This window comes from Dyadobacter sp. CY261, assembly GCF_021440085.1.
Classification (GTDB): Bacteria; Bacteroidota; Bacteroidia; order Cytophagales; family Spirosomataceae; genus Dyadobacter.
Map to the genome: position 1 here is coordinate 57,672 of NZ_JAKCPW010000001.1, position 230,686 is coordinate 288,357.

Annotated in this window: 195 protein-coding genes and 1 pseudogene (2 of these 196 only partly in view); 111 read left to right on the forward strand and 85 right to left on the reverse strand. The window is 48.5% G+C overall.

Features of this window, described 5'->3' with window-relative positions:
- Positions 1–32 carry the beginning of a hypothetical protein gene (locus LZD49_RS00245; protein WP_234665297.1) on the reverse strand. 1,813 nt of this gene lie to the left of the window's left edge, so the window shows 32 of its 1,845 coding nt (coding positions 1–32); it begins with the start codon at positions 30–32; the stop codon falls past the left edge of the window.
- Between the two features lie 185 nt (positions 33–217).
- Positions 218–1,570, reverse strand: a complete 1,353-nt coding sequence (locus LZD49_RS00250; protein ID WP_234665298.1) for an alpha-L-fucosidase — start codon at positions 1,568–1,570, stop codon at positions 218–220.
- A 401-nt stretch (positions 1,571–1,971) separates the two neighbouring features.
- Here LZD49_RS00250 and LZD49_RS00255 point away from each other — a divergent pair, with 401 nt between their 5' ends.
- The 8 genes from LZD49_RS00255 (at position 1,972) to LZD49_RS00290 (ending at position 13,371) form a co-directional block, all read left to right on the forward strand.
- Complete coding sequence (locus LZD49_RS00255; protein WP_234665299.1) at positions 1,972–2,571, forward strand: 2'-5' RNA ligase family protein; 600 nt, start codon at positions 1,972–1,974, stop codon at positions 2,569–2,571.
- A 165-nt stretch (positions 2,572–2,736) separates the two neighbouring features.
- The gene (locus LZD49_RS00260; protein ID WP_234665300.1) at positions 2,737–3,318 is read left to right on the forward strand and encodes an RNA polymerase sigma factor; all 582 of its coding nucleotides are present in this window, start codon (positions 2,737–2,739) and stop codon (positions 3,316–3,318) included.
- A 74-nt stretch (positions 3,319–3,392) separates the two neighbouring features.
- The gene (locus tag LZD49_RS00265; protein ID WP_234665301.1) at positions 3,393–4,463 is read left to right on the forward strand and encodes a FecR family protein; all 1,071 of its coding nucleotides are present in this window, start codon (positions 3,393–3,395) and stop codon (positions 4,461–4,463) included.
- Between the two features lie 162 nt (positions 4,464–4,625).
- Complete coding sequence (locus LZD49_RS00270) at positions 4,626–8,063, forward strand: TonB-dependent receptor (RefSeq protein WP_234665302.1); 3,438 nt, start codon at positions 4,626–4,628, stop codon at positions 8,061–8,063.
- 35 nt (positions 8,064–8,098) lie between these two features.
- Positions 8,099–9,733 carry a RagB/SusD family nutrient uptake outer membrane protein gene (locus LZD49_RS00275; RefSeq protein ID WP_234665303.1) on the forward strand — a complete coding sequence of 545 codons (1,635 nt, stop codon included), beginning with the start codon at positions 8,099–8,101 and terminating at the stop codon, positions 9,731–9,733.
- 144 nt (positions 9,734–9,877) lie between these two features.
- Positions 9,878–10,564: a hypothetical protein gene (locus LZD49_RS00280; RefSeq protein ID WP_234665304.1), complete on the forward strand. Its 687-nt coding sequence runs from the start codon at positions 9,878–9,880 to the stop codon at positions 10,562–10,564.
- A gap of 320 nt (positions 10,565–10,884) precedes the next feature.
- Positions 10,885–12,288 (forward strand): MBOAT family protein, encoded by a 1,404-nt coding sequence (locus LZD49_RS00285; RefSeq protein ID WP_234665305.1) that lies wholly within the window; start codon positions 10,885–10,887, stop codon positions 12,286–12,288.
- Between the two features lie 3 nt (positions 12,289–12,291).
- Complete coding sequence (locus LZD49_RS00290; protein WP_234665306.1) at positions 12,292–13,371, forward strand: hypothetical protein; 1,080 nt, start codon at positions 12,292–12,294, stop codon at positions 13,369–13,371.
- On the opposite strand, the gene LZD49_RS00295 is transcribed toward LZD49_RS00290, so the two are convergent.
- Positions 13,338–14,075 carry a DNA-formamidopyrimidine glycosylase family protein gene (locus LZD49_RS00295; RefSeq protein ID WP_234665307.1) on the reverse strand — a complete coding sequence of 246 codons (738 nt, stop codon included), beginning with the start codon at positions 14,073–14,075 and terminating at the stop codon, positions 13,338–13,340. The genes LZD49_RS00290 and LZD49_RS00295 overlap by 34 nt on opposite strands.
- Before the next feature lie 150 nt (positions 14,076–14,225).
- On the opposite strand from LZD49_RS00295, the gene LZD49_RS00300 reads away from it, so the two are divergent.
- Both LZD49_RS00300 and LZD49_RS00305 read left to right on the forward strand, forming a co-directional pair.
- Positions 14,226–14,435 (forward strand): hypothetical protein, encoded by a 210-nt coding sequence (locus tag LZD49_RS00300; protein ID WP_234665308.1) that lies wholly within the window; start codon positions 14,226–14,228, stop codon positions 14,433–14,435.
- Between the two features lie 65 nt (positions 14,436–14,500).
- Positions 14,501–15,664, forward strand: coding sequence for an AI-2E family transporter (locus tag LZD49_RS00305; RefSeq protein ID WP_234665309.1), 1,164 nt, complete (start codon positions 14,501–14,503; stop codon positions 15,662–15,664).
- 61 nt (positions 15,665–15,725) lie between these two features.
- On the opposite strand, the gene LZD49_RS00310 is transcribed toward LZD49_RS00305, so the two are convergent.
- Positions 15,726–16,739, reverse strand: a complete 1,014-nt coding sequence (locus tag LZD49_RS00310; RefSeq protein WP_234665310.1) for a ScyD/ScyE family protein — start codon at positions 16,737–16,739, stop codon at positions 15,726–15,728.
- Positions 16,740–16,937: 198 nt separating this feature from the next.
- Here LZD49_RS00310 and LZD49_RS00315 point away from each other — a divergent pair, with 198 nt between their 5' ends.
- A complete protein-coding gene (locus LZD49_RS00315; RefSeq protein ID WP_234665311.1) occupies positions 16,938–17,516 on the forward strand; it encodes an O-methyltransferase in 579 nt (192 codons plus the stop codon).
- A gap of 180 nt (positions 17,517–17,696) precedes the next feature.
- Positions 17,697–18,884, forward strand: a complete 1,188-nt coding sequence (gene fdhA, locus LZD49_RS00320; RefSeq protein WP_234665312.1) for a formaldehyde dehydrogenase, glutathione-independent — start codon at positions 17,697–17,699, stop codon at positions 18,882–18,884.
- Between the two features lie 83 nt (positions 18,885–18,967).
- Here fdhA and LZD49_RS00325 read toward each other — a convergent pair whose 3' ends face one another.
- The 4 genes from LZD49_RS00325 to LZD49_RS00340 all read right to left on the reverse strand — a co-directional run bounded on the left by LZD49_RS00325 (position 18,968) and on the right by LZD49_RS00340 (position 23,469).
- On the reverse strand, positions 18,968–19,258 hold the full coding sequence (locus LZD49_RS00325) for a DUF2695 domain-containing protein (RefSeq protein WP_234665313.1): 291 nt from the start codon (positions 19,256–19,258) through the stop codon (positions 18,968–18,970).
- Between the two features lie 116 nt (positions 19,259–19,374).
- The gene (locus tag LZD49_RS00330; protein WP_234665314.1) at positions 19,375–20,271 is read right to left on the reverse strand and encodes a Nif3-like dinuclear metal center hexameric protein; all 897 of its coding nucleotides are present in this window, start codon (positions 20,269–20,271) and stop codon (positions 19,375–19,377) included.
- Between the two features lie 159 nt (positions 20,272–20,430).
- The gene (locus LZD49_RS00335; protein WP_234665315.1) at positions 20,431–23,145 is read right to left on the reverse strand and encodes an ABC transporter permease; all 2,715 of its coding nucleotides are present in this window, start codon (positions 23,143–23,145) and stop codon (positions 20,431–20,433) included.
- A gap of 3 nt (positions 23,146–23,148) precedes the next feature.
- Positions 23,149–23,469: a PadR family transcriptional regulator gene (locus LZD49_RS00340; protein ID WP_234665316.1), complete on the reverse strand. Its 321-nt coding sequence runs from the start codon at positions 23,467–23,469 to the stop codon at positions 23,149–23,151.
- A gap of 197 nt (positions 23,470–23,666) precedes the next feature.
- Here LZD49_RS00340 and LZD49_RS00345 point away from each other — a divergent pair, with 197 nt between their 5' ends.
- The 3 genes from LZD49_RS00345 (at position 23,667) to LZD49_RS00355 (ending at position 28,108) form a co-directional block, all read left to right on the forward strand.
- Positions 23,667–24,560: a LysR substrate-binding domain-containing protein gene (locus LZD49_RS00345; RefSeq protein ID WP_234665317.1), complete on the forward strand. Its 894-nt coding sequence runs from the start codon at positions 23,667–23,669 to the stop codon at positions 24,558–24,560.
- A gap of 160 nt (positions 24,561–24,720) precedes the next feature.
- Positions 24,721–27,363: a c-type cytochrome gene (locus tag LZD49_RS00350; protein ID WP_234665318.1), complete on the forward strand. Its 2,643-nt coding sequence runs from the start codon at positions 24,721–24,723 to the stop codon at positions 27,361–27,363.
- 448 nt (positions 27,364–27,811) lie between these two features.
- On the forward strand, positions 27,812–28,108 hold the full coding sequence (locus LZD49_RS00355) for an RNA polymerase alpha subunit C-terminal domain-containing protein (protein WP_234665319.1): 297 nt from the start codon (positions 27,812–27,814) through the stop codon (positions 28,106–28,108).
- A gap of 116 nt (positions 28,109–28,224) precedes the next feature.
- Here LZD49_RS00355 and LZD49_RS00360 read toward each other — a convergent pair whose 3' ends face one another.
- Positions 28,225–28,602 carry a hypothetical protein gene (locus tag LZD49_RS00360; protein ID WP_234665320.1) on the reverse strand — a complete coding sequence of 126 codons (378 nt, stop codon included), beginning with the start codon at positions 28,600–28,602 and terminating at the stop codon, positions 28,225–28,227.
- A gap of 59 nt (positions 28,603–28,661) precedes the next feature.
- A complete protein-coding gene (locus LZD49_RS00365; protein WP_234665321.1) occupies positions 28,662–29,528 on the reverse strand; it encodes an AraC family transcriptional regulator in 867 nt (288 codons plus the stop codon).
- A 98-nt stretch (positions 29,529–29,626) separates the two neighbouring features.
- On the opposite strand from LZD49_RS00365, the gene LZD49_RS00370 reads away from it, so the two are divergent.
- A complete protein-coding gene (locus tag LZD49_RS00370) occupies positions 29,627–30,628 on the forward strand; it encodes a zinc-binding dehydrogenase (protein WP_234665322.1) in 1,002 nt (333 codons plus the stop codon).
- 46 nt (positions 30,629–30,674) lie between these two features.
- Here LZD49_RS00370 and LZD49_RS00375 read toward each other — a convergent pair whose 3' ends face one another.
- Positions 30,675–31,820: a DUF1080 domain-containing protein gene (locus LZD49_RS00375; protein ID WP_234665323.1), complete on the reverse strand. Its 1,146-nt coding sequence runs from the start codon at positions 31,818–31,820 to the stop codon at positions 30,675–30,677.
- 33 nt (positions 31,821–31,853) lie between these two features.
- The gene (locus LZD49_RS00380) at positions 31,854–32,879 is read right to left on the reverse strand and encodes a hypothetical protein (protein ID WP_234665324.1); all 1,026 of its coding nucleotides are present in this window, start codon (positions 32,877–32,879) and stop codon (positions 31,854–31,856) included.
- Between the two features lie 131 nt (positions 32,880–33,010).
- Between LZD49_RS00380 and LZD49_RS00385 the strand changes: the two genes are divergently transcribed.
- From LZD49_RS00385 to LZD49_RS00395, 3 genes are all read left to right on the forward strand, one after another.
- Positions 33,011–34,276: a hypothetical protein gene (locus LZD49_RS00385; protein ID WP_234665325.1), complete on the forward strand. Its 1,266-nt coding sequence runs from the start codon at positions 33,011–33,013 to the stop codon at positions 34,274–34,276.
- 272 nt (positions 34,277–34,548) lie between these two features.
- The gene (locus LZD49_RS00390; RefSeq protein ID WP_234665326.1) at positions 34,549–35,334 is read left to right on the forward strand and encodes a HipA family kinase; all 786 of its coding nucleotides are present in this window, start codon (positions 34,549–34,551) and stop codon (positions 35,332–35,334) included.
- On the forward strand, positions 35,324–35,710 hold the full coding sequence (locus tag LZD49_RS00395; protein WP_234665327.1) for a DUF3037 domain-containing protein: 387 nt from the start codon (positions 35,324–35,326) through the stop codon (positions 35,708–35,710). The genes LZD49_RS00390 and LZD49_RS00395 overlap by 11 nt, the downstream gene beginning before the upstream one ends.
- Before the next feature lie 4 nt (positions 35,711–35,714).
- Here LZD49_RS00395 and LZD49_RS00400 read toward each other — a convergent pair whose 3' ends face one another.
- Both LZD49_RS00400 and LZD49_RS00405 read right to left on the reverse strand, forming a co-directional pair.
- Positions 35,715–36,470: a LytTR family DNA-binding domain-containing protein gene (locus LZD49_RS00400; RefSeq protein WP_234665328.1), complete on the reverse strand. Its 756-nt coding sequence runs from the start codon at positions 36,468–36,470 to the stop codon at positions 35,715–35,717.
- A gap of 46 nt (positions 36,471–36,516) precedes the next feature.
- The gene (locus LZD49_RS00405; protein WP_234665329.1) at positions 36,517–40,095 is read right to left on the reverse strand and encodes a histidine kinase; all 3,579 of its coding nucleotides are present in this window, start codon (positions 40,093–40,095) and stop codon (positions 36,517–36,519) included.
- Positions 40,096–40,375: 280 nt separating this feature from the next.
- Between LZD49_RS00405 and LZD49_RS00410 the strand changes: the two genes are divergently transcribed.
- A complete protein-coding gene (locus LZD49_RS00410) occupies positions 40,376–40,660 on the forward strand; it encodes a hypothetical protein (RefSeq protein ID WP_234665330.1) in 285 nt (94 codons plus the stop codon).
- 366 nt (positions 40,661–41,026) lie between these two features.
- Here the strand turns inward: LZD49_RS00410 and glgB are convergent, their stop codons facing one another.
- The 3 genes from glgB to LZD49_RS00425 are packed head-to-tail and all read right to left on the reverse strand — an operon-like array spanning position 41,027 to position 48,271.
- Positions 41,027–42,952 carry a 1,4-alpha-glucan branching protein GlgB gene (gene glgB, locus LZD49_RS00415; RefSeq protein ID WP_234665331.1) on the reverse strand — a complete coding sequence of 642 codons (1,926 nt, stop codon included), beginning with the start codon at positions 42,950–42,952 and terminating at the stop codon, positions 41,027–41,029.
- Between the two features lie 10 nt (positions 42,953–42,962).
- On the reverse strand, positions 42,963–46,304 hold the full coding sequence (gene treS / locus LZD49_RS00420; protein WP_234665332.1) for a maltose alpha-D-glucosyltransferase: 3,342 nt from the start codon (positions 46,302–46,304) through the stop codon (positions 42,963–42,965).
- A gap of 8 nt (positions 46,305–46,312) precedes the next feature.
- The gene (locus tag LZD49_RS00425) at positions 46,313–48,271 is read right to left on the reverse strand and encodes an alpha-1,4-glucan--maltose-1-phosphate maltosyltransferase (RefSeq protein ID WP_234665333.1); all 1,959 of its coding nucleotides are present in this window, start codon (positions 48,269–48,271) and stop codon (positions 46,313–46,315) included.
- A 466-nt stretch (positions 48,272–48,737) separates the two neighbouring features.
- Between LZD49_RS00425 and LZD49_RS00430 the strand changes: the two genes are divergently transcribed.
- The 6 genes from LZD49_RS00430 (at position 48,738) to LZD49_RS00455 (ending at position 55,323) form a co-directional block, all read left to right on the forward strand.
- Positions 48,738–49,115 carry a response regulator gene (locus LZD49_RS00430; RefSeq protein ID WP_234665334.1) on the forward strand — a complete coding sequence of 126 codons (378 nt, stop codon included), beginning with the start codon at positions 48,738–48,740 and terminating at the stop codon, positions 49,113–49,115.
- A 64-nt stretch (positions 49,116–49,179) separates the two neighbouring features.
- Positions 49,180–53,397: a malto-oligosyltrehalose synthase gene (gene treY / locus LZD49_RS00435; RefSeq protein WP_234665335.1), complete on the forward strand. Its 4,218-nt coding sequence runs from the start codon at positions 49,180–49,182 to the stop codon at positions 53,395–53,397.
- A gap of 80 nt (positions 53,398–53,477) precedes the next feature.
- A complete protein-coding gene (locus LZD49_RS00440; protein WP_234665336.1) occupies positions 53,478–53,948 on the forward strand; it encodes a hypothetical protein in 471 nt (156 codons plus the stop codon).
- A gap of 21 nt (positions 53,949–53,969) precedes the next feature.
- Positions 53,970–54,554: a DUF4202 domain-containing protein gene (locus LZD49_RS00445; RefSeq protein ID WP_234665337.1), complete on the forward strand. Its 585-nt coding sequence runs from the start codon at positions 53,970–53,972 to the stop codon at positions 54,552–54,554.
- Entirely contained in the window at positions 54,554–55,126 is a 573-nt protein-coding gene (locus tag LZD49_RS00450) for a zeta toxin family protein (protein ID WP_234665338.1), read from the forward strand. The genes LZD49_RS00445 and LZD49_RS00450 overlap by 1 nt, the downstream gene beginning before the upstream one ends.
- Entirely contained in the window at positions 55,117–55,323 is a 207-nt protein-coding gene (locus LZD49_RS00455) for a hypothetical protein (protein ID WP_234665339.1), read from the forward strand. Before LZD49_RS00450 ends, LZD49_RS00455 begins: the two co-directional genes overlap by 10 nt.
- 51 nt (positions 55,324–55,374) lie before the next feature.
- On the opposite strand, the gene LZD49_RS00460 is transcribed toward LZD49_RS00455, so the two are convergent.
- Positions 55,375–57,222, reverse strand: a complete 1,848-nt coding sequence (locus tag LZD49_RS00460) for a VWA domain-containing protein (protein WP_234665340.1) — start codon at positions 57,220–57,222, stop codon at positions 55,375–55,377.
- Between the two features lie 75 nt (positions 57,223–57,297).
- Here LZD49_RS00460 and LZD49_RS00465 point away from each other — a divergent pair, with 75 nt between their 5' ends.
- The 4 genes from LZD49_RS00465 (at position 57,298) to LZD49_RS00480 (ending at position 61,082) form a co-directional block, all read left to right on the forward strand.
- On the forward strand, positions 57,298–57,951 hold the full coding sequence (locus tag LZD49_RS00465; RefSeq protein ID WP_234665341.1) for an RNA polymerase sigma factor: 654 nt from the start codon (positions 57,298–57,300) through the stop codon (positions 57,949–57,951).
- Entirely contained in the window at positions 57,938–59,128 is a 1,191-nt protein-coding gene (locus LZD49_RS00470; RefSeq protein WP_234665342.1) for an energy transducer TonB, read from the forward strand. The genes LZD49_RS00465 and LZD49_RS00470 overlap by 14 nt, the downstream gene beginning before the upstream one ends.
- A 340-nt stretch (positions 59,129–59,468) precedes the next feature.
- Positions 59,469–59,858 carry a response regulator transcription factor gene (locus LZD49_RS00475; protein ID WP_234665343.1) on the forward strand — a complete coding sequence of 130 codons (390 nt, stop codon included), beginning with the start codon at positions 59,469–59,471 and terminating at the stop codon, positions 59,856–59,858.
- Positions 59,859–59,870: 12 nt separating this feature from the next.
- Positions 59,871–61,082 carry a sugar transferase gene (locus LZD49_RS00480; protein ID WP_234665344.1) on the forward strand — a complete coding sequence of 404 codons (1,212 nt, stop codon included), beginning with the start codon at positions 59,871–59,873 and terminating at the stop codon, positions 61,080–61,082.
- 16 nt (positions 61,083–61,098) lie between these two features.
- Here LZD49_RS00480 and LZD49_RS00485 read toward each other — a convergent pair whose 3' ends face one another.
- Positions 61,099–61,716 carry a DapH/DapD/GlmU-related protein gene (locus LZD49_RS00485; RefSeq protein ID WP_234665345.1) on the reverse strand — a complete coding sequence of 206 codons (618 nt, stop codon included), beginning with the start codon at positions 61,714–61,716 and terminating at the stop codon, positions 61,099–61,101.
- 103 nt (positions 61,717–61,819) lie between these two features.
- Between LZD49_RS00485 and LZD49_RS00490 the strand changes: the two genes are divergently transcribed.
- The 6 genes from LZD49_RS00490 to LZD49_RS00515 all read left to right on the forward strand — a co-directional run bounded on the left by LZD49_RS00490 (position 61,820) and on the right by LZD49_RS00515 (position 68,951).
- Positions 61,820–62,494: a TolC family protein gene (locus LZD49_RS00490; protein ID WP_234665346.1), complete on the forward strand. Its 675-nt coding sequence runs from the start codon at positions 61,820–61,822 to the stop codon at positions 62,492–62,494.
- Positions 62,491–64,671, forward strand: coding sequence for a lipopolysaccharide biosynthesis protein (locus tag LZD49_RS00495; protein ID WP_234665347.1), 2,181 nt, complete (start codon positions 62,491–62,493; stop codon positions 64,669–64,671). The genes LZD49_RS00490 and LZD49_RS00495 overlap by 4 nt, the downstream gene beginning before the upstream one ends.
- Positions 64,668–65,846: a glycosyltransferase gene (locus tag LZD49_RS00500; RefSeq protein WP_234665348.1), complete on the forward strand. Its 1,179-nt coding sequence runs from the start codon at positions 64,668–64,670 to the stop codon at positions 65,844–65,846. The genes LZD49_RS00495 and LZD49_RS00500 overlap by 4 nt, the downstream gene beginning before the upstream one ends.
- An 11-nt stretch (positions 65,847–65,857) precedes the next feature.
- The gene (locus tag LZD49_RS00505; RefSeq protein ID WP_234665349.1) at positions 65,858–66,004 is read left to right on the forward strand and encodes a hypothetical protein; all 147 of its coding nucleotides are present in this window, start codon (positions 65,858–65,860) and stop codon (positions 66,002–66,004) included.
- Complete coding sequence (locus tag LZD49_RS00510; protein WP_234665350.1) at positions 66,004–67,488, forward strand: O-antigen ligase; 1,485 nt, start codon at positions 66,004–66,006, stop codon at positions 67,486–67,488. The genes LZD49_RS00505 and LZD49_RS00510 overlap by 1 nt, the downstream gene beginning before the upstream one ends.
- Positions 67,489–67,766: 278 nt before the next feature.
- Positions 67,767–68,951: a glycosyltransferase gene (locus LZD49_RS00515; RefSeq protein WP_234665351.1), complete on the forward strand. Its 1,185-nt coding sequence runs from the start codon at positions 67,767–67,769 to the stop codon at positions 68,949–68,951.
- A 12-nt stretch (positions 68,952–68,963) separates the two neighbouring features.
- Here the strand turns inward: LZD49_RS00515 and LZD49_RS00520 are convergent, their stop codons facing one another.
- The 3 genes from LZD49_RS00520 to LZD49_RS00530 all read right to left on the reverse strand — a co-directional run bounded on the left by LZD49_RS00520 (position 68,964) and on the right by LZD49_RS00530 (position 73,184).
- Complete coding sequence (locus LZD49_RS00520; RefSeq protein ID WP_234665352.1) at positions 68,964–71,570, reverse strand: response regulator; 2,607 nt, start codon at positions 71,568–71,570, stop codon at positions 68,964–68,966.
- Positions 71,571–71,631: 61 nt separating this feature from the next.
- Positions 71,632–72,399 (reverse strand): glycosyltransferase, encoded by a 768-nt coding sequence (locus LZD49_RS00525; protein WP_234665353.1) that lies wholly within the window; start codon positions 72,397–72,399, stop codon positions 71,632–71,634.
- An 8-nt stretch (positions 72,400–72,407) separates the two neighbouring features.
- Positions 72,408–73,184, reverse strand: coding sequence for a glycosyltransferase (locus LZD49_RS00530; RefSeq protein ID WP_234665354.1), 777 nt, complete (start codon positions 73,182–73,184; stop codon positions 72,408–72,410).
- A gap of 275 nt (positions 73,185–73,459) precedes the next feature.
- Here LZD49_RS00530 and LZD49_RS00535 point away from each other — a divergent pair, with 275 nt between their 5' ends.
- The 7 genes from LZD49_RS00535 to LZD49_RS00565 all read left to right on the forward strand — a co-directional run bounded on the left by LZD49_RS00535 (position 73,460) and on the right by LZD49_RS00565 (position 81,711).
- On the forward strand, positions 73,460–74,809 hold the full coding sequence (locus tag LZD49_RS00535) for a lipopolysaccharide biosynthesis protein (protein WP_234665355.1): 1,350 nt from the start codon (positions 73,460–73,462) through the stop codon (positions 74,807–74,809).
- A 6-nt stretch (positions 74,810–74,815) separates the two neighbouring features.
- Entirely contained in the window at positions 74,816–75,751 is a 936-nt protein-coding gene (locus tag LZD49_RS00540; RefSeq protein WP_234665356.1) for a hypothetical protein, read from the forward strand.
- A 3-nt stretch (positions 75,752–75,754) separates the two neighbouring features.
- Positions 75,755–77,113, forward strand: coding sequence for a flippase (locus tag LZD49_RS00545; protein WP_234665357.1), 1,359 nt, complete (start codon positions 75,755–75,757; stop codon positions 77,111–77,113).
- Between the two features lie 182 nt (positions 77,114–77,295).
- Entirely contained in the window at positions 77,296–78,510 is a 1,215-nt protein-coding gene (locus tag LZD49_RS00550; protein ID WP_234665358.1) for a glycosyltransferase, read from the forward strand.
- Between the two features lie 11 nt (positions 78,511–78,521).
- On the forward strand, positions 78,522–79,427 hold the full coding sequence (locus LZD49_RS00555; protein ID WP_234665359.1) for a UbiA prenyltransferase family protein: 906 nt from the start codon (positions 78,522–78,524) through the stop codon (positions 79,425–79,427).
- Positions 79,428–79,783: 356 nt separating this feature from the next.
- The gene (locus LZD49_RS00560; RefSeq protein WP_234665360.1) at positions 79,784–81,130 is read left to right on the forward strand and encodes a hypothetical protein; all 1,347 of its coding nucleotides are present in this window, start codon (positions 79,784–79,786) and stop codon (positions 81,128–81,130) included.
- On the forward strand, positions 81,097–81,711 hold the full coding sequence (locus LZD49_RS00565) for an HAD-IB family hydrolase (RefSeq protein ID WP_234665361.1): 615 nt from the start codon (positions 81,097–81,099) through the stop codon (positions 81,709–81,711). Before LZD49_RS00560 ends, LZD49_RS00565 begins: the two co-directional genes overlap by 34 nt.
- 85 nt (positions 81,712–81,796) lie before the next feature.
- On the opposite strand, the gene LZD49_RS00570 is transcribed toward LZD49_RS00565, so the two are convergent.
- Positions 81,797–82,654, reverse strand: coding sequence for a glycosyltransferase family A protein (locus LZD49_RS00570; protein ID WP_234665362.1), 858 nt, complete (start codon positions 82,652–82,654; stop codon positions 81,797–81,799).
- A 464-nt stretch (positions 82,655–83,118) separates the two neighbouring features.
- On the opposite strand from LZD49_RS00570, the gene LZD49_RS00575 reads away from it, so the two are divergent.
- On the forward strand, positions 83,119–83,790 hold the full coding sequence (locus LZD49_RS00575; RefSeq protein WP_234665363.1) for an FkbM family methyltransferase: 672 nt from the start codon (positions 83,119–83,121) through the stop codon (positions 83,788–83,790).
- A gap of 31 nt (positions 83,791–83,821) precedes the next feature.
- Here LZD49_RS00575 and LZD49_RS00580 read toward each other — a convergent pair whose 3' ends face one another.
- Genes LZD49_RS00580 through LZD49_RS00595 form a run of 4 tightly spaced genes read right to left on the reverse strand, consistent with a single transcriptional unit; the run spans position 83,822 to position 86,434 of the window.
- Positions 83,822–84,388, reverse strand: a complete 567-nt coding sequence (locus tag LZD49_RS00580) for an anti-sigma regulatory factor (RefSeq protein ID WP_234665364.1) — start codon at positions 84,386–84,388, stop codon at positions 83,822–83,824.
- A gap of 2 nt (positions 84,389–84,390) precedes the next feature.
- Positions 84,391–84,729: an STAS domain-containing protein gene (locus tag LZD49_RS00585; protein WP_234665365.1), complete on the reverse strand. Its 339-nt coding sequence runs from the start codon at positions 84,727–84,729 to the stop codon at positions 84,391–84,393.
- Complete coding sequence (locus LZD49_RS00590; RefSeq protein WP_234665366.1) at positions 84,726–85,895, reverse strand: response regulator; 1,170 nt, start codon at positions 85,893–85,895, stop codon at positions 84,726–84,728. The genes LZD49_RS00585 and LZD49_RS00590 overlap by 4 nt, the downstream gene beginning before the upstream one ends.
- Positions 85,892–86,434: a hypothetical protein gene (locus LZD49_RS00595; RefSeq protein ID WP_234665367.1), complete on the reverse strand. Its 543-nt coding sequence runs from the start codon at positions 86,432–86,434 to the stop codon at positions 85,892–85,894. The genes LZD49_RS00590 and LZD49_RS00595 overlap by 4 nt, the downstream gene beginning before the upstream one ends.
- A 182-nt stretch (positions 86,435–86,616) precedes the next feature.
- On the opposite strand from LZD49_RS00595, the gene LZD49_RS00600 reads away from it, so the two are divergent.
- Entirely contained in the window at positions 86,617–87,534 is a 918-nt protein-coding gene (locus LZD49_RS00600; RefSeq protein ID WP_234665368.1) for a glycosyltransferase family 2 protein, read from the forward strand.
- 3 nt (positions 87,535–87,537) lie between these two features.
- On the forward strand, positions 87,538–88,710 hold the full coding sequence (locus LZD49_RS00605; RefSeq protein WP_234665369.1) for a glycosyltransferase family 2 protein: 1,173 nt from the start codon (positions 87,538–87,540) through the stop codon (positions 88,708–88,710).
- A 35-nt stretch (positions 88,711–88,745) separates the two neighbouring features.
- Here LZD49_RS00605 and LZD49_RS00610 read toward each other — a convergent pair whose 3' ends face one another.
- The 11 genes from LZD49_RS00610 to apaG all read right to left on the reverse strand — a co-directional run bounded on the left by LZD49_RS00610 (position 88,746) and on the right by apaG (position 99,276).
- Positions 88,746–89,114, reverse strand: a complete 369-nt coding sequence (locus LZD49_RS00610) for an Hpt domain-containing protein (protein ID WP_234665370.1) — start codon at positions 89,112–89,114, stop codon at positions 88,746–88,748.
- A gap of 100 nt (positions 89,115–89,214) precedes the next feature.
- Entirely contained in the window at positions 89,215–90,228 is a 1,014-nt protein-coding gene (locus LZD49_RS00615; protein WP_234665371.1) for an MlaD family protein, read from the reverse strand.
- A gap of 2 nt (positions 90,229–90,230) precedes the next feature.
- On the reverse strand, positions 90,231–90,995 hold the full coding sequence (locus LZD49_RS00620; RefSeq protein ID WP_234665372.1) for an ABC transporter ATP-binding protein: 765 nt from the start codon (positions 90,993–90,995) through the stop codon (positions 90,231–90,233).
- A 1-nt stretch (position 90,996) separates the two neighbouring features.
- The gene (locus tag LZD49_RS00625; RefSeq protein ID WP_234665373.1) at positions 90,997–91,785 is read right to left on the reverse strand and encodes an ABC transporter permease; all 789 of its coding nucleotides are present in this window, start codon (positions 91,783–91,785) and stop codon (positions 90,997–90,999) included.
- A gap of 19 nt (positions 91,786–91,804) precedes the next feature.
- The gene (locus LZD49_RS00630; RefSeq protein ID WP_234666661.1) at positions 91,805–92,578 is read right to left on the reverse strand and encodes an EcsC family protein; all 774 of its coding nucleotides are present in this window, start codon (positions 92,576–92,578) and stop codon (positions 91,805–91,807) included.
- A gap of 182 nt (positions 92,579–92,760) precedes the next feature.
- On the reverse strand, positions 92,761–94,794 hold the full coding sequence (locus LZD49_RS00635) for a sialate O-acetylesterase (RefSeq protein WP_234665374.1): 2,034 nt from the start codon (positions 94,792–94,794) through the stop codon (positions 92,761–92,763).
- A 14-nt stretch (positions 94,795–94,808) separates the two neighbouring features.
- A complete protein-coding gene (locus tag LZD49_RS00640) occupies positions 94,809–95,801 on the reverse strand; it encodes a glycoside hydrolase family 43 protein (protein WP_234665375.1) in 993 nt (330 codons plus the stop codon).
- Positions 95,802–95,856: 55 nt separating this feature from the next.
- Positions 95,857–96,999 (reverse strand): hypothetical protein, encoded by a 1,143-nt coding sequence (locus LZD49_RS00645; protein ID WP_234665376.1) that lies wholly within the window; start codon positions 96,997–96,999, stop codon positions 95,857–95,859.
- The gene (locus tag LZD49_RS00650; RefSeq protein WP_234665377.1) at positions 96,996–97,964 is read right to left on the reverse strand and encodes a DUF2157 domain-containing protein; all 969 of its coding nucleotides are present in this window, start codon (positions 97,962–97,964) and stop codon (positions 96,996–96,998) included. Before LZD49_RS00650 ends, LZD49_RS00645 begins: the two co-directional genes overlap by 4 nt.
- Before the next feature lie 107 nt (positions 97,965–98,071).
- Positions 98,072–98,848 (reverse strand): O-methyltransferase, encoded by a 777-nt coding sequence (locus LZD49_RS00655; protein WP_234665378.1) that lies wholly within the window; start codon positions 98,846–98,848, stop codon positions 98,072–98,074.
- 41 nt (positions 98,849–98,889) lie between these two features.
- A complete protein-coding gene (gene apaG, locus LZD49_RS00660; protein ID WP_090386807.1) occupies positions 98,890–99,276 on the reverse strand; it encodes a Co2+/Mg2+ efflux protein ApaG in 387 nt (128 codons plus the stop codon).
- Between the two features lie 150 nt (positions 99,277–99,426).
- Here apaG and ung point away from each other — a divergent pair, with 150 nt between their 5' ends.
- Entirely contained in the window at positions 99,427–100,092 is a 666-nt protein-coding gene (gene ung, locus LZD49_RS00665) for a uracil-DNA glycosylase (protein WP_234665379.1), read from the forward strand.
- 68 nt (positions 100,093–100,160) lie between these two features.
- Here ung and LZD49_RS00670 read toward each other — a convergent pair whose 3' ends face one another.
- Positions 100,161–100,565, reverse strand: a complete 405-nt coding sequence (locus LZD49_RS00670) for a Dabb family protein (protein WP_234665380.1) — start codon at positions 100,563–100,565, stop codon at positions 100,161–100,163.
- 343 nt (positions 100,566–100,908) lie between these two features.
- On the opposite strand from LZD49_RS00670, the gene LZD49_RS00675 reads away from it, so the two are divergent.
- Positions 100,909–101,943: a zinc dependent phospholipase C family protein gene (locus LZD49_RS00675; RefSeq protein WP_234665381.1), complete on the forward strand. Its 1,035-nt coding sequence runs from the start codon at positions 100,909–100,911 to the stop codon at positions 101,941–101,943.
- Here LZD49_RS00675 and LZD49_RS00680 read toward each other — a convergent pair.
- From LZD49_RS00680 to ald, 3 genes are all read right to left on the reverse strand, one after another.
- Positions 101,940–102,464 carry a DinB family protein gene (locus tag LZD49_RS00680; protein WP_234665382.1) on the reverse strand — a complete coding sequence of 175 codons (525 nt, stop codon included), beginning with the start codon at positions 102,462–102,464 and terminating at the stop codon, positions 101,940–101,942. The genes LZD49_RS00675 and LZD49_RS00680 overlap by 4 nt on opposite strands.
- A gap of 65 nt (positions 102,465–102,529) precedes the next feature.
- Complete coding sequence (locus LZD49_RS00685; protein WP_234665383.1) at positions 102,530–104,314, reverse strand: DEAD/DEAH box helicase; 1,785 nt, start codon at positions 104,312–104,314, stop codon at positions 102,530–102,532.
- A gap of 445 nt (positions 104,315–104,759) precedes the next feature.
- Positions 104,760–105,872: an alanine dehydrogenase gene (ald, locus tag LZD49_RS00690; protein WP_234665384.1), complete on the reverse strand. Its 1,113-nt coding sequence runs from the start codon at positions 105,870–105,872 to the stop codon at positions 104,760–104,762.
- 168 nt (positions 105,873–106,040) lie between these two features.
- Here ald and LZD49_RS00695 point away from each other — a divergent pair, with 168 nt between their 5' ends.
- The 8 genes from LZD49_RS00695 (at position 106,041) to lepB (LZD49_RS00730) (ending at position 113,501) form a co-directional block, all read left to right on the forward strand.
- Complete coding sequence (locus LZD49_RS00695; protein ID WP_234665385.1) at positions 106,041–106,502, forward strand: Lrp/AsnC family transcriptional regulator; 462 nt, start codon at positions 106,041–106,043, stop codon at positions 106,500–106,502.
- A 65-nt stretch (positions 106,503–106,567) separates the two neighbouring features.
- Positions 106,568–107,590: an SPASM domain-containing protein gene (locus LZD49_RS00700; protein ID WP_234665386.1), complete on the forward strand. Its 1,023-nt coding sequence runs from the start codon at positions 106,568–106,570 to the stop codon at positions 107,588–107,590.
- A gap of 164 nt (positions 107,591–107,754) precedes the next feature.
- Positions 107,755–108,543 (forward strand): ParA family protein, encoded by a 789-nt coding sequence (locus LZD49_RS00705; protein ID WP_234665387.1) that lies wholly within the window; start codon positions 107,755–107,757, stop codon positions 108,541–108,543.
- Between the two features lie 21 nt (positions 108,544–108,564).
- Complete coding sequence (locus LZD49_RS00710; RefSeq protein ID WP_234665388.1) at positions 108,565–109,482, forward strand: ParB/RepB/Spo0J family partition protein; 918 nt, start codon at positions 108,565–108,567, stop codon at positions 109,480–109,482.
- 3 nt (positions 109,483–109,485) lie between these two features.
- Positions 109,486–110,181 (forward strand): DUF5683 domain-containing protein, encoded by a 696-nt coding sequence (locus tag LZD49_RS00715; protein ID WP_234665389.1) that lies wholly within the window; start codon positions 109,486–109,488, stop codon positions 110,179–110,181.
- A gap of 35 nt (positions 110,182–110,216) precedes the next feature.
- Positions 110,217–110,930, forward strand: a complete 714-nt coding sequence (gene dapB, locus LZD49_RS00720; protein WP_234665390.1) for a 4-hydroxy-tetrahydrodipicolinate reductase — start codon at positions 110,217–110,219, stop codon at positions 110,928–110,930.
- A gap of 24 nt (positions 110,931–110,954) precedes the next feature.
- Positions 110,955–112,091 (forward strand): signal peptidase I, encoded by a 1,137-nt coding sequence (lepB, locus tag LZD49_RS00725; RefSeq protein WP_234665391.1) that lies wholly within the window; start codon positions 110,955–110,957, stop codon positions 112,089–112,091.
- Between the two features lie 231 nt (positions 112,092–112,322).
- Positions 112,323–113,501, forward strand: coding sequence for a signal peptidase I (gene lepB, locus LZD49_RS00730; RefSeq protein ID WP_234665392.1), 1,179 nt, complete (start codon positions 112,323–112,325; stop codon positions 113,499–113,501).
- A 77-nt stretch (positions 113,502–113,578) separates the two neighbouring features.
- On the opposite strand, the gene LZD49_RS00735 is transcribed toward lepB (LZD49_RS00730), so the two are convergent.
- The gene (locus LZD49_RS00735; RefSeq protein WP_234665393.1) at positions 113,579–115,402 is read right to left on the reverse strand and encodes an alpha-amylase family glycosyl hydrolase; all 1,824 of its coding nucleotides are present in this window, start codon (positions 115,400–115,402) and stop codon (positions 113,579–113,581) included.
- 107 nt (positions 115,403–115,509) lie between these two features.
- Between LZD49_RS00735 and dprA the strand changes: the two genes are divergently transcribed.
- Together dprA and LZD49_RS00745 are read left to right on the forward strand one after the other, a co-directional pair.
- Positions 115,510–116,637, forward strand: coding sequence for a DNA-processing protein DprA (gene dprA / locus LZD49_RS00740; RefSeq protein ID WP_234665394.1), 1,128 nt, complete (start codon positions 115,510–115,512; stop codon positions 116,635–116,637).
- 4 nt (positions 116,638–116,641) lie between these two features.
- Positions 116,642–117,271: a helix-turn-helix domain-containing protein gene (locus LZD49_RS00745; RefSeq protein ID WP_234665395.1), complete on the forward strand. Its 630-nt coding sequence runs from the start codon at positions 116,642–116,644 to the stop codon at positions 117,269–117,271.
- A 57-nt stretch (positions 117,272–117,328) separates the two neighbouring features.
- Here LZD49_RS00745 and LZD49_RS00750 read toward each other — a convergent pair whose 3' ends face one another.
- Positions 117,329–117,757, reverse strand: a complete 429-nt coding sequence (locus tag LZD49_RS00750) for a peptidylprolyl isomerase (RefSeq protein ID WP_234665396.1) — start codon at positions 117,755–117,757, stop codon at positions 117,329–117,331.
- 66 nt (positions 117,758–117,823) lie between these two features.
- The gene (gene proS, locus LZD49_RS00755; protein WP_234665397.1) at positions 117,824–119,299 is read right to left on the reverse strand and encodes a proline--tRNA ligase; all 1,476 of its coding nucleotides are present in this window, start codon (positions 119,297–119,299) and stop codon (positions 117,824–117,826) included.
- A 189-nt stretch (positions 119,300–119,488) separates the two neighbouring features.
- On the opposite strand from proS, the gene LZD49_RS00760 reads away from it, so the two are divergent.
- Together LZD49_RS00760 and LZD49_RS00765 are read left to right on the forward strand one after the other, a co-directional pair.
- A complete protein-coding gene (locus LZD49_RS00760; protein ID WP_234665398.1) occupies positions 119,489–120,748 on the forward strand; it encodes a hypothetical protein in 1,260 nt (419 codons plus the stop codon).
- Between the two features lie 103 nt (positions 120,749–120,851).
- Positions 120,852–122,411, forward strand: coding sequence for a hypothetical protein (locus tag LZD49_RS00765; RefSeq protein WP_234665399.1), 1,560 nt, complete (start codon positions 120,852–120,854; stop codon positions 122,409–122,411).
- A gap of 50 nt (positions 122,412–122,461) precedes the next feature.
- Here the strand turns inward: LZD49_RS00765 and LZD49_RS00770 are convergent, their stop codons facing one another.
- Genes LZD49_RS00770 through LZD49_RS00780 form a run of 3 tightly spaced genes read right to left on the reverse strand, consistent with a single transcriptional unit; the run spans position 122,462 to position 124,665 of the window.
- Entirely contained in the window at positions 122,462–122,965 is a 504-nt protein-coding gene (locus LZD49_RS00770; protein ID WP_234665400.1) for a shikimate kinase, read from the reverse strand.
- Between the two features lie 23 nt (positions 122,966–122,988).
- Positions 122,989–124,080, reverse strand: a complete 1,092-nt coding sequence (locus LZD49_RS00775) for a BT_3928 family protein (protein ID WP_234665401.1) — start codon at positions 124,078–124,080, stop codon at positions 122,989–122,991.
- Positions 124,081–124,119: 39 nt separating this feature from the next.
- Positions 124,120–124,665 (reverse strand): DUF1599 domain-containing protein, encoded by a 546-nt coding sequence (locus LZD49_RS00780; protein WP_234666662.1) that lies wholly within the window; start codon positions 124,663–124,665, stop codon positions 124,120–124,122.
- 84 nt (positions 124,666–124,749) lie between these two features.
- On the opposite strand from LZD49_RS00780, the gene folP reads away from it, so the two are divergent.
- The 5 genes from folP to LZD49_RS00805 all read left to right on the forward strand — a co-directional run bounded on the left by folP (position 124,750) and on the right by LZD49_RS00805 (position 130,003).
- On the forward strand, positions 124,750–125,601 hold the full coding sequence (gene folP / locus LZD49_RS00785) for a dihydropteroate synthase (protein ID WP_234665402.1): 852 nt from the start codon (positions 124,750–124,752) through the stop codon (positions 125,599–125,601).
- A 37-nt stretch (positions 125,602–125,638) separates the two neighbouring features.
- Positions 125,639–126,442 (forward strand): diadenylate cyclase CdaA, encoded by an 804-nt coding sequence (gene cdaA / locus LZD49_RS00790; protein WP_234665403.1) that lies wholly within the window; start codon positions 125,639–125,641, stop codon positions 126,440–126,442.
- A gap of 102 nt (positions 126,443–126,544) precedes the next feature.
- Positions 126,545–126,808 (forward strand): 30S ribosomal protein S20, encoded by a 264-nt coding sequence (rpsT, locus tag LZD49_RS00795; RefSeq protein WP_234665404.1) that lies wholly within the window; start codon positions 126,545–126,547, stop codon positions 126,806–126,808.
- A 168-nt stretch (positions 126,809–126,976) separates the two neighbouring features.
- Positions 126,977–128,251 carry a beta-propeller fold lactonase family protein gene (locus LZD49_RS00800; RefSeq protein WP_234665405.1) on the forward strand — a complete coding sequence of 425 codons (1,275 nt, stop codon included), beginning with the start codon at positions 126,977–126,979 and terminating at the stop codon, positions 128,249–128,251.
- Positions 128,252–128,389: 138 nt separating this feature from the next.
- Entirely contained in the window at positions 128,390–130,003 is a 1,614-nt protein-coding gene (locus LZD49_RS00805) for an ABC-F family ATP-binding cassette domain-containing protein (RefSeq protein ID WP_234665406.1), read from the forward strand.
- 91 nt (positions 130,004–130,094) lie between these two features.
- Here the strand turns inward: LZD49_RS00805 and LZD49_RS00810 are convergent, their stop codons facing one another.
- The 3 genes from LZD49_RS00810 to LZD49_RS00820 all read right to left on the reverse strand — a co-directional run bounded on the left by LZD49_RS00810 (position 130,095) and on the right by LZD49_RS00820 (position 133,564).
- Complete coding sequence (locus LZD49_RS00810; protein ID WP_234665407.1) at positions 130,095–130,826, reverse strand: class I SAM-dependent methyltransferase; 732 nt, start codon at positions 130,824–130,826, stop codon at positions 130,095–130,097.
- A gap of 333 nt (positions 130,827–131,159) precedes the next feature.
- A complete protein-coding gene (locus LZD49_RS00815; RefSeq protein ID WP_234665408.1) occupies positions 131,160–131,795 on the reverse strand; it encodes a gluconate 2-dehydrogenase subunit 3 family protein in 636 nt (211 codons plus the stop codon).
- Between the two features lie 29 nt (positions 131,796–131,824).
- Positions 131,825–133,564 (reverse strand): GMC family oxidoreductase, encoded by a 1,740-nt coding sequence (locus LZD49_RS00820; RefSeq protein WP_234665409.1) that lies wholly within the window; start codon positions 133,562–133,564, stop codon positions 131,825–131,827.
- A 170-nt stretch (positions 133,565–133,734) separates the two neighbouring features.
- Here LZD49_RS00820 and LZD49_RS00825 point away from each other — a divergent pair, with 170 nt between their 5' ends.
- Positions 133,735–134,688 carry an L-threonylcarbamoyladenylate synthase gene (locus LZD49_RS00825; protein WP_234665410.1) on the forward strand — a complete coding sequence of 318 codons (954 nt, stop codon included), beginning with the start codon at positions 133,735–133,737 and terminating at the stop codon, positions 134,686–134,688.
- Between the two features lie 6 nt (positions 134,689–134,694).
- Here LZD49_RS00825 and LZD49_RS00830 read toward each other — a convergent pair whose 3' ends face one another.
- Positions 134,695–136,122 carry an ATP-dependent RecD-like DNA helicase gene (locus LZD49_RS00830; protein WP_234665411.1) on the reverse strand — a complete coding sequence of 476 codons (1,428 nt, stop codon included), beginning with the start codon at positions 136,120–136,122 and terminating at the stop codon, positions 134,695–134,697.
- Positions 136,123–136,282: 160 nt separating this feature from the next.
- On the opposite strand from LZD49_RS00830, the gene LZD49_RS00835 reads away from it, so the two are divergent.
- From LZD49_RS00835 to coaD, 4 genes are all read left to right on the forward strand, one after another.
- Positions 136,283–136,705: a CBS domain-containing protein gene (locus LZD49_RS00835; RefSeq protein ID WP_409021296.1), complete on the forward strand. Its 423-nt coding sequence runs from the start codon at positions 136,283–136,285 to the stop codon at positions 136,703–136,705.
- Positions 136,706–136,834: 129 nt separating this feature from the next.
- On the forward strand, positions 136,835–137,326 hold the full coding sequence (locus tag LZD49_RS00840; RefSeq protein WP_234665413.1) for an NUDIX domain-containing protein: 492 nt from the start codon (positions 136,835–136,837) through the stop codon (positions 137,324–137,326).
- A 39-nt stretch (positions 137,327–137,365) separates the two neighbouring features.
- Positions 137,366–138,271 carry a DUF3822 family protein gene (locus LZD49_RS00845; protein WP_234665414.1) on the forward strand — a complete coding sequence of 302 codons (906 nt, stop codon included), beginning with the start codon at positions 137,366–137,368 and terminating at the stop codon, positions 138,269–138,271.
- A gap of 11 nt (positions 138,272–138,282) precedes the next feature.
- Positions 138,283–138,765, forward strand: a complete 483-nt coding sequence (gene coaD / locus LZD49_RS00850) for a pantetheine-phosphate adenylyltransferase (protein ID WP_234665415.1) — start codon at positions 138,283–138,285, stop codon at positions 138,763–138,765.
- Positions 138,766–138,775: 10 nt separating this feature from the next.
- Here the strand turns inward: coaD and LZD49_RS00855 are convergent, their stop codons facing one another.
- A complete protein-coding gene (locus LZD49_RS00855; RefSeq protein WP_234665416.1) occupies positions 138,776–139,465 on the reverse strand; it encodes an NUDIX hydrolase in 690 nt (229 codons plus the stop codon).
- A 101-nt stretch (positions 139,466–139,566) separates the two neighbouring features.
- On the opposite strand from LZD49_RS00855, the gene LZD49_RS00860 reads away from it, so the two are divergent.
- Together LZD49_RS00860 and pyrE are read left to right on the forward strand one after the other, a co-directional pair.
- The gene (locus tag LZD49_RS00860) at positions 139,567–140,871 is read left to right on the forward strand and encodes a hemolysin family protein (protein WP_255720880.1); all 1,305 of its coding nucleotides are present in this window, start codon (positions 139,567–139,569) and stop codon (positions 140,869–140,871) included.
- A 3-nt stretch (positions 140,872–140,874) separates the two neighbouring features.
- On the forward strand, positions 140,875–141,516 hold the full coding sequence (gene pyrE, locus LZD49_RS00865; RefSeq protein WP_234665417.1) for an orotate phosphoribosyltransferase: 642 nt from the start codon (positions 140,875–140,877) through the stop codon (positions 141,514–141,516).
- Positions 141,517–141,614: 98 nt separating this feature from the next.
- On the opposite strand, the gene LZD49_RS00870 is transcribed toward pyrE, so the two are convergent.
- A complete protein-coding gene (locus tag LZD49_RS00870) occupies positions 141,615–142,637 on the reverse strand; it encodes an aldo/keto reductase (RefSeq protein WP_234665418.1) in 1,023 nt (340 codons plus the stop codon).
- Between the two features lie 145 nt (positions 142,638–142,782).
- Between LZD49_RS00870 and ppk1 the strand changes: the two genes are divergently transcribed.
- Together ppk1 and LZD49_RS00880 are read left to right on the forward strand one after the other, a co-directional pair.
- Positions 142,783–144,882, forward strand: coding sequence for a polyphosphate kinase 1 (gene ppk1, locus LZD49_RS00875; RefSeq protein ID WP_234665419.1), 2,100 nt, complete (start codon positions 142,783–142,785; stop codon positions 144,880–144,882).
- Positions 144,883–145,088: 206 nt separating this feature from the next.
- The gene (locus LZD49_RS00880) at positions 145,089–145,682 is read left to right on the forward strand and encodes a TetR/AcrR family transcriptional regulator (RefSeq protein ID WP_234665420.1); all 594 of its coding nucleotides are present in this window, start codon (positions 145,089–145,091) and stop codon (positions 145,680–145,682) included.
- Here LZD49_RS00880 and epsC read toward each other — a convergent pair.
- A complete protein-coding gene (gene epsC / locus LZD49_RS00885) occupies positions 145,675–146,508 on the reverse strand; it encodes a serine O-acetyltransferase EpsC (protein WP_234665421.1) in 834 nt (277 codons plus the stop codon). The two genes, LZD49_RS00880 and epsC, sit on opposite strands and share 8 nt — an antisense overlap.
- A 195-nt stretch (positions 146,509–146,703) precedes the next feature.
- Here epsC and LZD49_RS00890 point away from each other — a divergent pair, with 195 nt between their 5' ends.
- A complete protein-coding gene (locus LZD49_RS00890; RefSeq protein WP_234665422.1) occupies positions 146,704–147,618 on the forward strand; it encodes an alpha/beta fold hydrolase in 915 nt (304 codons plus the stop codon).
- An 11-nt stretch (positions 147,619–147,629) separates the two neighbouring features.
- Here LZD49_RS00890 and LZD49_RS00895 read toward each other — a convergent pair whose 3' ends face one another.
- Both LZD49_RS00895 and LZD49_RS00900 read right to left on the reverse strand, forming a co-directional pair.
- Positions 147,630–148,730: a T9SS type A sorting domain-containing protein gene (locus tag LZD49_RS00895; RefSeq protein ID WP_234665423.1), complete on the reverse strand. Its 1,101-nt coding sequence runs from the start codon at positions 148,728–148,730 to the stop codon at positions 147,630–147,632.
- Positions 148,731–148,862: 132 nt separating this feature from the next.
- A pseudogene (locus LZD49_RS00900) lies at positions 148,863–149,944 on the reverse strand (isoaspartyl peptidase/L-asparaginase family protein).
- 15 nt (positions 149,945–149,959) lie between these two features.
- Between LZD49_RS00900 and LZD49_RS00905 the strand changes: the two are divergent.
- The gene (locus LZD49_RS00905) at positions 149,960–150,148 is read left to right on the forward strand and encodes a hypothetical protein (protein WP_234665424.1); all 189 of its coding nucleotides are present in this window, start codon (positions 149,960–149,962) and stop codon (positions 150,146–150,148) included.
- A complete protein-coding gene (locus LZD49_RS00910; protein WP_234665425.1) occupies positions 150,129–151,991 on the forward strand; it encodes a glycoside hydrolase family 2 protein in 1,863 nt (620 codons plus the stop codon). Before LZD49_RS00905 ends, LZD49_RS00910 begins: the two co-directional genes overlap by 20 nt.
- 74 nt (positions 151,992–152,065) lie before the next feature.
- On the opposite strand, the gene LZD49_RS00915 is transcribed toward LZD49_RS00910, so the two are convergent.
- The 11 genes from LZD49_RS00915 to LZD49_RS00965 all read right to left on the reverse strand — a co-directional run bounded on the left by LZD49_RS00915 (position 152,066) and on the right by LZD49_RS00965 (position 164,230).
- Entirely contained in the window at positions 152,066–154,339 is a 2,274-nt protein-coding gene (locus tag LZD49_RS00915; protein ID WP_234665426.1) for an NADP-dependent malic enzyme, read from the reverse strand.
- A 114-nt stretch (positions 154,340–154,453) separates the two neighbouring features.
- The gene (locus LZD49_RS00920) at positions 154,454–155,497 is read right to left on the reverse strand and encodes an MraY family glycosyltransferase (RefSeq protein ID WP_234665427.1); all 1,044 of its coding nucleotides are present in this window, start codon (positions 155,495–155,497) and stop codon (positions 154,454–154,456) included.
- 297 nt (positions 155,498–155,794) lie between these two features.
- Complete coding sequence (locus tag LZD49_RS00925) at positions 155,795–156,538, reverse strand: glycosyltransferase family 2 protein (RefSeq protein ID WP_234665428.1); 744 nt, start codon at positions 156,536–156,538, stop codon at positions 155,795–155,797.
- A complete protein-coding gene (locus LZD49_RS00930) occupies positions 156,535–157,101 on the reverse strand; it encodes a WcaF family extracellular polysaccharide biosynthesis acetyltransferase (RefSeq protein WP_234665429.1) in 567 nt (188 codons plus the stop codon). Before LZD49_RS00930 ends, LZD49_RS00925 begins: the two co-directional genes overlap by 4 nt.
- Positions 157,058–157,984: a glycosyltransferase family 2 protein gene (locus LZD49_RS00935; RefSeq protein WP_234665430.1), complete on the reverse strand. Its 927-nt coding sequence runs from the start codon at positions 157,982–157,984 to the stop codon at positions 157,058–157,060. Before LZD49_RS00935 ends, LZD49_RS00930 begins: the two co-directional genes overlap by 44 nt.
- 85 nt (positions 157,985–158,069) lie before the next feature.
- Positions 158,070–159,224, reverse strand: a complete 1,155-nt coding sequence (locus LZD49_RS00940) for a glycosyltransferase (RefSeq protein ID WP_234665431.1) — start codon at positions 159,222–159,224, stop codon at positions 158,070–158,072.
- Between the two features lie 8 nt (positions 159,225–159,232).
- Positions 159,233–160,432, reverse strand: coding sequence for a glycosyltransferase (locus LZD49_RS00945; RefSeq protein ID WP_234665432.1), 1,200 nt, complete (start codon positions 160,430–160,432; stop codon positions 159,233–159,235).
- Complete coding sequence (locus tag LZD49_RS00950) at positions 160,429–161,538, reverse strand: hypothetical protein (protein ID WP_234665433.1); 1,110 nt, start codon at positions 161,536–161,538, stop codon at positions 160,429–160,431. The genes LZD49_RS00945 and LZD49_RS00950 overlap by 4 nt, the downstream gene beginning before the upstream one ends.
- 188 nt (positions 161,539–161,726) lie before the next feature.
- A complete protein-coding gene (locus LZD49_RS00955) occupies positions 161,727–162,095 on the reverse strand; it encodes a VOC family protein (protein ID WP_234665434.1) in 369 nt (122 codons plus the stop codon).
- Positions 162,096–162,122: 27 nt separating this feature from the next.
- Complete coding sequence (locus tag LZD49_RS00960; RefSeq protein ID WP_234665435.1) at positions 162,123–162,632, reverse strand: cupin; 510 nt, start codon at positions 162,630–162,632, stop codon at positions 162,123–162,125.
- Between the two features lie 257 nt (positions 162,633–162,889).
- Positions 162,890–164,230: an amidohydrolase family protein gene (locus LZD49_RS00965; RefSeq protein WP_234665436.1), complete on the reverse strand. Its 1,341-nt coding sequence runs from the start codon at positions 164,228–164,230 to the stop codon at positions 162,890–162,892.
- 238 nt (positions 164,231–164,468) lie between these two features.
- On the opposite strand from LZD49_RS00965, the gene LZD49_RS00970 reads away from it, so the two are divergent.
- Positions 164,469–167,927 (forward strand): PAS domain S-box protein, encoded by a 3,459-nt coding sequence (locus tag LZD49_RS00970; RefSeq protein WP_234665437.1) that lies wholly within the window; start codon positions 164,469–164,471, stop codon positions 167,925–167,927.
- A 36-nt stretch (positions 167,928–167,963) separates the two neighbouring features.
- Here the strand turns inward: LZD49_RS00970 and LZD49_RS00975 are convergent, their stop codons facing one another.
- Positions 167,964–168,821 carry an SDR family oxidoreductase gene (locus LZD49_RS00975; protein WP_234665438.1) on the reverse strand — a complete coding sequence of 286 codons (858 nt, stop codon included), beginning with the start codon at positions 168,819–168,821 and terminating at the stop codon, positions 167,964–167,966.
- Positions 168,822–169,103: 282 nt separating this feature from the next.
- Between LZD49_RS00975 and LZD49_RS00980 the strand changes: the two genes are divergently transcribed.
- From LZD49_RS00980 to LZD49_RS00995, 4 genes are read left to right on the forward strand one after another with little or no spacing between them, the layout of a single operon-like run.
- Positions 169,104–170,375 (forward strand): NAD(P)/FAD-dependent oxidoreductase, encoded by a 1,272-nt coding sequence (locus LZD49_RS00980; protein ID WP_234665439.1) that lies wholly within the window; start codon positions 169,104–169,106, stop codon positions 170,373–170,375.
- A 43-nt stretch (positions 170,376–170,418) separates the two neighbouring features.
- Positions 170,419–171,321, forward strand: a complete 903-nt coding sequence (locus LZD49_RS00985) for a CorA family divalent cation transporter (RefSeq protein ID WP_234665440.1) — start codon at positions 170,419–170,421, stop codon at positions 171,319–171,321.
- Between the two features lie 55 nt (positions 171,322–171,376).
- Positions 171,377–172,549 (forward strand): fibronectin type III domain-containing protein, encoded by a 1,173-nt coding sequence (locus LZD49_RS00990; protein WP_234665441.1) that lies wholly within the window; start codon positions 171,377–171,379, stop codon positions 172,547–172,549.
- Positions 172,550–172,578: 29 nt separating this feature from the next.
- Positions 172,579–173,721 (forward strand): glycoside hydrolase family 18 protein, encoded by a 1,143-nt coding sequence (locus LZD49_RS00995; protein ID WP_234665442.1) that lies wholly within the window; start codon positions 172,579–172,581, stop codon positions 173,719–173,721.
- Here the strand turns inward: LZD49_RS00995 and LZD49_RS01000 are convergent.
- Positions 173,718–177,107, reverse strand: a complete 3,390-nt coding sequence (locus tag LZD49_RS01000) for a DEAD/DEAH box helicase (protein WP_234665443.1) — start codon at positions 177,105–177,107, stop codon at positions 173,718–173,720. The genes LZD49_RS00995 and LZD49_RS01000 overlap by 4 nt on opposite strands.
- 58 nt (positions 177,108–177,165) lie before the next feature.
- Here LZD49_RS01000 and LZD49_RS01005 point away from each other — a divergent pair, with 58 nt between their 5' ends.
- The 3 genes from LZD49_RS01005 (at position 177,166) to LZD49_RS01015 (ending at position 180,681) form a co-directional block, all read left to right on the forward strand.
- Positions 177,166–177,999 (forward strand): DUF481 domain-containing protein, encoded by an 834-nt coding sequence (locus LZD49_RS01005; RefSeq protein ID WP_234665444.1) that lies wholly within the window; start codon positions 177,166–177,168, stop codon positions 177,997–177,999.
- A gap of 117 nt (positions 178,000–178,116) precedes the next feature.
- Positions 178,117–179,280, forward strand: coding sequence for a Gfo/Idh/MocA family protein (locus tag LZD49_RS01010; protein WP_234665445.1), 1,164 nt, complete (start codon positions 178,117–178,119; stop codon positions 179,278–179,280).
- 42 nt (positions 179,281–179,322) lie between these two features.
- Positions 179,323–180,681: an amidohydrolase family protein gene (locus LZD49_RS01015; RefSeq protein ID WP_234665446.1), complete on the forward strand. Its 1,359-nt coding sequence runs from the start codon at positions 179,323–179,325 to the stop codon at positions 180,679–180,681.
- 2 nt (positions 180,682–180,683) lie between these two features.
- On the opposite strand, the gene LZD49_RS01020 is transcribed toward LZD49_RS01015, so the two are convergent.
- Both LZD49_RS01020 and LZD49_RS01025 read right to left on the reverse strand, forming a co-directional pair.
- The gene (locus LZD49_RS01020; protein ID WP_234665447.1) at positions 180,684–181,433 is read right to left on the reverse strand and encodes an SDR family NAD(P)-dependent oxidoreductase; all 750 of its coding nucleotides are present in this window, start codon (positions 181,431–181,433) and stop codon (positions 180,684–180,686) included.
- A 20-nt stretch (positions 181,434–181,453) separates the two neighbouring features.
- On the reverse strand, positions 181,454–182,299 hold the full coding sequence (locus tag LZD49_RS01025) for an aldo/keto reductase (RefSeq protein ID WP_234665448.1): 846 nt from the start codon (positions 182,297–182,299) through the stop codon (positions 181,454–181,456).
- A gap of 187 nt (positions 182,300–182,486) precedes the next feature.
- Here LZD49_RS01025 and LZD49_RS01030 point away from each other — a divergent pair, with 187 nt between their 5' ends.
- Entirely contained in the window at positions 182,487–182,729 is a 243-nt protein-coding gene (locus tag LZD49_RS01030) for a transcriptional regulator (RefSeq protein WP_234665449.1), read from the forward strand.
- A 3-nt stretch (positions 182,730–182,732) separates the two neighbouring features.
- Here the strand turns inward: LZD49_RS01030 and LZD49_RS01035 are convergent, their stop codons facing one another.
- A complete protein-coding gene (locus LZD49_RS01035) occupies positions 182,733–184,859 on the reverse strand; it encodes a type IA DNA topoisomerase (protein ID WP_234665450.1) in 2,127 nt (708 codons plus the stop codon).
- A 590-nt stretch (positions 184,860–185,449) separates the two neighbouring features.
- Here LZD49_RS01035 and LZD49_RS01040 point away from each other — a divergent pair.
- Both LZD49_RS01040 and LZD49_RS01045 read left to right on the forward strand, forming a co-directional pair.
- Positions 185,450–185,707, forward strand: a complete 258-nt coding sequence (locus LZD49_RS01040) for a hypothetical protein (protein WP_234665451.1) — start codon at positions 185,450–185,452, stop codon at positions 185,705–185,707.
- Between the two features lie 131 nt (positions 185,708–185,838).
- Positions 185,839–186,795 (forward strand): Fic family protein, encoded by a 957-nt coding sequence (locus tag LZD49_RS01045; RefSeq protein WP_234665452.1) that lies wholly within the window; start codon positions 185,839–185,841, stop codon positions 186,793–186,795.
- Between the two features lie 76 nt (positions 186,796–186,871).
- Here the strand turns inward: LZD49_RS01045 and LZD49_RS01050 are convergent, their stop codons facing one another.
- Entirely contained in the window at positions 186,872–190,510 is a 3,639-nt protein-coding gene (locus LZD49_RS01050; RefSeq protein WP_234665453.1) for a BamA/TamA family outer membrane protein, read from the reverse strand.
- 186 nt (positions 190,511–190,696) lie between these two features.
- Between LZD49_RS01050 and LZD49_RS01055 the strand changes: the two genes are divergently transcribed.
- The 4 genes from LZD49_RS01055 (at position 190,697) to LZD49_RS01070 (ending at position 194,332) form a co-directional block, all read left to right on the forward strand.
- Positions 190,697–191,416: a response regulator transcription factor gene (locus tag LZD49_RS01055; RefSeq protein WP_409021289.1), complete on the forward strand. Its 720-nt coding sequence runs from the start codon at positions 190,697–190,699 to the stop codon at positions 191,414–191,416.
- On the forward strand, positions 191,400–192,761 hold the full coding sequence (locus tag LZD49_RS01060) for a HAMP domain-containing sensor histidine kinase (protein WP_234665454.1): 1,362 nt from the start codon (positions 191,400–191,402) through the stop codon (positions 192,759–192,761). The genes LZD49_RS01055 and LZD49_RS01060 overlap by 17 nt, the downstream gene beginning before the upstream one ends.
- A 150-nt stretch (positions 192,762–192,911) precedes the next feature.
- Positions 192,912–193,373 carry a hypothetical protein gene (locus tag LZD49_RS01065; protein WP_234665455.1) on the forward strand — a complete coding sequence of 154 codons (462 nt, stop codon included), beginning with the start codon at positions 192,912–192,914 and terminating at the stop codon, positions 193,371–193,373.
- A 50-nt stretch (positions 193,374–193,423) separates the two neighbouring features.
- Entirely contained in the window at positions 193,424–194,332 is a 909-nt protein-coding gene (locus LZD49_RS01070) for a bestrophin family protein (RefSeq protein WP_234665456.1), read from the forward strand.
- Positions 194,333–194,502: 170 nt separating this feature from the next.
- On the opposite strand, the gene LZD49_RS01075 is transcribed toward LZD49_RS01070, so the two are convergent.
- On the reverse strand, positions 194,503–195,390 hold the full coding sequence (locus tag LZD49_RS01075) for a hypothetical protein (protein ID WP_234665457.1): 888 nt from the start codon (positions 195,388–195,390) through the stop codon (positions 194,503–194,505).
- A 180-nt stretch (positions 195,391–195,570) separates the two neighbouring features.
- Here LZD49_RS01075 and LZD49_RS01080 point away from each other — a divergent pair, with 180 nt between their 5' ends.
- Positions 195,571–199,446 (forward strand): PVC-type heme-binding CxxCH protein, encoded by a 3,876-nt coding sequence (locus tag LZD49_RS01080; RefSeq protein WP_234665458.1) that lies wholly within the window; start codon positions 195,571–195,573, stop codon positions 199,444–199,446.
- A 103-nt stretch (positions 199,447–199,549) separates the two neighbouring features.
- Here the strand turns inward: LZD49_RS01080 and LZD49_RS01085 are convergent, their stop codons facing one another.
- The 5 genes from LZD49_RS01085 to LZD49_RS01105 all read right to left on the reverse strand — a co-directional run bounded on the left by LZD49_RS01085 (position 199,550) and on the right by LZD49_RS01105 (position 201,841).
- The gene (locus tag LZD49_RS01085; protein ID WP_234665459.1) at positions 199,550–199,795 is read right to left on the reverse strand and encodes a type II toxin-antitoxin system HicA family toxin; all 246 of its coding nucleotides are present in this window, start codon (positions 199,793–199,795) and stop codon (positions 199,550–199,552) included.
- 149 nt (positions 199,796–199,944) lie between these two features.
- A complete protein-coding gene (locus LZD49_RS01090; protein ID WP_234665460.1) occupies positions 199,945–200,178 on the reverse strand; it encodes a hypothetical protein in 234 nt (77 codons plus the stop codon).
- 91 nt (positions 200,179–200,269) lie between these two features.
- Positions 200,270–200,809 (reverse strand): GNAT family N-acetyltransferase, encoded by a 540-nt coding sequence (locus tag LZD49_RS01095; RefSeq protein WP_234665461.1) that lies wholly within the window; start codon positions 200,807–200,809, stop codon positions 200,270–200,272.
- A gap of 35 nt (positions 200,810–200,844) precedes the next feature.
- Positions 200,845–201,429: a YdeI family protein gene (locus tag LZD49_RS01100; protein WP_234665462.1), complete on the reverse strand. Its 585-nt coding sequence runs from the start codon at positions 201,427–201,429 to the stop codon at positions 200,845–200,847.
- On the reverse strand, positions 201,419–201,841 hold the full coding sequence (locus tag LZD49_RS01105) for a VOC family protein (RefSeq protein WP_234665463.1): 423 nt from the start codon (positions 201,839–201,841) through the stop codon (positions 201,419–201,421). Before LZD49_RS01105 ends, LZD49_RS01100 begins: the two co-directional genes overlap by 11 nt.
- Positions 201,842–202,127: 286 nt before the next feature.
- On the opposite strand from LZD49_RS01105, the gene LZD49_RS01110 reads away from it, so the two are divergent.
- The 11 genes from LZD49_RS01110 (at position 202,128) to LZD49_RS01160 (ending at position 216,658) form a co-directional block, all read left to right on the forward strand.
- Positions 202,128–202,682: an RNA polymerase sigma-70 factor gene (locus LZD49_RS01110; RefSeq protein WP_234665464.1), complete on the forward strand. Its 555-nt coding sequence runs from the start codon at positions 202,128–202,130 to the stop codon at positions 202,680–202,682.
- Positions 202,683–202,701: 19 nt separating this feature from the next.
- Positions 202,702–203,730, forward strand: a complete 1,029-nt coding sequence (locus tag LZD49_RS01115; RefSeq protein ID WP_234665465.1) for a FecR family protein — start codon at positions 202,702–202,704, stop codon at positions 203,728–203,730.
- Between the two features lie 237 nt (positions 203,731–203,967).
- Entirely contained in the window at positions 203,968–207,387 is a 3,420-nt protein-coding gene (locus LZD49_RS01120) for a SusC/RagA family TonB-linked outer membrane protein (RefSeq protein ID WP_234665466.1), read from the forward strand.
- 45 nt (positions 207,388–207,432) lie between these two features.
- Positions 207,433–209,016 carry a SusD/RagB family nutrient-binding outer membrane lipoprotein gene (locus tag LZD49_RS01125; RefSeq protein WP_234665467.1) on the forward strand — a complete coding sequence of 528 codons (1,584 nt, stop codon included), beginning with the start codon at positions 207,433–207,435 and terminating at the stop codon, positions 209,014–209,016.
- A gap of 195 nt (positions 209,017–209,211) precedes the next feature.
- Entirely contained in the window at positions 209,212–210,336 is a 1,125-nt protein-coding gene (locus LZD49_RS01130) for a redoxin domain-containing protein (RefSeq protein WP_234665468.1), read from the forward strand.
- Between the two features lie 28 nt (positions 210,337–210,364).
- Positions 210,365–211,372 (forward strand): sugar phosphate isomerase/epimerase, encoded by a 1,008-nt coding sequence (locus LZD49_RS01135; RefSeq protein WP_234665469.1) that lies wholly within the window; start codon positions 210,365–210,367, stop codon positions 211,370–211,372.
- A 463-nt stretch (positions 211,373–211,835) separates the two neighbouring features.
- Entirely contained in the window at positions 211,836–212,660 is an 825-nt protein-coding gene (locus LZD49_RS01140) for a hypothetical protein (RefSeq protein WP_234665470.1), read from the forward strand.
- 166 nt (positions 212,661–212,826) lie between these two features.
- Positions 212,827–213,192, forward strand: coding sequence for a BlaI/MecI/CopY family transcriptional regulator (locus LZD49_RS01145; RefSeq protein ID WP_234665471.1), 366 nt, complete (start codon positions 212,827–212,829; stop codon positions 213,190–213,192).
- A 27-nt stretch (positions 213,193–213,219) separates the two neighbouring features.
- Entirely contained in the window at positions 213,220–215,223 is a 2,004-nt protein-coding gene (locus tag LZD49_RS01150) for a M56 family metallopeptidase (RefSeq protein WP_234665472.1), read from the forward strand.
- Between the two features lie 61 nt (positions 215,224–215,284).
- Positions 215,285–216,436 carry a glycoside hydrolase family 5 protein gene (locus LZD49_RS01155; protein ID WP_234665473.1) on the forward strand — a complete coding sequence of 384 codons (1,152 nt, stop codon included), beginning with the start codon at positions 215,285–215,287 and terminating at the stop codon, positions 216,434–216,436.
- A 66-nt stretch (positions 216,437–216,502) separates the two neighbouring features.
- Positions 216,503–216,658 carry a hypothetical protein gene (locus LZD49_RS01160; protein WP_234665474.1) on the forward strand — a complete coding sequence of 52 codons (156 nt, stop codon included), beginning with the start codon at positions 216,503–216,505 and terminating at the stop codon, positions 216,656–216,658.
- A gap of 30 nt (positions 216,659–216,688) precedes the next feature.
- On the opposite strand, the gene LZD49_RS01165 is transcribed toward LZD49_RS01160, so the two are convergent.
- On the reverse strand, positions 216,689–217,186 hold the full coding sequence (locus tag LZD49_RS01165) for a VOC family protein (RefSeq protein WP_234666665.1): 498 nt from the start codon (positions 217,184–217,186) through the stop codon (positions 216,689–216,691).
- A gap of 112 nt (positions 217,187–217,298) precedes the next feature.
- On the opposite strand from LZD49_RS01165, the gene LZD49_RS01170 reads away from it, so the two are divergent.
- Complete coding sequence (locus LZD49_RS01170) at positions 217,299–218,216, forward strand: sugar phosphate isomerase/epimerase (RefSeq protein ID WP_234665475.1); 918 nt, start codon at positions 217,299–217,301, stop codon at positions 218,214–218,216.
- Between the two features lie 33 nt (positions 218,217–218,249).
- On the opposite strand, the gene LZD49_RS01175 is transcribed toward LZD49_RS01170, so the two are convergent.
- On the reverse strand, positions 218,250–218,765 hold the full coding sequence (locus tag LZD49_RS01175; RefSeq protein ID WP_234665476.1) for a hypothetical protein: 516 nt from the start codon (positions 218,763–218,765) through the stop codon (positions 218,250–218,252).
- A gap of 36 nt (positions 218,766–218,801) precedes the next feature.
- Positions 218,802–219,803, reverse strand: a complete 1,002-nt coding sequence (locus tag LZD49_RS01180; protein ID WP_234665477.1) for a phosphotransferase — start codon at positions 219,801–219,803, stop codon at positions 218,802–218,804.
- A gap of 69 nt (positions 219,804–219,872) precedes the next feature.
- Between LZD49_RS01180 and LZD49_RS01185 the strand changes: the two genes are divergently transcribed.
- Entirely contained in the window at positions 219,873–220,163 is a 291-nt protein-coding gene (locus LZD49_RS01185) for a GNAT family N-acetyltransferase (protein ID WP_234665478.1), read from the forward strand.
- A gap of 10 nt (positions 220,164–220,173) precedes the next feature.
- Here LZD49_RS01185 and LZD49_RS01190 read toward each other — a convergent pair whose 3' ends face one another.
- Positions 220,174–222,573: a PAS domain-containing protein gene (locus LZD49_RS01190; protein ID WP_234665479.1), complete on the reverse strand. Its 2,400-nt coding sequence runs from the start codon at positions 222,571–222,573 to the stop codon at positions 220,174–220,176.
- 229 nt (positions 222,574–222,802) lie between these two features.
- Between LZD49_RS01190 and LZD49_RS01195 the strand changes: the two genes are divergently transcribed.
- Positions 222,803–223,444 carry a DUF1080 domain-containing protein gene (locus tag LZD49_RS01195; RefSeq protein ID WP_234665480.1) on the forward strand — a complete coding sequence of 214 codons (642 nt, stop codon included), beginning with the start codon at positions 222,803–222,805 and terminating at the stop codon, positions 223,442–223,444.
- Between the two features lie 49 nt (positions 223,445–223,493).
- Here LZD49_RS01195 and LZD49_RS01200 read toward each other — a convergent pair whose 3' ends face one another.
- Positions 223,494–223,976, reverse strand: a complete 483-nt coding sequence (locus LZD49_RS01200; protein ID WP_234665481.1) for a DinB family protein — start codon at positions 223,974–223,976, stop codon at positions 223,494–223,496.
- Between the two features lie 132 nt (positions 223,977–224,108).
- On the opposite strand from LZD49_RS01200, the gene LZD49_RS01205 reads away from it, so the two are divergent.
- From LZD49_RS01205 to LZD49_RS01220, 4 genes are all read left to right on the forward strand, one after another.
- On the forward strand, positions 224,109–225,488 hold the full coding sequence (locus tag LZD49_RS01205; RefSeq protein WP_234665482.1) for a Gfo/Idh/MocA family protein: 1,380 nt from the start codon (positions 224,109–224,111) through the stop codon (positions 225,486–225,488).
- A gap of 76 nt (positions 225,489–225,564) precedes the next feature.
- Complete coding sequence (locus tag LZD49_RS01210) at positions 225,565–226,425, forward strand: esterase family protein (RefSeq protein WP_234665483.1); 861 nt, start codon at positions 225,565–225,567, stop codon at positions 226,423–226,425.
- A gap of 5 nt (positions 226,426–226,430) precedes the next feature.
- Positions 226,431–227,216: an SDR family NAD(P)-dependent oxidoreductase gene (locus LZD49_RS01215; RefSeq protein WP_234665484.1), complete on the forward strand. Its 786-nt coding sequence runs from the start codon at positions 226,431–226,433 to the stop codon at positions 227,214–227,216.
- 578 nt (positions 227,217–227,794) lie between these two features.
- Positions 227,795–230,686, forward strand: partial view of a TonB-dependent receptor gene (locus LZD49_RS01220; RefSeq protein WP_234665485.1) — the 5' portion only. Its footprint extends 339 nt past the window's final position; 2,892 of the gene's 3,231 nt are visible here — the first part of the coding sequence; it begins with the start codon at positions 227,795–227,797; its stop codon lies off the right edge, out of view.

The window sequence follows — 230,686 nt, forward strand, 5'->3', positions numbered from 1 at the left end:
GTTAAAAGTAGGCAGGGCAGAAGTGCTTTCATGCTGTGAAACAGGGGAGGTGGATGAGTTTTTGATAATCATAATTTTGCCAAACGCCCGTGCATGGCCTAATTTGTGAGTATGTTTCAAGAGAAAATCTTATTAAGCGGCTTGTATTCCCTTGATTATCAAAAAAATAATCTGCAATTCCTGCACTTTCTGTCCAGCTTTTAAAATTTTGGAACTATTAATTCGCCCCGTCAATCTCTGATTTCGAAGTTTTAACTTCCTTCACCTCCTTAAACTTCGCCCCCGAAATCTTCAAAACCACGGCGTTAGGCCACGTCCGGTTCGTATAAAACCGCTGCCCATTCACCGCGCTCACAGCCAATCCGAGCGGAGTGGTAGCAGACCGTATCGAAGCATCAAAGTTATTGACATACTCCACCAGCTCGCTCCCATAACCCAGCACCTCCACCTTGGTGGCAGCGGTTCCTTCGATCATCGGAAAAAGGAATTCGCGGCGTTGGCCGTATTTCCATTCGTCGTCGCGCTTTTTGGTGATAAAGGCGTAGATGGCCTTTTCGTCGTTGGACTGCGTGAACCAGATGCCCTTATCGCGGATGACGGGCAATGGTTTGACCGCGTATATGGACTCGCCGTTAGCGAATTTCCACAATGCGATTTCGCGCAGGAGTGCTTCCTGCTCGATCTGGATCTCGCCGTTCGGTTTGGGACCGACGTTCAGGAGGAAGTTGCCGCCCTTGGCGCGGATCTCAATGAGCATGTTGATGATCTCGGTGCCCGATTTGTGCGGGTCGTTCGTCGGTTTGTATTGCCAGTCGGTGCCCATCGTGTAACAAGCTTCCCACGGACGCGGCGACGCTTTGTCGGGGATGTTCTGCTCGGGCGTGTTCATAGCGTCGCGTGTGATAATGAGCTCGGGTTGCAGGCTCCATGCGTACTCCCGCAGGCCATCGCCAGGACCGTCGAAAAACATAATGTCTATTTTGCCGTAATTGGTGAGCAGTTCCTTGATCTGTGCCTTGTCGTATTCCATCAGTTTGGGGTTGTTCATCGGGAACTGGCGCTTGTCCTGCAACCGGCCGAGCGGGATGTTGTTCTGGTGGAAAAACAGGAAATCTTCCGGTGAAAAATACAGTCCGATGGCAATGCCCTGCTTACGGAAAGCCTCGATGATCTCCCTGGTCACATCGCGCTTGAAGGGCGTATTCATGACATTGAAAGTCGTCGTTTTGGTATCGAACATGCAGAAACCGGCGTGGTGCTTGGTCGTGAAAACGACATATTTCATCCCTGCGAGCCGCGCAGCCGTCGCCCATTCGTCGGGATCGAACTTTTTGGGGTTGAAGAACGTCGGAAGCTCCTTCATATACCGGTTCACATAATCGTCCGAAGCCCCGGCCAGCGAATGGCTGATCACCGTCCCGAGTGACACGTCCACATTCCAGTGAATGAACATCCCGAAACCCAGGTCCTGGAACCATTTAACGCGGTCGGGATTGTTGGAGGTTTGCTGGGCTTGGCTGGCCGCTGCCAGAGTGATTAGCAGTAGAAGCGTGAGGAGTCTTGATCGCATTGTTTTGAAAGGTCTTTTTGGAAAGACTGTTTTTATCAACCGCGATACTCTGTTTTGGCGGTGGTTTTCGTAAATAGTTACAGGATCAGTGGTTATATAAGGGTTTTACAGGGCTTTTATGTTTCTACCACAGAACCTATCTTCACGTCGGACGGTCGGTATGCATTCATTGCTCTGTCAGTTTTTCTTACAGGCTACATTGAGATCGACGGTCGGACGTTTGACGATTTCGGCTCTGTGACGATCGTATATCAGAAGCAATCGACTGGTAAATGGATGAAATTTAAGAAGTATGATTATCTAATTTTGTAGACTAATCTCTCCGAGAATATTATTGAACCGATCATAGACATAGGCGCGGATAAAACAATGTTTATTCGCAGAAAATTAAAAGAATAATTATGTCAAACCTCTGTGCCTATTCCCTGGCAATCATGCCATCGCCTATTATCCATGAAGAAGTCAAAGGCTTCAAACAACTCCTCCGCGAGGCCATCGGTAAAAGCTACGGAAGCGCCAATGCCGACGCCCATATTTCGCTCGATGGCTTCGATGCTGCGGAGGCGGATTATCCGTTAATCCTGGCCGAATATACCAAACTAGTTTCCCCTTTAACCCCTTTCGAACTCAACTTTTCCGGCTTTGCCGACTTCGACCGGGCCAACTTCTCCGCATTCTACATCAAACCAACCGAAGAATCCTCCAACGCGATCCGCGAAAGGACCCAGATAATCATGAAAGCTTTCGACAAGAAATTCAAAAAGCAGTACATGCAAAAATGGGCGGACGAATCGAAGAACCCGCATATGTCCATAGGCCGCAGGCTTTCGCGGGAATGGATTGCGTTGGCTTATTCTCTTTTTACGGACTACGAAGCCGGCTTTCTTTGCGACTCCTTTTCAATCCGGAAGTACAATGAGAAACGGCGCCAGTATGAGGTGATCGATACGGTACCTTTGCTAGGGCAAAATGCGGCGGGATCCCAGATCAGTATGTTTTGATCGGTCGCCAATGCTTTGTCTCGCGACGGCGGAAGGTTCGGCCATTAACCACCTGCTGACCGTTTCTGACTAAATTTTGACAAAAACTTGCTATCTCTTGTCAGTTGCGATCTGAAATTCGTCGTCTACCCCAGTTAATCGACTGCGTATTTAACTTTGGAGAATTTGGACAGGACTACGGATGACAGCGCGCTTTGGCTGGCTTACCGTAATGGCGATAATGCGGCGCTTGGTGTGCTCGCGGAACGCTATTATGGTGCGTTGCGGCGGTATGGCATGAAGTTTCTGGTCGATGAAAGTATAGTCGAAGATTGCATTCAGGACCTGTTCCTGGATCTCTGGCAAAACCGTGAGCGGATCAGCCAGACGCCGTCGGTCAAATTCTACCTTTTCAAAGCAATCCGTCATAGTATTCTGGGGCATTTACGCTATCAGCAACGATTTACCAATGAGGAGTCGCTGGATTGGGACACTTCTTTACCCGAAACCTTCAATGCGGAATCACTGCTGATCGAGCAAGAGACGTTGAACGGCCTCGTTGCGCAAATGCATGCACAGATGGAAGCGTTGCCCAAGCGCGAGCGCGAGGCATTGTTCCTGCGCTATTACGAGAACATGAGCGTCGCGGATATTTCCGGGTTGATGGGCGTCAACCGGCAGTCGGTTTCCAATTTTCTTCAAAAAGGCATGACCAGGATCCGCACGAAGTGGTTTGTGACGATGGTATTAAACCTATTCTTTTTTTAAATTTTTTTCTTTGCCGAAGGGTATATCGCTTCCTGCCATTCATAATATCATAGAAATCATTCGAAAAATGAAGAATGGACAGCCCAGACTATGATTTGAATTCTCCGGAAGACTTTTTAAAAAACGAACATTTCCGTCGCTGGGTAAAATACCGGGGTGAGGATGACCGGTCTTTTTGGGAGGATTTCTTAAACCGATATCCCGAAAAGCGGCCCGCTTATGAGGAAGCCGTCGCAACATTGCTGGTCATTTTCGGAGACGATCCCGATGAAGAAAGCGATCTGGTGAGGGCGGGAAGGCTTCGTGCATTGCTGGATGCCGGTGCGGGCAAAGCCGAACCATTGCCATTGTGGCGCTGGCTGCGATGGATCGCGGCTGTATTGGTGATCGGGCTCGGTTTCTGGTGGAGTAAAGCAGGATACGAATCTCGGATCGCAGGATACAGGTTGGAGCATCCCATTGCATTGGAGGAGGAGGCATGGATTACGCGCCAGAATCAATCAAAGGAAGTTTTATTGGTGAATTTGCCCGACGGTTCTTCCGTGCTGCTGAGCAAAGCAAGCAGCATTCGCTTTGTCAAAAAAATGAATGGTGCGCGGCGGGATGTGTATCTGGACGGCGAGGGCTTTTTTGAAGTTGTCAAAAATCCCGCAAAACCTTTTTTGGTACACACCGACAAGCTGACGACGCGCGTACTGGGTACCAGCTTCCGGGTGAAGTCGTTCCCTGGCCAGGCAGAGGCGGAAGTGGTCGTCAAAACGGGTAAGGTGGCCGTGATGACCGGCGATAACGATGCCGCAGAACCGCTCATGCTTTATCCAAACCAACGCGTGAGCCTGATTCGTAAAAATGATAAGGTATTTCGGTCGGTTACGGGAGCAGTAAGTGCAGAAGCGGCTACGGCAATCGAGGCTGAACCGTTTGATTTCCAGTTTACACCTGTTTCCGAAGCATTTAAAACGCTCGAAATGCATTACGCGGTAAAAATCCATTTCGACCAGGAAAAAATGGGTCGCTGCACCGTTACCGCAGCATTGAAAGATGAACCGTTCCTCGAAAAAATAAGGCTGATATGCCTCGCCACCGAATCTTCTTTTGAGATAAAAGGAGACCAGGTATCGATCTCTGGAATTGGCTGCCCCTAGCTCCCTCATAAAATTCTCACTTAACTATCTACTTATGCAAAAACACAACTGCGCCCGATCGCTTACGCCCTGATTTTTAGAGTGCCCGTCAGGCACAATGCATTAATCCAGGCTGAGCAACGCTTATTCTAAACTTTAACCACTCATGAAATTCTTTAATCAATGAAATTGAACTCGACAGGTTCCAAACAATCCGTGCGCAGTTTGCTGGGTATCCAGACGCTGCTCATGCTACTGTTCATGCAATTTAGCTGGGCCAAAAACAGTGCAGCGCAGGAAATGCTCAACCAGCGTATCTCGATCTCGGTTGAAAATGAACGGATCGAATCCGTGATTTCCCAGCTCGAAAAATCGGCCAAAGTCAGTTTTTTATACAGCCGGGAAATAATTCAATCTCGGCGCAAGATCAGTTTTGAGGCAGAAAATAAGACGCTTTCGACGGTGCTTGACGGCATTCTCCAGCCGCTTGGATTGAAATATGAAGTTTCAGGGGACAAAATCATCCTGAAAAGACAGCTGAATACATCCGAAGCTCCTCCCAGCGAAGTAGTCGTTCCTCAAACCACTCAGGCCAACGCGGAAATTAGTATTGCCGGAACCGTGACCGACAATGCGGGCGTCGGTTTGCCAGGCGTGAGCATTCTGGTAAAAGGAACGCAAACCGGTACTACCACGGATGCTGACGGTAAGTATAAACTTTCCGTGCCTGATAATAATGCTGTATTGATTTTCAGTTTTGTAGGTTATGTATCGCAGGAAATCGCTGTCGGTGCTAAAACGGCGGTCGATGTACAATTGCTTTCCGACGACCGTGCATTGGAAGAAATCGTTGTCGTAGGTTACGGTACACAGAAAAAGGCAAACCTTACCGGAGCGGTCTCAACCATTGACTCCAAAGCCATTGAAAACCGCCCGTCGAGTAATCTCGCAACCGGTATGCAGGGTGTAACGCCGGGTTTGGTGGTGACGCGTCAGACGGGCCAGCCGGGTCGTGAAAACGTCAACATCCAGATCCGTGGCGCTACGTCGGCCAACGGAAATGTGAACCCGCTTGTTTTGCTTGATGGTGTCAGCGTACCTATCAGCACCATGCAAACCATGAACCCCAACGACGTAGAAAGCATCAGCGTTTTAAAAGATGCGGCGGCGGCGGCCATTTATGGTGCACAGGCTGCTGGTGGGGTGATTTTGATTACAACCAAAAAAGGAAAGTCGGGTAAAGTGACGTTCGATTATCTGGGTCAACAGGGTATCGACTGGTCGTTGAATGTGCCAGAACGGATGTCGCTGATGGACGAAGCATTGTTCTCCAACCTGGCGCGGCAGAACTCCGGAAGCAGCCCCGAATACACCGATGAGGAGATCCAGCGCATCCGCGATAGAGTCCCGTATGTGATAAATCCTGCTGACACATCTTCCTACCTGTTTTATAATCAGGACCCCATTGCAAACCAGATTTTGCGCAAGTACACCTCCATGAGCACGCACAATATCACCGCCCGCGGAGGTACCGAGAAGCTCAACTTCCTTATTTCGGGAGGCTACTATAACAAGCAGGGCGTTTTTAAAGTGGGGCCCGACAATTATAGCCGCTATAATGTGCGGATGAACATCGGCGCGCAGCTCACGAAACACCTTACGCTCGACAGCCGGTTGGCCTATACTAACGACAAGGCCAGAACCGCATCCGCAGAAGTGAATGGCGGCGGTTTGATCTATCAGGTATATCGTTTCCGTACCAGAAATCCGTTTTTTACACCGGAGGGCCGTTATAATTCGGCCAATAACACGTACGCAATCCTCGAATCGGGCGGGTATAACGAGAACCGCAGAAATTACTTTGATGGGGTATTCACATTGACGGCCGCCAATTTTATCAAAGGGTTACAGATTCGCGCCATTGCCGGAACTCAATACCGCCGTGGTGACCGCGAGCAGTTCAATCGTATGGTCCCGCTTTGGAGTAAATCCAAGGTAGCAGGTTATGTGAACCAGATCAATTCCTACAACATTACCGACGACCTGACGAAGAATATCAATCTGCAAGCATTGGTCAACTATGATCTTACTATTGGCAAAGACCACAACTTCGGTCTTTTCGGAGGATATCAATGGGAAGATTTTCGCACGGATACCCTTTTTACCGGTGCAAACAATCTTGTCAGCAACGATGTGCCGACACTTAACCTCGGCGATGACAAAACAAAGAGCAACCGCCAGATTATAGCCACCTATGCCTTCCAGTCGGTTTTTGGAAGATTTAATTATAACTACAAAAACAAATACCTGCTCGAAGCGACGATCCGTTTGGATGAAAGTTCTAAACTGGCACCTGGATTGAGGAAAAAAGTGTTCCCGGCAGCTTCGGTAGGGTGGAATGTGCACCAGGAAAACTGGTTTGCAACGCCTTTACCTTTTTTCTCTGAGTTTAAACTGCGTGGGTCCTGGGGCCGCCTTGGAGGTGCATTGGGCTCAAATATTGGTTATTATGATTACGTCAGCCAGTTGAGCAGGAATAATAACCTCGTACTGGGAGACTCCCGTACTTCTTACATTTACCAGGGCTCGATCCCGTCTGCGGCACTTTCCTGGGAAACTATCGAGACTACGAATGGCGGGATAGACATAGGCTTACTGCAAAACCGTTTGCAATTCAGCGGAGATTATTACGTGAAGTTCAACCGCAATATGCTCACACCACAGCAGTTGCCAGGTGTTATTGGGGTAGGCACGCCGAGAAAGAACAATGGTGAACTGAAATCGTGGGGCTGGGAAACCGAACTGCGCTTTCGCGACAAGATCGGCAAGGATTTTAACTATTCGGTGGCTATTAACTTCTCGGATAATAACAACAAGCTGATCAACTTCTCGGGCCGCACCGTCGTAAGCGCTGGTAAGAATGATCTGATCGAGGGTTATGCGTTGAATACGATCTGGGGATACCAGACAATGGGCTATTTCAACAATCCGGACGAGGTAAAAGAATGGGCGTTCCAGGACAACCGCACCGGTGCCGGCGATGTCAAATACGCAGACCTGAACAGCGATAAACGTCTTTCGGTAGGCAAGGGGACCGTGGCTGACCATGGTGACCTTGTGCTGCTCGGTACTACGGCTCCACGTTATCTGTTTGGCGTGAACGTGGGTGCAAGTTGGAAGGGCTTCGACTTCACCGCCTTCTTCCAGGGCGTGGGGAAACGCTCTTATCGTTCAACGGCCGAGTCCATTGCACCGCTACTTGTCACCTGGAAGCAGGCGATGGGCATACACAGCGATTATTGGACCCCTGAAAACACCGACGCATTGTTCCCAAGACCGTATACCGGTGCCACGCACAATTACCTGGCCTCGGATAAATGGACGCTGGACGCGAGCTACATTCGCCTGAAAAGCATCCAGTTTGGTTACACGATCCCCTCCCGCATTACGGAACGCATCAAGGTTTCTCGGGCGAGGCTGTTCTTCTCCGGCCAGGATATCCTGACATTCTCGGGACTAGGCAAGTTCCAGGGCTATTTCGACCCCGAAACACGCGATGGCGTGGAAAACGATTACCCGTTCTTCGCAACGGCTTCGGTGGGCATCAACGTGTCGTTCTAAAAATCTGACTGATCATGGCTTTCAATAAAATACCAATGAAAATTACTGTAAAAAGGGCAATTATAGGTCTTTCGCTATTGGCTGGACTGGCTTCGTGCGACGTCAACCGACTGCCTGAGACCAATATCAGCGACGACAGTTTCTGGACGTCCGAGTCGGATATTAAAACTGCCAACAACTACCTGTATACGTTCCTGCCGGGCTTTACTGTTCCTAACCAGGGTAATATTACCGAAGATATCTGGTCTGATGATGCATTTGGATTGGCATCGAATACGGTGAGCGATGGCTCACGATTGGCTCCTGCCACAGCGAGCGGTGACTACAATACACCTTACACGCTGATCCGCGCTGCCAATAATGTATTGGAAAAAGCACCACGAGCCGCGGTTACCCCGTCGATACTCGACCGTTATCTGGCCGAAGCGCGTTTTTTCCGCGCATGGGCATATTTTGGCCTTGTGCAAAAATATGGAAGCGTTCCTTTAATATTGAAAACGCTTGATGAAAGCAGCCCCGAGCTGCGCCAGCCGGCCGCTCCGCGCGAAACCATTATCGACCAGGTTTATTCCGACCTCGATTTCGCCATTGCTAACCTGCCGACAATCGCTTCGCTCGGCAATGCGGATTACGGCCGCATTTCCAAAACGGCCGCGCAGGCATTCAAGGCACGGGTAGCATTGTTTGAGGGGACTTTCGCGAAGTTTCATTCAAAAGGTGATGCTACTAAGCATCTCACCCTCGCGCTGGCAGCCAGTAAAGCGGTGATAGACAGCAAGGAGCACGCATTATTTGGTAACTATTTTGATCTCTTTCAGCTCGCCGGTGAAGGGCGTCAGAACAAGGAAAATATCATTGTGAAACAGTACGGAGTCTCTAATACAGAGCGCGTTCTGACGCATGCCTATTACCGTAGCTCGCTCGAAACCGGCAGTGTGAACCCGACCAAAGCCCTGGCCGATTCATACCTAATGAAAGACGGGCTTCCCATTACCAAATCGCCGCTCTGGACATTACCAGATTCTTCGCATAAAGTTTTCCGAAATCGCGACGTGCGTATGAGCGCCACTTTTATGAAGCGAGGCGATGCCATGATGACCACCAAGCCGATCTTCGACATTGCCAATCTGGTCTTCAACAAAACCGGCTACATGTTCCGCAAATTTGCCAATGTGGACGACTGGAACACGCAGGCATCGACGATCGACCGCCCATTGTTGCGCTATGCCGAGGTACTGCTGACTTTCGCCGAAGCAACTTACGAGTTAAACAATGCCATTACCGATGCAGAATTGGATATCTCCATTAACCTTTTGCGTGAGCGTGGCCAGATCGCAAAGCTGACCAATGCGTTTGCGAAGGCTAATGGCCTCGATTTACGGGAAGAGATCCGCCGCGAACGTCGCGTCGAACTCGCTCAGGAAGGTTTCCGCTACTGGGATATTATCCGCTGGAAAACCGCCGAGACGGAGCTCGTGAAGCCAGTTTTAGGCAATTTCTATTTCAAAGGTGAATTTGCCGCGGCAACCGTGAACCTGACACCGGACAATATCATTCTGGTGCAAGCCGCCAGCTTCCGCAAATTCGATCCTGCAAAAGATTACCTATGGCCATTGCCAATCAATGAAATTGCATTGAACCCCGAACTCGATCAGAATCCGGGCTGGTAGTTTAAGGGCAGGAAGGAAAGGGAGGAAGGAGGAAGGCTAATGTCCTCCATCCTCCCTTTCGTCCATCCCCAGTTCCGAAAAGTTTTCCCCGGTTACAACCGAATGGGCGGACTCTGCATCTAGCTTTTATAAACCACTAAACCTATGCAGACCAGATTTATCGCCATCCTGTTTTTAGCCACAGTCCTGTTCACTTCCTGCCTCCCGGAAAAGACTGATCCCATTACTACCGGCCCGGATCCGACCCCTTATCGCATCGAGCGCGACAGCATCGAAACCGGTAGTTATCTTGATATCGCCATTGGCGACGAAGCCGCGGCAGTTTATCCCAAAATCCAGGCACTTCAATCCAGCAAAGGCGTAACGGCCCTGCAGGTCGTGAGTAACACATTCTCTGACCTGGGCCCGCTCCGCGAAAAAATTCCGCTTTACGAATACATCCTGCTGGATCAGAACCAGGGGACCGATTCGGGGGTGCAGATCACTATTGAAGACGCGAAAGTGAAAGCTATTTACCTGAACAGTGGTAAAAAGCTGGATCAATGGCCGGAGAAAGAAAAGGCTTCATCGTCTGTCCGCATGGGTGACGAGGTGACGGCCCTTTATGGAAAATTCTCCAACATCCGAGGCAAGAAAAGCTATGCTTCTAAATTCGAACGCATTTTCCTGATGACTAAAAACCTGCAAACCGCCTACGATCCTGCCATGGGCCAGTCGCCGCAATGGTACTTCGGTTACACGACGGGGCAAGACATGATGGATCAGATCCAGGTGCATTTTGAGGCAGGAAAAGTGAAGAAGATCAGGATCGATCATTATTCGAAGTATTGATTTCTTCGGTAAGATCAAGGAAGCGAACTGCCTTTTTGGGTCGTTCGCTTCCTTGATTAAAAGCAAATAAAAACATTGCATTGGCCGGAATCCTTACGGAAACAGACGAAGGCTTATACACATTCACCTACGACCCGGATTATGTCCGCGAGGAAAAACCTCCTTGTGTCTTCCTTTGTCCCTTGCTTAACCCATCCGTTTCCTCCCTTCCTCCCCGTTTTTCCTTTAATTAATTCCCCCCATCCGTACGAAAACTAACTTTGTCGAAGAGCGGTATCCGTGATTGATTTAGCACAAATTCATTATCTCGTGCACTTCACATGCTCTTCAATTCCCTTCATTTCATCATCTTCTTCATTTTTGTCACGACCTGTTACTATTCTATTTCGTGGCGTTGGCGTTGGGCTTTGCTTCTGATTGCCAGCGCCTATTTTTATGCCTCTTTCATTCCTGCCTATCTTTTATTGCTGGGAATTTTTATCGGGTTCGACTATCTGGCTGGGATCTGTATCTCGCTGCTTACCGGTTGGCGTCGTAAGTGCATGCTGGTAATGAGCATTGTCGCCAATGTCGGGTTTCTTTCTTTTTTCAAATATTTCGATTTCCTGAATGCCAATATATCAGCGTTGCTTGGACCCCTGGGATGTGACTATCAACCCGAAACCATGGCCGCGCTGTATCCGGGCCTGGCGCTTCCGATCGGGCTGTCGTTTCATACTTTTCAATCAATGAGTTACACCATCGAGGTTTATCGTGGAAACCAGCAAGCGGAGCGGCACGTGGGTATTTACGCATTGTATGTGCTGTTTTATCCGCAATTGGTAGCCGGGCCGATCGAACGCCCGCAAAATGTGCTCTGGCAATTCCGGCAAAAGATGGATTTTGATTGGGATAACCTCAGGACGGGGCTGTGGTGGATCGCCTGGGGAATGTTCAAAAAGGTCGTGATCGCCGACCGTCTCGCACTGGTAACCGATCCGGTATTTGCAGATCCGGGTGCATGGAATGCGTCAAGCCTGGCCATTGCCGCCCTGTTTTACAGCATCCAGATCTATTGCGACTTTTCAGGTTATTCCGATATTGCATTAGGCACCGCCCGGACAATGGGCTTTCGGCTGATGGTGAACTTTCGCTCCCCTTATTTTGCTCAGACCATCACTGAATTCTGGCAGCGCTGGCATATTTCTCTCTCGACCTGGTTCCGCGATTACGTCTATATTCCTATGGGGGGAAACCGCCACGGCAGTTTTAGAACCTGTATTAACTTGCTGACTGTTTTTCTGCTAAGCGGCCTTTGGCATGGTGCCGACTGGAAATTTGTCATTTGGGGCGGAATACATGGCATTTATCTGATCATCACCCGCGTAGGCCATACAGGTACCCAACAGCTCTTGCGATTGCCTGGCCCGTTGCGGGCTGCATTTACATTCGTTTTAGTAACGTTGGCGTGGATATTCTTCCGCGCAGAGAGTTTGGGTGACGCGTTGGTAATCTTGCGTACATTGGCCATGCCCGCGCGCTGGGACCTGCCGGTGTTGCCGATCGCTGACGGTGAGTTCGTGCTGTGTATATTACTGATTTTGCTTTTGTTTTTAAAGGAATCTTACCTGCCCGATTACGTGCCTGCGCGGCGGTCTTTCTGGCCTTCGCTCGGGCTGGCCACTTTCTTGTGTTATCTGCTAGGCGTGTTCGGGAGCAACCAGTTTATCTATTTCCAGTTCTGAACCATGCAAACCTTCAACCTGATATTACGGCTGCTGTTATTACTGCTGTCCGGCGCACTGCTGTTCACTGGTTTGTCGGACCGGTTGCAGCGTAAACTCGATGCACATGGCCTTGTTCCGGACCAGTACCGGTTCGGCGATCTTTACAACATTTCCAATTTGCCCCGGTTCAAGGAATTACAATGGAGTGAAGCCGACGATCTTAAAGAAAGCGACAAGCCCGGCTATCGTTCCCCGAATGTAGACCTGTACACAATCGGCGATAGTTTCACGACTATGGACACGAGTTTCTACGCTGGTCGCCGCAACCATCATATCTGGCTCGGCACCCAAGTCGAAACGGTCGCCCTGGACCCAAAAGTGCGTTCAATTCTGGTGATTGAAGTGATCGAAAGGACAATCCAGGAACGGTTGCGCGAGGATTATGCAGACCTGTATATTCGCCGGGGATTTCAGGTCGAAGGTGCAAACCCTGTAACTCTTCCCGGGAAAACGGCACAGGAAGGATCATTTTGGGAAAATACGATAAACCGGGAAATCAATCAGCGGCTCGAATTCCTGTTGTTCAATTCCGATTTTGCATTGAAATGTAAGGAAATGAAGGCCCGGCTGATGCTGGGCTTGCTTGGCCGCACGCATCCCGGTGCGCTTATCTCACGTGATCGTCAGTTTCTTTTCTATGAAATCGAGGCCAGTCCGCGAAGTTTTCTTTCGCCATTCAGGCCGTTGGCCAGCTCGGACATCGACAGCGTCGTTTTCAATATGAATCGCATTCGCGAGCATTACCTGGCGGCCGGTTTTGCGGAAGTTTATTTTTGCCTTATTCCCAACAAAGTAACCGTCTGCGAGCCTGACCGTCATCCTCATAACAACCAGATCCCTCGCATCGAGCATAATGTACATTTAAAGGTCCCGTTACTTAAATTAAGCGGCCAAATACTCCGCCACCCTGAATGGTTCCACAAAAGCGACGGGCACTGGAATGTCGACGGCAAGCGATTATGGCTGAGCTATGTGAATCAGCTGGTGATGGAGTGGTCCGGGAGTAATCAATCATATAACCGTTGGCAACTCTCGCAGTAATAGCTTCGGCGCTTAGTCCGCCCCAGGTACTCCTTGTGAAACGGGATCTCGCACCTTGGGCAAATCTTTTTGGTATGCGCCAGCCAATGCCTTTTCAAAGTGCCCTCCTTTTTCCATTCCAGAAAGTCAAATGCATAGTTCCGTGTCTCTTTTATCATTTCTTTCAATTTCGCATCGGGAATTTCGGCGATCTTGCTTAGCGGGTGAATGCGGCAACGGAACAGCACCTCGTTTTTGATGATATTACCGCTTCCTGCGAAAATATTCTGGTCGAGTAAGGCGTCGCAGGCAAGCATTTTGGGGTTTTCTTTCAACTTCTTAAATGCGGCGGTCGACTGCCAGCTCTTGGACATAATATCGGCCGACCAGTCGTAGAGCTCCTCGGCGGGCTTGTCGAACAGCTTAATGGATGACGTATAAAAATTCAGTTCGTGTTTATCGAATATCAGGCTTAACATCGGTTTGGTCTTTTTCTGGTCATCGATCAGGTAAGAGCCGAAAAGCATGAAATGAATGCGGACGGTAAAGTCCTTGAAGCAGATCAGGAAATGTTTTCCCCACGACCTGAAATCCGTTACCTTTTGGTTAATGAGGCTGTCTTTATCGATTTTGGCATTGCCTTCGACATGGCGGACAGGCTTACCTTTCAAACCCAGATCTTCAATGGCTTCCCTTAAAATAACAATAGATGGTCCTTCGGGCATAGTGATGTTTTTCGATCGCTTGCTCTAAAAAATGTGCCAGAGGAGGAAGTGAGAAAAGGACAAAGGTCACTCCATCCTCCCTTTCCTCCATCCTCCCATCGTCCTCTGGCACTATTCTTGATACAACGTTAAAAACCAAAAAACACCATCATGCGGAATTTCATGATTACCGTTGCCTCTGCTTCCGGGGAGAATATACTGACGTTTGAACGTCACCTTATCGAATCGGAAACCTACCCAAGCCGGTCTTATGTCATCAACGTTATCAATCGCGGAGGGCCGGAGCAACCACGAGGAGAGGTGATTTCGATCGTCGAGCTGTCGGAACAGGATGTGCGAGAATATGAGGGCGTCGAATAACGTGAGACGCTGGGGCGGCCGGAACGACTACGTAAACCTAACTTTTCATATCTGACACCTATTCTATGGGACTAATTTTTAAAAGTCGCAAACATCAACCCGCCGCTGAGCAGCCCGAATGGCTCATGGCGCGCGATAGTTTTCCTTTTTATATCAAAGCCCCGATGGTAGTCATCGGACTCTATCTGTTCTTTTACATCCTCAATTTGTTGCAGGAGATCATTGTTCCGTTCGCATTCGCCGGACTGATTTCTATTCTGCTGAATCCAATCTATAACCGCTTTCAGAAATGGAAATTCAATAAGATCTTAGCCATCGTTATGACGATCTTTATCGCCATTCTTGTGGTGGCAGGGATCACGTTTTTCCTGTCGTCGCAGATCGCCCAGTTCGGTGATATGATTCCCCAACTGGAAAAAAAGACGATGAAACTGCTCGATAATTTACAGGTATGGCTGTCGTCCGCTTTTGGTATTTCGACGGAAAAGCAGATGAGCATGCTCGACGAAGCAGTCAACAACAGCAAGACGTATGTGGGTAAGACGGTCAATACTCTTTTCGGTATCATTAGCTACTTTATCCTGATACCGCTTTACGTCTTCCTTCTGTTATTTTATAAGCCATTGATACTCAATTTTATATTTGAGGTTTTCGACGAAGATAATTCCGAGCAGGTAGCCGAAATTTTGCAGGAAACCAAAGGTGCTGTGCAAAGCTATATTGTGGGTTTGATGATTGAAACGTCGATTATAGCTACGCTGAACTCCATTGCATTACTCATTCTTGGCGTGCAATATGCGGTACTATTGGGTGTGATAGGCGCTATTTTGAACCTTATTCCCTACATCGGCGGCATTATCGCCATCGCATTGCCGGTGCTGATATCGTTTATTACTAAAGAAGGGTATACTACACCGTTGCTGATCATCGCCTCTTACACGGTGATCCAGTTTTTGGACAATAATATCATTGTACCACGTGTGGTATCGTCGAAAGTGTCAGTCAACGCGTTGATTTCCATTTTGGTAGTGCTGCTCGGAGGCACATTGTGGGGCGTGAGCGGGATGTTCCTCTCGATTCCTTTTGTAGCCGTGCTGAAAATTATTTTCGACCGTATCGATGAACTGAAACCTTGGGGCAAGCTGCTGGGTGATAGCATGCCAGAGGATCCGCCAGAGAAGGTCGTGAATCCACGCGAGGCAGAAGAAAAACAGCAAACCTTATTCTAAAACGAAACCGGCAGGCATTCATAAGTGAATACCTGCCGGTTTGCATTTGATGTATTTCAAATCAGTAATCCAATCTTTTGATAGTACCGTCACCGAGGCTAAGCACGTAGAATGTGCGGTCGCCGTGGCGTTTGATGTCGGTTGGCCTGTCGAGCCCGCTCAGCAGTACCGTGCCATCTTCGTTGAGAATCGAACCGGTACCTGGCTTGAAGCCGGGAGGGTTGCCCGGACCGCCCGGAGGCATTACGAAGTCGGCGTAGTGGAGCAGGAGCGGCTTGCCATTAACGGTCAGTGTCAGGTGTGTAAGGGTTGTGAAGCCCGATTTGTACGGCACCAAAGCACCACTGGTATTAACCTTATAGACGTTTGCCGATCCTGGCGAGAATGGGAAGCCAGTCAGGCTGCTCAGAATGAAATGGCTTCCGTCGAATACAATGCCGGTAGGAACTGGGTCCCTGCCTGGGCCAACCGGTGGGAAAGTAGCGAACAGATCAAGTACATGGGTGTCTTTGTCGCGTTTGATGATGGCATTAGCTCCTGCGTCAACGATGTAAAGGTGTCCGTCCGGCCCTTTTGTCATCGCGAAAGCGTTGGAATTGTTGTCGAATGTTAGATTCTTGGTCACCACATACGCCTTGATGTTCTCAGTCGCCAGGTGATCCTTATGAAGTGGCAGGCTGCCTGCAAGCAGATCGGCCACATTGATAGTATATAGCAGCCCTTCCACACCATGCAGCAGGTAAAGGGTACCGTTATCGTAGTACAAATGGCTGATACCTTCCACATTACCTTGGTTGACCACGGATTTAAAGTTGGTAACAACCGTTGTTTTGACACCTTGGGGTGAGATCATCACCAGTGCACCATCGTCGGCACCGGTACCTCCTTCGGTAACCCAGAACCTGCCCTGGTCATCGGCAACGAGGCCAATGGGTGCGCGCAAGCCACTGGCAAACGGGGAAATCGAAAATTGAGTGGGTTCAGGGATCGGCTCGGCGTGGTCGGTACACGCATCCATGACTACCATGGCTACCATGAGGGTGAATGCAAGTAGGGAGAGGAAATGCTTTTTCATTGCGGTTGAGTTAGAGTGGAATAGATGTGAAACGAATCTTGGAGAACTGTGGGCAAAAGTAAAGCTTTGCGATTCTCTACTATTGTACAAAAGCGTCATTACCAGTGCAATTGATTAACCGGTAAAGTTTGTGACCCGATTCTTTTTTTTATCATTAAAACTTGATTTTTTGCAGGTCACAAATTCACCACCAAAACTATGAACCAGGACATCCGGCAGCGATTACCGGCCGCTTACCTTTCTATCGACGAAGCCACCAAAGCTTCCGGTTTCACAATGGCTTCTGACATCGACACCTGCTCGCTGCTCAAAACCCTGGCAGCCTCCAAGCGCGGCGGTAGGTTCCTCGAACTCGGGACAGGCACTGGTCTTTCAACGTCATGGATCCTTGATGGTATGGACGCGCATTCCACGCTCGTATCCATCGATAACGATGCCCGCTTTCTCGAAATCGCGCAGAGTCAGCTCGGCGGCGACTCGCGCCTCAGCCTTGTGCATACTGATGGCGAAGCCTGGGTGAATGCAAACCTCAATGAGAAATACGACTATATTTTTGCCGATACCTGGCACGGCAAATACCTTTTGCTGGATGAAGTGCTCAACATGCTCAATCCCGGCGCATTCTACATAATCGACGACATGCTCCCGCAACCCAACTGGCCCGAAGGGCACGACCTGAAAGCATTAAAACTGATCGACGACCTCGACAGTCGTACGGACCTCACCGTGACCAAACAGGTATGGGCTACGGGTATTATCCTGGCTGTGAAAGTTTAAGCGACCCCAGGATCGCCATTAATTTTCCAAAACCACCCTCTGGCACATTCGGAGGGTGGTTTGTTACTTTTTGTGGTTCTGATAGGAGTAAATAAAGGGTTTGCTCGGCTTGGATTTAATAATTGTAATATAATATTGTAATCATCGAAGATTTAGTACTAACCCTTAAATCTTAGCTTTATGTGCCAGAACCATGGAGTGGCTTACATTAAACCGGGCGAAGTGGAAATTCAGGAAATTGAATATCCCAAACTGGCCCTCGGCGACCGCAAGTGCGAGCACGGTGTCATCCTTAAAATCGTTTCCACCAACATTTGCGGCAGCGATCAGCACATGGTCCGCGGGCGCACTACGGCACCTGCCGGGCTCGTGCTCGGGCATGAAATCACCGGCATTGTGATCGAAGCCGGCCGGGATGTGGAATTCATTCAAGTCGGGGATCTCGTATCGGTGCCATTCAACATTGCCTGCGGGCGTTGCCGCAACTGCAAGGAAGGCAAAACCGGCATTTGCCTCAATGTAAACCCCTCACGCCCGGGCGCTGCGTATGGCTACGTGGACATGGGCGGCTGGGTAGGCGGCCAAGCCGAGTATGTAATGGTACCTTATGCCGATTTTAACCTCCTCAAATTCCCCGACAAGGACCAGGGAATGGCTTACATCAAAGACCTCACGCTACTTTCCGACATTTTCCCGACCGGTTATCACGGTGCCGTCACTGCCGGAGTAGGACCGGGCTCTATCGTATACGTGGCAGGTGCAGGACCTGTGGGCCTCGCCTGCGCAGCTTCCTGCCATTTGCTTGGGGCCGCCGTTGTGATCGTCGGCGACATGATCCCCGAACGCCTCGCCCAAGCCGCGAGCTTCGGCTGCGAAGTGATCGACCTCACCAAAGACACGCCCCTGGAACAAGCCATCGCCGAAATCATCGGCGTTCCCGAAGTAGACTGCTTCGTGGATTGCGTCGGCTTCGAAGCCCGCGGCCACGGCGCGCAAGCCGTCGAAGAGCGTCCCGCCACCGTGTTGAATACTGCGATGGCCGTCACCCGAGCCGGCGGGGCCATTGGTATCCCGGGCCTGTACGTTACAGGAGACCCCGGCGCAAAAGACAACGCTGCCAAGGAAGGCAGCCTGAGCATCCGCATCGGGCTGGGCTGGGCCAAGTCGCACTCATTCTACACGGGCCAATGCCCGGTAATGAAATACCATCGGAACCTGATGAATGCGATCCTCTACGACAAGATCAAGATTGCCAAGGCCGTGAATGTGGAGGTGATTACCCTACAGGACGCCCCAAGAGGGTATAGGGATTTTGATAAGGGCGCGGCTAAAAAATTTGTGATTGATCCGCACGGGATGATTGTGTGACGAGATTTTTAATGCGAATGGCAGCCGGTAACAGGCTGCCATTCTTCATTTTTGCAGTTGCTCTCTGATAATCTGTAACGCTTTCACTCAAAATGCTCCTCGACATTAGCTAGGATTTCACAATCGCAGTAACCTCCTTTCTCAGCCAGCCATTCTAAAACGGAATTAGTGTTGGTTATTCCATTGTCTTCAAGGAATTTCTTGCTTAATGTGTTTTGATTGTCGCATTCCTGTTTGTTCAACTTCTCATCCAGGTAATCAAAAAGCTCCCGAAACTCGGTTCGGGTCATGGGGAGACTATTTTCAAATGCGTCTCGTGCTTTTTGGCGGAAATCGTTTTTAAGCTGTTTGCGAATTTCGTTTTCTTTGTTCATTTCAATGTATTGATAAGCTTGCTGGGTAGTTAGTGGGCCAGTCCGCATGCTGAAGCCTGCGGCTGCATGGCTGCGTAGTCACAGCTTGCTAGCACGGAATTGTTGGATTATCTTCCTTAAACCCACTGAAACGGATCCCCGGACGCCACGTGCGTCACCTTCAATCCGCCAATCTTAGGCTGCAACCACTCCACAAAATACTCCATCCCCGGTTCCTCGCTCACGGCGTGGCCTAGTACGATCAATGCCATTTTTGAGCCCAGCAACCGCCCATCGCGTGCGTATTCGACACCTTCCCATTCGGGTGTTTCTCCTACGATGAGTACGTCGGGTTTTTCGGCTACCGCTACCGATACCTGCCGTTGGCCACCGGCTGCGCCGGGCATGATGGCGAGCTTGGAACATGGCTGACTCAGGTCGCCGACGACGCGGAGTTTTTGGATGCCGAGCTTGGTTTTGAGATGCTTCACCAGGTCGCCCAATGTGGTGGAGGGGATGGTTAATGCGGCAGTTTCATTTTTGTAGTACTGCGTCCAGCCCGCTTTTTTGACCACGCCGTAACGGATCGCGTCGGGTTTCAGCGAATGGCAATAGTCGTGGAAGCGCCAGAGGGCGATTTTGTGTTTTTCGAGCAATGCCTGCTTCTTTTTGACGACTTCGTTGCCTTTCACCCATTCCGGATCGTCGCGGTGATTATAGAAGGTCGGCTCGTGGGCGATAATGAAGTTGGCTTTCAGTTTCACGGCTTGTTCGATCACGTTTACCGTGGCGAACATAGTCGTGATAATGCCGGTTACGGTCTGGTCGGGGCTACCTGATTTGATGGTGTCGACGGTGTCCGGGATCGGTTTCAGGTTACCTTCTTTGAGAATCAGGTCGATGATCTGCTGGACCGTGTATGCCTTGGGCGCGGAGCCGAATAGCATATCCGGGGTTAGAAAGGTAAATGCAGTGGCGGATAATGCGGCCTGGTTGAGGAAGCGGCGGCGCGTAGTTTGGTTAGGTGTTATCATGTGTGGTCGGGTTTGGTCAGGTAAATAACGGTCGGCTTAGAATATTTTAAATTAAGATCTCTCCCAATATAAAACATTAATGACTATTCCTGACTACGCCAGATCACACATGACAATACTTGACAACACCTGACAATACTGGCCACTTTTAAGCGCCCGCTATTCGCTTCGCAGCGACTTCACCGGACTCATCAACGCGGCGCGTACACTCTGAAAACTAACTGACGCAAAGGCAATCAATAGCGATACCGCCGCAGCAATAGCGAACATCCACCATTCGATGTCGATACGATAAGCAAAGTCACTAAGCCACTGGTTTACACCGTACCAAGCAATAGGCGCGCCGATGCCAATGGCGAAGAGTACGAGTTTAAGGAAATCCTTTGAAAGCAATGCCACAATGCCGGAAGTGGTGGCTCCGAGGACTTTGCGGACGCCAATTTCCTTGGTACGCTGCGAGATGGTATAGGATGACAATCCAAATATACCCAGCGAGGCAATCAGCACGGCGAGGAACGAGAAGAAGCTGGAAACCTTGCCGAAAGTTTGGTCGTCTTTGTATTGCTCGTTGAAGCGCTGGTCCATGAAGAAATAGTCGAAGTTATTCCCGGGAAAAAATGCGTTGTACTTTTCACGTATCCCGGCAATGGTGTTTGCAGGGTCGGCGGTATTGATTTTAATGGAAAAGAAACCAGCCAGGGTGTAAAATGGCGCAAATACGATTGGCTCAATGTTGCTTTTCAGCGATTGTTGATGGAAGTCGCTTACCACACCGACGATCTCCCATTCTTTGCCATTGACTACAAATTTCTGCCCGGCGGCTTCCCCGGCATTGGCAAAGCCGAGTAATTTGATCGCGGATTCGTTCAGGATTGCGGTTGTGACTTTTCGACTGTCCGGATTGGAGTCGGTGGGAAGGAAATTGCGGCCAGCGACAACCGGAATTTTATAGGTTTCAAAAAAGTCAGCGTCGACAGGCATACGGCTGAATGTGACGCCTTTTTCCTGGTTGGCACCGACTCTCCGGATGTTGAAACTGCGGCTCAGCCTGTTTCCAAATAAACTACCCGACGCACTTGCTATTTGCACGGAGGGAATGCGTTCAAGTTCGGTTTTGAAGCTGTTGATCCGGTCGATGGATGTTGAATCCCAAAGTGTAAGCTGTGGGCCGCGGATGACCAGCACCTGATCCATATTGAACCCCAGCTTCTCTTCGCGCATGAATTTTAATTGTTTGAACACGATAAATGTGCCTACTATAAGCACCATAGAAGCCGTATATTGGAATATCACCAGTGATTGCCGCACCCATGCCCCTTTGGCCGACCGTTTGAACGAACCTTTCAACACCTGCACCGCCTTGAATGAGGATAATGCAAATGCGGGATAAAAGCCGGAAAGCAGTATGCCCGATACAAAAACACCGCTGAGCATTAATGCAAGTTTTGGGCCCCCAAAGCCGGCGCCTGTCAGAAGCGCGAAGGAGAGTGGCTTATCGATTGCTTTGTTCAAAACCGGCTGAAATATCAATGCCAACACAATACCAAGCACCAGGGCCAGCGCATTGAGTACCACCGATTCGGACAGGAATTGCCCGATCAACTGGCCTGATGTGGCCCCCGCGACCTTGCGCACGCCTACTTCCCGGGCTCGTTCGAGCGAGCGGGCAGTGGCGAGGTTGATGTAGTTGATCCAGGCAATCAGCAAGATAAATGCGGCGATGATCAACATGGTCCACACGGCTTTTCCATTATTCACATTCCCGATTTCATATTCATAATCCGAAAAAAGGTGCGCTTTGCTTAGCGGTTGCAGGAAAAACTGCTCGACACTGCCGGAAACTTTATCGCCGCGGAAGTGCCGCTGGCTAAACGCCGGCAGCTTCTTTTCCAGCGATGCCGCATCGGTGCCTGGGCGGAGTTTGGCATAATGCCATACGTCCGAGCTTTCCCAGCTGTTTTTGATCCATTCGCCCCAGGTAAGCGCCAGGGTTTCGAAGGACATCAATGCACCGAATTGTAAATGTGATGTAGCAGGGAAGTCTTTCATAATGCCGGTGATCTGGTAAGGCTCCGTATCGACATCGACCTTGACCGTCTTCCCGATCAGGTTTGCATATTGGTCGGGACCAGCATTGAAAATCCGTTTGGCATTGGTTTCGGAGATGATAATGGAATGCGGTGCTTTCAATGCGGTTGCGCGGTCGCCTGCGAGGAGCGGGAATGTGAAAACCGACAGGAAGCGTTCATCGGTATAAGCCCCTTTTTCCTCGAATATCCGGCGGTCTTTTTGCAGACTGAATGTGCCCGGGTTGGCAAGCGTCGTATAAGTTTCGATTTCGTTAAAATCTTTTGCCATCGTCGGTGCTACCGCAGGATAGGTGATGGTGCCGTGCTGGATGAGCTTGCCTTGTTGGAAGCGGTCGTTGGTGATGCGGTAAATGCGGTCGAAGTCGTGGTGGAAGCGGTCGAAGCTGAGCTCGAAACTAACATATTGCAGGATCATCAGACAAGCGGTAATGCCGGTGACAAGCCCGGTGATATTGAGCGCAGAGAAGCCCTTGTTCTTCCACATATTGCGGAGCGCTATCTTGAAATAGTTTCGGATCATAGCAGATTGAAATGCTGATGGTTGTGGATATTTGGAAACTTCTCTCTTGAATGCGAACGGGCGCACCATACCGAACACGTCGCGTAGATAACGTGTGCGTGCTGCCTGTTCGCCATGCATGCGTAAGCGTTGCGCGAAGAGCTCTTGCAGGTCGCCTTCGAGTTCTTCCACCAGATGCGGCGCGCAGAAGAGCCGCAGAAAACGGCCCGGCCAACGGGGCGGCAGTGGGTTTTGTTTATTCGGCGGTTGGATAGGCTCTTTCATAGTTCAGGCTGGTTTTGGGATAGCGTTCCACATGCGATTACGCATTTCGCGGATATTGTCCAGTGCGTTGGTGCCTGCCATTGTCATAGTGAAGAACCGTTTGCTACGCCCGCCACGCTCGGCAGTAGCACCGCCCAGTCGTGACGACAGCAGGCCTTTTTCTTCCAGTCGGTGCAATGCGGCGTGCACAGCGCCCAGGTTGACGGAGCGTCCCATTTGCTGCTCGATTTCATGGGTAATCGCCGCTCCGTAAGCGTCCCCGGCCAGGATGGCAACGGCCAGTAACACCACCTCCTCAAATTCTCCCAGGTAGGTTCCTTTCATAAGGGTTTTATTATTTCTTTAAATGTATAACAAATGGCGTGCCGATGCTGAAAGTGGCTATATTGTGCTGTAAATGCAGTTTTTACGAACTACACCTGTCCGAAACCGGACAGTACGTGCAAATGCCGGACAATGCCTGCGGTCGTTTGTGGCGAAACCCGTTTCTTTGTTTCCATTATTCACAGAACTGCCTGTTCATGGTTTTCGATTTTCGGTTACAAGTTTTCCAAACTGTCGCCCGTCGCCTCAGCTTCACAAGGGCGGCTGCCGAATTATTTATCAGCCAACCTGCGGTGACGAAGCATATCCACGAGCTGGAAAATCAGTTGAAAACCAAACTATTCGACCGGGCGGGCTCTAAGATCAGTCTGACGCCCGCGGGGGAGATATTGCTGCATCATGCCGAACAGATTTTTGATATTTACCGCAACATAGAATTCGAGATTAGCAGTTTGTCGCAGCGTAGCAGCGGTAAATTGCGGCTAGGGGCGAGCACCACGGCGGCGCAATACATCCTGCCGCCGATTCTGGCCGCTTTCCACAGGAAGTTTCACAACATAGAGGTCACACTTACGACCAAAAATACGGAGGAGATCGAGCAGGCATTACAGCATAAGGAGATCGATCTCGGTGTAATTGAAGGTTTTTCCAAGAATACCTCCATTAAATACACCGAATTCCTGAATGACGAGATCGTGCTGGTGGCGAATAACAAAAACCCGTTGGGCGCGACAGGAACGATCGGGGCCGATGAACTTCGCCAAATCCCGCTACTGCTTCGTGAGCCGGGATCGGGTACGCTGGAAGTGATCGCGCATGCATTAAAGTCGGTAGGGCTGGGATTAGGCGATTTGAATGTGGAAATGCAGCTGAGCAGCAGTGAGAGTATGAAACTGTACTTACTTCATTCGGACGCCATGGCGTTTATTTCGGTACAAGCGGTTTTAAAGGAGTTGCAAAACAAAGAGTGCCGCATTGTGGACGTGGAAGGGCTTTCTATTGACCGCCATTTTTATTTTACATCCCTTCACGGCCAGCAGGAGGCACTGCCGGAGCTTTTCATGCGGTTTGCGTTGTACCAACGAAAATAAACTTCGTTTCCAAACAGGATGATCGACGTACAAATTATCTTTTCTTTATAATGAGAAGGTGTTTGATAGAGTAGTTCTGGCGATGATCCTATTTTATTAGACCGTGTACTGTACAATCAACTCTGCTCGAAAGGGTTGAATTATTTTTGTTAAACTATCTATGTTAAAAATCACATTAAGCGTATCGGCCTTCCTGCTTTTGCTGTGGAGTTGGTCAGGCTTCCCCGACAAAGAAGAAAGGACTGAAACGCGCACGCTTACCCGAATCGACTCTCTCCCCAATGCTGCCGCCTGGCCGGCAGAACTCGACGTAACGCATTTTGCGGGGCATGACCTAACGCCAAGTCCGGCATGTCTCGCGGTAGCACCAACAGGTGAAGTCTTCGTGGGTGTCGATATGATCGGCTCACTGGGCAAGACACCCGGAAAAGGCAGCATCGTCAGGCTCGTGGATACCAATAACGATGGCAAAGTAGACCAGCACACGACGTTTGCGATGCTGGATAACCCGCGCGGGATCATTTCTCAGGGTGATCAGGTTTTCGTTTTACACACCACTTTTTCACAAGAAACCGGTAAGGCTTCCGGCATGGACCTGGTAGTTCTGGAAGATAAAAACCACGATGGCGTGGCTGACGGCCCGGCCAAACCGCTTGTCCGGAATGTGTGTTCCCCCAAATTCCTGCAAAGCCGCGGCACCGACCACGCTACCAACGGTATCCGAATGGGTATCGACGGATGGATCTACATTGCGGTGGGCGACTTTGGTTTCCACGATGCAGTGGACGCTTCCGGTAAGAAAATGACGCAACTGGGCGGCGGTATTGTGCGTGTTCGTCCCGATGGGACCGAAATGGAAGTTTACACGCACGGCCTGCGCAATATATATGACGTGGCCATTGATCCCTACATGAACGTTTTTACCCGCGATAATACGAACGATGGTGGAGGCTGGAACATCCGTTTTAGTAACCAGATCCAGACGGGCGAATATGGGTATCCGGTGCTTTTCAAGCATTTTACAGAAGAAATTATTCCCGCATTGATCGACCTTGGCGGCGGTTCGGGAACCGGCTCGTTGTTTATAGACGATCCTACCTGGCCGGCCAAATATAACCGGGTGCCAATGATGGCCGACTGGGGCCGTAGCCAGGTATATGTGCATCGCATCACGCCTGATGGTCCTACATTTCAGCAAAAGGAAGAGGAATTTATTAAGCTCTCGCAAGTTACAGATCTGGACATCGATGCCTCGGGACGTGTTTATCTGGCAGCCTGGGACGGTGCCGGTTATTCTGGTAATCCTGGTAAAGGGTTCATCGTACGCACTGTGCCCAAGGGATGGCAATACAAGGCATTCAAAGACATTAGCAAGTCGTCGGTGAAGCAGCTTGCCGCATTGTTGCGGTCGGAAAGTGCAGTACAACGGCTGGCGGCGCAGCAGGAGTTGCTCAAACGTCCTGCCAAAGAGGCTACGAAAGCGGCGTGGGCCGTTGCGGTAGATAAAAAAGCGCCTTTGTACGTGCGCGTTGCTGGTATGTATACATATGCGCAGGCGGCAGGAGCGGACGGTATCGATGACCTCTCGAAACTGGCTTCGGAAGACGAAATGCGCGAATATGCATTACGTGCGCTGTCCGATCGCAAGCCGTTTGCGTCGAAAGTGGCCGTCGAGCCTTTCCTAAAAGCGGTTGAAACAGGCAATGCCCGGGAAAAAGTGGCCGCTGCAATCGGATTGGGCCGTTTGGGCAAACCAGAGGCTGCACAAGCATTGCTGAAAATAAAGGTTCCAGCTTCATTCGTTGCTCCTGCAAAAGGCACTGAAGGTCCGCATGCTACGCCGAATTCGACCATCGTAACCCCGCACATCGCGGTACGCGCATTGGTAGCATTGAATGCGGTGGATGCCTGTGTAAACGCGATTGGCACCGAAAATTCGACCATCGCATTGTGGGCATTGCGTTATATGCATGACCCCAAGGCAGTCGAAGGACTAATCGCCGCATATGGAAAAACCAGCGACAAGGTATTGAAAGACCAGATCATGACCACTTTGGGAAGGATTTATAAGAAAGAGGCCGACAACGACGGTTCATGGTGGTGGAGCACGCGCCCGGATACGCACGGGCCGTACTATAAAGCGGTGGAATGGGAATCGTCGTCGAAAGTGAAAGATTTCCTGTTGAAAGAATGGAATAGCGCCGGCGATAAGCAATTCTTTGCCGATCTGAATGCGCGAAACCGTATGGGTATTACCGAATTTGGGGGAGAGGAAGTTGTTGCGGCGAAAGAGGAAGTGAAGGTCGATCTGGAAAAAATTCGTAATAAAAAGGGTCAGGTTGGAGAGTCGTCGATCGAGGATGTGATGCTGGCGATGGCGAAAATCCAGGGTGATCCGGCGGTGGGTAGGAAGCTGTTTACCAAGCAGGGATGTGTCGCTTGCCACAGCCTTAGCCGCAGTGAAGTGATGAAAGGACCATTTATGGGCCAGGTCGGTTCGATTATGAACCGCGAACAGATCGCCGAGTCGATCCTAAAACCGAATGCGTCTATTTCGCAGGGCTTTGCTTCGGTGCTGATTACGACCAAAGGCGATAAAAGCTTTATGGGCTTCGTTTCGGAAGAATCGGCGGAAAAGCTGGTGATCCGCGACATTACCGGGCAGGTAAACACCATCAAGGTTGCCGATATCGCATCGCGCAAAGAAATGGAAACCTCGATGATGCCGCCGGGCTTGGCCAATGAGCTATCTTACGAGGAGTTTGCATCCTTAATCACATTCCTGTCACAGCAGAAAAAATAATGCGAAGTTTTTGTAGACAGACAGCCAACCCGAAAATGGCAGATGGTTGCTTTTTAGTATTCAATTTTAGTAAAATGGTAGCCTTAAATTGAGAAATCGCCATATTTCGACGATTTTTTGCGGTAAATCGGTCATTTTTTTGCTCAAAGTGCAAATTTAGCCTTAATTTAGTCGTCTGATAGAAGTAGTTTGAAGTTGTTGAGTTTAAGTACCCGTTGCGCTCATTGTCTATTACTCAACGTTACATATATATCATCCCCGGCCAGCACAATTCGCCGGGGTATTTTTTTTATTCGGTAATATCGCTAATCCGGTACTTGCGCATTCTACTTCCAGTAACCGTGGCATTTTACAACCTGGCGAAATCCGAGTGAACTCAGTATGTAACTAGGATCGGTCGTGACATTCAGGATGCCTGCCGATGCTAGGTGCGTTTTTAGATTTGAATATGGCTAACTCTGAAAAAAACCTAAGGATCTGTCCGAACGGGCACCGGTACTATAAAAGCAGCGATTGCCCGACTTGCCCTGTCTGTGAGGCGGAAAAAAATCCAACAAGCGGTTTTACGGTGCTCATTAGTGCTCCCGCGCGAAGGGCACTTGAAAACAACGGCATTCATACGATGGAAGAATTGGCTGCAAAAACGGAAAAGGAATTGCTCGGTTATCACGGGATCGGTCCAAATGCGATAAGCAAACTCAAAACGGCACTGGAAGAAAATGGAATGTCTTTTTTGAAATCCTGACTTTAAACAAAGAATATGGAGTCCCCGGAAGTGTGGAGGCAAAACGAACAACCTCCGCCAAATGCGGGGGATAGTGACCAAAATGACCATGAATGCCTCTTCATCCGGCACATTTGTTACGGCTTCCGGCGCGTCCCTGTTGTATCACGCGGCGGATTATAGCCGCTTCGAATAACTGTCTTCTTACGTTTGACCGTGTAAGAAGTTGTATCGGCGTCGGGGCGGCCCGTGCTGCTGCGGCTACCATCGATGCTGCCTGTTGAATTGACGGCACCATTATCGTTCAGAATCGGGCCGGTTTCGGCGTTGGCGGAGTCTTTCAGGATGGCGTTAAGGTCGGACGAGTCGGCTGTTTTGACCTGATGCCTTTTTGTTTTGCGTTGATAACGGTGTTCCTGTGTCGAAGACTTTGACCGGCTATCGCCCGATTGTGCTTGCGCACAGAACGGGATAGTGAATGCCAAGGCCAAAATATAAAAGATGAGCGATTTCATAAGAATGATTTTTAGTCTGCTAATTCTGAATCTCTTAAAATACCATTCCAGCACGAAACTTAACCTGCAACCGAGATGCGGTGTTTACGGCGGTATTCTCCCAAACTCATTCCTTTACCTTTTTTAAAAAAGCGGTTCAAATGGCTTTCGTCGGTAAATGAAAGCTCGGTAGCAATTTCATTCATTCGCATATTGCTGTGTAGCAGCCTGGTTTCCACCAGTTTTAATCTCGAATTCACAATGTATTGCTGCATGGTTTCATTGGTGTGTTTCTTAAAATACCGCCCGAGGTATGATTCGGATATACCGAAGTGGCCGCTGATCTGTGCGGCTTTGATCTTTTCGGGGTGGTAAATGTTTTCCTGAATGTATTGCAGGATATCGACCGCTTTCTCCTCGCTGCATTCGGTGATTTTTTCGGGCAGGAACATGGCAATATTCCGCGCGACAAGGATGATCATCGTATTGATATATTGCCGGATTAAATCCTGGTTGTACATGTCCCGGTTGACATACTCACGGATAATCGCTTCCACCAGCGGCTTGATGATACTCTTGTCCGTCTGGTTTTTAAGAATACATCCGGGCTGGTGGCTGGCATTTTGCAAGATGAATTCCAGCCTTTGCAGCAAGTCTTCCCGTTGCGACGCGCTCACAAGCGACGAGTTCCGTTTGATATACACATCATTGAATCGTATGAAAACAAACTTGGTGGTGGTTTCGATGTCAAAAGAATGTGAATCCTCGGGTGTGAGCAGGAACATGTGGCCGGCATTGTACCGGAAAGTGTGCTGGTTGATGATCTGAATCCCGGTGCCGCCAAGAATGTAGATCAGTTCAAAAAAATTATGCTGGTGCGTGGGTTTGGGACATTCGTCGAGCTCCTTGCAGATAATCTCGAAGGGTTCATGCAGGTTTTCTTTCATTGTTGCTGAGAGTATACCGGATTTTGGAAAGTTTGTACCGTGAAACTACCGAAAATGCGGTACAAATTTGTATTGTCAAACACAAAATCTCTAATATCATGAAAGCAACATTTTTGATTGATACGAATCAACCACTCATTATCAAGGAAGTGGAAACGCCTGTTCCGACCGCTAACCAGGTGTTGATCAAACTTGCCTACTCAGCATTGAACCACCGGGATGTGTGGATCCAGAAAGGCCAATATGCAGGCCCAAAGGCCGGCCTGATCCTCGGGTCCGACGGCTTTGGGACTGTAACCGAAATCGGCAGCAATGTCGACCCTGCCTGGATGGGAAAGGCGGTGATCATCAATCCAAGCCACGACTGGGGAGATAATCCAGCTGCATTTGGAGATCAGTTCAAAATTCTGGGTAATCCCGAGCCTGGCACTTTTGCCGAGTACATTGCGATGGATGTGAAATATGTACATGAAAAGCCAGTGCATCTTACCGATGTAGAAGCAGCTGCATTGCCATTGGCAGGAGTCACCACTTATCGCGCGTTATTTACAAGGGCCGCGCTCAAAGCGGGCGAGCAGATATTGATTACCGGTATCGGTGCAGGAACAGCACTGCTTGCCCTGCAATACGCAATCGCGGCCGGGGCGAAGGTTTATGTTACCTCAGGCTCTCAGGATAAGATCGACAAAGCCAAGACGCTAGGGGCGACGGATGGCTTCAACTACAAAGAAGCGGACTGGTTCCTGAAAGCCAGAGAAGCGACCGGCGGTTTCGACGTTGTGCTCGACAGCGCGTCCGGGAAAGGATTCGGTAGCCTGATCGAAGTGGCTAAGCCGGGTGGGCGAATTGTATTCTTTGGCGGAACCGATGGCCCCATCGGCAATATCATTCCGAATAAAGTGTATTGGAGAAACCTTTCAATACTTGGCACTACAATGGGAACCTTGGCGGAGTTTAAGGATATGCTAGCCTTTACGGAGAAACATAATATCAAACCGATCGTCGATAAAGTGTATCCGGCCCTGGCCGACACCCAGCAAGCCTTCGATTACATGCATGAAGGCAAGCAGTTTGGGAAGATCGTTTTGACGAACCAATAGTCAATTCACAGGTGGCCGTCGGCTTCGGACAGCCACCTGTGCAGACCTATTCTAATGTAATACCATCCAAATCTTCCAGCCGTGCAATGAGCGCCCAGCCGTAAAAGTCATTGGCCAGGGCAATCATCAATTCATTTTTTCCCGCTTTAAAGGGTATTATAAAAGAAGTATTTTCAATAGAACACCGGCCCGCGGGTTCTTTCATGATCGGGGATCCGAAAGAATTCTTGTCGACATATAGATAACGCCCGTTCAAAAACACCCACACATCGTCGCTGAAACCCATCGCTATTTTCTTTTTCTGATCGGTTTTGGATTGGATATTCACCTTCATCCACACGATCCTACGCTCTTTACTCATCCCGAATTTGCGGGTGAGGTTGATCATACCTCTTCTTTCGGCCCAGATCGGCTCCCAGACCGTTTCGTTTTTTGGGGCGTAGTCAATGCTGAAATCCACATTTTTGGGCAATGCCGCCGGTTCGGTCACTTGCCACTTCCGCAGGTAACGCGGGTCGTGTGAAACCGGGTCGGGACCAGCATAGGAGGGCAGGCTCTCGGTCTGTCCGGGCTTGATCACCAGGTTGGAAACAATTCCTTCGCCTTCGAACGCAAAGGTGCCTTCCTTCACATTGCCTTCCAGGCATGGTACCTCCATGGTCGGTTGCTGCATGTCATTGACGTATACCCTAAGCTGAAGACCCGACACAACCAGTTTTACGTGGTTCCAGGTTTTGTTCTGAAAGTTGGCCTTGCCTTGAAATTGAGGAAGAAGGTCCCAAAGATTAACGCCATCGATATTGGGGGCATATTGAACGGCTTCGATGCCGGTAGTGTCGCCAGCACGGTGTGTCCGGAAGTAGAACAGCTCATTTTCCTTAGCGTCTTTATATCGAAAATAAAAAGAAGCAAATCGTTGATCCGTAGGGATATAGTCAAATTCGATAGTACCGTTCGAGAACACGGTGTTCTTTAAAATTACCTGGCCTTGCTTGGGCAGGATTTTCAGCGCTGGGCGGCCGTCATGGGTTGTGAATTCGGCATTAGCTCCCGGCGCGTCCCAGTTTTCGGCTGTGAGCGGTACGTTGATGACCGTGGAAGTGTAAGTTGACGGAGTTTTTGCAGCTTTTTTTTGTGCAAATGACGGCGCAGCAAAACAGGTGAGCGCGGCAATAATAAGGGTCTTTTTCATGGCCTTTTTGATGTAGATAATAATGATGTTAAGTTATCGAGCAGTTTTCTTGAATATCCCCGCGCGGAGTTGCGTTCCTTCCGAACCGGATATGGGGTTTAGATAATCCTTGGGCAGGCCGTTTACGCCCACTTCGCTGAGCAGCAGTTTGCCCGTTTTCCCGACATTACGTTCGGTATGCCCGTTCCGCTCCGCTGGTACTGCGCCATTTCCGGCATAGTAGCCCATGTAGTGCTTCAATCCCGTAAAAAGACAGTCGGAGAACTCGTATTTGGGGAAGGTGTTCTCTTGCCGCAGCCACAGGTATTCGCTGTCGGCGACGATGTTGTTTTGGAATATGAACGGATGATTGAATGGTCCATACCAGACAGCCGCTTCGTAGGCTCCGGAAATAATGGAGTATGTCAGCGAGAAATCTTTGATGCCTTTGAAGAGAAGCAATGCATTCTTAATCCCGAAGAAAATACAATGATCTACATGCGTTGCCGCGCCGTGCGCCCAGATGCTTCCTTGTATGGGTGCGGAGTTTTTTTCGCCAATAAAATAGCATTGCGATACGTTCAGGCCGGTGAGTGTTGAGTCCTCGCGGTTAATGGGGTAATAATATTTGACATTTGGGTTGGGATTACCGAGGAATTTCAGCCCACGGATACTGACATGGCCGGTGGCGATAAGCAAGCCAATTGCGTGCGGAAACTGGGTGGTGGAATTGTTAGAGGAAATAGATTGGATCACGGGCATTTGGGTAGGTGTCCAATCCGCATCGTCGGGCATAATGGCTGCTTCGATCGTCAGCCACGCCTCTTCCGTATTCGGCTTGTCGATGGTGACTTTATCATTTAACACATACAATCCCGGTAACACTTTAATCGTGACATTTTCATTCTTATTGATGACTCGTGCATGCTCCATTGCTTTCGTGAGGGTGGCTAGCGGAGCGTCCTGGCTGCCAGGGTTCAAGTCGCTCCCCTTTTGTACATCTACGAAAATGTTCTGAGCAGACAAATGGTACCTGGCAAGCAGCAGTATAATGCATAATAAATAGCGTAATTTGCACATGTCTTTGATGTTTGTAGGTTGGAGTTCAAAGCAGCCATTGTCGGCTACATTTGCAAACATAGCGTGGCGTCCCTCGGAAGACGTTTCAAATGCAGATCAAGTTTTGTCAAGTTGTATCATATTCATTTTCAATGATTTCTGAACTGAGTGAATTGCAGCGGTGTAAGGGCATCATCGAGCGAAAACTGGATTGGGGACCGGCAGATGCCTGGCAGACGACCGATTTCGAAAACCTCAGTGAGTTGATTTTGACAGAAACCGGCGTATCGCTCAGCACAAGCACGCTTCGCAGGATTTGGGGCAGGGTGGAGTATAACCATCTGCCGAGTACCACTACTCTGAATACACTGGCGCACTTCGCGGGCGGCGGTGACTGGCGGACATTTGTGAGGCAAAACAAAACCAGCACAACGCAACCGGAACCGGAACCGGAAGCGATAGCATCACAGCAAAAGCCCAGAAGCTGGAAACAGCTTGCCTGGATCGCAACGGTCGTGCTCGGGATCATTGTCGCGAGTATGCTAGCGTTTGATAAGGGAGAACCGCAGTTGGAAAAGAATACATTTAGGTTCGGGAGTCAGCCGGTAACCCGCGGTATTCCGAATTCGGTCATTTTTACATACGATGCGTCCGCCTCACCGACGGATTCGGTGTCTATCCAACAATCGTGGGATAACAGCAAAAGGGTGCTGGTTGATAAAAACCTGCACAAGCACACGTCGGTATATTATGAGCCGGGTGCGTATGAGGCCAAGTTACTCATCGGAGATCAGGTTGTGCAGCACCATAAGTTAATTGTCGGTACCGATGGTTGGGCGGGGTTGATAGACCGACCGAAAATGCCGGTTTACCTAAAAAGAAATGAGTTCCTGCATTCCGATCACCTTGGGACCAACATGAAGGTCATTGAGCAAAAAAACATCCCAATGCAACCGGACCCGCCGTTAATCAAGTATTTCAATGTGGGTAATTTTGAGCCTGTGGCGCTTCAAAAGTTCTCGTTCTCCTCTGAAGTCAAAAGTGAATATAGCGAAGGGGCAGCCGCTTGTCAGTTGACCTACATTTCGCTGATGACCGATGATACGCCCATTGTTATTCCGCTTTCGGTCAAAGGATGCGTTTCCGATCTCAATTTGCTGAGCGTGGATGATTATGTTTCCGGTAAAAAAGCGGATTTGTCGGCATTAGGTGTCGATTTTTCTAACTGGGTCCGTGTTTCCTGCGAAAGTTCAGGCGGAAAAATAAGGTATTCGATCAATGGCCGGCAAGCATTTGAATTTCCCCTTCCCAGCCGTCCGATTCGGATAATTGGTGTAGCATTTGGTTTTCGCGGCACCGGGTCTATCCGTGGCGTAAGCCTGAAATCGGGCGAAAAGCTCGTTTTTGAGGCCATGTAAAATCGGTTTCGGATGTGCCGTAGGCTGATTTCACACATGCATTAACTTAAAATCTTCTCAGGTCCGTTGACACGATGTGCGGCTAGGTCCGCCGAGCGGGTTAGGATACACCTTCGGCCCCTGCAAACCACGGAAATGCAACGAACGGACGCAGCTATATGCAACCGATTCGACCTTGATAAGACACGTTCTTACGCTGCCTGGCGATTAGCCAACCGAATAATTTTTTTCAAAATCACTATCTTCGGCGTTTCAAACGATTTGCTGTTACGATGGACAACAATCCTGTCAGCCTTAGAACTGTTCATGTGCTCCGTTATTTGACCCCGCTTCGGGAGGGCGGTTCGCTGCCTGCAATTACAGAGGCGGATGATGATTTTTTATATGTGCTGAAATTCAGGGGGGCCGGTCAGGGAACGAAAGCGCTGATCTCCGAGCTGATAGGAGGTGAGCTGGCGCGATTTCTCGGACTGAGGGTTCCTGAAATTGTGTTCGCCAATCTCGATGAAGCATTCGGGCGAACCGAGCCTGATGAAGAAATTCAGGATCTGCTTAAAGCCAGCACGGGTATTAACCTGGGTATGCATTATCTGTCGGGTGCTATTACTTTCGACCCGGTTGTGACGAAAATAGAGCCGCGGCTCGCTTCCGAAATCGTGTGGCTGGATAGTTTTCTGACGAACGTAGACCGTACCGCCCGCAATACGAACATGTTGATGTGGCACAAGGAATTGTGGCTGATCGATCACGGCGCTGCATTGTATTTTCACCACTCATGGCAGAATTGGGAGGAACAGGCCAGGAGGCCATTCGTCCAGATCAAAGATCATGTGTTAGTGCGCAATGCGACCTTGCTGGATGAAGTGAATGCCGAATTTCGGGAACGGCTCGCCGGTGGCATCATACCGGAGATCGTGGCACTTATTCCCGATGACTGGCTGTTGAGGGACGCTCCTTTTGAATCCGCCGATGAGCACAGGCAGGCTTACGTCACGTATCTGCAAGCCCGCCTGGCAGCATCCGAAATCTTTGTGAAAGGAGCGCAGGATGTCAGATAATTTTCTCTATGAGTATGCGGTTCTTCGCATCGTGCCCCGTATGGAGCGCGAGGAATTTATTAACGTTGGAGTTGTACTGTATTGTCCTTCGCGTGGTTTTCTTGCATGTTGTTCCGAAATTGATCCTACCCGCCTGAATGCATTAGCCCCCGACACCGATCCATCGGAGATTGAGGGCTATCTTCATGCATTCAAACTCATTTGCGACGGGAACCGGCAAATCGGCGGCCCTATTGCTGCGCTGCCCGTGGCATCCAGGTTTCGATGGCTTACTGCTACCCGCAGTACCGTTTTGCAATCCTCCAAGGTTCATCCGGGTTTCTGCAATGATCCGGAAACGACATTAAAGCGCCTTTTTGAGCAACAGGTCAGGTGATCTGTTACTTCAACTTCAGGTATTGTTGTACCAGCTCCTTTTTTCGTCGCGAAATCTCGATCCGTGAGCCGTCAGATAAAAGCAGGAACTGATTATTGTGAGTCACCTGCTTGATATACTTCGGATTAACAAGGTGCGATTTATGTGTGCGGATGAAATTGAATTCGCACAGCATTTCGTCAAAATGTTTTAGTGTCTTGCTAGCCAGAAAGGGCCGCTTTCCGATCAGGTGAATGGACGTATAGTTTTTGTCTGCTTCGAGCCTTAGGATTTCATCCAACGTAAAAAAGAACACTCCCTCACTCGATGGTACCGCCAGCCTGAACTCACGGATGTTTTTCTTCTCGATATTGTGGACCAGATTGTCGTATAACTGTTGGGTTTGCTGTTTGGATTTTTCCTTCGCTTTTTCCAGATGGCGGTCAATGGCAGATTGCAGTTCTTCGGGATCGACCGGTTTAAGCAGATAATCTAATGCGCTGAATCGGATGGCCTGGATTGCGTATTGGTTGAAGGCAGTAGTAAATACAATGTCATAGGCGGGATTTTTGCGTGCTAGTAAAAACTCGAACCCGTTTTGGTGCGGCATTTCTACGTCAAGAAAGACGATGTCTGGCTGAAAATCTTCGAGCACTTTTAAAGCTTCTTCAACCGATTCGGCATGCCGGGCCTCAACCTCCTGCGAAACCGAATTGCTCAGATAATGATTCAGGACATTGCGTGCTTTCTGTTCGTCATCGATAATTAATGTTTTTAGCATAACGTATAGGGTATTTTAGTGTATAAATGGGTGCGTTTGTGTAAAATCAGACATTATCCAATGACGTAGAGAGCTCTACGATCACGGTGGTTCCTGTGGCATTTTCTTCATCGTCGTATTTGTCGACAAACTTCACAGAGGCATGCCTGCCTTGCCGGGAGATCAGATCGAGGCGATCTTTTGCAATTTGTAAACCTTTGGACTGGTGTTTTTTGGTGAGTGCATTCCTTGCCTTGATCTCAAACGACTTCTTCCGTCCGATACCGTTGTCTTCGATAACACATTGAAAGACTTCGTCACTGATCCTGCTGAATGAAATTTTGAGTTCACGATTGCCGTTTTTATGCATCAAGCCATGCCAGATGGCATTCTCTACGTAGGGTTGAAGCAACATTGATGGCAGGAGAATATCATCGGCTTCCAGGTCTTCGTCGACCTCGATACTGTACACAAAGCTTTGTTCGAACCGCATTTGTTCTAGTTCGAGATAGAGTTGTAGCACATTTTTCTCCTCCTCCACCGTCACAAGATTTCTGTCGGAGTTGTTGAGAACCATCCGGAACAGTTTCGAAAATTTGTTGAGATACTTGCTTGCCTCCCCATATTTCTCGGTAACAATGCATTCCTGGATGCTATTAAGGCAATTGAACACAAAATGGGGGTTCATCTGCGCGCGCAACGCCATTAGCTGGCTTTCCGCAAGCATGCGATTGATTTCGAACAGCATGATTTCCTTTTGAGCGGTGGCTTCCTCGGCCTGTGCCTCGGCTATTTTACTACCGCTTATGGAGGCAATCGTTGTCAGCGCACGGGCATGCTCTTCATTGAAAAAATTCCCTTTGCTGTGTTTTGAGTCCAGTACGCCTATTACCTTTCCATCATGCATAATGGGCACGGCTATCTCGGACAGTTTCTTCGTATCTACCGGAATATACCTGCCATCTTTCAAGGTGTCAGGAATAACGACCGTCCTTTTGTTTTCGGCAGCGAAGCCCACTATGCCTTCTCCGAGTGAAAGCTCCAGCGGATATTCGATTTCCTTTTCGATAGCGTCCTTCGAAGTGTAGGTTGCCTTTTGTACTAACTTCTGACGTTGTTCGTCCCATAAGAACACCGTGCAATCTTCAAAGTGTAGTTGTGAAGTACAGTTACGGGCGATGTCCCAGCAGATTTCATTGACTGCATTTTCCCCGTAAACTGAATTAGCGAAATATTCGATGGTTTTGGAAAGCTCTTTTTTCTGTTTTCGGCCGATGTATCCACTGTAAGCCATGTATAAAAACAAGAATGAGAGGCAACCTACAAGCATCAGGAACCACCATGTTTGCCACCAGCTGGGCAGGATGTGAACCTTTATCGCCGTAATCTGCTGCATCCATCGCCCGTTTTCGTCTGTGCTTCTAACTTTGAAAGTATACCATCCCGGTTCCAGACTATTGTAGCTTACCCTAAGATTTCGTCCTGCGTTCACCCAGCTTTCATCTATCCCAACCAGTTGATAACTGTATTGCAGAGAGGGAATGTCGCGGTGGTAGAGGGAAGTATATTGGAACGTTATAAAATCCTGGTCCGCCCTCAACTCAATAGTAGATCGTGAAAAATCGGATATTTCGTGTCCAAATACGCGTAACGATGTGATAAGCGGAGGCCGTTGTACATGTGTGATGGAAAATTTGAACGGGTCTATCTCTACAATGTGATCAAGCATTACAGCATAGACCCTGTCCCGATCTACGGTGAGATGGTTCCAATAATCCTGGAGCGTTTTGCCCAATTCTATTTTCACCCTGGTGACTTCGTGACTGCCTGGGTAAGTAAAGAACAGTCCGTCTGCGCTGCCTCCCCAGAGCGCGCCACGGGCATCTATTGCAAGATTGACTGAAAGGGCAAAAGAAAAATCGAGGTTATAATTAATACTGTCTAAAAGTTCACCACGACGATTCATTTTATAGACCCCCCTGTTCAGCATCGATACCCACATGTCGCCATTTTTATCTTCAATGATTTTTCCAGGCCTGAAATTTTTGGGATCTTCTACGTTGATGAGCGAAAATTTATCATTTCGAATATCGAAATTCAGCAGCCCTACATGATCCATTCCAAAAACTATGTTGCCATTTCTCAGCTTGGCAAAGCATGATACGTTAGTGTATTGGAATGGCCCATTTTTCGAGCTTTTCCCGTCAAAATGCTCGCATAGGTTAGTTTTCTGATTGAAGCGGTAAAGGCCGGAGTCTTCGACATGAAACCAGATTTTTCCTTCCTGATCAACAAAAATCAAGTTGGTGAAACCCGATCTGGCTTTTCTTTCGATCTGAGTACAATGTTCGATTTTGTCAGATTTTTTTGGTATAATGAAAACTCCTGCTGCCCCGCATACCCACCAGTCTTCACCTACTTTTGCGGCCATGAGGAACTCATTCTTTCGGAGGCTGTCATTACTGATGATGTACCTTTTGAAATCCTGTCGTCCTCTTTGGAGCTTTATAATTCCATCTTCCTTTGAAACCATGATCAGGGAGTCTTCAATGACCATATGGTTTACCTGCGCGAATCCGGTTTCCAAAAAGAAGGGGAAGCTAGGTAGCTTGTAGATCTTTTGAAACGGCGAATTGCTCGGTAATTTACTCACGCCGTTCAGTGTAGCAAACCAAAGATTTCCTTCTGAATCTTCAATGACATCGTAAAATCTCCTGTATGCAATGGAATATGGGGCGTCTTGGCTATATGGAATCGGCAAGATCGGTTTCCCAGGTTCTTTAAAGTATTCAGCGTAATTCAGCGTTGAGATCCACAACCGATCCCGTTTGTCAATGAATAGTAAGTTGCTGGCAGCGGCAATTTTCTTGCCCTGCACTTCGGGATAAGTTGTGACTTGCTTGCGCTTAAAATCGACATAATTGAGCGCAGGGTCCGTGTGTGTCGAATACCACATATTATTCCTGGAATCAAGTGCGATGGCGGTTACAGATCTTTCTGACAAAAGGGGCGCGTAAAAAGGACAGTTAGTGCTGTCATAGACTACGTTCTTAACGCAGTCAATAAAATAACTCTGCGTGCCGCCAACCCAGAATCCGTTTCTGTAGGAATCCCAGCAAAACGTACCCCGGTTGAAAAGGTATGGTTCAAATTCGGATAGTCGACCGGCACCTGGTATAACTTGGTCGATAGATGTGACTTTGTTGTTACTGAACAGGAAAATTTTTCTGTCGCACAGGATCCATAGACGTCCATAGCCATCCGGCTTAATACCAATGATATTGTCTTTCGATAATTCGGCAAAACGTGCGTCCGTTTTGTAACTACTACTTTCTTTATTAAATACTTTAATACCGTTGGTGGTGCCTAACAACAGGCTACTTTCACCATCTATCGGTTCAATTGCTGTCGTTACAACTCTTCCATTTTTCTGGCCTTCATATCGTTTTACAAAATTCCCATCGTACCTGTACAGACCATTTGCGGAGCCGATCCACAAGAATCCTTGTTTGTCCTTATATAAGCATCGTGAAAATTTGGTCAGCAACCCGTCAGACTCATTTAGATTCTGAAATATAAACTGCGCAGACAAGTTACCGGTGGATATCAAAAATAGCCAGAGCCAGAGCGTCAAGCGTAGATGCATGCAGAATGATATTTTTTCTTTGAATACGTAAAGTAGGGATATCTTGACTCAAAGTAAATACTAATGACCGAAAGGTGGTTGTGGATTTGTAAACGGTCTGTCGCGGACGATGTGAGAGTTGTAAAAGTGAAAATGGTGCAGCTCAACCTAACTAATTTGACCATTGGTTAACTGATATTTTACCGTTCAATCATCCAATTTTTATTCCCTGGCAGTCTCAATAAACTTGCTTAAGACACCACTGGTAACCTGCTATTCATCAAAAACTGGTCAATTGTTTATGACTCTCTATCTAACAGGAATTTTAATCGACTGCACGGCCATCCTCGCAACGGGAGGCTACTACATATACTGTATCGTAAAAAGTAAGGAGTTAGACGAGCCGAGGCATTACTACTGGATTATAATCGTATCCATTGGCGGAGTTCTCGCAGCATCGTTGTATTACGTTTGCATGAGTGATTTGACCACCGCCTCTATTCTGGCATGGGTAATGGCGGTGCCTGTAACGGTCACGACCCTGTTCATTCTGCTAATCATCATTTTTCGCCCTGACTGGAAATGAGCCCGCTCTGACAATCAATGGATTTGCAGTTAGTATCTTACCATTCCACTATTTTCCGATTACTCTCCAATTTGTGCCTGCTGATCATCGGATTTGTTAAGATCCAACCCGAATAAGTAAATTATACGGTGGGGCTGGTTCAACCCATTCAAAAGCCTTTTTACCAGGTCAAACTGTAAAGAAAAGATTAAATCAATAACAACAGAAACAACGGATTCTATGAAACGATTTGTTCAGCGTTGGTTTGGGCTGTTCTATCTGGTCATTCTAAAAAACAAAATCAAATACTTCTGATGATCAAAGAAGCCAGCATTTAGTGTGTGTATTGTGTGAATTCCGGAACCATTCTTGCGCGTCCGGAATTTTTTATGCCCAATCGAATGCGCGCTCATACTTAAGAACGATGATCGCCAATGGTGGTAAAGTCAATGGTATAGACTCTATCCGGTCATGTTTAGGGATGGGGTAGCTTTCGATTGCCTCCCGGCATGTGATGTCGGCGCCGCCGTAACGGAGATTGTCACTGTTTAAAATTTCCTGATAGTAACCCGGCCTGGATACCCCTATTCTATAATTTTCCCGCACCACGGGAGTGAAATTGGCTACAAACAAGAGTTGATCTGCTTCCGAAGATCCCTTTCGAATCCACGAGAGGACACTATTGGTAGCGTCCTGGTTATCGACCCATTCAAAGCCGTCACTAGAAAAGTTGCGCTCGTAAAGCGCTGGTTCACTGCGGTAAAGTTCGTTGAGGTCCCGGATGAGCTTTTGAATTCCCTGCTGTGCAGCATGCTGGTTTTCGTTCCAGTCGAGGCTGTAATCATGACGCCATTCGTGATTTTGCCCGAATTCACCTCCCATGAACAGCAGTTTCCCACCCGGATGCCCGAACATATATGCATACAATAAACGCAAGTTGGCAAAACGCTGCCAATCATCACCGGGCATTTTGTTCAAGAGTGAATATTTGCCATGTACGACCTCATCATGAGAAAGCGGCAATACGAAGCGCTCTGAGAATGCATAATTTAAACTAAATGAAATCTGGCTCTGGTGATGGGAGCGATACACCGTGTCCTTTTGGAAATAGGACAGGGTATCATGCATCCAGCCCATCATCCATTTCATGTCAAAACCTAACCCACCGTTACTGGCAGGATGTGTAACACCCGGCCACGCGGTAGATTCCTCCGCAATGGTAAGCACGTCGGGAAACGATTGGTGAACGGCCGAATTAAATTCCTGGAGAAACTCAATCGCTTCCAGATTCTCGCGGCCGCCATAGCGGTTAGGTATCCATTCGTTTTCTTTCCGGGAATAGTCAAGGTAAAGCATAGATGCCACGGCATCTACGCGCAGGCCGTCGATATGAAATTTGTCCAGCCAGTAAATAGCATTGGAGATCAGAAAGCTTTTCACCTCATGCCTGCCGTAGTTGAAAATAGCACTTTTCCAATCGGGATGAAAACCCTGCCGGGGATCGGAATGTTCATATAAATGTGAGCCATCGAAATAGCTCAGGCCAAATTCGTCGGTTGGGAAGTGGGAAGGTACCCAATCGAGGATCACGCCGATTCCGGCTTCGTGCAGGGCATTAATGAGGAACATAAAGTCTTGCGGCGTTCCATACCGGCTGCTCGGAGCAAAAAAGCCGGTGATTTGGTAGCCCCAGGAACCGTAAAACGGGTGCTCCATAATCGGGAGAAATTCCACGTGCGTAAAGCCCATAAACCGGCAATATTCAGGAAGCTCTGCCGCCAGTTCACGATAAGTCATCAGCCTGCCTTCCTCTTCGTGGATCCTTCGCCAGGAACCCAAATGGATTTCATAGATGGATAATGGAGCATTCAGCGAGAGTCCCTTCCGTTTTGCTAGCCATTCCTGATCGCTCCATTCGAAATGCAGATCCCATACGATCGATGCTGTTTTCGGAGGCGTTTCCCAATAAATGGCATACGGGTCGCCTTTTTCCACCTCGTAACCATTGGCTGATCGGATAAAGTATTTATAACGTTCGCCTTTTTCGACACCTGGAACAAATCCTTCCCAGATCCCGGACCCATCATCTCGTACCGAAAGTGAATGTGCGCCACGGTTCCAGCCGTTGAAATCTCCGATTACAGCAACCTCAATCGCACTGGGAGCCCAGACTGCGAAATGCGTTCCTTGTGCGCCATCCTCGATTCGGATATGTGCGCCAAGCTTATTGTAGATATGATAATGATTACCGGATCGGAAAAGATCGGCATCGTAGCCGGTAAGCATCGGTTTTACTTCCTTTTGTTCTGTCATAACTCATTTATTAAACAATCACGCCGGCCTCATTTTTATCCAGGATGGCCCTAATGCCTCTCATTGGCACCATCACCCATGATGGTCTGTTATTGACTTCATAATTCAGCTCGTAAATGGCCTTTTGAAGCAGGAATGTCTTCAGCAAGATTTGCAGGTCACCTTTCTGATGAGGAATAATAGGGCTGTCGCCGACTGTCTCAAGGTAAGCCTTCAGAAAGAAGCCGCTCATGTAATGGTACCATTGCTCCACAAATGGCAGCAGCTTGCCTACATCTTCGGGCCTGATTTGATTGTCGAGATACAGACTGCTATGCGCAGCATAATGAAACGACCGGAGCATGCCTGCAACGTCGCGCAGGGCCGAGCGTTTCAGTCGGCGTTCGCTATAACTGCGGGCAGGTTCTCCCTCAAAATCTAATAGCACGAAATCTTTGCCGGTAAAGAGCACCTGGCCTAAATGATAATCACCGTGAATACGGATTTTGGCCGTGTCGATCTTGTGGCTATATACCTTTTTAAGCTCGGTGAGAATTTCCTCTTTTAGCTGCATGGTTTCCTCTGCCACTTTCCGGATTTCCGGACCTAGTTTTTTCAAATTGCGGTTCAAGCTTTGGAATGCTACCCGCACAAGCGATTGCAGGGACGAATATACCGATCGCTGGTAGTGAAGCGAAAAGTCTTCCGGTTTGAAGTCCGGATGCTCTTTTTCTCCGGCTAATGCCAGATGCATTTCCGCGGTTCGTACTCCCAGCAGCCGCGCTTGTTCGGCTGCATGCACATCCAGCAGTTCTTTCAACATCTCGGGAATATCTTCGAATGCAACCGGATCGGTAAGCGTGCCACGGAGTTCAGTTGGAAGTTCCAGGCCGATCGTCGATAGGATTTTTTCATTGAAGCTATCCAGGCGGTCGAGCATATTGGCCCACGCATCGGTAGCATTGCTAACCATTTCCTGCATCATGCCAAGCACCATCGAATCCTTTTTGTATTTCCATTCTATCGCGCCAATGTAAGCCGGGATATTCTTGAAGCGCGCCTTATTGGTCAGGTATTGCGTGATTTCTACATCCGGATTTATTGCCCTGTCCACTTTTCGGTAGAGTTTGAAGAAATACCTTCCGTCATAAGTGATGGAAGTATTGCTTTGTTCTCCCGAGAGTACACGTGGTTTGATCCGCTCGGTTTCCTTCAAATGCTGCGCAAGCTGGCGGCTTGCCGAGAAGTGGATTTGGCTGTTTTTAGCATTTAATTTCTCATTCCCGGCCATATTCTGGATGAGTGCTTGTTGCAGCTCAAGTCCGTATATGGCGTCAAAAAGTACCGCTTCTTCCTCCCCTTTAATCTTTATCCTAGCCAAAACAGCCTGTGGACAGTTTTCCCGGACACTGACCGCGAATGGCTCCTTGCCCCAGGCAACAGGAAGCTGGTACATTTCCGGCAAGTCATTCTGATACGAAATTTCCAACAGCAGCAGGTAGCAAGGCGGATTATCACCGAGAGGAATAGCGGCGTGCGATATGATAGCAACCCTGTCGAGTCCTTTCCCCTTACCGCCAAACCATCTCATCTTCATCAGGTAGGATGGAAGAACACTGGTTTCCAGTTTTTCAAGCACTTCCGGTTCCACCAGGTCTTTCCATTTGTCGAGATTGATTAATGGAAGTTCTTCGTTCTCATCTATTTCCGGGTGTGTTTTTTGCATTAAAAAGCATTGACAGCCATAAGCTTCCAGTGTGAAGAAATAGGGTGTGTTATCTTTCACACCAGGAAACTTGTTTCTACTGTAAATTTCCACCGGCTGAAACCCCTTGTATTGATCCAGGTCCAGCTCAACGGGCTGCGGGAATCTCGACAGGTTGGCAATCACCAGCATAGTCTCGTCCTCGAAAGTCCTGGTATATGCCAGTACTTTTGAATTTTCGTGGTTCAAAAACTTAATGTCACCCCGACTAAATGCCTTGTACTTTTTACGTGTACTAATGGCGCGCCGCATCCACCACAGCAACGATGACGAATTGCGTGACTGCAATTCCACATTGACGGATTCATAGTGATACTGAGGATCGAGAATCAGCGGCAGGTACAGCCGTTGGGGATTGGCCTGCGAAAAGCCCGCATTGCGATCCGGAGTCCACTGCATGGGTGTGCGTACGCCATCACGGTCGCCAAGGTAAAAGTTATCGCCCATCCCGATCTCATCGCCGTAATAAATGATCGGCGTTCCAGGAAAAGTGAATAGCAAGCTGTTAAGCAATTCAATTTTCTTGCGGTTGTTTTCCATCAAAGGTGCAAGCCGGTGCCGGATTCCCAGATTGATACGGGCTTTTGGATCTTTGACATACACTTTATACATATAATCCCGCTCCTCGTCGGTAACCATTTCCAACGTGAGCTCGTCATGGTTGCGGAGGAAAATTCCCCACTGGCAATTGTCCGGAATGGCAGGCGTCTGATCGAAAATGTCGGTTATTGGATATCTGTCTTCCATTTGCAGCGACATAAACATGCGCGGCATGATCGGAAAATGGTAGTTCATCTGGCATTCGTCGCCATCGCCAAAATAGGCGGCCGAATCTTCAGGCCACATATTGGCTTCGGCCAGCAATAAGGTGCCCGGATAGCGATCGTCGACGTATTTTCTGAGTTTTTTCAAATAGGCGTGTGTTTCCGGCAGGTTTTCGCAGTTGGTACCATCCCGCTCAAACAAGTACGGCACAGCATCCAGCCTAAACCCGTCGACACCCATTTTACACCAGAAATTGATGATCTTGAAAATTTCCTCCTGCACATCCAGGCTGTCGTAGTTCAAATCAGGCTGGTGGTGGAAGAAACGGTGCCAATAATATTGCTCGGCCTCGTTATCCCATGTCCAGTTGGATTTTTCGTAATCCTGAAAAATAATGCGGGCATCTTTGAACTGTTTGGGGTCATCGGTCCAGACATAGAAATTGCGGTAGGCCGAGCCTTTTGGAGCACGTCGCGCACGTTGAAACCATGGGTGCTGGTCGGACGTGTGGTTGATCACTAGCTCTGTAATGACCTTCAAGCCACGCTTGTGAGCCTCGCGCAGGAAGGCTTTGAACTCTTGAATATCGCCATAAGAAGGGTTAATCGTGTAATAGTCGGCAATGTCATAGCCATCGTCACGAAGGGGCGACGGATAAAAGGGGAGGAGCCAGATAGCCGTAACACCGAGGTCCTGGAGATAGTCCAGTTGCTCCATAAGGCCCTGAAAATCGCCTATTCCGTCACAATTGCCATCCTTAAAGGCTTTGATATGTAGTTCATAAATGATTGCATCTTTATACCAATGCAAATTTTTGTCGAGAGTTCCTTTCTTGTATTCCATGTGTTGTGTCAGTTCAATCGTTCAATTTTCAGGATGTGTGCCGGCATTTCCCAGGGATTGAGCTGGATATAATTGTACTCGCCCTGCCACCTGTATTTTTCCCCGCTTAGCATATCGCGCACGAGGTAGGGTTGATTGGAGCCGATGCCAAAGCGGTGCAGCGGTACTCGGATGTGCGCACCTTGTGTATTAAAATAATCCAGGTTGACCGCAACTAGCAGCGATTCGCCATCGTCCGGCGCCACCTTCGTATAACTAATCACCCGGTCATTGTTCGTCTCGTTAAAATCGATATTCCACGTCGACTGCAAAGCCGGATGGGCGTTCCTGATGCGGTTTACGCGGGTGATGATCTCACGCGTGCGACTGTAACGTTCCCAGTCCCAATGCTTGATCTCATACTTTTCATTATCGGTATATTCCTCTTTACCCGGGTGCGGGGCGTTTATCCCGTATTCATAAACAGGTCCGTATAAGCCGTAATTGGAAGAAAGCGTGGCGGCCAGGATGAATCGGGTGATATGCGCATTTTCACCGCCTTCCACCAGGTGATGCGGCAGAATGTCCGGCGTGTTCGGCCAGAAATTAGGCCGGAAGTAATACTGCTGGTCTGTTTTGGTGAGCTCATACAGGTACTGTTCCAGCTCCCATTTGCTGTTCCGCCAGGTAAAATAGGTGTATGATTGGTTGAAACCGATTTTAGCCAGCCGCTCCATTACCCGCGGACGCGTAAATGCCTCGGCAAGAAAGATGACCTGTGGATTGACTTTTCGCACTTCCCCAATCGTCCATTCCCAAAAAGGGAATGCCTTAGTATGCGGGTTGTCGATCCGGAACACATTTACGCCCTGCTCTATCCAGAAATCGATGACGCTTTTGAGTTCATCCCACAGATTTTGCCAGTCTTGTGTTTCAAAATCAAACGGAAGAATGTCTTCATATTTCTTAGGCGGATTTTCGGCGTATTGCACCGTGCCGTCCGGGCGCCACTTGAACCATTGCGGATGTTCTTTCACATACGGATGGTCGGGTGCGCACTGATATGCGATGTCCATCGCGACTTCGATGCCCAATTCCTTCGCCTGGCTAACGAGTTCGGTAAAATCTTCAAGCGTACCCAGTTCGGGATGGATGGATTTGTGTCCGCCGAAGCGGTTACCGATTGCCCAGGGCGAACCGGGATCACTGGCAGATGGGACCAGCGAGTTGTTTTTGCCTTTGCGCTTCATTTCTCCGATCGGATGTATAGGAGGGAAGTAGAGCGTGTCGAAACCCATTTTGGCGACTTTCGGCAACAGCCTGAGTACATCCTGGAACGTACCATGCCGATCGGGCAACGCTGCGGCCGATCGCGGGAAAAGCTCGTACCATGCGCTGAACCCGGCTTTTTTACGTTCCACTTCCAGGCGAAAAGTGCGGTCGAAAACAGTGACCCGGTCGGTGTATCTGATTTTCGACATTGCCTCAGCCAGGGCGTCGCCCACGGCCAGATCAACGGCATCTTGTGGGTCGGATGCATTCTCCAATGCATTGATCCATGGTTCGAAAGCCGGTTTATCCTCTGCTGTTGCCAGTTCCGCTGCTTCACTCAGTATTCCCGCACCTATCTGCAATTCGACGGCGATGTCCTGATTGGCATCGAATTTCTTGACGAGACCCTTTTTCCAACTGGTGAAGTGATCCACCCAACCGGTAAAGCGATATTCGTAAAAACCTTCGTGGGGGGGTACCCATGTTGCGAACCAACGGTCGTTGCCGACATGAGAAAGTGGCACTTCCTGCCAATGCTGTTCTGATTCATGACGGCAGATCACACTTGCTGCCACGGCATCGTGACCATCCGCGATGATGTCTGCCGAGAATTCGACGTGCTCTCCGATAGCCCTGCGGGCCGGAGCCCGACCTTCATCGATTTGTGGCCTGACGTTGCTGATCACCGCCCGCGTCCTTCCATTCAGCCTGCTCATTGTCAATGATTTTTAGTGTTGTCTGATGAATGTCCAGAAACGGTAGTTAAAATCATGCCTGCAGACATTGTCCGGGAAGGAGGGGGAACGCGCTGAATTGAAATCCGTAATTTATCTTGAGAGTAAAAAAACTATTCAGTAACTTTTACAATCGATAGCCCACTTCTACCAGATCTTACCGCTCAACGATAGCCTTTCAACAGGCCCGAAAAGAACGAAGGCAGTGGCCGCTCATTGATTTTAGAAAATGACCGGACTGCCAGGCACCATTCATCACTTTCGTAAAAAATGGTGGTTTCGGAGTAGCAAATAGGCCCTTTTGCCAGATTTATCAGTTAGATTTTAAACTTTTGTAGCTTATTTGCGACAACTATTTCTACGATTTGAAAGTATGTAGAAGTGGGGTTATTCTCTTGTGATATGACGTGTGGCCGATTTGAATGTTTTGAACCCTTCCTCTAGCAAAATGGAATTTATTATCGTAGACGACAGTGTATTCGACCTTTTCACGCAGGAAAAGCTCTTGCTAAAAAGCGGTTTGACGGAAACGGTGAGGACGTTCAATTCGCCACAACAGGCGATAGAGCACCTCAGTAGTCAAGGGGCGGAAATTCCCGAGACGGTAATTCTGTTGGATCTTCAAATGCCCGGCATCAATGGTTTTGAATTTACCGAGCATTATGGATTGTTACCGGAGGCGGTCAGGAAACGCATCCGGTTGTTTATGATTTCATCGACGGTGGACATTTCCGATATTGAGCAGGCCGAATCCAATCCTTACATCATCCAGCTTTTATCCAAACCCCTTGAGATACCATTGCTGAGAGAACTGCTCGACCAATAAGCCCAGCTGTGCCGGATGCTGGCATAATATTTAACAGGCTGAGGATGCACTTATCATCGGCAACATGTATCATCCCGTTTCTACTTACCGGCTTCAATTTCATAAAGACTTTTCATTTCAGGAATTTGAACCCCTGATTCCCTACTTCCGCAAATTGGGGGTTGGGACAATTTATGCCTCACCCATTCTCGCGTCCACGACGGGGAGTACGCACGGATACGACGGCGTGGATCCCACCCGGATCGATCCGGAAATAGGCACGCTGAACAATCTCAAAAGCATTTCCGCAAATCTTCGCGAATCCGGAATTGGCTGGTTGCAGGATATCGTGCCCAATCATATGGCTTTCCACGCAGAAAACGACTGGCTGATGGATGTGCTGGAAAAAGGTAAGCAATCGGTATATGCTTCGTATTTCGATATTGCATGGAACAGCGCGCTTTTCCAGGGGAAGCTCATGGTCCCTTTCTTGTCAAAGGACCAGGATGAAATGATTGAAGCGCGGGAAGTAGGGGTCATTTACAACGATAACCGCTTTAAACTGGATTTTGGAGGACTTGCTTTCCCACTCAATTTGCGATCATACGGCGTAATCCTTGAAAACGTAAAAGATACTTCACAGGCACTTTCACAACTTCTGGTTCAGCTGAAAGAGATGAACCAGGTCGAAGACGCCTCTGCATTTTCCCAGCGCTGGAATGAATGGCTCTTACAGTTACGGGCCCTTTACACCGAGGAGCAACTCAGACCTGCAATCGACGAAGCGCTTAGCATTATGAATGCTGATGCGGCGCAGCTTCGCACCCTGGCTGACCAACAAAATTATGTGCTTTGCCATTGGCAGCGTACCGAGAAGCAGATCAACTTCCGCCGCTTTTTCACAGTAAATGGACTTATTTGTCTGAATATACAGGATGATGCGGTTTTTGAGAAATACCACGAATTCACCAGGCAATTAACTGAGGAGGGGATTTTTCAAGGGATTCGGATAGATCATATAGATGGACTTTTTGATCCCTCAGGTTATCTGGAAAAGTTGCGGGAGGAATTCGGAAACGAAACTTACATCGTAGCTGAAAAGATTCTGGGAGAAAACGAGGATCTGCCCGACCAATGGCCGATCCAGGGCACAACAGGCTACGAATTCCTCGCCGTGTTGAATAATTTGTTTACCAATCAATCCGCAGAAAAGCCTTTTACTGATTACTATAATGAGCTAACGGGTGACGACCGACCGGTGCGGGAGTTGTTGCTTAGTAAAAAGAACGATATACTTTACGAGCATATGGCAGGGGAGCTCGATAACCTTTTTCAACTCTTTATGAAGCTGGAACTTGCGGATAATGAGACCATCGAGCGCATTGGCGGGGAGTTGATCCGGCAAGTGATCGGCGAGTTTCTGATCCATTGTCCGGTTTACAGGTACTATGGAAAGGTGTTACCGCTTTCAGATGAGGAATCGCAGGCTGTAAAACACATATTTGTTGATATTAATAAGCATCATCTTGATCTTTCACCGGCTGTGGAGGTATTGGAGCAATGTTTCATCCATCGGCCGATACTCGGTGACGAAGATTATAACCGTCGCGCCGCCGAATTTTACCAGCGGTGCATGCAGTTCACCGGCCCACTGATGGCCAAGGGAGGTGAGGACACTTTGATGTATACCTATAACCGCTTCATAGGACACAATGATGTAGGGGACTTCCCCGACCGCTTTGGTATGAAAACAAGCGATTTTCACCAGTACATGAAGAAGCGTCGAAAATATTGGCCGATGGCCTTGAATGGGACATCAACGCACGATACCAAGCGTGGAGAGGATGTGCGTGCGAGGCTGAATGTGTTGACGGATTTATCTTCGGAGTGGATTGAGAAAGTGAAGGAATGGCAGCAGGCGAATGGAGGGCTCAAACAATCCGGCCAAGGTCCTGATGCCAATGACGAATACCTGATTTATCAAACCATCGCCGGTGCTTATCCGATGCCCGGCGAAGATGAGGATGACTTCCCCAAGCGCCTGGGAGAATACTTGCAAAAAGCATTGCGGGAGGCAAAAAACAACTCATCATGGTCGGCACCTAACGAGGCATATGAGAAAGAAACCAGTGATTTCGCTAGTAGTCTATTGAAGGAAGGCTCCGGATTTCCAGCTTCATTCCATGCGTTTCTTGAATCCCTCACCGATTTTGGTATCATCAACTCGCTTGCCCAGGTGGTGCTGAAATTCACTTGCCCTGGCGTGCCTGACGTATACCAGGGCTGCGAATTATGGGATTTGAGCCTTGTGGATCCTGATAACCGACGGAAAGTCGATTTTGTAAAAAGGAAACAATGGCTTGACGAGCTGGAAAGCTATGAGACGGACCGTTTGGTAGAAAAGCTTTGGAAAAGCCGCCATAACGGCGAGGTCAAACTCTGGCTCACGCAGCGTCTGTTCGCGTTGCGCCGGCAATATCCGTTGCTTTTCACGCAGGGGGAATACATTCCGTTAAAAGTCCGTGGCACTTATAAGGATAATTTGCTCGCATTTGCCAGGCGTTATAAACGTGACGTTTTTGTGACCGTCGTACCTTTGCACACCGTCGTGATGAGCCGGGAGCAGCAGAAAGAGTTTTTTGAACTGGATTGGCAGGATACGCACGTGGTGTTGCCTGAGAATCTGCTTCCGGAATGGGATAATGTACTCACAAACAGCCAGGCCGAGTTCCAGAAAAAACTGTCACCTGCGGATTTATTCGGCAGCCTGCCGCTGGCGATCCTTAAGGGTAAACGCGCCGAAAATGAACGGAATGCAGGCTTGCTGCTGCATATCACATCACTTCCGTCACCATTTGGTATCGGAGACATCGGCCCGGCAGCATTCGAATTTGCCGAATTCTTGGGAAAAGCAAACCAGAAAATATGGCAAATACTTCCCTTGAACCCTACAGAGGCCTCGCAGGGGAATTCGCCTTACAGCGCGATATCGAGCCGCGCAGGCAATCCTCTGCTAATCAGTCCGGAAGTCCTGGCCGAACAGGGGTTGCTGCCAGGGGAAGAATTGGCACAATACCATTTGCCTGAGTCATCGACAGTTGATTTCGCGGCTGCCTGGGACACGAAGCGGACATTGCTGAAAAAGGCATTCGAACATTACAATGATCATCCCGGAGAGGATGCAGCAGAATTGGATGTATTCACCGAAAAAAATGCGATTTGGCTTGACGATTTTGCGCTCTATATGGTTCTTAAAGACCGCTTCGATAACCAGCCCTGGTACACCTGGCCAGAAGAGTTTCGGCATAGGGAGCAGGAAGCGCTCGATGAGGTGCGGGAATCGGAAGTAGCGCAGATCCATTTTATAAAATGGCAGCAATTTGTTTTTGATAAACAATGGAAAAAGCTGCGGCAATATTGCAACGAGCGAGAGATCAAGTTTCTGGGAGACATTCCCTTTTACGTAAGCTACGATTCGGCCGATGTATGGGCTGACCGCGAGCTGTTTTGTGTGGATGATGACGGTAAGATCACAGGTATTGCCGGCGTGCCTCCGGATGCATTTTCGGAAGACGGACAGCTTTGGGGAATGCCCGTTTTCAACTGGGGTGCCCTTAAAGCACAAGACTACCAGTGGTGGGTCGACCGGCTTTCGCGCAATATGGAAATGTTCGACCTTGTGCGCCTAGACCATTTTCGTGCATTCGCTGATTACTGGGAAGTGCCGGGTGGAGAGGAAACCGCTATTAACGGAAGCTGGAAGATCGGTCCTGGTGAGGACTTTTTCCGAAAGATCGAAGCTGCATTGGGACAGTTGCCGTTCATTGCAGAAGATCTGGGTGAAATCAGTCCCGAAGTGTATGCGCTACGCGACAAGTTCAGCCTACCGGGAATGAAGGTATTACAATTTGCATTCGATGAACACATGGCGCAATCCGACCATATTCCGCATCATTTCAAACACAATTTCATCGGCTATACCGGCACGCACGATAACAATACAACCAAAGGCTGGTTCCGGGAACTGGCTGCCTCAGGAGTTCGGGAGCGACTCGAATCTTACCTGGGTAAGGAGATTTCGGAAGATAATGTTGCCAGGGAACTGGCCAGATCCGTTTTCAGTTCCGTTGCCAAAACGGCCATATTACCCATTCAGGACCTTTTGAACCTGGATGAATCCGCTAAAATGAACCTTCCTGGTTCAAATGAAAACAACTGGGCTTGGCGGTTGCAGCCTGGACAGATCGACGAAGAAGCGGCGGAGTTTCTGAGCACGATAACGCTGCTGTATAACCGCGAGTAGGCTTAAAATTCCTCCGGTTTATTTGGGAGGTCTGATCGGAGTTGTGGCTATATTTGCGCATAGCCACAACTCCGATTACCATGTATTTCAGAAGGACTTTCTTTTTTATCCTCACTTTCTTTGCATCCGCTTTGACGATTTCCTGTGACCGGACAGCCGGTACTCCACAGGAAGCGGCAGAATTGCTGACGGCCGCTCCCCAATGGAAGATAGAGGAAATCAGCGTCAACGATGCAGTAACTTTCAAAGACGGGAAAATGACCCAGCAGTTCGGCGGCATTGATTTCCAGCGGTATATGGAAACGGTTCAGGTAAAAAAGGATGGCGTTTTTTCAGGTGTCTTTAAAGGTGAAACCGCGCCGTTCCTGTTGAAATGGCAAATCAGCGATCAGAACATCACGATCGGCGCGGCCGATGGAGCCAGTAAGGGTGAATGGAGCGTCCGGCCAGACGACGTTCGCAAGGATTCCTTCATTATGAAAACGCAGAGCACCGCCTACGACTACCCGCGTATGACCACCATTGCCCTGAAATTCAAGGCAGCCCAATAAGCATTACTATACCAATTCACCATGAGCAAGCTCGATCAAGCTTTTGAACTTTTTGATGCCTATAACAAGCGTTCGCCGGAGCGGATTGTGTGGGAAGGCGTAGAATATCCGGTTGAATATTTTTATGCTATAAAACTGCACGAATGGGTCAGAAAGCTTGATCCCGAAACCGACGAAAGTCTGCTGCTCGCATCGCGCTGCCAGCACATCGGACGTTGGGAGATTGCCCGCAAAAGTTATCCCGACGGCCGGGTTGGCTACCTCAAATGGCGCAGTGACCTTTCCAAATACCATGCAGGCATTGCCGTGGCAATTTTATCAGAAGTCGGTTATGATGAGGATACGATCACCCGCGTGAAGCAGATCGTTCTCAAACAGCGCCTCAAAACTGACCCCGCCGTACAAACCATGGAAAATGCCTTGTGCCTTGTTTTCCTGCAATACCAGTACGACGATCTTATCGCTAAAACGACCGAAGAAAAAATGATTGATATCCTGCGAAAAACGTGGGCCAAAATGAGCGCACCCGGACAAGACATGGCGTTATCTTTGAATTACAGTGACAAGGGAAGGGATTTGATTTTAAAGGCTTTGAAAGAAGATTAATGCCAAATCTTTACATTATAGCGGGATGCAATGGCGCTGGCAAGACAACGGCCAGTTACACGATTTTGCCCGAGATTTTGGATTGTAAGGAGTTTGTGAATGCGGATAAAATCGCGGAAGGTATTTCACCATTTAATGCCGAAAAAATAGCATTAGAGGCCGGTAGAATAATGCTCAACAGGGTGAGAGATTTGATGCAGCGTGGAGAGGATTTCGCATTTGAAACCACTCTGTCAACTAAAAGCTACGCCGCACTTATTCGGGACGCTAAGGCGATGGGTTACACCGTCTCCTTGTTGTATTTTTGGTTAGCAACCCCTTACGTTGCAATCGAGCGCGTGCATGATCGTGTAAGGAGAGGTGGCCATTCCATTCCTGATGAGACCGTCATAAGGCGATACCAGGGAGGATTAAAAAACTTTTTCAGTATCTATCAGCCTATTTGTGATAGTTGGATTATGATCAACAATATGTACCCCAGCCCGATTGTCATTGCAGAAGGAAATCTAGGTGTCGAACAGAACGTGTTGGATAAGGTACTTTGGAACAAAATTAGAACGCGATGGAAATGAAAGCGCAGGCTCAAAACTTGAATGATGTTTCGGAAAGAATCATTTTTGGCGTTAGAAAAGCAGTACGCAAAATGATAGAAGAACGAGCATTGACCGGGGATGTCGTAATGGTTGGAGATGGAGAGGATGGATTTAAATATGTTCCTGCCAAAGATGTACTGGAATCTTTGAATAAGGCCGATCAGGAATCAAAATAACTAGAATCCAGCCGGAGCGGGTCTGACTGGGTTCTAGTTATCCGAAACACCTTACTTCCGCGACATCTGCGAGCCGTCCAAACTTTGCGCCACCTTCACAAGTTGCACGAATTCAGAGCGGTAACCTTCTTCATCTTTGCCAAATGCGCTGCGGGCCCGTCGGATCACATCCGAATAAGTGGCGGCCCCCTTAAATTCGGAACCACGCAATAGCAGGCCAAATTCGGCTACGGCCGTAGCAAACCGCAGGTTTTCAGAACATTTATCGAAATCAACTGATGTGGCCTTCACCGGCAGGTCAAATAGCACGCTTTTTTCGCTGTCCGGTTTTTTGTACCGAACCTTGACGGTCATCATTTCATCGCTATCAGTGGTGGAGCCGCCGTTCTTCGACTGGTATTTCAACGCGTCGACTTTGCCGATGAATGTCGTAGTAACTCCTTTCGGTACAATTTCATAAATAGCCGTTACAGTGTGCCCTGAGCCCATATCGCCCGCATCTTTTTTATCGTCGTGGAATTCGTCATTCCGCAATGCCCGGTTCTCGTAACCGATAAGCCGGTAGGCCTGCACATGTGCCGGGTTGAACTCGATTTGGATTTTGACATCCTTGGCAATCGTGAACAATGTGCCACCAAACTCCTGCACAAATTCTTTTCGGGCTTCCTGAATGTTATCAATGTAGGCATAGTTGCCATTGCCTTTGTCGGCCAGGGTTTCGACGTGGCTGTCTTTGTAATTACCCATTCCAAAGCCCATTACGCTTAGGAAAATGCCAGCTTTTCGCTTCTCTTCAATCAGTTTCTGTAATTCGGATTCATTGGAAATGCCTACATTGAAGTCGCCGTCTGTAGCAAGAATGACTCGATTGTTGCCTTTCGAAAGGAAATTGTCTTTTGCCAGTTTATAGGCCAGTTCGATCCCCTCGCCACCGGCTGTTGAACCGCCTGCTTCGAGTTTGTCAAGTGCATCTTTAATTAATTTTTTCTCACTTCCGGATGTTGCCGGCAATACCAGGCCCGCTGAGCCTGCATAGGCAACAATAGAAATTTTATCCTCGGAACGTAGCTGATCGGCGAGCAGTTTAAATGCCTGTTTGAGCAGCGGAAGTTTGTTGGGATTGGCCATCGAGCCGGAGACGTCGATCAGGAAAACGAGGTTGGATGCCGGAAGGTTTTCTGTCGAAACGGTCTTGGCCTGCAAACCGATATGGACGAGTTTAAGCCCCTGATTCCAAGGTGAATCGGTGGTTTCGGCCGAAATCGAAATGGGATGTTCGCCGGCAGGTTGTGTGTAGTTATAGTCAAAATAGTTGATCATCTCTTCAATCCTGACGGCATCCGGGGGCGGCATTTGGCCATTGTTGAGAAAACGCCGGACATTACTATACGCGGCTCGATCGACGTCGACCGAGAAGGTAGTTACCGGCTGCTGACCAACCGATAAAAAGCCATTCTCATTGACAGGCTTATAACTTTCGGTTTCATGGGGCATTTGCATGACCATGCCCGAGAAAGTGGAAGGAGCGGAAGCAACCCTTTCAAATCCGACGGACATGTTCTTTTGGGGTAGTGATTGGCCTGTTACCGTTAATTCATCGAGCTCGTGCGCAGGTTGTATCAGCTTTACCCATAAAACAGAATCGGAAGCTACCGGTACCGTCAAAGCCTTGTACCCGATTTTCCTGAATACAAGTGCCCGCGCAACATTTGGAACGCGAATGGAGAAATGGCCTGTGCGGTCGGTAACAGTGCCGGTTACACCTCCTTGCAATGAAACGCTCACACCGGCAAGCGGTGCATTGGAGCCGTCGGTTACGGTGCCTTTGATAACGCGGTCGGGTATTAACGCGAATGCACTCAAAAATAGGGCTAATAGAATGAATACTCTGCTTTTCATGGTTTCCTGATTTAGTTAATTATCTGCTGGATGCGTGCCGCCGGGTAATTCCATAAAAGTTTTTAATTTTTTTTTATGGAATTTTGGTCAAACCGCATCCAGTATTCAGAAAGCTGGAAACCATTTCCACAGGCGCACGTGAAGTTTTTGAAACTCTTTCAAGGTAAGGGTAGGGAACCGGTCCCGGAGGCAGAAAGGCTTGCGGCATACCGGCGTTCGGGCGATATCGCCGTGCTCGGGGCATTGTATGCACCTTATATGGATATGGTTTTCGGTGTTTGTTTTCAATACCTGCGCAATGAGGATGATAGCAAGGACGCGGTGATGCAAATCTTTGAAAAACTGGTAGCTGATTTGAAACAACACGAAGTTTCGAACCTGAAAAGCTGGCTGCACAGCGTGGCGCGAAACTATTGTTTGATGAAAGTCAGGTCGGAGAGAGCCGCGGCGGGTACGGAGTCTTTGGACGACGGGGAACGGGAGTTTTACATTGAAATGCAACCGGGAGATAGCGCGCTTGTGCTCGACGGCCAACTTGATGCATTGGATGAATGTCTGCAAAAACTAGTGAGCGAGCAACGGATTAGCATTGAACTCTTCTACCTGCAAAACAAATGCTACCGGGATATTGCCGGCGAAACCGGCTTTGAAATGGGCAAAGTGAAGAGTTTTATCCAAAACGGAAAGCGTAACCTGAAAATCTGTATCGAAGGAAATGGCAACTACTAACGACCTCATACCGGATTTTGATGATTTCGAGCGCTATTATAGCGGGCGGATGCCATCGGCTCAACAGCGGTTGCTGGAAGGAAGAATGCTGGACGAGCCGCTGGTTGCCGGAGCATACGAAGGTTTCCTTCTCTGGCGTGCGGAGCATTTGGATGTTGCCGGCGTGCGGACGGACTTGTACAGGCGGTTGAATGAACGCGTCCCGGACTTACGCGTCCCGGACCTACGCGTCCCGGACTCACGCAGAAGAATTTTGCCACTCTGGATGTACGCCTCCGCGGCTTCGGTATGCCTCGCAATAATCTTTTACTGGCTTGTTTTTTTGAGAGACTACCAGGGTGATATGCGGCAACCCCCGGCTACTTTCACTCAAAAGAAAAGCGCTGTTTCTGAGCAAACACCTACCCTGAATTTGCCGGCACCCGCTCCGGCTGCGATAAAACCAACCGGAACTCCGACTACCGGAGCCCCGTCACGGCTTGTGTTGAAATCGATTCCCGGGTCGTTGCCCCCGGCGAACGTTCCAAGTGGAACGAAACAGTCCGCCGATGTTTCAGTAGAATCCCGTGCGGTGGCACCCGTCGTTTCCACTGAGGCAGAAGAGTCGGTAAGGAAGGACGAATTTGGCGTTGCGCTGGCTGATTCCGGATTGGCCCAGACAGCGCCTTCACAAGCAGCCATCGAGCCAGGCAAGGCGCTTGCCGTGCCCGGATCAGCGCAGGCGGTCGGTAAATCCCTGGCTGCGAGAGCGAAGGCGACGTCTTCACAGCCCCATTTGGTATCAAAGAAGGCTACGGATACCAATTCGAATGCATTACCTGAAACGCTGAACGAGGTGCTGATAGCAGGAACGTCAACCCAGGCGAAAAGAACGAATGTGCCTATCCCGTCGGATGTAGATCGTCCGGCCCCGGTTCCTGCCGGAGGCTGGGAGCCTTATCGCGCCTATCTTGACAGCAGCACTGGTTCCGCTATCGCAACAGGGCAGGTGGTGGTGACATTCGTGGTAAGTCCCACCGGGACGTTGATTGGCTTTACAGCCAAAGGCATCAGCGAACTTCAGAACGAGGCCATACAGATCATCAGGAAAGGTCCGGCATGGCTACCGGCACGTACAAAAGGGGGCCCCGTAGCTGCAATCGCTGAAATACGACTTCAATTCCGCCGAACTCATTAAGCTTATCCAAATCAGGCGGTTAGCTGGTTACTTGTAGAAGTAATTTTGAATTATTTCCAAAATAGAGCTTTAATTTTTTGTGTTGTACTTCCCAGTATTTAATTTTACTAAAAGCTCTTAACTACTCATTTTTTTGAATTCAGCAAACCTGGATTTGCAATTTCTCCCTCATAGTTGCGTACCGGTCGTTTTGCAAATGAGCCGGGTTGCCTAATGACGAGCGCTGCAATATTCTAGTCGAAATTTTGTTATGGCAACTATTATTACTAACTCTACGAAATAATTGATTGCCATTTCTCATCAACACAACACCCAAATTTGGCCCACTTATACCTAACCTATGGACAATAGAAAGAGTCTGTTGATTATAGATGACGAACCCAGTATCACGAAGATCCTGGAACATTTTCTAAAGAAGGACTTTAACGTAGTAATCAAAAGTGACGGTTCTGAAGGAATGCTCTGGCTTGAAGAAGGTAACCAGGTCGATCTGATTATTGCCGACCTCCATATGCCCAATCTGAGCGGAAAAGAGTTCCTTAAAGTGGCCAAGGCGAGTAACCTGTACGCCGAAATTCCGATTATCATTCTTTCAGGGTCCGACGAAAGCAGCGAGCGGATTCAGTGCCTCAACCTCGGTGCGGACGATTTTATGGTCAAGCCCTTCAACCCGATGGAAGTGCATGCCAAGATTAACGCCGTGCTGCGGCGCAGTAAACGCTTCTCTTAAACGACCGATATAATGGAACTGGCCGGCACAACCACAGACGCGGTAACGGCAGGTAAGACCTACGTTGCCCAGTTCAGGGTTATTTATCTCCACACCGATTTTCAGGAATATCTCCGATTTACTGAACGTTTCGCTGAGTATCTTCAGGTTGAATACTTTGATACGCCTGCGAGCGCTCTGGAAGCGTTAAGGGAGAATTATCCCGCAGACGTGATTATCGCGCATGACAGGAGTGGCGGATTGGAATTGCTGGACACCATCCGCAACAGTGCAGGCTTTGGTAACATACCATTTGTATTGCTCGTCGACCACCTCAATCGGGCGGCCATAGACATTGCTCGCAGCAAGCATGCCGATGATGTTTTTTCCGTTTGTTTTCAAGACGGTGACCTGATCACGCGCATCAGGTATTTCAGAAAACGGCAATGGTTCGTGGCCAACAAGGCCTCTCAAAAAATAGGCTCGCAAGGGCATAAGACGCCGTTCTGGAAGCGTGCGATCGACGTTGCCACAACAGGCACGGCGGTGATCCTGCTACTTCCGGTGTTTATTATCGTCGCGATCCTGATCAAACTAGATTCGAAGGGGCCGGTTTTCTATAAATCAAAAAGGGTAGGAAGTGGCTACAAAATCTTCGACCTGTATAAATTCAGGACAATGCGGACCGACGCCGACCAGTTGATCCGAAAAATGGCTGCATTGAACATGTATTCCAAAGCCGAACCGGCGTCACAAACCGACACTCAGGGACTTTGTGATGATTGTCTGGCCGGAGGCGCGTGTAAGAGCATGCTATTCCATGATGGCAAGGAGATCTGCGAGAAGCAATACCATTATCAGAAGGAGCAAAAAGCGGCATTTATGAAGTTCCAGAACGACCCGCGCATTACGCGCCTTGGAAGTTTCCTGCGGAATTCGAGTATCGATGAGCTTCCGCAGCTGCTCAACATCCTCAAAGGCGACATGTCGCTGGTGGGTAACCGCCCGCTGCCGTTGTACGAAGCGGAGAAAATGACCACCGACGATAAAATTCTGCGTTTTGCGGGTCCGGCCGGGCTTACTGGCCTGTGGCAGGTAACCAAGCGCGGCAAAGGCAAGGCCGATATGACGGAAGAGGAGCGGACGCTGCTAGATATTACCTACGCCAGGGAATTTTCCTTTAAAATGGATATGGAGATCATCCTGAAAACATTCCCGGCGCTGTTGCAGTCGGAGAATGTCTGACGGAACCAACGTTATGTCAGGAAGCTTTTACCCAGGTTTTGTATTCGGGATCGTATTTTTTGATAATGCGGGCGGGGTTTCCGACGGCGACCGAATAGGGAGGAATATCCTTCGTCACCACGGCCCCGGCGGCGACTACCGAATGCCTGCCTATGGTAACACCGGCGGTGATTACAGCATTAGCGCCAATCCAGCATTCGTCTTCGATAACGATCGAAGCAACGCTTACGCCCTGTTTGTGAATCGGTTGATGAATATCCTGATAATTGTGGTTCAGGCCGCTGGCAACAATGTGCTGCGCAAGGATCACATCGTTGCCGATCGTCACCGGACCGATAATGACATTTCCCAGGCCAACCAGCGAGTTGGCACCAATATACACTGCCCCCACGCCATTATTGATTGTGCTGAAATCCTCGATCATCGACCTGTCGCCGATAGAGAAGGGATTGAACGGCAATACATCCATCCTTACCCACCGGCGGATAATGACATCTTTGCCCCTTTTATGGAAAAAACGGTTCAAAAAAATCCGGACCCAGAGCCTTGGACGGGCTTGATTGGTTGGGAGCAGCATCCAGTGGACAAATTTTTTGAGTCCCGGACTGTTCCGGATTTGGTCTGAGAACGACATTTTACCTAGATTAGTGAAGATGTAGTAATATTTTTACCAAAAGTATTTTCTATTAGTTCAAAGTCAAACGAAAGTGATTTTTAAATAATTATTATACCCTAATATGCCGAAAAAATATGCCGCTCTCGGGCTCCTGCTCTTCTTTACAATCTATGGCGTCCGTGCCCAGGAATCTTTGAGCAAAGACGTAGACTATGCGTACCTCGATAAACTGATTACAATTTGCAAGACCAATTACCCCAAGTTCAAAATGTATCAGGCGCGGATCGACGCAACGGCTACGGGGATCAATAAAGCGAAGCTTTCCTACTTCGATATTTTTAATTTCTCTTACTTGTACAGCCCCAAGAGCTTTTCGGGACCTGTGTCTCCTTCATTTCCATTTACCTACCAGCTGGGCTTTTTCATTAATATCGGTACGATACTTCAAAAACCGGCGCAGGTGAAGCAGGCTAAAAGTGAATTGGCTGTGGCAGAATACGATAAACAGTCCTTTGACCTAAACATTGAAGCAGAGGTCAAGAAAAGATACTTTACGTTGATTCAGAAAAAGGCACTATACCGCATCCGTTCCAATGCTTCGCTGGATATAGAGAGCATGCTCGAAAATGTGAAGAAGCGCTTCGAAATGGGTCAGGAGACGTTAGAGAAATATAACCAGGTTTTGGTCATGCAAACCGACCACGCGCAAAACCTGCTGAATACTGAAAGCGAGGTTCTAATCGCAAAAGCCAGCTTGGAAGAATTGTTGGGGCAAAAACTAGAAGATATAAAATGACCGAAGTTGTACAATTTTTAAGATTACTGCAGAGGAATAAAATCACCCTCGTCCTGGTTCCGGTCATCACCGTAATCGTGTGCTATTTTCTGGTCAGAAGGTTGCCCGATACTTATGAATCGCACGCTCGGATCGCGACGGGCCTGGTAGACAAGACCGACCAGGTAGTAACGCGTGAGAAAGACGAGCAGGATCAGCAGATCGCGCGCAAATTTGAGAGTCTTATTCAGGTTATGCGGCTGAAACGGACGCTCGACCAGGTTTCGTACCGTTTGATTTTGAACGATTTGAAGGGGTTAAAGGATTCGACATGGCGGGAACCGGTGCGAGAGATTGAAGAAATGAGCAAAGCCAACAAAGCAAAGGCCATTGCCCTTATAACCCAAAAATATAAGAAGCACGAAGAGTTATTTTTGTGGAAACCCGAGGAGAGAAGGCTTAATGACCTTATCTCGGAAATGGGTTATAGCGCCAATGCTCTACGAGATAAACTTACGGTTTATCGTACCGGAGTCGGCGACTATATCGACATCGAATATGAGGCCGAGGATCCAGATCTGGCGGCATATGTACTCAATACGCTTGCACAGGAATTTATTGCTGACAACTCTTCACGCGTGGTTGGTAATAACAAAAAGACCATCGATTTCCTGGCGAGTTTTATGCAGCAAAAGCGGCAGGCGCTTGACGAGCGCATGAACACGTTGAGGAATTTCAAAATACGTAACCGCGTACTGAACCTCAATGAACAAGCCCGAGCCATGTACGGTCAGGTGGCCGACTTTGAAACCCGGCGCCAAATGGCGCAGAGGGACATCGCTGCCTATACAGCCGCAATCGGGAATATCGACCAGCGTTTTAACCCGACCGAGCGGAAATATTTCGAAAGTGCTTTGACCGAAATTAATCAGAAGATCATTGGTACAAAGAACAATTTGAAAGCTTTGAACGAGCGTTATATCCTGAGCAATTTCGATCCGAAACTAAAAATCAGCTTGGATTCGCTGCGAGGTCGTCTGACAGAGGAGATCAACGAAGCTACGGATAAATACGCGTACAATCCGATGGTGGTAAAGCAGGATCTGGTAACACAGAAGCTGAGCATGGAAATCTCGCTCGAACTAGCAAAAAACAGTGTGACATCGATTCAAGCCGAACTGGATCGCCTAAACCGCAAATTCGACGGATTAGTACCCAATGAGGCGACAATTCAGGAGTATGAGACCTCTATCGACATTGCCAGCAAGGAATATATTGAAGCATTGCAGCGCTATAATGAAGCTAGTCTGGAATTCAGCTTTCCTGTTTACCTGCGCCTGATTGAGCGTGCGATGCCGGGAGAAGTACAGGCTTCCAAGAAAATGGTGCTCGTAATCCTGTCGGGCGTTATCAGTTTCACTTTCTGCGTGTTCGTATTCTTTATACTTTTCTATCTCGACAAATCCATCCGTTATCCGCTGCAACTTGCAAACGAAACGAATACGCCGGTGCTAGGCTATTTGAATGCTTTGGATAAAGATTCGAACCTAAGCTTGTCCGGGATGAATGCCTCGGACGACAAGGCTGTGCGGCTTTATAAAAATCTTGTGCGGTCGATCCGTTATGAGCTGGATAGCGAAATGGGTGACCCTAAAATCATTGCCGTTACCAGTTTAGGGTATGGTGTGGGTAAAACACCTTTTGTGATTGCATTGGCCTGGGCATTTTCAAAGATCAACAAAACGGTCCTGATCATCGATGGCAACTTCGGGCAGCCCGATATTTCCAAGCTGAACCCGGACAGCGTGCCTTTCGATAGCTTCGTGAAATCCAATAATCTGCCGGAAGCAGCTGCGGGCCAGATCAGCATCCTGGGTGCCAAAGCCGGGGATTTTTCCGTACTCGAACTGGCCGACGAGAAGACGATCGGTGAGCGTTTGCAGGCGTTGAAAGCGCGTTTTGACATTATCCTGATCGAAACCGACTCGTTACGCGCCATGAACAGGGCAAAAGAATGGGTGACATTCTCGGACCTGGTGGTAGCGGTATTTGCCGCGGGGCACTCCATTGGTGCTGAAGATCAATCTAAAATCCAGTATCTGGACAGCCTGAACGGCAAATTTGCCGGGTGGGTGCTCACCAATGTCGAAAGTATTCCAGAGCAGGCCGGCAAGGTTGCTAAACTGTCGGAAGCATGAGAGTCCTGGAATGGATATGGTGGGCGATCCAGATCGCGATAGGGTACAACCTGGTGTTTCCGGTGTTTGTGCTGCTCGTTTATGGCATCCGGAAATCGATAAAAACCGCGTGGCCGGTGGCTGGCTCAGAGGAATTGCCTGATTATGCGATCATCGTGACCGCTTATGAATATACCGCCCAGCTACCCGCTGTTGTGAGCTCGCTGCTGGATTTGAATTACGAGCGCTATCATATTTACATAGTCGCCGATAAATGCGATATCCGTAACCTGCATTTTCCGGCCGATAAGGTGCTGTTGCTACGTCCTGAGCAGGTTCTGGGTGGCAACACCCGCTCACATTTCTATGCTATTCGCCGCTTTATCCGTCCACATTCGCATTTGACAATTATCGACAGCGATAACCTCACCGATCCTGAATACCTGAATGAATTGAATGTATATTTCAAACAGGGATTTGCGGCAGTGCAAGGTGTACGTGAAGCGAAAAATCTGGATACAACCTACGCCTGTCTGGACGCTGCCCGTGACATTTACTACCATTTCTACGATGGCAAAGTATTGTTCGGTGCGGGTTCTTCGGCAACATTGGCCGGGTCGGGAATGGCATTTACAACGGCATTGTACGAAAAAGTGCTGGGGCATCTGGATGTGACCGGTGCCGGTTTCGATAAAGTATTGCAGGAAGGCATCGTAGGCCGCGGCTACCGCATCGCGTTTGCCGACAAAGCCATTGTTTATGATGAAAAAACGACCGGCTCCGACCAGCTTGTGAAGCAGCGGGCACGATGGATCAATACCTGGTTCAAATATTTTGCCTTAGGTTTCGGGCTGGTTTTTAAAGGCACTACAAGGTTCAGTCTTAATCAGACATTGTTTGGATTGATACTTTTGCGGCCGCCGCTATTTATATTTTTAGTGCTCTCGGTGTTTTTTATGCTGGTAAATCTGCTGATCCTGCCGGTTTTGTCGCTGGTATGGCTTATCGCATTGCTCATCTTCGTGCTAGGTTTCTACATTTCACTAAGAAGCTCGCCAACCGATCCGAAAATTTATCAGTCGCTGGTCAACATTCCGAAATTCATGTTCTACCAGCTTACCGCGCTCGTGAACGCACGCAGGGCAAACCAGATATCGGTTGCCACGCGGCAGGAAAATAAGAGTACTCAGCGATAAACCTATTCGGTATGAAGATTTACCCGCAAAAAAAGGCCAGTAAGCAGAAAAAGGGTTTTGGCGAACTCACACCTCTGCAACAAAAGACACGCCAGGCGGCATTGTTGCTGGCATTGGTGAGCGTATTTATCTGGTTTTTCAAAATTCTGTTCTTTTAGTGCAAGACATTCAGATACACATTCCCGGAAAAAGCAGCCAGGGGCTGAGCCGCATCGAAAAGTTACGGGCGTTGTTTGACCGTAAGCTTGCCGGACTCTTTATTCTGCTGCTGATATCACTGGTTTTTGGTGCGCTCATCGCCTACAATGGGATCCTTGCAGGCGCGGCAATTCTAGGACTGATGGTCGGTCCACCGGTTGTTTATTCAATAGTAGCCTACCCGCAGTTTGGGATCACATTATTGCTATTGCTTGCTTATCTGCTTTTCTTTATAGGTAGGCAAGGTATCGACTTTCCACTCGGTACGGTCATGGATGCCACTCAAGGGCTACTTATACTAGGCTTTTTCATTCATCAAAGACGGCATCGAAATTGGGCGATTTTGAAGGGGCCGGTCAGCGTAGTGGTTTTGATCTGGATTGGGTTTAACATTCTTGAGGTTGCCAATCCCGCTGCCGAATCGCGCTTAGCTTGGGTTTATACGATAAGGTCTGTGGCCATCGTGATGCTGACGTATTTCGTATTCCTGTACCAGATCCGTAGCATCCGGTTCCTTCGATTTGTGATCAAATTGTGGCTCGGCCTCGCAGTTTTTGGGGCATTATATGCTTACAAACAAGAATATATCGGTTTCTCAGACGCAGAAAATGCCTGGCTGCAAGGTGAGGGTATTTCGGATTTGCTATTCATCGCGGGTCACTGGCGTAAGTTCTCGATTTTCGCTGATCCGGTCGCATTCTCATACAATATGGTGGTGGGATGCATTATTTGCATTGCCTTATTGACCTTCGTGAAAAATACTGGCAAAAAAATAGTGATTGCGCTGCTCGTTGCATTGTTTTTTTCGGCGATGCTTTTCTCGGGCACACGCGGTGCTTATGTGTTGATTCCGGCGGCAATGGTACTCTTTGTCATCTTGCGAATCAACAGGCAGGTAATGATTTTTTCGGGTATTGCCGGGGTGTTTTTCCTGTTCATGATTGTTGTGCCGACCGGAGACCCCAATATTGTGCGGTTCCAAACCGCCTTTAAGCCTAATGACGATCTGTCGTACAAAGTGCGGAAAGACAATCAGAAACGCATCCAGCCTTATATTCTCAGCCATCCGATCGGGGGGGGGCTCGGGGCTACGGGCGTATGGGGGGTACGTTTTGCGCCGCAATCCTATCTTGCCAATTTTCCGCCCGACAGCGGATATGTACGCGTGGCGGTTGAGCTGGGCTGGGTGGGATTGTCCCTTTTTTGTTTATTAATGTTCTTGATTTTACGTGACGGTATCAATAACTACTTTCTCATCAGAAATTCGGAATTGAAGACCTATTGCCTGGCTATGTTGCTTGTTGTATTTGCTTACAACATAGGTAACTACCCCCAAGAGGCACTTGTACAGTTTCCTTCAAACATTTATTTCTATCTCGCTGCTGCAATAATTAAGATCACTCGCGTGATCGATGAAAGTGAACAGCGGGAAGCAATTTCGTAAAATTGTTTTTACAAAAGCCGTAAATTATGTGCAGTTTGGGTCGGATAAAGCTGACCTGAATGCGTGATCTCAAACTATTATGTAATTCACTTTTCCGTCCTTCGCAGGTGAACGATAATTTGAGGTATATTGACTGATAGAAGACAGGCGTGTAGAAAATACGGGCAGACGAGAGGCTCGACCGGTTGTCGGATGTTGGAAACGCAAATCCAGGACATCAACTTAAGGAATCTCAACGAAGGTGGAGGTTTTAAAATCCACACATCAGTCACAGCTATATGGATATTGTCATTACAGGACAACAGGCCTGGGATGTAGAAATCGGAAGTAACTGCAAGAACATTGCTCTGGAATTCAGCAAGAACCACAGAGTACTATATGTTAATTCTCCGCTCGACCGCGGCAGCCTGCTTAAAGGCGGCAGCGATCCGAAGATTATTAAAAGAAAGGCGGTGGTGTACGGCAAAGCGGATGGCCTCGAACAAATACAGGAAAATCTTTGGGTATTCTATCCCGACAAGATGATCGAGTCGATCAACTGGATACCCGAGATGCTTTTCGATATTTTGAACAGAAGAAACAACCAGCTTTTGGCCGCGTCGATCGCCCGGGCTGTCAAACGACTGGGTTTTGCAGATTATGTCCATTTCAATGACAATGATATTTTCCGCAGCTTTTTCCTGAAAGATCTGCTCAAACCGGCGCTGTCCATCTACTATTCCCGCGATTATATGCTTGCCGTTGAGTACTGGCGGAAGCACGGAGGCCGGCTCGAACCCCGGCTGATCGCCAAAAGTGATCTCTGCGTGGCCAATTCTGTTTACCTGGCCAAGTATTGTGGCAAGTACAACAAGCAATCATACTATGTGGGGCAAGGCTGCGACCTGGATGTTTTCATGGCTGGTAACCGTTCCGAAGACCCCGCCGACGTTCGTGGCATTAGCCGCCCGCGCATTGGCTATGTAGGCGCATTGCAAAGTCTTCGCCTGGATATGGAGCTGCTCCAATACATTGCCGAAGTACGGCCCGACTGGAATATCGTGCTCGTGGGCCCGGAAGACAAAGAGTTTCTTCAGAGCAGCCTTCATAATTTACCCAATGTAACTTTTACGGGCTCACGGGATCTCGCTGATTTACCTGCTTACATCAACTCGTTCGATGTGTGCGTGAACCCGCAGTTGCTCAATGAGGTCACGATAGGGAACTACCCTCGCAAGATCGACGAATACCTGGCGGTGGGCAAGCCGGTTGTAGCGACAGCCACCGACGCGATGAGCGTTTTCGAAGAGCACGTTTACCTGGGAAAAAACAAAGAAGAATATGTTCGCCTGATTGAACGCGCCATTATCGAAAATTCCGACGAGCGCACTGCCGCGCGGCGGTTATTTGCCAGCTCGCATAGCTGGGAAAACAGTGTAGGGGAAATTTATAAAGCCATCAGTAAAGCCCAGGAGAGCCTGTGATGGCTTCTTTTTTCAGAGATTTTTTAACTGAGCTAATCCCATTTCTGATTCGGCTTTTAACGCTACCAGTTTCTGGTTCAGATCGCTCGTCCAATGGCCTTGTTTCAGAGCGGCCTCCAAGTCCTTATATTGGTTGGCGGTATTGAGCAGTCCCACTGAAAACAGCGACGACCGGAATTTATGTATGACCTGACGTAGTCTTTCCGAATCGTTGGCCAGAGAGGCCTCGGCAATGTTTCTGAGCTGCACCTGGCTGTCACTTTCGAAAAGTGCGATCAGCTCATCGCGAAGTTCACGGTCGCCCCCGGTGATTTCGGCCAGGTAGTCGAGATTTAGAATTGTATCTGTCATTTTAGTTAGAGGTGGCTGAGTAAAGTCTTTAGGTGTTTGTGTTTCGTAATTCTCTTTGTTTCCAAGGTGCGCAATGGTATATAAAAGTTCACTTTCCTTAAAAGGTTTCGAAATATAGCTGTTAGCACCGATACTCAGGCATTCTTCTTTTTCCCCGACCATCGCGTGGGCTGTCATGGTAATAATAGGAATGGTGCTCGATATAGTTCTTCTGATCTCCTTGATTGCCGTATAACCGTCCATCACCGGCATTTGAATGTCCATTAAAATCAAATCGAAAGCTTCTTTACGCAACTTGTCAAGCGCTTCCTGGCCATTGTTCACGATAGTCAACGGGATGTTGAGTCTTTCGAAAATAGCAGTCAATAGCTTCTGATTGAGAATATTGTCTTCGGCCGCCAGAATGCGTATCGAGGATATCAAAGCATTAATATCGATTTCTTTTTCAATTTCCTCGTGCAAATCGGCTTCCTGCACCACTTTGAAGGGAAAATCCATGGTGAACACAGAACCGTTGCCGAGTTCGCTTTCCAGCTTCAATGTGCCATCAAAAAGCTGAACGAGCGATTTTACAATGCTCAATCCCAGCCCGGTGCCGCCAAATACCCTCGTGGTACTTTCAGTAGCCTGTACAAACCGGTTGAACACCTCCTTGATTTTATCCTTCGGGATGCCTATGCCGGTATCCTGTACTTCAAAACGGATATTTTGAATATTGTTGACAGGTTCGCCCAGCGGCTCGATGCAAAGTCTGACACTGCCCTTTTCTGTGAATTTTACAGCGTTACCGCATACATTGAGCAAGATCTGTGTAAGCCGCAGCTTATCGGTTTCAATATATTCAGGCAGGCCGGCTTTGAGCAAAGCTTCATAGGTAATGCCTTTTTCCACCGCCCGGTGGTGCATGATGGCCGAAATCTCATCGGCAAGTTCACGGATCGGCACCGGTGTTTTTTCCAGATGCACCTGTCCTGCTTCTATTTTTGAAAAGTCCAGGATGTCGTTGATCAGTTCCAGCAGGTTTTTGCCGGCATATTGAATGTACCCCACATATTCCTGGCTTTTCTGATCGATTACTTCGCCCATCAGCAGGTTGGTGAACCCGATGATCGCGTTCAGTGGTGTCCTGATCTCATGACTGACATTGGAAAGGAAGATGTCCTTCACCCGGACCGATTTTTCCGCCAAAATACGCGCTTTTTCTAGCGTAGCTTCATAATTGGCTCGTTCGGTTATATCCCTGAAGACAGTAATGGCGCTGGTAATCTGCCCATCCAGGCCGATTACCGGTTGTACATTCGTTTCGAGGTGATAGATCTTGTCGTTTTTAACCAGGTCAATTTTGTTTCCCGTCAGTTTTTCACCCTGCAATGCGCGCGTAACCGGGAGCGTATCCACCGAAAAGCGCACGTGATAACGGGTGGGATCGAGGAGTTTGATATACTTTACCTGTTCTTCCAACGTTTCCGGGCGTTCGCCTGTAACACCGAGTATTTCCCTGCCCGACTCGTTCAATACCTCGATTTTCCGTTCATTATTGATAATCATCACTCCGTCCGGAATCGCTTCCAGGTATTGGCTCAATGTCCGCTCTTTTTCGTTGATCGCTTTTTGCATCAACCGTTGCTTGCGTTTATCGAGGTTCAGGAAAATAAAGGAAAGGATTGTGAGGACAAACCCGACTGCCCCGGTCACAAAAATGAACAGGATCGAGTTCTGTTGCGTGGCCGATACCAGCTTCCGCCGCTGGTCCAGGTTGTGGTTTTCGTAATCGTCGATCTCGTTGATCTTCGCAGTCAGCAGGTTGTTGAGCCGGATGCCTTCGCCCTCCTGCATTTTAGAAAATGCCTGCCCGGAGCCCTGAGTACGGTAAATACTGATCACATTTTGTGAGTAAGCAACGATCTGGCTAGAAATCTGTAGCAATTCTTTCACGCGCCGGGTCTGGACTTCGTCCGTCTTGACAAGGTTGAAAAGCGTGTCGGTAATGCCTATAAGCTGGATTTTCTTATTGTAGTTGTCGGTCAGCAGGTCATTGTCCTCGGTAATCAGGTATCCCCGCATATTCGACTGGAAATCCTTCGTTACCAAGCCGAAATTGGCCGCCTGGTTTAGGACGCCGATCGTCACATTGAGGCTTTCGTTGTTCAGTGAAAGATCCTTGACATTCTTATAAGTAAAATACTGTGAACCGAAGATCAGCGCCAGACCAAGGTAAATACTTGCATAATACCATCTGAATGAGTCATTTGTAACATTGGTCGGCATATTTCAGGGGGCAGAACATGGGTTTTTACAACACCAAGATCGTAATAAACGCAGACTAAATTCAGGTCAGGTAGTCAAAATTAAATTTCAGGTGGCGGTAAAGGTGCCGTATTTGAGTCAGCAGGAAGTTGTTGCTCTCGCGCCACATGTTTCTTTTCATTGTACTGGGCTCGGCTTCTGAATTTTGCTGAATAAATAACCCGGTAAAGTCTTTATAAAAGTATCCCGTCCCACGATTTTTCAAAAACGACATCATCATCCGATACTCTGTAACATCGCCCTTCTGGCCTTCGGTATACCTTCCGAATTTATCGAAGAAATTGATCCTGCGCAGGTGAGGATGATCACTATAGGCATAAAATTTGCGATAACCCGGCTTCCAAACGCTAAAATTCATTTCGTAATACCCATCCCGCGGGTTCCGCAGGTATGGATATTGAAAATAGGCATAAAATCGTACCACATCATTTCCCGGCTTGTCGTGCATGATAGCCAGAGCCTTGGTGAAGCTCTCCGGAAAGACGGTAGTGGGAGTGAAGTCTTCCTGAACGTAAAGCGTGAATGGGGTCTTGACAGCATCCTGACCTTTATTAATATTGTTACCCAAGCCTCTGTTCTTCGGAGTTGTAATAAGTCGGAATTCATGCTTTTTCTGCAATTCGAGCAGATAATCCACATGGTCAGGCTTGCTGCCATCGTCGGAAACGACAATATCGCCGAAAGTGCAGTTGAGCGCTTCGAATGAGAGTAGCAGCTGTTCAAGCGACTGGCTGCGATTATAATGGGTAATGAGCAGTGTTACTTCCTCGAAGAAATATTCCTTTGTCATGGGGGTGGTTATTTGAGGATCACGAGGTCGATGGTGTTTTTCAGCCATCGGTAGCGCAAATAGGCTAGCCGCGCCAGCTTAACAAGCGGGTTTGGGCTCTGTTTCCAGTCCGCACGTTGCATGGTACTGGGCTCGTTCGAAGAATTTTTCTGATAAAACAGCTTGGTAAAATCATCGAAAAATAGCCCTTTGCCTTTTTTCTGCAAAAAACTTACGGCCATCCTGTACTCCGTCAGATCGCCTTTGATGCCCTCTGGGTATCGTCCGAATTTTTGCAGGAAGGTGCTACGCCGCAAGTGCGGGTGATCGCTGTAATAATAGAATTTCAAATGGTTCAGGTCCCAGAAACGGTAAACCATTTCCGAATATCCCTTTTTGAACGGGCGCAGGGTAGGGTACGCAAAGTATGCGTAAAAACGAATGATATCCCATTTAAAATCCTCACGCATAAAGGTAAGGGCATCGGCAAAATGCTTAGGGAAAACGTCGGAAGGTTGAAAATCTTCCTGCACATATAAGGTATATTCGGTTTGCACCGCATCCTGCCCTTTGTTGATGTTATTACCAAGGCCGCGGTTTGTCGGAGTGGTGACCAGGCGGAAATGGAAACGATCTGCCAAGGCTTTGACCTTGCTCAGGTGCTCAGCTTTACTACCGTCGTCCGACACAACGATGTCGGCAAACTGGCAGCCGAGCGACTCGAAAGTTGACAGCAGCCGTTCCAACGAGCCACTGCGATTGTAATGGGTGATCAGTAACGTTGTATCCGGGAATTGATGCTGCATAAGGCCTTAGTGTCACAAAATAATCACGGCGCGGACAGATTCAATTGGATCGTTCCAATCAATGTATAGCCGGTAATTAACAGATTTTTAAGATGTTACAAGTGTCTTCCCTTTTGAGGAGGGAGAGTCAGTAAGAAAGTTAAAACTTTATTCCTGCATTGCACAAAAATATTGTAAAATTACTTCGCATATTGCGTTGCCTCCCAACTTCGATAATAGTTTCGCTAAATTGCGGAAATACTTGGAGTTGACCACCATATCTTGCATTAAGTCTGATGGCCTTTCACTTATTACAGAAATTAAAGAATAGACATTTTCTTTCGTTGGCTGGTAATGGGATTATGTCTGTGCTGGGGATGCTCAACATGGTTATTCTTTATCGTGCGCTTTCTGTGGATAGCATTGGAATGTGGGTATTCTTTTTGTCCATCCTGCTGCTGGTGGACACGTTCAGGTCAGGATTTCTCACAACCGCATTCATCAAATTTTATGCAGGTGCCGCCGAGCAACGTAAACGGGATGTTATCGGGTCAGCATGGCTTATAGGTGGCGCTATAACTGGCCTCCTTGTGCTGATCAACATTCCGGCGTATATATTTTCGGGCTATTTTAAGAATCCTTCTGTCGTATTATTCGTGGAATGGTTTGGGATAATCTACATTGCCTCGCTCCCTTACTTCATCGCTTCCTGCGTAGTCCAGGCAGAACAGCGTTTCGACCAATTGCTTTGCATTCGGTTTTTCAGCCAGGTTTTTTTTATCGTGTTCGTAATGATAATGGCGCTCACCCACACGGCTACCCTGCAAAATATCGTCTATGCTTATCTTGCCGGCGCAGCGTTGACCAGTGTTTTTACCATTGTAATGGGCTGGGCCAGGATCGACAATTTTAAAGATCGCACCAGAGAATGTGTCAAAGAAATTTTTCATTTTGGCAAATTTTCAGTTGGCACCACGTTAAGTTCGAACCTTTTTGGTGCATCCAACACGATGATTATCAACTTCATGCTTGGCCCGGCCGCGCTGGCCGTGTTTAACCTCGGGCAGCGTTTGATGGAGATTATTGAAATTCCATTGAGAAGCTTTGCGGCCACAGGCATGCCTGAACTTTCTGCGGCTCACAATGCAGGTGACCGTGCGAAAGTGATAGAAACAATGAAACGTTATGCCGGACTCATAACAATAGCTTTGCTGCCTGCGTGCGCAGGAGCGGTATTGCTGGCTGATGTAGCTATTTATATTATCGGCGGCCAGAAATACATTGACTCCGAAGCCGCCAACATCCTGCGCTTATACATGACCTTTGCACTGCTTTACCCACTTGACCGCTTCTTTGCATTGACGCTCGATGTAATCCATCAGCCCCAGATCAACTTTGTCAAAGTTCTGATCATGCTTGCAGCCAGTGTAATCGCTTCCATGACAGGCATATACTTAACCGGCAACATATATGGTGTAGCCGTCGCAGGTATCGTTCCAACGGCGATCGGGACAGCGATCGGGTATTGGGCGTTGAATCGCTTTTATCCGTTTGGTATATTGAGCGTCGTAACCACTGGATATGCCGAAGCGCTTAACCTGATCAGGTTGTGGTGGGGAAAATTGATGGTTGATAAAGTACACTAACCTATTATGCTTAATAAAATTCTTAGTTTGATAGTGTGCCTACGCTACGGGAAGTTGCCAGCCGAGATACGGTATTTTTACAGGGATACGCTGAGGTGCCAGGTGCAGCAGTGGAAGTATTTATGGAATGATTACGTCAGCCGTAAGAAATACAAGGCACTTGAATTTAGCGGCGAGTTTGCTCCGGAGTTGCAATTTGCGCTGCCGTTCGCCTATTGGCACTATAAAAATGGCACGCTGAAATCAACTACCTCTTCAAAATACACCAAAGAACTATACTTTTTTTCCCCTGATCATACGGAGCAGTTCGATACCCGGTCTAATGAAGGAAACTATAATTTTGAGATGCCTCGCATTCTGTATAGCCAGGATTACGATATGTCAAAATGGATTCCGGCACCGCTTAAGGAAAAGTACAGGAACGATGTATACGTCTATGATAAGCCCATTCTGATTATCGCTAACCGGTATAATATGGAATGGGATGGGCCGCCTGTCAGCTATTACAGCATCGAAATGCTGGCCTTAATCCTTGACAAGCTTAAAAAGCGCTACACGGTGATCTATAACCGGCCGCGCCCACAGCATATCACGATGGATAACTCCGATATTTATGACATGGACGAATTCAGCTGGCTTTCCAGTGAGCATCCGGACGTAATTCTGATGGAAGACCTGTTCACAGAAAATAAGGCAGGTGCCAATAATTTCAACCATTTGCAACTGATGGTGTATGCCAACGCCAGCAAGTTCATATCCATTCATGGCGGGACGGCTACGCTTGCGAGCTATTTCGGGGGCACGAACCTGATTCTCTCCAAGAAGGGTCCAGAGCATCATTTCAGATGCTTTCAAAAGCTCTATCCGCAATTTTCTGGTGCTAAGATATTGCACGCCAAAACAGACGATGAGGTTAAACAATTCGTCGAAGCGCATTTCTGAGTCATGGAGGGAAAAAAGGACTATTGGCTCAAATCAGGGTTAATCAATATTATCCAGAATTTTTCGGGCGTTTTATTCGGCTTTGCGGGTTTCTACTTGTTAGTCAGGATTCTTTCCAAGCATGATTTTGGTGTTTGGACCCTTTTCATTTCAACTACCACGATCCTTGAAGCCATTCGCAGTGGCCTGCTGCAAAACGCACTCATCAAATACATTTCATCCAGCGATTCAAAAGAGCACCCCGACATTGTGACGGCCTCTTTCGCGATTAATACTGTCGTTCAGCTGTTTTGCATTGTTTTGATCCTGGTGTTTGCACCTTACCTAAGCCGACTTTGGGAGGCAACCCAGTTGGTGGAAATGATGTACTATTATATCGCTATTTATTTCCTTTCAGGTTTTCAGGCACAGTTTAACGGAATCGAGCAGGCCCACCTGCGGTTTAGCGGGACTTTTGTCACGACGACTGTACGACAGGGCATATTTTTCGCGGTTGTTCTCGGTTGCTATCTGTTAGGTTTTTCGGTGGACCTGATTTTTCTGGTGTGGGTACAAATTGTTTGTGCATTAGCTGGTATGCTCATTGCGTACAGTCATGCCCGCCCACGGTTGGCACTCTCGGCGAAGATTAGCCGAATATGGGTTGGAAAACTGTTCGGCTACGGGAAATATGCCTTCGGAACGCTGATCAGCTCATTGCTTTCCAATACAATTGACCAAATGATGATTGGTGCGATGCTGTCGCCGGCAGCATCAGGAGCATTCAATATTGCAGTGCGGATCACAAACCTCATTGATATACCCGGTAATGCAGTGGCAATTATTGTTTTTCCACAAAGTGCAAAAAGAATGGAGTCGGAGGGAGCGGCAGCGATCAAATATTTGTACGAAAAGTCGGTAGGAACTACGCTTGCCCTTGTGGTGCCGGTTGTGATCTTCCTCTATCTTTTTTCTGGTATCGTCATCACGCTCGTCGCAGGAGAAAAGTACGCCGATTCGATTCCTTTGCTACAAATCACACTGCTGTATTGCCTGCTGATCCCGTATGGCCGACAGTTTGGAACTATCCTGGACTCGATCGGAAAGACGCGGATAACTTTTTTCGTAGTCATCGGTACGGCGACGCTTAACCTTTGTCTTAACTACTTTTTTATCCGGCGGTTCGGGGTTGTTGGAGCGGCATATGCAACCTTGTGCTCGAACATTGTTGGTTTCTTGATTGCACAAGCCATTCTAAAAAAGGAAATTGGTGTGAACCTTTTCAATACGTTTGTCTATATGTATAAGTTTTACCCCGAATTTTTCGGCCAGTATGTCCGTCCGATGTTGAATGCAAAGTCCAAAAAGAGCAGCGGAGAGTAAGTAACCGGGAGGCGGATTATCCCAACAGAAGGTGCTTTCACCTTCGAATCTGCGGTGATCATCCCAAAGGTGTCATTACAAGAAGTTTACCGTGGGGGATGTATTATAAAATTTTTTAATTTACGGATTAATTGAAAAACGCGAACCCGATCTGATGTGAATCTATCGAATATCCATTGCTAATGAAACTGAAAGGACATCAGATCTTAATTTTTGGCTTACCTCGTTTCGACGCACCCATTGAGTCCACCAATTACACGACAGCAAAATTGCTGGCACGTGAAAACGAGGTCTACTATATTGAAAATCCGTTCACCCTGCGAGATTTTTTTTGGATGCGAAAATCCGCTGAATATCAGCGGAGAAGACGATATTTCTCGCTGTTAGGTCACTCGATCATTCAAACGGAGATACCGAATCTGAAAGTAATTGTCCCACCTTTTTTGCTATCGATTAATTTCCTGCCGGAGAACAGATTGTTTCGTGCAGCATTGAAATTGAACGAGCTGCTTATCCGAACCAAGCTCAAAAGCATTCTAAGAGCCTACAAGATCAGGGACTACATTTTTATCAATTCGTTCAATTTTCACTACCCCACACTCTCCGACGGCCTTGCACCCAAGTTGACAGTGTATCATTGCCTGGATCCCATGGTTTTGCCGTTCAATCGCCGTCACGGGATCGTATCGGAGGAAATTCTTGTGAAGGGGAGCGACGTTGTCATTTGTAGCAGCAAGCGGCTTTATGAAGAAAAGAAAAAGCAAAACCCGCAAAGTTATTTTGTGGCTAATGCAGCAGACCTCGGTCATAGTAGCAAAGCGCTGAACGAGGATTTGCCCATATCACCGGTTATCTCCGATCTGAAACGACCGGTGATAGGTTATCTTGGTACGATAGAGCGTCGGATCGACTACGATTTACTTAAAGAAGTCATTCTCTCCAACCCGGACAAGAATTTCATTTTTGTGGGACCGGTTTCGAAGGAATTTGTCCCGGAATGGTTTAACACTGCAAACAATGTTCACTTTCCTGGTCCCATAGGCTATGACGAGATGCCAGCAGTTATCAAAGGATTCGATGTTGCCTTGATACCATTCAAAAAAGACGAAGTGAGCAGCAGCATCTTTCCACTTAAATTATTCGAGTATCTTGGAGCTGGCAAGCCGGTTGTTGCGATTGACTTTAATCCGGATTTGAAAGACTTTACTAAAGGTATGGTTGCCTTTTGCGAGGATGCTAAAAGCTTTTCGGACGCTATCAATTACGCACTTGAAACGGATAATGATGAGTTAAGGAGAAACCGTGTAAAACTTGCTGCCGAAAATACTTGGGAAAATCGGGTGCAGGTAATCGCTGACATCATTCATCACCACCTCGAACAGGTTATCGAACCATAAATAACCTTTCAATGAAAAAGATCAAAGACTACATTTCATTGTTGCGAATTCACCAGTGGGTAAAAAATACGTTTATTTTTTTACCCGCTTTTTTTGGGTTCCAAATCACAGATGCTGATGTTTCCAGGCAGTTGATATTTTGTTTTTTCGCTTTTTCCTTTCTAGCCAGCAGTATATATATATTCAATGATATGCTTGATGTTGAGAGTGATAAACTCCACAAGACCAAGCGCAACAGACCCCTGGCTTCCGGTGCGGTATCCAAAGTAGAGGGCATTATATTGATGATCGCTGTCTGCACATTAAGTATTTTAATATTTATCTTTTTTATTCCGAAGGCCTCCGTTTGGTTTTTTGCGGGCGTCTATTTCGTACAAAACATATTGTACACGATTATCCTGAAACACATATCCTTGATAGATGTGGTTTTGATATCATTGGGGTTTGTCCTGCGGATAATTATTGGAGGGGCGGCCTCCGGCACCATACTCTCTCATTGGATTATCCTGATGACATTCGTTTTGGCTTTGTTTCTTGCATTGGCGAAGCGAAGAGACGACGTTTCCAGTTATATGCAAACGGGCGTTAAGGCCCGGAAAAATATTCAGGGTTATAATCTGATATTCCTGGACGTATCGATTACCATCATGGCGACTGTCGTAATAATATGTTACATTATGTACTGCACGTCCGAGGAAGTTGTTAGCCGCTTGCATCCATTCGTTTATTTCACATCGTTGTTTGTTATACTGGGGGTGCTAAGGTATTTGCAACTCACATTTGTTTGGCTGATCAGCGGTAATCCCACTATGGTTTTGTTGAAGAACCGTTTTTTGCAGGTCGTACTGCTATTATGGATACTCTCTTTTGCTGCCTTGATTTATTTCAAAGATTTCTTTAGCCAACTTTTCCTATGAGCAAAAGGTTTACTAACCTTACCTATCTGACTGGTTATGTACTCACTGCGGAAGTTGCGTTAACACTTGTTATTTCGACGGTATGTTTCGCTTTGGGGATAGTTATGTCCGCCTGGCAGTTTCCGGTTGCGTTTGCATGCGCAGGGTTGCTGGCTTTTCCAATTGCAAAGCTGCATGAAAACTCGTTAGCGTTATTTGTTGCATCGCTTCTGACAAGTGGATTCCTGATTATACTATCCATTCTTGTGGCTGGACTTTTCTATGATGTGTCTTACGATGGGCAAGCTTACCACCAGGAAACCCTGATCCAGCTTAGAAATGGATGGAACCCATTTTACGAAAAGCTTTCGGATTCCGTGAACCAAAGCTTGTATATAAATCATTATGCAAAAGCAGGTGAATTTGTTGCTGCATCGATTTATGTGCTGATGGGTTCCATTGAATCTGGAAAAGCCGTCAATCTTATTATGTTGCTCGCTGCCTTTTGCCTGACCTCATCGACGTTGTCCCGGGTTGTTACAATTGGGGTGGTCAAGACGACGGTAGTTTCCGCATTCATTTGCTTGAGTCCAATATGCGTCAACCAACTTTTGACCTATTATGTGGACGGGTTGATCGCAAGTTCCTTCGTATGTTTGTTTTGCTGTTTTGCGCTTATAGTCGTGGCGCCCAATCGTTATAATTTAGTGTTGCTGGGTCTGGTACAACTAATTATGGGCAATATTAAATTCTCGTCGCTCGTCTATTGTGTTCTTTTCGGGGGTATATTCCTGGTTTGGCTTTTCTTTTTTAACAGGCGACAACTGCTCGCGGTTTTCAACACGTTCGCTGTTGCAGCAATCTTTACGGTATTTCTGGTAGGCTTTAACCCGTACGTAATTAACACCACCAAATACGGTCATCCGCTATATCCCGTAATGGGGGCAAAAAAAGCCGACATTTTTACATATAACTATCCGAAAGGATTCGAGCATAAAGGCGCATTCGATAAGTTTTTTTCATCGTTGTTTGCTCATACCAGTAATCCAACGCTCACCAATGGTGGGAAAGTCGAATTAAAAATACCTTTCACTTTCAATAGGGCAGACATTGTAAATGCGCCCAAAGTTGACCCCAGGATAGGCGGTTTAGGGCCCTTGTTTAGCGGTATTTTATTGGTTTCTTTTATTTTGCTTTTTATCTACATCGGCAAGCGTGGCCTGGATCGCAATGCCCTGTTCGTTTTGTATTGGGGAGTATGCCTGATGTTGTCAGCAATCTTACTTCCGGAATCCTGGTGGGCAAGATATATACCCCAATTGTGGCTTCTGCCGAGCCTGATTCTGTTGTTGTATGAAGCACAGCCTTTCAAATCTGCCCGCCTGCCGGCCATTGTCTTGTATGTAGCGATGTTGATTAATATATCATTTTCCGCGACTAATTTTGCCTGGAATTTCCTGATATCAAAAGTGGTGGACTATCAGATGGACACCTTAGCCGAATCGCCTAAGCCAGTTATCGTTCAATGGGGGAGTGCAGCGGCAAACCGGATTCGTTTTCAGGAAAGGGGTATTACCTACTCCGAGGAAAACTTAGATGGCAAATCCACAGAAAACATTATCCGTTCGGATTCCAAGTTTTTATTGCCCGAAACGCAAAGACCTTTAAAAGAGAAACCTATATGGGTAGTATGGGGGGAGAAGTTCGTGACAGCAGAAAAGTAATTGCCGTCTTTGATTTCGACGGGACAATTACAAACAGAGATAGCTTTTTTCTCTTCCTGTGGTATTCGCAGGGGCTCATGTCTTTGCTGTTGAAATCGATCTTATCGATTCCCACCCTGACTTTGTACGCAACCAAAGCAATGCCAAATTACCAGGCGAAGGAGCGAATATTCTCAATCTTTTTCGGCAACCTCGAAATGGAAAAATTCGAGCGCTGTTGCGAATCCTTTCGCAGCATTTTGAATTCTGTAATAAAACCTAATGCCATTCAAAAAATAAAATGGCATCAGGAAATGGGACATGAAGTGGTCATACTCAGCGCGTCGGCCGAAAACTGGATTATCCCATGGGCGAAGGGAAATGGGATTTATATCGTCTTGGCTACCCAATTGCAGGTGAAAGACAGTCGATTGACAGGAAAATTTAAATCCAGGAATTGTTACGGTGCCGAGAAGGTTGCACGGCTTCTTAACCATTTTCCCGGAAGGCAGAATTATGAGCTTTACGCATATGGTGACAGCCGTGGAGACAAAGAACTATTAGAAATAGCAGATCATAGTTTTTACAGAAAGTTTATGTAACCGGGAGCTGCTTCCAATAGTCGTTTGTGATATTGGCTTGTCTAAGATTCAGCAAGTTGAAATGGAAAGTGCTTGACTCTATCAGTTAATTGAGTGTTTTCACTTGATGTTTAAATCGCTTAACGAATGCATTGAAGATACTGCCATCGTCCATTAATCTTCTCGGCGAAGTGAATACGATCGCTTTTTGAGACGCGACCCGCCGGAGTTTTCCCACGGACATCAGATTCACGGCCATTTTGCCATCTTCACTTTCGTTTTGAAAATCTGCCCCCTTAGCATTGGCATAAATACGTTTGTTGTTTATCTTAAAACCGCCCGTCTCTAAGCCGTTTTTTGTTTCAAAACCCATATTATAACCGTAGACATTGATGTACTCTTTGTTCTGACGCGTCCGCATACCGACCGCAATTTCACCCAAAAGCTCATAGACGGCCAAACCGAAGCGACTCTGACCTTTCGGAGGCACAAATGAATGTCTGCCATAAACACAGGAAACATTCGGATCTTTCATTAATGGCTCAACCATTAAGTCGATCCAGTCGGGGGGATACAGTGTATCGGAATCTGCACATAGAAAGTATTTTCCCCGGGCTTTTTCCAGACCCATTTGCCGAGCAAACTGTGTTCCCTGAATTGTCTGAATGAATGTTTTCACACCAAGCGTGTCCAGAATTCCCCGCGTACTATCCGTCGAATTGTTGTCGATCACAATGATTTCCGTGCGGTGTTTGGTATTGTTGCTCGCAAGGGACGACAGCATTCTAAAGATGTTGTTTTCTTCATTCCAGGCAGGTATTGCAACAGTGATTTCAGGATCGCTTACATTAAAATGGGCGAGGCGCTCTCGAAGTTGCGTTACCTCGGTCTGGGAAAGTTCAGCAAATTTGCGATCATTAAATAAGTGAGGCGTAGACCACTTAGGAAGTCCGAAAAAATTCATAATCTCAGAAATAGCAGGGAAAACGAAAAGTAACAAAGTTCCTCCTGAACCCACCGCCCTACTTAAATCCGAAACTGGGTAATTGGCCTGGTTTTGTAATTTTCAGCAGGCCAGGATTTTAACCCGAGACAGATCGATGTATGGTATGCATTGAGCTTAGAGTATGGCTAAATTTAAGTTTTTTTTGTGGATTGAAGCGTATGTGTACAAAATAGTTTTACAAAACTGATCTGTTACAGAATGGATATTCAGAACAGCTAGCTCAACCGTAAAGTCAATTATAGATCCACAGCAGGCCAAAAAAAAATTTCGGCGCTCTGATTCGGAGCGCTTTTGATGTTGGATTTATATTGGCGACTACCTATATTTGGGAGAACTACTACGACATGGCCACTACTAAAAACTCTCTTAAATATCTCCTGCAGCGGATATTTGGTTTTCGGAACTATCTATACTGCTTTTCATTGTATAAAATTCGGACGCTGGCAAGCGATGAGAATGAGAAAGTTATCTTCCGCTTTTTAGAGCTGGTCCCGGAAGATTCCATTATACTGGATATCGGAGCCAATTTGGGCTTCATCAGTTTCCATCTGGCCCAGCGGCGTGGCTGTCAAGTATTGGCGTTTGAGCCCATGCCCGATAACATCGCTACCATTAATCGCGTTATCGCGTCCCAAAAGCTGACCAACGTTACTTTATGTCCGATTGCGTTGGGGGACAGCGAGGGAAGTTTAACAATGGTTATGCCCCTGAATGGTAAAATTCCTATGCAAGGACTTAGCCACGTAGCCCAGGAATCGGACCTCTCAAGTGGGTTGACTTTTACAGTTCCTGTTAAGAGGCTGGACGATTTGCCGGAAATCAATAACGCCTCGAAGCGGGTAGGAGGGATTAAGATCGATGTGGAAGATTACGAATACTTTGTGCTAAAAGGAGGCAACGCCCTTCTGGAACGTGATCACCCTGTGATTTGTATCGAGCTTTGGGAGAATGAAAACCGTCCCAAAGTTTTGAATTACCTGACAGGTCTCGGCTATGTTCCTCACATACTCGACAACAACCAGCTGCGCCCGTTTACTGACATGAATGAAAAGATCAATACAAACAACTTCATTTGTATAGCGACAAACGCTTAACAATGTCCCATTGAACGACGTTGACAATGCGTCATTCGATCAGGTTAAACGTGCAGATAAAGCTGTTTAGGCCTGTGTCGGGATCGTGCTCGTAGGCAAATTCATCGGAAGCTTTGGTCATGATCAACAGCCCGAAATGCTCGCTGGTATCGGATAGCAGGGCAGGCATTTCCATTTCGGCGAGCGCTTCTATAAAAAAAGTAGCCTTGCCCGATTCGTCGGTGCGCACGCATAGCGAGTCCATTCCATTGTGGTAGATCGGGAAGCCCATGGGCCTCACCAGTTTTTCGAGTGGCCACATAATCTTCTTTTTGTCCTGACCCACCAGCATCAATGGTGTACCGTAATCCTCTTTTTTAAGTACAACCATTTTCGGCGAAACGCCGATCTTAAGCACAGATTGCCTTTCCCCGGAGTGCTTAACGGCATTGGTAAGCAATTCCATGATCACCCACTTGATTTTGGCAAGTAAGGCATCGTCCGCCCGAGATGAACCGGCTTTATTCCGGATATGGGTCAGGCACACGTTCAATGTACCTGGAATACCCTCCCGGTTGCAATCGAAAACTATTTTGATCTGATCCGAAAATTCCTTCATAACTAAGCTAATGTGCCCATCGCCGCTTCGAAACTGTCGAATATCCGAAACACCTTGTCCATCCGGATAAGCGTGAGCAGGTTCTTCACATCCGGTTTCAGAGATACCAGGTAAATATCGACATTGCGTGGCATGGCGTATTTTAGCGCCACCACCAAACTACCCAGAAACGAGCTGTCGATGTAGTTGACGTTTTCAAAACTCACTATCACCAACCGGACACCCTGTCCGAGGATCGTGATCATTTCTTCCTTGAATAAATCGGCATTGGAAAGACTTGCTTCTTCGGGTAAAATCGTGGCCTGCACCACGCGGTTGATCTCCTCGACTTTCAGTATCATATAAGGGTTGTTGTTTTTTCTATAAAAATGATGCTCGCGTCGTCCATCTGGTTACTGTCGTCGATGCGGTCAAGAACATGCTTCCGGATCAGCTCAAAACTGTCGGCCTGTCCGAGATAGGGGGTTACTTTTTCCACAAAAAACGGATAGTCGCTCTTCTTGGAGCCATCGGAAGGAATGTCGATCATGCCATCGGTAAAAATCGCGAGCTGGTCGCCTGGCTCCATCGTAATTACACGGTTGTCGTAAAACCCGTCTTCCAGCAAGCCGAGCAGCAGTCCCGACGACTGCACGGTCGATGTAGTGCCAGTTTGGGCTGAGTAACTGATCAGCGGAAGGTCGCCCGCACCTGTGTAATGCACATTGCCTGTGTGAGTGTCTAGCAGTACGATGGAAAGGCTCGACAAGATATTTTGCAGACTTTCGTCCAGGTAAATCAGCTTGTTGATCTTCTGAACGATGGTGGCAAGGTCGAGTTCCTGATCGAGCACGCAAAAGCGGATCGCCGCACGGATATAGCTCAGAAAACCGAAGGTAAAAAACCAGGCTTTCCATTTTTTCCCCATAATATCACCCAGAAACGCGAAGCAGAAGCGGCTGTCGACCTGCACAAAATCAATAAAATCGCCGCCCGGATATCCCATGTACCCTTTGTGCCAATAGAAAATGCGGTAACCATTCACAATGGGCGCATGCGTGGGAATGGATTTCACATTCAGCGTTTCCGCCGCCACTTTCAATTCCCTGACCGATCGTACGTGCTCATTTGCAAGCGTTTTGATGATGTTGTTCAGCTTGCTAATGATAACCGGGATCGGCGTTTCCTTATTAATGAAGTCCAACGCCGACATATTCAGTCCTTCGAGCACTAGCTTGTTGTCGGTAAACGAGGTCAGAAATACGAACGGAATATCACTAATGCTCGGATTCAGGAGCACCGCCTGGCGGAAATCGAAACCATTCATTTCGGGCATGTCATAGTCCGAGAGAATCAAATCGGGCGTTTCAATAAGCAACATTTGGAGGGCTTCTGTTGCCGACTCGCACGGTACACAGTTATATCCCGCTTTTAAAAGCGCCATTTCGATAACACGCCTGAAGAGCAGGTTATCTTCCACAAGCATAATTTTCTTGACAGTGGTTGGCGGGTCGGGGAAGCTGATCATTTTTTGTTAAAGTTTAGCACAAACATCAGTACTCCTCCGAATATAATCAGCAGTGACACCAAATCCATGATCGTGACCCCATCATTGATATTAAAATAATACACTGTGAAAAGCTCGAAACTGGGCGGAGCGGGCATAATGATCATGGCGAATCCAACAACGATCAGCAAAATCGCCAGGATGAACATCAACCCTTTCTGCACCACTTTGCCGCCGCGCTTGGGCGCGTTCATGCGGCTGTCGATCTGGTTCTCGGCAAGAAGCTTCTCTAATCCCTCCAATAATTCCTCGCGGGAAAGGTTATTGTCCTGGTCAAGCTCCCTGAAAGGGGCGATCCGCTTTTGTGTTGAGGCTGACCGCTCGAATGCATCGGCGATCTGTTTCTGGTATTCCTTGGAATGCTGCGCGTCGATATCCGTCTGCTCGATCGCCTTGATGAGCTCGGCCAACTGTTTTTCAATCCGTACCGTATCGCTACCTTTTTGCCCGGAAGAATTTGGTTGGGACTCTTGATCGTCGGGCAGTCGGTTGAATTTCACGCTATGTAAGATTTTGTCGCAATAAGGCGCTTTGAAATGCTTAATGGGTGTTTTTGCCAAAAACCGGCGATCATTTCCGGATTTTGGTTAAAGCTATGTTTTTATTATTAAATTTGAAATAGTTCTACAAATCAATAAAAATATTCCTCCGTTTTAGCCTCCTCATCGGTCTAGTTTTGCGCATGAAAAAAGTTTCCATCGTAACGGTGAATTTCAATCAGCCGAAGATTACCGAAGATTTACTGAAATCACTTGCAGAGGTCAATAACTACCCCAATCTTGAAATCATCGTCGTCGACAACGGAAGCAAAGCCAACCCTGTGCCCGAGTGGAAGGAGCGTTATCCGGGGACTATCTTTGTCCGCTCGGACCTGAATACGGGTTTTGCGGGCGGTAATAACATAGGTATGGCTTATGCCACAGGCGACTATCTGTTTTTAATCAACAATGATACCGAAGTAACCGCCGGGCTTATCGGTAAGCTGGTGGACTCGATGGAAGCCAACCCGAAAATCGGTATGATCTCCCCCAAGATCCATTACTTCGACCAGCCGGGCATACTTCAATACACCGGCTATACCCCAATGAATTATTACACCGCGCGCAATGCATGTATCGGGCAGTTTGAGCAGGACCGCGGGCAATATGACTTTCTAACAGGCCCCACGGGCTATGTGCACGGGGCAGCGATGATGGTCAGCCGCCAGGCCTGGCAAAAAGCCGGGGGAATGGCTGAAAACTACTTTCTCTACTATGAGGAACTGGATTGGTGTGAGCGGGTTAAAAAAGCGGGTTACGAAATCCACGTCAACCTCGATGCATTGATTTACCATAAAGAATCGGTATCGGTAGGCAAGCGCACAACTTTAAAGGAGTTTTTCATGAACCGTAACCGCATTTTGTTTATCCGCAGAAATGCGCCGGGACTTCGGTTTTTTCTGTTCTGCTGTTATTTCACGATCGCCGTGGTGCCGCGTAATTTTATTCAATATATCAAAAACAAAGAATACAACTTTATTCCCGTGTTCTGGAGCGCCATTACCTGGCATTTCAACAATAAACCCGATAGCGAAAATCTTGGCTTCCCACTGACGCGCTAACTTATGAAGATACTTTTCTGGCTCAGTCTGTTCATCGTTTTCTACACTTTCCTCGGCTACGGCATTTTGCTGTACGTTTTAGTCCGCATTCGCCGTGCATTCAAAGGTAAAAGGCTCGCACCGGGCCTCGACCAGGATTTCCCCACACTCACGCTTGTGATTGCGGCCTATAATGAAGAAAGCATTATCGAGGAAAAGATCGCAAACACGCTGGGACTTTCGTATCCCGCCGAAAAACTGAAACTGGTTTTCGTTACAGACGGATCTTCTGACCGAACGCCCGAACTGGTTGCCCGATATCCGCAGATTAAACTCATGCACACGCCCCTGCGCAGCGGGAAGATACTGGCCATGCACCGGGCCATGGACGAGGTCGATACCGAAGTGGTGGTTTTCACCGATGCCAATACCTTTATGAATAAGGATGCCCTGTTACTGATTGCAAGGCATTATGCGGATTCCAGAGTAGGGGCGGTGTCTGGTGAGAAGAGGGTCATGCAGGATGCGCTTTCCGACGCAACTGCCGGGGAAGGTTTTTACTGGAAATACGAGTCGACGCTCAAAAAGTGGGATTCAGAGCTTTATTCGGTAGTGGGAGCGGCAGGTGAGCTTTTCAGTGTGCGGCGGTCGCTGTACCGCTCGGTGCAGCCCGACACGATCCTGGACGACTTTATGATCTCGATGCAAATTGCAGAAAAGGGCTACCGCATTGTGTATGAGCCGGATGCCTATGCGTCGGAGCTTTCTTCGGAGAATATCAAGGAAGAGTTGAAACGCAAGGTGCGCATTGCGGCAGGCGGCATTCAATCCATCCTTCGTTTGAAAAAACTTATGAACCCGTTTCATGACCCGCTGCTTTCATTTCAATACATCAGCCACCGCGTGCTGCGTTGGACGGTGACGCCATTCATGATGATCCTGGCGTTGGTGCTTAATATCGTTATCGTTGCCCGGTCGGGTGGCGTGCTTTACCAGCTTTTGCTACTAGGGCAGGTGGTATTTTATGTGCTGGCTCTGTCGGGATGGGTGCTCGAAAGGCAGAAAATCAAAGTCAAGGCACTTTTTGTACCTTATTATTTCTGCATGATGAACTACGCGGTGCTGGCAGGTATTAAAAGGTATTTAAAAGGCTCGCAGAGTGCTGCCTGGGAGAAGGCCAAAAGAAAGAGCGCATAGCCTTCCGGCCATGCGCTCTTTCTTTTGAACATCGCTTACAGCTGTTTCAAACGCTCGGATTCCGATTCCAGGACGGGGATCAGTTCTTCGATTTCCGTCGAAATGCGTAGGTACATATCCAGAAGCTTTTCTTCCGATTCATTTTCCTTAATGGCTTTTTCGAGCACTTCCACCTTCGGCCTGATGTGCGTCAGGCCGGTCATAGTAAACGAAGGTTTCAGTCCGTGAACGATACTGGCCGATTCTTTGAGGTCGCCTGAGCCGAGTGCCCTTTGCAATGACTGCCAGCGAGGAATAGAATCACTTAGGAACGCGTCAAAAATCATGTACAGGATTACAGGATCTTCTCCGTAGGCCTGGTCGATGTACGCAAGGTCCAGGGCGGGGTTGAGTTGTAAGGCCATCGGTTGTGTTAAGTTTTTCAGAGGTCTGTTAGTGGATTGGGTAAGGTATTATTCGAAGAAATACTTCGACAATATAAATGGTTTCTGCAAAACTATCACTTTATTGTTGGTTCTCCTGCGGCTTTACTTCTTCCTTAGCCGGCTGTTTGGCATCTTCCTTGGCCTTTTTTCGGAAGTATCTGCGAAAAAGAAAGTTGGAACGCAGCGCTGTCATGTTTTCATCCAGCTTTTCGGTGGTACTTTCCAGATTTTTCAGCGTTTCTTTCAAGTTTCCTGCTGTGGCTTCGTCATGCAGTAAGACGCCTAACGGGCTGGTTTTGTTGGAGTTCAGCTCGGCACTGGCGGTTTTTAGATTATTTACCATCACATTGGCCGACGACACCGTTTCGTTCAGGCGCGCAATGCTCCCGCGGAGGTCTTTCATGATGACTGTGTCGGTGGCGAAGTCATTGGCGAGCCCGCCTTTTTCATTCAGTTTGGCAGTATATCCGGCCAACGATGCGGTGAGTGACTGCGCATTCACCGATGCTTTTTTCATAGCGCCCAGCGTCTGGTCGAGATCGTTATAAAGTCGCTCATCGTTCAACAGCATACCCACTGTACCTTTTCCGGCGAGGATGTTCTTGCTGATCGTCTTGAATGCACTCGTAATGCCCAGCAGGTTCTTGTTGTTTTCTGAAAGGACAGCGAGCATTTCTTCGGTGCTTTCGATCTTTTCGACTACCAGCTCGTCACCGTTTTCAATAGAAGGCACTTTTTGTGTACCGCCGTAAAGCACGATGATCTTGTTTCCGATCAGACCGTCGGTACTCACTTTCGCCTTGGCATTCTTTCGGATAAATTCCTGCGACTTTTCCTCGATATTGAGCATTACCTCCACCTTGGAATTGGCCAGAAATCGGATACTTTTTACTGTCCCGATCTTGACACCGGAATACCAGATGTTGTTACCGATTTTAAGCCCGTTCACATCATCAAAAATGGTTTTGACGGTAATGGTGGAAGAAAACGCCTTTCTCATACTACCGATGGTGAGAATCCCTACCACGAAAATGAGAATGCCGATCACGACGAATAGGCCTACGTTAATGGATCGTTTGGTTGATGTTGCCATTACTACTGGATAAAATTATAATCGTAAAAACTTTTAATCCGCTCTTCGTCGGTATCAAATACTTCTTCAAACGTGCCGGTTTTCAGGAATTGGCCATCGAGGAGCATCGCAATGCGGTCGCCGGTTTCCCTCGCGCAGGTAAGGTCGTGTGTGATGATGATCGAGGTGGTCTGATATTTCTCTTTCACCTCGTTGATCAGCTCGTTGATTTCCAGACACGTGATAGGGTCTAAGCCGGCCGTCGGTTCGTCATAAAGCATGATTTCAGGTTTCAGGATCAGCGTACGGGCGATACCAATCCGCTTGCGCTGCCCACCCGAAAGCTCCGCAGGCACCTGATTAATCGTTTGAAGTAATCCGACCGCATCCAGTACATATTCGACCTGCTCATCAATATCGGCTCTGGTGAGATTGGGGATATTCCTGACGAGCGGGAATTCCAGGTTCTCGCGCACCGTCATACTGTCGTATAATGCGCTGTTCTGGAAAGAAAACCCAATTTTCAGGCGCAGATCGCGCAAATCGTTTCCGGTCAGGTTGGAGACTTCTTTCCCCAAAACGATGCAATCACCACGGTCCTGTTTGAGCAGGCCTATCATAATTTTGATCAATACGGACTTTCCCGTTCCCGACCGACCTAGGACAACCATATTTTCACCCTTATGGACCGTCAGGTTCACGCCCTGCAAAACATGCAGGCTCCCGAAAGACTTGTACAGGTCGCGTACTTCGATAACCGGCTCGCCGGGTTTAAAATCTTCTTCCATTTTAAGCTCTGAAATAATTGGATACCTGTACGATGATCACCTCCTCTATAAAGATGAGGAACATGGAGGTTACCACGGCGGAGTTGGCGGCTTTACCGACGCCCTCCGTTCCCTTGCTGGCATTATAACCCTGGTAACTGCCCACAATACCGATCGTGAAACCGTAGGCGATCGCCTTTGCGACCGACGTCCAGATGTCGAGGAACGTAATCTGCTCGAACGCATTCTCGAAAAAGGCGATGAAACTGGTGCCTTCATTGAGTGTTACGTTAAGATAGGCTCCGAACAAACTGACCATCGAGCAATAGAACATCAATACCGGAATGGCGATGGTACAGGCGATTACACGCGTCACTACCAGGAATTTAAATGGATTCACCGCCGAAACTTCCATGGCGTCGATCTGCTCGGTAACGCGCATGGAACCCAGTTCGGCGCCAATGCTGGAACCGATCTTGCCCGCACTGATCAGTGCGGTAACCAGTGGCGCAAGTGCCCGCACAATGGCGATGGCAACGAGGGAAGGCAGCCAGGATGTGGCTCCGAATTCGGATAGCGACGGCCGCGACTGCTTCGTGAAAACCATTCCGGTAATGAAGCCCGTAAGGCTGATCAGCAGCAGCGATTTGTTTCCAATCGCATAGCATTGTTTAACAATTTCCTGGAATTCCATTCTCCCGCGAAAAATTTCACGGAAAAAGCGGATAAAGAAAACATATGCATCATAAACCGCAAGTAAGGCATTGTCCAGGCCTTTGCTGTATACAAATTGCTTTTTTTTAGCGCTCATTCAATCGGTACAAATTGTATTAGACTTTATTAATCAGGCTGTTGGGCAGCATTGTTTTCTCGCCTTCAAGCATCCGTTCCTCAAACCAGCGCATCCGGTAGGCGTTCATTGCGGTCTTTCCAAGCTGGTCGAGCAGGCGATAATTGACTATCAGTCCCACCGCTGCACCAATGCCGGGAATCAACTGCGCCATTTTAGCGAGGTCGATATAGTCGCGGTATTCTTGCTGGAATGTCTTCCAGTTAAACTGGTGGATATCGTCAGGAAGGTGTTGACTGTGCTGGTCCCAATGGACCATTTGTGAAAACACTTCCTGTCGCCCTTTCTGGCTCGAGAACGTCAATTGAAAAATATGGAGTATAAAAAGCCGTTCCCGGTAGTCGTCGATGGGCCTGCCGTACAACGCTGCTATTTCAAAAAGCAGTTTGATTTTGATGCCAATCAAGATAGGGAATTCAGCTAATGCAAGCCAAAAACCACCTGCGCCAGTAATGCCGCCTTCCGCAGCGCCGGCCTTTTTATAAAAATCGATCTTTCTGCGAACGGCTGTCTCTATCTCTTCCAACGATGCGCCGGGAATGCTCTGACCCGTCGTGAATTCGGCACCGGTGAGTACGCCACGTACCATTTGCTTGATGGTGCCGGTGATTACCTGGTGTATTTTGTCGGGGATAATGTTGTTGATCTTGTCCTGAACTTTCTTGGAAGTCCTGTCGATAAAATTAGGCCGCTTTTGCATTTTAAGCTGCCACTTGGTGAGTTCAGGTTTTATTTGCTCTTCATAATTATTGATGTGCATATCGTTCAGGGCTATGTCGGACAGGATAGAGAAATGGTGGTTTTGCCATTGGTTAGCAAAAATCATTCCAATATCGTACAAAGTCATGAAACGGCCGTAAGAATTCCCGAGGATATGCAGGGGTTGCCGGTTTGAGAACTGTATTTTGGGCGCAACGCTCAATATTATATGTTAAACTATCTTATCCACAATTTCCTGCTAAAAATCCGCTTCCCGGATTTGAATTGTACCACATGGACACCCGAAACGCTGGGAGCGGTGACCGTCCCGACGTTGATTCCCGTTACTTTCCGGCCCCACAAATATTGCCCCCGCAGATTGAAAAGCCCAATATATCCGGTTTCCCGGCCCGAAAACCGGATCGTTACTTCCTCACCGGACTTTGCCGGATTGGGATACAAGGTAAAAAGCGCATCCGGCGTCTCTTCTGTGCCCAGAATGACGGAAGGTGCCACTTCCGCATAAGCCGGCTCGGCCGATTCGGATACCTCATTTACGGCCACAACGCGGTATATAATGTTCACCGGCGAGTTGCCGGGTGCATCGTTCCATTCTACGACATTGCCGGCCACACGGGCAAGGGGCGCAAAGGCGGCCGCATCGCCGAACTTGCGTTCTAAAATGTACGTGGTGGCATTAGGCACCGCTTTCCAGGAAAGGTTTACCTGGCCTTCGCCTACCGTTTTTGCGGTGAGGACGGTACCGGAGAGTGCCGCAGCGATGGGGAAATTGTAAAAAGTGAATGCACGCATGCCGCTGGCATTGGTAATGTTCGGCCCCATAAACGGATAGTTAGGAGTGCCCTGTTCGACGTAAAGCGGCAGGTAATTCAACGTGGATGCATTTTGGGGAGCATTTAGGTCCAGGATAATGCGGTTACCATCGGCCCGGCCCGCTGTGACGGCGCCGGACTGGCCGCCGAGGTAGAAGAAATCTTTCAGATCCAGCAGCGTGCCGTGCTGGTAGGGGTCGGGGTATTTCAATTGCTGTCCCTGGTCGAATACCAGCGTGAGCTGCTTATTTTCAGCCGTGCTGTAAAATGCTTTTCTAATGTTCGGCGAATTGATATTGAAGGTGTCGGCGGGAGCGTAAAAATCCCGCAGCATCAGTCGCGAAAGCTCCATGCCACTTTGCCGGTTGCCTTCACGGCTGTAATGCAAGCCATCGAAACCGGTGGTACCGACTGTCGCCAGGTTTGCAATATCGGGATACATCTCCGGTAGACGCCGTTGATATTCGCGCAGGACGGCACCTACCAGCGAAGGCCAGTAAATAATGTCGATCTGAAAAACATAGTATTTTTGCAGCCCGGGAAAATCTTGTTTGAGGTATTTATATAGAATATCAAAATTCTCTTCCCAGCCGCCGCCTTCGTGGTAGGCTTCGCTTTCGCCTTGTCTGAAAATGTATGCCTTCACCGCATGGGCGACGCCCGCCTTTTGCGCGCGGTAAAGCATTCTGCCGTAGCCGGTGGAAAAGTCGGTGGGATTGTTTTCCGTACGCCGTGAATGCGAATAGGCCGACGACCAATGGTAACCTGCATTGATCAGGCAATTGGGAATGCCCGATTTTTCCATCAGTTGCTTTTGAATTTCGAAGCCCATTGTGCCCACGCCATTGTTGTAGGAATGCATATTTGAGAGCGTCCAAAGCGTGTCGGCCGGGTTATAGGGCGCATTGTTGAGGTTATCGGTAATTTTCCCAAATGTCCTGCAAAACGTGCTGGTGTCCGATTCTCCAAAAAAGCCCGTCGAATTGGACTGCCCGGATAGGATATAAACATCGCCGCTGACGACCCGTGTGCGTGTCACCACAAGTGTAGAATCGCTGTCTTTGCAGAGGTAGACCCTGAAATCATAATTGGCAAGCTCTGCCTTGATCGTGGTTTCCAAGCTGAACGAGCCCGTCCCGTTATCACCATAGCGAATATCGCCTTTCCGGTATTGGAAAAGCTGATTATTACGCATCACCAGTACTGAAACATATTTCCACCCGCGCGTCTCCACGACTCCCGACAAGGGCACTTTCGCCTCATTGTTTTGATCACGGGGGAAAAGTTGGTAGTCCTGCGGCAGCCTGTCAAACTGCACTGCATTGAAACGCTGTGCATGACTATAAGTAACTGCTAGGAGCGTTAAAATCGACGACAACAAAAAGTTGGCAGCGGTTCTTTTAGAAAGAGAGCCGCTCGGATAGAGGAGTTTCAGCACAGGGTTTAGTTTAGTTATTTCAGCGGGACGGGCTTGACGCCCTCGCGCGTAATCTTGACAGGATTAATTAACCCTTTTTCGTCGAAAGACATCACATCGATGCAGGTTTCACGATGGTTACCATCGGTTTCAGTTAATGGGCGACGGTGATAAACGATGTACCACTCGTCTTTTCCCGGGATCTGGACCACCGAATGGTGCCCGGCACCGGTTGCCACTTTCGGGTCCTGTTGCAGGATTTTGCCTACACGTTCAAATGGTCCGAAGGGCGAATCGGCGATAGCATAGGCCACCGAATAATCAGGTCCGGTCCAGCCGCCTTCCGACCACATGAAGTAGTATTTGCCATTGCGGATAAACATGAATGGGCCTTCCACATAACCTTTTGGCGTGATTTCGCGGAATGTTTTGCCATCCTCGAAGGGGATGAAACCTGTGAAATCGCTTTTCAACTTGGCCACATTGCAATGACGCCATCCGCCGTAGAAAAGGTAGTATTGTCCGTCTTTGTCTTTAAACACAAACTGGTCAATTGGCTGAGCGCCGTTATGGAACTTGTCAATCAGCGGTTTGCCGAGGTAATCCTTAAATGGTCCTTCGGGACGATCTGCTACGGCTACACCGATCCCGCCTTTTTCATTGTCGTTCTGGATATCGTTGGCTCCGAAAAAGAGATAGTATTTCTTGTCCTTTTCGATGATCGACGGAGCCCACATCGCCCTTTTTGCCCATTTAATGGCAGATGTATCGATAATATTGGGGTGTTTGTTCCAGGTTACGAGATCTCTAGAAGAAAACGCATCCATATGCACCTGCTGATTGTAGGGAGCAGAAAAGGTAGGGTAAATCCAGAAAGTTTTGTTAAAAATGATTCCCTCCGGGTCGGCGTACCAGCCGGGGAATACCGGGTTTCCCGACGTCTGACCGCCAGCGGCCGTTTTGGGAGATTGTGCAAAGGTGTGGAGGCAAGAAAGGTTTAGTAGCGCTAGTCCAAGCAGTTTTTTCATGAATGTTTCGGTTATTGGCAAATGTCACCGCTGCAAGTTCCAAATTTTCGCGCAATTAATAAACCTCTCCAGCGCCTCCGCCGCCAAATGTACCACCACCAAATTCAAGTCCCGGTTCGGCTGGTGTGGCGCCGAGGTGCCGCGCGGTGATGAGCGCTTGCAGGTCGGCCAGATCGTTCTTGCGGTTCTGCTCGTCGGAGATGCCGTACCTGGGTGTGTGCAGATATTTGATCAGCAGCACCGAAACCAGGATCATAAGCGTCCCTGCGAGCGCCAGTCCCTGTGAGACAGTCAAGGCGACAAAGTAGTGTGAATAGGTATAAACCGAGAATGCAAATGCCAGCAAACCGATCACGAAAATAATGCGGTTCGCTTTTTTCAACCCGGCTGCTATGTAAGCCACCGGTATTGCCAGTGTAAAAAAGTAGAACACGGGTGCAAACGCGATTTGCGGGGCAATGGAAACATTCAAGCCACTAATGATTGCATTCAACTCCCTTACGACGAGGTAGTTGCCGCCCAGGTAAAAGGTGACAAGTGACAATGCTTCAAGTATCTGCCGACATTCCCGGTAGTAAATATCAGTGCTCTTTCTTGCGACAAGGTAAATGCCAGCCGAAATGAGCATGACGCCGAATGGCAGCAATGCTTTGCCGAGTGGGAATTTCATCATGAGGTCGGCGAGCAATGTAAATATCAGCCCGAAAATGGCCAGCGCGCCGAGCAGGTCGGCGTAACGCAATGTCGCTGGGATAACGATGGTAAGAGCGACCAGGCAATAGATCCATAACGGTGCATGCTCGAAAAGCAGGAAGACAGGTACGATAGCCGCCGTGACGGCCGAGTAGAGCAATGCATTGTCGACGCCGGAATGAAAGAGGTTTTTGGTTTTAATTAAATATTCTAGAAAAAACACGAAACAGCCGCAGCAGAGCAAACTAAGCGTTGAAAAGCCGATCTCAGACCCCGTATCATAAATAAAGAGCGACAAAAAGCCGACAAAAAACGAACACGCAACCACCGCGAAAATGAACAGGCCGATTTTGACAAATATGCCTGGCCGATAGAATTTTTCTTCAAACTGCGCTATTACTTCCTCTTCCTGCTCATCCGTAAGCAAGTTCTTTGATTTCCATTCCGCTGCCTGGTGCTGAATATGCAGGTTTTCAACCCAGGTTTCGTTGTATGCTTTTTTCATTTTTTGATCCCCAGGAATTTTTTAAAGTTTAGCAAAAAATAAATCACGCCGACACTCGAAAACAGAAAGTAAAAAATACCCAAACCGAAAGCTGCGTCAGGCCCGAGGTTGGTAAAAATGACGTAAGTGAGAATACAATAGCCATAAACAGTGCCCATTAGCAAAAACAGCAGTGATTGTGCATGACGCGCCCGCCAGATGAAAAAATAGCACAGTCCGATTCCGACCAAAAAGTAGAGGATTTTGGGCGCATGGCTGATCAACCCGATCTGCGCGGCAATGCAAGCGAGATTGCCGCCCATAAGCATGTAAGTGAATGCGAAATGCTTTTTTACTTTTTGCTCCTCCGAAATCCAGCCAACGGCGGTGAGTATGGAGCCGAGTGCAATGGCGGGGATTATCAACTTGCCATCGGAGAAATCATTATCCGAAATAACCGAAAGCGGCGCGATGGTGAGCCCGAGCCAGGACGCGAGGCCGGTTATGGCCATCGACAATGCCCCGCGGTGATCGAAACGGTAAGCGCAGAGAAAGAACAAGATTGTCGGGATTAGGACGGCCAGCCCGTATCGCGTGCCGAAAAGATTGTATTGATATTGCAGGTAACCCTCCAGACCCAGAAAAGTGGAACAGCCTAGCAGGAGTACGTAATCGATCAGCTTATTAGGATTCTCTACCTGTTCGTGGGAATATGGCAGGCTGTTTTTGTAGGTATAATAAAAACAGCCTATGGTAACGCCGGCTATTACGGCAATAATGGCCTGATGGCCGATGGTATCAATGTTTTCGTAGATCAGGATACCGGCGCCGGAGCTGAAAAGCAGGATGCCGAAGTATAAAATTGAGCGTAATTCCCAGTGAATGGAAAATGCTCTTTCACTCTCGAAAGTGGCCATCGAATCGGCCTGTTTTTTAGAAATTATCCCCTTGTTGATCAGGGAATTAAGGATGGAATGTGTAGTCATGGAAGTTGAGACGAGGGGTGTAAAAATAGCAAACTTTGCCATGAAACAGTTTCGCGCAACTTCTTGAATTATCTAACGGACATCCTTCGATATTGATCGGTATACTTTTAAAACCGGAGCGTGAAATCCTCTTTCACTTGCTCACTCCGGAAAAATACCAGGCCGATCCAGAACAGGTCGACAGTCGCCGTCACACGGGGATGCGCTTTGATGTATTCCCAGGCCTGCGTCATTTCCTTTGACCAGTATATATCGTCGAAAATAAACAGCGAGCCGTTCTGAATGTGAGGCAGGCATTGTTCGAAATACCTGACGGTTGGTTCGTAGCGATGATTGGCATCGAAGTACGCAAAATCAATCGGATGATCCAGCGTTTTGAGCCGGTTTGGCAGGGTTTCGTCAATGTTACCAAGCACAATTTCCACGTTCGCAGCCTCTTGCGATTCAAAATGCTGCTGTGCTTTTGCGGCGGTCTGCGGGCAGCCTTCGAAAGTGATCAATTGCGCTTCGGGATTGGCTTTTGACATATATAAAGTGGTCAACCCCAGTGAGGTACCTAGCTCGACGATTGTTGCCGGTTGAAAACGCCGGATTAGCCGATAAAAAAGTCGACCGAATTTGGCAGGTTTTTCCGCGTTTTTTGCAATTGTTTTAATCTTACGCAGGTTCGACTTGTTTATGCGAGAGCCGGCACCCAGGTCAAGGATCTCTATCTGTTCTTCGGACCGCAGCAATTCCCTGCGTAACAAACGGATCGCCTGATAGTCGGAATTGTCATCCCTGGGAACGGCAATCACACTATTATAAAGCTCAAACAGGAAAGGGGAGTGGATGGAATGCTCATTTCCTGAGCGTAAAAGGTACTTGATGTAAGCAGCAATCAATGCAGTGGAATTTTAGAATAGGCCGTCGCCCGGCTTATGGTTCAATTGAGGCGGTAGGGGGCTACGAGCGAAAATGCGGGAATTACCACCCGGAACTGCCGGCCATCGAGCACGCGTTCCATGAGATAGGTGCCAGCCATTTTGCCCATGTCGGTACGCAGGTTACAGCCGGAAACATAATCATGCACATCGCCTGGTTCCAGCACGGGTTGAAGCCCTACAATGCCGGCGCCTTCAACTTCACGTACCGTGCCGTTGGCGTCATAAATCAGCCAATGCCTTCTTAAAAGCTTAACTGTATGCTCGCTGTGGTTCTCGATCAGGATCTTGTAGGTAAACACAAAGTGATCCTGACCCGGATTGGAGTAATCTGGCTGATATTCCGTCAAAACGGTGACTTTGACACCATCCGTAACCTTGGAAACCATATAGATCGAGGGTGTTGTAAACGATTAGGACTAGTTGAGCAGCAGCAAATATACCGGTTTGCACCTCACTTTTAACGAAAATAGTAATCAATTGCTGATAAAACCAAATCAAAAAAGACATAATTTGGTTTTCCAAAATAAATCAACAGCATGGATGTAAAAATCGAGCAGTCGTGGAAAGAGCGGCTCGCACCTGAGTTTGAGAAGCCCTATTTCGCGTCGCTTACCGCTTTTGTGAGGGATGAGTATCAAAACAAACAGATATTCCCGCCCGCAAAGCAAATCTTCAATGCATTTAACTATTGCAGCTTTGATGACTGCAAAGTGGTGATACTCGGGCAGGACCCATACCACGGACCCGGCCAGGCCAATGGCCTCTGCTTTTCAGTAAACGATGGCATCCGGATGCCGCCTTCGCTGCTCAATATTTTCAAAGAAATCCAGCAGGACCTGGGCAAGCCATTCCCACCTACGGGCAACCTCGAACGCTGGGCTAAGCAGGGTGTGCTATTGTTGAATGCGACATTGACCGTCCAGGCCGCCGCCGCAGGTTCGCACCAGGGCAAAGGCTGGGAGCGCTTCACCGACGCGGTGATCAAATGCGTTTCCGATGAGAAAAGCAATGTCGTATTTATGCTCTGGGGCCGCTATGCGCAGGAAAAAGGTGCGGTGATCGACGCTTCGAAACATTATATCCTGAAAGCGAAGCATCCTTCACCCATGTCCGCCAACGGGGGTGGCTGGTTTGGGACAAAGCATTTCAGCAAAGCCAACGAATACCTGGAAAGCAAGGGCCTCGATCAGATCAACTGGTAGGAACACGAAAAAAGAGAGCCGGGATGCCCGGCTCTCTTTAAGATTTTCACTCCTATTACTATTATTAATTACTTCTCGATGTTGGAATTCATTTCCAACACTTTGTCCCATTGGCCTTCGTTGGTCTTCACAAATGCAAGTCTGTCGGCATTTGCGGTGTATTGCTGAGCAGCTTCTTTGGTACGGAAAGTCAGATAATGGATCACATCGAATTCTTCACCATTGTTGTCGGACTTCTGTACATGTCCTGCCGAATATGCTACGACATCTTTCACCGCTTTTTTCATTGTCGCGAAATCACGCATGTGTTTGTCAACTTCCTCAGGCGTAGTGCCCTGTTTAAACTTGATACAAACTACGCGTTGGATTTCAGCAGGTTTGTGAGGTACATAAGCACCATAGATAACCAGCATGAATACACAAAGCGCGAAAATGGGCACTAAATATCCTAATGTTTTATTTCTTGTTTTCATTATAGCAAATCGATAAATGCACTTGTTTATTTCCTTGCTACAAATGTAAAACATTATCTCTTTATTGCATTATTTGAATATTAAATATAAATTATTTTGAAAATTTGATATTTAAGAAAAGAAACAACCTTATTAAATCTACTTTTCAAAATTTTATTTGGGAACTAAATTTTTGCAAAAATGCCGCAGGATACTGCAAATCAGGTCGATAGAAAGGGTATGTGGCCGCAAATTTGGTAAGTCTGTAAAAAGTTGGTCTTAAAAACTGGTTAAAGCGTTACTTTTTTTGAAAAATGACGTCTCAACAGGTGTAAAATGATCGGGAACACCTTCCAAATATTGTATGGCGTCAATTTTCCATTCCGGGCAAAAAACATCGGAAAAAAATCAGTTTTTTTTCAAAAAAGTACTGACTTTCAGCTTGATTATCGGCTGTTTGCTGCTCCAAACTGCCTCCACACCCTACTGGGGCTTTTGGGCACACAAGCATATCAACCGTCTGGCGATATTCAGGCTGCCTCCTGAAATGCAGGTTTTCTTTAAAAAGTACATTGATTTCCTCACTGAAAATGCCGTAAACCCCGACAAGAGGCGGTATGCGGTGGTAGGAGAGGCAGAACGCCATTTCATCGATCTGGATGTTTACGGCGACAGGGCTCTTATGATGCTTCCAAAGCATTGGCCGGCGGCTGTGAGAAAAATGGGTGAGGATAGTTTGCGTAAACACGGCATTGTTCCGTGGCACGTGCAGGCGGCCGCTTCACAATTGACGGCTGCATTTCGGCAAAAAGATGCCCGCCGAATTCTGCGGATCTCCGCCGACCTCGGCCATTATATCGCCGACGCCCATGTGCCTTTACATACCACACGCAATTACAATGGTCAACTTACGGGCCAGGACGGCATTCATGGTTTCTGGGAGTCGAGATTGCCCGAGCTTTTTGCTAACCATTACGATATGTGGCTAGGTCCTGCCAGTTATCGGAAGGATATTGCCGTGGATATTTGGAAGGTAATCGAGAGCTCGCACGCGGCGATGGATTCGGTATTGTTGTTTGAAAGACAGCTCACCGCTGGCTTCAAACCCGACCAAAAGTATAGCTTCGAGCTGCGGAACAATGTACTCACCAGAACGCAGTCCCGCGAGTTTTCAGAAAAATATCACCGGATGTTGGCAGGCCAGGTGGAAAGGCGAATGGCGGCGTCGGTACAAATGGTAAGCGATATCTGGTACACTTGTTGGGTGAATGCAGGACAGCCGAATTTGTCACTGCTTGCGGGAAATGCAGGGGAAGTACAAGAAGGAAAAGCGGAAGCCGCTGAACATCAAAGCTGGTTACAGCGGCTCCTGCATGTCAGGCCTGAATCAGACAATTAGTTATCAAGGCTTGCAACCAACACTTTTGCAGTCACCAATAACTGGCCCACGTGACGTTGCGTATGTTCGGCAGCGTGAAAAAGCAATCCCAAATGCGTAGACGGAACCATAGCGCGGCCTACATAGCGTATCTCTGTCAAAGTCTCCGGATAGGTTTCACGGAGTTGTTTCAAGGCAATTTCAAGCTGGGTACTGAACTGATCGAGCAAATGATTATAAGTGCAATCCCCAAATGGCTCTTTTCCTTCACTTTTCAGAAAAGCCATTTGGCTTTCACTCAGTGATTCCCCACGTGCATAGGTAAACAGGCGGTCGAGCACGCCTGCGAGATGCTGCAAATGGAAGCCGACGGACGCGACACCGGACGGTTTGTCCCAAAGTAGTTTTGTAGGGAATATATTAGCAAATATTTCCAGCTCTTCCCGCGCCTGTAATAATGCATGCGCAACGGGTTGAAGCAGATCGGGTATTTCCGGAAGCGGCCCGCGGAGCCATACTTCCAATTGTTCTTTGTTTTGCATGCCGGGAAATAAACGAAAAAGGGACCCTTTTACAAGTCCCTTTTCGCACTAATTGTTGTCAGAATTTATTTTGCAATGTCGATCTGCACCGGCTTGCCTTTGATGGTGTTTCCATCCATCGCACGCAATACTGCACGCGCATCGCGCTCAGGTACGTCTACAAAGGTGAATTTATCATAAATGTCGATCGCACCGATGGTTTTGCCTGGGATATTTGCTTCACCAGCAATAGCTCCGACGATGTCTTTCGGCATAATGTGGTCTTTGCGGCCAAGGCTCAAAAACAAACGGGTCATGCCAGCCTCGGGGGCCGACGGACGGCGCTCGCCGCCTGCATCACGGCCGCCTTCACGACGCTCACCTTTACCGAAGCGGTCGCCACCACGATCTCCACCAAAACGGCTTCCGCCATCACGACGCTCTCCGCCTCTTTCGAAGCGGCTTCCGCCTTCGCGGCGATCAGTTTTTGCGTAACGGTCTACACTGCCTTCACGGCGGTCGCCGCGACGCTCTTCCCATGCCAGGTTGCCGTCAGCATATTCGTTTTTCTGAACGCCCATGATCTGCTTCGCCATCGCGCCTACGATTTGTTCAGTCGTAAAGCCGCTGTGGTGCAGCATTTCAAGTACGTCGGCGTACAAGCCTTCGTCTTCGCTGTCCTTAATCAAAGCCGCGATCGTTTCTACAAAACGGGCCTTGCGAACGCCAACGATGTCCTCGTAGGAAGGAATAACCCCCTTTTCGATTTTAACTTTGGTATAGCCTTCAATGGATTTCAAACGGTATTTTTCGTCACGGGCAACGAGTGAGAATGCCTTTCCGGACATTCCTGCGCGGCCCGTACGACCGATCCGGTGTACGTAATATTCTTCATCCATCGGAATGTCGTAGTTAATCACGCCGTCCAGTCCGCTCACGTCGATACCACGCGCTGCCACGTCAGTCGCAACAAGGATTGTAGTAACGCCAGCCTTGAATTTGCTCATAACATTGCTACGTTGCTGCTGGCGAAGGTCACCGTGGATACCTTCTGAGGCATATCCCCGCAATTGCAGGTCTTCCACGATCTCGTCCACCTTACGTTTGGTATTACAAAACACCAAAAGGGATTTGATGTGGTGCATATCGATCAGACGGGTCATTACTTCCACTTTCGCCTGTGGTTTTACTTCAAAATAAACCTGTTCGATATTCTGGTTAGTCAGCTCGTTGCGAACAACCTTGATCAACACGGGGTCATTCAGGAAGCGCTTGGTGATCGACATGATCGGCTTCGACATGGTTGCCGAGAAAAGGATCGTCTGGCGATCTTCCGGCATATCGGCCAGAATGCTTTCGATGTCCTCACGGAAGCCCATATCGAGCATTTCGTCGGCTTCGTCAAGCACCATCATACGGACTTCGTTGAATTTCAGTGTTTTGCGCTCCATGTGGTCCATAACACGGCCCGGAGTTCCTACTACTATATGTACTCCTTTTTTCAAAGAGCGGATCTGACGGTCGATGGAGTCACCACCATAAATCGCTTCAATGCGCACACCGCGCATGTATTTGGCCAGGCGGCCGAGTTCTTCGGATACTTGAACCGCCAATTCACGGGTAGGGCAAAGGATCAGGGCTTGAACTGCATTACTGGAAACGTCTATTCTCTCCAGCACGGGAATTCCGAATGCAGCCGTTTTACCGGTACCAGTCTGGGCCTGACCAATTACGTCAGAACCCTGCATTACTGCGGGAATTCCCTGTGCCTGTATCGGTGAGGGTTTAGTGAAACCCATTTCTAGCACGGCTTTCAGGATGTCTTCGTTGAGTCCGAGCTCTTCGAATGTTTCAAAACTTTCAGTAGTCATTATATTGCTTTTAGTATTAATTCTTGAGTTGAACGGTTGTTCCGGAGGGAAGGGCGATGATGGCAGGCTATAACACAACAATCCTGAGGGCAAAGCCCAACATATGCGTTAGTTCCAATGAAATTGGACCATATCTCCGGTATTCCGGTTGTAATCGGTAAATAATTGAAAGGGATCGCGCAAAGCCCACCACAAACCATCCGTGGGGCTCTGCATGTGAACGGTAGGTCCAGCCGGGACAAATTTTTGAGGCTGGCAGGTGATCTAAAATGTACTAGACCGTTTATGAAGCAGAGAAGCGAACGGATGTTCCTTCAAATTTGATGCAAAAGTAGGAAAATAATCCGGAACTGCAATGTAATCGAAAAAATAATTGTAATATTTTTAGAAAGCAAAAACCCGGCGCACTTAATGTGGCCGGGTTTGTCTAGTCAGGTTTGCTGATTCAGAATAATTCTTTTACGTCCGTATAAGGTAAGTGCCAGGCTTCGGCTACACCTTTAAATACCACTTTTCCGTGAACGACATTCAATCCTTTGCGCAGCTCTTCGTTAGTTGAACAAGCGTGCTTCCAGCCATGATTCGCGAGTTGTAATGCGTAGGGGAGCGTTGCGTTCGTCAATGCTAATGTGGAGGTATAAGGCACCGCGCCAGGCATGTTGGCTACGCAATAATGTACAACACCATCCACTTCGTAGATCGGGTCTTCGTGCGTAGTGGCTTTCGACGTTTCAAAACATCCACCCTGGTCGATCGCCACGTCCACCATGACTGTTCCCGGTTTCATAAGTTTGAGCATATCGCGGGTAATCAGCGAAGGCGCCTTTGCGCCAGGGATTAGTACGCCACCTATAATAAGATTGGTGCTCTGGATCAGTTCTCGGATGTTGTATTCATTGGACATCACCGTGTCCACATTCGCCGGCATAATGTCTTCCAGGTAACGCAATCTCGCCAGGCTGATATCGACGATGGTCACATTCGCTCCTAATCCAGCCGCCATTTTTGCAGCCTGTGTTCCTACGATGCCGCCGCCGAGTACCAGCACATTGGCGGGTTTCACACCCGCCACACCGCCGAGGAGGATCCCGAACCCACCCATGGGTTTTTCGAGGTATTTGGCGCCTTCCTGGATCGCCATCCGGCCTGCTACTTCGCTCATTGGGACAAGCAATGGCAAGCTTCTGTCTGTTTTTTCCACCGTTTCGTAAGCGAGGCAAACGGCCTTGCGTTCGATCATGGCGTGGGTGAGTGGCTCGGAGGAAGCGAAGTGGAAATAAGTGAAGAGGAGCTGGTTTTCTTTAATTAGTGGGTATTCACTTGCAATGGGTTCTTTTACCTTGATGATCATCTCGGCGATGCCGTAAACTTCTTCGATCGTAGTAAGAATGACCGCGCCGGCCTGTGTGTATTGTTCGTCGGAAAAGCCGCTGCCTTTGCCTGCTTCGGCTTGCACGTACACCGCGTGTCCGTGCTTACGTAGCTCTGTGACTCCTGCGGGCGTTAGTGCTACCCGGTTTTCGTTGTTTTTGATTTCTTTGGGGACACCAATGATCATCGGTAGTAGTGTTATACAGTTTAGATTAATGACCAAAATTAATTTCCGGCAGAAAAACATACTATAAGCGCCGAAAAAGACAGAAAAGAAAACTATTTTTGAGCTCGTTGGTAAGAAAAAAATCTTCCGGGAACGTTCACAGCTTATACCAGCCAGAAAAAATACTTTATGCAACCCGACCTGACCGATCGCAAAATCCTAGGCTTGTTACAAAACAATGCGCAAATGACGATCAAGGAAATCGCGAGTAAGATCAACTTGTCGGTCACGCCGGTGCATGAACGTATCCGCAAGCTTGAAAAAGAGGGTTTTATCGATAAATATGTGTGTCTGCTCAACCGCCGGAAGCTCGGGAAGAGCCTGGTCGTTTATTGTAATGTCACCTTGGACAAGCAGCGCAAAGAGAGCTTCGAAGACTTCAACCAGGCTATTGTGCAAATGCCCGAGGTGCTGGAATGCTCGGTTGTTTCCGGCAACTTCGATTACATGCTGAAAGTGATCGTCGAGGACGGGGAGGCCTACAATCAGTTTTACCAGCATAAACTTTCTGCCCTGTCGAGCGTGTTACACATCAGCAGTTATTTCGTAATTTCCGAAATCAAGTACACCACCGGAATCGCTGTATTGTAATTAGCAACGATATTTAAATGATCATCAGGCCGGTAGGCGCGAGCTGATCGCTTAATGCCCAGCATATGAACAAGAATTTTAAGGATGGCCTGAACCTGATATCGAAAGTGACGCCGAAGCGCGCCTGGAATGCCATGCAGATATTGGGAAGTTATTTTTATTCCAAAATGACGGGTAACCCGGTGCATTGGGGAATGCCGATTGCCATTTCTTTTGAACCTACCACCTCCTGCAACCTTCGCTGCCCCGAATGCCCCAGCGGCCTCCGATCATTCACCCGCCCGACGGGTATGATGGAGGAAAAGTTGTACAAGAGGACCATTGACGAACTCGGCGATACCTTATTATACCTGATATTCTACTTTCAGGGCGAGCCCTATTTACATCCGAAATTTTTCGAGCTTGTCAAATACGCACACGACAAAGGTATCTACACCGCTACTTCCACCAATGCACATTACCTGACCGACGAGAAGGCGCGCAGAACCGTAGAATCGGGCCTCGACCGTTTGATCATTTCTATTGACGGTACCACGCAGGACGTTTACCAGCAATACCGCGTGGGAGGTAATCTCGAGAAAGTGCTGGAAGGTACGCGCAACATCATTAAATGGAAACGCGAGCTGAAATCTGCAACGCCACATGTGATATTCCAGTTTCTGGTCGTGAAGCCGAACGAGCATCAGATCGCGGATGTAAAAAGGCTGGCGGAGGAAATGGGAGTGGATGAAGTGGGTCTGAAAACCGCCCAGATTTACGACTACGAGGAAGGCTCGGACCTTATTCCTACCATTGAAAAGTACTCGCGCTACCAGGTGCAGGAGAATGGAAAGTATTCCATTAAAAATAAGTTTGTAGACCACTGCTGGAAGATGTGGCATTCGTGCGTGATTACCTGGGATGGGGCCGTGGTGCCTTGCTGTTTCGACAAAGATGCCGAGTACAAGCTCGGCGATATGAAAACTTCGACCTTCCGCCAGCTCTGGAAGGGTAAAAAGTACACTGACTTCCGTGCTTCGCTGATCCGATCGCGCTCAGAGATAGAGATGTGCAAAAATTGTACGGAAGGCACGCAGGTGTGGGCGTGAAACATTTTGCTGATTTTTCGTCCAAGTTATTTTAATTAAATAATAATATGATTTAAGTAATTGAAAATAAATAGCTTGAATGTTTTCTTGAAAACTCCGTGGAACATTTCTTGGTAGATTGCCCCGAATAACAGAAATTTGACATTGGTAACTCAAATGAATACATGGGCAAAGTAATTGCAATTGCAAACCAAAAGGGAGGAGTAGGGAAAACTACCACTGCTATTAACCTGGCGGCCAGTTTGGCTGCGCTTGAATTTAGCACACTGATCATCGACGCTGACCCTCAGGCTAACTCAACGTCCGGCCTCGGATTTAATCCGCAGGAAATGGAAAACAGCATTTACGAATGCATGGTGGAGCAGGCGAGAACATCAGAAATTATCCTGCAAACCGATTTTCCGAACCTGCACCTGCTACCGTCTCATATTGACCTCGTGGGCGCAGAGATCGAGATGATCAATCTTAAAAACCGGGAACACCGGATGAAAGAAGCCATTGCGGAAGTACGCGACGATTACGACTTTATCATCATCGACTGTTCCCCTTCATTGGGCCTTATCACGATCAACAGCCTTACCGCCGCCGACTCGGTGATCATTCCTGTTCAGTGCGAATACTTTGCACTGGAAGGTCTTGGTAAACTGTTGAATACCATTACGATCATTCAGTCGAGACTGAACACCGACCTTATCATCGAGGGCATTCTGCTCACGATGTATGACCTCCGCCTGCGTCTGTCCAACCAGGTGGTGTCCGAGGTTACCAATCACTTCGAATCTCTTGTTTTTAATACCATTATTCCTCGTAACGTACGTATCAGTGAGGCGCCTAGCTTCGGGATCCCTGTCATGGCACAGGATTCGGACAGCAAGGGGGCTGTCAGCTACCTGAACCTTGCAAGAGAAATTCTCACAAAAAATGGTTTGCTCTCTTCCGACAGGGTGAACTGATAACGACAGTACGAACAGGCGATGGATAATAGCAGCAAGACGAAAAAAATGACCGGACTGGGAAGGGGATTGGGTGCTCTTCTGCAAGACTCTGAGAAAATCAACACACCCAGGACGAGTACGCGTCTTTCTTCGACGGAGGTCATCGGTTCGATGAATGAGATCGAGGTGAGCCAGATCGAGGCGAACCCCTACCAGCCGCGGACGAAGTTCGACCAGGAATCGCTCGATGAGCTCGCGGATTCTATTCGTGTGCAAGGCATCATCCAGCCTATTACGGTTCGCCAGCTTTCGGAGGACACTTACCAGTTAATTTCTGGTGAGCGCCGTTTGCAAGCTTCCCGCTCGCTGGGCATGACCACTATTCCTGCCTACATCCGTATGGCCAACGACCAGCAAATGCTGGAAATGGCGCTCATAGAAAACATTCAACGCGAAAACCTCAATGCGATCGAGATTGCATTGAGCTATCAACGGCTGATCCTCGAATGCAGCCTCAAACAAGAAGAGCTGGGCGCGCGCGTGGGTAAGAACAGAACGACCGTCAATAACTATATCCGGTTGCTCAAACTGCCTCCCGTCATACAGGCGTCGTTGCGCGATGACAAGATCAGCATGGGCCACGCCCGTGCGCTGATCACGATCAACAGCGACCAGAGCCAGCTCAAAATTTTTAACCAGACCATCGAAGAAGGATGGTCGGTGAGGAAGGTCGAAGACGAGGTCCGAAAGCTCGGAATGATGAGCAATACCCAGGTCGAGTCGAAAAAGCAGCCGACAATTAATCAGGAAATAAAGTCGTTACAGTTCCAGCTTTCGTCCTTCTTTGGGGCGAAGGTATCTGTTAAGAGTAATGAGGAGCACAAGGGTGAAATTAAGATCCCATTTGGCTCTCAGGACGAACTGAAAAAGATTTTAGAAACACTGAAATTTAAATAGACGTTGAAAAACTGGGTTTTAATAGGAATATTTTTGCTGGTCTCGGGACGGATCATAGCACAGACGGAAGGGAAGAAAGATAGTCTGAGAACCGAAAAATTACCGGCTGTCGCGTTGGACAGCACTGTTCTTGCCCAGGCAGATTCGTTAAAAAACGTTAAAAAGAAATGGATGCCGGTGCCAAAAACAGCTACCAGGCTCGCATTGATACCGGGCGCAGGACAGCTTTATAACCGGGATTACTGGAAGGCGCCGATCGTGTACCTGGCATTTGGAGGAGGACTTTATACCTATTACCTGAATACGATCAAGTATCATGATTTTCTGGATGCATACAAGTCCTTTTATATCATGGACAAAAACGATCCGAAGTACGGGCAGAAAAAACCGGAACTGGCAAGTGCCGACGCGAAGGTGAAGGTTAAAGTTCGAAACTTGCTGAATACCAGCAGCGAGGAGATTGACGCAACCGAAAGCCAGATTATCCGGCAAAAGAATTACTGGCGCCGCAACCGTGGTTTTGCGATTATTGTAACAGGCCTCATTTACACATTGTCTATTATCGAAGCCAATGTGGCGGCGCATTTAAAGACTTTTGACTTATCGGAGGATTTGAGTTTAAATGTCAGTCCTAAACTTAACCAGCCGTCTATGACAACCCCGACACCGGGTGTGAGATTGGTGTTTAATTTAAAATAATACAAATAGAATACTGATTTTCAAATATTTAATTAATGAGAATACTATTACTGGGGTACGGTAAGATGGGTAAGACGATCGAGCAGATCGCCGTTGACCGGGGGCATGCGATCGTGGGGAAAATTGATTTACAGAACCGTGCGGAAATGGAAGCGCTCGCCGCAGGCGATGTGGACGTAGCGATCGAGTTCAGCTCGCCGGAATCTGCCTTTGAAAACATCACCTATTGTTTAAAAAAAGGCTGGCCGATCGTGTGTGGAACCACCGGCTGGCTGGACCACAAAACCGAGGTGGAGGCCCTTTGCAAGTCGCAATCGGGTTCATTTTTCTACGCTTCCAATTATAGCATAGGCGTCAACCTGTTCTTTCGCCTGAACCGTATGCTGGCGCGGTTGATGAACGGCCATGAATACCAGACTTCTATGACCGAAGTGCACCATATACACAAACTGGACGCGCCCAGCGGTACTGCCATAACGCTCGCGGAAGGCATCATGGAGGAAACAGAAAATATCGATGGCTGGAAGCTTGCCCCCGAAAACGAGGAGGGTTATCTGCAAATCCTGGCAGAGCGCCGAGGTGAAGTGCCGGGAACCCACATCGTACGGTATGAATCGGAAGTAGATACCATTGAAATTTCCCACACGGCCCACAACCGTCAGGGTTTTGCATTGGGCGCTGTGGTGGCCGCAGAATGGCTTCCCGGCAAATTCGGAGTGTTCGGAATGAACGACCTCCTCAAAGTTTAAAGTATTCTAACTATCAATCATCGCATGGCTGTTAATAAAGAGTTGACTTCCAGTTCAGTTGAATCCAAGAAGAAAAAGTCACCGATCCGGGAGTGGTTCGACTCCATTTTGTTTGCGGTAGTAGCCGCTACACTGATCCGCTGGCTTTTTTTTGAAGCATTTACCATCCCAACGCCCTCCATGGAAAACAGCCTGCTTGTGGGCGATTTCCTTTTTGTGAGCAAGCTGCACTATGGTACCCGAACGCCCAAAACACCATTGCAGGTGCCGCTGACACACCAGACGATCTGGGGAACCAATATTCCTTCGTACACCAGCTTGATCCAATTACCGCAATACCGCCTGCCTGGGTTCAGTGAAGTAAAAAGGGGAGATGTGGTGGTATTCAACTATCCTCCGGAGTTACAGCATCCGGTTGATCTGAAGACCAATTATATCAAACGTTGTGTAGGTGTTCCAGGCGACAAGGTTGAGGTGAGGGATTTGCAGGTTTATGCCAACGGACAGGCAATGGAGAACCCGGCAAGAATGGAAAATGAATATTTTGTGGCCACTACTACGGCAGTGAATGAGGAAAAGGTGTTCAAGGAAAATGGTGTTTCAGAATTCAACTCTTACACCGAAGGCGATAACGACACAATCCGGGGCAATGAGCAAATGGGTTACCTGGTGTTCACCACCACGGAAATCGCAGCGAAACTCAAGACATATGATTTTGTAAAGAATATTACACTCGTCACATCGCCTAAGGACATCAGTGAGCCGATGTTATATCCGAATTCATCGCTTTTCAAATGGAACCGCGACAATTATGGCCCGATAACGGTTCCAAAGGAAGGGATGACCGTGCAACTGACACCCGAAAATATCGCAACCTATGGTCCCGTTATCAAGAATTACGAGGACAATGAGGATGTAGTAGTGGAGGAAAAGGCTGTCAAAATTGCAGGTAAAGCCATTACCAGCTATACATTTAAGCAGAATTACTACTTTATGATGGGGGATAACCGTCACAATTCGGCGGACTCGCGTTACTGGGGTTTTGTCCCGATGGACCACATTGTTGGTAAAGCGGTGTTTGTATGGATGTCCATCGATCCGAATCCGACAAGCTTTTTTAACAAGATCCGTTGGAGTCGCATATTCCGCACGATCAATTGATTATTTAACATATATAGTGCGGAGGGAGGAGCTTTTCGGCTACTCCCTTTATTTTTGCCATAATATATAAATTAATGTTATATGATAATTGTTAGTTTATGTGGATTCGTATTATATTGCTGGTGAAATGACCACCGACGACCGACTGCTGACCGCCGGTTGCATTTTATAAATGCAGTCATGCGATCGACGGTCGGTCGTCGGCGGCCGACAGTCAAAAAATAGCACTCCATGTCACTAGAAACAACAATTATCAAGCCCGCGAGTACGCCTAAAAAGAAATCGGCCGTCCGTGAATGGTTCGATTCGGTGCTATTTGCTGTGGTGGCAGCGACGCTTATCCGCTGGCTGTTTTTCAGCGCGTTTGTTATACCGACGCCTTCGATGGAAAACAGTCTGCTCGTGGGCGATTACCTTTTTGTGAGCCGCCTGCATTATGGCACTAGCACGCCTGTTACACCCCTGCAAATTCCGCTTACACATCAGACGATCTGGGGCACCAGCATTCCATCATATCTCGATTGGATCCAGCTTCCTCAATACCGGTTGCCGGGTTTTACCGAGGTAAGTAACGGTGATATTGTCGTATTTTATCTCCCGGTAGAACACCCCAACACTTACCAGAAATATAGCAATGTATTGCCGGACCTGCATCCGCATCCCACCGATTTACGCTCCAACTACATCAAACGCTGTGTAGGCATTCCGGGCGACAAGCTGGAAATCCGTAGCGGGCAGGTGTATGTGAACAGGCAGCCGCAAGCGCTGCCTCCACGAATGCAAAATGAATATTTCGTTTCGGTCACGACGGCAGTCAATGAAGAGAATGTTTTTCACAAAAATGGTATCACGGATTATTCGCAGTTTACCGAGACGTTCGGCGATAGCATTACGGCGAACGATCAGACGGGATACGTGGTGAAAACTACTGCGACGTTGGCAGAAAAGCTCAAAAATTATGATTTTGTCAAGCAGGTTCAACCGGTTTTTATGGAAAAAGGCCTGAAAGAGCCTTACCTCTTTCCCCGTGCCGATTTTCTGAACTGGAACAAAGACAATTACGGTCCTATTAATATTCCAAAAGAAGGAGTGACGGTGGCTCTGAACGAAACGAACATCGCATTGTACAGCGACATTATCCAAAATTATGAAGGGAATGAAAATGTAGTAATCAAAGATAATAAGGTCACGATCAATGGCAAAGCGATTACCAGCTACACCTTTAAGCAAGACTATTATTTCATGATGGGTGATAACCGCCATGATTCGGCGGATTCAAGATACTGGGGTTTTGTTCCGAAGGATCACATTGTTGGCAAAGCAGTTTTCGTATGGATGTCTATCGACCCCAACCCGATCAGTTTCCTAAAAAAGATTCGTTGGGACCGCATTTTCAGGATCATTCAGTAAGCAGGAAAGAGGCATTAGCCTCTTTCCTGCTTACTGAATGATCCTCCATCGTCCCTTTCCTCCTTTCTCCCATTTCACTACTCTTCCTGCGAAAATATAAGCGCCGAGTAAGGTGGAATCTGCAATGAGCCAAACTGTGGACAGTTATCCACCTCGCCTTCTATCGTTTCTATATCGAAAACACCCAGGTTGGAAAAATCGGCATCGTAGTTTTCATTATCGCTATTGAGCCGGAGGTACCATTTGCCGGCACGCGGGAATCCGACTTTGTAGTCCGAAAAAGTTTCGGTCGAAAAGTTGAATACCACTACAACACTGTCCTTGGGACCACCCTCGGCCCAGCGGTGCATAACAATGACCTTTTTCTCGTTATCCTGACGGATGATACCAACATTTTGGCCTTGCAGACCTTTTGTTACGCCAAACCAGTTTCTGCGGATATGAATCATATCACGATGTAGCTCCGCGAAACCACTGAATTTTTCCAGTCGTGACCAATCTATCGGGTCACTGTCAGAAAACCATTTGTCTTCCAGCAGCGGCTGGCCCTGGAAGATCATTGGGATACCGGGCGAGGTTAGTACCAATGCAACGCCTAATGCTGCCCTTTTTTTGGAATACCAGTTATCGACGTCCCCATCCGCGATTTCCTCTGCCACGCGCGCCTGGCCGTTTGCGACTTCGTCGTGTGATTCGGTGTAAATGATGCGTTGGAAGGAATCGTTGTTATACCGATTTATGATGGCTGCCACAACCTGATCCATGTCCCGGTCCTGATCATTGGCAGTAATGATCGCATCGCGCACAGAATGCACAAACTTGGCATCCCATTGGGAGCCATAACCGAGGCCGCCGTCTTCCACTGAACCTGTAATGAAGTCCAGCGAGTGCATATCTTCAGCGATAGTAATACAGTTTGGGCAGTTGTCGCGGATATCCTTATTGATCCATTGAATCAGAGTCGCCCCTTCGGCAATGTCATTTCCGGGATTTCCGTCGGCTTTGACATTACGAATGTACGGTACCATGTCCATTCGCAGGCCGTCGATGCGGTAGTCTTTGAGCCACATCATCGCATTGTCGTGGATATACTGCCGCACTTCACCACGGCCAAAATCAGGACGGGTGTTGCCCCAGGGGGTTTCCGAACGCCAGTCATTATAGAAATAAATGCCACCGCCATCATTTTCCTGCCAGCCGTCAAATTGCCAGAGATCCAGATCGGACGGGCCAAAGTGATTGTAAACGACATCCAGAATTACTGCAATACCGGCCTCGTGCGCAGCCTTTACAAATGCTTTCAGGCCATCGGGTCCGCCGTAATCGGACTCAATGGCAAATGGATTGGCGGGGTTGTAACCCCATGATCGTGAACCAGGAAACTCCGAGCAGGGCATCAGCTCCACCGCGTTGAAACCCATTTCTTTCAAATAGGGAATACGCTCGATCGCCGTGTAAAAAGTGCCGACTTCGTCGTTATTCTTGACATTGAATGTGCCCACATGCATTTCATAAATCACCACCTCATGCCAGCCGGGCAGTTGAAATGTCACTTCCTGCCAGTCGAACGACTCGTGGTTGTAAACGATGCAATTCCCCGCAGAATTGGTCACCTTAAGGGCATAGGGATCATTGCGGTGCAAATCGCCTGCCGGTGTTTTGAGGAAAAATTTGTATTCATCCCCTTCTTTTGAATTTTCGACCAGCGCTCCCCACACACCGTTTTCTTCCGGTTGTAACGGGTTGGCCGAGGTGTCCCAGTCATTGAAACTTCCTATTACCGAAACACTTTCTGCATGCGGGGCCCAAACGCGGTAGTAAACTCCTTCCGGATGGCACGTTGCGCCCATGCCCTCATAATGCTGCTCAGTTTCGGTCACTTCGGTTTCGAGGTTTTCCATATATGGTTCTTAGATAATTGTTTATTTTTGAAAAGTTCTGTCAACGTATATGCGAAATGCATGCCAGCGTTTATAGATAATTTTCAACTCAACCAGCACACTATATCATGCAACCCATTTCCGAAGCGGAGAAAATCTGCATTCTCGCCCTCATGCATACGCCCGGCATAGGGGCGGTAACCATCCGGCAGCTCGTCAGCTATTGTGGCAGCGCTACTAAGGTCTTTCAGGCGGACTATAAAAAACTAATCAAGATCCCTGGCATCGGAGATAAGATCGTGAAGGCAATTTTAGGGAAAAATACGCTGGAACTTGCTGAAAAAGAACTTGTCAACTGTCGGAAGACGGATTCTAAGCTACTTTTCTTCACTGATCAGGACTATCCCGCCCGGCTTCGCCCGCTTTATGATGCGCCCGTTGCATTATATGCCCAAGGCAATACCGATTTCAACTGGCCGCGAACCGTAGGCATTGTTGGCACTCGGAAAATCAGCGAATATGGGAAGGCGGTTACCGAACAAATTATCCGTGAGCTGGTGCCTTACCAGCCGCTCGTAGTGAGCGGGCTGGCTTATGGTGTGGATATCACTGCCCACAGGCATTGCTTACGCAACAACCTCGCCACACTGGGAGTTATGGCCAGCGGGCTCGATGTGATCTATCCAGCTGTACATCAGCGCACCGCCCTCGAAATGCAGGACAACGGCGGGATCGTCACCGAAAATGCGTGGGGCACTAAGCCCGATTTTATGAGATTTCCGGCGAGAAACCGAATTATTGCCGGCCTTAGCGATGTTACCATTGTGGTGGAGTCGGGACGCACCGGCGGGAGTTTGATTACCGTGGAATTTGCCCAGAACTATCACCGTGAAGTTTTCGCCGTGCCGGGAGCCATTACAGATTCCCAATCGGAGGGTTGTAACTTTCTGATCCGTGACAACAAGGCGGCGATCTTCACGTCGGTAGCTGACATGGCCGATGCCATGGGCTGGGCAGCAGGAGCACCGGAGATTGGCCAGAGCATCGACACTGAGCCATTACCGATGTCCTTCGAAGGTTTTACGCAGGATGAAGGGCAGGTGCTCTCACTGCTGAAACAGCGGGGCGCGATGCAAATTGACGAGTTGGCCTGGCAATCGGGTATTCACTTGAACCGGCTGGCGACGCTGTTGCTGAACCTGGAATTTCAAGGAATGGTGCGGTCGATGCCCGGTAAGAAATATGGGTTGATTTAAATGCATGAATAAAAGTATCATTCAATTAATTAAGGAAGGGGAGGGGCTTACTATCGAATTCAAAAGGACAGTGGACAGCCCATTCAAAATCGCCAAAACGATTGTTTCTTTTGCCAATACGTCGGGCGGGAACCTGCTCATAGGCGTGGCCGACAACAGTGGCATTCTGGGCGTGCAATCGGAACTGAGGGAGCTTCAAAAGCTCGAAAAGGCATTGGTGAAGCTTATCGAACCGGAGCTTACGGTTCAGATCAAGTCGGAAAACCTGGATGGTAAACTGATTTTGTGGGTTACCGTCGGTGAAAGCGAAGACAAGCCGCACCATGCATTGAACGAAAAAGGCGAACGGATCATTTACATCCGCGTCAAGGACAAAAGCATGCCTATCCCGAGGTTATTACTTTATAATGGTGCCGATGCCGAAACAGAGAAGTTACTAGGGACGCGTCATGTCAAAACATTGATCACCCACCTTAAAGAAACCGATTCGGTAACGGCTAAGGTGTTTTCGAAGATCATCAACATTTCCGAAAAAAGAGCGGAAAGGATGTTGCAGGATCTTGCGGCACGGCAGATTTTACTTAAAATATCAAAAGGCAAACCCGAAAGTTTCAGCCTTAAATGGACCGAATAAAAAACGGCTGGCATCAGGAGTCCTGGTCGCCAGCCGCTCATAAGAACTTATGGAATATTAGTTAATGCCTATCAGTTCCAGTTCAAATATAAGGTCCTGACCTGCCAACGGATGGTTTGCGTCCAATACCACGTAAGCGTCGGTAATCTCTCTCACAACAACCGGGATTACCTGGCCGCCGTCCTGATGCATATTCAATGTGCCGCCTACTTCCAAAGGAATGTCGGCAGGGATTTGCTCACGCTCAAATTGAATGATCATTTCTTCATTCACCGGGCCGTATGCCTCTGCATTCGGGATATTGATGGTTTTTTTGTCACCGATCACCATGCCGGTCACGCCATCATCAAATCCTTTGATTACCTGTCCGCTGCCCAAAGTGAAGCTCAAAGGCTCACGTCCCTCGGAGGAATCAAAAAGTTGTCCGTCCGGGAGGGTTCCCTTGTAATGTACCTGCACTTTGTCACCAGCCTTTGCTTGACTCATAGTTCTGTATTTAGATGGTTGGAAAAAGCATTCCCGAAGCTATTCGGGAATGTATGGAAATAAAAATTAATATGCCCGCGCAAAAACGACACGGCCTTTGGATGGTTTGCCCGAGTAAATGCAAACGCCCTCTTCCGCCTCCTGGTTCAGAGGGATGCAGCGGATCGTTGCCTTGGTTTCTTCCTTGATCTTCTCTTCGGTTTCGGAAGTACCATCCCAATGCGCAAGGATAAACCCGCCTTTGGTGTCCAGAATGTTGTTGAACTCTTCGAATGAATCCACCTTGTAAGTATTCTCGTCGCGGAGTGTTAACGCTTTATTGTAGATCGATTGCTGAATGTCTTCCAAAAGATTCTGAATGTATTCAGCAATGCCATCCGTCGAAACAGTTTCCTTGGTCCTCGTATCGCGACGAGCAACTTCCACAGTTCCATTTTCCAAATCGCGGCCACCCATTGCAAGTCTTACAGGAACGCCTTTCAGCTCATATTCTGCAAATTTGAAACCTGGTTTGGTGTTATCGCTGCTGTCATATTTTACACTAATGCCCAGCTTTTTAAGACTTTTCGTGATTTCTGCCACTTTTTCGGAGATCTGCTCAAGCTGCTCTTCACTGCGGTAAATGGGCACGATCACGACCTGGATCGGCGCCAACTTCGGAGGTAGTACCAGACCGGCGTCATCGGAATGTGCCATGATCAGCGCGCCCATCAAACGTGTACTGACGCCCCAGGAGGTTCCCCAGACGTAGTCCAACTTGCCTTCCTTATCCTGAAACTTCACATCGAAAGCATTCGCGAAGTTCTGGCCCAGGAAATGGGAGGTTCCTGCCTGAAGCGCCTTCCCGTCCTGCATCATTGCTTCGATACAATAGGTGTCTTCGGCCCCGGCAAAACGCTCATTAGCTGTCTTATAGCCTTTAATCACAGGCACGGCCATCCATTCCTCGGCAAATTGGGCGTACACTTCCAGCATTTGCTTTGTTTCTGCAATTGCCTCCTGGGCGGTGGCGTGTGCGGTGTGGCCTTCCTGCCATAGAAACTCCGTGGTGCGAAGAAACAAGCGTGTACGCATTTCCCAACGTACGACATTAGCCCATTGGTTAATGAGTAAAGGCAAGTCGCGATACGACTGGATCCAGTTCTTATATGTGCTCCAAATCACGGTTTCCGATGTAGGACGAACGATCAGCTCCTCTTCCAGTTTAGCATCCGGGTCCACGATCACACCTTTGCCGTCGGGATCATTTTTGAGGCGGTAATGCGTCACTACCGCACATTCCTTGGCAAAACCTTCCACGTGTGAGGCCTCCTTGCTCAGATACGATTTCGGTATGAAAAGCGGGAAGTAGGCATTGGTATGGCCTGTTTCCTTGAACATGTCATCGAGTGCACGTTGCATTTTTTCCCAGATCGAATACCCGTAGGGCTTGATCACCATACAGCCTCTCACCGCCGAGTTTTCGGCCAGGTCGGCGCGTTTCACTAATTCATTATACCATTCGGAGTAGTTTTCACTTCGTGTCGGCAAGGCTTTACTCATTACTTTGTATTATTTTGGAATTGAAATGGAGTATTACGGTAATTCAGACCTGTTTTTCAAGGGAGTTGCAAAGATAGTTTTTTATGTTAACTTTGGAATTAATGTATAGTTACGGTCGTTTACTTCATATCGGGTATACATTTTTTACCTATATTAGCAACAAACTTTTAATCCTTAAAAGCCATGAGTATGTTCAATAAAGCAAAATATTTGTCTTTGCTGGTGCTGTTGGGAGCTTGGGGATGTACTTCAAATCAATATGCATCACGCTCAGGTGACGGAAACGATGATCTCTACGGAGGAAGCTCTGGCGGGGGCCTCGTACTGGCTGACCGCGGTGCAGATCAGGAAGTATCCCGCCTCGATAACCCGGATTACGCTTATACAGGCAATTATCCGGAAAACGGCACAGCCGATTATTACGACGAAAACTACGTTTCGTCCAGAAGTGTAAAACGTCAGGTATCGACTGATGTAGGCTACAACGCCGGCTTTGTCGATGGTTATAATTCTGCCAGCCTGAACAATCCATATTACGGAGGTTTGGGTTCTTTCTGGCCCGGAAGCTACGCTGGCCTGTCGCTCAACTTTGGTTACGGCGGTTTCAGAATGCGTCCTTCTTTTGGATTTGGTTACGGATCAATGTTGGGTTATTCACCATGGGGCTATGGCAGCATGCTGGGTTACGGATATGATCCATTCGGTTACAGCCCATGGGGTTATAACAGCATGTACGGATGGGGCGGTGGCTACGGTGGTTATGGTGGCTACTATGATGGTTTCGGCGGTTACGGATACGGATATTCGCCATGGGCTTATAGCCGTCCGGTGATCGTAATCAATAACCCTGAAAGAGGTATTTCGAGGACTTACGGCCCACGTGTGGTGGATGCCAGCAGGACCCGAAACAACGAGCGTTATAATTCCAATTTTGTAAACTCGTCCCGTGATCGGTCGGCGGGCAGCACAAGAGGAAGCCGTGACGGAAATCGGGTGATTTCAGGTGATACTTATTCTTCACCAAGATCAACCAGAGGTTCGGGGCGTGGTAATGCAACTTCGGCAGGTGGAAGAACCAATGGAGAATCATACGGCTCGCGGGGCGTAGTGGATGGCGGAAATACCTACTATTCACGTCCGCGCTCTTCAAGTTCGGGTAGCTACTCATCTGAAAATGGTAATAGCAACGGCGCATCTTATTCATCGCCTCGCTCATCGAGAGGTTCATCCGGATCGCCTTCATACAGCGTTCCTTCGAGAAGCCAGTCTGATTACAGCGCGCCAACCAGAAGCTATTCAACACCAAGAAGTGAATCTTATAGCGCACCACAGCGTACTTACAGTGCACCTAGCACACCGTCATACAGCGCTCCTTCGAGAAGTTACAGCGCTCCGTCCAGCGGCGGAGGCGGTGGAAGTTCAAGCCGTTCTTCAAGAGGTCCAAGATAATTCACGATTGTCCTGAAAAAGAGATAGTCATGTCGAACCCTGCAAGATGTCATAATTTTGCAGGGTTTTCGTTTAAATTGTATTGAAATAAGTCTTAACTGCCATGTCGAAACCTTACTCCGGAATTGCGCTCCTTTTCTCGCTACTCACTTCATCAGCGGCATTTGCGCAATATGCTACCGATGCGCTGCGGTATTCCGAAATCAACCAGACCGGCTCTGCACGTTTTCAGGCGCTGGGAGGAAACCACGCTTCCATAGGCGGTGACGCCAGCTCTATTCATGGTAACCCCGCAGGTTTGGGTTTTTATACCCGCTCGGAGTTTACACTCAGTCCCGCCGTGACGATTGCGGGTACTAAAACCAATTATCTTGGCAATTCCACCAAGGAAAGCAATAGCCTGCTCAACATCCCGCAAGCTTCCGTAGTATTTGCCAGTCAGCCAGGCTTTCAGCGGAAATGGAAACGGTCTGCTTTTGGTGTTTCATTTTCCCGTCAGCAATCGTTTCAAAACGGTTACACGTACGGAGGGCGTAACAACAACAGCGCTTACATTGATAATGTGCTGGAGAATGTTAACAATGCAAATCCTCGTTATACCGTAAAGGAACTTGAAGACGGTTTCGACAGCGGAGCGGCGGGAGGCCCTATTGCCGCCTCATTGCCAGTGGCCTATTATCAAATGTACCTGATCAACCCTACGACAGAAGATGGGCCGCCCTACCGGGCCATCGATGCAAACAGCGTTGTAGATCAAACGGGAACATATACTTCCAAAGGTGCCGTCTCGCAATGGACATTCGCCTATGCCGGTAATTTGAACGACAAGTTTTACCTCGGTGGTAATGCCGGTTTTAGCAGGATCAGGTATGATTATTCTTCCACTTTCAGTGATGACTATATAGATAGTCCTGAGCTGACCTACATCGATCAGTTTGAAGATTTTACCGTCCGTGGGACTGGATTCAATTTCTCGCTCGGTGCCATCTACAAATTGAATCAAATGTTCCAAATCGGTGGAACGGTCATTAGTCCTACCTTTAGTGCCATTAAAGAAACATTTAGCCAGAGTGTGGCGGCTGGATATGTCGACGGGAAAGTAACCGGTCCGGATGGCAACCTTGTCACGCCGCCATATACATCGCTGCGTATTGCTCCCAATGACTTTGAATACAGCTTGATCGGCCCCTTGCGTGGCAACTTGGGGGCAACGGTGCTTTTTCAGAACAGAGGTTTTGTAACAGCGACGGTGGAATATGTAGGTTACAGCGGAATGCGTGCCAGAACCAGCTATCTTACCAGTGCCGATAACCAGGCTTTTAAGGACGATACGAAGGCCGAAGTCACTGACACATTCAGGAATACGGTCAACTTTCGGTTGGGCGGTGAAATCAGAGCCAATATTTTTCGTGCAAGAGTCGGCGGTGCCTATATCTCCGATCCTTATTTGAACCGCACAGATGGCGTCGATCGCAGCAAGTTGTCGCTTTCTGCCGGCGCAGGTGTTCGGACAAGCCGCTTTTTTCTCGATCTTACAGGGACATTCACCAGTTACAAATCGGCATATACGCCGTATTACCTGAATAATCCTGCCAACTATGCGTCGGCTGAAATCACCAATAAGCCGATAAATGTCATGGCCACTGCGGGGGTTTTCTTTTGATTGCAATGGAAATCATAAACACAAAAACCTGCCATTCGCAGGTTTTTGTGTTATAACAAAGGTGAGATCACTTCAAGTAAATGTCTGACGTCTATCTCTCCCTTTAACGTCAAATCAGCTTGTGTGTAGAACGGAAGTCGGTCGGTAATGCGGCTTTGCAGGGTGTCTACGAGCGAGGTGGTACCGGAAAGAATGGGGCGGTCGTCCTTTCCGTGGTTCTCGATCCGCCGGGCCAGGTCTGCGGCCGGGACGTCCAGGAAAATGCTGATACCCATATGCCTGATGATATCCATATTATCGAAGAAACAGGGGGTTCCGCCTCCGGAAGCAAGTACAATGCCTTTTTGGAGCGCTGTTTCTTTTAAAATCCGGCTTTCAACTTCCCGGAAATAAGCCTCTCCGTGTTGTACGAAAATTGCGGAAATTTCCATGCCCTGGTCTTTTTCGATCAGCTTATCGAGGTCAACAAACTGGTAATTCAGAGCGCGAGCAAGCTTTTTGCCCAGCGTCGTTTTGCCGGAAGACATCATTCCGACGAGGATAATATTTTTCATCAAATCTTCAAAATCGGATCACATTATTTGGCGAGCGCCACCACTTCTTGCGCTGTCGGAGTGTCGTTATAATGCCACTTGCCTTTTACAATGCCGTCTTTCAAAAGCCACAGACCGGGGTTCGATCTCGATATGGTCTTTAATACCGTCGCATCTACATAATAGTAAGGGGCGGTCAGTTGGTGTTGCAAAAGGAAATTCTCGATATCTGCGGAGTTGCCAGAAGTCAGGATAATCGGTTCGACACCCTGGCTCTTAACCGCATTGATCAGTTTGTTAATGTCAGGCAATGCGGCGGTGTTAATGTCCGTCAGACTTTTAATAATCAGAAAAAGCTTTTTACCCTGAAATGTGCCCTCTGTAAAATCCCCGGCATCATTCCAAACCTTGTAGTCAGTGATTTTGGGTTTTGCATCTTCATTCAGGATAACCATTTCTTTGAATTTGAGCATGGTATCGCTTGGGTACTGCTCATATTTCACCGTTTTTCCGTCTTTGTCAAAAATATACTGATACCGCAACGGCTCCAAAGGTTTCATCTGCGCCGGAATGCTCGCGCCGACCCGGTAGGGCAGCAAATCCATGATGGGGAGGTGACGCAGCGAATAAACGGCTATCCCCAGCGATATGAGCGTTGAAATAACCACGATAATGCCGGTAGGGTAGGATTTGAACCGCTTTCGGTAATATACGATCACCAGTATTAATATCAGCAAGAAAATATCTTTGCCAAACGAGGTCCAGGGCGTAAGCTTGATCGCCGCACCGAAACAGCCGCAGTCGGTTACCCTATTGAAATAAGCAGAATAGAATGTAAGGAATGTAAAAAAGACAATGATCACCAGCAAAAGCCAGGAAATGGTTTTGGGTTTATAGGCCACCAACAATGCGACCCCGAGCACGACCTCGGCCGTGCAAAGAAATACCGAAAAATAAAGCGCCAGCGGCACGAGTGCCATAAAGAAATCATGCAACGCGGGAAGGTCAGTCGCGAAAACCTCGAAGTATTCTTCCAGTTTGTACTGCGTCCCGATAGGGTCGTTCAGTTTAATGATTCCGGAGAAAATGAAGAGTAGTCCTACTACAACTCGTGAGATCTGGGCAAAGATTTTCATTGCAAACAGGGGATTGACGCGACGGTTTGGGGTGTTTTTCTAGTTGGTCTGTAAGGCATTCGATTTGATCAGGCAGAACACCGAATAGTTGATAATATCTTGGTATCCGGCTTTTACACCCTCTGAAACAAGTGTAAGTCCCTGATTGTCTTCAATTTGCTTGATCCTTAGCAGTTTCATGAGAATGATGTCGGTCATGGAGCTCACACGCATATCGCGCCACGCCTCGCCATAGTCATGGTTTTTATTAAACAACAATTCCTTCACTTCGTTCACCTGATTATTGTAAAGAATTGTTAACGCAGAATCGTCGATCGACAGCCTGCCTTCGACAGCCTCGATCTGGATCAGCGCCATGACGCAATAGTTGATAATCCCGATGAACTCGGAAGATACATCCTCATTTACTTTTTGCACGCCTTTGTCCTGGATGGTACGGATACGTTGGGCTTTGATGAAGATCTGATCGGTAATCGACGGAAGCCGAAGGATGCGCCAGGAAGTACCGTAGTCCTTGTTTTTTTTTGTGAAAAGATCTTGGCAATACTGAATGATTTCCTGATATTCCGATTCTGTGGATTTCACTGTTTCAAATGAGTTAGAGACTTTCAGACGGTAGGAAGAGAATGCTTTGATATTCATTCCATTGCCTGTTTTTGAAAAGAATTTATGTTGCAAGTTAGTAAAAAAACGCTCAATGTCAGGGGCCGGTTGCTCGATCTGTCGACCCCTGTGGTAATGGGTATTCTCAATATTACACCAGACTCGTTTTACTCCGGCAGCCGGGTCTCTTCGGTGGATCAGATCATCGAAAAGGCAGGCCAAATGCTGTCGGAAGGGGCGGTTATGATCGATATCGGCGGGTATTCTACGCGCCCGGGAGCACAAGAGGTGAGTGCTGAGGAGGAAGGCGACAGGATAGAGTCGGCGGTGGAGCCATTAGCTAAATATTTTCCCGAGCTCATCATTTCTGTTGATACCTTTCGGGCCGAAGTGGCAGAACGGGGCATCTGCAAGGGCGGACATATCGTCAACGATGTGGCCGGCGGGACACTCGACGACGCAATGTTTGACACGGTCGCCCGGTTGCGTGTTCCATACATATTAATGCACATGCGCGGAACGCCCCGGACCATGAACCAGCTTACGACTTATGAACGGCTGGTGCCTGACATCCTTCGCGATTTGAGGGGAAAAGTGATGGTGCTCCAAAGTAAAGGCGTGGCGGACCTGATCATCGATCCCGGTTTTGGTTTTGCAAAAACCATCGTGCAGAATTTCGAATTGATGCGTGAGCTGGCGCAGTTCAAGTTACTCGGTTATCCGGTGCTTGTGGGTATTTCAAGAAAGACGACGATCCATAAAACGTTGGATATTTCGCCCGAGGAAGCTTTAAACGGCACAACAGTGCTCAATACCCTGGCCCTGGAACGCGGCGCTTCGATCTTGCGTGTGCATGATGTAAAACCGGCCGTAGAAGCGGTAAAACTCTGGATGGCGGCCGGTAACTATCCAAATTAAAATAGTAATTTAGTCGCTCAAAAATATCACCTTTCTTATGCGTGTGGGTTTTCTGAACATCAATTGGGCTGATATCCTGGATGTTTTTTTAGTGTCCGTTCTTCTTTATCAGGTATATACCCTTGTTCGGGGAAGTATTGCAAGCAGGGTTTTTTTAGGGTATTTATTTGTTTACGTCTTTTATCTGGTAGTTAAAGGGCTCGGTTTGGGGTTGCTGACAGCCATCCTGCAATATTTTATGGGTGTCGGTGCCGTGGCATTAATCGTGATCTTCCAGCAGGAGATCCGGCGCTTTCTGCTCATTATCGGCAAATCGACCATCTATACCAATAATAGTTTTCTTAAAAAGTTTATGGGCAACTCGATGATGGATTTCAAGGTGAAGAACCTGAGAGAGGTCATCGACGCCAGCAAGACGATCGCGGCTAATTTTACAGGAGCTTTGATCGTGCTCAACAAACGGGATGATTTGGGCAAATATGTCGAAACCGGCGAGATGCTCGATGCCCGCGTATCGAAGCCGCTTCTGGTATCATTGTTCAACCAATACAGCGAGCTGCACGACGGCGCGGTGGTCATTGTGGACGGCGTTCTGAAAGCGGCGCGTTGCGTATTACCGGTTGCAGATGGTGTGGATGTGCCTTCATCGCTGGGTTTCCGCCACCGTGCAGCCATGGGAATGAGCGAGGCGACGGATGCGATTGTGATCGTTATTTCGGAGCAGACCGGCAAGATATCGCTGGCGGTCGAAGGGGAACTGCATAGTAATATCCCGTACAATGAACTGGAATCGCGGATCGAAGAGTATCTGGCGTCGGATGTACAGCGAATGCCTAAATAAGTTTATTAACAGCAAATATATTTTGAAAGGAAATTTGGCGCTTTGAGAAGCAATCTCTATTTTTGCAGACTGAAATGAGAAATAGAAAAATATTCATTACCAATGGCAAATCATAAATCAGCTTTAAAAAGAATCCGCGCTAACGAAACTAAGCGTTTGCGTAATCGTTACCAGCACAAAACTACACGTTCATACATTAAGAAATTGCGTGAAACGACTGACAAGGCAGTAGCTGTTGATGTTTACAAAACTGTATCTTCAATGTTGGATCGTTTGGCAAAGAAAAATATCATTCACAAGAAAAAAGCTTCCAACCAGAAGTCCAAATTGGCGAAATTCGTTAATGGACTGGCTGTTGCAGCGTAATTTTTTCTACCTGTGACCTTGAAACCCCGGCAAATGCTTGCCGGGGTTTTTCTTTTTATTGTATATTGCGAATTCTGAAAGGAACCTTGCACGCGTTTACTGCCATGCAAGGTTCCTTTTGATGTAAACTCAAATTGTTTAAACCACCTAAAACTTAAATTCTTTTCTATGAAAAAAGTTGCATTTTTTGCTGGTTTGGCCGCGTTGGGAAGCATCCCTGCGATGGCCCAATCGCCCATCAGTTTTAATGCCCGTGGCTTGGTTGTAGTTTCTGACGCCGACTTATCGGCATCCGCGTTGGTTGATGGAAAGCTATTAAGAGACAACACATCTAAAGATCAACTTACCACGATTAAATTTCCGGTAGAAAGAGGTAGTAAGGGGCTCGGAAGCGCTCTGGTTTCCAACTCGGCGCTCGGATTTTCCAAAACTTTGGCCGTGTCGCCCACGGGCAGCCTGGCATTTGTTCTCGAAAACCGGATCAGACCGGAGGATGGGGTAGGTGAATATAAGGATCTATCAAAAGAATTTCCGGCAGGCGAAAAGCTATTCGTTGTTGATATCAGCAACCTTGCGACACCGAAAGCGAAGTTCGGTTTCCCGGTGGGTAAAAGACCAACGTCTATCGACGTCAATAAAAACGAGCTTATCCTATCCACCGGCGATACCGGCAAGGAACTGGTATTTATTGAAGCAGGCCCGGACGGAAAGCCGGCACGTTTCCTGAACCTGCCTGCGGCACTGGATACAACCAGCCGAATTATCGATATTTCATGGCACCCGTCAGGTGATTTCATTGCATTTACACTCGATAATTCCAATGAAGTAGGCTTGTATAAAGTGATCCGCGAAGCCGGAAAGCTGAAAAATGTGGAGATGGTAGGAAAGCCGGTGAAAGTAGGCGTCGATCCGTCTTTTGGACGATTCACAGCCGACGGGAAGCATTACCTGGTCCTGGATGCCAAAGGTGCACAGGGCAAAGGCGCGGGAGAAGGTGAGGTTTTTGTGGTGGATTTCTCTATGGATGGAGCCGTTGAGCATAAGGTGGCAGGTCAGGCACCAGTAGGCCTTAATACCGGCTCATTCGCATTAAGCCCTGATGGTACATTGCTCGTAACTGCGAATGCAGGTAAAAGCGGCTCACCCTGGGCGGAAGCAGGTGCAGGAACAGGTGCTTCGCTAGCACTCTATAAAGTAGCAGCCACCGGTGCGTTGACCAAGGTGGCCGATTATCCCTTCGATGGTATTTACCCGCAAAGCGTAGCTTTCGATAAAGACGGCTCCAATCTGGCGGTTTCCGTTTTTGAATACCTCGAATACGGCAGCGGTAATGGAGGCGTAGAGTTCTGGTCGGTTACCAAAGGCGATACACCTTCACTGAAAAAGCAGGGCGCAAAAGTGAGCGTGGCCAAAGGTGCACATACTTTGCGTGTGATCCCCTGATCGATAAACACCACTGTTTTTAATACGCAGGCCGGCTTCCTACCGGCCTGTTTTGTTTGCATTTAGTTGGCGCAAGGATGCTAAATCAGGCCGATTTTTGTAATTTTGCGGTCTCATTCATAAATAATCAATTTACAGATGATTACGGTTCAGAACGTATCGCTGCGATACGGTAAAAGGGTATTGTTCGATGAAGTAAATATAAAGTTTGTCCCAGGTAACTGCTATGGCGTAATCGGCGCTAACGGAGCCGGGAAATCCACATTTTTGAAAATTCTTTCAGGTGAGATCGAACCGCAGACGGGCAATGTAAGCATGAACCCGGGCGAGCGGATGACGTTCCTGAAACAGGACCAGTTCGAGTTTGATGCCTATTCCGTCATGGATACGGTGATCCTCGGCCACGAGCGCCTTTACAAAATAATGAAGGAGCGTGAGGCGATTTATGAGAAAGAAGAATTTACAGACGCTGACGGCGAAAAAGCTGCCGAACTTGAAGCGGAGTTTGCCGATCTGAATGGCTGGGAAGCTGAAACCGAAGCCGCTCAGCTACTCAGCGGACTTGGGCTGGGTGAGGATTTGCATCACACGCTGATGAGCGATCTCAACGGGAACGATAAAGTACGCGTACTTTTGGCGCAGGCACTATTCGGTAACCCCGACGTGCTGCTCCTCGATGAACCTACCAACAACCTTGACGTGGAAACGGTGCTCTGGTTGGAAAACTTCCTTGCCGATTTTAAAAATACGGTAATCGTAGTTTCCCACGACCGTCACTTCCTCGACGAAGTATGTACGCACGTGGTCGACATCGATTTCAGCAAGGTTCAGATGTTCTCGGGTAATTATTCGTTCTGGTACCAGTCGAGCCAGCTGGCATTGAAGCAACGCCAGGATGCTAATAAGAAATCCGAAGACAAGCGAAAAGAATTGGAAGAATTCATCCGCCGTTTTAGCGCGAATGCTTCCAAATCCAAGCAGGCCACTTCGCGCGCCAAACTCCTTGAAAAATTGACGGTGGATGATATCAAGCCATCGTCCCGCAAATATCCCTACATCGCATTCAAATCGGAGCGCGAGGTGGGGGACCAGCTTTTGCGCGTAGAAGGTCTGTCGAAAACAGCGGAAGACGGCACGAAACTGTTTGAAAACCTAAGTTTTACAATCAACAAAGGTGATAAAGTTGCTTTTGTGAGTCGTAATGTATTGGCAATCAGTTCATTTTTTGACATTATCAGCGAAGTACAAAAAGCCGATAAGGGAAACTATACCTGGGGTGTTACGATTACCAAATCTTACTTTCCGAAAGATCCAGGCCAGTTTTTTGATGTGGACCTCAACCTGGTTGACTGGCTGCGCCAATATTCCGAAGAAAAAGACGAGAGCTTTATCCGAGGTTTCCTGGGGCGTATGTTGTTCTCCGGCGAAGAGTCGTTGAAAAAAGCCAAAGTTCTCTCCGGAGGTGAAAAAGTACGTTGTATGCTCTCGCGTACAATGCTATCGGGCGCGAATGCACTGGTGCTTGATGATCCGACCAACCACCTTGATCTCGAATCGATTACGGCATTGAACAACGGGCTGATCGATTTCACAGGCTGCCTGCTATTCTATTCTCACGATCACCAGTTTGTAGAGACCGTTGCGAACCGCATTATTGAAATCGGGCCGAAAGGGATCCTCGACAAGCTCATGAGCTACGACGAGTTCCTGACCGACGAGACCGTGAAACAGCAGCGTCAAAAGTTGTATTAAGAGTGACTATACCGTTAAAAGAACGGCCCCGTTTCAGATTGAGACGGGGCCGTTCTTTTAGAATGTGGATGGAATCCCGTAAAACCTACACTTAGAAAATGGAAAGTTGCTTATTCGTTTTCTCGGTTAGTACCGCATAAGAACTCGGTTTGATACCGCGCAAATACGGTACCATCCCCAGTATTGCGTGCTTAATTTTCGTGATGTAGTAAGCCGAATTTTTCTTTCCGAAAGTCAGCTTTAACACCTCCTCATCATATAAATAATTGATATCCTTTTTCACTTCAAAGTTTTCCGATTTCAGCAAAAACCTGAACAGCGACGGTGTGTAGATATTGATATGTCCGTACGAAAGGAAATGTGTCAATTTTCTGTCAACATAAAATGAAAAATCAATCGGCACTTCAAAAATCTGGTATTTCGACACGCGTTTGATCTCCCTTAACAATATCCTTTCGTACTCGACATGCTCTAATACGTGTGAGCAAATGACCAGATCAAAATGATCGTCGGGGTAAGGGATCTGATATCCGTCGAACAGGAGAACATCATTCAGATTCTTGATATTTTTCGACTTGATCAGCTCGATCCCGCTTTCAGAAATTTCAATACAATTCATGTCTTCGCAAAAATTACATTGGGACAGCCAGTTCAGGATACTTCCTTCGCCCGCACCCACTTCCAGGACATTGCGGAACTGGATCGATTTAGAGAGCTCAACGATGTTAAGCGCCTTGTAGCGAGCACCTGTGTTGCGCCACTTTACGGACTTTTCATCATATTGACTCGAATATGAGTCTTTTATATTGCCGGATATTTGCATGTAACCGAATGCGGATTTTATGTCGAATTGAGTAAAATAAGTGAATCGAGTGCAAAGGTGCGAATATCTATCGGATTTTGTGTTTTGAAATCATTGGGTTGCTGCTGGCTGTTAAAATCGGGCGCTGCGCAGGTCTGGGCATTTTTCTAATGGAATGAAATGCATTCGAAAAGTAGAAGCAGAAGTTTTTTCATAGCTTTTAAGAGATGAGTAGCCCGCTAAATACAGATTGCGCCGCTGACATCACAGCGGCGCAATCGATCATTTCTTATAACCACAAATAACTTTGATAATTCATTGCAAACCGATAGTTGCTTTGCGTTAACTCAGATCTTAGTCGTAGCTCAAACCGTATTGTTTCAAAACATCGGCCGGAACACCTTCCCAAACATTAGGCGTATTGCCTTTGTAATCGAGATCGGCGATGCCGATTTTGGAAGTGTAGAAACCGGAGGCTGTCAGGTTACGCATTAAATTGAAGAATGCAACGCCTTGGCTGTGAATGGGCTTGGCTTTTTCAGGATAAGCGATGTCATCCACGATCTGGATTTGCTGCGCTTTGGTAGCCAATACAAACCCTTTTCCAAAACGGTTAAGCGATTCTCTTTCCAGCCATCTCAAACCACCGCGCAATGGCGTCTGGTGTTGCGGCATGTCCTTGACAATAAAGTCGATAAATTCAACGACGCCTGCTTGTGAGGCACTGCCGGATTTATCGTCGGCCGGAATGATAATGTCTGCCAGAACTTTGATAGTTGCCAATTCCGGTGCCGTGAGAAATTTTTCTTTCGCTATTTTGGCATCACGGATAGCTTCCTCCTTCGTTCTTCCTCCTGGAATTTTGAGCGGGGTTTCAGGCGGGTTTTGCATTTCGAGCTCCCGCTGCTCGGCAAGGGCTACCTGCGGGTTCAATGCGGCGATGCCGAGCGAACTGAGCGTCAGTGCCTTTAATGAATCTCTGCGTTTCATATGCTTATGATTTGAACAGGGTTCAAATGTTAGATATTTTTCTGTTTAACCTGATTGACAATGTACTCCGACGCACGCATCGACAGGGCCAGGATAGTCCAGGTCGGGTTCTTGTCGGCCTGTGACACGAAGGAGCCACCATCTACTACGAACACGTTTTTGGCATCATGAGCCTGTGAGTATTTGTTCAAAGCGGAAGTTTTCGGATCGTCACCCATGCGTACGGTTCCAACTTCGTGGATGATCCGCCCGGGAGCGGCAAGGCCATAGTTGGTGTCTGCACCCGGTTTGGTACCGTTTGGAACACCACCCAATGCATGGATCATTTCTTCGAAAGTCTCATGCATGTGTTTCGCCTGTTTGATCTCGTAATCAGACCATTTGTAATGGAAGCGCAATACGGGAATACCGAATTTATCAACCACATTAGGATCGATCTCGCAGTAGTTGTTATAGTCAGGGACGGCCTCACCGCGACCAGCCATTCCGATATTGGCACCATAGAAACGACGGTAATCTTCTTTCAGCGAAGCGCCGTAACCGCCTGCTGCTTTTGTGACACCGTCTTTGGTAGGATATTTACCATTCAGGTTTTCGATTCCTGAACCGAATCCATAAGCCGGCATGCCCATACCGCCGCCGTATTCGATGTGGTAACCGCGTGGGAAATCGAGTTTTTTGTTGTCCAGCCACCACGGGGTGTATACGTGCATACCGCCAACGCCGTCTTCGTTATAACGCTTACGGTCCATTAAGTGCGGCATGAAGGCGCCACGGGAAGCACCGGTTGAATCATGCAGGTAACGGCCTACAACACCGCTTGAATTGGCCAGGCCATTTGGGTGACGTGGTGATTTTGAGTTTAATAACAAACGAGCGGACTCCGCGGCGCTGGCAGCAAGTACCACCACTTTGGCTTTCACGGTGTGCTCGGTCAGTTTCTCCCGGTCGATGTAGGAAACGCCAGTGGCAAGTCCTGTTGTAGGATCGGTAAGTACCTCGCGGCACATCGCATGGTTAATCAAGGTTACGTTACCGGTTTTGATCGCAGGAATACACAGTACCGACGACGACGAGAAGTCGGCATAGGCCTGGCAGGCGCGCGAGCATTGACTGCAGTAGAAACAAACCCCGCGCTGGTCGTTAATAGGCTTGGTAAGGATCGACAGACGTGATGGAATTACCGGAATGTTTGCTTTTTTACCGGCCTGTTTGAGGAAAAGTTCGTGCAAACGTGGCTTTGGAGGAGGAAGAAATATACCGTCCGGCTCATTGTCAAGACCTTCAATCGTCCCAAAAACTCCGATTAATTTATCAACCTGATCATAATAGGGTTTTACATCCTCGTAGCTGATCGGCCAGTCGTCGCCGAGGCCGTCGATGCTTTTTCTTTTGTAATCTTTTGGCCCGAAACGCAAGGAAATACGGCCCCAGTGGTTGGTACGGCCGCCCAGCATGCGTGACCTGAACCAGTCGAATTGCGTTCCGTTCTTGTGTGTATAGGGTTCTCCCTCGATTTCCCAGCCACCCCATGCAGCATCGAAGTCACCGAACGGGCGGTGGTTACCGGCTCCGCGACGGGGCGATTCGTAAGGCCATTTCAGCTGGGTAATGTATTTAGGATCAGCAGGGTCGAAATATCCACCTGCTTCCAAAAGAGCCACCTTGGCACCCGCTTTGGCAAGTTGATAAGCTGCCATTCCGCCTCCCGCGCCCGAGCCGATGATGGCGACGTCGAAAACGGTAGGTTGTTCTTTGATTTGAAACATAGTAAAGGGTTGTTTAGATAGTACTATTTAACCAATAAATATAAACAGGGATCAGGTAACAGCCTGCCAACTTTTATGTATTCAGGTTTATTTAAAAACAATCTAAATGCGAATATTCGGAATTGTTCCGCTCTGCCGTATTTTTGTGTTTTTCAAAACAGAATAATATTTTGGCAGTAACCGGCAGCGACCTCCTTGTCGCAAAAGAATTTCTGATAAAAGGCGAATTAGTAGCCATTCCTACCGAAACCGTATATGGGCTGGCAGGTAATGCATTGAACGAAAAGGCAGTACTTTCTATTTTCGAAGCCAAGAACAGGCCTGCGTTCGATCCGCTGATCATTCATACGGATTCCCTTGAAAAAGTGGCTATTTATGTGTCCGATATTCCTGAAAAAGCACGCATACTTGCCGAGAAGTTCTGGCCGGGACCACTGACCATGCTGCTGCTTAAAAAGGATATTGTGCCGGATCTGGTTACCTCAGGGCTCGATACGGTTGCCGTACGGATCCCTAACCATCCGCTGACGCTCGACCTGCTGAGCCAGCTGAGTTTTCCGCTTGCCGCACCGAGCGCGAACCCATTCGGGTACATTAGCCCAACCAAACCTGAACACGTCGATCAGCAGCTAGGCGATCGCATTCCTTACATTCTCGACGGCGGCGAGTGCGAAGTGGGTATTGAATCTACCATTGTGGGTTTTGAAAACGATGAAACGGTCGTGTATCGCCTTGGGGGATTGGACATCAACGAGATCGAATCGCTGATAGGGCCGGTGGTGCTGATGCCGCATTCCACGTCGGATCCTAAGGCACCGGGAATGCTAAAAAGCCATTACGCGCCGCGAAAGCCGTTGCATTTATATAGAAGGGAGGCAATTACAATGGGCGAAGCCGATACCGGCTACTTGATGTTCGATCGCTATCTCGAAGGTGCCGACCGGAAATATCAGCGCCTGCTGAGTCCACACCGTGACTTGAAAGAGGCTGCGCATAATCTTTTTGCATACCTGCGAGAGCTGGATGCATTGCCTGTCACCGAAATCAAAGCCGAGCTCGTTCCGGCAGGCGGACTAGGCCTAGCCATTAACGATCGCCTTCAGCGTGCTTCGGTGCCAGCCTGACGCTTTTCATTTGAAAAACTGCTGGTGAAAATTCATCAGGAAAACTTCATCCGTTGCGCGGGTAATGGCGGTGTAAAGCCACCTGACGAACTCCGTATTGATTTGCTCCTCAGGTAAATACCCCTGGTCGATAAATACGGCGCTCCATTGGCCGCCCTGCGCTTTGTGGCAGGTTAAGGCATAGGCGAATTTGACTTGCAATGCATTCAGAAATGGATCCTTCCGTAATGCTTCCACGCGGTCTTTTTTGGATTTGATATAAAAATAATCCTGCTGTACGCTCTCGTAAAGTTTTTTGTTGTCTTCAGATGACATGGAGGCCGACGGAGAATGCAATGTGTCTAGGAATATTTTGGCATCGAACTCTGGCTGCTTTTCATAGTCCGTCAGTCGTAATGTCACATCGGCAAAGCGGAAGCCGTGCATTTCCTCTGTTCTGCGGATTTTCAAAAGTTCCACAAAATCACCGTTGGCAATGAAGCCGGCAGGGGAGTCCTCGTCCAGAATGTTATAATTGTTCCTTACCACCATAAGCCTGTCACCGGCATCGAGCTCGTCCTCGGAAAAATTGATGACGCGCCGGATGTATTCATTGTATTGGACGGCCGATTTGTTCGAGCGTGTCAGGATAATGGAGTTTTCCGGGCCGTATTTGTCATAGGCATAGCGAAGCCCTTCTTCCAGCTTTTCGCCTGTCATTTTGAAAACGTCGCGGTAGGAGCGGGTAGTAATGTGAATTTCCGCTGCTTCCGCGCCGACTTGGTTGCGGAGCTGGGTTGCATTGAAGAGAATGCCCGACTGCTCGTCCTGCCGCATTACCTCTTTTAATTCTTCCTGAAAAACAGACATATAGAACGTCCTCTCCAGATAATCGCGGTCTAGTGCGGGGCTGAGGTCCTTGCCGACAGGAGGGAGCTGCGCGGTATCACCCACAAGCATTAATTTGTTTCCCGGGTTTTCAAATACGAATTCAATAAGGTCCGCGAGCAGGCTGCGGCTGCCAAAATCGGCTTCGTCGGTGATCATCGACGCTTCGTCGACGATGAACAGCGTGTTATCGTGGTAATTTTTTTGTCGCTGAAAGCTCAATGTGCCCGAGAATGCGTCGGCCGTTTGCTTGTAAATCTTCTTATGGATGGTGAGTGCGATCTTTTCGGAATACCCTGACATGACCTTTGCCGCACGACCCGTAGGTGCCAGCAGCACTGACTTATATCCAAAGTCTTTAAGCACCTTAATAAGTGTACTGATGATCGTCGTTTTTCCCGTTCCCGCATAACCTTTGAGCAAAAAACAATCCCGGTAACGTTCCAGCCCCTTTTCTTCAATCAGGAAGTCGTTGGTCTGGTCGAAGAAGCGAAGTTGTCCGTCGGTGGGTTTGAAGGGGAATTTTCTGCGCAGTAATTGGGAAGGCAAAAGTTTGTCGGTATCCATGGGAACGAATCTAACGCAAGGATTTTGAATATCAAAACCGCATTCTTTTACAAAAATATACTCAGAAGATATTGGATTTTAACAGGTCAAATGCCTATATTGGATTCCCTTTTATCTCGAAATCCCCAAAACCTAAACATCTATGCTGGTACAACATGTAATGGGCAACAAGCCTGTCAATGCGATTTGGTCGGTTACGCAGGACAACACAGTGTTTGAGGCCCTGGAACTCATGGCCGAGAAGAACATTGGGGCAGTTTTGGTTCTTGAAGATGGCGAATTGATCGGTATCTTTTCTGAACGCGACTATGCGCGGAAAGGGATATTGCAGGGACGTGCTTCGAAAGATACGCTTATCCGCGACGTAATGACCAGCAAGGTGATCACCGTTGAAACGGACGAAAAAATAGAGGCGTGTATGCAGATCATGTCGGACAAGCACATCCGGCATTTGCCCGTGAATCGTGACGGCAGGCTCATCGGCATCATCTCGATCAATGATATCGTATCGGCAATCATTCATGAGCAGAAAGAGCACATCAACACGCTCGAAAGCTATATTTCCGGAAGTCCCTATTCCTGATTGGTCCAATTCATTTTTGTAAAGATCTCGTTCATCCACCCGTAGCAGTGATGCCTCAGGCGGTAGGGAAGAATTATGTCTTGCCTATTCTGGCCGGATAGTTATATTTGCCGGTTCAAAAAACAGGTTTTGCAGACTTTAAACCCAGATATAGGCGCTTTATACGGCGGTTCCGTGCGCATACGTGTGTGTGGGATTTGCGTGCATGATGATGAGCTTCTGCTGGTTAACCACGCGCTTTATGGGCCTGACCGTATATTTTGGTCACCTCCGGGCGGTGGTGTCCGATTCGGAGAAACGGCGGAGTCTGCACTAGCCCGCGAGTTTCGCGAAGAAACAGGCCTGAAAGTGGAAGTAGGAGGGCTGCTGTTTATAAATGAGCATATCGCCCCACCGTTACATGCTGTGGAGTTGTTTTTTGAGATCAAATCCTTTATAGGTGAAGCGGCTTCCGGGCTCGATCCTGAGCTGGCGGGCGACAGGCAGATTATCCGTGGCGTCCAATTTATGACCTGGGACGAAATCCAGGCATTTGAACCGGCGCAACGCCACCGGATTCTGAACATGGCAGGCTCGCTGGCAGGGATTTTTAAATTGAACAAATATATTACCGGTGATTAAAGGCCGGTATGACCATTAAACCAACACGACCCCAAAGACGTGACAAATTCTGAAAACCAGTTAATAGAAGTTATTCCGACGCTGCTGGTAGGAGACAATTCATTCGATGCGGCCAGTATCCCGCTCTGTACGCTTTGTATCGAGCTCGATGAACGGCGTATCCGTTTCTGTATTGTGAGGGATGAAAATATGGAATGCATCTGGCTGGAAGATTACTTCTTCGAGAATGCACTCACGCCGGCAGAAATTTTCGAACGGTTGAAACGGATTTTCAGCGGGCATTTATCGTGGTCGTCAAACAACTGGAAGAACGTGCGTGTGACAGTGAACTCACATGCATTTACATTGGTGCCTAATCTGCTCTTCACCGCTGAATCCGCTTACGAATATCTGTCCTTCGCATTGGGGAGCCCTGTTTCGAAGCATGAAAAAGTGCTATGGCATGATTTGCCGCTCGTACATGCGCAGAATGTTTTTAGCATTCAGGAGCTTTGGTACGATTGGGTCGTCAACCATTTCAGCGCATCGACCGTCACTTTTTATCACCTCACGAGCGCCCTGGCGATCGGATCGCTGGTGAATCACGTGGAGCATCAGGAAATGCGGATGATGTCGCTCTATTTCGAAAAAGACCATTTCACGCTGGTGGTAAGCGAAAGCCAGCAATTGGTGCTTTGCAACCGTTTTAAATATAGCCAGACACAAGAGCTTGCCTATATTATCCTGTTCACATTGAATCAGCTCAATATCCTGCCGGAGGAGATTAAAGTGCTTTGTTACGGCGAAATTTTGCCTTCTGCGGATGCCTATCACGAATTATCGCGATTTTTTCCCAATTTACATATGGGCACCCGGCCAACGACATTGAAATACAGCCCGCAATGCGCGGAAGTGCCCGGGCACCGATATTTCGGTTTATTCAATACTTATCTCATTTCGTCCTAATACTGCCTTCTATGAACCGTGTCGCATTATTTCCGGGATCGTTCGATCCTTTTACCAGGGGTCACGAAGATATCGTCCTGCGCGGATTGCGGTTGTTTGATCAGGTTGTGATCGGTATCGGTAATAATGCGACCAAAAAGCGTTATTTCCCACTCGATGTGATGAAGGAAATGATTGAAAAGACGTTTGTCGACTATCCTAATGTAAAAGTGATCACTTACGACGATCTGACGGCTCACACCGCCAGGGAATTGGATGCAAGATTCTTGCTGAGAGGGCTCCGCAATACGACCGATTTCGAGTATGAGAATGGTATCTCGCAGGTAAACAGATATTTGTATGAAGAGATCGAAACAGTGTTCCTGATCACCTCACCGAGCCTTGCACCGATCAGTTCGAGCATTATCCGCGACCTACACCGTTATGGACAGGCCGTGGATAATTTTCTTCCTTATTCCCTTTCCGAACTCAAAAAGGCCGAACAGGATATTTAGACTGATTTTTTCAGGACTCTTTCAGATTATAGGCCCTTTTCAGGCTGTCGATAACGTATCGGATAGAGCTGTATGATTTGATCAGCAGCGGCTTTACTTCCGTCGGCTCATACCAATCCAACTTTTCGATCTGTTCCTCAGCCTGCGGCATCATTTTAGAATCATCCAGGCAATCGAAAAGATACCATTTAGTACGTTTGAGAATGCGGCTGTTGTTGAGCGTATAGGTATGCCACGTCGTGCATATTTTATCGCGGATGAGCGCTTTGACACCGGTTTCTTCTTCAATTTCGCGCGTGGCGGCGGTTTTGGAATTTTCGCCTTTGTCGAGTTTTCCTTTGGGTAAATCCCACATTTTGCGACGGTACATGAAGAGCCATTTGCCATCCTTTACTACCACTCCGCCGGCAGCCTTAATTACTTTATACTGAGCCTTAATCCTGTCCTCAATCTCCGTTTTTTCGCGGGTAGCCATTGTAATCGAGAGCATTTCTGTCGGAAATTCCTTTTCGAGCATCTGGATCACCTGAATGGCGCTTGTCGTTGTAGAATTCAGGAATAGGACATGGCCTGTGAGCATGCTTCTCTGCAGCTTTTCCAGCCGCAAATCTACAATGTGTTCAAAACGCGAAGTTTCGGCGGCAGACAACTGATTGGTCCGTACAATTCTGACAGGACGGTCGTCGAAAAAAATGGTCATTTTGCAGTGGGTACGTGAATGGTTAGCAAAATTAAGTAAAGAGTTTAGTTTAGGCAGAGATTATTATTGATAAATTTGTGGTTGTAACAACCCAACAGTTCTTGGAACTCCTGATAATTCTATTTCTGGTGCTGCTCAATGGCCTTTTTTCGATGTCGGAGATAGCACTGGTTTCCTCCCGGAAATCCCGTCTGGAAGCGGCAGCCAAGAATGGCGATTCGAGCGCCAAAGCCGCGTTGAACCTCGCCAACTCACCTACTAAATTTCTTTCCACCGTTCAAATAGGTATTACGCTCATCGGTTTGCTGACCGGTATGTACAGTGGCGACAATATTACTGCCGATTTTGAGCAAAATATTTCCCGCGTTCCTTCCTTAATGCCTTATGCCCACTCGCTGGCCGTAGGTACGGTGCTGGTTTTCATCACATACCTCTCGCTCGTGCTCGGTGAGCTCGTTCCGAAACGGATAGGGATGTCGAATCCGGAGGCGATTTCGAAGGTGATGGCCACGCCAATGAACGTGTTATCGAGGGCTACGGCACCTTTTATCGCGTTGTTAGGGTTTTCAAGTGATTTAATTATCAGGGTCTTAAATATAAAGCAATCCGAAAATGCTGTCACTGAGGAGGAGATCAAAAGTCTGATCCAGGAAGGGACTTCGGGTGGTGTTTTCGAAGAGATTGAACAGGAAATTGTACATAATGTGTTCCAGCTCGGCGATCGTAAGGTAACTTCGCTGATGACCAACCGGCAGGAGATCGTGTGGCTCGACCTCGAAGACACCGAAGAGGAGAATAAAGCGAAGATCCTGGATTCGAGACATTCCATTTATCCTATCTGCCGTGGCAATGTCGACGATGTAGTCGGGCTTGTGTATGTGAAAGACCTCATTGCGACCGATCTCGAAGTGCAAATGGCGCATTTGACTGCCATTATGCGTGATCCGGTTTATCTTCCGGAAAGTAACCGCGCTTACCAGGCGCTCGAAAAATTCAAGGAGCAGCGCGTGTATTTTGGCATAATCGTCGATGAATACGGCGGTACGTTGGGTGTGGTGACCATGCACGACATTATGGATGCATTGGTAGGAGATATTTCCGAAGATATCGAGGAAGCATCAGAGATCGTGAAACGCGAGGATGGCAGCTACCTCATCGATGCACAATTGCCTTTCGACGATTTCATTCAGTATTTCAATATCAATATACAGGAGAGCGAGCGACGGGAGCTGGTGGGCTTCAATACCCTCGGTGGTTTCGTTTTGCACATTCTTGAAAATATCCCCCAAACCGGCGAGAAATTTACCTGGCGACAGTTTGAGTTCGAGGTGATCGATATGGACCGTAGCCGGATAGACAAGCTTTTAGTAACCAATTATAATAAAAACGAAGAATCTGAAGATTAACCAATGCCGAACGATCTGGATATTACCAAACGAATCGCCGAGTTGCTGCTCGAAGCACAGGCCATCAAGCTCAGTCCTGAAAAGCCGTTCCAATGGAGCTCCGGCTGGTTATCGCCCATTTATTGTGACAACCGCGTGGCATTGTCGTATCCCGACACCCGTACATTCATCAAAAAAGCCCTGGCTGAGCTGATCCGTACCAAATATCCGAATGCGCACGCCATAGTAGGCGTAGCAACCGGTGGTATTGCACAAGGTGCACTGGTGGCTGACTTGCTGGAGCTGCCCTTCGCGTATGTACGTCCCGAGCCTAAAAAGCATGGAATGGGCAATCAGATAGAAGGCAGACTTGAAAAAGGGCAGTCAGTTGTGATCGTAGAAGACCTAATCTCGACCGGCGGAAGCTCGCTGAAAGTAGTGGACGCCCTCCGCGAAGCAGGCATCGAAGTAGCCGGAATGGTAGCGATATTCACCTACGGATTCGAAGTAGCAGCCAATAATTTCGCCGCAAAGAACGTACAGCTCGACACGATCAGTAACTACAATGCATTGATCCAGCTCGCATTGGAACATAACTACGTAAATAGCGAACAAGTCGAAAGCCTAGCAGCCTGGCGGGTAGCACCGGACAGTTGGGGGAAATAGGCAACCCTGGAAATATGAGCTCGGCGGTCTGCAGTCAGTCGTCTGCGGTCTAAGTTGACCACCGACGGCTGACCGCTGACCGCCGAGCTTATAACCCGCTATTCGCGGTGATTGTCCAAACTCTCATAAAGCCCGCCGAACGCCTCTTCTTTTACGCCGTCGGATTTTAGGAATTCGTGCGGAAAGCCGAGTTCTATTTTACTGACCTCATCCAGCTTTTGCAGCGCGGATTCCGTGAGACGGAAGTCGAGGCAGCCCAGCGAATCCTTCAACTGACTTTCTTTGGAAGCACCGATGATCGGGATCATGACCTGATTGCGGTGACGCGTCCAGTTAATGGCCACTTGTGCGGGTGTGACGCCCAGCTCCGCAGCCACCTCCACCACTGCCTGCGCAATGGTGGCGCTGTGCTCGTTTCTGCGGGTGCTATGGTCGGGTACGCGTCCTGATTCGCCTCTCAAATATTTGCCCGTCAACGCGCCGCCGCCGATGGCGCCCCACGGAGTGACGGCCAGGTCGAGCGCTTTGGCCATGGGCAGCAAATCCCGCTCGGGTGTGCGTTGGAGGAGGGAATATTCAAATTGAATGGCGGCAAATGCATTCCACCCACGGAAGTCGGCGATGGTGTTAGCTTGTGAGACGATCCACGCAGGCGTGTCCGAGATGCCGATGTAATGCACCAGGCCGCGCGTAACGAGGTCATCCAGGCCTCGCATTACCTCTTCGGCGGGCGTTGTGTTGTCCCACATATGCACCCACAGCAGATCGATGTATTCGGTATTGAGGCGTTTCAGGCTGGATGTTACCGAACGCATCATGTTTTTGCGGTGGTTACCGGCAAAGTTGAGATCGTCGTTCCTGTCTTTGAGCGTAAACTTGGTGGCCAGCACGAAATGGTCGCGGTCGGTTTCGACGAATTCGCCTACATATTTCTCCGAAGTGCCCTCGGTATACCGGTTCGCGGTATCGATAAAGTTGCCGCCGGCATTGGCAAAAGCCTCGAATATCTTGAAACTTTCGTGCTTATCCGCCCCCCATCCCCATTCTTTACCGAACGTCATGCCACCGAGACAAACTTCGGATACCCGTAAGCCCGAGCGGCCTAATAATTGATAACGCATATTATTTTATTGATGATTTTGAATGAAGATATCGCATTGTAAACTTATTCGACAACGATGATTTTTGTCCTACAAAGTTATATCCTTACCCACCAAATGTATTTATATTGTAGCAAATTTTGGATCTCTTACTACACCACACTCAATGATCGACGTTGCCTACCCCTACTTTGATACCAATCTTAGCTGGCTTTCGAATAATTACAGGTTGTTGCTGGAAGCAAACGACGAAACGGTACCGGTAAGGGAGCGATTGCGATTCCTGGGAATCTATGCATATCAGACAAAGGAGTTCTACCGGGTAAGGATCCCTAGTCTGCTGGCTATGGGAGAGGTGAGCAATGACATCCGTTCCAAACTGAATATTTTTCCTGAATCGCTGCTCGAACATGTGTACGAAACGGTCGAAAACCAGCTTCGTGAATTCAATGACATTCTGACCACAAGCATTCTTCCGGCGCTGCTGGATCAGGGTGTCCATCTCTATTACCGCGAGGCATTCATCCCCGAGCACGCAGCCTTTGCGAGGCGTTTTTTTATTGATAATCTTTTCCGTTATCTCCAACCTGTATTTCTGGACAGCCGCCGGACGCTCAAAACGCCTGCGTTTGAATCCAAGCAGTTGTACCTGATCGTGCGGATGCAGCATAAGCAGGAGGCCGATGAAGATTGGTACGCGTCCGTCAACATTCCGGCGGAACCACATGGGCGTTTTCTGGAATTGACGGAATCGGAGGGGAAACGGCACGTAGCCTTTATGGAGGATGTGATACGTGAAAACCTTCCATTACTTTTCCCGGGTTATAACATCCTGGAAAGTTACGCATTGCGTGTCGAACGGGAAACGGAGTTAGCGATCGAGGATGAATATCCGATGCAAGTGGCCCAGCGTATTCTCAAACAGCTCGAAAAACGGAATTTTGTACAGCCTTCCCAATATTTCTATGAATCGGGAATGCCGCTTTACATCCGTGAATATCTGGTGGGCAAAGTGGCCATACCGATGCAGGACTTCCATGAGCGCGGCGATTATTTGTGCTTGCAGGACCTTACCAAATTTCCCATTTTATCCAGGCGGCTTGACTACCCTTATCAACGACCGGTTCAGAACCCGGAGTTTGAGGAAACAAAATCCGTGTTCGAGACAATCCAGCAGGCGGATCAAATGCTGCATTTGCCTTACCAATCCTACGAACCCATTGTAAGATTCTTTAATGAGGCGGCTGTGGACCCGCATGTACGGGAGATTCATGTTTCATTGTATAAAATCAGCCATAATTCGTTTATACTCAATTCACTGATTAGTGCTTCCAAAAACGGAAAGCGTGTTACGACCTACGTGGAACTGAATGACAAGCTGGATATTCAGGAGAATTTGCGGTGGTCGAAGAAAATGCGGGATGCAGGGGTAAAGATACTTTTGAGCGTGCCGGGTTTGAAGGTACATGCTAAGATGGCGTTGGTAAAGCGGAAGGTGCAGAAGGGATGGGAGCGATATGCGTTTCTCGGAACGGGTGGTTTTTACCGGCTTACCAGTCGAGAAATCGTGGACCACGCATTGCTAACTTCTCATCGGGAACTTACCAACGAACTTGAACTGCTTTTTGGCTACCTGTCGACGCAAGATGAACCCAAAAAATACAAGTATCTACCTTTCAATACGCTATTTGTCACACAGTTCAATCTCCAAAAGCGATTGCTGGACTTGATAGACCGGGAAATAGCCAACTGCAATGCAGGATTGAAATCGTTTATTACAATTAAAATCAATCAGCTGCAGGACCATATCCTCATCGATAAGCTGTACCAGGCGGGGCAGGCGGGCGTGCCGGTTCAGGTGATTATCAGCGAGAGCTGCGGGCTGATTTCCGGGTTGCCATCAATCAGCGATAATGTGATCGTGAACAGGCATGTGGACCGTTACATTGAAAATACGCGGATATTCCATTTTGGCAACCGGGGCAATGATGAGATTTACCTCACATCTTGCGACTGGACCCACCGTAACCTGCACCGAAGGATTGATATCTGTTTTCCGGTACTCGACGAAACACTCAAAGGTCAGATGCGGACAGTACTGAGAAACTATGTCAACGACAATCAAAAATCGGTGAGGCTGGACTTGTACCAGAACAATTTACGCATTACAGACGAGTCGCGGGGGAAGGTGCGGGCGCAGGATGCAAACTACCGGCTGGTGGAGAAAGTCGAGCGCAACGGACTGGTGCGTCGTTCAGAAATATAACCTTTCCGCTGGCTTAAAAAAATTTTATCAGCATTAAATTTCTGAATCCCCTGTCAGATTTAATGGACGGGCTTTGTAGAAAAGCTAGAGAAATTTTCTGATGCTTTTTTCGTTGCGACGTCTTGAGTGGTCTTGAAGTGTACAGGGTATATCATTATATTTGAGAACATATCATTCTGAATCAATCCTAAAAGACACTTTTAAGCATGGGAATAGTAGAGCGAAGAGAGCGGCTTAGAATACAGGTACGCTCAGACATCGTGAAAACAGCCAAGGACATTGCCCGCGAGGACGGGTGGACGGCTGTTTCGATTCGCAAGATTGCTGATGTGATTGAGTACAGCCCGCCTATTCTCTATGAATATTTTGAAAGCAAGGACAAACTCCTGGAAGCCATTCGTCTGGAGGGTTTCGATTATTTGCAAACGGAGTTTGTAAAAATAAAGGGTCATTTCAGCAACCCGCAAAAACAACTGGTGGAGGTTGCGCAGACGATCTGGCATTTTGCCGTGGAGAACCCGGAGGTTTTTCAGGTCATGTTCAATCTGGAAGGGGCTTATTGCGATTCCAAGAAAGCGTATTCGCAGGCCATGAGCATCAAGGATAACCCGGTTTGGGAAATGATCGCAGGACTCCGCCCGAAATCGGGAGACCTGGTTACCAAGACTTACTATGAATGGTGGTGTCTAACCTTCGGGTTTATCAGCATTACCATGACCACCCAGCCCCGTTACGCATTTCCACAGGCCGAGCCTGTGTATATGGAAGGTATCCGGAGATTCATCCGGAGCATTATGTAACTGAGGGAGCTGAGTGTTGGCGTATCTCTATTTTGCTCTGGTGATAAACCAGCGAATATGGAGGTACGCTTTTCGTTAACCAGGCATTCCCGCCGATGATGGAATCGTGCCCGATTACAGTTTCTCCGCCAAGGATCGTAGCATTGGCATAAACCACTACATTATCTTCAATCGTCGGGTGCCGCTTGTGCGAAGCAAGCGATTTCGAGACGTGCGTTGCGCCCAATGTCACCCCCTGGTACAACTTCACATTATTGCCGATATAGGTCGTTTCGCCGATCACCACGCCAGTGCCATGGTCGATAAAGAATGAGTGGCCGATGGTCGCATTCGGGTGAATGTCGATGCCAGTCTGGCTGTGCGCAAATTCTGTAAGCATGCGCGGCAGCAAAGGAATGCCTGCTTTGGCAAAAGAATTTGCAAAACGGTAAGTTGCAATGGCCATAAAGCCGGGATACACCGAAATTACCTCCTCGATACTTACAGATGCGGGATCATTATCGGTAATGGATTTGGCATCTGCTAAAAGTGCCTCGTAGATGCCGGGAATCTGAGCAAAAACTTCATCCAGAATTTCCTCTTTGTCGCGTTCCAGCTGAGGCAGGAGTGGTTGCAGCATGCAATCCAGGTCATTGCGCAAATCGGCATATTTCATCGCCAAGTCCTTGGCCGGGCAGCTAGGGCAATCCTTGCTGATCGGGAAGAGAAAATTGATCAGGTTCTGGATAAATTTCCCTGCATCCTGCCTGGATGGCAACTTGTACCTATATTTTTCATTTTGCGCGTTAAGACGCTCAAAAAAAAGTGATTGCTGGGTGGCTGTCATTAAAAATAGGGGTTGAACTACCGTCAAACTATCGCTGGTATTGCTTTTGAACGTGCAACAACGAAATGCACTCAAAGATTTTGGTAAATATACTTTCTTTTTAAAGAGGGCGGAATTTGCCACATCTTATACGGACAAAATCGTATATTGGAATATCCTGTGAATTTAGAAAATAAGGTAGATTTTTCATGGCGTATGTTAAGTTTTAAATTGCTTCGTTCGGTTATCCTGCTGCTTTTTGTGTCCGCTTCGCTGAGTTCCTGTTTTTCCCGGTACATTATTTCAGCGAAGGATGTGCGGCGGCATTATGCGGATAAAAGGGTCAAACCGAGGGAAGTTTTCATCAGTAACGACACACTTTCGCTTTCCGTGGCAAGCATTGGGCCCGACACGCTTCCTATGCTACTTCTTATCCATGGTGCGCCAGGTTCGCTGTGGGGATATATGAATTTGATGGACGATGAGGATCTGCAAAAGCATTTCCATATTGTGTCGGTTGACAGGGTGGGCTATGGGAAATCGAGGCTCAAAAAGAGGCGTTACGTAACCTCGATCGAAACACAAGCTAATGCGCTTCTCCCCGTTTTCTCACTCAACAAGAGCGATCAGAAAGTGATCGTGCTCGGGCGCTCGTACGGCGCGCCAATCGCGGCTAAGCTGGCTTCTATGGCACCGGAGCAAGTTAAGGAACTCATTATGGTATCGCCGGTGATCGACCCGGAAACTGAGCGGTTTTTCTGGTTTTCGAAATGGGGCAGAATGAGCTTTGTACAGTTGTTCCTGCCAAAAGCATTCAATGTTGCAACTGCTGAAAAATACAGCCACGCCGCGGAACTGCGTAAACTACTGCCGGTCTGGGAAAAAATCAATATCCCGACTACCGTCATACAGGGAGGCAACGACTGGATCGCCGATCCGACGAATATCGATTTTGCCAAAAAACACATCAAGAGCAAACGTGCTCAATACATTTTTCTTTACAATGCGGGCCACATGATTACCTTCTCGCATGCATCAATGATCAAGGAAATGCTATTGAAAAGCCGCTTGTTTCAGGACAAGATCACGTCGTTGGGCGTTGAACCAAAGGGCGGGCAGATCGGTAATTGAAATGCCCTGGGTTATCGCAATACTTTCTGCGTTACAGAGTCCTTATCATTGCTTGCGCGGATGAGATAAACGCCTGGAACGAGGTTGCGCATATCAAATTCTTCCTGTATAGCAATTTCCGGTGCCTTACTGGCAATTTTACCTAGTATGCGGCCATTCATATCGATCAATTCAAGCCGAATAATCGCTCGCTGCTTGCTGTATGCCTTCACTGTCACAAAATTCTCCGTCGGTACCGGGTAGGCCTGGATAGCCATTGAAATTTCGGACGATGACACATTCGGTGTGGAGGTGATTGCACCGCCGTATTCGGAAGATTCATATGGTGGTATTTCAACCGTTTCACCCGGTTTGTCGATCACAGTAACCATTCCTTCTCGGTAACTTTCCGAAATCCTGAGGCCATCGCGCCATTCATTTACGACCATTGCAATAAGGTAATTACCCAAAACCTCAGGTGCAGTCCAGACAAGCTTTTTCTGAGCCGCATCCACTTTGAAAGTTCCTTTTGCGCTGATTTCGTTCGGGAAAAGGTAGGAGTGATCGAGCATTCTCACACCGCAAGTGCCGGGTGAGGGCTTACTAATCCGTGCTACCCTTACGGTAATGCTGTCGTTGTCCGTAACGGCCGGTTTGAGATCGATGGAGAACACCTGACGGGCACCGGCTTCAAATTCGAGCGGCGGAAGGACGGGTGTTGAATTGGAAAGCTGGGTATCGATCACAGTCCAGAGAAACTGCGAAGTATGTTCCGCATCTGGCAGATTCAGGATTTGCCCGCTGCGGTTTTCAAGTGCGGTCGATATCTGGTAAATGCCGTAAGCAGGGTAAGTGTGACTGGTCTGATATTCCGCGACCGATACATTTTTTGTAAGGGGTGTCAATGATATTCTTGATGCGTCTTTGACGCTTCCATCTCCCATACAAATCGTCACCGAACTCAGCACGTTGGCCGCTGCCTCACCGTTTTGGGTGTCAAGGTACAATTTGACTTTGATGTTGTAGCTCTGGACTGAAATGTGGCTGGCCAGGATTTCCCCGCCTCGCAGATGCGTCGCCTGTGCGTACGCAGAAAGCAGGATCAGTAAGAGAATGCCGTAAACTGATTTCATATGGAGGAAAAGAAGCCGTGAGGTTACAAACTATAAGTTCAAAACGTGCAAACGCTTCGATTTTGTATGGCTTCTTTTCAAAACAAATGCAAAAAATGCCGCGGCAAATCCAATGCTCAGCGCTGCGCCTGTTTAGTCCTTATATATCAGTATCTCGCGTTTTCCGTCGCTTTTGATGTAGCCGCGATACATACCTTCGCTATTGAACGGCATAGCGATATTGCCGTTCCGGTCAACGGCGATTATGCCGCCCTCACCACCTCTTTCGACGAGCTTTTTCATCACCACTTCATTCGCGGCATCGTTCAGGTTCACGCCTTTGTATTCCATCAATGCGGAGATATCGTGGGCTACCACGGAACGGATGAAATACTCGCCATGCCCAGTTGCAGAAACCGCGCAGGTCGCATTGTTGGCATAAGTTCCGGCCCGATAATCGGGGCATCGCCGATACGGCCGTAGCGTTTGTTCGTCATGCCGCCGGTGGATGTCCCGGCTGCAAGGTTGCCGAACTTGTCCAGCGCCACACAACCAACAGTCCCAAATTTTTTGCCCTCCGTAAAAATCAGATCCTCCCCAGAACGAAGTCCCGTTTTAGGTCCCTTCTTCATCTCCTTTTCTCCCTTCTCTCCATTCTCCACTTTCCCGTTGTGATCCAGCTCAGTCTTCTCCTGTTCTATGGCGCGCTGCAATGCCTTATACCGTGCTTCGGTGTAGAAATAAGATGGATCAACAATTTCCAGGCCTTTCTCTTTAGCGAACTGCTCCGCACCTTTTCCGGCCATCATCACGTGAGCAGACTGGTCCATTACCGCTATGGCAGCGGTAATCGGATTTTTAATGGTCGTCACGCCCGCCACCGCTCCGGCCTTCATCGTTTTGCCTTCCATGATTGCGGCGTCCATTTCGTTTTTACCTTCGTGGGTAAACACAGCGCCCTTGCCCGCATTGAATAAGGGCGAATCCTCCATTACATGGATCGCCGCTTCAACGGCTTGTACGCTCGTTCCGCCTTTTTTGAGCACCTGGTAGCCTTTTTCCAGTGCGGTGTTCAATGCCTCGCGGTACGCCTTTTCGCGCTCCGGGCTCATGTTAGCGCGCGTGATTGTGCCTGCACCCCCGTGTATTACGAGTGTGATTTTGTCGGAGAAATCCTGGGCAAATGCTGGAAAGCAGCATAAAGCGATCAGCAGCGTCAGGGAAAGTCTTTTCATGAAACAGTAATTTGAGTGAATATTTCAAATCTAGCAACTAAAAACCTTCATCCCTATTCGGTGGATATTCGGCTGGTTTTGGTGCAGCTGGCGGGAAAAGGACGTTATTTATTCAGTATAGCCTATTCTAATGCTACTTTTGATAGTTCTGACTCAAAATTTAATCAAAAAACCGAAACATCTGATGAAGAAAGTAGTGCTTAGCCTGGGCGTTCTCCTGGGTAGCCTGTATGATCCGGCTTTTGCGCAGCAATCCGCTGAATGGAAGTATGTGCAAGGCAAGATCATAACGCCATGGGCAGAGAAAGTGGTTGCGCAAAACGCACATCCTGAATATCCCCGTCCGCAAATGGTTCGCCAGAACTGGCAGAATATCAATGGTCTTTGGAACTACGCCGTTGTGCCTCAAAGCGCGGGAGATGTCAAACCAGCGGCATTTGATGGCAAAATATTGGTCCCGTTCGCAATCGAGTCGGCATTGTCGGGCGTGCGAAGAACGGTGGGTAAGGATAGCATTTTATGGTACCAACGCCTGATCGACTTCGCTCCGAAATTAAAAGACCAGCGTGTGCTAATCCATTTCGGGGCTGTCGACTGGAAATGCGAAGTTTTTGTCAATGGCAAACCTGCGGGAAGCCACCAGGGGGGCTATGATCCGTTTTCATTTGATATTACCGAACTGCTCGTCAAGAAAAAGCAGCAGGAAGTCACTGTAAAAGTCTGGGATCCGAGCAGCGACGGCCCACAGCCGCGCGGGAAGCAAATCAAAAATCCGCATGGTATCTGGTATACACCGGTAACCGGCATCTGGCAGACGGTTTGGCTCGAAACAGTTGCTACCAGCCACATTGTCAACGTTATCCCGGTAGCAGATATTGACAAGCAGACATTGACCGTCAATGCAGAAGTAGCAGCAGCGGGTTCAACCGACAAGGTTAGAATCACAGCCTGGGATGGAACCACAAAGGTTGGAGAGCAGGAAGTTGCTCCAAACCAGCCTGCAACTTTGACGATCAGCAATGCGAAACTCTGGTCACCTGACACACCATTCCTGTACGATCTGACGGTTGCTCTTATCCGCAACGGGAAAGTTGTCGACGAGGTGAAAAGCTATTCGGCCATGCGTAAGATCGGCGTGCAGGTGGATGAAAATGGCATCCAGCGCATGACGTTGAACAACAAATTCCTTTTCCAATATGGCCCGCTCGACCAAGGCTGGTGGCCCGATGGCCTCTACACCGCGCCCACCGACGAGGCATTGAAGTTTGATATCCTGAAAACCAAGGAAATGGGCTTCAACATGATCCGCAAGCACGTGAAAGTGGAGCCAGCCAGATGGTACCGCTATTGCGACGAGCTGGGTATGCTGGTGTGGCAGGATATGCCAAGCGGAGACCTCGGTAACAATTGGGAAATGCGGCCGGGAATTACCGGCAACGAAACCGACAAAGCGCGTACGCCCGAATCCGAAAACATTTACAAAACGGAATGGAAGGCCATCATGGACGCTAACCGTTTCTTTCCTTCAATCGTAGTTTGGGTGCCATTCAACGAGGCCTGGGGCCAGTTCAAAACCGCCGAAATAACCAATTGGACGATGCAGTACGATCCCTCACGACTGGTGAACAGCGCCAGCGGCGGCAACTTCGAACCGGTAGGCCATATTATCGATTTGCACAATTACCCAGCGCCGGTCATGCCTCGCCCTGATCTGTTTGGACAAAAGCAAATCATTGTTTTGGGTGAATTCGGCGGGTTGGGGTTACCTGTTGATCAGCATGTCTGGCAGCAAAAGGATAACTGGGGTTACCAAAGTTTTAAAAATCAGGAAGAACTCTATAACCGGTACGAAACGTTCGTTAACCGCTTCGAGCCTTTGATCAGAAAAGGACTTTCTGCGGCGGTTTACACGCAAACAACCGATGTAGAAGTGGAGACCAATGGTTTGATGACTTACGACCGGAAAGTGATCAAATTCCCTGAGGCGAAACTGAAACAGATCCATTCCAAACTTTACGATCCTTCGTTTGTGAAGTTGAAACCATAAGTAATGAATTGCTTCAAATGAAAATAGCCCGGGAGGATTCCGGGCTATTTTCATTTGAAATAACATCAAGAATACTATTTGCCTTTCATTTGCGCTTCCACAACAGCAATGGCTACCATATTCACAATCTCCCGCACGGAGCTACCTAGTTGCAGCACGTGTACCGGTTTTTTTAGCCCTAACAGGATTGGCCCGATGGTTTCGAGTTCGGCCGCTTCTTTCAGCAGGTTGTATGCAATATTGCTGGCCGAAAGGTTCGGGAAAATCAATGTATTCGCACCGCCATCCACGAGGTCGCTGAATGGATGGTTTTCTTTCAATAATGTGGTATTGAATGCAAGGTGCGCCTGCAATTCGCCTTCCACGATCATCGACGGATTTCGTTTTTTCAGGATGGCGGTCGCATCTCGCATTTTCTCGGCGTCCGCACCTTTGGCGCTGCCGTAGTTGGCATATGTTACCAGGGCAATGCGCGGCTGAATATTGAATTGTTCCACAGCCTTAGCGGTCAGTTCGGTGATTTCTACGATGTCGTCGACCGTCGGATCCAGATTCACAGTCGTATCGGAAAAGAACAGCGGACCTTTTGGCGTGAGCAGAATGTACATACCCGCCACCTTGTTGACGCCTTCCTGCTTACCTATCACGTGCAATGCCGGGCGAATGGTATCGGGATAGGTCCTTGTCAAACCGGAAATGAATGCATCCGCTTCTCCGTTTTCGACCATCATCGAGCCAAAATAGCTTTTGAAATACATCGAACGGCGCGCTTCGATCGGTGTAAGGCCTTTTCTCTTGCGTTTGTCGTACAATTTGGCTGCATATTTCTCGATCATCGGTTCGCTTTCTTCCGCCCGCGGATCGATAATCGATACGTCGGCCAGGTCGAGCTTGCTTTCATGGATCAGATGCAGTATGGTTTCCTTATTGCCCAAAAGGATCGGTGTGGCAATGCCTTCGTCGCGTACTTGTTGTGCCGCTCGGAGTACCTGAATGTTCTCAGCATCGGCAAAAACGACTTTTTTAGGCAAAAGCTTCGCTTTATTGAGGATCACGCGGGAGATTTGCTCATTGCGGCCCAAACGGCTTGACAGTTCCTGTTCGTAGGCATCCCAATCGGTAATTACCTTGCGGGCGACACCGGTTTCGATGGCGGCCTTCGCCACGGCGGGAGCGACGGTTGTCAGCAGGCGTGGGTCTACCGGTTTCGGAATAATATAATTTTTACCAAAAACGATATTCGTTTCATTGTAAGCCAGGTTCACGATATCGGGCACGGGCTTGGTAGCCAGGTCGGCCAATGCATGCACGGCCGCGAGTTTCATTTCCTCATTGATCTCCGTCGCACGCACATCCAGCGCACCCCTGAATATGTACGGGAAGCCAAGGACATTGTTTACCTGATTAGGATAGTCGGAGCGGCCGGTAGCCATGATCACGTCTTCCCGCGCTTCAACAGCGTCAGGATAAGGGATTTCCGGGTTTGGATTTGCCATCGCGAGCACGATCGGATCTTTGGCCATGGATTTGACCATTTCCTTGGAGACGATATCGGCTGTTGAAAGACCGAGGAAAAGATCGGCGCCCACCATTGCTTCTTCGAGCGATTCGTAAGCCTTGTCCGTAGCAAACTGCTTTTTCATATCGCTCAGGTCGGTCCGGCCATTATGGATGTGGCCTTTGGTATCGAACATGGCAATATTCTCCGGATTGGCACCCAGAGAGAGATAAAGCTTGGTACACGAAACAGCGGATGCGCCGGCGCCGGAAACCACAACACGAATGTCTTCAATATCCTTGTTTACCAACTTCAATGCATTAAGCATCGCCGCCGCGCTGATGATCGCCGTACCGTGCTGGTCATCGTGCATAACGGGGATGTTCAGCTCTTGCTTTAGCCGTGACTCTATTTCAAAGCATTCGGGGGCTTTAATGTCTTCAAGATTGACGCCGCCGAAGGTAGGTTCGAGGATTTTGACGGTCCTCACAAATTCATCGACATCCTTGGTATTGAGTTCTATGTCAAAAACGTCGATATCCGCATAAATTTTGAACAGTAACCCTTTGCCTTCCATCACGGGTTTGGAAGCTTCGGGGCCGATATCGCCCAGGCCCAGTACTGCGGTACCATTGCTGATAACCGCTACCAGATTGCCCTTGGCAGTGTATAGATAAGCATTTTCTACGTTCTCGGCGATTTCAAGACAAGGCTCCGCTACGCCGGGCGAATAGGCAAGCGAAAGGTCGCGTTGGGTACTCGTTTCTTTGGTGGGGATTACCTCTATTTTTCCTGGCCTACCCTTAGAATGGTAGTATAGCGCGTCTTCTTTTCTGATCTTTTTGTTCATACCTAAATGGACGATGTTTCGTGCAAGGTACAAACATTCGTCAGACGGCAATGAATATTCAGGAAGGTATTCGCAAGAATTTCATGCGCGTTTTAGGGCTGCTACACAAGGTCGTTATTGGAATGTAGAAAGGTCGTCGTCGCTGAATGACGGGCTTTTGACCAATTTTTTCCGAGCCTTTACCGTGGCAATGCGTTTCTTGAGAAAATAGGCAAAGATCATGTAAGCTCCGAACATTCCAATGTAAACATAGAGCGACGCGGTGTTGGTAATGTCGCCGTGGAAAGTGAAGAACAGGGCGGTATTGACGATCGTCACCATCCAGAGTGTGAATGACGCCCAGAAGTGGTTGAGGCCATTGTCGATCAGGATATGGTGCATGTGGTTACGGTCGGCCACAAAGGGGGAGCCGCCTTTGAAAATACGTACGATGAAAACCCTGAGCGTGTCGAATATCGGGACAATCAGTAGCACCATCACGATAATAGGCGCATTGAAATAAGCATTCGGATCGTGCAGATAACCCACGTTGAGCGAAAGGAACTCGACCGAGAAAATCGACAGCAGGTAGCCAACGATCAGCGAGCCGGTGTCACCCATGAAGATCTTACTGGTTTTCGAGAAGTTGAAACGCAGGAAACCCAGCAACGAACCCGACATGGCGAATGCCAGACAGCCGAAAGAGAAATGGTCATTAGCGATGAACCAGATACCAAAACCAAGGCCTGCGATCAAACTGATGCCACCAGCAAGACCATCGATACCGTCAATGAGGTTGATCGCATTGATGATCGCGATGAATATAAAGACTGTCAAAGGAATGCTGATAAAATCCGAAACGCCGTGAATGCCAAATATGCCATAGAAGTTATCTACTTTGAAATTGCCCATTGCCACGAGGATCAATGAGGCGAAAATCTGGATAATAAGCTTTTTGGTGGGATCTACCGCGAGGATATCGTCCTTGATCCCAAGAAAAAACAGGATAATGACGCCCGTCATTGCCAGGCTGATCAAATTGGAATCAAGGATGTTTTCCGAGTGTGGCCACAGGAAGTAGGCTATCAAAGTGGCTGCGAATATGGCTATTCCGCCCAAAGTTGGTGTTTCCGTTTCGTGTGAACTTCTAAACCCTGGTTTTGCAGTCAGGTGCAGCAAATTCGAAAGGTTAATGATAATTGGTATTGAAATGATGGATAAGAAACAACCGATTAAAAATGAAAGAAGGCACTGATAGATGTCATGATGGACGAGGGTGTTCACGTTCCCTTCCGTTAGTATTTGCAGGGGTAATTGTAATTCCATAGTGTCTGTCAAATTAGTGAAGTGCGTTGAGGGGATATGAAAAAACCTGAATCAAATGTCGAAATATAAACCAATAATTGAAATATGCAAATAGCTGAATATCAAAATATTTACTCTGTGGTTTAAGGCACTCAAGGTCACTTCGCGTGCTTAGATAAATTGTATAATTTTTCTCAGAGGTTTCAACCACAATGTATAGAACCTCGGTTCCAGATTGTTGATCTTCCACGCCAGCCGGTCGTTGCGGTTAGCGGCGATCCGGTTCTTAAACGTACTGTTGCTGACTCCGCCTGCCCGCATTTTTACAAGGACTTTCGGGACATACGCCAGCTTGATGTTCTCCCGATGCACAAAGCGGAGCATCAACTCATAGTCCGCTGCGCTTCCCAGATCGAGACGAAAGTCACCATGTGCATTGTAAACCTTCCTTTTGACAAAAAAAGTTGGGTGAGGCGGCATCCAACCGTTCAGAAATGCACCGATCTTATATGCACCTGAGACCCATCTTCTCCTTACAATCGTTGCATCGTTCGCATCAACATATTCAAGATCTCCATAAGAAGCGTCGAAATCGCTGGAAGCCAGCTCCCCGGCTACATCGCTGATAACCGACGGATAGGCGTAAAAATCATCCGCATTCAGTATTCCAATGACTTCACCGGTTGCCAATTGTATGCCTTTGTTCATGGCATCGTAAATTCCACCATCCCTTTCGCTTACAAAATGGGTGATTTTGTTGCCATAGGATCGCACGATTTCCTGCGTACCGTCCTTGGAGTTGCCGTCCACAACGATGTATTCAACGTTCGGATAATCCTGCCCAAGCACGGATTCGATGCAATGACGAATCGTCGCCGCACCATTATAAACTACCGTGAGAATACTTACTTTCAACTGGTTATAGTTCTTGTTTTGATAAATTTCGCAGGATTTCCCTGGTAAATCCCGTAAGCTTCCAAATGACTTGTCGCTACCGAGCCCACTGTCAGTAATGCGTGCGACCCTACTTGTACACCCGGACAAACCGTAGCCTTTGCACCGATCCAGGAACCCGGCCCGAGCGTTATAGGCTTGACAATTAGGTCAAAAGCACTTTTTCGATAATTATGATTACCCGTCAGCAGCATCGCTCCTTGTGATAAACAGGCGTTTGATTCAACTGTCACCAAAGTGAGGTTGTCGATCCACACCTCCTCGCCAATCCATACATGGTTACCGATATGCAGGAACCAGGGGTATTTGATATTCACTTTGGGTTTGATCACAACGCCCCGGCCGATTTTAGCTCCAAACACCCGAAGGAGCGCGACCTTGAATGCGGACGGGTAAGGTATATGTGTGTAAATGAACAGGCGGTTCAGCACGTACCAAATCGCCTGCTTTGTATAACTGCCCGGCTGATACCAGTCGTTGTTATAGGCGGACAGATTGGTTTGGGCTCCTGAGGTCTTTTCCATATTCTGTCCTGAAATGTGATATAATCGCTTGCTTGTCCCTGCCTACCCGGTGATACACTTCATATATCTTTGCGTCCACCAGAAACCGGTACCAAAACCCTTGCAGAACGTGCCAGATCAATCCCTTTGTTCCATCCAAAAATCCAAGTTTAATGAAGTACCTGAATGTGAAATAGATAAATGGCCTTGTAAAGAGGGGAAGATTGGCATATTTGATTTTCAGGTAACGCGTCCGCTGTTCCTGGCTTCCCCATAAACTAGGTACTACTGTCTCTTTATTATCAAAATTATATTTAATGTTCAACAGGTCAATGACCTCCCGGATTGCATAATTGTTATGCTTTTGTGTCCACCAGGTGAGATTGTTAAGGTTATGATCGACGATATCGTGCTGCAACTGTGCCGTTGTGCCGCTACTGAGCTTGATATGCTCATCCATCCAGAGCTCTTCGCAAATCCCCAACCCACGTCGCCAGAAACGTAGCAGCCAGATCGGATAGTAGTCTCCCCGGCGGATCCATTTTTCCATGAACAGAACCCGTCTCTTAACATACAGCCCGGAAACCGTCTCGGGTACCTGGCCGAGCGTGCTATTCAGTTCGGCGGCAAGATCACTTGAAATGTATTCATCGGCGTCTATCCGCATGAGCCATTTCGTCTGGAATGGGTTGTTGCGAATGCCGAAATTGAACTGGAATGCATATGAAATCCAGGGATTTTGTACTACTGTGGCGCCCAGGCTTTCGGCGATGGCAACCGTGTCGTCGGTTGAGAAGGAGTCTACGATGAAAATTTTATCCGTAACCTGCAAAAGGCTTTGAATGCATCGGCCGATGTGCTTGGATTCGTTGTGTGTTAAAATGATGACGGATAGATCGATCATACTGGCTTGAAAACAGAACCCGGCGTCGTTCGTCGAACGAACGTTGCCAGGCACCGGTTAGCGGTTACTTGCGCCGCAAATGTAATTACTTTTTTTGAACCTTCTTGTATTCTTCCAATAACTGATTGGCGACCACCCTGATGTCAAAGTTTTCGGTTACCATCTTGTGGGCTCGATTTGCGATGCCTTCGGCGTAGTTCTTGTCTTGTAATATTTTAAGAAGACCTTCCGCAACTCCGTCGCTCGAGAGCGGCGTGAGGAATGCCGCGTCGTAGCGTGCGATGTAGTCGCCAAAGCCCACGCGGTCGGAGACGAGAGCGGGTACACCGGAGGTCATGGCTTCGAGTACTGCGATCGAAAACCCTTCCGAGTAGGAGGGCGATACAAAGAGGTCGGCGTCGGCTAGCGCTTCTTTTTTAATGGTGTCGGTAAGCATTCCTACCAGTTTTACACGCCTTTCGAGGTTGTGCTTGCGGATGAATTGTTCCGTTTCGGCCTGATAGCCATCGTCCGGGCCAGCAAGGATCAGCTGGGCGTCAGGTATTTGCTCGTGTACTTTTTGGAATGCGGGTAAAAGGAGGTCGAGTCCCTTTTTGATATTAAGCCTCGCCATGAAAAGCACCATTTGCTGGTCAGGCGAAATGCCGTACCTGGCCCTGAATGTTCCTTTTGCAGGCAAATGCGCACGGGTGTACTCGTCGAGTTTCATGCCGTTCGGTACGATTACCATGTTTTTGGGACGATAACCCAGGTAACGGATTACATCCTCTTCCTCGTCAGTATTGTTGATCTGGATCAGGTCGGCCTGGCCGAGAAGCTTTTTTTGGTACAAGAACGTCACCAGGTCTTTTTTCCATTTGCTATGCGCCACTGCCCATTTGTCGAGCAAACCGTGGATTGTGATGACCTTTACGGCCTTGGAAGGGATCAGGAACGGCGCCAGACTACCGAAATGCCAGATGCCATGCATATGCACCACGTCGTACTCGTGGATGTGTTTTTTTAAGTATTTGTACAAATCAATGGAAAACTCCCGATAGAAGTTGCTCAGTGGCGTTGTACGCGCCACCTCGATCAGGCGCGCACCTTCGGGTACAGGATACATTTTTTCGCCTGGCGTCATCGGGCTCAGAATGTCGACCTGGTGGCCTTGCTTTACGACTTCCGTCGTGTGGTCGTAAATAATGCGGGCCGGGCCTCCAATTGCCCATGTATATGCACAAATATTCAGTATTCGCATGCTTTCGTTCAGTGTATAGTTGTGTTATGCCCCTTTCCAGATGGCCGGGCCGCGGCAGCCAGACTTCGGTAGTTGTCGGCCATTTGTATGGCTACGGGTCCGGAGGCAAAAGGTGCGACTAATTTCAAAGATTCTATTCCCATTCCGATTATCTGGTCGGGATTCTGGATAAAAAAGCCGAGGTGCTTTTCCAGGTCGGCCTGTTGGCTGTGATCGAATGTAAAACCATTGAGACCGTCGCGTACAAGATCGGCTGCGCAGCCACAGGTTTTTGAAACAATCACGGGCATTCCGCAAACCATTGCTTCATTCACCACTAATCCCCACGGCTCCGATTGGCTGGGTAGTACGAGCACATCACTTTTGGCGAGCCAGACGGGTACCTGATACCATGGAAAACCACCCGCAAAAATGACCCGATCGGTAATTCCTTGCTCGGCGGTAAGCCTTTCAAGAGCGGAACGCTCCGGACCGTCGCCGACGATAAGAAGTTCCCAATTTGACCCTGAATATTTAACCACATTGGCGAATGCGCGTATCAGGGTCGGTAAATTCTTTTCTGGTGCCAGCCGCCCGACGTATACAAATTTACGGGTAAGGGGGTTGTCAATCGCATCCGCCGACAATGCATTTTTTGCTTCATCAAACCGCTGCCTGATCACTTGCTCGTCGATCACCGCAGCATTTCTGACCCTGATCGCGCTTTTGGCGACGCCCAGGCTTTCCAAATATTCCGCCGAAGTTATGCCAAAACAGAAAAAGGCATTGGCACGGTTAATAATCATCTTTTTGATCCGCTCCTTCCATGCCGACCGATTATTATCCGCAGAGGAAGATTCGGAAGAAATCACAACGGGAATGCCTTTCCGGCGCGCATAAAACATCAGTAACAGTTGTGCCCAATCGAAATAGCCGGTGATATTGAGCACGTCGGGACGGTATTCGTTAAATATCCGGAACAAGGCCTCTCTTCTTTCTCCGAAGGTTATCTGATCGAGGCTGCGCTCGAAGAGTAATCGATAAGGATATTTGTAAACGATTGTGTCATCGGCTTGCATCACTTTCCTGCTTGCCTCATACAAACCGATCTGCGCTACCAGCAGCTCGTCGGCGGGGTTTGCCTGTCTGATGGCCCGATCGATCTCACTGAACAGTTTCGATTTGTAATGCGCCCATAATTGGTTGTGGACAATCAATACACGCATCATTGATGAAGGTTAAGGTATTCCAGGAACAATGGGTAAAGGTTATTGGCAAGAAATTCCTGCCCGCGGCTGTTGAAGTGGACGACATCCATTTTCCGGTAATTCGTTTTGGAAACGCCGAACTGGAACTCGTTGATAAGCCTGATATCCTTTTCTTTGGCAAATGCGATGATCTGCTGGCCCTGATCGTTGAAATGTCCCAGGTCGATCTCGGAGATTTCAGGGTGCAGGTAAATGAACATCGGAATATTGCCCGCTTTTGCGATCTCGTAGATTTGCTCGTAACCCGGGTTGAAGATCAGTCCGGGCTTGCGGATGCCGGCATTATTAAGCCTTTGGGCTTCAACGGTATCTTCCACAGCCTTCGCATCCGTGGCCACGTGCGCGCTGTCTGTCACATCCGGCTTGACAATCGCGATTTTGTCTTCCTTTTTCTGCGGTTCGGGTGAGAGGAATAGCGTATCTAAGTAATAGAAGAAAATCCAGCGGTAACGGTCCCACAGTTCATAAAGGGCCACTTTATATTGCTTATTAGGCCATCCCGGATCGACTCCGACCGGACTTTGGGGCGACATGATGTCAAACGCATCGTGGCTGCTCGTAACAAGGCAGATCAGCTTGGCTTTGAATGTTCCATATTTTTTAAGGTAAGCGGCGATATTGTCGGGTCCCCATGACCCTGCTGAGATGTTCAAAACGCGCACCCGCTTGTTGAAAGATTTCAAAAAGCGCTTTTCCAGCAATGTCGATGCGATGCTGTCCTGATCGGTTAGGCTACCACCGTTCACAACCGAGTCACCGATCAGCAATATCACAAGGCTGTCGGTGGGTTGTATTTCGTCGTTTCGCATCGAAAAGCTATTGGTACGGAGCACCTGCCCGAACCGTTTAACGTCCTGGTTGGGCGCATATATATATTCAAAATCGGGGTCTGATACGTAGAGCGGTGAATTACAAAAGCCATATTTTACCCTCAATACCACCTCGGTTATCCCCGCAAGAATGACAATAGCAATTAAAAACCTGTAAACAAATTTTAACATCAAGTGAACGTCGTCTGCGTCGAAACTGACTACAAATTTAGGATTACTTTTTCCAATTTTGGCCATTTCGGCTTTCGTTAACTAAATATGTCGGCTTTTCCACCTGTCCTGGGAAGCTGATGAGCTGACGACCGTTGTTCGGGTAGTGGTGAGGATTACTACCCGAACAACGGATATGGTAGCGTAGGCGGGAAGAGGGAATTGGTTTATCGGTTTGCAGGAAACAGGTGCCATCGGGTGCTGCCGCCGCTTTTTTATGCAATCATTTCAATCAGCTCGATCCGGTTGCCAAACGGATCGCGGAACGAAAAGCGGTTGCGATCAGGGATCTTGCTGTCGTTTCTCAGAGGAATCCCATGCTGTTCCAACACAGCCCGCGCCGCTTCCAGATCTGCCACTTCAAATGCGGGGTGCCGCTGCGAGAGGTCGTGCACATCTTCTGCCCTGATATGCAATTGGATATCGCCCATTTGAAACCAGATCGCTCCGTTCGGCAGGGGGTAACCGAGATCGGTCAACTCTTCGAGTCCCAACACTCCGCCGTAGAAATCCCGGGCCTGTTGTTCGGCCCCTGGCGGAATGCAAAGCATGATATGATCGAGTTTTTTAAATATAATTTTCATGATCAGGAGTGATTTTGGGCATTAAAACTACTTCCATATTTCGGATAATCCCTTATCCGCACCCCAAATCGGGTCAAGACGGGGGATGGGAACCTTGCTGATATTTTCCAGTGCCCGCGGACGATCGCCTGGTTCGCCCCGCAAAATATCGTAGTCACGTCCGTCCGGATAAGCGCCTACTACTGCAAAGTCTGACGAGGCTTCAAGCTTCCTATGCCCTACGCCGGCCGGTATCACCAGCACATCTCCCGCAACGACTTGGAGCTTTTCCCCATGCTCGCCACCCATATGCAGCACTGCATTACCAGCATAAACGCCCAGTACCTCATGAGTGATGCTATGGTAATGGTGGTACGAAAACACGCCATTGCGCCAGGAATTTGTCCAGCTATTCTCCGCAAACCGCTTTTCCAGCCACTCGGCACCTTCCCGACCAGTCACCTGAAATGCATCGTGGTACACAAGCAGCGGAAATTTGTTATTTGGAATACTGCCGTCGTCTTTGAAGAAGTATGTTTGGGGTTGGCTGATGTTCATAGGATGCTGTTGGTATAACTTCTCATATGGTAGCGCAAACTCGCTTTGACTTCGGCCAGGTGATTTTTAGTAAATCGATCGGCTCTGGCTGTGGGTCGGCGTCGGCAAAATAAACAAGGTAGCGAACCACCTGGCAAGGATCACTGGCTGGATAATTCGTTTGGTAACATCCCAACATGGTAGCCAGGTCGAAATGCAGTAGTAATGCGTGGATATCCCAAAAATATTGCGGTTTATCTGGTGACGGGTTTTCCATTTTACTTCGCTATTGGCCCTTTACTGACTTCTTTCCCTTCTTTCCAAACAGATTCGATCTTCCGCGTGTTCTTGATGTCGTCCATAGGGTTGGCGGTGAGAATTAGCAGGTCGGCCTTCTTGCCTTGTTCTAAGGTACCTTTTTCACTGGCGATGCGCAACGCTTCGGCGGCATTGCGGGTGCTGATGGTGATGGCCTGGGCGGGTGTGAGGCCTGCTTTCACCATCAGTTCCATTTCCAGATGCTCGGTGAAGCCTTGCGTGCGGACGGGGAATGCGCCGGAATCGGTACCTAGCGCGACCCTAATGCCCGCGTCGTAGATTTTTTTCAGATTGATCATCGCAGTTTTAAATGCGGATATATTGCGCTGATAATCCGGAGAGTTTTTAATCTTTTCACCGTAGGCTTTATTGGTAATCATTTCAAAAACGCCTGGTTCCAGCGAAGCTTTAAAGAATGCGTCGTTGATCCAGTCAGGATTGCCAGCGTAAACGAATTGGTATTCATCGAGCGATAACGTCGGAATATAGGTCACATTTTTCTCCTTCATTTTGGTCAAAAGGTCTTCGTCCACTTCCTTGTCACGGATACTATGGGCGATGACGTCAATACCGGCTTCGGTCAGTTTACGGGCATCCTCGACGTAGAAAAGGTGTGCTGCTATCCGAATGTTATGTTTATGCGCCTCACGGATGATCGCCTGGTAAATTTCCGGCTTCATTTTCTGCGCATTTCCGCCGTGGTCGTCTACCCAGATTTTCACAACGGTCGGTTTTACAATCGCCAGTTTCTCCATCATTGCAGGCACTTCTTCGGGTGAATCAGGCCGCAACAGCAGATTCATCCACGAGCCCGGATTCGGGTCGGGGGTATTAAAACCATATCCTGCCGAATACAACATGGCACCTGGCAGTAATCCATTCTGGGTAGAGTCGATAAGGCCGTTGAAAATGAGCGGACGGTCCGTACCCATGGACAATATCGCGCTTACGCCGTAATCTTCATATTTTTTAAGATGCCGGAGCAGGTTGTCACGGGTGTAGTTGTCGGCGGAGGACGTGGTTCCTTTTAGCGTGCCAACGTGCGCATGCGCACAAATGAGCGATGGCATGACGGTCTTTCCGGTCAAATCGATTTCGCGGGCGCCGCTGGCCTTTATATCCTTTTGAATAGCGGAAATCTGCCCGCCGGCGATCAGAATGTCAGTATTTTTTTTCGGTGCTGCTCCAGTGCCGTCGATTACAGTCGCATTTTTCAATAGCACCAAGCTGGTGGTTTGTGCCACGGCATCGGCGTAGATCAGCGAACCGATTAACGCCAACGCCAAAATTCGATTTTTCATAAAAATGGTGAGTTTGGGATCGGTTGGCAAGAAGGGTGATTTTTTCAATTTTACGAAAAAAGGGCCATCTTTTAAAAAAGGGAAAGTGAATTGGATAAATGTAGAATTTGTTTTAGAAAATTATAAAATTAGCTCAGGTATTCCTTTACACGTCCCGATTCACTGGAATAAGGACTATATTGTACGGATGGATGGAATCCACTGCTGACGTTTCCTATTGTAAGTTTTCCAAAAATGAATGATCACCAATACCGAACTCTACAAGTCCTTTCTGCATAGCAATGCTTTTTACGTAACAGGCATCGATCTGGAAGGGAATTACAAATATGTAAATGACCATTTCTGCGAGTTTTATGGGTTGGACAGAGACGAAATCATCGGCAGGTCGTCGCTTGCCGGTGTGGTGCCCGAAGATATAGCGAAATGTCTGCAAGTTGGAGAGCAATGCTTTGTTAACCCCGGAACCCCCAACCCTGTTGTGCTGCGAAAGTACTCGTCGCGCAACGGCGTCAAAACGACCCAATGGGAATTCACAGGCATTGCCGATGAATACGGCGTGGTTACTGAAATTTTTTGCATCGGCTACGACATTACCCAGCAGCTCAAAGTGCAAGAGGACCTTTCCGTGTTGGTCTCCAATATGCAGGACGTCTTGTTCACCATTTCGGCGGGAGGGATTTTTACATATGTGTCCCCCAGCTGGACCTCTATGTACGGGCATTCGGTGGAAGAAACAGTTGGCAGGTCTTTCACCGAATTTATCCATCCGGACGACTTCCACGTTTGCTTCGAAGCCTTGCGCATTACCACCGAAACAGGTGTAGCTGTGCCAGGCGGCGTGGAGCACAGGATCAAGCACGCGGACGGTTCCTGGTCGTGGAGCAACACTTCTGCGAATATAGATCCGGTTAGTAGGGAGATTATCCTCACCAGTCACGACATCACCGAGCTTCGCAACTCCCGCGAACGGCTGAAAGAACTGGCGATCGTGGCATCAAACACGACCGACTACATCGTAATTACCGATAGCAAGGGCGACATAACCTGGGTTAACAAGGCTTATGAAATACATACAGGCTACAATAGAAAAGAAGTAAAAGGAAAGGCTCCCGTTCAGCTGATCAGTGGGCCGGAGACTGATCGCGACACGCTCGACCGGATCTTATTGCACTGCAAGGAGAAAAAGATGGTACGGGAAGAAGTTCTCTGTTACACTAAAACAGGCAAAAGTTATTGGGTCGATCTCAGGATCACGCCGGTATTTGACGATTACGGCAATTGTACCCATTTCATAGCCGTCGAAAGAGATATCACTGCCCGCAAAGAGGCCGACCAGGAACTCAGGCGTATTAAAGATATTCAGGAGCAGACCAACAGTGTGGCCAGGGTAGGCGGATGGGAATTGTATACGCGCACGGGGCAGCTTTACTGGTCGTCAACGACTAAGGAAATCCACGAAGTGGACCCGGACTATGTTCCTGAAACAGAAACAGCCATCAACTTTTACAAAGAAGGCGCTGACAGGGAGATGATCACACAGGTCCTGGCGGAGGGGCTCGCTCATGGTACGCCCTGGGATAATGAACTGCAACTGGTAACTGCAAAAGGCAAAGAATTGTGGGTCAGGACCATCGGAAATGCAGAAATAGTCGATGGCGTATGCGTGCGGCTTTACGGCGCATTTCAGGACATTACGCACCGAAAGCAGGCTGAGGTGGACATTATGAACTCGGAGGCGAAATTTCGTAGTCTCTATGACTCAACGAGCGACGCGGTGATCTTGTTTGACCATACCGGATACCTGGATTGTAACGGAGCCGCACTGAAAATGTTTGGGATCGACTCGGTGGAAATGCTGCTGGAAATGCCGATGGGCGAGCTGTCGGGGCTCAATGAGTTGAATATGGAAGAATCGAAGGGCGATGTGAACCGGCATGTGAAGGAGGTTTATGAAAAAGGAACCCACAGTTTCGAATGGAAATACAGGCGGTTCGGTGAATCGAAGGAGTCTTTTATTGCAGAAGTGCTGCTAAACCTGATCAAGATCAACGATACCCAGATTATTCAGGCGGTAATCCGCGACATTACGATCCGGAAGCGAGCGGAACTAGATTTACTCGAAGCCCGCGAACATGCAGAGGCAGCCAGCAAGCTGAAATCGGAGTTTCTTGCTAATATGAGCCATGAAATCCGGACGCCGCTGAATGGCGTGGTTGGTTTTACCGATTTGCTGATGAAAACCAACCTCGATGAAACCCAGCAGCAATATATGTCCATGGTTTTCCAATCGGCTAATTCGCTGATGGACATCATCAATGACATTCTGGATTTCTCCAAAATCGAGGCCGGAAAGCTTGAACTTACTCCGGAAAAGACCGATCTGCTGGAAATTTGCAGCCAGGTTGCCGATATGGTCACCTACCAGGCACAGCAAAAATATTTAGAAATGCTGCTGAATATCCCCGCCGACATTCCAAAGGTTGTTTGGTGCGATTCGGTGCGGCTACGGCAAATCCTTGTGAACCTGCTGAGTAATGCGGTGAAATTCACGATCAAGGGAGAAATTGAATTAAAGATCGAACTGCTGAATAAGGTAAGCGGGCTGGATTATACGTTCCGCTTTTCGGTCCGCGACACGGGCATAGGCATAGACCCGCAAAATCAGCGCCGCATTTTCGAAGCGTTTTCACAGGAAGACTCTTCTACTACCAAACGTTTCGGCGGGACCGGCCTCGGACTAACTATTTCAAACAGCCTGCTTGGGTTGATGGACAGCCGGCTTCAACTGGTGAGCGAGCTGGAAATAGGTAGTACTTTCTTTTTTGATGTCAGGTTCAAAGCTGTGGAGGGTGAAGACCGGTTTGAATGGGTGAATGTGGAGCAGATCGAGAAAGTATTGATCGTAGACGATAATGCCCATAATGGACAGATTCTGAAAGATATGCTCGGCAACAAGCGTATTGCGGCAGATTACATCCGGAGCGGTGAAGAAGCCTACGAGCTGCTTCTGTCAGGAAAGCAATATGACGTCTTACTCATTGATTGCCAGATGCCCGGATGGGACGGGATTGAAACGATCCGGAAAATTAGGAAACTGGAGAACAGCGAGCCGAAGCAACCCGTGATATTATTGAATGATTCATTTGATGAAGAAGCGCTCAGTGTCCTGGGCAATGAGTTGAATATCAGCCACTTTTTGGTGAAGCCAGTTAAGATAAGACAGTTGTTTCATACGCTTTCGGATCTCGGGCTAAAAACCGGAAAGCCGGAATCCCGGATTTTACCTGTTGCTCCGAAAAATCAGCCCACGCAAATGCCTGAAACCGTCGAGGTAAAAATTCTTATTGCCGAGGATCACAAGATCAATATGCTACTGGTCAAATCGATGCTTTCCAAGATATTGCCGAATAGTCATTTGATTGAAGCGGCCAATGGAAAAGAGGCGATCGCCGCATTTCTTCAAAACCTTCCTGATCTGGTTTTTATGGATATACAAATGCCGGAAATGAATGGTTACGAGGCAACGCGGGAAATCAGGGAGGCGGAAACACGCACGCATGTACCGATCATCGCACTGACCGCCGGTACGGTCGTTGGTGAGCGAGAGAAATGTATAGAAGCAGGAATGGATGATTATTTAACCAAACCGGTTTTAAAAGACACCTTGGAAGCCGCTGTCCGCAAATGGCTTCGTTGAAATGCGGGGGGCGGAATGTTTCCGCCCCCCATTCCATTATCCGTTCACAACTTGCCCGCCATTCGGGTGCAGCACCTGTCCGCTCATGTAAGAGGCATCTTCGCTTGCCAGAAAAACGTAGCAGGTAGCAACCTCGCACGGCTGTCCCGGTCTTTTGAAAGGGGTATCTTTACCAAACTTTTCCACCCTCTCCGAATCAAAAGTAGAAGGGATGAGCGGCGTCCAGATGGGGCCCGGCGCTACCGCATTTACCCGGATGCTCTTTTCCGCCAGATTGCCGGCCAGCGAACGCGTGAAGGCGACAATAGCTCCTTTCGTCGAAGAATAATCCAGCAGCGACGGACTGCCATGGTAAGCAGTCACCGAAGTGGTATTGATGATGCTGTCTCCCTCGTTCAGATGTGGCAGTGCGGCCTGTGTGAAATAGAAAAATGAGAAGATATTAGTCTTAAAAGTGTCACTCAGCTGGCTGGAAGATATCTCGTCGACGTTCTCTTTGGGATGCTGCTCGGCGGCATTGTTAACAAGGATATTCAACTTCCCCAATTCGTTGACGACCTTGCTGACAGCCTCTTTACAAAAAGACTCGTCACGGATATCGCCCTGAATAAGCAGGCATGATTTTCCCTCAGCCTCCACCATGGCTTTGGTGTCGGCGGCATCCTGACTTTCATCCAGGTACACAATGGCGACGTCCGCACCTTCGCGTGCAAAATGCACTGCGACCGATCGGCCAATGCCACTGTCTCCGCCTGTAATCAGCGCCGTTTTACCTTGCAACTTGCCGCTTCCGCGATAATTTTCCCGGATCACGACTGGTGCCGGATCCATGATTTCTTCTATCCCGGGCCGTACATTTTGCGTCTGCCCGCGGGTATCGATGTCGAAATTCATAATGTCAATGGTTTTTAGATTCGCGCAATGGCAACAAAGCACATGCCAGTTGTTCAGATCAGGCGATCAGGCCGTGATAAGGGGTCTGACGCGCAAATGAGTAAAGAATTTCACAGTGCAGGGTGTGTGTTATAGCCTCAAAAGGTGCTTTTCCGGTTTGGGAAATTGTTCGGCATGGTTATTAATGCATTCACCCGATGCAATTATCGCCGGTCGCCAAACCGCCGGAGCGCCGGAACGCCGGATCGCCGGTCGCCGGATCTTCTGCAAACATAAAGCACTATGAATCAAAAGAAAGTAGTAATCGTAGGGGGAGGCTTCGCGGGCATTAATCTGGCCCAGAAGCTTTCCAGGAATAAAGCATTTCACATTGTGCTGGTAGACAAGAACAACTATAACTTCTTTCCGCCATTGCTCTACCAGGTTGCGACGGGCTTTCTGGAAGCCTCCAATATCAGCTATCCTTTTCGCAAATTTTTTCAGGATAAGGATAATCTCCGGTTCAGCCTCGGTGCATTTCAGGAGGTTTTTCCAAATGAGAAAAGGATAGCCACTGAAAGCGGCGACATTTACTATGACTATCTGGTTTTCGCCACCGGCACCGAAACCAATTATTTCGGTATGGAAAATGTCCGCAGAAATGCGGTTCCGATGAAAACCGTGCAGGATGCACTGGCGCTGCGAAACCATGTGCTCCGGTTGAAAGAGCTGGCGGTGAAGGAAACCGACCCGGCGACTCGGAGGAAGCTCCTTTCCATTGTTGTGGCAGGCGCAGGCCCCACGGGCGTTGAAGTATCAGGAATGCTGGCCGAAATGCATAAAGGTATTTTCAAAAAGGATTACCCCGAATTGAAAAGAGAAGAAGTGCAGATTTACCTCGTCGACGCCCTGCCCGTGGTGCTGAACCCGATGAGCAAAAAATCGCAGGATGAAACGCTGGCCGAGTTGCGCGGATTAGGCATTGAGGTGCTGCTCGATCATGCTGTAAAAGATTATGATAACGGCATCGTTTCATTTGCCAACGGGAAAACGATTAAAACCGAAACGCTGATTTGGACGTCGGGTGTGACTGCTACCGCACTGGCCGGGTTACCCCCGGAAGTGCTTGGCAAGGGTAAGCGAGTGCTGGTGGACCATTACAACAGAATTAACGGTTTTGACGACATTTTTGCCCTCGGCGATATCTGTTTCATGAGTTCGGACGAACGTTTCCCTGACGGGCATCCGCAATTGGCGCAGGTGGCCATTCAGCAGGCCCGTAATCTCGCACACAACCTGCCGTTGTGGCTGGAAGGTAAATCGCCCAGGCCGTTCAGCTACAAAGACAAAGGTACAATGGCGATAATCGGTATCAACAAGGCGGTGGCCGATTTGCCGGGCTTGCATTTCAAAGGCTTTATCGCTTTCTTTCTCTGGCTGGTGGTACATTTGTTTTCGCTGATCCGTTACCGCAACCAGGTCAAAACGTCCTACAACTGGTTGGTTGCGTTCATTTCCAAAGATCAGTCACTGCGGTTTATCCTCGATTCAAAACCAGAAAAGCCACTCCATTAACCAGAACATTTTTATTTAACATCGTAAAGCCCGTCCATTTATCATGATTAAGACCATTGCAGATTCTTCCCAATACCCGTTTAAATGGATTGATATAACAGATCCCGACGAGGAGGAACTCAAACAGGTCAGAGAGAAATATGCCTTGCACGAATCTTCCATCAGCGACTGGCTGCAGCCCGACCACCTTCCCAAATATGAGACTGTGGGTCAATATGTATTCATCATTTTCAGAATGCATTGTCAAACAGTGGGGGCGGAGGCAGACACCGTGGGTGAGCTGACCGACAAGCTGGCTATTTTTATGACCAAAGACAGCGTTATCACCATGCACAAACAACCGTGGAACGAGGCTGAGCCTATCCTAAAAGACCAGGTCGACCAGCACGACTGCGACAACACGGTACATCTTGTGAATGAGATTATAAAAAGCTGCATTGCCACCTACGAAGCGCCCTCGCTGAAATTGACCAAGGACATCGAGTATTACGAAGAGAACATGTTCCTGAAAAACCGAAAAGCATCGCTTCTCAAAGGGCTATATTATTTGAGGCGAAGGGTAGAGGTGACGCGCCGCATTCTGATGCTCTCGCACGACATTGTCGAGAAAATGGATATGCCGGATCACTCCAACACCTACACCCGCGACACCCGCGACCTGTATGTGAAGCTGCATAATATTTATGACACGTTATTCGAAAACATGAACCACCTTGTCATGGTCTATTTCTCGATTTCCTCACAACGCACCAATGAGATCGTGCGCGTGCTCACGGTTTTTTCGGTGTTCTTTATGCCGCTTACTTTTATAGTCGGTATTTACGGGATGAACTTCGATTTTATGCCGGAACTGCGCCTTAAATGGGGTTACCCCGGCGTAATGATCCTCATGGGAGTGATTACATTTGGTATTTATGTGTGGTTTAAACGGCGCGGGTGGTTGTGATGCGTGGCATAAAAGCTTTTAACCTCTATTTTTGCCTCCCTATCGTCCAGGATCTATGAACAGTACCTTTACCCGTCGTCTTCTATCGTTTGTTGTACTCCATTGCCTTGTTTTCGCTACACCCTGCTGCCTGTGGGCTGCCATTCCGAAAGCGCCCGCCACACTGACAGCGGTGGCTTTCTCATCCAGCCAGATCAATTTGGCCTGGGCAGACGCGTCGGCAGACGAGACTGGTTTTGAAGTAGAGCAATCCACCGACGGGATAAAATTCACGCGTATTGCCGACTTGCCTGCCAACACGGTCATTTACCTGGACAAACCCCTGAAACCTGCCACCAGATACTGGTACCGCGCCCGCGCGAAAAATGCATCAGGCGCATCGGCCTATTCGAATATTGCTAATGCTACCACGCAGCAGGTTGCCCCTGTTGCTCCCTCAAACCTGACTGCGACTGCCGTTTCGACTTCACAAATCGACCTTAAATGGACAGATAATGCCAGTAATGAAACCGGCTACCAAATAGAACGCTCGCTGAACGGAACGACATTTCTCAAAATTGCCGACCTGACGGCCAACGTAACGACTTACGAAAGCACCGGACTTACCCCGGCGACGGATTACCATTTCCGGGTACGGGCAGTGAACGCTATGGGTGCGTCGGCATATAGTAATGTAAGTTCAGTTAAAACGCAGAACATTCCGGTGCCGGACGTGCCTACTAACTTAACTGCCGTCCCTACCGCCCCGGACCTGATCAAGCTTCGCTGGGCCAAGCTGGCCGGCAATGCGACCGAAGTGATGATCGAACGGGCAAAAGGCGAGGAGGAATTTGTACAGATCGCGAAATTGCAGGCTTCGGTGTTGCAATACGAAGACAAATCGGAGCTGGAAAATGCAGACTACTTTTACCGCATTAAGGCCAGAAATGCAGGTGGGGATTCGCCTTACAGCTTGATTGCCATCGTGCGCGCGGCTTCCATTATTACTGCGGCAGAATTACCGAACGATCAGCATCGGATTTACGCGGCCGGGCGGACACTGATCGTAAGTCTGAACCGCGTGACGAATGCCGATGTGTGGGTTTACGATATGGCTGGAAGGCTTCATAAAGAGCAGATAATCGGGCAAACGGCACATATTGACCTGGCCGCCTTACCAACAGGACTTTACATTGTTGTTACCGACACAGGTAAAGAAGTAACATCAAAGCGTATATTGCTTTATTAATATATCCTAAACCTAAATTTCCTAATCCTATGAGACCTAATCTCTGGAACTGCCTTTCCGGCTCCTGGCTGCTGGCATTGTTGCTGTGCCTGTTTATTTCCGGCACCGTTTCAGCCCAAAAGAAGAAAAAATACATTGTCAACGGTTACGTAGGCGGCTTCCGTGGCCTGGCCAATATCGAGGAGATCGATGCAGAGAAGCTGACGCACATCAATTATGCGTTTGTGAACGTGCAGGACAGCATGGCCGTGCTGACCAATCTCGCGACCGATTCCACCAACTTCCGGAAATTGAATTTGCTCAAGCAAAAAAATCCTGACCTGAAAATCGTGATCTCGATCGGCGGCTGGGCATGGAGCGAGAACTTCTCGGATGCGGTGCTGACCGAGTCGTCACGGGTGAAATTTGCCAAATCCAGCGTGGACATCGTCCGCCAATTCGACCTCGACGGCGTGGATATCGACTGGGAATATCCCGGCATGCGTGGTGAGGAAGGCAATATTTTCCGCCCCGAGGATAAGCAGAACTTCACGCTGATGTTTAAAGCGCTGCGTGATGAGCTAAATATCCTGGAAAAGGAAAAAGGAAAGAAATACCTGCTTACCACCGCTGTGGGAGGCTCCAAATCCTTCATCGAGCACACCGAAATGGGCCTGGCGCAAGCCTATCTGGATTACATTCTGATCATGACCTACGACTACGGTGGCCGTAATGGCACAGTAGGGCACCACACCAACCTCTATGACAACGATCCTTCCGGCGAAGGTTCCTCAGCCGATCGTTCGGTGAAGAATTTCATCGCGGCAGGGGTACCGGCAAGCAAGATCGGCCTGGGCGCAGCATTTTACGGCAAAGGCTGGGAAGCAGAAACGGCCGATAACCATGGGTTGGGAGCGAAGCGGGTGAAATCGGTGCAGGGCGGCGGTTATACCAAGCTGAAAGACACGATGATGGACCAAAATGGTTACAAAAAATATTATGACAAAAAGGCGAAGGCACCTTATCTTTTCAATGACTCGACCAAAGTACTCATCACCTACGAGGACGAAAAATCGATTAAAGAAAAATGCAAATATGTGAAAAAGAACAAGCTGGCCGGGATATTTTTTTGGGAGTATTTCAATGACCCCAAGGAATACCTGATCAACGAGATCCACAAAAATCTGGACTAGCGCGACACCAGCGCCATTAAATCGGCCCTGGTCAATGATTTCAGCACATCGGTATCGGTTTTGATGAGGTCATTGGCCAGGTCTTTTTTTGTCTCCTGTAATTCCATCACTTTTTCTTCGATCGTCCCGGGGCAAATCAGCCGTACCGCGATCACATTTTTATGCTGCCCAATGCGGTGGCTACGGTCGATGGCCTGGTTTTCTACGGCCGGGTTCCACCACGGATCGATCAGATAGACATAATCTGCTTCTGTCAGGTTTAACCCGGTTCCCCCCGCTTTCAGACTGATCAGGAACACACGCACCTGCTCGTTCGTCTGGAAATTCTCGACGCGAGCGCCCCGGTCGCGTGTCCGGCCGGTGAGGTATTCGTAACCGATGCCGCGTTCTTCCAGTTGAGGGCGGATGAGGTCGAGCATGGAAGTGAACTGTGAGAATATCAGTATTTTATGCCACGGTGCAGTATCCTCGATCTGCTCCATTAACACGTCGATTTTAGCCGATGCGTTTCCGTAGTAAAGGTCGTCGCGCAGCAGCGCAGGTGAGTTGCAGATCTGTCGCAACTTGGTAAGTCCTTGTAAAACATGCAGCCTGCTTCGTTCGATATCGCCGTCGTTTCGGGTATTCAGATAGTTGTAAAATTCCAGTTCGTAGGCATTGTAAACCTTGCGTTGTTCTTCGCCCATTTCGCAGTAGATCACCATTTCTGTTTTCTCGGGAAGCTCGGAGGCGACCTGTTGCTTGGTACGGCGCAAAATGAATGGGTTGATCCGCCTTTGAAGCTCCACGGCCCGCTCACTATCCTTGAAGCGGTCGATGGGGATCGAGAAATGGTTGCGGAACTGTGTTTTGTTCCCCAGCAAGCCCGGGCAGGCAAAGGAAAGCTGGCCGAAAAGGTCGAATGTATTGTTCTCAACAGGTGTTCCTGTCAGTACCAGTTTGTTGCGCGATTGTAACAGTCTTGCCGCTTTGTATCGCTGCGATTCCGGATTTTTAATAGCTTGTGATTCGTCCAGAATAATGTAGTTGAACTCGTATTTTTTAAGAAAATTGATGTCCGACAGCAACGTGCCGTACGACGTGAGAATGACCTCGTAGCGATCGAAGTCGGTGACGTCTTTTGCTCGGTCTAAGCCGTAAATGGTGAGGATTTTAATGCTTGGCGCAAATTTTTCAATTTCGGCTTGCCAATTGAAGATCAGCGAAGTTGGAACGATGACCAGATTGGTGTTCCGCACCTGTTTTTTTCTTTGTAATAATATAAATGCGATGACTTGCAGGGTTTTACCCAAACCCATATCGTCGGCCAAACAGCCGCCGAAATTGTATTCATCCAGGAAATTCAGCCAGTTGAGCCCTTGTTTCTGATAGTTGCGCAAGCTCGCTTTCAATGTCCGCGGAACCGGCACCGGCTTTATGTTTTCAAAATCCTGGACGCGGGATTGATAGAATGAGATCTGCTCCTTGACTTCGCGGTCGAGCATTTCACCCTCATACATTTCTTCTACCGAAGCGAAACGGATCTTGGGTGTCTGGATAATCTCGCCCGCGATCTCGCCGGCATCGAAAAACTTGGCGAACTTCTCCACCCATTGCTCCGGCAGGATGCCCAGCGTCCCGTCCCCAAGTTCCACATATTTGCTTCGGTTCTTAACTGCTTTGTGCAGATGTTTTAGCGTAACCTTCTGTTTGCCAAAGGCCACATTGGCTGTGGTATTGAACCAGTTGATGCCGCTGTTCACATGCACGGAGATTTTGGCTTTATTCTGATTTAACCGGTTTTTGGTCAGCTTATTAAAGCCTAATATGGTAACACCCTGGTTCTGCCATTCTTCGAAAGCATTCGGGAACCAGTCTTCATTCAGAAAGCTGCCGCGGTGCAGATAGAAGAATTCCCTGCCCAGCTGCTCCTCAAAATCTGGATGTTGCCGCATCACCGCGCTGCCAAAACGCAGCTCCGCCTCTTCATCGCGCTTGACCATGAACGGATTGCCGTGGTTATCCACCGCGTAGATATCGTTTCTCGAAAACAGCGGGACTTCCACGTTGCCATATTTAAGCACCGGCGTGATCATCACATAATTACCGACGTCTTCCAGGTAAATAATCTTCTCGACACCCGTGTCAAAACCTTGTTCTTCCCGCTGCGCCTGAGTGGCCGGTTTCACGTACGTATAATTAATGCGAATGCTGTTTCCAAGTTTTGAAAGCAGATTGACCCTGAACGCCTCAAACTTGGATTCGTGAATATAAATGCGCTGATTATGCTGCCTGAAAAATTGAAGTGTTCGCAGGATATCCTGGCTTTCGATCAGATGCAGCGAATCTTTGTACAAGACAAAGTAATCGTATCGGAACTGCACACTTTCCAGGTCGAGGTGTACGCTGTCGAGCACCAATTCGCCACGAACCTGGAAAAACGGATCTTTTTTATCGATGGTCAGTACCAGGTCGGCCGGCGTTGCGGCCAGCTTCACGGGCAGCAGAGAGCCAGCATTGATATTCTCCGAAACAGAAGGATTATGGTAATAAAAGTCAATATTCAAAGGATTTTGAACGACCGAATGCAATCTCGGAATATCGGTTTCCGGGTTCTTTTTCCTGAAATTGTTCTGGAACGAGGCTACTGCTGTGTAAAATTTGATGCCCTCGGGATGCTGCGTCTTCCAGATCTGTTCGAATGGGTTCAGTGCCGTGAAGGGGTTTTTCAACTTGCCCTGACGCGTCACCGGCGCCTCGTACATCTCCATATAAAAATGGTCATAATACTTGTTCAGGCCGATTGCGACAATGGGTTTGGAGTCGGTCGCCTGCGATTGGGGAACCGGCAGGTTGGGCGCCTGGCCGATTAACAGTTGTTCCTGCATTGCCTCCACCGACAATGTATCCAGCGGGATCAATTCCTTCAACCTGGGTTTGACATGCAGCTCGCGACCTGCATATTGAAGCTGAAAATACTGATCGAGATCCTGTTCGTTTTCAAGACCGTAAAGCACGGCGGTTTCGCGGATCTTTTCCTGCCGGATTTTTTTATCAAAGAATGCCCGCAGGTCCCTTTTGTTGAGTAGGTTATATAAAACCTGGCCCTGGTGCTCGCATAGCTTTGTCTTCGGGCGCGTGCATTCACAATATAGGTTTACTGCTTTGTGATCCTGCTTTAATACGACTTTAAATGTTTCTGTCAATGAAGTGGCAATGCGGAAAGCGGCATAATCAACATCGATTTCATAGGGCTGAATGTCGAAAAAGCCTCTTTTTTCGGTCGATGGCATTTGGGAACTGTTGTTCAGGATGTGCGAGACCGACAGTTCGGAAATATTGAAATCGAGTAAAATAAAGTTATGCAAGCCAGGCGCGGGTGCTCCGTCGGGATCATTCTTTTTCATAGGGCAAATTAACCAACTGATGCTATTTTTGGCACCATTATTTTGCAAAATTGCCGTGATGAAAAAATTGACCTGCTACCGTTTCTTTAAGCTTTTCGCTTTTCTGATTTCCCTGATATCCATTCCAGCGCTGGCACAGGACGCAAAACCGGATACAACCAAGTTAAAATTGGTGCCGGCCGATTCGCTCATAGCCCCAAAGCCCGACACCGCTACGAAGCCACCACGCGTGCTGATCGACACCATCCGTTACCGCTTCGCTGGCGACGGCAATTTTACCAGGGGAAATGTGAACCGTAGCCTGATGGTGCTTCGTGCCGAGCTTATTTTCGGCGGGCCATTAATCAACATTGCTACCAATCCCAGATTCACCTACGGCGAGCAAAACGGTATACTGGCCGAGCGAGACAGTTACGTCGATCTCTTTGTGGATGTTTTTAAAAAGCACAAGACCTATGTATTTGGGCTGGCTGTATTGGAAACCAGTAATTTGCGCCGTATAGACATCCGGCAAATGGCAGGAGCGGGCATTGGCTACCGCGTTTTCCGGACCAAATCGCACGACCTCACGCTTACCAATGCAATCCTGTACGAGTCCACCAACTTTTTTGAGAAATCGACCGTTACGACGGTTCGTAACTCGTTTCGTGTCAAGGGAAAGCATTCGTTTTTGTCCGATAAATTCAGGTTTAATCACCTCACATTCATCCAGCCCGCATTGAACGATCTTTCCAATACACGCTGGAACACTATTCTTTCAGTAGAGCTACCGCTCAACAAATGGATGGCGCTTAGGACGAGCTTTGAAAACTCCTATGAAAGCGTGGTGGAAACAGGCCGTAAACGCAACGACTCCCGTATTACCTTTGGGATTTCAGTAGGAAATAAATAGACGATTCCGGGCCGCAGGTTGTCAGGGAAAAAGGCAGAGAACACTGTCCTTGTGAACAGCACATTATATCTGCCGGAAATGTGCTTTACTAAGTATTCACTACATTCCAATCGAGCAATGAAAGACCAACAGGACAATCGTCGTGACTTCCTGCGCAATTCGCTTTATTCCGCCGCCGGGCTGGCCGTGTTTCCGCAGCTGACCCCGAATGCCTACGGCTCTGTCAGAACCGTCGTGGCTGAGGGCCATTTTGTACCGGTAATGCCGCCGCGGATCAAGTTTGCGGTGATCGGGATTAATCACGGGCACATTTACGGGCAAGTGGAGGCAGTAACGCGCGGCGGTGGCGAGTTGGTTTCTTTCTATGCAAAAGAGGCCGATCTTTCAGAGGCATTTGCAAAACGCTATCCCAATGTAAAGCAGGCCAAATCGGAAGCCGAAATCCTGGACGATAAATCAATTCAGCTTGTATTGAGCTCGGGTATCCCCGATGAGCGTGGTCCGCTGGGAGTACGTGTCATGAAAGCCGGGAAAGATTATATGGTAGATAAACCGGGGCTCACAACGCTCGAACAATTGGCCGAGGTGCGCAAAGTGCAGAAGGAGACGAAGCGTATCTACTCAATCATGTACAGTGAGCGCCTGGAAAACCGCGCTACTGTGAAGGCCGGGGAGTTGATCAGGGAAGGCGCTATTGGCAAAGTAGTACAAACAATTGGACTTGGCCCGCACCGGATGAATGCAAATACCCGTCCCGATTGGTTTTTTGATAAAAAGCGCTACGGTGGCATCATTTGCGACATTGCTTCCCACCAGTTTGATCAATATCTGTTTTTTACAAACTCTACCAAAGCGCAGGTTGTCGCCTCGCAGGTAGGCAATGTAAACCATCCGCAATATCCTAAATTCGAGGATTTCGGTGATGCTATGCTACGTGGCAATGGCGGTTCGGGTTACATCCGTGTCGATTGGTTCACCCCCGACGGCCTGAAAACCTGGGGCGACGGACGCCTCACAGTGCTTGGTACCGAAGGATTCATTGAAATTCGTAAAAATATCGATATCGGTGGGCGCGAGGGCGGAAACCACCTTTTTGTTGTCAATAACAAAGAAACGACCTACGTCGATTGCAGCAAGGTGGAATTGCCTTATGGCCGCCAGCTGGTGGATGACGTTTTGAACCGCACCGAAACGGCAATGTCGCAGGAGCATTGCTTCCTGGCGACCGAGCTATGCCTGAAAGCGCAGAAAAATGCGCAGAATGTCGCGGTAGTGAGTTAATACCATTATCCTGTTCCTGACCATTCAAAACACATCACAGCTATGATACGCAGACTGATTTTCATTTTCGGATTAATGAGTGCCCAGGCTGGCTTCGCGCAAGGGCCTGTAAGTAATGTCGATCGTGATATTGTCTTCAAATCGGTAAACATCATCCCGATGGACCGTGAGACGGTGTTGAAGGACCAGACGGTGGTGGTCAGGAACGGTAAAATTGTTTCGATAGGAGCTAACGCCAAATCCGGCAGCAATGCACTGGTGGTCGATGCCAAAGGCAAGTATCTCGTACCTGGCTGGTCGGAAATGCATGCCCATGTGCCGGCGATTGACGACTTCGGGCCGATGAAGGATGTGCTGACGCTCTATCTCGCCAACGGCATCACCACGATCCGCGGCATGCTCGGCAATGCCAAGCATCTGGAACTCCGAGAAAAAGTGCTGAGCGGGGAAGTGCTGGGACCGAATTTTTACACGACCGGGCCGGCATTTAGCGGACAAACCGTAAAAACCGCAGCCCGCGGTATTGAAATGGTGAAAGAGGAAAAAGCAGCAGGTTACGATTATCTGAAACTGCTTCCGGGATTAACCAAAGAAACGTTTCCTGGCATTGCCAAAACTTCGAAAGAACTCGGTATCGGCATGGTTGGCCACGTTTCATTCGCCGTTGGCGTTTGGGCGGCTATCGATGCAGGTTATTCTTCCATTGACCATCTCGACGGATTTGTGGAAGCCATCGTGCCTGGCACCGATACGCTTGCCGAGCAGGAAACCGGTCTTTTTGGCAACGGGATCGCCTATGCCGCCGATACGGCGCGTATTCCGAAGCTGATCAGAAGTTTAAGAGACAAAAACATACGGGTAGTGCCGACACAAGCCATTGCCGAGCGCTGGCTGTCGCCATTACCGGCTTCGGCTTATGAGAATGATCCGGAATTGAAATACGTGACTGCCGATGAAAAGAAAAACTGGCTGAATGCGAAAAGCAGTTATGTCAACAATCCCAAATTCAACAGGGAGCGGGCGGAAGCATTTGTGAATATCCGCCGGAAATTGATCCTGGCCTGCCAGAAGGGCGGCGTGCAGCTGATGCTCGGCTGCGATGCGCCGCAGGTGTTAAATGTACCTGGTTTTGCAATACACCATGAATTAAAGTACCTCGTAGACGCTGGTCTGACGCCCTATGAGGCATTGAAAACCGGGACGGTGAATGTCGCCAGTTATTTGGATAAAAAGGATTCAGGCACGATCAAAGCGGGTAATGTTTCCGATCTGGTGTTGCTTTCGGCTAATCCATTGGAAAACATTGGTAACACCAAAACCATCGAAGGTGTGATGATCGGGACTAAATGGCTTCCTAAATCCTTTCTCGACAGTGAGCTCAAAAAGATAGAAAAACAGTAAATCTATTCTTCATATATCATTTTGCGTGTCATACCGCCGTCGATGATCAGATTGGCGCCGGTGATGAAATCATTCTCCGGATCTGTAAGGTACAGACATGCACGTGCAATGTCGTCGGGTTTTCCGACGCGGCCGGAGGGATGCTGGGCGTGATCTGAGGCTTTCAATTTGCTGTAATCGCCGGTTTCAATCCATCCTGGACTGATCGCATTGACGGTAATGTGATCGGGGCCCAATGAGATCGCCAGTGCGTGCGTCAATGCCAGTATTCCGCCTTTTGAAGCGGCATAGGCCTCGGTATTTGGTTCCGACATCAATGCACGTGTAGAAGCGATATTTACAATTGATCCTTTACCCTGGGCACGCATGACCCTCGCGGCCTCGCGTGCACACAGGAACGTGCCGCGCAGATTTGTGTTAAGCACATAGTCCCAATCGTCTAGCGTCAGCTCATAAGGCGATTTCGTTCGTCCCAGCCCCGCGTTGTTGATCAGCACGTCGATCCGTCCCAGCGCCTGCTGGTCTTCTTCAAAACCGGTAACGATCTCATGGGGATTGGTTAGATCAATCACACGCGAAATGGCTTTGAGGCCTTCTTTTTCCAATGCTATCCTGATCGTCTCGAGCCCGGTTGGGTCGCGGTCCCACAGCGCAACGGTAGCGCCCTGTCGCGCATAGTGGGTAGCAATGACGCTACCGATGCCGTTTCCGGCACCGGTGACGATCACTGTTTTGTTTTGGTAGCTTTGCATTTAGGCGAATTTTAAGTCGGTTAAGACAATGCATTAAAGTCTTCGTCGGACAGAGAAATACTACCTCCCTGCAAGTTCTCTTCAAGATGTTCCAGCGAGCTGGTACCCGGAATGAGCAGGATGTTCGGAGAGCGTTTCAGCAGCCAGGCCAATGCGATCTGTGCCGTGTTTGCATGATGTTTCTCCGCGATGCCGGAAATTTTGTTTTTAAGCTTTTCCGGACCTGATGCCAATGGATACCAGGGAATAAATGCCATTCCTCGCTCTACCGTGTAATCGAGTACATTTTCCCATTGCCGGTTACCCAGGTTATAAAGATTTTGAACCGAAACGATCGGTATTGTTTTCTCGGCCTGTTTAATTTGATCAACATCGACCTCCGATAACCCTACGTGCCGGATCTTGCCTGCTTTCACGGCATCCAGCACCGGTCCGAGTGTTTCTTCAACGGCATAGCGCGAATCTACGCGATGAAGTTGCCAGAGATCAATCACATCCTTCTTCAGCCTTTTGAGGCTTCCTTCGATTGCCTGCCTGATATGGTCGGGATGGCCGTTGACTCGCCACTGATTGGGGCCGGTTCGTTCAAAGCCGCCTTTGGTGGCGATCAGTAGCTGGTTTGGGTAAGGGTGGAGCGCATCGGCAATGAGCGTCTCGTTTGTGTGGGGGCCATAGGAATCGGCGGTGTCGATAAAATTGACGCCCGCGTCGACGGCAGCGCGAAGCACTTTTTTTGCATTCTCACGGTCGGGGGCGTCACCCCATACGCCTGAGCCCGTGAGTTGCATGCCTCCGTAGCCCAACCGGTTGATCTCGATGTCGCCGCCGATTTTGAATGTGCCGTCTTGTTGATGATAGTTATTCATTGGTTTGATTGTTAAAGGTTGTTTGGGTAAAACTGCTGAATAGCGGTTTTCATTCATTAAAACAGGGTTGTATTTACTCACTTTTAGCAAAGCAAATGTCAGGCCAATAGCATTTTTCACAGGAAGCGAGGGAGAAAGGTTGGCACGGTTTTGTTCTTTTCCCGGGCAAACCAAACATCATCAACAAATGGAAACGACAGTATTTGAATCCCGGGCCAAAGAATTGGTCGAGGATATTAAGGCAATAGTAAAAGTAAAAGGAATTAATCTGGAAGAGGAACTTGAAAAGGCCGGAGTTTCCCGAAATTCGTCTGACAGGATCCTGAGACAGGGCGCTATGCCGACCCTTTCGGAGTTCCTGGCGCTCTGCCAGATATCCGGGCTAACATTTCATTTACCTTATGTGGAAACCACCAACAGCCCGATGTAGCGATTACCCGACTTCAAAATTGAAGTCGCCGTTCATTACCAGACGTGCGTCGATGAGGTCGGGGCTACCGGGGATTTGAAGTCCTTTGATTTTCAGTGTCTTGCCTTTGCTTAGCAGATCGAATACGTGTTTATCCGTTAGTTTTTTGCCTAAAAACTCAAATGGAATCTTGAAGCCGCAAACCTGAAAGTTGCTGCACCCGTAGGCAGTTTTTCCTTTCTTTAACAAGTGCTCCTTGCATTTGGGGCAGTGAAGGGATTCGATCGTAACCTCTTCCTTCGGTTCGCACGGTTTGCGCTCTTTTTTTGGCTTTTCACCCTTTTCCACGACAACGGGAACCTCCTCGATGATGGTAATGGACCTTGCACGTTCATTCTTGACCTCATGCGTGAGTTTTACCACCATTTCAATCAATTCCTGCTTGAAGGTATCCATCGCATACTCCCCTTTTTCAATCAGGCGAAGCTTGCGTTCCCAATGCCCCGTGAGTTCTGCGCTTTTGAGAAGCTCATTCTGGATCGTATCGATGAGATCGATCCCGGTTTGCGTGGCGTGGACGTTCTTTTTCTTCTTTTCGATGTACTTACGTTTGAATAGTGTTTCGATGATATTAGCACGCGTCGACGGGCGGCCGATGCCGTTATCTTTCATCAATTCACGCACTTCCTCGTCTTCGACCTGCTTTCCGGCCGTTTCCATCGCCCGGAGCAACGTTGCTTCGGTGTAGGCCTTTGGCGGCGAGGTTTTACCATGATGAACGCGCGGTACGTGCGGCCCGCGTTCACCTACTTCGAATATCGGCATTACTTTTTCCTCTTCGCCCTCTTTTTTGGAATCCTTTTCATTTATATACAGCTCCCGCCAGCCCAGTTCGAGGATTTGCTTGCCCGTCGCTTTAAATTCCACCTGCCCTACCATCCCCAGAACGGTGGTGTTAGAAACCTTACATTCAGGGTAGAAAACGGCAATGAAGCGGCGTGTGATCAAATCGTAAATGCGTTTCTCGTCCTGACTGATATGACCTGGCAGTACGCCGGTCGGGATGATGGCGTGGTGGTCGGTTACCTTCTTGTCGTCGAAAACGTTTTTGGACTTCGGAATGGGCAAATTAGCCAGCAGCGGCATTGTATACTGACTGTAATAAGTGAGTTCGCGGAGAATTCCTTCGACTTTCGGATGCAAATCTTCTGAAAGATAAGTGGTGTCAACACGTGGGTAAGTAACAAACTTCTTTTCATAGAGGTTTTGAACGTGTTTTAAAGTGTCCTCCGCCGAATACCCATATTTTTTGTTGGCTTCTACTTGTAATGAAGTAAGATCAAAAAGCCGCGGATTGCCTTCTTTTCCTTCCTTTTTTTCAAACGCGGTTACTTCAAAATCGTGCTGTTGCAAATAGTCCAGGCCTTTATTGGCTTTTTCCACATTTTTGATTCGGTCAATCGTCGCCGTAAACTCCGTTTCGCGATAGATAGTTTTAAGCTCCCAATACTCTTCGGAGACGAATGCGTCGATCTCCTTTTGCCGCTGGACGATGAGCGCGAGGGTAGGGGTTTGTACCCTGCCGATGGACAGCACTGCTTTTCCTCCACCGAATTTTTTGGTAAAGAGCCGCGTGGCATTCATTCCCAGCAACCAATCGCCAATCGCCCGTGCGCTCCCGGCCGCATATAAATTGTCGTATTGGCTCCCTTCCCGCAGTTTATCGAACCCTTCGCGGATGGCCTGCTCGGTGAGGGATGAAATCCATAGCCTTTTTACAGGTGCAGTACATTTGGCTTTCAACAGCACCCATCGCTGTATCAGCTCACCTTCCTGGCCGGCATCACCGCAGTTGATCACTTCTTCGCAGTCACGCACCAGCGTTTCAATTATCCCGAATTGCCTTAATGCACCCTCGTTGTCGATAAGCTTGATCCCAAAACTCGATGGGATCATAGGCAGGTCTTCCAGCCGCCATGATTTCCACCGCTCGGTGTAGTCATGCGGCTCTTTCAATGTGCAGAAGTGGCCGAATGTCCAGGTTACCTGATAGCCATTGCCTTCAAAATAGCCATCGCGGCGCTGGCTGGCGCCGATAACAGTCGCAATATCCCTGGCTACGCTGGGCTTTTCCGCAATGCAAACTTTCATACGCTCTCCTGAGCCGGTCCGTCGATTTTGTGGCCGGCGTATCTGGTTCTCTCCTTTTGGAGGGGTGCAAAGATGGGCAATTTCGGCCAGACTTTCTTTGCGAAATCCGTGCGAAGTGTTCCCTTAAAGACCGCAGCGGACCTGTGAAACCGGTAAATTCCGACCGAATAATCAATCCCGGAAAAATATTTTAAAATTTTTTTGAAAAAATTTCGCGCTTTTAGGCATTTACGGGCCGATTCTTCCGTGAATTTGGGTGTTGGTATAATACACTCCAAATATTATTTGGCCTTGTGACGCATATGTGAAATAAATCGGCAGTGTTTAATATCGCTTAATAATAAGGTAATACTTCCGTCAGGCGTGGCAAAATCTTATGGGGTGACTTTTTTGAAAAATCAGCGGCTTTAAAATTTCAAATCTTTGAATAGTTATATATATTGAATTTAATAAACGGCTTTTTATGGCCTCTGACGAGATTGTGTTGTAATGTTGTCCAATTCGTTGAACGTTTGTTTTCAGATTATTGTATTATATTTGTACTCGAAACACGAAAGAGAACACAAGAAAAACTTAAAACACTATTTCCAATGAAAAATGCAAAAAATCTGTTGGCCATCGCTTTGGTAGCTTTGACTAGCGCTGCTTATGCAAATGTTAACTCTACATATACAGTTGAAGAAAAAATCAAAGTTGCAGTTGTAAGCAACGCGTTGCCGGCATCGGCTCCTGCAATCGAAACACCTGCTCCGCAAAAAGAGAAGCTTGCCAATGACACCAATAACCATAGCGCGGCTCAAAAAGCTGCTATCGTGGACCTCCAATTGAAAAGTGTAACTATGAAGTAAGTAATTGAACCTGAATGGGTTCGGTTAAGATTGATTGATGGTTTAAAAAGGGAGAAGTTTTTCTCCCTTTTTTTTGTTGCTAAGGCTTAATATCGGATAGGATTAAAAATCAAATAAGCCGATATTTGTGAATGTTTGACATTGATCTCACCGACATGGATTATCTGCGGTCTGTTTTTGACAGGCTGTATGAAAAACGTGAACAGATTAAAGCTAGCCGCCCCATTCCTGCTTCCGCTTTGGCGAAAATCAGGGATGGGCTTGCTTTGGAATGGACCTATAACAGTAATGGCATTGAGGGGAATACGCTGAATTTGCGTGAAACGCAGCTTGTGTTGCAGGAGGGGATTACTATTAAAGGGAAGTCGCTGCGGGAGCATTTTGAGGCGCATAATCACGAGAAAGCCATTCAATATCTTTATCGGCTGGTGAGTCCGGAATATGTGATGCGGAGCATCGATTTGTTGTCGCTGCATGGGCTGGTGCTGCGTTCTATCGAGGATGATTTCGCCGGGCGGATACGTGATGCGGGCGTCCGCATTGTGGGTGCGAATTTCACACCGCCGAATGCACGGAAGGTGCCCGATTTGCTGGATGAGCTGATTGCTTTTACCAATGACAATCCTTTGGGATTGAATGATATTTTGTTGGCTACGGTGTTCCATCATAAGTTGGTTTGGATACACCCGTTTTTTGATGGTAATGGCAGGACGGTGCGTTTGGCGATGAATTTACTGCTGATGCGAGCTGGTTTTCCACCGGCTATCATTCTTAAAAACGACCGGAAGAAATACTATGAGGCTTTGAATCAGGCTAATAGCGGTTCTTATAATAAACTGGGTGTCCTGATGGCGCAGGCTTTGGAGCGGAGCTTGAATATTTATTTGAATGCATTGCCAGGATATGGCTACGAATATGAGCCGATTGTGCGGATTGCGGAAGAGCCGGAAGTGCCTTATGGGCAGGAGTACATGAGCCTTCTGGCGCGCCAGGGGAAGATCGATGCCTACAAGGAAGGGAATGTTTGGTATACTACGCGGGAAGCAGTGCAGGAGTACATGCAGAATCGGAAGCGTAAACGATCTTAATAGCTGCGTGCGAAGGGCACCGGCCGGAGGCCTGCGAATAAGGCGCGAACCGGGAGGTTCGCGCTATCGTCTATCATTATTTGAAAAAGCTGCCTATGGAGATCATGAGAAGCAGCGACTCTTCCCTGGATGTTCCTGCGCTGATGTTGAATGCGAATTGTTCACGGAAAGGCGTGATGTAAAACCCGCCGCCGTAGCCCTGGTGCCAGTAGTCGGCATTGTCCGGATCGTTTTTAGCCCAAACTCTTCCTACATCATAAAATGCCCGCACACCCATTTTGAGTGGGATGAATGTGTTTTGGGTTTCGGTAAGCTGCCACCTCAGTTCGGTGTTCAGAAAGCCTTTCGATTCACCGGTAAAGCGGTTGCGCTTGAAACCGCGCAAATCATTGAGCTGGCCGAGGGAAAAGAGTTTGTAAAATGGCAATTTTCCTTTGGCGATACCGCCGCCCAGTCGCAGTCCCAGGGTGAGCGGGTTTTTGTTGTGGGTTGAAAGATATTGTTCCAGTTCCAGTTCTGAAATGGAAGCAAGGTCGTTTTTGGATTGCGAGACATGGCCTGCCTGCTGCGTAAGCTGAATGCGGAACCCACGCTCCGGCAATGCGGTTCGGTCACGGAAATCGAGATTGAGGATACCTTTTGCAAAAATGAGATGCAACTGCTCGACGCCGAAAACATCGGGATGGTCGGCCAGGTAACTGCTGTTTCTTCTGATACCTTCATCGAGCTCGTAGCTGGCCGTAACTTCGATTTTGCTTTGTTTCCAGAATTGGCGCAGCAATCCGGCAGATACTAAAAACGAATTGTACTGCGTGCGATAATAATCGGAATCCAGATCATCGTTTTTGGGCGTGTCGTTTCCAACGCCGAAAAAGAAGTTATAGTTAAGTGGCCTTGAGACGGTTATTTGTGAGATTCCATCCCATTTGCCTGCCAAGTACCTGAATTGGTTGGCATAAGTGAAATCATAATTTCCTTTCACACTTACCGACGCACTGAGCGAATGCTTGGACGCAAAATCGGGCTTGCCGAAGCGCTGGCGTGTGAACGTAACGCCTCCATGAACAGCAAAGCCGACGAAAGGGTTGTAGGTAAGCAATGCGATCGGCAGGTAAGTATTGTATTTGAATGCATTGCGGTCGTATTCATAGAAGCGCCCGTCCGCAGGTTTTATTTCCCTGGCCTCCGTGCCGAGTTGGTGATCCGGATTCCGGTCTTTTTCATAGACCAGCGTTTGTTTGCCACCTTTTGCTACCTCGGATTGATCCGAAACATGATCGTTTCCGTCACCGCTGATAATGCGCACAAGGATGGAACGGTCCGCTTTTCCCTCAACATCAAATACATCGTCGCCCCCCAGGCCATTTAGTCTGATCTCTCTGGTTTCGGCGGGGTCGAAAGTGCGCTGATAGTATATTTTTGAGGAATCGGGTAGGCGGTTCTGTTTGGAAACAGCGTACACACCCACGCGGACTTGTCCATTAGGTTCGCGGGTTATTTTGAAATATTCTGCTTTGTTCGAACCTACCACATCCACTTCCTTTGCCAACAGCGCATAATATTCTGCTGCATATTGTCGCAGGTCGCCGATGCGGATTTTCAATTTCCTTTCAATCACCTGGCCATCCTTGCTGTAAATTTCTTCGGGCATGTTATGCACGGCGGCGGTAATGTCCTTTTCGCTGATGGCGTCCTGGATTTCTTTGGCAGCTCTGACCCAGTCGGCTTTAGTCAGCTCACTGCCTACGAAACGGTCGAGGTGGCGGGCTTGCCACATGAGGCTGCGGAGGCCTTGAATACGCTCGCCGAAGTTTTCGCCGTTAGGGACACCCCATTCACGGTCGGCGAGCCATGGGATAATGCCGTCCCAACGTGAGAAGGCATGGTCACGGTCTCGTGGGATAGGGCGGTAGAGCTCGCCGTCGGCAGTTTTGTAGCCCGCCCACTTCCAATTGTCTTCATGCTTGCTCCAATCACCGATCCAGAGGTCAAACATCCGGGCGCGGGCAAATTCATATTTATCAACCCGGTTATCGTGGTCGTGGTAAAGCTTATTGAAGAGTTTGAAGCTTTTTTCAATGTCTTTGGCCCCGGCGAAGATTTTCGGTTTTTCCAGTTTGTCGGTAGGCCGTTCTTCGAGCATGCCGAAGAGATTGCCATATTTCGTCTCGAACGATCCGAGCTTTTTGTCTTTGGGCAAAACGTAAAGCTCCGGCGTGGCGTGCAGTATACCGATTTTATCGAGCAGCGGCGCTACGGCCATGGCTCCGTAGGGTTGCTGAGTCGAGGTCTGGTCTTTGAGGACCTGGGAAACGACCGTTCCGCGTAGCTCGTAGGCAAGCGCGCGGAAAGGATCTTTGTCAACCGACCGGAAAACGTATTCCTTTCCATTTCCCGCGATGAGTTTGAGTGAGGTTGTTTGGCGGCCACCGCCCTTTCCTCCGATTACCAGGCCACCGAATGTCGTGTCCATATCGAGGTAGGGCACTTTTACAGGCTGCGTCCAGGAATCGCGGTAATGTTTTCCAAACCATTTTTCCTTAAAGCGCCGGCTGCCGTATTCGCTTCCAGCAGCGACTGTCGCCGGATCGGGATGCGGCGCTTCCATTTTTTCGGAGGGTTTGATCACCGGGTTGCAGGGCTGAAAAAGCGTATTCATAAGGCTTCCCGCATTGGTTTGGCAAGCCGATGCGAAAAGCTGGCCATTTTCTTTTTTTACCAGTTGGTTTCCTTCAATATTCCATTGCTGGTAGCGGATTTCTCCATTATCCGAATAAATAATTTCAACTAAACCAGCCGAGGATGACGTTAACGTAGCCTTTTTGCTCCGCGCCACATATCTGCCATCTGCAATGCTGCCGCTGTTGATGAAATAGTTATTGTCCTTGCGCACGATGGATTGGTTGTTTTCATGGCCGGAAGCGAGGATCATGGAACCGTAGTCCTGCAAAACCCCACTTAGTTTGTAGCGAAACAATCCCAGATTGACATTCGAAATGTCATGGCTTGTGCCGATATTTTGCCGGAAACCGACGATCGCGCTACCTACCAGTGGTGGGGCCAGGTAGGAAACGGCCGAAAAGCGGCCGCCGAAATTTCCCAGCGATTCAATCGGAAAATGAGAAAGGAGTAAAACATTTTTGTCGGAGGTTTCGTCAAGAATCCCTTCCAGTTCTTCTATAAAATTATCGGTATCAGCAATAGTGCAGATGTCGGACGATGGTTTTGGCTTTTCATATGGATGGTTCCACCATTGCGAATTGATGACTACCACTTCCAGCGTAGGAAACGACACCGTCCACGGCCCGGGGCAGCCGTGGCCAAAAAATAGCTGGAATCGGGCATGTTTTTCCTGATCCAGGGCTTTTTCCAAAGCGAGTACCCGTTTCCAGCCATCTTTGCCGGAGTCGAGCCAATCGCGGTCGCCCTGGTTCATGATGATATGCAGCTCGGGATTGCGTTCGAGCAGTTCATTTGCCTTTTTCTTCCATTCGGTGACCTGTTCAATGGTCATCTGTTCGGGAAATGAGTCACCATTAAATACCCACAGCAGCGGACCTGGTTTCGTAGTAAGGTAATTTTCAATAATTGGAAAAATATCCGCCGCGTTTTCAAATTCGGCGGTGTTGCCGGTGAGGATTACTTTAAACTCGGCGGCATACACACTGAAAGCGGCCAAGAGAAGCAATGCTACGGACACGGAGAGACGTTGCATGCAGATTTTGAGGTAGTTCTGGGTCCGTGGTAAAAGTGTATTCAAAGCTTTGGGACGTTGCGGGTTAAATTATTTACAATTTAGAAGGATTACCTGCGATTTGGAATGGCCTAACCAACGTAAATGTTGGAAAAATACATTGCCAGCCGGTTTTTTCATACCTTACAGGATCAAAATAAGATTGCAATGCCGTTTTCTAAGCTCCCTATGAAGATTTTGCTCATCGAAGATGAGCCAAACGTATTATCCCTCATCCAGCGCAGTCTCGCCGCCAATGGCCATGAAATAACGATCGCCATGGATGGCCAGTCGGGTCTGCAAATGGTCTTGCAACATCAATTCGACGTCATTATTCTCGATCTCATGATCCCGGTCATGAACGGGATGGAGGTATGCCGTCGTGCCCGCACCGCGCAGATAACAACGCCGATATTGATGCTCACGGCACTGGGAACGACTGAGAATATCGTGTCCGGCCTCGATGCCGGTGCGGACGATTATATGACCAAACCTTTCAAGCTTGCGGAGCTCGAAGCGAGGCTGCGGACGCTGGTCCGAAGGGGTAAAGAGCCGGAAAAGGAAAAAAATGATAAAGTTCTGATCTTAGGAGACCTTGTACTCGATAAAGTAACGAAGACCGTCAAACGCGGCGGGCAGCCTATTGAGCTCACGGCGACGGAATTCCGCCTGTTGGAATATCTTCTATCGAACACCAATCGCGTTTTAAACAGGATGGAAATCCTTGAAAATGTGTGGGATATTAATTTTAATCTTGGTACAAATGTGGTGGATGTTTACATTAACTATCTCCGTAAGAAAATCGATAAAAACTACGATATCAAGCTGATACACACTGTTTTCGGTATGGGTTATGTGGTCCGTCAGTCGTATGAAGATACAAAGTAAGATAGCGCTGATATTCACGGCACTTTCGGCGGGAATCATCCTGGCATTGAGCATATTTGTGTACTTTTTTGCCTCCGAAAGTATCTCCGCAAGCTTTTTCCACCGGCTTGAAGTCCGCTCCGACATTGTCGGCCATGCCGCTTTGCAGCAAAACAAATCGCTGAGCTCCATTTACTACGACATCAAGGAGCGGCATCTTGGCAGCCTTCCTTATGAAAAACACCGCATCCTGCCCGACCCACAGGACGAAGCGACAAGGAAGCGGCTATCCCTGCCCTCATCGTTTTTTGAAAAGCCGCAAGGCGATATTCCCGCGCGTTTTTTCAATCACGATACATCTTATGTGGTGTTACGGATTGCCCGCAATAACCAGAAGATCCTGGTCGTGTCGTCGGCGCTGGATTCTTATGGGATGCAGGAAATGGCCAACCTGAAAAACCTGCTGACCATCGGGTTCCTTATCGCCATGATTTTTGTGTTTACGCTCGGGAAGCTGTTTTCCAGCGAAATTTTCAAGCCGATCCGCCGCATTATCAGGAATGTAAAAGGGATTAATGCGCACAATCTGCACCAGCGGCTGGTGGTAGATCCCACGGACGATGACGTGGAAGCGCTTTCACAGACCTTCAACGACATGCTCGACAGGCTGGAAGTTACTTTCGAAATGCAGAACAACTTTGTGAGCAATGCATCCCACGAATTCAGGACGCCGCTGACGGTCGTGAGCGGTGAAGCAGAGCTCGGCATGGCGATGCCGGGATTACCTGAGGGTGCGAAAGAGTCTTTTTTTAATATTTATAAAGAGGTTGAGAAGCTCGAACACCTGACCACCAGTATGCTTAGCCTCGCGCAGACGGGTTTTGATGGAAAGAAGGAAAACTGGGAGGAGGTGCGCATCGATGAGCTGATTCTTTCCGTAAAAGAGGCAGCCGACCGCATTATTCCCGACAACAAGGTGACGATCGATTTCAATCACCTGCCCGAAGACGAATGCAAGCTCACCGTGTTCGGAAACCTTGCCTTACTGAAAGCGGCATTTTCCAATATTGTTCTCAACAGTTGCAAATATTCAGACAACCAGCCCGTGCGCATCAAGATCACCGCGGACGACAAATACGTGATTGTGGAGATCACCGACCAGGGTATTGGTATTCCCGATCGCGAAATCGGGCAGATCTTTGTGCCTTTTTTCAGGGCTTCCAACACATCCAGATACAAAGGCTACGGAATCGGCTTGCCGCTCACGCACAATATCATCCGGATGCACCAGGGGAAAGTTGAGGTACATAGCCGTGTGGAAGAAGGAACAAGGTTCATAACCTACCTGCCATTCAAGTATTTCTGATATTCTCATCCCATTTTAATATTCTCATTTTATTCTAATAAATCTCTCACTGTATTATAATGTGGCTCTTAATCAGGGCTAATGTCTGCGCCGTAACATTGCATTACCAATTGAATATCAATGTTTTGTTAACTTAAAAGACAACATTATATGAGAACAGTAGTGATACCTACGGACTTCACAAATGAGGGTGTCCAGATTGCCGAGGCCATTGTACGTGACATTCAGGACGAAGTGCGGGTGGTGTTTACCCACCTCTTCCACGTCGCCGACGATATTCAGGATTTGCTTTTCTCGACATACCGTGAAAAGGAATATGAGCTTGTTCCGGAAGAGTTCTGGCATGAATGCAGAATGTTGAAAGACACTTACCCCGATCAACTGGCCAGTATCAAGATCGACTTCTTCTACGGCAATAAACTGGCGTTGCTGAAAAATTTTCTGGAATACTATGAAACCGATTTTATTGTGTATTCCGAGCAGTACGGTATTCCAAAACTGACTAAAAGTAGTCTGGATGCATTGCCTGTGCTGAAAAAGACGGGCATTACGATGATCAACGCGGATATGATCCGGGTGTCGTCGCTAGCTGACGTCGCCAGCTATCGCTGAGCGGCTGAATTTATAAACGACATTGTGAAAAAGGTAAAGACCGTTGAATTATGCTTCTCAAAAAGAACATCCCTATCGGATATATTTTCGGTAAAATCAAATACGAAATTCTGTTCGTGACCATTTACGGTATCGCGATCGAGGTGATCTATCAGAACTTTCATATCACCAACATTTCGATCCCCATGACGGTACATAGCGTGCTTGGTACCATCATTTCGCTGCTTCTGGCATTCCGTTCTAACCAGGCCTACGACCGTTGGTGGGAGGCCCGCATTATCTGGGGCGCCATCGTAAATGATTCGCGGACATTCGCGCGGCAGATCCTTTCCTTAGTAGAAGACCCGTTGGAACCCGAGCGTATCGACGGCTTTAAAAAACGGATGATCAAACGCCAGATCGCCTGGTGTTATGCCTTGGGTAAAGGCTTGCGCAAAGACGATCCGATGCCAATGATCAGCAAATTCGTTTCCGAAGATGAAGTGGAATATTTGAAGGATTACGACAACAAGCACGTGGGTATCATCCAGTTGCACGCCCGTGATCTGAACAATGCCTTGAAACAAGGTTGGGTAAATCCTTACCAGCAGGTGGAGCTCGATCAGACATTGACGCGCTTATGCGATCACATGGGTAAGTCGGAGCGGATCAAGAACACGGTATTCCCGGCGACTTACAGCCTGTATATTCATCTGGCGTTACACTTCTTCATCCTGTTGCTCCCATTTGGTTTGGTACAACTATTCGGGTTCCTGATGGTGCCTGTGCTCGTAGTGATCACCGCATGTTTCTTCCTGATTGAAAAGATGGCAATCCATCTGCAGGATCCATTTGAAAACAAACCTACCGACACGCCTGTGCTGTCGATCTCGCGAAATATCGAGCGCGATTTAAAACAAATGATGAAGGACCAGCACGTGCCGCAGGTCTTCCAGCCCGAAACGTTCTATATTTTGTGATCGTACGAAGCTACCGTTGTGATCGTACGAAGCTCCCGCTTCGCACCACTTATTCGCAGGCCTCCGGCCGGTCAATACCGAGAAGCGATCTTCGTACGTACTAGCCGGCCGGAGGCCTGCGAATCGTTTGCACGAAGCCTGAGCTTCGAGCCAGCGGCGCTGCGGCGCCGCTATTTTTGTTTCATGCCGTTTTGAATATCAACCAGAATGTTATGGTCATCCCTGACCCAGTTGCCGCTTTCGTACCTTTTATGTTTTCCGGTAAAAAGGTAGTCCTCGAACATATCATAAGCTTTATGCGCCTCCTTAGCGGAATAAAAGGAGCCTAACCAGTTGGCCGGTATCTTGTCTTTTTTGACGACGCCTACCCCCACATTGTAAAGCTTCACAATGCCTTGTGAAAATTCCATCGAAATGTAGTCCTGTTCACGGATCTGCGCGCTTTTGAGAATGTAAGCCATGTGCGAGAGGTAATTCAGCAGCCTGGCACGGATCTGTGCTTCGTTTTCGGGTGCAGAGGGTTTAACCCGCCACCAATTATTCCCGGCAAAGTAGGGATCATCCTGATACCGCGACAGCTTGCTGCCGTACTCGGTTAGTGAGACACTTTGCTTCGGTGAAAACTCGAAGTTAATTAATCGTAAACCATTGTCGGCAAAAGAGAAGAAAACGCCCACTTCCTCGGTCCTGCGGTTTGAGGTGAGGAAAACGGTGTGTGCCGCGGTATCGAAATCCCATTGGCCTGTCGTGTATTCCCCATTAGTCGCGACCCTGGTAAATGTGCTGTCGGGGAAAAAGGAAATCAGGATATTATGCTTGTCACCGGCCTCATACTGCCGTACGGGCTGGCCATCAGGCTGTACGACACCGTCATTAGTGATGCTCACGCCCGAGATCCGCCATGTACCAAGCATATGGGCTGGCTTGGGTTTGGCAAAATCCTCCATCGATTTGCGTGTAGGTCCTGCAGGTCGTCGCGAACCTGTGCGATAAATGATCCCGTGATGCTGCATCATGGTGATCATCATGAAGAGGATGAATAGTTTAAGGGATGTCATGGCACGGCTGTTGATGCGGTAGTGTTACCCTAAAGTTAGGTATTAATGTTGAAATCCAAGTGAAGTAAACCGGGAGATACTTGAAAATTTGAGTAATTATCGGCCTCTTTTTACTTATTTCCGGGTGATGGGATGATCATACAATATCCGAAATTAATCCTAAACCCAGGAATACTGCCCATGAACTTGCTCAGGTTGCTACCGTTGCTGTTTGTTTTTGTATTGTTCCAATTTGATAACGACCCCAGTCGTCCCGTTTCAGCGTATTCGGCTGAGCTGGGAGCTGACGCCGCATTACGGGCAGTGCAGGACGCTAAGGGCGAAACCATCAGTATTTTCCGGGGCAACGAAACCAAGCCCATCCTGACCCAAAATGCGAAGGCCGATTTCCGGCCCTACCTGCATCCCATTTCCGCCCCGGACGGCAAGGGCGTTCTTACTGAATACAGCCCAGGCCATCATAAGCACCAAACCGGCATCTATTGGGGCTACACCCGTGTGAATGGCCGCGACTATTTCCATCATCCAGGTGATGGATACTGGAAAAAAGTTTCTGCCAAAGTCGTGGAGGCCAAAGGCGCCGAAGTAAAATGGCAAACGGTGTATAATCTGCTGGATTCAACCGGTAATGCCGTGCTGACCGAAACGCAGAACTGGTCGATGCGGGTGAAGGACGACAAATACCTGTTGGATTTAGAATGGAATGGCGAAGCACAAACAGACGTTACCATCGGCAAATATGATTATGGTGGCCTTTTTGTGCGCATGCCGTGGAAAGAGGGTATTAAAGGTGAAGTGGTCAATGCGGCCCGCCAGAAGAACGAAAAGGCAGAAGGGCAAGCCGCGATGTGGGTGGATATTGGCATGCAGGTCGAGGGGCGAAATGATCTCGCGCACATTGCCATTCTGGACCATCCTTCCAACAAAGGCTACCCGCAAATTTGGCGTGTGGACGGGCAGTTGGGCGCCGGTCCTGCACGGGCACGCAAAGGTGATTGGCATATCAAAAAGGGAGAAACAGAGATTATCAAGCATGAATTGGTGATTTACACAGGTGATTTTAAGGATGTCGAATTGAATAAAACATTCGGCGAATTCATTGGTAACACCGGTCAGTACAACACTACTGCGCTTTGGGCACTGGCTCAGAAGGAAGGTCGAGAGGCCAAGTTCCTCAGTGCGGAGGAAGCGGTGGCAGCTATGACGGTCAAAGATGGTTACCAGGTGAATGCATTCGCTTCTGAACCGATGATGACCCAGCCGATGGCATTCTGCTGGGACGACCGCGGCCGGATGTGGATTGCCGAAAATAAGGACTATGAATCCCGGGGAAAAGGTTTTTCCAATGCAGGTACCAGCCGCATTCTGATCATGGAAGACACCAATCACGACGGTGTGGCCGATAACAAAAAGGTATTTATGGAAGGCGTTGCTTTCCCTGCGGCATTGGCGGTTGGCTTTGGCGGAGTGTTCGTGGGGGCGCCTCCAAACCTGCTTTTTGTGCCTGATAAAAATGGCGATGACAAGGCTGATGTGGATGATATCGAAGTACTCCTCACTGGCTGGGGTATCCGCGACCGTCACGAAACGCTCAATAGCTTCCATTGGGGGCCGGACGGCTGGCTTTACGGATTGCAGGGTTTTGCTACGCCTTCCAAAGTGGGCAAGCCGGTGGGAAAAGGCAAGCTCTACAAACACAATGATACATTTCCCGAAAATATCGAAGTGGAAGACGGCGTTGATATCAATGGCGGCGTGTGGCGTTACCATCCCACAAAACGAAAATTTGAAGTAGTCGCGCACGGTTTCAGCAATCCCTGGGGTATTGATTATGATGCGAAAGGCCAGCTTTTTATTACCGCTTGCGTGATACCGCATCTGTGGCATGTGGTGCCGGGAGGCATTTACCATCGCCAGGGCGGGCAGCATTTCAATCCGTACGTGTATAATGATATCAAAACCATCGCCGACCATAGCCACCGGTCAGCGCACGGCGGCGCGCGAATCTATCTTTCTGACGCTTTCCCGGCCTCTGAACGCGGTAAGATTTTCATGGCCAACATTCATGAGCATGGTATTCTTTCCGACGAATTGATCCCGAAAGGCTCCGGCTTTTCCGGTAAGCACGGCGACGACTTCCTGATGGCCAACAATGCCCAATGGGTCGGTTTCAGCATGGAAATAGGGCCGGAGGGCGGCATGTACATCCTCGACTGGCACGACGCTGACATTTGCGGCTCCGACGTCCTCAACTCCGAAACCGGCCGGATTTTCAGGGTAATGCCCAAAAACTCCCTCGCCGAAAATTGGAAAGGCCGCTATGAAGATCTCAACAAACTCACCGACGTAGAACTCGCCGCATTACAAACCAGCAAAAGTGAATGGCATGCCCGCCGCGCCCGTGTAATTCTGCAAAGTCGGGCTGCGGGCAGTCCGACTGACCGTAGTCAGGCCGCGAGTGGCAAGATCTCACAGGAAGCCATTCAAAATTTAAATGCATTATATCAATCCAAAAGCAATGCCGACAACCGCCTCCGCGCGATGTGGGCATTAAAAGTGACCAATAACCTGAGCGCCGCGACATTGAAACAAGCGTTATCTGACACGGACGCACACGTTCGCGCCTGGGCAATCCAATTTCTTTGCGAAGATGCGCAGCCTGCTGCGGATATTGTTAGCCAGTTTGGGCAAATGGCCGTGAACGATCCTTCACCTGTTGTGCGGCTGTACCTGGCTTCTGCATTACAACGTCTTGATGCACCCGCCAAATGGCAAATCACCAAAGGGTTGCTCTCGCACGCGGACGACGCTCAGGATCATAACCTGCCTAAAATGATCTGGTTCGGCCTCGAACCATTGGTGAAGGATAACCCGGCCAAAGCGTTGGAATTGGCGGCAGGCAGCAAAATTCCTATGGTAACCGAGTTCATTGCCAGAAGGTTGGTCGATGCAGATCAGATCAACACGCTGGTCGCGACGGTAGGCAAATTCACCGCTAACCGCACCGATCTCCTCAGAGGCATGCGAGATGGACTCGAAGGCCGTACGGATATTAAAACACCTGAAGGCTGGAATGCGCTCTATGCGAAATTAAAACAAGCTGACAAGCCTACCGCCCAACTCGCCACAGACCTCGGTCGTCACTTCGGAGACACCGAATCCGCCAAAACTGCATTAGTGACCTTAAAAAACAAATCCGCCGTATTGGAAGAGCGTAAAAAGGCATTGCAATCCCTCTCCGCCCGCCAACGCCCGGAACTTGCCGCGGAACTTTCCGCATTGCTGAGCGATAATGCGTTACGCCTCGACGCTATCCGAGCCGTGGCAGGTTACGATAGCGAACCGTTGGCGAAACAGCTCATTGAAGCCTATCCGAAATTCAGCACCCAGGAAAAATCCGAAGCCGTGCAAACGCTGGCCTCCCGCCCAAAATCAGGCTGGCTGCTCACACAAGCCATTTCGAAGAACGTGATCCCTAAAAAGGACGTCCCGACCTACGTGGCCCGTCAACTCCGGCGCGTGGTCGGTAGCGGATTCGTGGAAGTGTGGGGCCCGATCGATCACGTCGCATTTGATGAAAAAGCTTACAAAAAATACCGTACCCTGCTCACGGACAAAGCGGTTGCCGACGCGAGCAAAGCCCAGGGTCGTCTCGTATTCCAACGCACCTGCGCACCCTGCCACAAACTTTACGGCGAAGGCGGCATCATCGGCCCCGAACTCACCGGCTCGAACCGCGCCAATCTCGACTACCTCCTCGGCAACATCCTAGACCCCAGCGGCGAAATCCAGGACGACTACAAAATGGTCGTCATTACCACACGGGATGGACGAACGTATGTAGGCAACGTCGCGAAAGAAACCGACCGGCAGCTGACTTTGCGTATTGTAGGCCAAGATGCTGTCGCGATCAATAAGTCAGACATTCAGACCCGGGAAGTAACGCCGTCATCGATGATGCCAACGGGGCTGTTGGATAACCTTTCGGAGAAGGAGGTTACGGAGCTGATTGCCTATTTGAGGACTACGGCGCAGGTGCCCTTGGGGAAGAAGTAGGAGGACTACCTGAGTCCAAACACTTCATCACCCAACTCTTGATGCGCGGACGCGTACTGCACTATAATGGATATTGGCGGTGAAGCCGTTGTAGGATAGCGAATTAATCATTTTTGATTTGTCCATTTTCTTTAAGTGTTGTGATGACCTGTTCGATCACGTAGAGTTTTACAATAGGAGTGGGGTGGGGTTTGTGCCATGATATGATCCGCTTTTGCCGGTCACATAACTTGATCCTGGAACCGCCGGTCTTTCCAGGCGGAAGCTCCTTATAGCCATAAAACCGAAGGAAAAGAACCAGCTCCTGCCAGATCAGGTCTTTGGGCCTGCATAAAAAACGGGCGATCAACTTTTCAATTTAACCCATAGTGTGTTGTGTGTAACTGAAAATTAGTTACAAAATCTAGCTTTGGTAGATTTCCAAAGTTTGGCGAGAATTTTAGTACGGAAATTTCGGTGGTTGCGCGCCCACATTCGAAGCGTAGGAGACGCGGCAAATCACAAATCCTCCTCATCCTCGACCCCCTCAAAATAATTCAAAACCGTCATCAAGGGCAAAGTCGTCTTATCAGCCGCGTTGGACATTTGTATCACCGCCCTATCAATGGAATTAGGATCAAATCCTAAGAAGTAGCCCTCAATAACCTCCCCAGGCCGCATTTGATAGGAAATGGCTTTGTTGATGTATTTCGATGCCCGCTTTTGCAGGCCGGTGAGTTGTGGCTCAGGCATGGTAAAATGGATTGCTTGGTCAAAAGAATGCCGGCATTCTTGCTAGCAAAGGTAACTATGGTCTGAAAAGTTTCCGCAAAAGAACGAAGTTTCAGAGTTTGGAAACCATCACATAGCGCCGGGAACCCGCTTTGTGGCGGTAATCAAAGCCCATTTTTTCGAATAAAGGTTTGAATCCCATGAAGCGGTAACTCGGGGAATCGGGGTCGACGGGGTAGGCTTCGACGTGCTTGGCGCCTTGTTTTTTGGCGTAACGGATGGCTTCGGTGATCATTTGCTCGGTGAGACGCTGCTTGCGGTGGTCTTTGCGAATGAAGAAGCAGGTGATCGACCATACTTCTTTGAGGTCGGCGTCGCCGCGGAGGTCGCGGAAGCTGTCGCGTGGGCCTACGGAGCACCAGGCCACTGGTTCGCCGTCGTGGTAGCCCACTAGGCCGATGGGGATTTTGTGGTCGACCTGACCTTTTAATGCATTTTTCTTGGCTTTGCTATCGTTGCGGTTGGCGGTTTCGAGCTCGCGCCAAGCCATGCACCAGCAGTATTTGGGCCCGCCTTTTTCCTCGAAAAGTTTTTCGAGGTCGGGCCAGGTTTTGCGGTCGACGGGTTTGAAATGATATGCTGATTTTGCCATGATTCCAATGTGTGCGTCAGCATTCGGAATTCCATTCAGCGCGGATGGTTGGCGCGTTCGTTCCGCGCGGCCATTTCCACCGACTGGGTAATGCGTTTCTGACGTGTTTCCGGTCTTTTCGCATTCAAAATCCATTCCAGGATAAGCCGTTTCGATGATGGTGCGAACTTGACGAAATACTCGAACGCAGCCGGATTGGCATCGAATGCTTCCTGCAAATCGTCGGGAATTACAGCATTACCGGCCTCTTCCAAAGCATCCCAGGCACCGGTTTCCTTCGCGAGGTCGATCATTGCCTGGCCTTCGGATCGCATCAGTCCGGCGGCGATCATACGCGCGGCGCGTTCCTTGTTCACGGTGCTCCATTTGCTTTTGGGATTGCGTTTCGTGAATGTGAGGTAAAAACTTTCCTCGTCGCGCTTCATCGCTTTGCTGTCGATCCAGCCATAGCACAATGCATGCTCAATGGATTCTTTGTAGCCGATGCTGGGTGTGGGGCTGTCCTTATGATAAATGATGAGAAAAACGGCGTCCTTCTTTGCGCCGTTCCTCGCCAGCCATGCGCGCCATTCTTTGTCGCTGGGCGCTTCGATGGCCTCGATGCCGTTTTTAGTTTCCATTTGCGATCGACAGATAATGTTGGTTGTACATCACACCCAAAATGTTGCCAAACGGATCCACCACCGAAGCGGTCACAAAACCCTCGCCGCGTGTAATTACAGGCTGATAACTGGTGGCACCAAGGTCGAGCAATCTTTGGTAAGCACCTTCGACGTCGTCGATATGCCAGTAAATAATCGCTCCCCCTGGGGTACCTCCCGCCGGCGTGTCCATGGTACCCGGAGGCGCCCATTTAGCATCGATAATGCCCATTTCATGCTCAAAGTCGCCTACACGGAACTCGATATAGCCCGGTTTTTCGAAATAGGGCTGGATTTCAAACACTTCGGAGTACCATTTCTTCGCAGCATCCAGGTCGGCTGCATAAAAATTTACGGTCGCGAATCCTCTGAGTGAAGTTGCTGTGGCCATGTTTGTTGAAGGTTTTGGTTTAAGGTTGATACAAAGCTAAACGGTCACTGTGACAACCCTGTGTCAGCAGGTTTTTGTCGTGGTTAAAAAAATCTTGCCCTACTGATTGATACCTTGATAGACGATTTCTGTAAAGCGAAACTATGCTGCATTGAATCTTTCTTCAAATAGTCAAATCACAAAAGAAAATTCTACCATTGAAAATTATTTCAAAATTTTTTACAGATCGGACTAGGGATTTTTGGGAGTTGTTTGCCTATCTATGCGCAACGTTATTCCTAAACCTATGTACCAACGCTTTGCCGACGAACAACTGGTAGAAATGCTCCAAGAAGGCAATGCCCGTGCCTTCGAGGAGATCTATGCCAGATATTGGTACCGGTTGTTCGGTATCGCGTTTCAGGAAACCGGCACAAGAGAGGAGGCTGAGGAGCTGGTGCAGGATGTGTTTGAAAACCTCTGGCACAAGCGCGAGGATTCTTTCATTCGCCACCTGAAAGCCTACCTGGTGGTTTCCATGAAACACCGCATCACCAATTACATCAAATCCTGCATTACCCAACGAAAATATCAGGAGTATTTGATCCTGAATGAGATACGTCAATCCTATGGCACGGAGGAAATCGTCCGTTTCGAGGACCTGTCGCGGGCGGTGGATGAGGTAATGAAAAAACTGCCCGAAAAGACTTGCGAGGTGTTCAGGCTCAGCCGGTTTGAGAACCAGTCGGTGAAGGACATTGCAGAGCGGCTCAGCTTGTCCGAGAAAGGGGTGGAATACCACATTACACAATCGCTCAAAGTCCTGAAAGATCAGCTCAGGGTTTATAATTCAGATCATTAGCCTGGAAACCACATCGATAATGAATCAACACGAGTTCGACATATTATTGCAAAAATACCTGGCTGGAACGTGCAGCCCCGACGAGGAGCAGCAGGTGCTCGAATGGTCGGAACGGGTGCATGCGCTTGCGCCGGAGCCGCTCACAGGTACGGATCAGAAGATCACGGAGCAGAGGATATGGAAGCAAATCCGGCAGAATGTATTACCTGTGCGAATGTTTAACCCGGTCATAAGAATAGCGGTGGGCATTGCAGCGGCCGTATTGCTGACGCTCGGTTTGTATATGCTGCGTCCCGGCATTTTTGACCGTTCCAAGGAGCATTCGGTTAATCAGCTGAAACCAGCAAGCAAGCCGTTGGCGCATTCCGGTGATTATCTGGTTTTTAAAAACACACTTGGCAATGCGTATACGCTGACGTTGGAGGACGGATCAGAAATCATTCTTGCCAAAGAGAGTACATTGCGCTATCCCCGCCATTTCGACCCCAAAAACCGGCAGGTGGAATTGGAAGGGGAGGCGGTGTTTAATATCAAACGCGACACTTCACGACCGTTTTTTGTGTACTCGGGCGAACTGGTGACGCAGGTGCTCGGGACGAGCTTCAAAGTGACGTCGTTTGGAAATGCGCGGACGATCGAGGTACAGGTGCTAAGCGGAAAGGTTTCGGTATATGAAAACCAGGAAAAATCACCCGAAAAGCGAAATGGGGTGATCCTGCGGCCTAATCAGAAGATTACATTCGATAAGGATGCCAAAAGGCTGGTTCCCGAGCTGGTGGCCGCGCCAATAATGGTCGAGCAGCTGTCGCTGAAACGCGAGCTTGCCTTTGAGGAATCGCCGTTACAAACTGTCCTTAATGCATTGCAAAAGGCTTACGATGTTGAGATTGTAGTTGAAAACCCCGCATTGAACAACTGTACTTTTACCGGAGATATTACCGACTTGCCGCTGTACACACAATTGCGATTCATTTGTAAGTCGGTGAATGCCAGTTACGAGCTGCGTGGAACAACCGTCTTCATGAATGGCGAAGGCTGCCCGAAATGATCCTAATTCAGAACAACACGGACTACACCCGACTATAACCAACTATTTTGATCACACCTGACCGCATTGACCTTTCCTAACCCCAAGCCCTCTTGCCTATGCCAAAACCCTGACCCACAAAAAAAGCCAATAATGTTACGAGCATTACTGGCCTTTAAAACATCCGACCGAAACGCCAATCCCGGACCGGATGCATTTGTTCCTGAGTCTCTTACAAATCAAAAACATTTTAAAATTATGCAAAAAACTATATCCGTCAAACGGTTATTGATTCGTGCTATGCAAATAACTGTGGTACAGCTGCTTTGTTCGGCGTTTTTCTGCGGGCTGTCCTTCGCGGCGGAAACGCGGGCGCAGGAAATCCTTCGGCAGGAGGTGTCGCTTACGATGCAGTCGGCGGAGGTCAAGAATGTCCTCGCGCGCCTGGAAAAGCAAACCAGCATTAAATTCATTTACAGCGGCAACAGCATCAATGCGCGGCAACGGGTGTCAGTGAATGCGGTCAACAGCCGGTTGTCCAAGGTGCTCGACGAACTGCTGACACCCCTGAGCGTAGGCTACGAGGTGGTGGATTCGCACATCCTGTTGCACCGGAAAGTTGCGGAACCCGTGCGCGAGCCTGAGGTGAAACCGTTGCTCCGCAAGTTTACCGGCTCGGTGTCCGACGAAAAGGGCGACCCATTGCCCGGCGTGAGCATTCTCGTAAAAGGTACGCAGACCGGTACCACCACCAATGCCGACGGTAAGTTTGCATTGGACGTCCAAAACGATGACGCGGTGCTGATTTTCAGCTTCGTAGGCTACATTGCGCAGGAAGTTCGGGCGGGGAGCCAGAGCGAAATTACTGTGAAAATGGCACCCGAGGCTAAGTCGCTAAACGAGGTGGTGGTGACCGCATTGGGGATTGCGAAAGATAAAAAGGCACTGACCTACGCGGTGACAGAGGTGAAAGGAAGTGAGTTCACCCAGGCGCGGGAGGCTAACCTGGGGAATGCATTGTCGGGAAAGATCGCGGGTGTGAATGCAACAAGCACAGCCAATGGCGCCGCCGGTTCGAGCCGGGTAATCATTCGTGGGAACGGTTCGCTCAGCGGCGATAACCAGCCGTTGTATGTAGTCAATGGTATTCCCATTAATAATGCAAACCAGGGCTCGCCCGGTACCTGGGGCGGAACCGATAATGGCGATGGATTGCTGAGTATCAATCCTGATGATATCGAAAGTATTTCGGTGCTCAAAGGCGGCACGGCAGCGGCCCTTTACGGCTCGCGCGCTTCGAACGGGGTGATTTTGATCACGACCAAATCGGGCAAGGGGCAGAAGGGACTGGGCGTTGAGTTCAATTCCAACTTTACTTTCGAACGTCCGCTGACTTTTTCCGATTGGCAATACGAGTACGGCGCGGGTGCGAGAGGTATAGCGCCTACTTCGCAGGCCGAGGCCATTTCCTATGGTCGCACGTCCTGGGGCGCGAAGCTCGACGGCTCGATGGTGATGCAGCCCGACGGCGCGGAGCGTCCCTATGTTGCGCAGAAAAACAACATTAAAAACTTTTACAATACGGGAAGCACGTTCAGCAACACGCTGGCGATCAATGGCGGGAATGAAACGACCAATTTTCGCTTCTCGGCTTCCAATATGGATAACAAGGGCGTCGTGCCCAACTCTGCGGTGAACCGCAAAACGTTCAATCTAAGCGCTTCGACAACATTGGCCAAGAAGATCGTTTTCGAGGGTAACGTGCAGTACAACATCGAGGATGTCAAAAACAGGACGTTTGTCGCCGATTTTACCAAAAACCCAAATGCATCGGTGCAGGTGGCGGCTACCAATCTCGACATCCGGACCTTGTCGCCCGGCTATGACGAGCGTGGCTACGAGAATCTTTGGAACGATTATGTGTTTGTCATGAACCCTTATTTTGCCGTCAACAAGGTGAAAAACGAGGATAACAAACGACGCGTAATCGGCTCTTTCAGCACGCGTTACAACTTTACCGATTATCTGTACGTGCGTGGGAGGCTGGGGATCGACCAGTTTTCGATCAATGGTGTGGACATTACACCTACCGGCACGGCTTACAACACGCAGGGCGAAATGTCGACCCGCCGCATTACGACCTACGAAACCAATGCAGAGGCCATTTTGGGCTTTAACAAAGAATTTGGCCGGTTTTCATTGAACGCGATTGCGGGTGGGAATAAAATGTACAACAATGCGAACGGCGTAAGTGCAACGAGTGGCCGGTTGAATGTGCCTTTTAACTACTTCATTACCAATGGTAGCAGCCAGGTCTACACCGAAACGGCACGCGAGTTCGGCATCAATTCTCTCTTTGCTTCGGCCGACATCGGTTTCAACAATTTACTGTATCTGACCCTTACCGGCCGTCAGGACTGGTTCTCGACGCTTTCGGCGGACAATAACACGCTGTTTTATCCATCGGTTGGTTTAAGTTATGTATTTTCAGATGGTTTCAAATCCAAACCCTCCTGGCTGGACTACGGGAAAGTGCGTACCTCGTGGGCGAAAGTGGGTGGCGGCGCGCCCGATCCCTACGGCCTATCGTTGGCCTATGCCGCACCTCCGCAGTCGCATTTGGGCCAGCCGCTGATGAATATTAATGGAGGTACTATTCCCAACGCGCAGTTGAAACCCTATACTTCCACGACCACTGAGTTCGGTATTGAAACCAAACTATTTGGAAACAGATTGGGCGCGGACATTACGCTCTACGATCGGACAACGACCGACGATATCGTGCGCGCAACGGTTCCTTTTTCAACGAGTTATACCAATGTGTCACTCAATGTGGGTAAGGTGCAGAACCGCGGGATTGAGCTCTTGCTGACAGGATCGCCGGTGAAATCGGCCAATGGTTTTGGTTGGGATGTGAGTTTTAATATGGCGTATAATAAAAACACGGTGGTCAAAATTGCGGACGGGCTTACCAGTCTGGCATTGCCGGGTGCTATCGCTCGTACACAGAATGGTTTTGTGTACCACTTTGAAGGCCAACCTTTTGGGATGATCTCGGGTTACCGTGCTAAAACCGACGAAAATGGCAATATAGTGTACAACCGCGACAGTGGCCTGCCTTTGCAAAGCGCATTCACTTCATTGGGCCGAGGCGTGCCTCCGTTGACCATCGGTCTCACGAATACTTTCAGATACAAAACCTTCTCCCTGGGCTTTTTGCTGGACGGAAAGTTTGGTTCCAAAATGTATGTCTCTACCAATGCCTACGCCACCAATTATGGTTTGCACAAGCAAACGGTGGAGAACAACGTCCGCGAAACCGGTGTGACAGTGACGGGTGTGGATCAGGAAGGGGCACCGTTTACCAAAAACATTCCCGCACAAAATTACTACCAGGGTATTGCTTTTTCCCTCACCGACCAGTTTGTATCCGATGCGGGTTTTGTCAAACTCCGCCAGTTGACGTTCGGCTATTCGCTGCCACAAAGCATTGTGGCGAAGACGCCTTTTCAATCGGCCAGCCTGTCGTTTGTGGCGCGTAACCTGTTGCTGATTTACAGCCAGGTAAAGAATGTCGATCCGGAATCGAATTACAGCAACGGGAATGCGCAGGGTTTGGAGAACTTCGGTGTGCCGCCGACCCGCAGCTTTGGTTTGAACCTGATGGTAAGGTTCTGATAGTTAGTAAAAATATGTTTGACCGACCAATTTTGACCTTGACTTATGATCTATAAAAATATCAGTCTGAAAGCATTCACGGCCCTGCTCGCGGGCAGCCTGTGCCTGACCGCCTGCGACAATGGTTTCGAGGAAATGAACACCAATCCGAATGCGTACACGGAGCCGGTAATAGGAAGCCTTTTTTCAAACAGCATTATCAAAACGGCGGGCGACGGTGATAATAACACGTTGTATGCCAATGATAAACTGTCCGGCTGCTTTGTCCAATACTTCGCTTCGCTTAATGCCTGGCAATGGACCGGCGACAAATATTTGTATAAGCAGGACTACAATAAAGGCCTTTTTGAAACCGCGTACAGCAGCGAGCTTAAAGAAACCGCTCAGATCATTTCACTCCTGAAAGACCAGCCCGACAAAAGCAATATGTATCATATTGCGCGAATCTGGCGCGTGTTCATCCTCCACCGCGTGACCGACATGTACGGTGACATTCCTTACGAGCAGGCCGGTTTGGGTTACATCGAATCGGTTTACAAGCCGGGCTACGATACGCAGGACCAGATATATGCCGCTATGCTTGCCGACCTGGAATCGAGCGCGCAGGCCTTAGATGCGTCAAAGGCTTCGTTCGGTGGCTCCGACTTCCTTTACGGTGGCGCCCCGGCGCAATGGAAGAAGTTTGCCTATTCGCTCATGCTCCGGCTTGGTATGCGTTTGACGAAGGTAGATGTGGCTATGGCAGAAACCTGGGCCAAAAAGGCGATCGCAGGCGGTGTAATGCAAAGCAATGCCGACATCGCCAAGCTCAATCATACCGGTGGTTCGGCCAATAACTGGAATGTGAACAGCTATCTTTTGCAGGGTGGGGAAGGGGTTCCGCCGTCGGCGCAGGGTAAGGGTTATTCCAAATTGAACAAAACCTTTATCGATTACCTCAAAACTACCAAAGACCCGCGACTGCCATTCTATTCTACATTGTGGCAAGGAAATGCCGATGCTGCTAAGCTACCGCAAACGAGCGCACCCGACGTTCAGAAGGGCCTTCCGGGCGGATACGACTACACGACGATCAAGGACCTGATCCCGAACTGGACCGATAATATGCAGGCAGAATATTCGGAGATCAATATCAACACCATCGCCGCGCTGGCCGCCCCGACGATCTTCCAGAGCTACTCGGAAGTGTCGCTGCTGCTGGCTGAGGCCGCATTGCGCAAATGGACTTCGGGGGATGTGAAGACCTATTATGACAACGCGGTGAAGGCTTCGATGGAATCCCAGACGTTGTACCCGGGAAACGTAACCGTCACGCCGGCGCAAATCCAGGCATATCTGACGGCAAACCCCTACACTGCGACGACATTTGAAGCGGGTATGAAGCAAATCCACACTCAGTTTTGGGCGTCGCAGTTTATGAATAACATTGAAGTATATGCCAACTGGCGCCGCACTGGATTCCCCGAACTTACACCAACTAATTACGCTGGTAATGAAACGGGCGGTACGATTCCAAGAAGACTAAGATACCCGGAATCAGAAGCCAGCCTGAACCGCGAAGCATACAGCGCCGCAGTAAGCAAGCAAGGACCCGATTTGTTCACGACACGCATTTGGTGGGATAAATAGGGAGGAAGGAGGACAGCAGGAGCTTGTCGCCCAGAGCGCAGTCGAAGGGCGACAAGCTCCTGCTGTCCTCCGTTTCCTTCCATTCCTCCTTTTCCTACCTTTTTAATGAGCAAAATTCGATGGTACTTAATCAGTATTTTATTGCAATGTGCCCGCTTTTGGTTTAAATTCATAACTCAACCAAAAATCAGGACTATGCGCGCATTTCATAAACTGCTATTCGCTATTGTATTGTTTGCCAATGCGTTCGGTTCGTTTGCGGCCGATCAGCCTGAAACGCTGAAAATCGGCGCCCAGGCTCCCGACTTTAACCTGCTCGGTGTGGATGGCAAACGATATTCGTTGAAAAGTTTTGCCGGTGCGGATATTCTCGCGATCGTATTTACCTGCAACCATTGTCCAACGGCACAAGCCTACGAGGAACGCATCAAGAAACTGACCTCCGATTATAAAGCGAAAAAAGTCGCATTGATCGCCATTTCGTCGAATGATCCCAAAGCCATTTTGCTCGATGAGCTCGGTTATACCGACATGAGTGACACTTATGACGAAATGAAACTTCGGGCGAAGGATATGGCTTACAATTTTCCCTATCTGTACGATGGCGATGATCAGAAGATCGCGTTAGCCTACGGCCCGGTTGCTACACCGCATATTTTTATTTTTGATAAAGCAAGAAAACTACAATATCATGGCCGGATCGACGATGTCGAGAAGCCGACCGGCACGCCGAAGAACATCGATGCACGCAATGCAATAGAAGCAATGCTGGCAGGAAAGCCGGTTCCGGTGCCTGCAACCAAAACCTTTGGCTGTTCCATGAAATGGGCGGCGAAAGAGGATAATGTCAAGAAGGAACAAACTGCCTGGGCAAAGGAGCCGGTTACTTTGGAAACCATCGACGAGGCAGGTTTGAAGGAGTTAATACAAAACAAATCGGACAAACTGCGGCTCATTAATGTATGGGCTACCTGGTGTGGTCCGTGCGTGACGGAGTTCCCAGATTTCATGGTAATGCACCATATGTACCGCCGGCGCGATTTTGAGTTTATCTCGATCAGTGCGGACAATCCCGACAAGAAGGACAAAGCCCTGAAATTTCTGCAAGGTAAGTTTGCTTCTAATAAGAACTATATTTTCAATGTGGAAGACAAATACAAGCTTATCGAAGCGGTAGATCCGAAGTGGCAGGGCGCTTTACCGTATACCATACTTGTGGAACCAGGCGGGAAGATCGTCTATTCGCAGCAAGGACCCATCGATCCCGCAAAAATGAAGAAGCTGATTGTCGAGAACAAGTATGTTGGACGGTACTACTAATCGAGATTTAAACAACCAACCTGACTTTATGGAAGACCAAGACTTTTCAAGACGCCGGTTCCTGGGTACCTCAGCCCTCGCGGCGGCGGGTTTCGTGATGGCGCGTACACCCATTTTCGGCGCACCGGCTTACATCAAAAACCTCGGCAAACCTAATTCGCTGTTCAACGGCGTGCAGGTGGGAGCCATTACCTATTCATGGAGGAGCCTGCCCGGCAGTGCGGAGGATATTTTGAAGTACTGCATTGAAACCAATATCAGCGCGATCGAGCTTATGGGTCCTACTGGCGAGTCGTTTGCCGGAGCTCCCGAAGCGCCGCCTCGCCCAAACCTGGCTCCCGGCCCGGACGGCAAGCGTCCGGAAATGACCGACGAGCAGAAAGCAGTTCAGAAAGAATATGCTACCAAGATGGCGGAGTGGCGCGCGAAGGTTTCAATGGACAAATTCGTGCAGTTGCGCAAAAAGTATAATGACGCAGGTGTAACCATTTATGCTTTCAAACCGAATGCATTGAATGCGAACAGCACCGATGCCGAAGTGGATTACGCATTCCGCGCAGCCAAAGCGCTAGGAGCCAACCAGGCTAATGTAGAGTTGCCGGGCGATGCGGCGCAGACAAAGCGCCTCGGCGATATTGCGGCTAAAAACAAAGTGTACTGCGGCTATCACGGTCACACCCAGCAGACACCAACCTGGTGGGATACCGCATTGAGCCAGTCGAAATACAATGCGATGAACTTCGATATGGGACATTACGTGGCGGCGGGCTTCGACCCGTTCCCATTGCTGGAAGCGAAGCACGACCATATCGTGAGCATGCACGTGAAAGACCGGAAAAACAAAGAGCACGGCGGCGCTAATGTGGTTTGGGGGCAAGGGGATACGCCTATTGTGGCGGTGCTGGAACTGATGCGCGCTAAGAAATATAAGTTCCCGGCTACAATTGAGCTGGAATATGAGATCCCGGCAGGTTCGGATGCATTGAAGGAAACAGCGAAATGCGTTGAATTCGCGCGGAAGGCGCTGGGGGCGTAAAATTTAACGAAGCATTTTTCTGGGTCGTGGAGTGCATTTACACATGCGCTTCGCGACCCAACGTTTTTATTACTGCCGTTGTTGCCGTTGTTGGTGTTATCACCAACAACATTCGTTGCCTAACACCACGATTGTCACGACTGCCGTTGTTGGTGTTATCACCAACAACATTGCTACGCGATACTGCGATTGACGCGACTACTAAGTTTCTACTGTAATTGACGTTGTAGTCAACAGCCTTACAAAGCGCGATGCGACAACATGCCGGTGATAACATCAGCCACGGCTTCAAGTTGGCGATATGTCGGTTGATGGTGATAACACCAACAATGGCTGACCTTTGTGATGCCCGAGTTACGTGGAATTCCCATATAAATCGGGCATTTTAAATATTCCCGCATCAAACCCTGTTACCAAATTCCCAAATCAACGTCTCAATAGAAACAAAAATCTATGAGACACGATGGAAACACATTACATTCAGTTTTTTACTGCGACAATTCTTTGGTGGAAATACTTATTGCAGGAAGACCGGTACAAGGACATCGTACTGCAAAGCATGAAATTTCTGGTTGACGACAATCGGGCACGGATTCATGGGTTTGTCATCATGCCAAATCACCTACATCTAATTTGGCGGATTAATAAGGAGAGGGCCCGCGCCGATGTACAACGTGACTTTTTGAAATATACCGCACAGCAGATTAAGTTTGACCTCATTGCAAATAATCCCGAGAAGCTTAGGGAGTTCGAAGTAAAAGCAAAGGATCGGCGCTATCAATTCTGGGAGCGAAATGCGCTTAGTATCGATCTGTATTCTGAAAAAGTTTTGCTTCAAAAACTGGACTACATTCATAGGAATCCTATTCAGAAGGCATGGAAGCTCGCGGAAGATGAGGCTGGATACAAGTACAGCTCGTATCGGTTTTACGATGGGCAAGGGGATGATTTCGGGTTTTTTCTCACTATATGGATTAATTGCCGCTGCTGGCGTATCAACCACACTCACGCCTTCCCACGCCATTGTAGGTGTTGTCCCACGCCATTGTTGGTGTTGTCCCGCGCCATTGTTGGTGTTGTCACCAACATGCCAGTGACATGTGCTGTTGCCGTTGTTGGTGTTATCACCGACAACGCTCCGGATGGTGCGATGGCAGTTTCCGGATGGTGCAATGGCAGTTACGTGTTCAGCATTGGAAGTTGGTGGTCGCACCAACTACGGCATTCATCAACTAGGGCTTGGGATGGTGCAATGGCAGTGTGCCTATTCAGTACCGGTTGTTGGTGACAACACCAACAACAGCATTGATAGTAACCGAAGTAGACTCTGGGGTGATAATTTTTGTGAACATGTCAGTGTGGTTTTGTCTAAACTAATCTAGAAAAATTCTCGTAAAAATTTTTTCGTACGAAATTTTTCCTACCTTTGGATTATTGATTGAAAAACCTACAAAATGGAACCTACCAAATCAGAATTGGAGATACTGCAAGTGCTTTGGGAATACGGGCCGTCGACGGTGCGGTTTGTGAACGATAAGCTCAATGAGGAAAAGCGGGCAGTGCAGTATTCTTCCACTTTGAAGCTGATGCAGATCATGGCCGAAAAAGGTATTGTGATCCGGGATGAAAGTAGTATGAAGCACGTATATAGTCCCGCGGAGCCGGAGAATAAGACAAAGTCGGCGTTGTTGGAGCGGTTTGTGGATTCGATGTATCGGGGTTCCGCTTCGAGCCTGGTGATGCAGCTTTTCGGGAATAAGAATACTTCTGCCGAAGAACTCAACGAGATCAAAGATTTTTTGAAAAAATTGGATCAGTAATTTCTAAACCATTTCAATCCGTTAGCCATGAATTGGAATATCATCGACCAGCCCGCCACCCACCTATGGATAGAGGCATTGTGTCTCACCCTCATGCATTCGCTCTGGCAAGGTCTTATTGCTGCTATTCTGGTGGGGGGAATTTTGCTTTCTACCCGTAAAAGTAAACCGGCGTTGCGCTACAATCTGCTCGCATTGGTCATGTTTCTATTTGTTTCGGTTGCGGTGCTGACTTTCGTGCTGATCATCGGCCAATCGGAGGGGGCCTCCCGGACAATGGCGGTTTTTTCCAGGGAATGGGTGGCCACAGCAGTCTTGCAGAATACCGGCAATGCGATGAGCGTGGCTGTGGAATCCGACTGGATGGCAAGTATCATCCATTTTTTTAGTCGGCATGCGCAGGTGATAGTAGCTGTGTGGTTTGTGATTTTTGCATTGAAATCTTTACAGGCAGCAAGCGGGTTACACTATCTTAACAAAGTGACAAGGTCCGTTGCGGAGCCACAAATGAAATGGATCGTCCGTTTCTACGAGCTCGCAGAAAGAATGCAGATTCGTGGAGAGATTGAACTCCGTGAGTCGGCGCAGGTGGCAGTGCCGATGGTGATCGGGTTTCTGAAACCGGTCGTGCTGGTGCCTTTGGGTATGCTGGCGAATCTGCCCGCAGGCCAAGTGGAAGCTATTTTGCTGCATGAGCTGGCGCATATCCGACGCCGAGATTACCTGGTGAACCTGTTACAAATCTTTTGTGAAAACGTATTCTTCTTCAATCCCGCAGTTTTGTGGGTTTCGAAACTGATCCGCGAGCAACGGGAGCATTGCTGCGACGATCTGGCTATCAGCGTCATGCAGAATAAAACCTCTTTCATTCATGCACTGGTGTCATTCCAGGAATACAACCAGTCGCGCCCTGCATTTGAAATGGCCTTTTCCAAAAAGCGTAATCATTTGCTCGACAGGATCAAACGCATTGTCAATAATAATAATAAACCACTTGATGCCATGGAAAAACTATTTGTTACATTCAGTCTGGCGGCAGCTATTGCATTGTCGGCCGCTACTGCGCCGGAAAAGGCGGTTAAATCGCGATTAATGCGGGTTCCGGGTGAAACTCAGTCCATTGAAAATATCCTATTGCCGGAAGGACACGAGGCGGTAATCCCGCAATCGGATACGCTTCCAAAGAAAAAGTTGAAGTCGGCTGATATGGAAATCCATTCCGCCAACGTGCATTCAGCACGGGAAGGGGTAAGTACTTACAGCGTGACGCGCAACAACAAACATTACGAGATCGTACAGCGGAATGGCAAAATGATTTCGTTGTGGATCGATGACCAGGAAATTCCGCAAAGCGAATATGGCAAGTATCAGCCTGAAATCGATAAGATTATGGTAGAGGTGAAGGTTCAGCATGAACGCGCGGAAAAAGAACGTGAAAAAGCGGAGGAAATGCGCATCGCGGCCGACGGACAGCGCCGCGAGGCCGATAAGCAACGCGAAGAGGCACATGCTATGCGGCTCGAAGCCGACAAACATCGCGAAGAGGCAAACGAAATACGGGTAAATACAAACAGTAATCGTGGTGAAGCCGAAAAATTGAGAGTTGAGGCGAACAAACACCGCGAAGCAGCAGAAGATATGCGTAAGCAAGCCGATGCGATGCGCCTGAATGCCGAAAAGCAGCGCAAAGAAGCGGACAATTTCCGAGCGGAAGCCGAAGTACACCGCAAGGAAGCGGAAGTACACCGGGCTCATGCGGACAAGGAAAGAGAGGCTTATGTCAAAATCCAGGAAGGCATTATTAACGAGCTTTCCAGCGCGGGTTTGGTAAAAGACAAGGAAAACTTGTCATATAAATTGTCAAATGAGGATCTGATCGTCAACGGTGAGAAGCAATCAGCGGATTTGCATCAGAAATTGAAAAACAAATACCTCAAAGATCTTGGCAATAAGAAATTTGAGTTGATGTACAACTACCGCAACCAGAACGGTCACATTAAAACTGGCGTCACCAGTCCCCGCGAAGAATAGGAGTAAAATCATCTTTGCGATGTGTTTAATAAGGAGTTACAACGATAACTTCTGAATCGCAATGCATCGCAGGACATTCATCAAAAACACATCGATTGCAGTAGCCGGGGCCTCATTAGCTTCCGGTTTTGCTGTTTCAAGCGGAGCCAATCCAGTCCAGGCCGTACAGAATAAGCTGCCGAAATGGAAAGGGTTTAACCTCCTCGACTTTTTCTCGCCCGATCCCACCAAAGGGAGGAAGGCAACGACCGAAGAACAATTCAAATGGATGAGTGATTGGGGTTTCGACTTTGTCCGAATACCAATGGCATACCCCGCTTACCTGAAATTCGACCGATCGAGGGATATTACACCCGAAGAGATTTATCAGATCGACGAGCAGGCCGTGGAGCGAATCGACAAATTGGTGGCTGCCGCGCATAAAAACAACATCCATGTAAGCCTGAACCTGCACCGCGCGCCGGGCTATTGTGTGAATGCGGGCTTCAATGAACCCTATAACCTCTGGACCGATCAGAAAGCGCTCGACGCATTCTGTTTCCACTGGAATATGTGGGCCAAAAGGTACAAAAGCACTTCTTCGAAACGCATTAGCTTCGACCTGCTCAACGAGCCCAGCATGCGTGCCGATATGAACGACCAACATTCCAAACGCTCGTCCGTTCCCGGTGAGGTCTACCGCAAGGTTGCTATTGCTGCCTCGGAAGCCATTCGGAAAGAAAACCCGGCGCATCTGATCATCGCGGATGGCAACGATGTAGGCTCCTCTGTAATTCCTGAACTGACAGACCTCGACATCGCCCAGAGCTGCCGAGGCTATCATCCGGGCATTATTTCACATTATAAAGCGCCGTGGGCGATGAAAGACCCGGACAATGCCCCCGAACCCAAATGGCCGGGACAGGTAGGAGACCAGTACCTCAGCCGCGCAATGCTCGAAAAATTCTACAAGCCCTGGATCGAATTGGTAGGTAAAGGCGTCGGTGTGCATTGCGGAGAGTGCGGCTGCTGGAATAAAACCCCGCATGACGTTTTCCTGGCCTGGTTCAACGACGTACTTGATATCCTTTCGTCCAACGGCATCGGCTTCTCACTTTGGGAATTCGTCGGCGATTTCGGAGTGCTCGACTCCCGCCGCGAAGATGTCGTCTATGAAGACTGGCACGGTCATAAACTGGACCGGAAGTTGCTGACTTTGATGATGAAGTATTGATCTTAACTGACGAATACCCTTTTGAATGGCACGGCAAGAAATATTAAATGTGAAAAAATGACACACATGAAAACAATAGCAGCAGAGCTTTCCGATTCCGATGTGAACTTTATCCGTTCGCTCCAACGAGCAGAGCGGGATTTTGCTATGGAGGCAATTGAGGAAAAAATCGCTCGTGAAAAGAGAAATTCGCTCAATGAACTCCTGGCGGAGGGTTATTAAATTTAATTCACCTGGATATTTTCTAACCGGTTATTTACTCAACTCACTCAGCAACCCCGGAATGTTCAAACTCTTCGTATACATCTCGATAGAACCATCGGGAAGATACTCCCATTGATCTTGCGGGCGGTCCCAGTAGAGTTCGACGCCGTTACCGTCGGGGTCATTGAGATATATCGCTTCAGAAACACCGTGATCACTGGCGCCGGTCAGCGGGTAACCTGCCTGGATAAGGCGGTTCAATGCAAATGCGAGATCCTTCCGGCTCGGAAATAGGATAGCGGTATGGAAGAGGCCGACGCCATTCGGAGATGCTGGCGGGGCACCTTTGCTGTACCAGGTATTGAGGCCAATGTGGTGGTGATAGCCACCGGCGGAAATGAATACGGCTTGGGTTCCGTAGCGAGTAGTGATTTCGAAGCCGAGCAGGCCACAATAAAAATCGATGGCACGGTCGAGGTCGGCTACTTTCAGGTGGACGTGGCCGATGCGGGTTTGTGCGGGTATGATATAGTTATCCGGTTCCATAAGAGCAGCAGGCATGGTGTAATTTGTGAACAATCAATTTACATGGATTTGCGGTAAAAAATTCCGGAAAGCGGCTTTACCTTTAAATCAGTTAACCTTTCATAACGCATTAATGAACCGCCGAGAAGCATTATCCTCGATCGCTGCCGTGAGCGCAGCAGGCATTGTTCCGGCCGAGGCCGCCAAAGCGAAAAACCAGCCTTTTATTTATTCCCTCAATATGAGCACCCTACGAGGCCAGAAGCTCGGCTTCCGGAAGGAGCTCGAAGTAGCTGCAAAGGCCGGTTATGGTTCGGTGGAAATCTGGATCAGCACTTTGCAGGATTATCTCAAAGGCGGCGGGACATTGCAGGAAGCCAAACGCATTGTCGGCGACCTGGGCCTGAAAGTGGAAGACGCAATCGGTTTTGCGACCTGGATTGTAGATGACGAAACGGCCCGTAACAAGGCATTGGACCAGTTGAAAGGCGAAATGGAACAACTGGCGGCCATTGGCTGTCCGCGTGTGGCTGCTCCGCCTATGGGCGCGACCACCGGTGCGTCGCTGGATTTAGCCAAGATGGCGGAACGCTACCGCGCTATCCTCGAACTGGGCGATAAAACAGGCGTCGTACCGCATCTGGAACTTTGGGGCTTTTCCAAAAACCTCAGCCGGGTAGGCGAGATACTCTACGTAGCAGTCGAATCCGGCCATCCTTCGGCCCGTTTGCTCATGGATGTTTACCACTTGCACAAAGGCGGTTCTGGGATGGAGGCGATTAAAGACGTGGGTAAGCCGCTGATCGAAATCTTTCACGTAAACGACTATCCCCAAACGCCTCCCCGCGAGACGATCACCGACGCCGATCGCGTTTACGTAGGCGATGGTGTTGCTCCGTGGAAAAGTGTGTTACAAAGCCTTATAAATCCCGAAAAACCTATTATTATTTCTTTTGAAGTCTTCAATAAAGATTACTGGGCACAGGATCCGCTGGTGGTCGCAAAGACCAGCCTGGTCAAAATGAAGAAAATTGTGGAAGCAGCAGTTTAGCGCATATCTGGCCGGTAGTAATGCCGGCCTTTTTCATATTTTGCCCAGAAACGCCAGAATGCTTAGTACCAGTCCCGCAATGGTGGCTATGGCGGAAACCAGGATGGCAAAAATCATCAGGAAGCCTTTCGCGCCTGTTTTCTTCATGATAATCAAACCATCCCCTTTTTTGATCTCAGGAAGCTGGTCGACGGTCAGCTGAAAAGTGCCGGGCGCGTCAATACTAAACTCAGCAACCGGCACAATGCGGCTACCCGACATATCTTTCCGCGATCCAAGGTGGTTGACGACATTCATCACGTCGAATTGCTTTCCGCCGGGTAAAGAGATTAATTGATACGACACTTTGGTTGGCATAATACCTAACATTGCCGGGCGGCGATAGGCGATTTCGTAGGTCCCAGGCTCAGGAAGGTGAAAATCCGGTAAGGGTCGACCGAGTGGAAGTGCTATCTTTTTGCCTCCATAAATTTCAACGATCCTGCCTATGCTGCGGATAAGTAACCACAGGCCTGTGATGAATAGTAACGGGAAAAGTATTTTGGTCATCCAATCAGTTGCTTACAATGCGCTGCAAGTAAACAATTATGAATTTTTGTTTGCGCCAAGTTGGTGATAATCAAAGTATTTTTTGAGTAAAAGGTTAATGAACCTTTTCAAATAGATCTCATTTAAAAACACGTTGGACCAGTTGTCGTACCGTTGCGACTGTATGCCCAAATAGAAGAAATACAAGCAAATGCCCAGCATCGGGATGAGCCGTTTTTCTTCATCGGAAATCGGACAAACGGATTCATAACCTTTGAAAAACTGCGCAGCTTTATGCTCCCGTTCGGAATCTTCTTTTTCGACGGAATGGATTTGAAGCACATAATAGGCCATATCAAGGCATAACCAGCCATTTCCACAAAAGTCAAAATCAAAAAATGTAATCTGGCCATCGGAGGTGACATTCATATTGTCGAACCACAGGTCGAGGTGCACGGCACCTTTTCGGATGTTGTCCGAATCGGCATTTCGGATTTCCTGAATCAGATACTCCTGCACGGTTTTCATGTACTGCATTTCTTGGGTGTCTTCGGCTAGGAATTGGCCAATTCGAGTAAGCGAATCAATAAGCAGTTCTTTTTCGGAATAGGTGACGCGTTTTAATGCAAAGTTTTCCGTCAGCAGATGCATCCGAGCCATCAATGTCCCGATCTGGAAATGGGTCTCTGCATCGAAATTAAACACTTTCTCTCCCTCGGCGAATGAGAATAATACACCGTATCGCTCACCTTCCGGCGCCGCGAACGTATGGATGAATGCACTTTCAAGATCCGCGATCGGGAATGAAACGGAGACGCCATTCGCACTGAGGTGATCTAAAAGACGCAACTCTTCCGAAATTTCCTCCATTGTCCTCCATTGGAAGCTATAAACGCGGAAAATGTACCGTTTTTCTGGGGTAGTTATAAGATATGTGTCGCTGATCCCTGTTTTCAGGATACGGCAGTCGACCTGCTGGCCGGGGAAGTAATGCTTTTGAACAAAGATGGCGAGATGAAACGGAGAAAGATTTGAATTGGAAACCGGGAAGACGTTCATAAGGAAAGGCGATTGGGGCGGCAAAATTATCATATATTTGCCCCGGACGTAACAGTGAACCAAAATTTTATGGCTGAGATCAAATTTCAACTCGATAACCGTCGGAGAGGCGCTTTTAAGGTAGAAGAGGACGGTAAGCAGGTAGGGGAGATGGTGATCGGGTTGAGTGAAACTACATTGACAGTATACCACACCGAAGTGGACCCCGAAAAGGAAGGCCGCGGATTGGCGCGCCAAATGCTGGATGCAATGGTCGCCTACGCACGTGAGCACGGGTTGCAGGTGCTGCCGCTATGCGAATATGTGCATGGGCAGTTCCGCCGGCATCCCGATGACTATGCCGACGTTTGGTCAAAATAATCCTGCCGCATCAGATTGGCTGCGGCAGGTATACGATGAAGGTTGCGCCTTTACCCGGCTGACTTTTAGCCGTAATATAACCATGGTGGTTCTGGACCACTTTTTTACATAACGCCAGACCAATGCCCGAACCTGAAAATTCGCTGCGCCCATGCAGTCGCTGGAACATTTGGAAAATTCGGTCGAGGTACATCTCGTCGAAACCAATGCCGTTGTCGCTCACTTCCAGACGAATATATCGGTGATCCGCTAAAAGTTTTGGCAAGGTTCTTTTCTCTGCATCGTCAACTGCCCGGTAGGATATCCGGATAACCGGTTCCTGATCCGGCTGTCGGTATTTGACAGCATTGCTGATCAGGTTCTGCATCAGTTGTGTCAACTGATGGCTGTTACCCCAAACTGGCGGCAGATCTTCCACGGTGATTTTGGCTTTTTGTTCCTGAATGGATATTTCAAGATCCGCCAGCACGGAGGTTACAGTATCGCTAAGCAGGACTTCCTTGAATTCGCCTTCACGGGTCGTCAGCCGGGAATAGGCGAGCAAATCGTCGATCATGGCTGACATCCTTTTGGATGCGTCCTGAATGCGGTTAAGCATGTATTTGCCTGTGTCATCAAGCTTATCGGTGTAGGTAGACTGCAGACGGGTGCTGAACGACTGGATTTTGCGCAAAGGCTCCTGCATGTCGTGGCTGGCCGCATAGGCAAATTGCTGGAGGTTATTGTTTGAATTCACGAGTTCGATATTGGCCTGGTGCAATTCGTCGGTGCGCTGCGTTACACGCTGTTCCAGTTCGTTGGCGAGCTGGCGGTAGCGCTCTTCGCTCTGTTCAAGCTCCTGCAATGAAATTACCTGGTCCGTCACGTCCACGGCCATATCAAGGATCGCATACACTTCCCCGTTTGCATTTGTGAGGGGTTTGTAGGTGTAGTCGTAATAGGAGGTCTGCAGCCTCCCGTCGACTACCAGATCAACCCTGGCCGCTTGTTCCGAATAAGCCTCACCTGTCCGGTAAATGCGGTCAAGGATTTCTAGAAATGGCTGACCTTTCAGTTCAGGCAATGCCTCCGCGAGCGGCTTACCGATGACCGCTTTCCCTTTCCCCCACACTTTGAGCATAGCTTCATTGGGAATGTCGATGATCATATCCCTCCCTACAAACAATGCCGTAGCTACCGGTGCCTGTTCAATCAGTGTCCGCAAATGTTCTTCATTCACTTTCAACCTCTGTTCCGATTCGATTCGGTCGCTGATGTCCATGACAATCCCTGATAACGAAACCGCCTCGCCCATGCTGTCGTATAAGTAACGGCCCAGCACGCGTATCCAATGCACCGTTCCGTCGTGCCAGATAAACCGCGCTTCGTAACGCAGCTCCCCGTTGGCGGAGGCTTCCGAGTAGGCCTCATCTCTGATCGGAACGTCATCGGGGTGCAGGCTCGCGAGTAATATGTCCCGCGTCATATGCGCATTTTCACTCCCGGTAATGATCTTCGCCATAGTAGGCGAATAGATAATCTCGTCATTCGCCAGTGTCACCAGAAACGAACCCGCGCCCGATCCTTCGATGGTCATCGCGGCTTGCTGATCGGCCCAGGCGATCTTTTCCTGACTGGTTATTTCCGAAGTAATCTCTCGGGATATGCCCGAAAACCGGTACGGGTTCCCCGAATGATCGAAATAGGCTTGACCTGTGCAGTGCAGCCAGCGGAGCTTGCGGTCGGTGGCACCTATTACCCGGTAACGGACGTCGTAGGAATGCCTTTGTGCCGGGTCGAGTGCGCGTTCGATCGCTTCGTTGACGCGGGCGCGGTCGTCGGGATGGACAAATTGTATCAGGCGCTCGTAATGCATGTCGGCTTGGTTGGGGAAGCCGTACAGTTCCAGGCAGCGATCGTTGAACCGGACCCATTTATCCGCTGGACTAAGGTTCCATGTTCCCAACTGGGCTGCCTGGATTGCAAATTTTAGATTTTCTTCACTTTCTTCCCTGGCCCTGACAGACAGTAATTGTTCAGAAATATCCATCATCGAACCAACCATCCGCACCGGCTTTCCTTCACTCTGAATCGTGTAACCACGGTCGTGCACCTGCGCATACGAACCATCCGCCCGTCGGAAACGGTAGAAATCCGACCAGTTACTATCGCCTTTGTCGATAATGCGGTAAATTTTTTTGACAACCTGCTCCTGGTCGTCGGGATGAATACGGTCGAACCACGAGTTCGGGCCGATTTCAATCTCTTCGGGTTTGTACCCGAAAATGAGTTGCATTCCCTCATTCCACCATAGTGTACCCTTTTGGAGATCCCAATCCCAGATCACATCGTGGGTAGCTTTTGCTACAAGTTCAAACCGCTCTATCGCGAGCAGCAGGTCGTCTTTACGCTCATTAAAGGTCTCAGTCATCGGTAATAGGTCTTCCTCAGGTTTACTTATGCAGCTTTTTCAACGCTGGCGCAATATGTAAAAATACGGATATTGGTAAAAAAGACATGGTTCGTTACTAAACCTCGGGTACATATGTGAAAATCGCACTTCCTGATTTCCTGTCCAAAGGCAGACAAAGTAAAATTTTCGCTGCAATCACTTTATTCATCGTAGGAAAAAAGTATACTAGCTCTTAACCGATTGAGCCATGAGGAAACTCCCAGTTTATTTGTCTGCCGTAGTTGCATTAGCATTTGCCGGTTGTATTATGATCCAGCCGTCCAAAAAGCCGGTATCGTTGTTTGATGGTAAAACATTTAATGGTTGGGAAGGGGACACTGTCAAAACCTGGAAAATCGAGAATGGAAGTCTTGCAGGCGGTTCACTGGAAGAAGCCGTTCCGCATAACGAGTTCCTGTGTACGCGTAAGGAATATTCCAATTTTAGGTTGAAAGTAAAATTTAAACTGACTGGTACGGAAGGATTTATTAATACCGGCGTGCAGTTTCACAGCGTGCGACTCACCAACCCGCCCTACGAAATGACCGGCTACCAGGCCGATCTGGGCGACAAATACTGGGCAAGCCTCTATGACGAATCCAGACGGAACAAGACACTGATCGCGCCGGATTCGGTACTGGTTGAAAAAATTGTGAAACGAAATGACTGGAATAATTATGAAGTGCACAGCCAGAATGGCCGTATTCAGCTGTTTTTGAATGGCACCAAAACAGTGGATTATACCGAGCTTGATAAATCTATTCCTCAAAAAGGGCTCATTGGCCTGCAAATCCACGGCGGTGGCAAGGCAAAGGTATTTTATAAGGATATTGTAATAGAAGAACTTTGATAGCAAGACAACACTGCCGGTTTTCTCGAAACCGGCAGTGTTGTCTTGCTTATTTCCAGATACCCAGCAGACGACGGGCTACGATGATCTCCGCAATGTGGTAAGAGTTGTGGTCGGCAATGAGCATGGCCTCGCGGACTATGTTTTGCCCGGTGCCCCACGCCAGCGGACTGAAAAGGTCGTTATCCTCATTTTCCAGCAATGTAAAGAAATGCTGCTGGTCGTCGGCGATTTCTTTGATGCTGTCCTCCCATTCTTCATCACTCACATGGTCGGTTGGCTTCGGCCAGTATTCATCGGGCCAAACAAGCGTTTTGTAATCTTTCGAAATCGAGAAATCGACAATGTCTTTCTGGGCTATCCGGATGTGTTGCAAGAGTTGCCAGATGCTGTATGGAAGATTGTCGGGAATCGTAGTCCGCAGGTTGGCCGGGATGCCAGTGATGGCTTCTTCAAGGGTCACGTGGGCATTCCCGCCTCTGATGAGGGCGGTCAATTCATTGATCAGTTTTTTTCGCTGGTCGGCATGCATTGGAACGTTAGTTAAATTAGTAGAGTGAGGAATAAGGTGGCAAAATGTACATATTTTCTTTTTACCGGCACAACAAATCGTGAATTGCTTAAATTAGGAGGATCATCATCTAAACCTTTTGAAAATCTGCAAATGAATCCTAACCGCCGTAGTTTTATCAAAAATGTAACAGCCGCTTCTGCACTGTTAGCCACGGAAGGCATTGCCAAACCTTTTCACATCATCAAAGACCTCAAAAAAATCAGTCCTAACGACAAGGTTCGCTTCGCGACGATCGGGATGGGGATTCAGGGGCATAGCGACACTAAGGCAGCGCTCCGCAGTTCCAAGGATGTAGAATTCGTTGCTGCGGCCGACTTGTACGACGGTCGTCTGACGCGTGTAAAAGAGCTTTATGGAAAGGATATTTTCACCACCCGCGACTACCGCCAGATCCTCGAACGCAAGGATATCGACGCAGTGCTCGTGGTCACACCCGACCATTGGCACGACCACATTACCAAAGCTGCACTGCAGGCGGGTAAGAATGTGTATTGCGAGAAGCCGATGGTGCACCATATCAATGAAGGCTTGTCGGTGATCGACGCCTGGAAGAAATCGGGCAAGACGATGCAGGTCGGCAGCCAGCGGATCAGCTCGGCCTCTTTCAAAGAAGCAAAGCGGTTATTCGCTGCTGGCGAAATAGGCGAGATTAATTATGTAGAATCCAATAACGATCGTTTCAATGCCATCGGTGCATGGAACTACTCCATTCCAACCGATGCCTCACCGAGCACTGTGGACTGGGACACCTACCTGGGCGATGCGCCCAAAAGGGAATTCGATGCCAAGCGCTTCTTCCGCTGGAGAAACTATCAGGACTACGGCACGGGCGTGGGCGGGGACCTTTTCGTACACCTCATTACGGGGGTGCATTTTGTAACCAACTCGCTCGGCCCGGAGCGTATCATGTCGTCAGGTGAGCTGAGTTACTGGAAAGATGGCCGTGACGTGCCCGATGTACTCGTATCGATCCTGGATTATCCAAAAACCGATATCCACGCCAACTTCCAGATGGTGCTCCGCGTGAACTTTGCGAATGCCGGGGCGATCGCGAACAACACCCGGATTATCGGCACCGAGGGCCAGATCGAATTTACAGAGAACAACCTGGTACTCACGAAAAAGAAACTGCCGAAAGCGCCGGGTATGGGAGGTTATGACAGCTTTAATACCTTCTCGGAAGCCGAGCAAAAAGAATTCAAGAAGCAATATGATGCACAATATCCGGAAGATACCCGGAAAGCAGAACCGGTCAAAGAGGTGCGGTTCGAGGCCCCGAAAGAGGATGATGCACATGCCAACCACTTCAGGGATTTCTTCGAGAATGTGAAAAAAGGCAGCGTGGGAACTGTGGAGGACGCAGTATTCGGCTTCCGCGCCGCGGCCCCCGTGCTGGCCTGCAACGAAAGCTATTTCAGTAAGAAAATTGTCCATTGGGACCCGGTGGCAATGAAAATGAAGAAGAAATAAACCTTCATACCAAGCGGGAGATGCACAGCGTCTCCCGCTTTTGTAACCATTCAATCCTAATCAAACTGTTCCTGGTATGAAGATCATTTTTACGATCGCCCTGGCCACGTTGATGGCCATTCCTGCGCTTGCCCAAACGGGTAAGGTGCTCGATAACCTGTCGTTACCCTCCAAACTCCTCAAATCCGAAAGGAAATTTGCTATCTACCTTCCGCCCGACTACGCAACGTCCGAGCGGAGCTACCCGGTCATGTACCTGCTGCATGGCGCTGGCGACGACCACACCGGCTGGGTGCAGTTCGGCGAGGTGTTGCACATTGCCGACCAGGCGATCCGTGAAGGCAAGGCGACACCCATGATCATCGTCATGCCAGATGCCAACACCGGTAGGAGGGGGTACTTCAATGATGTGAAAGGGGACTGGCCGTATGAGGACTTCTTCTTCACAGAGCTAATGCCCTATGTGGAAAAGAAATTCCGGGTAAAAGGCGACAAGCGTTTCCGTGCCATTGCAGGTCTTTCAATGGGCGGTGGAGGCAGTTTTATGTACGCATTACACCATCCTGAACTGTTTTCTTCGGCGTGTCCGCTGAGTGCCGCCACAGGGCCGATCACCTTGGAGGATGCCAAAAAGAACATGGTCAGGAACAACCCCAATATTGCCGATTCGACCGTTGAAAGGTATTATAACCGCCATAGCGCGTTGGCATTGATCAACAATATCCCCGACGATCAGAAAAAGGCTGTGCGTTGGTACATCGACTGCGGTGACGACGACTTTCTGTACGAAGGCAACAGCCTGGTGCACATTGCACTGCGGAAAAAAGAAGTGCCGCACGAGTTTCGTGTGCGTGAGGGAGGGCATACGTGGACGTACTGGCGCGAGTCGCTGCCGGAAGTGCTTGAATTTGTATCAAAGGCGTTTCATCAGTTCTAGGCGTTATGGTTCAGGATGTTTTACCGGGTATCAGGCAATTTGATCTGACCGGTAAGGTCGCTATTATCACGGGAGGTTCAAAGGGCCTTGGTTTGGCGATGGCGGCTGGCCTGGCCTCGGCCGGTTGCGATATTTTGCTGGTCAACCGGAGCGCGGTAGACGGTGAACGCAGCGCCGCGGAGCTATGCATATCGTTTGGCACTCGAGTACTTTCCTATGCGGCGGATATTACCAACGAAGAGCAGGTGGGTGCGATGGTAGCATTTGCCTTGGAGAGTTTCGGGAAAATCGACATTCTCGTGAACAGCGCGGGAATCAACATTCGCGGGCCTATTGATGAGCTTTCCTCTTCGGACTTCAAGCATGTCATGGACGTCAATGTAACCGGCTCCTGGCTTGCGTGCCGTGCCGTTACACCTCATATGAAAGCCCAGCAAGGCGGCAGGATCATCAACCTGGCCAGCACATTGGGATTGGTCGGGCTGGCTAACCGCACTCCCTACACGGCAAGCAAAGGAGCGATCGTGCAAATGACCCGCGCCCTGGCGCTGGAACTAGCCCCATTCAACATTATGGTGAATGCCATTTGCCCGGGGCCGTTTCTAACCGAAATGAATATTCCCATTGCGGAAAGCGACGACGCGCGCAACATCATCCTCGGGGCCACTGCACTTCGGCGATGGGGGCATTTGCGTGAGATTCAGGGAGCCGCGATTTTTTTGGCCAGCGATGCGGCCAGTTATATGGTCGGCTCCATTCTTACCGTCGATGGTGGCTGGACTGCCCGCTGATTACGGAGTGGTATTTGCAAAATATAATTTTTTTAATATTCAAACGTTTGCACAGCGGCTTCCCAGACCATTCCAGTTATTGTGTGCAAAAATCAGATTAGTTTCTGCAAAATTGATATAAGTATCTTTAAAAAAGCCGTTTCCAAGCAATGGGAACGGTTTTTTATTTGGCATACAACTAGTTGACGCGTATAGAGACCGGTTAGTGTTATACGTCAAGTAACTATTGGTTATTTTCTAAGAAAACATTGTCAGATTGCATGAATGCTTGTTTATGTGAATAATTTCATATCTTTTTGTACATCCGGTTATTCATAGCGCAAGCCTCGGCACTGCTGGATTACAAAATATAACATTTTCTAGTTTAGCCACTTTTTTTAGTATAATAAAATCGCTCTTCGGTTACGAATAGCAATTTTTAAATTGGATTTTTGAGATGTTTTGTAAGACAAATTGTGTATAGTAGACACTTCTCTGACTTGTTGAAAAACAAGGGCTTATGCATGTAAACCAAGTTGTAATATCTGTCCATTTTTTTATAATTTTTTAACTATTTACTATCTATCTATACTTAATCTATGAGGATTTCTGAACGGGAAAAGTACCGGAGCCTAACACGGTATTTTTATTCCCTTCTTTTGACCTTGCTGGTCATAACTGGTGCATACGCTCAAGATGTAACGGTGAAGGGAAAAGTGAATGATGAGCAGGGGCAGGGACTGCCTGGCGTGAGCATCCTGGTTAAAGGGACGTCGACCGGTACGGTAACGGACATCGAAGGGAACTACACGGTGAATGCTTCGGGTACGGCAACGCTCGTGTTTTCTTTTATCGGGTACATTACGCAGGAAATTCCAGTCGGCAATAAGACAAGCCTGGATGTAAAACTGGTGTCCGATACCAAAGCGCTGGATGAAGTGGTGGTAGTTGGTTATGGCACGGCCAAAAAGGCTACTTTGACCGGTTCGGTAACAGCCGTCAAAGGAGCTGAACTCCAAAAGGCACCTGCGGCCAACCTCTCCAACACATTGAGCGGCCGCTTGCCGGGTGTATCTGCCGTGCAAGCGAGCGGTGAGCCTGGTTATGACGGTTCGGCGATCCGTATCCGTGGTACCAACTCCCTCGGTAACAGCAATGCGCTGATTGTTGTAGATGGTGTGCCTAACCGTAGTGGTGGTTTGGACCGTATTAATCCTGCCGACATTGAGAGTATTTCGGTACTGAAAGACGCAGCGGCTGCGATTTACGGGTCACGTGCTGGTAACGGGGTTATCCTTATTACTACCAAACGCGGAAAAACCGGTAAACCACAACTTTCGTATGACCTGAACGTGGGTATGGGACAGCCAACGCGCACACCGACCATGTCGAATGCAGCGGAATATGCAACCATCCGCAACGAATTGCAGATCTATGATAACCTGCCAGTAAACCAATGGCCAGGTGCGCTGCAAGGGTTTAATACCAATGGCGCGTATACCCGTACCGATAACAACAATGTGCTGAGCGCCGTATTCACACCAAGCGACATTCAGAAGTTCCGTGACGGCTCGGATCCCCTGATCCACCCGAACACCGATTGGTATGGCTCGGTTATTCGCAAATGGTCGCCACAGCAGCGTCACAACCTGCAATTGACCGGTGGTAGCGAGAACATCAAGTACCTTGCTTCATTGGGTTATATCAACCAGGAAGGTAACTACGTGAACTCTGCGACAGGTTACAAGCAGTACGACATGCGTGTGAACCTTGACACGAAGATCAACAAATACGTAACCGCTACATTAGGTATTACGATGCGTGAAGAATTCCGTCGCTTCCCGAATGGTGGAGGTGCCGGTGACATTTTCCGTATGCTGATGCGCGGTAAGCCAACCGAAATCGCGATCTGGCCGGATGGACGTCCCGGACCCGATATCGAGAATGGCCAGAACCCGGCGGTCATTACAACCAACACAACCGGTTATAACAATGACAAGAGAGACTACATTCAAACGAATGGAGGTCTGGAAATCCTGGTTCCGGGTGTGCCTGGATTGAAAATTAATGCAATGGCTGCTATCGATAAGCAAATGCGTCGCCAGAAGTCATTCCAGAAGCCCTGGACGCTTTATTACTGGGATAAAAAGACCTATGAAGAGGATGGCGTATCTCCATTGCTGACCGGAACCGTGCGTTCGACTTTTAACGATCCGCGTTTGACCGAAACTTCTTCACAAGAGCTTTCTATCCAATTAACAGGACAAGCTTCGTACGAAAAGACGTTTGGTTCGCACAACTTCAATGCCATGGTGGGTATCCAGCGTGAAACGGTTGATGCTGATGGTTTCTTCGCGTACCGTCGTTACTTCATCTCTCCGGTTGTTGACCAGCTTTTCGCGGGTGGTACGCCTGAGCAAAACATTGGTAACTCAGGAACCAACAATGGTGATTTGTACAAACGCGCACGCTTAAGCTACTTCGGTCGTGTGGGTTACAACTACAAGGAAAAATACCTTGCCGAATTCCTGTGGCGTGCAGACGGTTCCTATGTATTCCCGAAAGATGGCCGTTTCGGTTTCTTCCCGGGTGTGTCTGCGGGCTGGCGTGTTTCAGAAGAGGATTTCTGGAAAAACAATATCCACTTCGTGAACAATGTGAAAATACGTGGATCGTGGGGCCAAATGGGTGCTGAGCCTTACCTGCTCGGAACAGAGACATTGGCGGAATACCAATATCTGAACACCATGGGTTTTGGAACCTACATCATCAACGATCAGGTAGCTAAAACTTTGCAGGAAACACGTGTCGCTAACAACACATTTACCTGGGAAGTGGCCAACAACATGAACTTTGGTATTGAAGGTACTTTGTGGAAAGACCGCATTGCATTCGAGTTCGACTACTTTGTCAATAACCGTTCGAAGATCCTAATCCCAAAAACAGGTTCTACACCTTCCAGCGCGGGTATCGATGGCAAGCTTCCTCCCCAAAACCTGGGTAAGCTTCAAAACAAAGGATGGGAATTCAAAGTGAGCTATGATGGTGCCATCGACAATTTTACCTATTCGGTAGGTGTGAATGGTGGTTATGCCAAAAACACGATCAAGTATTGGGACGAAACACCCGGCGCTCCTTCATACCAGCGCACAACCGGCAAGCCCTACAATGCATTCCTGGCTTATCAGTATGATGGTGTTTTCGCCGATCAGGCTTCCATTGATGCAAATACCCTGGATTACAAAGGTATTACCGGAACGCTTCGTCCTGGTGACATGAAGTTCAAGGATATCAACAACGATAACAAGATCACGGCTGACGATAAAGTTCGTTCGGATAAAACCAACCGCCCTCAGTTTACCGGTGGTATGAACATCAACCTCGGATACAAACAGTTTGACCTGTCTATCCTGTTCCAGGGAACGCTAGGTGGCTTGCAATACATCGGACAAACTGAATCGGGTGATATCGGTAACTACCTGAAATATGCT

Excerpts from the sequence above, each read along its gene's own strand:
- LZD49_RS01095 (WP_234665461.1), bottom strand. The coding sequence starts at position 200,809 with ATGGCAAAATCAGCATATCATTTCAAACCCGTCGACCGCAAAACCTGG.
- LZD49_RS00310 (WP_234665310.1), bottom strand. The coding sequence starts at position 16,739 with ATGAAAAAGCATTTCCTCTCCCTACTTGCATTCACCCTCATGGTAGCC.
- LZD49_RS00615 (WP_234665371.1), bottom strand. The coding sequence starts at position 90,228 with ATGGCAACATCAACCAAACGATCCATTAACGTAGGCCTATTCGTCGTG.
- LZD49_RS00760 (WP_234665398.1), top strand. The coding sequence starts at position 119,489 with ATGTTCAATAAAGCAAAATATTTGTCTTTGCTGGTGCTGTTGGGAGCT.
- LZD49_RS00395 (WP_234665327.1), top strand. The coding sequence starts at position 35,324 with ATGTCAGATAATTTTCTCTATGAGTATGCGGTTCTTCGCATCGTGCCC.
- LZD49_RS00270 (WP_234665302.1), top strand. The coding sequence starts at position 4,626 with ATGAAATTGAACTCGACAGGTTCCAAACAATCCGTGCGCAGTTTGCTG.
- dapB (WP_234665390.1), top strand. The coding sequence starts at position 110,217 with ATGAGAATACTATTACTGGGGTACGGTAAGATGGGTAAGACGATCGAG.
- LZD49_RS00515 (WP_234665351.1), top strand. The coding sequence starts at position 67,767 with ATGGATATTGTCATTACAGGACAACAGGCCTGGGATGTAGAAATCGGA.
- pyrE (WP_234665417.1), top strand. The coding sequence starts at position 140,875 with ATGCCGAACGATCTGGATATTACCAAACGAATCGCCGAGTTGCTGCTC.
- LZD49_RS00770 (WP_234665400.1), bottom strand. The coding sequence starts at position 122,965 with ATGAAAAATATTATCCTCGTCGGAATGATGTCTTCCGGCAAAACGACG.
- ung (WP_234665379.1), top strand. The coding sequence starts at position 99,427 with ATGGATGTAAAAATCGAGCAGTCGTGGAAAGAGCGGCTCGCACCTGAG.
- LZD49_RS00980 (WP_234665439.1), top strand. The coding sequence starts at position 169,104 with ATGAATCAAAAGAAAGTAGTAATCGTAGGGGGAGGCTTCGCGGGCATT.
- LZD49_RS00570 (WP_234665362.1), bottom strand. The coding sequence starts at position 82,654 with ATGAATTTTTTCGGACTTCCTAAGTGGTCTACGCCTCACTTATTTAAT.
- LZD49_RS00970 (WP_234665437.1), top strand. The coding sequence starts at position 164,469 with ATGATCACCAATACCGAACTCTACAAGTCCTTTCTGCATAGCAATGCT.
- rpsT (WP_234665404.1), top strand. The coding sequence starts at position 126,545 with ATGGCAAATCATAAATCAGCTTTAAAAAGAATCCGCGCTAACGAAACT.
- LZD49_RS01020 (WP_234665447.1), bottom strand. The coding sequence starts at position 181,433 with ATGCAAAGCTACCAAAACAAAACAGTGATCGTCACCGGTGCCGGAAAC.
- LZD49_RS00335 (WP_234665315.1), bottom strand. The coding sequence starts at position 23,145 with ATGAAAGAGCCTATCCAACCGCCGAATAAACAAAACCCACTGCCGCCC.
- LZD49_RS01175 (WP_234665476.1), bottom strand. The coding sequence starts at position 218,765 with ATGACCAAAATACTTTTCCCGTTACTATTCATCACAGGCCTGTGGTTA.
- LZD49_RS00500 (WP_234665348.1), top strand. The coding sequence starts at position 64,668 with ATGAGAGTCCTGGAATGGATATGGTGGGCGATCCAGATCGCGATAGGG.
- LZD49_RS00490 (WP_234665346.1), top strand. The coding sequence starts at position 61,820 with ATGCCGAAAAAATATGCCGCTCTCGGGCTCCTGCTCTTCTTTACAATC.
- LZD49_RS00585 (WP_234665365.1), bottom strand. The coding sequence starts at position 84,729 with ATGATACTGAAAGTCGAGGAGATCAACCGCGTGGTGCAGGCCACGATT.
- LZD49_RS00620 (WP_234665372.1), bottom strand. The coding sequence starts at position 90,995 with ATGGAAGAAGATTTTAAACCCGGCGAGCCGGTTATCGAAGTACGCGAC.
- LZD49_RS01195 (WP_234665480.1), top strand. The coding sequence starts at position 222,803 with ATGAGGAAACTCCCAGTTTATTTGTCTGCCGTAGTTGCATTAGCATTT.
- LZD49_RS01170 (WP_234665475.1), top strand. The coding sequence starts at position 217,299 with ATGAACCGCCGAGAAGCATTATCCTCGATCGCTGCCGTGAGCGCAGCA.
- LZD49_RS00940 (WP_234665431.1), bottom strand. The coding sequence starts at position 159,224 with ATGCGAATACTGAATATTTGTGCATATACATGGGCAATTGGAGGCCCG.
- LZD49_RS00375 (WP_234665323.1), bottom strand. The coding sequence starts at position 31,820 with ATGAAAAAGACCCTTATTATTGCCGCGCTCACCTGTTTTGCTGCGCCG.
- LZD49_RS00995 (WP_234665442.1), top strand. The coding sequence starts at position 172,579 with ATGAGACCTAATCTCTGGAACTGCCTTTCCGGCTCCTGGCTGCTGGCA.
- LZD49_RS00805 (WP_234665406.1), top strand. The coding sequence starts at position 128,390 with ATGATTACGGTTCAGAACGTATCGCTGCGATACGGTAAAAGGGTATTG.
- LZD49_RS00280 (WP_234665304.1), top strand. The coding sequence starts at position 9,878 with ATGCAGACCAGATTTATCGCCATCCTGTTTTTAGCCACAGTCCTGTTC.
- LZD49_RS00580 (WP_234665364.1), bottom strand. The coding sequence starts at position 84,388 with ATGAAGGAATTTTCGGATCAGATCAAAATAGTTTTCGATTGCAACCGG.
- LZD49_RS00355 (WP_234665319.1), top strand. The coding sequence starts at position 27,812 with ATGGCTAACTCTGAAAAAAACCTAAGGATCTGTCCGAACGGGCACCGG.
- LZD49_RS01145 (WP_234665471.1), top strand. The coding sequence starts at position 212,827 with ATGGAACCTACCAAATCAGAATTGGAGATACTGCAAGTGCTTTGGGAA.
- LZD49_RS01055 (WP_409021289.1), top strand. The coding sequence starts at position 190,697 with ATGCCGTTTTCTAAGCTCCCTATGAAGATTTTGCTCATCGAAGATGAG.
- LZD49_RS01005 (WP_234665444.1), top strand. The coding sequence starts at position 177,166 with ATGAAAAAATTGACCTGCTACCGTTTCTTTAAGCTTTTCGCTTTTCTG.
- LZD49_RS00830 (WP_234665411.1), bottom strand. The coding sequence starts at position 136,122 with ATGGATACCGACAAACTTTTGCCTTCCCAATTACTGCGCAGAAAATTC.
- folP (WP_234665402.1), top strand. The coding sequence starts at position 124,750 with ATGTTGCAAGTTAGTAAAAAAACGCTCAATGTCAGGGGCCGGTTGCTC.
- LZD49_RS00680 (WP_234665382.1), bottom strand. The coding sequence starts at position 102,464 with ATGCAAAACAAAGAACAATTGGAAGTATGGCTCCGCGGGCCGCTTCCG.
- LZD49_RS00535 (WP_234665355.1), top strand. The coding sequence starts at position 73,460 with ATGGCCTTTCACTTATTACAGAAATTAAAGAATAGACATTTTCTTTCG.
- LZD49_RS00745 (WP_234665395.1), top strand. The coding sequence starts at position 116,642 with ATGAATAAAAGTATCATTCAATTAATTAAGGAAGGGGAGGGGCTTACT.
- LZD49_RS00290 (WP_234665306.1), top strand. The coding sequence starts at position 12,292 with ATGCAAACCTTCAACCTGATATTACGGCTGCTGTTATTACTGCTGTCC.
- LZD49_RS00685 (WP_234665383.1), bottom strand. The coding sequence starts at position 104,314 with ATGACTACTGAAAGTTTTGAAACATTCGAAGAGCTCGGACTCAACGAA.
- LZD49_RS01065 (WP_234665455.1), top strand. The coding sequence starts at position 192,912 with ATGAGAACAGTAGTGATACCTACGGACTTCACAAATGAGGGTGTCCAG.
- LZD49_RS01060 (WP_234665454.1), top strand. The coding sequence starts at position 191,400 with ATGAAGATACAAAGTAAGATAGCGCTGATATTCACGGCACTTTCGGCG.
- LZD49_RS00480 (WP_234665344.1), top strand. The coding sequence starts at position 59,871 with ATGGAACTGGCCGGCACAACCACAGACGCGGTAACGGCAGGTAAGACC.
- LZD49_RS00340 (WP_234665316.1), bottom strand. The coding sequence starts at position 23,469 with ATGAAAGGAACCTACCTGGGAGAATTTGAGGAGGTGGTGTTACTGGCC.
- LZD49_RS00325 (WP_234665313.1), bottom strand. The coding sequence starts at position 19,258 with ATGAACAAAGAAAACGAAATTCGCAAACAGCTTAAAAACGATTTCCGC.
- LZD49_RS01015 (WP_234665446.1), top strand. The coding sequence starts at position 179,323 with ATGATACGCAGACTGATTTTCATTTTCGGATTAATGAGTGCCCAGGCT.
- lepB (WP_234665392.1), top strand. The coding sequence starts at position 112,323 with ATGTCACTAGAAACAACAATTATCAAGCCCGCGAGTACGCCTAAAAAG.
- LZD49_RS01130 (WP_234665468.1), top strand. The coding sequence starts at position 209,212 with ATGCGCGCATTTCATAAACTGCTATTCGCTATTGTATTGTTTGCCAAT.
- LZD49_RS00380 (WP_234665324.1), bottom strand. The coding sequence starts at position 32,879 with ATGTGCAAATTACGCTATTTATTATGCATTATACTGCTGCTTGCCAGG.
- LZD49_RS00870 (WP_234665418.1), bottom strand. The coding sequence starts at position 142,637 with ATGCGTTATCAATTATTAGGCCGCTCGGGCTTACGGGTATCCGAAGTT.
- LZD49_RS01090 (WP_234665460.1), bottom strand. The coding sequence starts at position 200,178 with ATGCCTGAGCCACAACTCACCGGCCTGCAAAAGCGGGCATCGAAATAC.
- LZD49_RS01045 (WP_234665452.1), top strand. The coding sequence starts at position 185,839 with ATGTTTGACATTGATCTCACCGACATGGATTATCTGCGGTCTGTTTTT.
- LZD49_RS00810 (WP_234665407.1), bottom strand. The coding sequence starts at position 130,826 with ATGCAAATATCCGGCAATATAAAAGACTCATATTCGAGTCAATATGAT.
- LZD49_RS00345 (WP_234665317.1), top strand. The coding sequence starts at position 23,667 with ATGGTTTTCGATTTTCGGTTACAAGTTTTCCAAACTGTCGCCCGTCGC.
- LZD49_RS01030 (WP_234665449.1), top strand. The coding sequence starts at position 182,487 with ATGGAAACGACAGTATTTGAATCCCGGGCCAAAGAATTGGTCGAGGAT.
- LZD49_RS00775 (WP_234665401.1), bottom strand. The coding sequence starts at position 124,080 with ATGAAAATCTTTGCCCAGATCTCACGAGTTGTAGTAGGACTACTCTTC.
- LZD49_RS00405 (WP_234665329.1), bottom strand. The coding sequence starts at position 40,095 with ATGCATCTACGCTTGACGCTCTGGCTCTGGCTATTTTTGATATCCACC.
- LZD49_RS00670 (WP_234665380.1), bottom strand. The coding sequence starts at position 100,565 with ATGAAAACAAGAAATAAAACATTAGGATATTTAGTGCCCATTTTCGCG.
- LZD49_RS00475 (WP_234665343.1), top strand. The coding sequence starts at position 59,469 with ATGGACAATAGAAAGAGTCTGTTGATTATAGATGACGAACCCAGTATC.
- LZD49_RS01135 (WP_234665469.1), top strand. The coding sequence starts at position 210,365 with ATGGAAGACCAAGACTTTTCAAGACGCCGGTTCCTGGGTACCTCAGCC.
- LZD49_RS01200 (WP_234665481.1), bottom strand. The coding sequence starts at position 223,976 with ATGCATGCCGACCAGCGAAAAAAACTGATCAATGAATTGACCGCCCTC.
- LZD49_RS00295 (WP_234665307.1), bottom strand. The coding sequence starts at position 14,075 with ATGCCCGAAGGACCATCTATTGTTATTTTAAGGGAAGCCATTGAAGAT.
- ald (WP_234665384.1), bottom strand. The coding sequence starts at position 105,872 with ATGATCATTGGTGTCCCCAAAGAAATCAAAAACAACGAAAACCGGGTA.
- LZD49_RS00315 (WP_234665311.1), top strand. The coding sequence starts at position 16,938 with ATGAACCAGGACATCCGGCAGCGATTACCGGCCGCTTACCTTTCTATC.
- coaD (WP_234665415.1), top strand. The coding sequence starts at position 138,283 with ATGAACCGTGTCGCATTATTTCCGGGATCGTTCGATCCTTTTACCAGG.
- LZD49_RS00485 (WP_234665345.1), bottom strand. The coding sequence starts at position 61,716 with ATGTCGTTCTCAGACCAAATCCGGAACAGTCCGGGACTCAAAAAATTT.
- LZD49_RS00605 (WP_234665369.1), top strand. The coding sequence starts at position 87,538 with ATGAAGATACTTTTCTGGCTCAGTCTGTTCATCGTTTTCTACACTTTC.
- LZD49_RS01105 (WP_234665463.1), bottom strand. The coding sequence starts at position 201,841 with ATGGCCACAGCAACTTCACTCAGAGGATTCGCGACCGTAAATTTTTAT.
- LZD49_RS01205 (WP_234665482.1), top strand. The coding sequence starts at position 224,109 with ATGAATCCTAACCGCCGTAGTTTTATCAAAAATGTAACAGCCGCTTCT.
- LZD49_RS00470 (WP_234665342.1), top strand. The coding sequence starts at position 57,938 with ATGGCAACTACTAACGACCTCATACCGGATTTTGATGATTTCGAGCGC.
- LZD49_RS00640 (WP_234665375.1), bottom strand. The coding sequence starts at position 95,801 with ATGAAAAAACTGCTTGGACTAGCGCTACTAAACCTTTCTTGCCTCCAC.
- LZD49_RS01115 (WP_234665465.1), top strand. The coding sequence starts at position 202,702 with ATGAATCAACACGAGTTCGACATATTATTGCAAAAATACCTGGCTGGA.
- LZD49_RS00370 (WP_234665322.1), top strand. The coding sequence starts at position 29,627 with ATGAAAGCAACATTTTTGATTGATACGAATCAACCACTCATTATCAAG.
- LZD49_RS01210 (WP_234665483.1), top strand. The coding sequence starts at position 225,565 with ATGAAGATCATTTTTACGATCGCCCTGGCCACGTTGATGGCCATTCCT.
- LZD49_RS00410 (WP_234665330.1), top strand. The coding sequence starts at position 40,376 with ATGACTCTCTATCTAACAGGAATTTTAATCGACTGCACGGCCATCCTC.
- LZD49_RS00525 (WP_234665353.1), bottom strand. The coding sequence starts at position 72,399 with ATGACAAAGGAATATTTCTTCGAGGAAGTAACACTGCTCATTACCCAT.
- dprA (WP_234665394.1), top strand. The coding sequence starts at position 115,510 with ATGCAACCCATTTCCGAAGCGGAGAAAATCTGCATTCTCGCCCTCATG.
- LZD49_RS00735 (WP_234665393.1), bottom strand. The coding sequence starts at position 115,402 with ATGGAAAACCTCGAAACCGAAGTGACCGAAACTGAGCAGCATTATGAG.
- LZD49_RS01070 (WP_234665456.1), top strand. The coding sequence starts at position 193,424 with ATGCTTCTCAAAAAGAACATCCCTATCGGATATATTTTCGGTAAAATC.
- LZD49_RS00880 (WP_234665420.1), top strand. The coding sequence starts at position 145,089 with ATGGGAATAGTAGAGCGAAGAGAGCGGCTTAGAATACAGGTACGCTCA.
- LZD49_RS00600 (WP_234665368.1), top strand. The coding sequence starts at position 86,617 with ATGAAAAAAGTTTCCATCGTAACGGTGAATTTCAATCAGCCGAAGATT.
- LZD49_RS01155 (WP_234665473.1), top strand. The coding sequence starts at position 215,285 with ATGCATCGCAGGACATTCATCAAAAACACATCGATTGCAGTAGCCGGG.
- LZD49_RS00400 (WP_234665328.1), bottom strand. The coding sequence starts at position 36,470 with ATGCTAAAAACATTAATTATCGATGACGAACAGAAAGCACGCAATGTC.
- LZD49_RS00275 (WP_234665303.1), top strand. The coding sequence starts at position 8,099 with ATGAAAATTACTGTAAAAAGGGCAATTATAGGTCTTTCGCTATTGGCT.
- LZD49_RS00285 (WP_234665305.1), top strand. The coding sequence starts at position 10,885 with ATGCTCTTCAATTCCCTTCATTTCATCATCTTCTTCATTTTTGTCACG.
- LZD49_RS01150 (WP_234665472.1), top strand. The coding sequence starts at position 213,220 with ATGAATTGGAATATCATCGACCAGCCCGCCACCCACCTATGGATAGAG.
- LZD49_RS00385 (WP_234665325.1), top strand. The coding sequence starts at position 33,011 with ATGATTTCTGAACTGAGTGAATTGCAGCGGTGTAAGGGCATCATCGAG.
- LZD49_RS00360 (WP_234665320.1), bottom strand. The coding sequence starts at position 28,602 with ATGAAATCGCTCATCTTTTATATTTTGGCCTTGGCATTCACTATCCCG.
- LZD49_RS00610 (WP_234665370.1), bottom strand. The coding sequence starts at position 89,114 with ATGGCCTTACAACTCAACCCCGCCCTGGACCTTGCGTACATCGACCAG.
- LZD49_RS01050 (WP_234665453.1), bottom strand. The coding sequence starts at position 190,510 with ATGCAACGTCTCTCCGTGTCCGTAGCATTGCTTCTCTTGGCCGCTTTC.
- LZD49_RS01140 (WP_234665470.1), top strand. The coding sequence starts at position 211,836 with ATGGAAACACATTACATTCAGTTTTTTACTGCGACAATTCTTTGGTGG.
- LZD49_RS01010 (WP_234665445.1), top strand. The coding sequence starts at position 178,117 with ATGAAAGACCAACAGGACAATCGTCGTGACTTCCTGCGCAATTCGCTT.
- LZD49_RS01160 (WP_234665474.1), top strand. The coding sequence starts at position 216,503 with ATGAAAACAATAGCAGCAGAGCTTTCCGATTCCGATGTGAACTTTATC.
- LZD49_RS00890 (WP_234665422.1), top strand. The coding sequence starts at position 146,704 with ATGTTAAGTTTTAAATTGCTTCGTTCGGTTATCCTGCTGCTTTTTGTG.
- treS (WP_234665332.1), bottom strand. The coding sequence starts at position 46,304 with ATGGAATACAAGAAAGGAACTCTCGACAAAAATTTGCATTGGTATAAA.
- LZD49_RS00505 (WP_234665349.1), top strand. The coding sequence starts at position 65,858 with ATGAAGATTTACCCGCAAAAAAAGGCCAGTAAGCAGAAAAAGGGTTTT.
- ppk1 (WP_234665419.1), top strand. The coding sequence starts at position 142,783 with ATGATCGACGTTGCCTACCCCTACTTTGATACCAATCTTAGCTGGCTT.
- proS (WP_234665397.1), bottom strand. The coding sequence starts at position 119,299 with ATGAGTAAAGCCTTGCCGACACGAAGTGAAAACTACTCCGAATGGTAT.
- LZD49_RS01100 (WP_234665462.1), bottom strand. The coding sequence starts at position 201,429 with ATGGAAACTAAAAACGGCATCGAGGCCATCGAAGCGCCCAGCGACAAA.
- LZD49_RS01120 (WP_234665466.1), top strand. The coding sequence starts at position 203,968 with ATGCAAAAAACTATATCCGTCAAACGGTTATTGATTCGTGCTATGCAA.
- LZD49_RS00960 (WP_234665435.1), bottom strand. The coding sequence starts at position 162,632 with ATGAACATCAGCCAACCCCAAACATACTTCTTCAAAGACGACGGCAGT.
- LZD49_RS00765 (WP_234665399.1), top strand. The coding sequence starts at position 120,852 with ATGTCGAAACCTTACTCCGGAATTGCGCTCCTTTTCTCGCTACTCACT.
- LZD49_RS00705 (WP_234665387.1), top strand. The coding sequence starts at position 107,755 with ATGGGCAAAGTAATTGCAATTGCAAACCAAAAGGGAGGAGTAGGGAAA.
- LZD49_RS00530 (WP_234665354.1), bottom strand. The coding sequence starts at position 73,184 with ATGCAGCATCAATTCCCGGATACAACGTTACTGATCACCCATTACAAT.
- LZD49_RS00430 (WP_234665334.1), top strand. The coding sequence starts at position 48,738 with ATGGAATTTATTATCGTAGACGACAGTGTATTCGACCTTTTCACGCAG.
- LZD49_RS00710 (WP_234665388.1), top strand. The coding sequence starts at position 108,565 with ATGGATAATAGCAGCAAGACGAAAAAAATGACCGGACTGGGAAGGGGA.
- LZD49_RS00700 (WP_234665386.1), top strand. The coding sequence starts at position 106,568 with ATGAACAAGAATTTTAAGGATGGCCTGAACCTGATATCGAAAGTGACG.
- LZD49_RS00975 (WP_234665438.1), bottom strand. The coding sequence starts at position 168,821 with ATGAATTTCGACATCGATACCCGCGGGCAGACGCAAAATGTACGGCCC.
- LZD49_RS00650 (WP_234665377.1), bottom strand. The coding sequence starts at position 97,964 with ATGACTACACATTCCATCCTTAATTCCCTGATCAACAAGGGGATAATT.
- LZD49_RS00425 (WP_234665333.1), bottom strand. The coding sequence starts at position 48,271 with ATGAGCAGGCTGAATGGAAGGACGCGGGCGGTGATCAGCAACGTCAGG.
- LZD49_RS00590 (WP_234665366.1), bottom strand. The coding sequence starts at position 85,895 with ATGATCAGCTTCCCCGACCCGCCAACCACTGTCAAGAAAATTATGCTT.
- LZD49_RS00540 (WP_234665356.1), top strand. The coding sequence starts at position 74,816 with ATGCTTAATAAAATTCTTAGTTTGATAGTGTGCCTACGCTACGGGAAG.
- LZD49_RS01110 (WP_234665464.1), top strand. The coding sequence starts at position 202,128 with ATGTACCAACGCTTTGCCGACGAACAACTGGTAGAAATGCTCCAAGAA.
- LZD49_RS00300 (WP_234665308.1), top strand. The coding sequence starts at position 14,226 with ATGCGGAATTTCATGATTACCGTTGCCTCTGCTTCCGGGGAGAATATA.
- LZD49_RS00365 (WP_234665321.1), bottom strand. The coding sequence starts at position 29,528 with ATGAAAGAAAACCTGCATGAACCCTTCGAGATTATCTGCAAGGAGCTC.
- LZD49_RS01215 (WP_234665484.1), top strand. The coding sequence starts at position 226,431 with ATGGTTCAGGATGTTTTACCGGGTATCAGGCAATTTGATCTGACCGGT.
- LZD49_RS00835 (WP_409021296.1), top strand. The coding sequence starts at position 136,283 with ATGGGCAACAAGCCTGTCAATGCGATTTGGTCGGTTACGCAGGACAAC.
- LZD49_RS00955 (WP_234665434.1), bottom strand. The coding sequence starts at position 162,095 with ATGAAAATTATATTTAAAAAACTCGATCATATCATGCTTTGCATTCCG.
- LZD49_RS00445 (WP_234665337.1), top strand. The coding sequence starts at position 53,970 with ATGAGCAAGCTCGATCAAGCTTTTGAACTTTTTGATGCCTATAACAAG.
- LZD49_RS01185 (WP_234665478.1), top strand. The coding sequence starts at position 219,873 with ATGGCTGAGATCAAATTTCAACTCGATAACCGTCGGAGAGGCGCTTTT.
- LZD49_RS01025 (WP_234665448.1), bottom strand. The coding sequence starts at position 182,299 with ATGAATAACTATCATCAACAAGACGGCACATTCAAAATCGGCGGCGAC.
- LZD49_RS00545 (WP_234665357.1), top strand. The coding sequence starts at position 75,755 with ATGGAGGGAAAAAAGGACTATTGGCTCAAATCAGGGTTAATCAATATT.
- glgB (WP_234665331.1), bottom strand. The coding sequence starts at position 42,952 with ATGACAGAACAAAAGGAAGTAAAACCGATGCTTACCGGCTACGATGCC.
- LZD49_RS01035 (WP_234665450.1), bottom strand. The coding sequence starts at position 184,859 with ATGAAAGTTTGCATTGCGGAAAAGCCCAGCGTAGCCAGGGATATTGCG.
- LZD49_RS00390 (WP_234665326.1), top strand. The coding sequence starts at position 34,549 with ATGGACAACAATCCTGTCAGCCTTAGAACTGTTCATGTGCTCCGTTAT.
- fdhA (WP_234665312.1), top strand. The coding sequence starts at position 17,697 with ATGTGCCAGAACCATGGAGTGGCTTACATTAAACCGGGCGAAGTGGAA.
- LZD49_RS00450 (WP_234665338.1), top strand. The coding sequence starts at position 54,554 with ATGCCAAATCTTTACATTATAGCGGGATGCAATGGCGCTGGCAAGACA.
- LZD49_RS00555 (WP_234665359.1), top strand. The coding sequence starts at position 78,522 with ATGAAAAAGATCAAAGACTACATTTCATTGTTGCGAATTCACCAGTGG.
- apaG (WP_090386807.1), bottom strand. The coding sequence starts at position 99,276 with ATGGTTTCCAAGGTTACGGATGGTGTCAAAGTCACCGTTTTGACGGAA.
- LZD49_RS00815 (WP_234665408.1), bottom strand. The coding sequence starts at position 131,795 with ATGAAACGCAGAGATTCATTAAAGGCACTGACGCTCAGTTCGCTCGGC.
- LZD49_RS00820 (WP_234665409.1), bottom strand. The coding sequence starts at position 133,564 with ATGTTTCAAATCAAAGAACAACCTACCGTTTTCGACGTCGCCATCATC.
- LZD49_RS00950 (WP_234665433.1), bottom strand. The coding sequence starts at position 161,538 with ATGGCCAAAATTGGAAAAAGTAATCCTAAATTTGTAGTCAGTTTCGAC.
- LZD49_RS00330 (WP_234665314.1), bottom strand. The coding sequence starts at position 20,271 with ATGATAACACCTAACCAAACTACGCGCCGCCGCTTCCTCAACCAGGCC.
- LZD49_RS01080 (WP_234665458.1), top strand. The coding sequence starts at position 195,571 with ATGAACTTGCTCAGGTTGCTACCGTTGCTGTTTGTTTTTGTATTGTTC.
- LZD49_RS00695 (WP_234665385.1), top strand. The coding sequence starts at position 106,041 with ATGCAACCCGACCTGACCGATCGCAAAATCCTAGGCTTGTTACAAAAC.
- LZD49_RS00565 (WP_234665361.1), top strand. The coding sequence starts at position 81,097 with ATGGGGGGAGAAGTTCGTGACAGCAGAAAAGTAATTGCCGTCTTTGAT.
- LZD49_RS01125 (WP_234665467.1), top strand. The coding sequence starts at position 207,433 with ATGATCTATAAAAATATCAGTCTGAAAGCATTCACGGCCCTGCTCGCG.
- LZD49_RS00910 (WP_234665425.1), top strand. The coding sequence starts at position 150,129 with ATGAAGAAAGTAGTGCTTAGCCTGGGCGTTCTCCTGGGTAGCCTGTAT.
- LZD49_RS00465 (WP_234665341.1), top strand. The coding sequence starts at position 57,298 with ATGGAATTTTGGTCAAACCGCATCCAGTATTCAGAAAGCTGGAAACCA.
- LZD49_RS00625 (WP_234665373.1), bottom strand. The coding sequence starts at position 91,785 with ATGAGCGCTAAAAAAAAGCAATTTGTATACAGCAAAGGCCTGGACAAT.
- LZD49_RS01075 (WP_234665457.1), bottom strand. The coding sequence starts at position 195,390 with ATGACATCCCTTAAACTATTCATCCTCTTCATGATGATCACCATGATG.
- LZD49_RS00645 (WP_234665376.1), bottom strand. The coding sequence starts at position 96,999 with ATGAAAAAAGCATACAACGAAACCTGGGTTGAAAACCTGCATATTCAG.
- LZD49_RS01180 (WP_234665477.1), bottom strand. The coding sequence starts at position 219,803 with ATGAACGTCTTCCCGGTTTCCAATTCAAATCTTTCTCCGTTTCATCTC.
- LZD49_RS00455 (WP_234665339.1), top strand. The coding sequence starts at position 55,117 with ATGGAAATGAAAGCGCAGGCTCAAAACTTGAATGATGTTTCGGAAAGA.
- LZD49_RS00495 (WP_234665347.1), top strand. The coding sequence starts at position 62,491 with ATGACCGAAGTTGTACAATTTTTAAGATTACTGCAGAGGAATAAAATC.
- LZD49_RS00855 (WP_234665416.1), bottom strand. The coding sequence starts at position 139,465 with ATGACCATTTTTTTCGACGACCGTCCTGTCAGAATTGTACGGACCAAT.
- LZD49_RS00930 (WP_234665429.1), bottom strand. The coding sequence starts at position 157,101 with ATGGAAAAGACCTCAGGAGCCCAAACCAATCTGTCCGCCTATAACAAC.
- LZD49_RS00305 (WP_234665309.1), top strand. The coding sequence starts at position 14,501 with ATGGGACTAATTTTTAAAAGTCGCAAACATCAACCCGCCGCTGAGCAG.
- LZD49_RS00440 (WP_234665336.1), top strand. The coding sequence starts at position 53,478 with ATGTATTTCAGAAGGACTTTCTTTTTTATCCTCACTTTCTTTGCATCC.
- LZD49_RS01000 (WP_234665443.1), bottom strand. The coding sequence starts at position 177,107 with ATGAAAAAGAATGATCCCGACGGAGCACCCGCGCCTGGCTTGCATAAC.
- lepB (WP_234665391.1), top strand. The coding sequence starts at position 110,955 with ATGGCTGTTAATAAAGAGTTGACTTCCAGTTCAGTTGAATCCAAGAAG.
- LZD49_RS00255 (WP_234665299.1), top strand. The coding sequence starts at position 1,972 with ATGTCAAACCTCTGTGCCTATTCCCTGGCAATCATGCCATCGCCTATT.
- LZD49_RS00965 (WP_234665436.1), bottom strand. The coding sequence starts at position 164,230 with ATGAAAAATCGAATTTTGGCGTTGGCGTTAATCGGTTCGCTGATCTAC.
- treY (WP_234665335.1), top strand. The coding sequence starts at position 49,180 with ATGTATCATCCCGTTTCTACTTACCGGCTTCAATTTCATAAAGACTTT.
- LZD49_RS00460 (WP_234665340.1), bottom strand. The coding sequence starts at position 57,222 with ATGAAAAGCAGAGTATTCATTCTATTAGCCCTATTTTTGAGTGCATTC.
- LZD49_RS00990 (WP_234665441.1), top strand. The coding sequence starts at position 171,377 with ATGAACAGTACCTTTACCCGTCGTCTTCTATCGTTTGTTGTACTCCAT.
- epsC (WP_234665421.1), bottom strand. The coding sequence starts at position 146,508 with ATGACAGCCACCCAGCAATCACTTTTTTTTGAGCGTCTTAACGCGCAA.
- LZD49_RS00800 (WP_234665405.1), top strand. The coding sequence starts at position 126,977 with ATGAAAAAAGTTGCATTTTTTGCTGGTTTGGCCGCGTTGGGAAGCATC.
- LZD49_RS00750 (WP_234665396.1), bottom strand. The coding sequence starts at position 117,757 with ATGAGTCAAGCAAAGGCTGGTGACAAAGTGCAGGTACATTACAAGGGA.
- cdaA (WP_234665403.1), top strand. The coding sequence starts at position 125,639 with ATGCGTGTGGGTTTTCTGAACATCAATTGGGCTGATATCCTGGATGTT.
- LZD49_RS00895 (WP_234665423.1), bottom strand. The coding sequence starts at position 148,730 with ATGAAATCAGTTTACGGCATTCTCTTACTGATCCTGCTTTCTGCGTAC.
- LZD49_RS00915 (WP_234665426.1), bottom strand. The coding sequence starts at position 154,339 with ATGAACAAAAAGATCAGAAAAGAAGACGCGCTATACTACCATTCTAAG.
- LZD49_RS01040 (WP_234665451.1), top strand. The coding sequence starts at position 185,450 with ATGAAAAATGCAAAAAATCTGTTGGCCATCGCTTTGGTAGCTTTGACT.
- LZD49_RS00550 (WP_234665358.1), top strand. The coding sequence starts at position 77,296 with ATGAAACTGAAAGGACATCAGATCTTAATTTTTGGCTTACCTCGTTTC.
- LZD49_RS01165 (WP_234666665.1), bottom strand. The coding sequence starts at position 217,186 with ATGGAACCGGATAACTATATCATACCCGCACAAACCCGCATCGGCCAC.
- LZD49_RS00675 (WP_234665381.1), top strand. The coding sequence starts at position 100,909 with ATGGCGTCAATTTTCCATTCCGGGCAAAAAACATCGGAAAAAAATCAG.
- LZD49_RS00935 (WP_234665430.1), bottom strand. The coding sequence starts at position 157,984 with ATGATCGATCTATCCGTCATCATTTTAACACACAACGAATCCAAGCAC.
- LZD49_RS00520 (WP_234665352.1), bottom strand. The coding sequence starts at position 71,570 with ATGCCGACCAATGTTACAAATGACTCATTCAGATGGTATTATGCAAGT.
- LZD49_RS00350 (WP_234665318.1), top strand. The coding sequence starts at position 24,721 with ATGTTAAAAATCACATTAAGCGTATCGGCCTTCCTGCTTTTGCTGTGG.
- LZD49_RS00250 (WP_234665298.1), bottom strand. The coding sequence starts at position 1,570 with ATGCGATCAAGACTCCTCACGCTTCTACTGCTAATCACTCTGGCAGCG.
- LZD49_RS00985 (WP_234665440.1), top strand. The coding sequence starts at position 170,419 with ATGATTAAGACCATTGCAGATTCTTCCCAATACCCGTTTAAATGGATT.
- LZD49_RS00265 (WP_234665301.1), top strand. The coding sequence starts at position 3,393 with ATGGACAGCCCAGACTATGATTTGAATTCTCCGGAAGACTTTTTAAAA.
- LZD49_RS01190 (WP_234665479.1), bottom strand. The coding sequence starts at position 222,573 with ATGACTGAGACCTTTAATGAGCGTAAAGACGACCTGCTGCTCGCGATA.
- LZD49_RS00945 (WP_234665432.1), bottom strand. The coding sequence starts at position 160,432 with ATGATGCGTGTATTGATTGTCCACAACCAATTATGGGCGCATTACAAA.